We start from the raw sequence: 230,686 nt of genomic DNA, 5'->3' as shown, positions 1-230,686 counted from the left end.
TGGTGCCGGAGGCGGTGTTCGTGCCGTGTGCGCCGCGCGGCGGCGAGCCGTCGGCGGACGCGGTGCGGGAGGTGACGCACCGGGTGCTGGGCCTGGTGCAGGACTGGCTCGCCGAGGAGCGGTTCGCCGACTCGCGCCTCGTCCTGGTGACCCGGGGTGCGGTCGCGCCGCTGGCGGGGGAGGAGCCGGCCGACCCGGCGCACGCCGCGGTCTGGGGCCTGATCCGCTCCGCGCAGGCGGAGAACCCCGATCGGTTCGTGCTGCTGGACCTGGACGACGCCTCGGCGGCCGCCCTGCCGGCCGCGCTGGTCTCCGGCGAGCCGGAGCTGGCACTGCGTCAGGGAGCTTGCTACGTCAGCAGGTTGGTGCGGGTCGCAGGAGACGACGCGCTCACCGAGCCGGCCGGCGCGGTCGCCTGGCGGCTGGACATCCCGGTCAAGGGAACGCTGGACAACCTGGCGCTGGTCGAGTACCCGGCGGCCGTCGCGCCGCTGGAGGCGGGCCAGGTCCGGATCGGCGTGCGCGCGGCCGGTCTGAACTTCCGTGACGTGCTCAACGCGCTGGGCATGTACCCGGGCAACGCCGGCCTGTTGGGCCTGGAGGGCGCGGGCGTCGTCCTGGAGGTGGCGCCGGACGTCACCGATCTCGCCGTCGGCGAGCGGGTGTTCGGCATCCTGTCCGGCGGCTTCGCGCCCATTGCGGTGACGGACCGCCAGCAGATCGCCCGGATGCCGCAGCAGTGGACCTTCGCGCAGGCCGCCTCGGTGCCGCTGGTCCACCTGACCGCCTACTACGCGCTGGTGGACCTCGCGGACCTGCGGGCGGGCGAGTCGGTGCTGATCCACGCGGCGGCCGGTGGTGTGGGCATGGCGGCGGTGCAACTGGCCCGGCACCTGGGTGCGGAGGTCTACGGCACCGCGAGTGCGGGCAAGTGGGACGCGCTGCGTGAGCTCGGTCTGGACGACGAGCACATCGCCTCCTCGCGTGACCTGGACTTCGAGGAGCGGTTCCGCGCGGCCACCGGTGGCCGGGGCGTGGACGTGGTGCTCGACTCGCTGGCGCGGGAGTTCGTGGACGCCTCGCTGCGGCTGCTGCCGCGCGGCGGGCGGTTCGTGGAGATGGGCAAGACGGACGTCCGCGACCCGGAGCAGGTGGCGGCCGAGCACCCGGGGGTGCGCTACCAGGGCTTCGACCTGATCGAGGCCGGACCCGAGCGCACCGGCAAGATGCTCGCCGCCGTCCTCGCGCTCTTCGAGCAGGGGGCGCTGACGCACCTGCCGATCGCGACCTGGGACATCCACCGCGCGCCGGAGGCCTTCCGCTTCGTCTCGCAGGCCAAGCACATCGGCAAGGTCGTCCTGACCGTCCCGGCCCCGCTGGACCCGGACGGCACCGTGCTGATCACCGGTGCGACCGGCACCCTCGGGGCGCTGGCCGCCCGGCACCTGGTCACCGAGCACGGCGCCCGCCACCTGCTGCTCACCAGCCGGCGCGGCCTCCAGGCCCCGGGCGCGGCCGAACTCGTCGCCGAGCTGGAGCAGTTGGGCGCCACCGTGACGGTCGCGGCCGGTGACGCGGCCGACCGCGCCGCACTCGCCGCGCTGCTCGGCTCACTGCAGCGCCCGCTCACCGCCGTCATCCACACCGCCGGCGTGCTCGACGACGGCGTGCTCTCCTCGCTCACGCCCGAGCGGCTCGACGCCGTGCTGCGCCCCAAGGTGGACGCGGCGCTCAACCTGCACGAGCTGACCGCCGGGCTCGACCTGTCGGCCTTCGTGCTCTACTCCTCGAACGCCGCCACGCTCGGCGGCGCGGGGCAGGCCAACTACGCGGCTGCCAACGCCTTCCTGGACGCGCTGGCCACCCACCGGACCCAGCGCGGCCTGCCCGCCCTCTCCCTCGCCTGGGGCCCCTGGGCCGAGGGCGGCATGGCCGGCACCCTGGACGCCGCCGACCTCCAGCGCCTGGCCCGCGACGGCATGCGCGGCCTGACCAACGCCGAGGGCCTGGCCCTGCTCGACACCGCCGCCGGCCTCGGCCGGGCCGCCCTGCTGCCGATGCACCTCGACGTGACCGCGCTGCGCACCCGGGCCGCCACCGGCGCACTGCCCGCCCTGCTGCGCGGCCTGGTCCGCACCCCGGCCCGGCGCACCGCCCAGGCCGGTGCGGGTGGCGGCTCGGAGCTGCTGCGCCGCCTGGCCGGCCTGCCCGAGGCCGAGCTGGAGCGCGAGCTGCTCGAAGTCCTGCGGGTGCGGGTGGCCGCCGTGCTGGGCCACGCCTCGCCCGAGGTGATCGAGGCCGGCCGGGCGTTCAAGGAGCTCGGCTTCGACTCGCTGACCTCCGTCGAGCTGCGCAACGCGCTCAACACGGCCACCGGCCTGCGGCTGCCGCCCACCCTGATCTTCGACTACCCGACCCCGGCCGCCCTCGCCGAGTACCTGCGCAGCCAGATCGCCGGTGCCCAGCAGCCGGCCACCGCCACCGGCGCGCCGGCCCCCGCCCGTGCGTCCGACGAGGCGATCGCCATCATCGGCATGGCCTGCCGCTACCCGGGCGGCGTGCGCTCGCCGGAGGACCTCTGGCGGCTGGTCACCGGCGGGACCGACGCGATCGGCGCGTTCCCGGCCGGGCGTGGCTGGGACCTGGAGCACCTCTTCGACCCGGACCCGGACCACCACGGCACCAGCTACGTCGACCAGGGCGGCTTCCTGCACGACGTCGGTCTGTTCGACCCCGCGTTCTTCGGCATCTCGCCGCGCGAGGCGCTCGCCATGGACCCGCAGCAGCGCCTGCTGCTCGAGACCTCCTGGGAGGCGATCGAGCGGGCCGGCCTCGACCCGGCCGCCCTGCACGGCAGCCGCACCGGCGTCTTCGCGGGCGTGATGAGCAGCGACTACGCCACCCGGATCGGCGCCGTGCCGGAGGGCGTCGAGGGCTACCTCGGCACCGGCACGGCCGGCAGCGTCGCCTCCGGGCGGATCGCCTACACCCTGGGCCTGGAGGGCCCGGCGGTCTCGGTCGACACCGCGTGCTCCTCCTCGCTGGTCGCCCTGCACCTGGCCGTGCAGGCGCTGCGCCAGGGCGAGTGCACGATGGCGCTCGCCGGTGGTGCCACCGTGATGGCGACACCCGAGGCGTTCATCGACTTCAGCCGCCAGCGCGGCCTGGCCGCCGACGGCCGCTGCAAGGCCTTCTCGGACGCGGCCGACGGGACCGGCTGGGGCGAGGGCGTCGGCATGCTGCTGGTCGAGCGGCTCTCGGACGCCCGGCGCAACGGCCACCCGGTGCTCGCCGTGGTGCGCGGCACCGCGATCAACCAGGACGGCGCGTCGAACGGCCTGACGGCGCCGAACGGTCCCGCCCAGCAGCGCGTCATCCGCCAGGCCCTGGCCGACGGCGGTCTGACGCCCGCCGAGGTCGACGCGGTGGAGGCGCACGGCACCGGCACCGCGCTGGGCGACCCGATCGAGGCGCAGGCGCTGCTCGCCACCTACGGCCAGCAGCGCCCGGCCGAAGCCCCGCTCTGGCTGGGCTCGTTGAAGTCGAACATCGGCCACACCCAGGCGGCGGCCGGCGTCGGCGGCATCATCAAGATGGTCATGGCGATGCGGCACGGCATGCTGCCGCGCACCCTGCACGCCGACCGGCGCTCGGCGAACGTCGACTGGGCGGCCGGTGCGGTCGACCTGCTCACCGAGACCCGCGCGTGGCCCGAGACCGGCCGGCCGCGCCGGGCGGGCATCTCCTCCTTCGGGTTCAGCGGCACCAACGCCCACACCATCGTGGAGCAGGCACCCGTCGCCGAGGCCACGGCGGACACCGAGGCCCCGCGTCCGGTGCCCGCCGCCCTGCCGTGGCTGCTGTCGGCCCGCACCGCCGAGGCGCTGCGCGACCAGGCCCAGGCGCTGCTGACCCACCTGGAGGCCACGCCCGAGGCGACCACCGCCGACCTCGCCTACTCGCTGGCCACCGGCCGCGCGATGCTGGAGCACCGCGCGGTGCTGATCGGCGGCGAGCGTGCGGAGTTCGCCGCCGCGCTGGCGGCGCTGGCCGCCGGCGGCCCGAGCGCCGACGCGGTGCTCGGCACCGCCGGTGCGGCGGGCCGGACGGCGTTCCTGTTCACCGGTCAGGGCAGTCAGCGGGTCGGGATGGGTGCTGAACTGTATGGCGCGTTCCCGGTGTTCGCGGCGGCGTACGACGCGGTCCGCGGGGAGCTGGACCGGTATCTGGGGACGCCGCTGGCCGAGGCGGATGCGTTGTTGGACGAGACGGCGTACACGCAGCCGGCGTTGTTCGCGTTGGAGGTGGCGCTGTTCCGGTTGGTGGAGTCGTGGGGTGTGCGGCCGGACTTCCTGGCGGGGCACTCGATCGGTGAGTTGGCTGCGGCGCATGTGGCGGGGGTGCTGTCGCTGGCGGATGCGGCGCGGTTGGTGGTGGCGCGTGGTCGTCTGATGCAGGCGTTGCCGTCCGGTGGTGCGATGGTGGCGGTGCAGGCGGGCGAGGCGCAGGTGCTGCCGCTGCTGGAGGGCCGCTCGGATGTGGGTATCGCTGCTGTCAACGGGCCTTTGGCTGTGGTGCTTTCGGGTGCCGAGCGGGCGGTGCTGGAGGTGGCCGGGCAGCTGGGTTGCAAGACCAAGCGGCTGAGTGTCAGCCACGCGTTCCATTCGCCGTTGATGGAGCCGATGCTGGCGGAGTTCCGGGCCGTTGTCGCGGAGTTGGGCTTCGGCGCACCGACGATCCCGATCGTCTCCACCTTGGACCGGTCGGCGGACCTGACGGATCCCGAGTACTGGGTGCGTCATGTCCGTGAGGCGGTGCGCTTTGCGGATGCCGTCACGGCCCTGGAGGGCCAGGGTGTGCGCAGCTTCGTGGAGTTGGGCCCGGACGGTGTGCTGTCCGCGATGGGGCAGGAGAGCGTCTCCGTCGAGGGTGCCGTCTTCGTGCCGGTGCTGCGTGGCGAGCGCCCGGAGGTCCGCACGCTGACCACCGCGCTCGCCCGGCTCCAGGTGCGGGGCATCGCCGTGGACTGGCCGGCGTTCTTCGCGGGCACCGGTGCCCGCCGGGTCGACCTGCCCACCTACGCCTTCCAGCGCCAGTGGTACTGGCTGGAGAACGCCGCCACCCCGGCCCCGGGCGCGGCGCCGACCGATGCCGTGGACGCCGACTTCTGGGCGGCCGTCGACAGCGGTGACCTGGACACCCTCACCGCCGCTCTCGACCTGGGCGGCGACCAGCCGCTCAGCTCGGTGCTGCCCGCGCTCTCGGCCTGGCGCCGCAAGAGCCGCGAGCAGGCGACCGTGGACGGCTGGCGCTACCGGGCCGGGTGGCGGCCGGTGCGCGAGCCGGCCGCCCGCCCGGCGGTCGGCGACTGGCTGCTGGCCGTCCCGGCCGGCGCGGCCGAGGACGCCGCCACGCTCGCCGTGCTGCGGGCGCTGACCACGCGGGGCGTCGAGCCCCGCCTGGTCGAGCTCGGCGGCGGCGACACGCCGCGTGCGGCCGTGGCGCAGCTGCTGCGGGAGACGCTCGACGACCAGGTCTCGCCGGCCGGTGTGCTGTGGCTGCCCGCGCTCGACGGCGACCCGGCCCGCACCGCCACCGTGGTCCAGGCGCTGGGCGACGCGGGGATCACCGCGCCGCTCTGGTGCCTGACCCGCGGCGCCGTCTCGACCGGCCGGACGGACCGCACGGCCACCCCCGAGCAGGCCCGGCTCTGGGGCCTGGGCCGGGTGGTGGCGCTGGAGCACCCCGACCGCTGGGGCGGTCTGATCGACCTTCCGGTGACGCTGGACCAGCGCGCCCTCGCCCGGCTGGCCGGCGTGCTGGGCGGCGCCGAGGACCAGGTCGCCCTCCGGGCCTCGGGCCTGTTCGCCCGGCGCCTGGTGCGCTCCATGCGGGGCGAGGCCGTCGGCTGGCGGCCGTCCGGCACCGTGCTGGTCACCGGCGGCACGGGTGCGCTGGGTGCCGAGGTGGCGCGCTGGCTGGCCCGCAACGGCGCCGAGCAGCTGCTGCTCGCCGGCCGGCGCGGCCCGAACGCCCCGAGCGTGGACGAACTGACCGACGAGCTGGCCGCACTGGGTGCCACGGCGACGGTCGCGGCGTGCGACGTGGCCGACCGCGCGGCGCTGGCCGAGCTGTTGGCGGCCCACCCCGTCACCGCCGTCTTCCACACCGCCGGGGTGCTCGACGACGGCCTGCTCGACGACCTCACCGCCGAGCGGTTCGCCGCCGTGGCCCGGCCCAAGGTGGACGCCGCCCGCAACCTGCACGAACTGACCGGCGAGCTCAGCGCGTTCGTGCTCTTCTCCTCGATCGCGGGCACCATCGGCAGCGCGGGGCAGGCCAACTACGCGGCGGCCAACGCCTATCTGGACGCGCTCGTCGAGCAGCGCCGGGCCGACGGCCTGCCCGCCACCGCGATCGCCTGGGGCCCGTGGGCCCGGGGCGGCATGGCCGTTGACCCGGCCGTCGAGCAGCGGCTGCGCCGTGACGGCCTGCCGCCGATGGACCCGGCCCTGGCCGTCGCCGCCCTCCAGCAGGCCCTGGACCACGGCGACGGCGCCCTCATGGTGGCCGACCTCGCCTGGGACCGCTTCCTGCCGGGCTTCACCGCCGCCCGGCCCAGCGAGCTGTTCGGCGACCTCCCGGAGGCCCGGCCCGCCACCGGTGGCGCCACCGGCACGCTGCCGGGCACCGCCCCCGACACCCTGGCCGGCCGGCTCGCCGGCCTCGCCCCGGCCGACCAGCAGCGAGCCCTGCTCGACCTGGTCCGCAGCGCGGTCGCCGCCGTCCTGGCGCACGGCGACGCGGAGACGATCGAGTCGGGCCGGGCGTTCAAGGAGCTCGGCTTCGACTCGCTGACCGCCGTCGAACTGCGCAACCGGCTCGGCGCGGCCACCGGCCTGACCCTGCCGACCACCCTGGTCTACGACTACCCGACGGCCGCCGCGCTCGCCGGCCACCTGCACGCCGAACTGCTCGGCCGGCACACCGCCGCCGCGACGCCGGCCCTGCGCGCCGCGGGAGCCGAGGACGAGCCGATCGCCATCGTCGCGATGAGCTGCCGCTTCCCCGGCGGCGTCAGCAGCCCCGAGCAGCTCTGGCAGCTGCTCGTCGCGGGCACCGACGCGATGTCCGGCCTGCCGGAGGACCGCGGCTGGAACACCGACGCGCTCTACGACCCGGACCCGGAGCGGGTCGGAAAGATCTACACCCGCGAGGGCGGATTCCTCTACGACGCCGCCGAGTTCGACCCCGCCTTCTTCGGCATCTCGCCCCGCGAGGCGCTGGCGATGGACCCGCAGCAGCGCCTGCTCCTGGAGACCACCTGGGAGGCGTTCGAGCGGGCCGGCATCGACCCGGACACCCTGCGCGGCAGCCGGACCGGCGTCTTCGCGGGCACCAACGGCCAGGACTACCTCGCGCTGCTGATGAACTCGCCGGAGGAGCTGGAGGGCCACCTCGGCACCGGCACCTCCGCCAGCGTGCTGGCCGGCCGCCTCTCCTACACCTTCGGGCTGGAGGGCCCGGCGGTCACCGTCGACACCGCCTGCTCCTCCTCGCTGGTCGCGCTGCACCTCGCGGTGCAGGCGCTGCGCAACGGCGAGTGCACGCTCGCCGTGGCCGGCGGTGCGACCGTGATGGCCACCCCTGACACCTTCCTCGACTTCAGCCGCCAGCGTGGGCTGTCGGCCGACGGCCGCTGCAAGGCCTTCTCGGCCGCCGCCGACGGCACCGCGTGGGGCGAGGGCGCGGGCGTGCTGCTGGTCGAGCGGCTCTCGGACGCGCGGCGCAACGGGCACCCGGTGCTGGCGGTCGTGCGCGGCTCGGCGGTCAACCAGGACGGCGCGTCCAACGGTCTGACCGCCCCGAACGGCCCCGCCCAGCAGCGCGTCATCCGCCAGGCGCTGGCCGACGCCCGCCTGACGCCAGCCCAGGTCGACGCGGTGGAGGCGCACGGCACCGGCACCGCGCTGGGCGACCCGATCGAGGCGCAGGCGCTGCTCGCCACCTACGGCCAGGAGCGGGCGGCCGAAGCCCCGCTCTGGCTGGGCTCGTTGAAGTCGAACATCGGCCACACCCAGGCCGCCGCCGGTCTCGCCGGCGTCATCAAGATGGTCATGGCGATGCGCCACGGCGTGCTGCCCCGGACCCTGCACGCGGACGAGCCGACCCCGCACGTGGACTGGACGGCGGGCGCGGTCGCCCTGCTGACCGAGGCCACCACCTGGCCGGGGACCGGCGAGCCGCGCCGGGCGGGCGTCTCGTCCTTCGGGTTCAGCGGCACCAACGCCCATGTGGTCCTGGAGCAGGCGCCGGAGGCCGCCGAGCCGGTCGCCGGGGCGACGGTGTCGCCGTCGGTGCTGCCGGTGGTCCTCTCCGCGCGGGACGCGGAGGCGCTGCGTGCGCAGGCCGAGCGGCTGCTGTCGGCGGTCGCGGACGTCGAACTCGCCGACGCTGCCTACTCGCTGGCGACGACGCGTGCGGCCCTGGAGCAGCGTGCCGTGATCGTCGCCGGTGAGCGGGACGAACTGCTGGGCGGGCTGGCCGCGTTGGCGGCGGGGGAGTCGGTGGCGCAGGTCGTCACGGGCTCGGTGGTGGAGGGGCGGACGGCGTTCCTGTTCACTGGGCAGGGCAGTCAGCGGGCCGGGATGGGTGCTGAACTGTACGGCGCGTTCCCGGTGTTCGCGGCGGCGTACGACGCGGTCCGCGGGGAGCTGGACCGGTATCTGGGGACGCCGCTGGCCGAGGCGGATGCGTTGTTGGACGAGACGGCGTACACGCAGCCGGCGTTGTTCGCGTTGGAGGTGGCGCTGTTCCGGCTGGTGGAGTCGTGGGGTGTGCGGCCGGATTTCCTGGCGGGGCACTCGATCGGTGAGTTGGCTGCGGCGCATGTGGCGGGGGTGCTGTCGCTGGCGGATGCGGCGCGGTTGGTGGTGGCGCGTGGTCGTCTGATGCAGGCGTTGCCGTCCGGTGGTGCGATGGTGGCGGTGCAGGCGGGCGAGGCGCAGGTGCTGCCGCTGCTGGAGGGCCGCTCGGATGTGGGTATCGCTGCTGTCAACGGGCCTTTGGCCGTGGTGCTTTCGGGTGCCGAGCGGGCGGTGCTGGAGGTGGCCGGGCAGCTGGGTTGCAAGACCAAGCGGCTGAGTGTCAGCCACGCGTTCCATTCGCCGTTGATGGAGCCGATGCTGGCGGAGTTCCGGGCCGTCGTCGCGGAGTTGGGCTTCGGCGCGCCGACGATCCCGATCGTCTCCACCTTGGACCGGTCGGCGGACCTGACGGATCCCGAGTACTGGGTGCGTCATGTCCGTGAGGCGGTGCGTTTCGCGGATGCCGTCACGGCCCTGGAGGGCCAGGGTGTGCGCAGCTTCGTGGAGTTGGGCCCGGACGGTGTGCTGTCCGCGATGGGGCAGGAGAGCGTCTCCGTCGAGGGTGCCGTCTTCGTGCCGGTGCTGCGTGGCGAGCGCCCGGAGGTCCGCACGCTGACCACCGCGCTCGCCCGGCTCCAGGTGCGGGGCATCGCCGTGGACTGGCCGGCGTTCTTCGCGGGCACCGGTGCCCGCCGGGTCGACCTGCCCACCTACGCCTTCCAGCGCCGCCGCTTCTGGCCGCGCACGCCGATCACGGCCGCCGGTGACGTCGCATCGATCGGCCTCGGTGCGGCCGGTCACCCGCTGCTCGGCGCCAGCGTCGAACTGCCGGGCTCCGACGGCGTGGTGTTCGCCGGCCGGCTCTCGGTGCAGTCGCACCCGTGGCTCGCGGACCACGTCGTGATGGGCTCGATCCTGCTGCCGGGCACCGCCTTCGTGGAACTGGCGATCCGGGCCGGCGACCAGGTCGGCTGCGAGGTGCTGGAGGAGCTGACGCTGGAGGCTCCGCTCGTCCTGCCCGAGCGCGGCGGCGTCCAGCTCCGGCTGGCGCTCAGTGCCGTCGACGAGTCCGGCCGCCGCCCGCTGACCATGCACTCCCGCCCGGAGGACGCGCTCGCCGAGGAGCCGTGGACCCGGCACGCCACCGGTGTGCTCGCGCCCGGCTCGGCCGCCGCGCCCGGCTTCGAGCTGGCCGAGTGGCCGCCGGCCGGTGCGACCGCGGTCGGCGTCGAGGACCTGTACGAGCGGCTGGCCGCCGCCGGCTTCGGCTACGGCCCGGTGTTCCAGGGCCTGCGCGCCGCCTGGCGCCACGAGGGCGACGTCTACGCCGAGCTCCGGCTGCCCGAGGCCGCGCACGAGGACGCCGCCGGCTACGGCCTGCACCCGGCCCTGCTGGACGCCGCGCTGCACGCGCTCGGCCTGGACATCACCGGCCCCGAAGGCGACGAGGCCCCCAGGCAGGCCCGCATCCCGTTCGCCTGGAACGGCGTGAGCCTCTACGCGAGCGGCGCCACCGCGCTGCGGCTGCGGCTCTCCGAGCGCAACCAGGAGACGGCGGCACTGCTGCTGGCCGACGAGTCCGGACAGCCGGTCGCCTCGATCGAGTCGCTGGTCTCCCGCGAGGTCTCCGACACCCAGGTGCACGCCGCGCGCGGCGGCTTCGTGGAGTCGCTCTACCGGGTGGAGTGGGCCGCGCTGCCGGTCTCCGCCGCGCCGGCCGGCTGCTGGGCCGTGCTGGGTGCCGAGGCGTTCGGTGCGGCTGCCTTCGCCGACCTGCCCGCGCTGGGTGCGGCGGTGGACGGCGGCCTGACCGCGCCCGACGCGGTCTTCCTGACGCTGGGAGCGGCGAGCGAGGCCGGCGCCGCGGCAGTGCGCGAGGTGCTGCACCGCGCGCTCGCCGTGGTCCAGGCGTGGCTGGCGGACGAGCGGTTCGCCGGCTCGCGGCTGGTGCTGGTGACCAGCGGCGCGGTGGCGGCCGACGCGAGCGGCGTCACCGACCTGGCGCAGGCCCCCGTCTGGGGCCTGGTCCGCGCCGCACAGGGAGAGAACCCCGACCGCCTGGTGCTGCTCGACCTCGACGGCGGGGACTTCTCCCGCGAGGCCCTGTCGGCCGCGCTGGCCGCGGGCGAGCCCGAACTGGCCGTCCGTGCGGGCACCTTGCGTGCGCCGCGTCTGGCGCGGGTGGCGGCGGCGGTCGAGTCGTCGCCGGTCGAGCCGGTGCCGGTCTTCGATGCGGACGGCACGGTGCTGGTGACCGGCGCCTCCGGTCTGCTGGGCACTCTGGTGGCCCGGCATCTGGTGGCCGAACACGGGGTGCGCAGCCTGCTGTTGGTGTCGCGTCGTGGTGGGCAGGCGCCGGGGGCGGACGAACTGGTGACCGAGCTGGCCGCGTTGGGTGCCAGCGCGGTCGTCGCGGCGTGCGATGTGGCGGATCGTGACGCGCTGGCGGCGCTGCTTGCCGAGCACCCGGTGTCGGCGGTGGTGCACACCGCGGGGGTGCTGGACGACGGGATCGTCTCCTCGCTGACGCCCGAGCGGCTGGACACGGTGCTGCGCCCGAAGCTGGACGCGGCCCTCAACCTGCACGAACTGACGGACGACCTGAGCGCGTTCGTGCTCTTCTCGTCCGCCGCCGGCACGATGAGCAGCCCCGGCCAGGGCAACTACGCCGCCGCGAACGTCTTCCTGGACGCGCTCGCCAGCCGGCGCCGCGCCCAGGGCCTGGCCGCCACCTCGCTCGCCTGGGGCCCGTGGGCCGACAGCAGCGGCATGGTCGGCAGCCTGGACGAGCTCGACGTCCAGCGGATGAGCCGCGGCGGTATCCACGGGCTCTCCGCCGCCGAGGGCCTGAGCCTGCTCGACGCGGCCACCGCCACGGGCGAGGCCGCCCTGGTGCCGATCCGCCTCGATCTCGCCGCGCTGCGTGCCCAGGCGGCGGCCGGCACCCTGCCCGCCCTGCTGCGCGGACTGGTGCGGGTCCCGGCCCGCCGGGTCGCCCGGTCGGGTGCGGCCGGTGGCTCGGAGCTGACCGCCCGTCTGCTGGCGCTGCCGGCTGGTGAGCGTGAGGCCGCGCTGCTGGAGCTGGTCTGCGGTCGGGTGGCGGCGGTGCTCGGTTATGCGGATGCGGGTGCGGTGGAGGCGGGTCGGGCGTTCAAGGAGTTGGGCTTCGACTCGCTGACGGCGGTGGAGCTGCGCAACGAGCTGAACGGGGTGACCGGTCTGCGGCTGCCCGCCACGCTGATCTTCGACTACCCGAGCCCGCTGGCCCTGGCGGCCTTCCTGCTCGCCGAGCTGCTGGGCGACGCGGTGGCGACGTCCGTGACCGGCCCGGCTCCGGCTGCTGCCGATGACCCGATCGCGATCGTCGGCATGGCCTGCCGCTACCCGGGTGGTGTGGAGTCGCCCGAGGACCTGTGGCAGTTGGTCTTCTCCGGTTCGGACGCCGTTTCGGGCTTCCCGGCCACCCGTGGCTGGGATCTGGCGAGCCTCTACCACCCGGACCCGGACCACCAGGGCACCTCGTATGTCCGCGAGGGCGGTTTCCTGCACGACGCGGGCATGTTCGACCCGGCGTTCTTCGGGATCTCGCCGCGTGAGGCGCTGGCGATGGACCCGCAGCAGCGGCTGCTCCTGGAGACCTCCTGGGAGGCCGTCGAGCGGGCGGGCATCGACCCGGCGACGCTGCGCGGCAGCCGGACCGGGGTCTTCGCGGGCGTGATGTACCACGACTACGCCACCGGGATCAGCGAGCTGCCGGACGGCGTCGAGGGCTACCTGGGCACCGGTGTGTCCGGCAGCATCGCCTCCGGTCGGGTCGCCTACACCTTCGGTCTCGAAGGCCCGGCCGTGACGGTCGACACCGCCTGCTCGTCCTCGCTGGTGGCGCTGCACTGGGCGATCCAGGCGCTGCGCAACGGCGAGTGCACGATGGCGCTCGCCGGTGGTGTCACCGTGATGGCCACGCCCGAGACCTTCGTCGACTTCAGCCGCCAGCGCGGGCTCTCGGCCGACGGGCGCTGCAAGGCGTTCTCGGGCGACGCGGACGGCACGGGGTGGGGTGAGGGTGTCGGCATGCTGCTCGTGGAGCGGTTGTCGGACGCCGAGCGCAACGGGCACCCGGTGCTAGCGGTGGTGCGGGGTTCGGCCGTCAACCAGGACGGCGCCTCGAACGGTCTGACGGCGCCGAACGGTCCCTCGCAGCAGCGGGTGATCCGCCAGGCCCTGGCCAACGCGGGTCTGTCGGCCGAGAGCATCGACGTGGTGGAGGCGCACGGGACGGGGACGCCGTTGGGTGACCCGATCGAGGTGCAGGCGTTGCTGGCGACGTATGGCCAGGAGCGTTCGGCGGAGCGGCCGTTGTGGTTGGGGTCGTTGAAGTCGAACATCGGTCACACGCAGGCGGCGGCGGGTGTCGGCGGGATCATCAAGATGGTGATGGCGATGCGGCATGGTGTGCTGCCGCGCACCCTGCATGTGAACGAGCCGTCGCCGAAGGTGGATTGGGCTTCGGGCGCGGTGGATTTGCTGACCGAGGCGCGGGAGTGGCCGGCGAGCGGTGGGCCGCGTCGTGCGGCGGTGTCCTCCTTCGGCATCAGTGGCACCAACGCCCACACGATCCTGGAGTTCGCGCCGACCACCGAGGTCCGGCCGGCCGCCGCACCTGCCGGTGTGGTGCCGTTGGTGCTGTCGGCGAAGAGCGGTGCGGCGCTGGAGGGGCAGGCGGCGCGGCTGTTGACCCGGCTCACGGAGCGGCCCGAGGTCGGCCTGCTGGATGTGGGCCACTCGCTGCTGGCCTCGCGCTCGGTCTTCGAGCACCGGGCGGTGGTGGTCGCGGGCGACCGCGAGACGGCGGAGCGCGGCTTGGCGGCGCTGGCCTCGGGTGGGGTCGCGGCGGAGGTGGTGCGCGGGGTGACCGGCTCGGCGGGGAAGGTCGCGTTCGTCTTCCCGGGCCAGGGCTCGCAGTGGGCCACGATGGGTGCTCGGCTGTGGGAGGAGTCGGCGGCGTTCCGGGCCTCGATCGAGGCCTGCGGCGTGGCGCTGGCGCCCTTCGCCGACGGCTGGTCGCTGGAGGACGTCCTGCTCGGCCGGGCCGGTGAGGCGTGGTTGGAGCGGGTGGAGGTGGTGCAGCCGGTGTTGTGGGCGGTGATGGTGTCGCTCGCGGAGGTGTGGCGGGCGGCGGGGGTCCGTCCGAGCGCGGTGATCGGTCACTCGCAGGGGGAGATCGCGGCGGCGGTGGTGGCCGGTGCGCTGTCGCTGGAGGACGGCGCCAAGGTCGTCGCGTTGCGCAGCAAGGCGATTGCTGCGGGGTTGGCGGGCAGGGGCGGCATGGTGTCGGTGGCGCTGCCGGTGGCGGGGGTGCGCGAGCGCCTGGCCGGATGGGGTGAGGCGCGGGTGTCGGTGGCGGCGGTGAACGGGCCGTCGTCGGTGGTGGTGTCGGGTGAACCTGCCGCGTTGGACGAGTTGTTGGTCTCGTGTGAGGCGGAGGGGGTGCGGGCGCGGCGGGTGCCGGTGGACTACGCGTCGCACTCGGCGCAGGTGGAGTCGATCCGGGGCGAGTTGCTGGAGCTGTTGGCGGGGATCGAGCCGCGCGCTGGACAGGTCCCGCTGGTGTCGACGGTGACGGGTGAGGTGGTGGACGGTTCCGGGATGGATGCGGAGTACTGGTTCACCAATCTGCGGGCGACGGTGGAGTTCGAGAACGCGGTCACCGCGCTGCTGGCGGAGGGCTTTGGGACGTTTGTCGAGGTGAGTGCGCATCCGGTGCTGGCGATGGCGGTGCAGGAGGGCATCGAGGCGGCCGGGCGGGATGCGGTGGCGTTCGGGACGCTGCGGCGTCACGAGGGTGGTCCGGAGCGGCTGTTCGCCTCGCTGGCCGAGGCGCATGTGCGCGGGATCGCGGTCGACTGGGCGGGCTTCCTGGCCGACCGGGGCGCGCGGCGGGTCGAGCTGCCGACCTACGCGTTCCAGCGCGAGCGCTACTGGCTGGAGTCGGACGGCTCGGTCGCCCGGCCCGAGGCCGTGCTCGACGAGGTGGACTCCCGCTTCTGGGAAGCCGTCGAGCGCGGCGACCTCGCGGAGCTGACCGGCACCGCCGATCTGGACGGTGACCAGCCGCTGAGCTCGGCCCTGCCGCTGCTGTCGGCCTGGCGCCGCCGGCACCGCGAGCAGACCGTGATCGACGGCTGGCGCTACCGGGACAGCTGGCTGCCGGTCGCGGATGCCACGTCGGTTGCGCTGTCGGGCAGTTGGCTGGTGGTGGTTCCGGCGTCGTTGGCCGAGGATCCGGCGGTGCTGGGTGCGGTGGCGGTGCTGACCGGGCGCGGTGTGACGGTGCGTCAGGTCGAGGTGGATGCGGCGGTGGTCGGGCGTGGTGCGCTGGCGGAGCTGCTGGCCGGTGTGACGGCTGATGGGGTGCTGTCGTTCCTGGCGTTGGACGAGTCGGTGTCGGTGGCTGGTTCGTTGGCGTTGGTGCAGGCGTTGGGTGATGCCGGGGTGGGTGGGCCGTTGTGGTGCCTGACGCGTGGTGCGGTGTCGGTGGGTGGTGCGGAGCGGCTGGTCGGTGCGGTGCAGGCGCAGGTGTGGGGTCTGGGCCGGGTGGTGGCGTTGGAGCATCCGGAGCGTTGGGGTGGTCTGATCGACCTTCCCGAGGTGCTGGACGAGGGTGCGTTGTCGCGGCTGGCGGGTGTGCTGGCGGGTCTGGGTGGTGAGGATCAGGTCGCGGTGCGGGCGTCGGGTGTGTTCGGTCGTCGTCTGGTTCGGGCTGGGCGTGGGGAGGCGGTGGCGTGGCGGCCGTCGGGCACGGTGTTGGTGACGGGTGGCACGGGTGCGTTGGGTGCTGAGGTGGCGCGTTGGCTGGTGCGTACCGGTGCCGAGCGGTTGCTGCTGACGAGTCGGCGTGGCCTGGAGGCTCCGGGTGCGGTGGGGCTGCGGGAGGAGTTGGCCGTGTTGGGTGCGGAGGTCACGGTCGCGGCGTGTGATGTGGCGGACCGTGAGGCGTTGGCGGCGTTGCTGGCGGTGCATCCGGTGTCGGCGGTGTTCCACACGGCGGGTGTGCTGGATGACGGTGTGCTGGAGGGGCAGACGCCGCAGCGGTTCGCTGCGGTGGCTCGTCCGAAGGTGGATGCGGCGCGCAATCTGCATGAGCTGACGGACGGGTTGGACGCGTTCGTGCTGTTCTCGTCGATGGCGGGTTCGGTCGGCAGTGCGGGTCAGGCCAACTATGCGGCGGCGAACGCGTTCCTGGACGCTCTGGCGGAGCAGCGGCGGGCCGATGGTCTGGCCGCGACCTCGATCGCCTGGGGTGCCTGGGCGGAGGCGGGGTTGGCGACCGAGGAGGTGGTGGCCGACCGGCTGCGCCGTGACGGTGTGGTGGGGATGGCGCCGGCGCTGGGGATCACCGCGCTGCAGCAGGCCCTGGAGAACGGCGACGTCACTGTCACCATCGGCGACATCGTCTGGGAGCAGCTCGCCCCCGAGTTCGCGGCCGTCCGGCCCGGCAACCTGTTCGACGAGATCCCGGAGGTCCAGCGCCTGCGGGCCGCTGCCGCCCAGCCGGGCGGCACGGACACCGCCGCCGGGCCCGGCACCTCGCTGGCCGGTCGTCTGGCGGGTCTGTCGCCGGTGGAGCAGGACCGGGCGCTGCTGGAGCTGGTGCGGGCGCAGGTGGCGGCGGTCCTCGGTTACGCGGACGCGAGTGCGGTGGAGGCGGGCCGGGCGTTCAAGGAGCTGGGCTTCGACTCGCTGACGGCTGTCGATCTGCGCAACCGGATGAACGCGGCGACGGGTCTGCGGCTGCCGGCCACGTTGGTCTTCGACTATCCGTCGGCGGCCGTGCTGGCCGAGCACCTGCGCTCCGAACTGCTGGGCGCCGCACAGCCGTTGTCCACGGCCGTGCCGGCCACTTTCGCCTCGGCCGCCGGTCTCGCCGACGAGCCGATCGCCATCGTTGCCATGAGCTGCCGCTTCCCCGGCGGCGTCAGCACCCCCGAGCAGCTCTGGGACCTGCTGATCGCCGGTGGCGACGCGGTGGTGGACTTCCCGGCCGACCGCGGCTGGGACCTCGACTCGCTCTTCGACGACGACCCCGAGCAGCTCGGCAAGATCTACACCCGTAAGGGCGCCTTCCTGCAGGACGCGACCCGGTTCGACCCCGCGTTCTTCGGCATCAGCCCGCGCGAGGCGACCACCATGGACCCGCAGCAGCGGCTGCTCCTGGAGACCTCCTGGGAGGCGTTCGAGCGGGCGGGCATCGACCCCGCCGTGCTGCGCGGCAGCCAGGCCGGCGTCTACATCGGGACCAACGGCCAGGACTACATCTCGCTGCTGGGCGACGGCCAGGAGGGGGTGGAAGGGCACCGCCTGACGGGCACGGCCACCAGTGTGCTGGCCGGGCGCCTCTCCTACACCTTCGGGCTGGAGGGTCCGGCGGTCTCGGTCGACACCGCGTGCTCGGCCTCGCTGGTCGCTCTGCACCTCGCGGTGCAGGCGCTGCGCAGCGGTGAGTGCTCGTTGGCGCTGGCCGGCGGTGTCACCGTGATGTCGACGCCGGATCTGTTCATCGAGTTCAGCCGTCAGCGCGGGCTGTCCGTCGACGGCCGGTGCAAGGCGTTCGCCGGTGCGGCGGACGGCACGGGCTGGGGCGAGGGCGCGGGCATGCTGCTGGTGGAGCGGCTCTCCGACGCGCAGCGCAACGGGCACCCGGTGCTGGCGATCGTGCGCGGCTCGGCCGTCAACCAGGACGGCGCGTCCAACGGCCTGACGGCCCCGAACGGGCCCTCGCAGCAGCGGGTGATCCGGGCGGCGCTGGCTTCGGCCGGGCTGACCGCCGACCAGGTCGACGCGGTGGAGGCGCACGGCACGGGCACCCGACTGGGCGACCCGATCGAGGCACAGGCGCTGCTCGCCACCTACGGCCAGCAGCGGCCGGCCGACCAGCCGCTGTGGCTGGGGTCGATCAAGTCGAACATCGGCCACACCCAGGCGGCGGCCGGTGTCGCGGGCGTGATCAAGATGGTCATGGCGATGCGGCACGGCATGCTTCCCCGCACCCTGCACGTCGACGAGCCCACCCCGCAGGTGGAGTGGTCGGCGGGCGCGGTCACGCTGCTGACCGAGGCCACCGCCTGGCCGCAGACCGGCGCCCCGCGCCGGGTCGGCATCTCGGCCTTCGGCGTGAGTGGCACGAATGCGCACACGATCCTGGAGCAGGCACCGGAGACCGCGCCGGAGCCGGTCACCGAGGCGACGGTGTCGCCCGCGGTGCTGCCGGTGGTCCTCTCGGCGCGGGATGCGAACGCGCTCCGTGCGCAGGCCGAGCGGCTGCTGTCGGCGGTCGCGGGCGTCGAACTCGCGGATGCGGCCTACTCGCTGGCGACGACGCGCGCGGCCTTCGAGCAGCGTGCCGTGATCGTCGCCGGTGAGATGGACGAACTGCTGGGCGGGCTGGCCGCGTTGGCGGCGGGGGAGTCGGTGGCGCAGGTCGTCACGGGCTCGGTGGTGGAGGGGCGGACGGCGTTCCTGTTCACCGGTCAGGGCAGCCAGCGGGCCGGGATGGGCACTGAACTGTACGGCGCGTTCCCGGTGTTCGCCGATGCCTACGACGCGGTCCGCGGGGAGCTGGACCAGTACCTGGAGACGCCGCTCGGCGAGGCCGACGCGTTGATCGACGAGACGGCCTACACGCAGCCGGCGCTCTTTGCGCTCGAAGTGGCGCTGTTCCGGCTGGTCGAGTCCTGGGGTGTGCGGCCGGACTTCCTGGCCGGTCACTCGATCGGTGAGCTGGCCGCCGCGCACGTCGCCGGGGTCCTGTCCCTGGCGGATGCGGCGCGGTTGGTGGACGCGCGTGGCCGCCTGATGCAGGCGCTGCCTGCCGGTGGTGCGATGGTCGCGGTGCAGGCTGCCGAGGCGCAGGTGCTGTCGCTGCTCGACGGCCGCTCCGATGTCGGTATCGCCGCCGTCAACGGCCCGACGTCCGTGGTGCTTTCAGGCGCGGAGCAGGCGGTGCTCGACGTTGCGGCGCAACTGGACTGCAAGACCAAGCGCCTGACCGTCAGCCACGCGTTCCACTCACCGCTGATGGAGCCGATGCTCGCCGAGTTCCGCGCGCTCGCCGCCGAACTGACCTTCCACGCCCCGACGATCCCGATCGTCTCCACCCTCGACCAGTCCGCCGACCTGACGGACCCCGAGTACTGGGTGCGCCACGTCCGCGAGGCCGTCCGCTTCGCCGACGCGATCGCCACCCTGGAGCGGCACGGCGTCCGTACCTTCGTCGAGCTGGGCCCCGACGGCGTGCTCGCCGCGATGGGCCAGGAGATCGCCACCGCCGAGCGGACCGCCTTCGTGCCTGTTCTCCGCGCGGGCCGCCCCGAGGTCCGCAGCGCGGTCACTGCGCTCGCCCAGGCGCACGTCCGCGGCATCCCCGTCGACTGGCCGGCGTTCTTCGCAGGCACCGGCGCCCGCCGGATCGACCTGCCCACCTACCCCTTCCAGCGCCAGCACTACTGGCCCGAGCACCCGTTCGCCGGCACCGGTGACGTCGCGGCGGCCGGTCTGGCCCCCGCCGGGCACCCGCTGCTCGGTGCGGCCGTCCCGCTCGCCGCTGCCGACGGCTTCCTCTTCACCGGCCGCCTCTCGGTGCAGTCGCACCCGTGGCTGGCCGACCACGTCGTGCTGGGCTCGGTGCTGCTGCCGGGCACGGCCTTCGTGGAGCTGGCGATCCGGGCGGGCGACCAGGTGGGCTGCGAGGTGTTGGAGGAGCTGACGCTGGAGGCTCCGCTCGTCCTGCCCGAGCACGGCGGGGTCCAGGTGCAGCTCTCGGTGGAGGCCGCCGACGCCTCGGGCCGGCGCGTGGTGAGCCTGCACTCCAGGCCGCAGGACGCGCTCGCCGAGGCGCCGTGGACCCGGCACGCCACCGGTGTGCTCGCGCCCGGCTCGGCCGCCGCGCCCGGCTTCGAGCCGGCCGAGTGGCCGCCGGCCGGTGCGACCGTGGTCGGCGTCGAGGACCTGTACGAGCGGCTGGCCGCGGCCGGCTTCGGCTACGGCCCGGTGTTCCAGGGCCTGCGCGCCGCCTGGCGCCTGGGCGAGGACGTCTACGCCGAGGTCCGGTTGCCGGAGGCCGCGCACGGCGACGCCGCGCGCTTCGGCCTGCACCCGGCCCTGCTGGACGCCGCGCTGCACGCGGTGGGTCTCGGCGAGCTGTTGGCGAGCGACGGCGGCGGGCGGCTCCCGTTCGCCTGGAACGGGGTGACCCTGCACGCGACCGGCGCCTCGGCGGTCCGGGTGCGGATGTCCCCGGCGGGCCGTGACACGGTCGCGCTGGTGCTGGCGGACGAGTCGGGCCGGCCGGTCGCGTCGGTCGACGCACTGGCGATGCGCGAGGTCTCCGAGGAGCAGATCCGCGCAGCCGGTGGCGAGTTCACGGACTCGCTCTTCCAGGTGGCCTGGCAGAACCTGCCGGTGGCGGCGGCCGGTGCGGCCGGGCGCTGGGCGGCGCTGGGCGCCGAGGCCTTCGGCGCGGCTCGGTTTGCCGATCTCGCCGCGCTGGGTGCGGCGGTGCAGGACGGCCTGACCACCCCGGAGGCGGTCTTCCTGTCCCTGGACAGTGCATCGACCGTGCGTGAGGCGCTGCACGGCGTGCTCGCCGTGGTCCAGGTGTGGCTGTCGGACGAGCGGTTCGCCGGCTCGCGGCTGGTGCTGGTGACCCGGGGCGCGGTGGCGGTCGACACGAGCGGCGTCACCGACCTGGTGCACGCGCCGGTCTGGGGTCTGGTGCGCTCGGCGCAGTCCGAGAACCCCGGCCGCTTCGTGCTGCTCGACCTCGACGGTCAGCAGACGCCCGGCCCGATCGCCGGTGCCTTGGCCTCCGGCGAACCGGAGTTGGCGATCCGCGCGGGCGAGGTCCTGGTGCCCCGTCTGGCGCGGGTGGCGGCGGCGGTCGAGTCGTCGCCGGTCGAGCCGGTGCCGGTCTTCGATGCGGACGGCACGGTGCTGGTGACGGGTGCCTCGGGCACCCTGGGCACTCTGGTGGCCCGGCATCTGGTGGCCGAACACGGGGTGCGCAGCCTGCTGTTGGTGTCGCGTCGTGGTGCGCAGGCGCCGGGTGCGGACGAACTGGTGGCCGAGCTGACCGTGTTGGGTGCCAGCGCGGTCGTCGCGGCGTGCGATGTGGCGGATCGTGCTGCGCTGGCGGCGCTGCTTGCCGAGCATCCGGTGTCGGCGGTGGTGCACACCGCGGGTGTGCTGGACGACGGGATCGTCTCCTCGCTGACCCCCGAGCGGCTGGACACCGTGCTGCGCCCGAAGCTGGACGCGGCCCTCAACCTGCACGAACTCACCGACGACCTGAGCGCGTTCGTCCTCTACTCGTCCGCCGCCGGCACCTTCGGCGGCCCGGGCCAGGGCAACTACGCCGCCGCGAACGTCTTCCTGGACGCACTCGCCACCTGGCGCCGCGCCCAGGGCCTGGCCGCCACCTCGCTCGCCTGGGGCGCCTGGGCGAACGGCGGCATGATCGGCAGCCTGGCCGAGGCCGACGTCCAGCGGATGAGCCGCGGCGGTGTGCAGGGCATGTCCGCCGCCGAGGGCCTGGCGCTCTTCGACGCCGCCTGCGCCGCCGACCAGGCCGTGCTGGTGCCGATGCGTCTCGACTTCGCCGCGCTGCGTGCCGAGGCCGCGGCCGGGACCCTGCCGCCGCTGCTGCGCGGCTTGGTCCGGGTGCCGACCCGACGAGCCGTCGAAGCCGGTACCGCCGGCGCGGCGACCGGCTCCGCCCTGGTGCGGACGCTGACCGCGCTGCCGGCCGGTGAGCGTGAGGCCGCGCTGCTGGAGCTGGTCTGCGGTCGGGTGGCGGCGGTGCTCGGTTATGCGGATGCGGGTGCGGTGGAGGCGGGTCGGGCGTTCAAGGAGTTGGGCTTCGACTCGCTGACGGCGGTGGAGCTGCGCAACGAGCTGAACGGGGTGACCGGTCTGCGGCTGCCCGCCACGCTGATCTTCGACTACCCGAGCCCGCTGGCCCTGGCGGCCTTCCTGCTCGCCGAGCTGCTGGGTGACGCGGTGGCGACGTCCGTGACCGGCCCGGCTCCGGCTGCTGCCGATGACCCGATCGCGATCGTCGGCATGGCCTGCCGCTACCCGGGTGGTGTGGAGTCGCCCGAGGACCTGTGGCGGTTGGTCTTCTCCGGTTCGGACGCTGTTTCGGGCTTCCCGGCCACCCGTGGCTGGGACCTGGCGAGCCTCTACCACCCGGACCCGGACCACCAGGGCACCTCGTATGTCCGCGAGGGCGGTTTCCTGCACGACGCGGGCATGTTCGACCCGGCGTTCTTCGGGATCTCGCCGCGTGAGGCGCTGGCGATGGACCCGCAGCAGCGGCTGCTGCTGGAGACCTCCTGGGAGGCCGTCGAGCGGGCGGGCATCGACCCGGCGACGCTGCGCGGCAGCCGGACCGGGGTCTTCGCGGGCGTGATGTACCACGACTACGCCAGCGGGATCAGTGAGCTGCCCGAGGGCGTCGAGGGACACATCGGCACCGGGGTCTCGGGCAGCATCACCTCGGGCCGGGTCGCCTACACGCTGGGCCTGGAGGGCCCGGCGGTCACCGTCGACACCGCCTGCTCGTCCTCGCTGGTGGCGCTGCACTGGGCGATCCAGGCGCTGCGCAGCGGCGAGTGCACGATGGCCCTGGCCGGCGGTGTGGCGATCATGTCCACCCCGGAGGTCTTCGTGGACTTCAGCCGCCAGCGCGGGCTCTCGGCCGACGGGCGCTGCAAGGCGTTCTCGGGCGACGCGGACGGCACGGGCTGGGGCGAGGGTGTCGGCATGCTGCTCGTGGAGCGGTTGTCGGACGCCGAGCGTAACGGGCACCCGGTGCTGGCGGTGGTGCGCGGCAGTGCGGTCAACCAGGACGGTGCGTCCAACGGCCTCACAGCCCCGAACGGTCCCTCGCAGCAGCGGGTGATCCGCCAGGCGCTGACGGCAGCCGGGCTGACGGCCGATCAGGTGGATGCGGTGGAGGCGCACGGGACGGGGACGCCGTTGGGTGACCCGATCGAGGCGCAGGCGTTGCTGGCGACGTATGGCCAGGAGCGTTCGGTGGAGCGGCCGTTGTGGTTGGGGTCGTTGAAGTCGAACATCGGTCACACGCAGGCGGCGGCGGGTGTCGGCGGGATTATCAAGATGGTGATGGCGATGCGGCATGGTGTGCTGCCGCGCACCCTGCATGTGAACGAGCCTTCGCCGAAGGTGGATTGGGCTTCGGGTGCGGTGGAGTTGCTGACCGAGGCGCGGGAGTGGCCGGCGAGCGGTGGGCCGCGTCGTGCGGCGGTGTCGTCGTTCGGGATCAGTGGCACCAACGCTCATGTGGTTCTGGAGCAGGTTCCGGAGCCGGTGGTCGTGTCGGTGAGCGAGTCGGTGGCCGCGAGTGGTCCGGTGCCGCTGGTGCTGTCGGCGAAGAGTGGTGCGGCGTTGGCGGGGCAGGCTGCGCGGTTGCTGTCGCTGCTCGCGGAGCGTCCCGAGGTCGGCCTGCTGGATGTGGGCCACTCGCTGTTGGCCTCGCGCTCGGTCTTCGAGCACCGGGCGGTAGTGGTCGCGGGCGACCGCGAGACGGCGGAGCGCGGCTTGGCGGCGCTGGCCTCGGGTGGGGTCGCGGCGGAGGTGGTGCGCGGGGTGAGCGGCTCGGCGGGGAAGGTCGCGTTCGTCTTCCCGGGCCAGGGCTCGCAGTGGGCCGCGATGGCGGTCGAACTGCTGGAGTGCTCGCCGGTGTTCGCGCAGCGGATGGCGGAGTGTGCGGCGGCGCTGGCGCCGTTCGCGGACGGCTGGTCGCTGCTGGACGTGGTACGGGGTGCGGCCGGTGAGGCGTGGTTGGAGCGGGTGGAGGTGGTGCAGCCGGTGTTGTGGGCGGTGATGGTGTCGCTGGCGGAGGTGTGGCGGGCGGCGGGGGTTCGTCCGGCGGCGGTGGTGGGTCATTCGCAGGGGGAGATCGCGGCGGCGGTGGTGGCTGGTGCGTTGTCGCTGGAGGACGGCGCCAAGGTCGTCGCGTTGCGCAGCAGGGCGATTGCTGCGGGGTTGGCGGGCCGGGGCGGCATGGTGTCGGTGGCGCTGCCGGTGGCGGGGGTGCGCGAGCGGCTGTCCGCTTGGGGTGAGGAGCGGGTGTCGGTGGCGGCGGTGAATGGGCCGTCGTCGGTGGTGGTGTCGGGTGAACCGGCGGCACTGGACGAGCTGTTGGCCTCGTGCGAGGCGGATGGGGTGCGGGCGCGGCGGGTGCCGGTGGACTACGCCTCGCACTCGGCGCAGGTGGAGGCGATCCGGGGCGAGCTGCTGGAGCTGCTGGCGCCGGTTCGTCCCCGGGCCGGTGCGGTGCCGTTGTTGTCGACGGTGTCGGGCGCGTGGGTGGACGGTTCCGGGATGGATGCGGAGTACTGGTTCACCAACCTGCGGGCGACGGTGGAGTTCGAGAACGCTGTCGGCACGCTGCTCGCGGAGGGCTTTGGGACGTTCGTCGAGGTCAGTGCGCATCCGGTGCTGGCGATGGCGGTGCAGGAGGGCATCGAGGCCGCCGGGCGCGATGCGGTGGCGTTCGGGACGCTGCGCCGTCACGAGGGTGGTCCGGAGCGGCTGTTCGCCTCGCTCGCCGAGGCGCATGTCCGCGGCATCCAGGTGGACTGGTCTGGCTTCCTGGCCGACCGGGGCGCGCGGCGGGTCGAGCTGCCGACCTACGCGTTCCAGCGCGAGCGCTACTGGCTGGAGGCGCCCACGTCCGTGGCAGCCGTTGCGCCGGTCGACGAGGTGGACGCCCGCTTCTGGGAAGCCGTCGAGAGCGAGGACCTGGCCGCGCTGGCCGCGACCCTGGAGGTCGAGGGCGGCAGCGAGCTGAGTGCCGTCCTGCCGATGCTGTCGGCCTGGCGCCGGCAGAGCCGGGAGCAGTCGGTGATCGACGGCTGGCGCTACCGGATCGACTGGCTGCCGGTGGCAGACACCGGCTCGGTTGCGCTGTCGGGCAGTTGGCTGGTGGTGGTTCCGGTGTCGCTGGCCGAGGATCCGGCGGTGCTGGGTGCGGTGGCGGTGCTGACCGGGCGCGGTGTGACGGTGCGTCAGGTCGAGGTGGATGCGGCGGCGGCCGGGCGTGGTGCGCTGGCGGAGCTGCTGGCCGGTGTGACGGCTGATGGGGTGCTGTCGTTCCTGGCGTTGGACGAGTCGGTGTCGGTGGCTGGTTCGTTGGCGTTGGTGCAGGCGTTGGGTGATGCCGGGGTGGGTGGGCCGTTGTGGTGCCTGACGCGTGGTGCGGTGTCGGTGGGTGGTGCGGAGCGGCTGGTCGGTGCGGTGCAGGCGCAGGTGTGGGGTCTGGGCCGGGTGGTGGCGTTGGAGCATCCGGAGCGTTGGGGTGGTCTGATCGACCTTCCCGAGGTGTTGGACGAGGGTGCGTTGTCGCGGCTGGCGGGTGTGCTGGCGGGTCTGGGTGGTGAGGATCAGGTCGCGGTGCGGGCGTCGGGTGTGTTCGGTCGTCGTCTGGTGCGGGCTGGGCGTGGGGAGGCGGTGGCGTGGCGGCCGTCGGGCACGGTGTTGGTGACCGGTGGTACGGGTGCGTTGGGTGCTGAGGTGGCGCGTTGGCTGGTGCGTACCGGTGCCGAGCGGTTGCTGCTGACGAGTCGGCGTGGCCTGGAGGCTCCGGGTGCGGTGGGGCTGCGGGAGGAGTTGGCCGTGTTGGGTGCGGAGGTCACGGTCGCGGTGTGTGATGTGGCGGACCGTGAGGCGTTGGCGGCGTTGCTGGCGGCGCATCCGGTGTCGGCGGTGTTCCACACGGCGGGTGTGCTGGATGACGGTGTGCTGGAGGGTCAGACGCCGGAGCGGTTCGCTGCGGTGGCCCGTCCGAAGGTGGATGCGGCGCGCAATCTGCATGAGCTGACCGACGGGTTGGACGCGTTCGTGCTGTTCTCGTCGATGGCGGGTTCGGTCGGCAGTGCGGGTCAGGCCAACTATGCGGCGGCGAACGCTTTCCTGGACGCTCTCGCGGAGCAGCGGCGGGCCGATGGTCTGGCCGCGACCTCGATCGCCTGGGGTGCCTGGGCGGAGGCGGGGTTGGCGACCGAGGAGGTGGTGGCCGACCGGCTGCGCCGTGACGGTGTGGTGGGGATGGCGCCGGCGCTGGGGATCACCGCGCTGCAGCAGGCCCTGGAGAACGGCGACGTGACCGTCACGATTGCCGCCGTTGCCTGGGAGAAGGTGGCGGCCGAGACCGCCGCTGTTCGTCCGAGTCGCCTCTTCGACGAGATCCCCGAGGCCCGCACGGTCATGGAGGCCGCGCTCGCCTCGGCTCCTGCCGCGAACAGCGAGTCCTCGCTGGCCGGTCGTCTGGCGGGTCTGTCGCCGGTGGAGCAGGACCGGGCGCTGCTGGAGCTGGTGCGGGCGCAGGTGGCGGCGGTCCTCGGTTACGCGGACGCGAGTGCGGTGGAGGCGGGCCGGGCGTTCAAGGAGCTGGGCTTCGACTCGCTGACGGCCGTCGATCTGCGCAACCGGATGAACGCGGCGACGGGTCTGCGGCTGCCGGCCACGTTGGTCTTCGACTATCCGTCGGCGGCCGTGCTGGCCGAGCACCTGCGCTCCGAACTGCTGGGCGCCGCACAGCCGTTGTCCACGGCGGTGCCGGCCACTTTCGCCTCGGCCGCTGGTCTCGCCGACGAGCCGATCGCCATCGTTGCCATGAGCTGCCGGTTCCCCGGCGGCGTCAGCACCCCCGAGCAGCTCTGGGACCTGCTGATCGCCGGTGAGGACGCGATCGGCGGGTTCCCGACCGACCGCGGCTGGGACATCGAGAACCTCTACCACCCGGACCCGGACCACCAGGGCACCACGTACGCCCGCGGCGGTGGATTCCTCGACAGCGCCACGGAGTTCGACCCGACCTTCTTCGGCATCTCGCCCCGCGAGGCGCTGTCGATGGACCCGCAGCAGCGGCTGCTCCTGGAGACCTCCTGGGAGGCGTTCGAGCGGGCGGGCATCGACCCGGCGGCGCTGCGTGGCAGCCAGGCCGGTGTCTTCATCGGCACCAACGGCCAGGACTACGCGAACCTGCTCGTCGACGGCCTGGAAGGGGTGGAGGGGCACCGTCTGACGGGCACGGCCACCAGCGTCATCTCCGGCCGCCTCTCCTACACCTTCGGGCTGGAGGGTCCGGCGGTCTCGGTCGACACCGCGTGCTCGGCCTCGCTGGTCGCCCTGCACATGGCGGTGCAGGCGCTGCGCAGCGGTGAGTGCTCGTTGGCGCTGGCCGGCGGCGTCAGCGTGATGTCGACGCCGGATCTGTTCATCGAGTTCAGCCGTCAGCGCGGGCTGTCCGTCGACGGCCGGTGCAAGGCGTTCGCCGGTGCGGCGGACGGCACGGGCTGGGGCGAGGGCGCGGGCATGCTGCTGGTCGAGCGGCTCTCCGACGCGCAGCGCAACGGGCACCCGGTGCTGGCGGTCGTGCGCGGCTCGGCCGTCAACCAGGACGGCGCGTCCAACGGCCTGACGGCCCCGAACGGGCCGTCGCAGCAGCGGGTGATCCGCCAAGCACTGGTGAACGCCCGACTGACCGCCGAGCAGGTCGACGCGGTGGAGGCGCACGGCACGGGCACCCGGCTGGGCGACCCGATCGAGGCGCAGGCGCTGCTGGCCACCTACGGCCAGGACCGGCCGGCCGAACGGCCGCTGCTGCTCGGCGCGGTGAAGTCGAACATCGGTCACACCCAGGCGGCGGCCGGTGTGGCGGGCGTGATCAAGATGGTCATGGCGATGCGGCACGGCATGCTGCCCCGCACCCTGCACGTCGACGAGCCGACCTCGCACGTCGAGTGGTCGGCGGGTGCGGTCACGCTGCTGACCGAGGCCACCGCCTGGCCGCAGACCGGCGCCCCGCGCCGGGTCGGCATCTCGGCCTTCGGCATCAGTGGAACGAATGCGCACACGATCCTGGAGCAGGCACCGGAGACCGCGCCGGAGCCGGTCACCGAGGCGACGGTGGCGCCCGCGATGCTGCCGATGGTCCTCTCGGCGCGGGATGCGAACGCGCTCCGTGCGCAGGCCGAGCGGCTGCTGTCGGCGGTCGCGGGCGTCGAACTCGCGGATGCGGCCTACTCGCTGGCGACGACGCGCGCGGCCTTCGAGCAGCGTGCCGTGATCGTCGCCGGTGAGATGGACGAACTGCTGGGCGGGCTGACCGCGTTGGCGGCGGGGGAGTCGGTGGCGCAGGTCGTCACGGGCTCGGTGGTAGAGGGCCGGACGGCGTTCCTGTTCACCGGTCAGGGCAGCCAGCGGGCCGGGATGGGTGCTGAACTGTACGGCGCGTTCCCGGTGTTCGCGGAGGCGTACGACGCGGTCCGCGTGGAGCTGGACCAGTACCTGGAGACGCCGCTCGGCGAGGCCGACGCGTTGCTGGACGAGACGGCCTACACGCAGCCGGCGCTCTTCGCGTTGGAGGTGGCGCTGTTCCGGCTGGTCGAGTCCTGGGGTGTGCGGCCGGACTTCCTGGCGGGGCACTCGATCGGTGAGCTGGCCGCCGCGCACGTCGCCGGGGTCCTCTCCCTGGCGGATGCCGCCAAGCTGGTGGCCGCGCGTGGCCGCCTGATGCAGGCGCTGCCTGCCGGTGGTGCGATGGTCGCGGTGCAGGCTGCCGAGGCGCAGGTGCTGTCGCTGCTCGCCGACCGTTCCGATGTCGGTATCGCCGCCGTCAACGGCCCGACGTCCGTGGTGCTTTCGGGCGCGGAGCAGGCGGTGCTGGAGGTGGCCGGGCAGCTGGGCTGCAAGACCAAGCGCCTGACCGTCAGCCACGCGTTCCACTCCCCGCTGATGGAGCCGATGCTCGCCGAGTTCCGCGCGCTCGCCGAGCAGCTGACCTTCCACGCCCCGACGATCCCGATCGTCTCCACCCTCGACCAGTCCGCCGACCTCGCCACCCCCGAGTACTGGGTACGCCACGTCCGCGAGGCCGTCCGCTTCGCCGACGCCATCGCCACCCTGGAGCAGCAGGGCGTGCGCACCTTCGTCGAACTGGGCCCCGATGGAACCCTCACCGCACTCGCCCAGGAGTCCGCCACCGCCGAGCGGACCGCCTTCGTGCCCGTTCTCCGCGCGGGCCGCCCCGAGGCGCGCAGCGCGGTCGCCGCGCTCGCCCAGGCCCACGTCCGCGGCATCCCCGTGGACTGGTCGGCGTTCTTCGCCGGCACCGGCGCCCGCCGGATCGACCTGCCCACCTACCCCTTCCAGCGCCAGCACTACTGGCCCGAGCACCTGCCCGCTGCCGCCGCCACCCTCACCGGTGAGAGCCGGACCGGGGCGCAGGCCACGGATGCCCGGTTCTGGGAGGCCGTCGAGAGCGAGGACCTGGCCGCGCTGGCCGCGACCCTGGAGGTCGAGGGCGGCAGCGAGCTGAGCGCCGTCCTGCCGGTGCTCTCCGCCTGGCGCCGCCAGCAGCGGGAGCAGTCGGTGGTGGACGGCTGGCGCTACCGGATCACCTGGAAGCCGCTCGCCGCCGAGCCGACGGGACGCCTGAACGGCTGCTGGCTGCTGGTTGTCCCGGCCGCACGGGCCGAGGACGCCAGGGTCGCCACGACCGCACAGGCGCTGACGGCGGCGGGCGCCGAGGTCCACCGCTTCCCGGTGGAGGCCGCGGCCTGCGATCGCGCCGCGCTGGCCGAGGCGCTGCGCGCCGCGGCCGCCGGGGCCGCCGATCTGGTCGGCGTGGTCTCGCTGCTCGCGCTGGACGAGGAGCCGCATCCGACCCACCCCGTGCTGCCTGCCGGGCTGGCCGCGACCGCGGTGCTGACCCAGGCGCTCGGTGACGCGGAGATCGGCGCGCCGCTGTGGTGCGTGACCAGTGGTGCGCTGGCGACCGGTCCGGCCGACACCGCCGGCAGCCCGGCCCAGGCGCAGGTCTGGGGCCTGGGGCGGGTGGTGGCGCTGGAGCACCCGGAGCGCTGGGGCGGCCTGGTCGACCTCCCGTCGACCGTCGACCGGCGCGCGGCCACCAGCCTGGCGGCCGTCCTCGCCGACACCGACACGAGCACAGGCACAGGCACAGGCACGGGCACGGGCACGGGCACGGGCACGGGCACGAAGCCGAGCACGGGCGCAGGCGCAGCCACCGGCACGAGCGCGAGCACGGGCCCGGGCACGCGCCCGGAGGCCGGCGCCGGTGAGGACCAGCTGGCGATCCGCCGCTCGGGCGTCCTGGTCCGCCGCCTGGCGCGGGCGGCCCGGCCGCAGGCGTCCGTCCCGGCCTGGAAGCCGCGCGGCACGGTGCTGGTCACCGGCGGCACGGGTGCGCTGGGTGCCGAGGTGGCCCGCTGGCTGGCCCGCAACGGCGCCGAGCACCTGGTGCTCACCGGGCGCCGCGGTGCCGACGCCCCAGGCGCCGAAGAACTGCGCCAGGAGCTGGCGGAGTTGGGCGCCCGGGTCACCCTGGAGGCCTGTGACGTGGCCGACGGCCCGGCCGTGGCGGCGCTGCTCAAGCGCCTCACCGCGGAGGAGCCCGGCGGCACCCCGCTGCGTGCGGTCGTGCACGCGGCCGGGGTCACCCAGGACACCGCGCTGACCCACAGCGACCTGGGCGAGCTGTCCTGGGTCATGGACGCCAAGGTCTCCGGCGCGGTCCACCTGGACGCGGCGCTGGGCGAGACCGACCTGGACGCCTTCGTGCTCTTCTCCTCGATCGCCGGGGTGTGGGGCAGCGGTGGCCAGGCGGGCTACGCGGCGGCCAACGCCTTCCTGGACGCGCTCGCCGAGCGCCGTCGGGCCGCCGGCCTGGTGGCCACCTCGGTCGCCTGGGGTCCGTGGGGCGAGATCGGCATGGCGGCCGAGGACCCGCAGGCCGCCGAGCAGTTGCGCCGCCGCGGCCTGCGGGTGCTGGCGCCGGAGCTCGGCATCGCCGCCCTCCAGCAGGCGCTGGACCACCAGGAGACGGCGCTGACGGTCGCCGACGTGGACTGGGCGCTGTTCGCCCCGGCCTTCGCCGCGGCCCGGCCCCGCCCGCTGCTCGACGAGGTCCCCGAGGCCCGAGCGGCGCTGGCGGTCGGCACGCCCGCCGACGAGGGCGACGGGGCCGAGCAGTCGGCGGCCTTCGTGGAGCGGCTGCGGGCACTGCCCGCCGCCGAACGGGACCGCACCCTGCTCGACCTGGTGCGCGCCGAGGTCGCCGCCGTCCTCGGCTACGCCGGGGCCGGCGCGGTCGACGCCGACCGGGCCTTCAACGAGCTGGGCTTCGACTCGCTCACCGCCGTCGAGCTGCGCAACCGCCTCACCGTGGCCAGCGGGCTGCGCCTGCCGACCAGCCTGGTCTTCGACTACCCGAACCCCAAGGCGCTGGCCGAGCACCTGGGCGCGGAGATCGTCCCCGACGCGGTCGACTCCGCGGCGCCGGTGCTGGCCGAGCTGGACGCGCTCGACCAGCGGCTCACCGCGATGTCCGCCGACGACGCCGACCGCGCCCGGGTCACGGCCCGGCTCCAGGCGCTGATGGCGAAGTGGACCGCGACCGAGGACGCGGCGGACGGCGCCGAGGACGAGGAGTTGGCGAACGCGTCGGCCGACGACCTCTTCGACATCATCAGCCGTGAATTCGGCCGGGACTGAGGGGACCGGGATGACTCCCGCACCGACCGACCCGCCCGCGGCCCCTCGTGCCGCGGCGGACCACCGGACCACCGATCACCACCGGACCACCGACCACCCGACCTCCGAGCATCACCCGACCTCCGAGCATCACCCGACCTCCGAGCATCACCCGACCCCCGATCACCCCCCGGCCGATCAGCACACGATCGACCAGCTCCTGACCGCGATTTTCCGCGCCCCGACCGCACGTGTCCCGGCTTCCCCGAAGGTGGCCCACTGATGGCAGACGAAAAGAAGCTCCTCGACCACCTCAAGTGGATGACGGCCGAGCTGCGCAGGACCACCCGCAGGCTGCGCGAGGTCGAGGACGCCGAGCAGGAGCCCATCGCGATCGTGGCGATGAGCTGCCGCCTGCCCGGTGGCGTGCGCTCGCCCGAGGACCTCTGGCAGCTGGTCGCCGCCGGCGGGGACGCCATCACCCCGTTCCCGGCCGACCGCGGCTGGGACGTCGACGGCCTCTACCACCCGGACCCGGACCACCCCGGCACGGTCTACGCCACCGGCGGCGGCTTCCTGCACGACGCGGGGCGCTTCGACGCGGAGTTCTTCGGCATCTCGCCGCGCGAGGCGCTCGCGATGGACCCGCAGCAGCGACTGCTCCTGGAGGCCTCCTGGGAGGTGGTCGAGCGGGCCGGGATCGACCCGGGCACCCTGCGCGGCAGCCGGACCGGCGTCTACGTCGGTGGCAGCTACCAGGGCTACGGCTCGGAGCTGGCGGAGGTGCCGGAGGGCGTCGAGGGGCGGCTGCTGACCGGCAACGCGACCAGCGTGCTCTCCGGCCGGATCGCCTACACGCTCGGTCTGGAGGGGCCGGCCGCCACTCTGGACACCGCCTGCTCCTCCTCCCTGGTCGCCCTGCACTGGGCCTGCCAGGCACTGCGCCGGGGCGACTGCTCGCAGGCGCTGGTCGGCGGCGTCACGGTGATGGCCACCCCGGACGTGTTCATCGAGTTCAGCCGCCAGCGCGGCCTGGCGGCCGACGGGCGCTGCAAGTCCTTCGCCGCCGGGGCCGACGGCACCGGCTGGTCCGAGGGCGTCGCGATGCTGCTGGTCGAACGGCTCTCGGACGCCCGCCGCAACGGGCACCCGGTGCTGGCCGTGGTGCGCGGCAGCGCGGTCAACCAGGACGGCGCCTCGAACGGTCTGACGGCGCCGAACGGCCCGGCCCAGCAGCGGGTGATCCGCCAGGCGCTGGGTGACGCCCGGCTGACGCCCGACCAGGTCGACGTGGTCGAGGCGCACGGCACCGGCACCACGCTGGGCGACCCGATCGAGGCGCAGGCCCTGCTGACCGCCTACGGTCGCGAGCGGGCCGCCGAACGCCCGCTCTGGCTCGGCTCGTTGAAGTCCAACATCGGCCACACCCAGGCGGCGGCCGGTGTCGCGGGCGTGATCAAGATGGTGATGGCGATGCGGCACGGCGTGCTGCCGCCGACCCTGCACGTGGACGAGCCGACCCCGCACGTGGACTGGACGGCGGGCGCGGTCTCGCTGCTGACCGAGGCCGTCGACTGGCCGGCGACCGGCGAGCCCCGGCGGGCCGCGGTCTCCTCCTTCGGGGTGAGCGGCACCAACGCGCACACCATCCTGGAGCAGGCGCCGGAGCCGGTCGAGACCGAGGGCGAGACCGGCGAGGAGGCGGCGGCACACGCCGGGAGCGCCGTGGTGCGCACCGCCGTGGTGCCGTGGCTGCTGTCGGCGAAGAGCGCGGCTGCGCTGCAGGCCCAGGCCGCGCGGCTGCTCGCCCACCTGGCCACCGACCCCGGCGGTGACCGCGGCCACGACCCGGTCGACCTCGGCTACGCGCTGGCGACCACCCGGGCCGTGCTGCCGCAGCGCGCGGTGCTGGTCGCCGGCGAACCGGAGGAGTTCCGCCGCGAGCTCCAGGCGCTGGCGGCGGGCGAGCACGGCGGCGCGCGGCTCGTGCGGGGCGAGGCCGGCGACGGCAAGCTCGCCTTCCTCTTCACCGGCCAGGGCAGTCAGCGGGCCGGCATGGGGGCCGAACTCTACGCCGCCTTTCCGGCGTTCGCCGACGCCTACGACGCGGTCTGCGCCGCGCTGGACCCGTACCTGGCGACGCCGGTCGGCGAAGCCGACGCGCTGCTCGACCAGACCGCCTACACCCAGCCGGCGCTCTTCGCGCTGGAGGTGGCGCTGTTCCGCCTCGTCGAATCCTGGGGCCTGACACCGGACTTCCTGGCCGGGCACTCGATCGGCGAGTTGGCCGCCGCGCACGTCGCGGGCGTCCTCTCGCTGGCCGACGCGGCCGAACTGGTCGCCGCGCGCGGCCGGCTGATGCAGCAACTCCCTGCCAGTGGTGCGATGGTGGCCGTGCAGGCGAGCGAGGCGGAGGTGCTGCCGCTGCTCGCGGGCCGCGAGCACGAGGTGGGCATCGCCGCCGTCAACGGCCCGTTGGCCGTGGTGGTCTCGGGTGCCGAGCAGGCCGTGGCGGAGATCGCCGCACAACTCGCCGAACGGGGCCGCAAGACCAGGCGGCTGACCGTCAGCCATGCGTTCCACTCGCCGCTGATGGAGCCGATGCTCGCCGAGTTCCGCGCGATCGCCGCCGGACTCACCTTCCACGCCCCGACGATCCCGATCGTCTCCACCGTCGACCAGTCCGCAGACCTGACGGACCCCGAGTACTGGGTGCGCCACGTCCGCGAGGCCGTCCGCTTCGCCGACGCCATCGCCACCCTGGAGCAGCAGGGCGTGTGCACCTTCGTGGAGCTGGGCCCCGACGGCACCCTCAGCGCGATGGGCCAGGAGTCCGCCGGCACCGCCGCGTTCGCCCCGGTGCTGCGCGCCGACCGCCCCGAGGCCGAGACGGTGCTGACCGGCGTCGCGCTGGCCCAGGTCCGCGGCGCCGCGCTGGACCGGGAGGCGCTCTTCGCGGGGCGGTCCGCGCAGCGCGTCGAGCTGCCCACCTACGCGTTCCAGCACGACTGGTACTGGCTGGAGTCGGGCGGCGCGGGCACCACGGCCGCGGCGGCGGCAGCCTCCACGGCCGCGCCGGATGCGGACTTCTGGGCGGCCGTGGAGCGCGAGGACGTCGACGCGCTCGCCGCGACCCTCGCCGTGCACGACGAGACCGCGCTGGGCACGCTGCTGCCCGCCCTGTCGGCCTGGCGCCGGCAGAGCCGCGAGCAGTCCACCGTGGACGGCTGGCGCTACCGGGCCGGCTGGCAGCCGGTCACCGACACCCCGGCCGGAACGCTGACCGGGACCTGGCTGCTGGTGCTCCCGGCCGGGCACCGCGACGACGCCCTCGTGCGGGACCTGGCGCGGGTGCTGACCGCGCGCGGCGCGACGGTCCGGCTGCTGGAGCCGGCCGGCACCGAGCGCGGCAGCCTCGCCGGCGAGCTGCTCGCCACCCTCTCCGACGCGCCCTCGCCCCTCGCCGTCCTCTCGCTGCTCGCGCTGGACGAGGCTGCCTCGGTGGCCGGCACGCTCGGGCTGCTCCAGGCGCTGGGGGACACCGGCTTCGAGTCGCCGCTCTGGTGCGTGACCCGGGGCGCGGTCTCCATCGGTGGCGCGGACCGGCTGGCCAGCCCCGTGCAGGCCCAGCTCTGGGGCCTGGGCCGGGTGGCGGCGCTGGAACAGCCGGAGCGCTGGGGCGGGTTGATCGACCTGCCGCAGCACGCGGACGACCGCGTGCTCTCCCGCCTGGCCGACGCCCTGACCGGGGTCGGCGGCGAGGACCAGCTGGCCGTTCGTGCCACCGGTCTGCTCGCCCGCCGCCTGGTCCGCGCCCCGCGCGGCACGGCGACCGCGTGGCAGCCGTCCGGAACGGTGCTGGTCACCGGTGGCACGGGCGCGTTGGGCGCCGAGGTGGCGCGTTGGCTGGCCCGCAACGGTGCCGAGCAGCTCGTGCTCGCCGGTCGGCGTGGCCCGGACGCCCCGGGTGCGGCCGAGCTGGTCGCCGAGCTGGGCGCGTTGGGTGCCACGGCGACGGTGGTGGCGTGTGATGTGGCCGACCGGGCGGCGCTGGCCGGGCTGTTGGCGGCGCACCCGGTCTCGGCCGTCTTCCACACCGCCGGGGTGCTGGACGACGGAATGCTCGACGGCCTGACGGCCGAACGCTTCGCCGCCGTGGCCCGGCCGAAGGCGGACGCCGCCCGCCATCTCCACGAACTCACCGACGGACTCAGCGCGTTCGTGCTCTTCTCGTCCACCGCCGGCACGATCGGCAACCCCGGCCAGGCCAACTACGCGGCGGCCAACGCCTATCTGGACGCACTGGCGGAGCAGCGCCGGGCCGACGGCCTGCCCGCCACGGCGATCGCCTGGGGCCCGTGGAGCAGCGGCGGCATGGCCGCCGACGGGGCGCTGGAGCAGCGGCTGCGCCGCGAGGGCGTGCCGCCGATGGACCCGGCGTCGGCGATCACCGCGCTGCACCAGGCACTGGAGAACGGCGACGGCACGCTCGCGGTCGCCGACATCAGCTGGCAGCTGCTGCTCGGCGGTGCCACCGGCAGCCGCCGAGCCACCACGCTGTTCGACGCGATCCCCGAGGCCCGCCAGGCCCTGGCGGCCGCTGCCGCCGGCGCGGCCACCGACCAGCAGGCGCAGCACGGGCCGCTGGCCCAGCGGCTGGCCGCCCTCGCCCCCGCCGAGCGGGAGCGCGCGCTGCTCGACGCCGTCCGCACCGAGGTGGCCGCCGTGCTCGGCTACCCCGGCCCGGACGCGGTGGACCCGGCCCGGGCGTTCAAGGAGCTGGGCTTCGACTCGCTGACCGCCGTCGAGCTGCGCAACCGCCTGAACGCCGTCACCGCCCTGAGCCTGCCCAGCACCCTGGTGTTCGACTACCCGACCACGACTGCGCTGGCCGGCCATCTGCGCGGTGAGTTGCTCGGTGCGGGGCAGGCTGAACCAACGGCGTTCGTGGCGCGGGCGGTTGACGACGAGCCGATCGCGATCGTGGCGATGAGCTGCCGGTTCCCGGGGGGCGTTGCGACGCCCGAGGAGCTGTGGCGGCTGCTGGCCGCGGGTGGCGATGCGATCTCCGGTTTCCCGACCGACCGTGGTTGGGACCTGGCCGCGCTCTTCGGCGAGGGCGAGACACAGTCCTCGCACACCCGCAGCGCCGGTTTCCTCTCCGGTGTGGCCGAGTTCGATCCGACCTTCTTCGGGATCTCGCCGCGTGAGGCGCTGTCGATGGACCCGCAGCAGCGGCTGCTCCTGGAGACCTCCTGGGAGGCGTTCGAGCGGGCGGGCATCGACCCGGCCACCCTGCGTGGCAGCCAGGCCGGCGTCTTCATCGGCACCAACGGCCAGGACTACCTCGCCCTCGCCGCCTCCTCGGCGGACGAGCTGGCGGGCCAGCTCGGCACCGGCACCGCGGCGAGCGTGGTGTCGGGTCGGTTGTCGTACACCTTTGGTCTGGAGGGGCCGGCGGTGACGGTGGACACGGCGTGTTCGTCGTCGTTGGTGGCGTTGCATCTGGCGGGGCAGGCGTTGCGGGGTGGTGAGTGTTCGTTGGCGTTGGTGGGTGGTGTGACGGTGATGTCGACGCCTGGTGCGTTTGTGGAGTTCAGTCGTCAGGGTGGGTTGGCGGCGGATGGTCGGTGCAAGGCGTTTGCGGGTGGTGCGGATGGTACGGGGTGGGGTGAGGGTGTGGGGATGTTGTTGGTGGAGCGGTTGTCGGATGCGGAGCGCAACGGGCATCCGGTGTTGGCGGTGGTGCGTGGCAGTGCGGTGAATCAGGACGGTGCGTCGAATGGTCTGACGGCGCCCAATGGTCCTTCGCAGCAGCGGGTGATTCGGCAGGCGTTGGCGAATGCGGGTGTGGTGGCGTCCGGGGTGGATGCGGTGGAGGCGCACGGTACGGGGACGGTGCTGGGTGATCCGATCGAGGCGCAGGCGTTGCTCGCCACCTACGGTCAGGAGCGGCCGGCCGACCAGCCGTTGTGGTTGGGGTCGGTGAAGTCGAACATCGGTCATACGCAGGCGGCTGCGGGTGTGGCGGGTGTGATCAAGATGGTGTTGGCGATGGGGCATGGGGTGTTGCCGCGCAGTCTGCACATTGATGAGCCGACGTCGCAGGTGGACTGGTCGTCGGGTGCGGTGGCGCTGTTGGCGGAGGAGCGGGTGTGGCCGCGGAGCGGGCGTCCGCGTCGTGCGGGTGTCTCGTCCTTCGGGCTGAGCGGTACCAACGCCCACGTCATCCTGGAACAGGCACCCGTGGTGGCACCCCCTGCTCCGGCGGCAGTCGCCCCGTCCGTTCTCCCGGTGCTCCTGTCCGCGCGCACCGAGCAGGCGCTGCGTGCGCAGGCCGAGCGCCTGCGGTCCTGGGCCGGCACCGAGCCGGGCCGGGCCGGGCTGCCCGACCTGGCCTACTCGCTGGCGACCGGGCGGACCGCACTGGAACACCGGGCCGTCGTGGTGGCCGATGACGAGCAGGGGTTCCTGGGGGGTCTTGAGGGGTTGGTCTCGGGGGAGCCCGGTGCGACCGTGGTGCGGGGCTCGGCCACGGGCGGCAGGTTCGCCTTCCTCTTCACCGGCCAGGGCAGTCAGCGGGCCGGCATGGGAGCGGAGTTGCACAAGACGTACCCGGTGTTCGCCGAGGCCTACGACGCGGTCTGCGCCGAGCTGGACCAGCACCTGGCGACACCGCTCGGTCAGGCCGACGCGCTGATCGACGAGACGGCCTACACCCAGCCGGCGCTCTTCGCGCTGGAGGTGGCGCTGTTCCGCCTCGTCGAGTCCTGGGGCCTGACCCCCGATTTCCTGGCCGGGCACTCGATCGGTGAGCTGGCCGCCGCGCACGTCGCGGGGGTTCTCTCGCTGGCCGATGCCGCCAAGCTGGTGGCGGCGCGTGGCCGCCTGATGCAGGCGCTGCCCGCCGGTGGTGCGATGGTGGCGGTGCAGGCCGCCGAGGCCGAGGTGCTGCCGCTGCTCGCCGACCGTTCCGACGTCGGGATCGCCGCGGTCAACGGCCCGACATCCCTGGTGCTCTCGGGCGCCGAGGACGCGGTCCTTGAGGTCGCGGCGCAGCTGGACCGCAAGACCAGGCGGCTGACCGTCAGCCATGCGTTCCACTCGCCGCTGATGGAGCCGATGCTCGCCGAGTTCCGCGCGATCGCCGCCGAACTCACCTTCCATACCCCGACGATCCCGATCGTCTCCACCCTCGACCAGTCCGCAGACCTGACGGACCCCGAGTACTGGGTGCGCCACGTCCGCGAGGCCGTCCGCTTCGCCGACGCCATCGCCACCCTGGAGCAGCAGGGCGTGCGCACCTTCGTCGAGCTGGGCCCCGACGGCACCCTCACCGCGCTCGCCCAGGACTGCGTCACCGCCGAGGACGCACACGCCGTGCCGACCCTGCGCGCCGACCGTGCCGAAGCCCGGACGCTGACCACCGCGCTGGCCCGGGCCCACGCGAACGGCGCCGCGATCGACTGGCCCGCCTACTTCGCCCCCACCGGCGCCCGCCGGGTCGACCTGCCCACCTATGCCTTCCAGCGCGAGCGCTACTGGCCGCGGCCCGCCGCCGACGCCCCGCCCGCCACCGCCGGCACCCCGGACGCGGTGGATGCCAGGTTCTGGGAGACCGTGGAGCGCGAGGACCTCGAAGCGCTCACCAGCACCCTGGGCCTGGACGGCGACCAGCCGCTCAGCGCGGCGCTGCCCGCGCTCTCGACCTGGCGCCGGCAGAGCCGCGCCCGGTCGGCGGTGGACGGCTGGCGCTACCAGGTCGCCTGGCACCCCGTCACCGGCTCACCCGTCACCGGCTCACCCACTGCCGGCTCACCCGCCGCCGCACTCACCGCCGCCGTGCCGACCGGTACCGCACTCACCGCCGCCGCGCTCAGCGGCACCTGGCTGGTCGTCACCCCGGCCGGCGCCGCCGAACCCGCCGCGCCCGTCCTCGCCGCGCTGACCGGGCACGGCGCCGAGGCCCGGCAGCTCACCGTCGGCACGGCGCAGACCGATCGCGCCGCCCTGGCCGACCGCCTGCGTGCCGAGCTCGCCGCGGCCGGTCCGCTGGCCGGCGTGGTCTCGCTGCTCGCCTTCGACGAGACCCCGCACCCCGCCCACCCCGCGTTGCCCGCGGGCCTGGCGGCCACCGCGCTGCTGGTGCAGGCGCTCGGCGACGCCGGGGTGCCCGCGCCGCTGTGGTGCCTGACCCGCGGCGCCGTCTCCACCGACCGGGCCGACCACCTGACGAACCCCGTGCAGGCGCAGGTCTGGGGCCTGGGCCGGGTGGTGGCGCTGGAGCACCCCGACCGCTGGGGCGGGCTGATCGACCTCCCGGCGACCCTGGACGAGCCCGTGCTCTCCCACCTCGCCCAGGCACTGGGCGGCGGCACGGAGGACCAGCTCGCCCTCCGAGCCACGGGCCTGCTCGCGCGGCGCCTGGTGCGCGCCGGGCAGGGCGAGGCCACCGGCTGGCGGCCGTCCGGCACCGTCCTGGTCACCGGCGGCACCGGTGCGCTGGGCGCCGAGGTGGCCCGCTGGCTGGCCCGCGGCGGCGCCGAGCACCTGGTGCTCACCAGCCGCCGCGGTCCGCAGGCGCCCGGTGCGGCCGAACTGCGCGAGGAGCTGGCCGGCCTGGGCGTCGCCGTCACCATCGCCGCCTGCGACGTGGCCGACCGCGCGGCGCTCGCCGACCTGCTCGGCTCGCTGGAGCAGCCGCTGGACGCCGTCGTGCACGCGGCCGGTGCGGTCGCCGACGCCGCCCTCGCGGAGAGCGGACTCGCCGACCTGGCCGAGGTGATCGACGCCAAGGTGAGCGGCGCGGCGCACCTGGACGCGCTGCTCGGCGACACCGAGCTGGACGCCTTCGTCACCTTCTCCTCGATCGCCGGCGTCTGGGGCAGCGGCGGCCAGGCGGCCTACGCCGCCGCCAACGCCTTCCTGGACGCCCTGGTGACCAGCCGCCGGGCCCGCGGTCTGGCCGGCACCTCGGTGGCCTGGGGCCCCTGGGGCGGGGCCGGCATGGCGGCGGGCGCGGCGGCCGAGGAGCACCTGCGCCGGTTCGGCCTGCCGGTGATGGACCCCGCGGCGGCGCTGATCGGCCTGCAGCTCGCCCTGGACGGCGCGGCGCCCACGAGCGTGGTGGCCGACGTCGACTGGGCCCGCTTCGTGCCGTCCTTCACCGCCGCCCGGCCGCGCCCCCTGCTGGGCGAGCTGGCGGAGGTGCGGCAGCTGCTGGCCGCCGAGCAGGCCGCCGCCGCGCCGGGCAGCAGCGAGGAGACCGGGCTGCGCGGCCGGCTGGCCGCCATGACCGCCGCCGACCGCGACCGCGCGCTGCTGGACCTGGTGCGCGGCGAGGTCGCCACCGTCCTCGGCTACGCCGGGGCGCACGCGGTGGAGCCCACCCGGGCCTTCCAGGCGCTCGGCTTCGACTCGCTGACGGCGGTCGAGCTGCGCAACGCGCTCAACACGGCCACCGGCCTCAAGCTGCCGTCCAGCGCGGTCTTCGACTACGCGACGCCGACGGCCCTCGCCGGACACCTGCGGGACGAACTCTTCCCGGACCAGGCCGATGCCGCCCTCGACCCCGAGGAGGCCGAGCTGCGCCGGGCGCTGGCGGCCATCCCGCTGGCCCGGTTCCGGGAGGTCGGGCTGCTGGAGACGCTGCTGAAGCTGGCCGACCCCGGCACCGACAGCACGACCCCGGACAGCGGCGACGACCTGGACCTGATCGACTCGCTCGATCTCGACAGCCTGATCGACATCGCTCTCGACAGCAACGATTCCTGAACCGTCCGAAGTGCGGAGCCCATGATGACCACGCCGAACGAAAAAGTCGTTGCCGCGCTCCGGGCCTCCATCAAGGAGACCGAGCGGCTGCGGCGGCAGAACCAGCAGCTGATCGCGGCCGCGAAGGAGCCGATCGCGATCGTCGCGATGAGCTGCCGGTTCCCGGGCGGCGTGGCATCACCCGAGGCGCTGTGGCGACTGGTCGCCGAAGGCGGCGACGCGATCGGCGAGTTCCCGGCCGACCGCGGCTGGCAGCTCGCCGACCTGTACGACGAGGACCCCGACCGCCAGGGCACCTTCTACGCCCGCGGCGGCGGGTTCCTGGCCGGCGCCGACCGCTTCGACCCGGCGTTCTTCGGCATCTCGCCGCGCGAGGCACTCGCCATGGACCCGCAGCAGCGCCTGCTCCTTGAGACCTCCTGGGAGGCGTTCGAGCGGGCCGGACTCGACCCCTCGGCGCTGCGCGGCAGCCGCACCGGCGTCTTCGTCGGCGCCTCCGCCTCCGGCTACGCGGGCGTGGCCGACCAGCTGCCGGACGGGGTCGAGGGCTACCTGCTCACCGGCAACGCGGCGGCCGTCGTCTCCGGCCGGGTCTCCTACACCTTCGGCTTCGAGGGCCCGGCCGTCACGGTCGACACCGCCTGCTCCTCCTCGCTGGTCTCGCTGCACCTGGCCGTGCAGGCGCTGCGCAACGGCGAGTGCTCGTTGGCACTGGCCGGCGGCGTGACGGTGCTGGCCACCCCGGACGTCTTCGTCGAGTTCAGCCGCCAGCACGGCCTGGCCGCCGACGGCCGCTGCAAGGCCTTCGCGGCCGGGGCCGACGGCACCGGCTGGTCCGAGGGCGTCGGCATGCTGCTGGTCGAGCGGCTCTCCGACGCCCGGCGCAACGGGCACCCGGTACTGGCGATCGTGCGCGGCTCGGCCGTCAACCAGGACGGCGCGTCCAACGGTCTGACGGCCCCGAACGGCCCCTCCCAGCAACGGGTGATCCGCCAGGCGCTGGAGAACGCGCGCCTGAAGCCCGAGCAGGTCGACGCGGTCGAGGCGCACGGCACCGGCACCACCCTCGGCGACCCGATCGAGGCGCAGGCGCTGCTGGCCACGTACGGCCAGGACCGGCCCGCGGAGCGGCCGTTGCGGCTGGGCTCGCTCAAGTCGAACATCGGTCACACCCAGGCGGCGGCCGGTGTCGCGGGCGTGATCAAGATGGTCATGGCGATGCGGCACGGCGTGCTGCCGCCGACCCTGCACGTGGACGAGCCGACTCCGCACGTGGACTGGACGGCGGGCGCGGTCTCGCTGCTCACCGAGGCCGTCGACTGGCCGGCGACCGACGAGCCGCGCCGGGCCGGGATCTCGGCGTTCGGCGTGAGCGGCACGAATGCGCACACGATCCTGGAGCAGGCGCCGGAGAGCGCGCCGGAGCCGGTCACCGAGGCGGCGGTGTCGCCGTCGGTGTTGCCGGTGGTCCTCTCGGCGCGGGACGCGGACGCGCTGCGGGCGCAGGCGGAGCGGTTGCTGCCGGTGGCTGCGGAGGCCGAACCGGTGGATGTGGCGCACTCGTTGGCGACGGGCCGGGCGGCGCTGGAGCGGCGTGCGGTGGTGCTGGCGGGGGAGCGGGACGAACTGCTGGGCGGGCTGGCCGCGTTGGCGGCGGGGGAGTCGCTGGCGCAGGTCGTCACGGGCTCGGTGGTGGAGGGGCGGACGGCGTTCCTGTTCACCGGTCAGGGCAGCCAGCGGGCCGGGATGGGCGCTGAACTGTACGGCGCGTTCCCGGTGTTCGCGGAGGCCTACGACGCGGTCCGCGCGGAGCTGGACCAGTACCTGGCGACACCGCTCGGTCAGGCCGACGCGTTGCTGGACGAGACGGCCTACACGCAGCCGGCGCTCTTCGCGTTGGAGGTGGCGCTGTTCCGGCTGGTCGAGTCCTGGGGTGTGCGGCCGGACTTCCTGGCGGGGCACTCGATCGGTGAGCTGGCCGCCGCGCACGTCGCGGGCGTCCTGTCCCTGGCGGATGCCGCCAAGCTGGTGGCCGCGCGTGGCCGCCTGATGCAGGCGCTGCCTGCCGGTGGTGCGATGGTGGCCGTCCAGGCGAGCGAGGCGGAGGTGCTGTCGCTGCTCGACGGCCGCTCCGACGTCGGTATCGCCGCCGTCAACGGCCCGACGTCCGTGGTGCTTTCGGGTGCCGAGCAGGCGGTGCTGGAGGTGGCCGGGCAGCTGGGCTGCAAGACGAAGCGCCTGATCGTCAGCCACGCGTTCCACTCACCGCTGATGGAGCCGATGCTCGCCGAGTTCCGCGCGCTCGCCGCCGAACTGACCTTCCACGCCCCGACGATCCCGATCGTCTCCACCCTCGACCAGTCCGCCGACCTTGCCACTCCCGAGTACTGGGTGCGCCACGTCCGCGAGGCCGTCCGCTTCGCCGACGCGATCGCCACCCTGGAGCAGCAGGGCGTGCGCACCTTCGTCGAGCTGGGCCCCGACGGCGTGCTCGCCGCGATGGGCCAGGAGAGCGCCACCGCCGAGCGGACCGCCCTCGTGCCCGTTCTCCGCGCGGGCCGCCCCGAGGTGCGCAGCGCGGTCACCGCGCTCGCCCAGGCGCACGTCCGCGGCATCCCCGTGGACTGGCCGGCGTTCTTCGCAGGCACCGGTGCCCGCCGGATCGACCTGCCCACCTACCCCTTCCAGCGCCAGCGCTACTGGCTCGAAGGCGGCGCCCCGACGGGCGACCCCGCCTCGCTCGGGCTGGTCGCCGCCGGGCACCCGCTGCTCGGCGCGAGCGTCGAACTCCCGCACTGGGACGGCCTGGTGTTCACCGGCCGGCTCTCCGTGCAGGCCCAGCCGTGGCTCGCCGACCACGTCGTGCTGGGCTCGGTGCTGCTGCCGGGCACCGCGTTCGTGGAGCTGGCGATCCGCACCGGCGACCAGGTGGGCTGCTCGCTGCTGGAGGAGCTGACGCTGGAGGCCCCGCTGGTCCTGGGCGCCCAGGGCGGTGTCCAACTGCGCCTCGCCCTGGGCGCGGTGGACGAATCGGGACGCCGCCCGCTGAGCCTGCACTCGCGGCCGGAGGATGCCGAGGCCGAGGAGCCGTGGACCCGGCACGCCACCGGTGTGGTCGCCCCCGGCAGCCCTGCGGAGCCGTTCACCGCACCGGCCGCCTGGCCGCCGGCCGGTGCGGAGGCCGTCGACGTCACGGACCTCTACGAGCGCCTCACCACGGCCGGTTTCGGCTACGGCCCGGTCTTCCGCGGCCTGCGGGCCGCCTGGCGGCGGGCCGACGAGGTGTTCGCCGAGGTGGCGCTGCCCGAGGAGGCCCGCGACGGTGCTGCTGCCTTCGGCCTGCACCCGGCGCTGCTGGATGCCGCACTGCACGCGGTCGGCGTCGGCAACCTGCTGGACGACACCGGGCGCGGCCGGATCCCGTTCGCGTGGAGCGGCGTCTCGCTCCACGCCTGGGGTGCCACCGTGCTGCGCGCCCGCCTGTCGCGTACCGGACCGGAAGCGATCACGCTGGAGCTGGCCGACGAGACCGGTCGGCCGGTCGCCTCGGTCGACTCGCTGGTGCTGCGCGAGGTCTCCGAGGAGCAGGTGCGCGCGACCCGGGGCGGCTTCACGGACTCGCTCTTCCAGGTGGCCTGGCAGCCGCTCGCGGTGTCGGCGTCGGTGTCGGTGTCGGAGTCCCCGGCCGGGCGCTGGGCGGTGCTGGGCGCCGAGCTGTTCGGTGCGGACCACTTCGCCGACCTCGCCGCGTTGGGTGCGGCGGTGGACGACGGCCTGGCCGCCCCGGAGACGGTCTTCCTCCCCCTCGTCCCGACCCCCGGGGTCGGCTCTGCTGAGGTGCGTGAGGCGCTGCACGGCGTGCTCGCGGTGGTGCAGGCGTGGCTGGCGGACGAGCGGTTCGCCGGTTCGCGGCTGGTGCTGATGACCCGGGGTGCGGTGGCGGTCGACGCGAGCGGCGTCATCGACCTGGTGCACGCGCCGGTCTGGGGTCTGGTGCGCTCGGCGCAGTCCGAGAACCCTGGCCGCTTCGTCCTGCTCGACCTTCCCGCCGACGGCGCCTCCCCGGAGCTGCCGACCGCTGCGCTGGCCACCGACGAGCCGGAACTCGCCGTCCGCGCGGGCGAGGTCCTGGTGCCCCGCCTCGCGCGGGTGGCGGCGCCGGTCGAGTCGTCGCCGGTCTTCGAAGCGGACGGCACGGTGCTGGTGACGGGTGCCTCGGGCACCCTGGGCGGTCTGGTGGCCCGCCACCTGGTGGCCGAACACGGGGTGCGGAGCCTGCTGTTGGTGTCGCGTCGTGGTGCGCAGGCGTCGGGGGCGGCCGAACTGGTGGCCGAACTGGCCGCGTTGGGCGCCAGCGCGGTCGTCGCGGCGTGCGATGTGGCGGACCGTGCTGCGCTGGCCGAGCTGTTGGCGGTGCACCCGGTGTCGGCGGTGGTGCACACCGCGGGGGTGCTGGACGACGGGATCGTCTCCTCGCTGACGCCCGAGCGGCTGAACACGGTGCTGCGCCCGAAGCTGGACGCGGCCCTCAACCTGCACGAACTCACCGACGGGCTCAGCGCGTTCGTCCTCTTCTCGTCCGCCGCCGGTACCTTCGGCGGCCCGGGCCAGGGCAACTACGCCGCTGCCAACGTCTTCCTGGACGCACTCGCCAGCCGGCGCCGCGCCCAGGGCCTGGCCGCCACCTCGCTCGCCTGGGGCCTGTGGGCCGAAGGCGCCGGCATGGCCGCCGCGCTCGGTGACGGCGACGTCGACCGGATGGCGCGCTCGGGCGTGCAGGGGCTCACCGCCGCCGAGGGCCTGGCGCTCTTCGACGCCGCCCTCGGCACCGGGGCCGCGACCGTGGTCCCGATGCGGCTGGACCTGGCCGCGCTGCGCAAGGACGCGAGCCGCGCGGTCGTGCCGCTGCTGCGCGGGCTGCTGCGGGCGCCCGCCCGCCGGGCCGCCCGGTCGGGCGCGGCCGGTGGCTCGGAGCTGACCGCCCATCTGCTGGCGCTGCCGGCCGGTGAGCGCGAGGCCGCGCTGCTGGAGCTGGTCTGCGGCCGGGTGGCGTCCGTGCTCGGCCACGCCGACGCGAGCGCCGTCGAAGGCAGTCGGGCCTTCAAGGAGCTGGGCTTCGACTCGCTGACGGCGGTCGAGCTGCGCAACGAGCTGAACGGTGCCACCGGCCTGCGGCTGCCCGCCACGCTGATCTTCGACTACCCGAGCCCGCCGGCCCTGGCCGCCTTCCTGCTCGCCGAGCTGCTGGGCGACGCCACGGACCCCGCTACCACCGGCCCGGCCGCCCCGGCCGCCCCGAGCGCCCTGGCCGACGACCCGATCGCGATCGTCGGCATGGCCTGCCGCTACCCCGGCGGTGTCGAGTCGCCCGAGGACCTGTGGCAGCTGGTCTTCTCCGGCGAGGACGCGATCTCCGGCTTCCCGGCCGGCCGCGGCTGGGACATCGAGAACCTCTACCACCCCGACCCCGATCACCAGGGCACCAGCTACGCCCGCGAGGGCGGCTTCCTGCACGACGCGGGTCTCTTCGACCCGGCGTTCTTCGGGATCTCGCCGCGCGAGGCGCTGGCGATGGACCCGCAGCAGCGCCTGCTCCTCGAGGTCTCCTGGGAGGCGATCGAGCGGGCGGGCATCGACCCGGCCTCGCTCAAGGGCAGCCGCACCGGCGTCTTCGCCGGTCTGATGTACCACGACTACACCTCCGGCATCAGCGAGCTGCCCGAGGGCGTCGAGGGCTACCTGGGCACGGGCAACTCCGGCAGCATCGTCTCCGGTCGGGTCGCCTACACCTTCGGTCTCGAAGGCCCGGCGGTGACGGTCGACACCGCCTGCTCGTCCTCGCTGGTGGCGCTGCACTGGGCGATCCAGGCGCTGCGCAACGGCGAGTGCACGATGGCGCTCGCGGGCGGCGTGGCGGTGATGGGCACGCCCGAGACCTTCGTCGACTTCAGCCGCCAGCGCGGCCTGTCGGCCGACGGGCGCTGCAAGTCCTTCGCCGCCGCTGCCGACGGCACCGGCTGGGGCGAGGGCGTGGGCATGCTGCTGGTCGAGCGCCTCTCGGACGCGCGGCGCCACGGGCACCCGGTGCTCGCCGTGGTGCGCGGCTCCGCGGTCAACCAGGACGGAGCGTCCAACGGCCTCACGGCCCCCAACGGCCCCTCGCAGCAGCGGGTGATCCGCCAGGCCCTGGCGTCGGCCGGGCTGACCGCCGACCAGATCGACGCGGTCGAGGCGCACGGCACCGGCACCACGCTGGGCGACCCGATCGAGGCGCAGGCGCTGCTGGCCACCTACGGCCGCGAGCGCGCGCAGGACGAACCCCTCTGGCTCGGTTCGGTCAAGTCCAACATCGGCCACACCCAGGCCGCCGCCGGTGTCGCGGGCATCATCAAGATGGTGATGGCGATGCGGCACGGCGTGCTGCCGCGCACCCTCCATGTGGACGAGCCCTCGCCCACCGTCGACTGGGCCGCCGGTGCGGTCGAACTGCTGACCGAGGCACGGCCCTGGCCGCAGAGCGAGCGCCCGCGTCGCGCGGCGGTCTCCTCCTTCGGCATCAGCGGCACCAACGCGCACACCATCCTTGAGCAGGCCCCGGCCGCCCCTGCCGCGCAGGCCCCGGCCGCCGCCGAGGCGGTGCACACGGCCGTGCTGCCGTGGCTGCTGTCGGCGCGGAGCGGCGAGGCGCTGCGGGCCCAGGCCGAGCGGCTGCGCACCTTCCTGGTGAACCAGCCGGCCGCCGAACCGGCCGATGTGGCCTACTCGTTGGCCACCACCCGGGCCGCCCTGGAGCACCGCGCGGTACTGGTCGCCGAGGACCGCGACGAACTCCTGCGCGCACTGGGCCTGCTGGCCGCGGGCGAGCCGGCTGCGGGGGCGGTCCGCGGCACGGTGGCGCCGGGCAGGCTCGCCTTCCTGTTCACCGGTCAGGGCAGCCAGCGGGCCGGGATGGGCGCTGAACTGTACGGCGCTTTCCCGGTGTTCGCCGAGGCGTACGACGCGGTCCGCGCGGAGCTGGACCAGCATCTTCAGACGCCGCTCGGCGAGGCCGACGCGTTGTTGGACGAGACGGCCTACACGCAGCCGGCGCTCTTCGCCCTCGAAGTGGCGCTGTTCCGTCTCCTCCGATCCTGGGGCGTGCGGCCGGATTTCCTGGCGGGGCACTCGATCGGTGAGCTGGCTGCCGCGCACGTCGCCGGTGTCCTCTCCCTCACTGACGCCGCCAAGCTGGTGGCCGCGCGTGGCCGCCTGATGCAGGCGCTGGCCGCCGGTGGTGCGATGGTGGCCGTCCAGGCCGCCGAGGCGCAGGTGCTGCCGCTGCTCGCCGACCGTTCCGATGTCGGTATCGCCGCCGTCAACGGCCCGACGTCCGTGGTGCTTTCGGGCGCGGAGCAGGCGGTGCTGGAGGTGGCCGGGCAGCTGGGCTGCAAGACCAAGCGCCTGACCGTCAGCCACGCGTTCCACTCCCCGCTGATGGAGCCGATGCTCGCCGAGTTCCGCGCGCTCGCCGCCGAACTGACCTTCCACGCCCCGACGATCCCGATCGTCTCCACCCTCGACCAGTCCGCCGACCTCGCCACCCCCGAGTACTGGGTGCGCCACGTCCGCGAGGCCGTCCGCTTCGCCGACGCCATCGCCACCCTGGAGCAGCAGGGCGTGCGCACCTTCGTCGAGCTGGGCCCCGACGGTGTGCTCAGCGCGATGGGCCAGGAGAGCGCCACCGCCGAGGGGAGCGCCTTCGCGCCCGCGCTGCGCGCCGACCGCCCCGAGGTCCGCACCCTCACGACCGCTCTCGCCCGGCTGCACGCCCGTGGCGCGGCCGTGGACTGGCCGGCCTTCTTCGCCGGTCGGAACGCCCGCCGGGTCGACCTGCCCACCTATGCCTTCCAACACGCCTGGTACTGGCTGGAGTCCGCGGCGCAGGCCGCCGGCGGACCGGCCGCCGACCCGGTGGACGCGGAGTTCTGGCAGGCGGTGGAGCGCGGGGACCTGGACACGCTCGCGGCGACGCTCGACGTCGAGGCCCGCAGCGAGGGGCCGCTGGGCACCCTGTTGCCCGCCCTGTCCACCTGGCGCCGCCGGCACCGGGAGCGCACCACGGTGGACGGCTGGCGCTACCAGGCCGGGTGGCAGCTGGTCGCCGATGCCGGCGCTGCCGCACCGTCGGGGCGCTGGCTGGTGGTGGTGCCGGTCGGCAGCGTCGAGGACGCCGTGGTGCTGGACACCTTGCACCTGCTGGTCGACCGCGGCGTCGAGGTGCACCGGATCGACGTCGCGGTGGCGGACGCCGACCGCCGCCGGCTCGCCGAGCGCCTGCGGCCACTGGCCGACGCCGAAGCGCCGACCGGCGTGCTCTCGCTGCTCGCCCTGGACGAGCAGACGGCCGTCCCCGGGACGCTGGCGCTGGTCCAGGCACTGGGCGATGCCGGGGTCGCGGCGCCGCTGTGGTGCCTGACCCGCGGCGCCGTCTCGATCGCGCCCGCCGAGCGGCTGGCCAACCCCGTCCAGGCCCAACTCTGGGGCCTGGGGCGGGTGGCGGCACTGGAACACCCCGACCGCTGGGGCGGCCTGGTCGACCTGCCGGTGATCGCGGACGACCGGGTGCTGAGCCGCCTGCTCGGTGCGCTGGGCGGTGCGGTCGGCGAGGATCAGCTCGCGGTGCGCACCTCGGGCGTCTTCGCCCGACGTCTGCTGCGCTCGGCACCCGGTGAGGCCGTCGGCTGGCAGCCGACGGGCACCACTCTGGTCACCGGTGGCACGGGCGCGTTGGGCGCGGAGGTGGCGCGTTGGCTGGCCCGCAACGGTGCCGAGCAGCTGGTGCTCGCCGGTCGGCGTGGCCCGGACGCCCCGGGTGCGGCCGAGCTGGTCGCCGAGCTGGGCGCGTTGGGTGCGGTGGCGACGGTGGTGGCGTGTGATGTGGCCGACCGGGCGGCGCTGGCCGGGCTGTTGGCGGCGCACCCGGTCTCGGCCGTCTTCCACACCGCCGGGGTGCTGGACGACGGGGTACTCGACGGCCTGACGGCCGAGCGGTTCGCCGCCGTGGCCCGGCCCAAGGTGGACGCCGCCCGCAACCTGCACGAACTGACCGGCGAGCTCAGCGCGTTCGTGCTCTTCTCCTCGATCGCGGGCACCATCGGCAGCGCGGGGCAGGCCAACTACGCGGCGGCCAACGCCTATCTGGACGCGCTGGCCGAGCAGCGCCGGGCCGACGGCCTGCCCGCCACCGCGATCGCCTGGGGCCCATGGGCCCAGGGCGGCATGGCCGATGACGAGGGCCTGGCCGAGCGCCTGCGCCGTGGCGGCCTGGGCACCATGGCACCGGAGTTGGCGCTGGCCTTCCTGCACCGCGCGCTCTCCACCAGGGACACCGCGGTGGCCGCCGCGGACCTGGACTGGGCGCGGTTCGCACCCTCCTTCGCCGCCGCTCGGCCCACCCGCCTCTTCGACGAACTGCCCGAGGCCCGCACGGCGATCGAGCAGGCCGCTCCCGCGGCCGGCGACGACCTCGCCGCCGGTACCCTCGCGCATCGCCTGGCCGCTCTGGCCCCGGCCGAGCAGGAGCGCGCGCTGCTCGATGTGGTGCGGGGCAATGTGGCCGCCGTGCTCGGCTACGCCGGCCCGGACTCCGTGGAGGTCGGCAAGGCGTTCCGTGAGCTGGGCTTCGACTCGCTCACCGCCGTCGAGTTCCGCAACCTGCTGGGCACCGCGACCGGACTGGCCCTGCCCAGCACCCTGGTGTTCGACTACCCGACCACGGTCGCGCTGGCCGGCCATCTGCGCGGTGAGCTGCTCGGTGCGGGGCCGGCGGTGCCGACGGCGGTCGCGGTGCGGGCGGTTGACGACGAGCCGATCGCGATCGTGGCGATGAGCTGCCGGTTCCCGGGGGGCGTTGCGACGCCCGAGGAGCTGTGGCAGCTGCTGGCCGCGGGTGGCGATGCGATCTCCGGTTTCCCGACCGACCGCGGTTGGGACCTGGCCGCGCTCTTCGGCGCCGACTCCGACGATGCGCACGCGTCCCACACCCGCCGGGCCGGTTTCCTCTCCGGTGTGGCCGAGTTCGATCCGACCTTCTTCGGGATCTCGCCGCGCGAGGCGCTGGCCATGGACCCGCAGCAGCGGCTGCTCCTGGAGACCTCCTGGGAGGCGTTCGAGCGGGCGGGCATCGACCCGACCGCGCTGCGTGGCAGCCGGACCGGCGTCTTCGTCGGCACCAACGGCCAGGACTACCTCCAACTGGCGATGGACGACGCCCGGGACCTCGCCGGGTTCCTGGGCACCGGCAACGCCGCCAGCGTTGTCTCCGGTCGGTTGTCGTACACCTTTGGTCTGGAGGGGCCGGCGGTGACGGTGGACACGGCGTGTTCGTCGTCGTTGGTGGCGTTGCATCTGGCGGGGCAGGCGTTGCGGGGTGGTGAGTGTTCGTTGGCGTTGGTGGGTGGTGTGACGGTGATGTCGACGCCTGGTGCGTTCGTGGAGTTCAGTCGTCAGGGTGGGTTGGCGGCGGATGGTCGGTGCAAGGCGTTTGCGGGTGGTGCGGATGGTACGGGGTGGGGTGAGGGTGTGGGGATGTTGTTGGTGGAGCGGTTGTCGGATGCGGAGCGCAACGGGCATCCGGTGTTGGCGGTGGTGCGTGGCAGTGCGGTGAATCAGGACGGTGCGTCGAATGGTCTGACGGCGCCCAATGGTCCTTCGCAGCAGCGGGTGATTCGGCAGGCGTTGGCGAATGCGGGTGTGGTGGCGTCCGGGGTGGATGCGGTGGAGGCGCACGGGACCGGTACCACGCTGGGTGATCCGATCGAGGCGCAGGCGTTGCTCGCCACCTACGGTCAGGAGCGGCCGGCCGAGCAGCCGTTGTGGTTGGGGTCGGTGAAGTCGAACATCGGTCATACGCAGGCGGCTGCGGGTGTGGCGGGTGTGATCAAGATGGTGTTGGCGATGGGGCATGGGGTGTTGCCGCGCAGTCTGCACATTGATGAGCCGACGTCGCAGGTGGACTGGTCGTCGGGTGCGGTGGCGCTGTTGGCGGAGGAGCGGGTGTGGCCGCGGAGCGGGCGTCCGCGTCGTGCGGGTGTCTCGTCCTTCGGGCTGAGCGGTACCAACGCCCACGTCATCCTGGAACAGGCACCCGTGGTGGCACCGGCACCGGCACCGGCGGCAGTCGCCCCGTCCGTTCTCCCGGTGCTCCTGTCCGCGCGCACCGAGCAGGCGCTGCGGGCGCAGGCGGAGCGGTTGCTGCCGGTGGCTGCGGAGGCCGAACCGGTGGATGTGGCGCACTCGTTGGCGACGGGCCGGGCGGCGCTGGAGCGCCGCGCGGTGGTGCTGGCGGGGGAGCGGGACGAACTGCTGGGCGGGCTGGCCGCGTTGGCGGCGGGGGAGTCGGTGGCGCAGGTCGTCACGGGCTCGGTGGTGGAGGGGCGGACGGCGTTCCTGTTCACCGGTCAGGGCAGCCAGCGGGCTGGGATGGGTGCTGAACTGTACGGCGCGTTCCCGGTGTTCGCGGAGGCGTACGACGCGGTCCGCGTGGAGCTGGACCAGTACCTGGAGACGCCGCTCGGCGAGGCCGACGCGTTGCTGGACGAGACGGCCTACACGCAGCCGGCGCTCTTCGCCCTCGAAGTGGCGCTGTTCCGGCTGGTCGAGTCCTGGGGAGTGCGGCCGGACTTCCTGGCGGGGCACTCGATCGGTGAGCTGGCCGCCGCGCACGTCGCCGGTGTCCTCTCCCTCGCCGACGCCGCCAAGCTGGTGGCCGCGCGTGGCCGCCTGATGCAGGCGCTGGCCGCCGGTGGTGCGATGGTCGCGGTGCAGGCTGCCGAGGCGCAGGTGCTGCCGCTGCTCGACGGCCGCTCCGATGTCGGTATCGCCGCCGTCAACGGCCCGACCTCTGTGGTGCTTTCGGGCGCCGAGCAGGCGGTGCTGGAGGTGGCCGGGCAGCTGGGCTGCAAGACCAAGTGCCTGACCGTCAGCCACGCGTTCCACTCGCCGCTGATGGAGCCGATGCTCGCCGAGTTCCGCACACTCGCCGCCGAACTCACCTTCCACGCCCCGACGATCCCGATCGTCTCCACCCTCGACCAGTCCGCCGACCTCGCCACCCCCGAGTACTGGGTGCGCCACGTCCGCGAGGCCGTCCGCTTCGCCGACGCCATCGCCACCCTGGAGCAGCAGGGCGTGCGCACCTTCGTCGAGCTGGGCCCCGATGGAACCCTCACCGCACTCGCCCAGGAGTCCGCCACCGCCGAGCGGACCGCCTTCGTGCCCGTTCTCCGCGCGGGCCGCCCCGAGGCGCGCAGCGCGGTCGCCGCGCTCGCCCAGGCCCACGTCCGCGGCATCCCCGTGGACTGGTCGGCGTTCTTCGCCGGCACCGGCGCCCGCCGGATCGACCTGCCCACCTACCCCTTCCAGCGCCAGCGCTACTGGGTGCAGCCGTCCGCGCTGCCCGCCGCGACCGACGTGGCCGCGGCCGGTCTGGCCTCCGCCGGGCACCCGCTGCTTGGCGCGGCCGTCGAACTGCCCGACTCCGACGGCTTCCTGTTCACCGGCCGGCTCACCCTGGACACCCACCCGTGGCTGTCCGACCACGCGGTGGGCGACACCGTGCTGCTGCCGGAGACGGCGTTCGTCGAACTCGCCGTCCGGGCCGGCGACCAGGTCGGCTGCGGCCTGCTGGAGGAGCTGACCGTCGAGGTGCCGCTGGTGCTGCCCGAGGAGGGCGCGCTCCAGCTGCACCTGGTGGTCGGCGGCCCCGAGCAGGCTTCCGGTCGGCGATCGCTGGCCCTCTATGCCCGCCCCGAGAGTGCGATGGCGTCCGAGCCGTGGACCCGGCACGCGAGCGGTGCGCTGGCCGTCGCCGCGACGTCCGCCCTCCCCGCCCCCGTGCCGCTGGACCCGGCGGCCTGGCCGCCGGCCGGCGCCGTCGAGCTGCCGGTCGAGGGCCACTACGAGCGGCAGGCGTCGGCCGGCCGCTGGTACGGGCCCGCGCTCCGGGGCCTGCGCAAGGCCTGGCAGCACGGGGACACGGTCTTCGCGACCGTGGAGCTGCCCGAGGAGCTGCGGACGGCGGCGGACGCCTACGGCCTGCACCCGGCCCTGCTCGACGCCGCCCTGCACGCCCTCTCCCTCGACCCGGCGTCCACCGGCCCGGCGTCCCTCGCCCCCTTCGCCTGGCGCGGCCTCACCCTGCACGCCGGGGGTGCCACGGAGCTGCGGGTGCGACTCACGCCGACCGGGCCGGCGGAGGTGTCGCTGGCCGCGACGGACGAGTCGGGTACTCCCGTCGTCTCGGTGCAGGCCCTGACGCTGCGCCCCCTCGCGGCCGAGCAGCTCGCTGCGGCCTCGAAGGCCGGGCGGCCCGACGCGCTCTTCCGCATCGACTGGGCGCCCCTGCCCTTGCCGGAGCGGTCCGAGGTGCCGACCGGTACGCGCTGGGCCGTGCTCGGCGCCGACCGGCTCAAGATCGGCGCCTCCCTCGAACTGGCCGGTGAACGGCCCGAGTTCTACGACGGCCTGGCCGAGCTGCAGGCGGCCGTCGCGGCCGGGCGGCCCGCCCCCGACACCGTGCTGGTGAGCTGCACGGGCGAGCCGGGCGGCAACGACCTGGCGGCCGAGGTCCACACGGCCACCCACCGCGCGCTCGCCCTGGTGCAGGGCCTGCTCGCCGACGACGGCCTCGCCGGTGCCCGGCTGGCCCTGCTGACCAGCGGCGCGGTGGCCACCGGCACCGGCGACGGGCCGGTCGACCTGGTCCACGCCCCGCTCTGGGGCCTGGTGCGGGCGGCCCGGATCGAGAACCGGGACCGCTTCACGCTGGTGGACCTGGACGACGACGAGGAGTCCCGCCGCCTGCTGCCGTTCGCGATCGCCTGCGGCGAGCAGGAGTTCGCCCTGCGGGCGGGCACCGTGCGGGTGCCCCGGCTGGCCCGCCTCGCCGGTCCCGCGCACCCCGCCCAGAGCGATGAACAGCCCGGTTCCGCACCGAAGTTGAACCCCGACGGCACGGTGCTGATCACCGGTGCGGCCGGCGGGCTCGGCGCTCTGCTCGCCCGCCATCTGGTGGCCGAACACGGCGTCCGCCACCTGCTGTTGACCAGCCGGCGCGGCCCCAGCGCCCCGGGCGCGGCCGAACTGGTCGCCGAACTCACCGCGTCGGGTGCCGAGGTCACGATGGCGGCCTGTGACGTGGCGGACCGCGTGGAACTGGCCGCGCTGCTGGCCGAGGTGCCGGTCGCGCACCCGCTGACGGCGGTGGTGCACACCGCGGCCGTGCTGGACGACGGCGTGGTCGGCGCGCTCACCCCCGAGCGGGTCGACCGCGTGCTGCGTCCCAAGGTGGACGCGGCGCTCCACCTGCACGAGCTCACCGCCGAGCTGGAGCTGGACGCCTTCGTGCTCTTCTCGGCCGCCGCCGGCACGCTGGGCGGTGCGGGGCTCGCCGGCTACGGTGCGGCCAACGTCTTCCTGGACGCGCTGGCCCGCCACCGCCACGGCCACGGCCTGGCCGCGGTCTCGCTGGCCTGGGGCATGTGGGCCGAGCGGCGCGGCATGGCGGGCCGGCTGAGCGAGGTGGACCTCGCCAGGTCGGCGCGCGGCGGGGTGCTCCCGATGACCGCCGAGCAGGGACTGGCGCTCTTCGACGCCGCCCTCGCGGTCACCGGCGAGCCGGTCCTGGTCCCGATGCGGCTGGACCTGAACGTGCTGCGGGCGCTGGCCACCGTGCCCGACGCGCTGCCCGCGCCCTTCCACGGTCTGGTGCGGCCTTCGGCCCGGCGCGCCTCCGTCGCTGCCGCGGCGGCGGCCGCCGAGCCCGACAGGGCCACCCTGGCCCAGCAGTTGGCCGGACGCCCGGCCGCCGAGCAGCGCAGTGCGCTGCTCGACCTGGTCCGCCGCCACGTGGTGGCCGTGCTCGGCTACACCTCGGTGGAGCTGGTCGGCGCCGGACAGGCCTTCCGCGAGCTGGGCTTCGACTCGCTGACCGCCGTCGAGCTGCGCAACCGGCTGACCGAGGCCACCGGGATCCGACTGCCCGCGACCCTGATCTTCGACCACCCGACGCCCGCCCTGCTGGCCGAGTCCCTGCTGGCCGAGCTGGCTCCCGACAGCGGACCGGCGGCTCCCGGCCTCCTCGAGGAGCTGGACCGCCTGGAGGCGGCGATCGCCGCGCTCGGCGCCGGGGAACACGGCGCCGTCGCCCCCGACGACGCCGCCCACGCGCGGATCGCGGTCCGCCTGCAGACCCTGCTGGCGAGCTGGAACGCCGCGCGCGGCAGCGAGGAGAGCGCGGGCGCGGCGGCGATCGACGAGGCGAGCGACGACGACCTCTTCGACTACATCGACAAGAAGTTCGGCAGGGGCTGAGCGGCGTGCCCGCCGTGTTCCGCAACCCCGTCACCCCCTACCCCGACGAACCGGATGGGCAGCGCTCCGATGGCCAATGAAGACAAGCTCCGCGAATACCTCAAGCGCGTGCTGAAGGACCTCGACGAGGCCCACACCCAGCTGCGCGACCTCGACGAGAAGGCCCGCGAGCCGATCGCGATCGTCGCGATGAGCTGCCGGTTCCCGGGCGGTGTGCAGAGCCCGGAGCAGCTCTGGCGGCTCGTCGAGAGCGGCGGTGACGCGATCTCCGGCTTCCCGACCGACCGCGACTGGGACCTCGACGGGCTCTACGACCCGGACCCGGACGCGCAGGGCGCCTCCTACACCAAGGAGGGCGGCTTCCTGTCCGCCGTGGACGAGTTCGACGCCGCCCTGTTCGGCATCACGCCGCGCGAGGCGCTGTCGATGGACCCGCAGCAGCGCCTGCTGCTCGAGACCTCCTGGGAGCTGTTCGAGCGGGCGGGCATCGACCCGGCGACCCTGCGCGGCAGCCGCACCGGCGTCTTCGTCGGCACCAACGGGCAGGACTACGTCCCGGTGCTGATGCGCTCGGCCGAGAACTTCGAGGGCCACCTGGGCACCGGCAACACCGCGAGCGTGATGTCCGGGCGGCTCTCCTACACCTTCGGTCTCGAGGGTCCGGCGGTCACCGTCGACACCGCCTGCTCGGCCTCGCTGGTCTCGCTGCACCTCGCCGTGCAGGCGCTGCGCACCGGCGAGTGTTCGCTGGCCCTGGCCGGCGGCATCACCGTGATGCCGAACCCGGGCACCATCATCGAGTTCAGCCGCCAGCGCGGGCTGGCCGCCGACGGCCGCTGCAAGTCCTTCGCCGGTGCGGCCGACGGCACCAACATGGCCGAGGGCGTGGGCCTGCTGCTGGTCGAGCGGCTCTCCGAGGCCCGCCGCAACGGGCACCGGGTGCTGGCCGTGGTGCAGGGCAGCGCGGTCAACCAGGACGGCGCGAGCAACGGCCTGACCGCCCCCAACGGGCCGTCCCAGCAGCGGGTGATCCGCCAGGCGCTGGCCAACGCCCGGCTGACGCCCGACCAGGTCGACGTGGTCGAGGGCCACGGCACCGGCACCCGGCTGGGCGATCCGATCGAGGCGCAGGCGCTGCTGGCCACCTACGGCCGGGGCCGGCCCGAGGACCGGCCGGTGTGGCTCGGCTCGGTGAAGTCGAACATCGGCCACACCCAGGCGGCGGCGGGCGTCGCGGGCGTGATCAAGATGGTGATGGCGATGCGGCACGGCGTGCTGCCGCGCACCCTGCACGTGGACGAGCCGACCCCGCACGTCGACTGGTCGGCCGGTGCCGTCGAGCTGCTGGCGGAGAACCGGCCCTGGCCGCAGACCGGCCGCCCGCGCCGGGCCGCGGTCTCGTCCTTCGGCATCAGCGGCACCAACGCCCACACCGTGCTGGAGCAGGCCCCCGCCGAGGAGGCACCCGCCGGGCAGGCACCCGCCGGGGAGGCACCGGCCGGTGAGGCGCTGGCCGGGGAGGCACCGGCCGCGCTCGCCGTCACTGCCCCGGCGTCCCCCGTGCTCCCGGTGGTGCTCTCCGGCAAGAACGACGCCGCCCTGCGCGACCAGGCGGACCGCCTGCGCGACTGGCTGGACGCCGAGCCGGACGTCACCGTGCCCGAGGTCGCGCAGGCCCTGGCGACCACCCGGGCGGCGCTGGACCGCCGGGCGGCGATCGTGGCCGCCGACCAGGACGAACTCCGCGCCGGGCTCGATGCGCTGGCCCTCGGGGTGCCCGCCGCACAGGTGCTCAAGGGCACCGCGGTCGAGGGCCGGCTCGCCTTCCTCTTCACCGGCCAGGGCAGCCAGCGCCCCGGCATGGGGGCCGAACTCCACGCCGCCTTCCCGGTGTTCGCCGAGGCCTACGACGCGGTCCGGGTCGAGCTGGACCGGCACCTGGAGACCCCGCTCGCCGAGGCCGACGCACTGCTCGACCGGACGGCGTGCACCCAGCCCGCGCTCTTCGCCCTCGAGGTGGCGCTGTTCCGGCTCGTCGAATCCTGGGGCCTGCGACCGGACTTCCTGGCCGGGCACTCGATCGGCGAACTGGCCGCCGCGCACGTCGCGGGCGTCCTCTCGCTGGCCGACGCCGCGCAGCTGGTCGCCGCCCGTGGCCGACTGATGCAGCAACTGCCCGCCGGTGGCGCGATGGTGGCCGTCGAGGCGGCCGAGGACGAGGTGCTGCCGCTGCTCGCCGACCGCTCGGATGCGGGCATCGCCGCTGTCAACGGGCCTTCGTCGGTGGTGATTTCCGGTGCCGAGACGGCCGTCCTGGCGGTGGCCGAGAGGCTGGCCGCCGAGGGCTGCCGGACCAGGCGCCTGACCGTCAGCCACGCGTTCCACTCGCCGCTGATGGAGCCGATGCTCGCCGAGTTCCGCGCGATCGCCGAGCAGGTGACTTTCCACGCCCCCACCCTCCCGATCGTCTCGACGCTCGACCAGCGCGCCGACCTGACCACCCCCGACTACTGGGTGCGCCACGCCCGCGAGACGGTCCGGTTCGCCGACGCCGTCGAGACGCTGGAACGCGAGGGCGTGCGCACCTTCGTCGAGCTGGGCCCGGACGGCATCCTCAGCGCCCTCGGGCGGGACTGCGTCGGCACGGCCGCGCTGTTCGCCCCGGCGCTGCGCCGTGACCGCCCCGAGGCCCGGACGGCGATCGGCGCGCTGGCCCAGGCGCACGCCCACGGCGTCGCCGTCGACTGGGCGGCCTTCTTCGGGGGGACCGGCTCCGGCCGGCTCGATCTGCCCACCTACGCCTTCCAGCGCCGCCGCTTCTGGCCGGCGGCGGCCGAGGACGGGTCGACGGTGCCGGCCGACGCCGTGGACGAGCGGTTCTGGTCCGCCGTGCGGCGCGAGGACCTGGACGGGCTGCTCAGCACCCTGGGCCTGGCCGGTGACCTGCCGCTCAGCGCGGCACTGCCCGCCATGTCGTCCTGGCTCCGGGCGCGGAGCCAGGACCGGCTCCCGGCGGCGCCCGCCACGGCGGCGGACGCCTCGCGTGGCACCGCCCCGGAGACCGTGGCAGCCGTGGCAGCGGCGGAGCCCGCCGATGCTCCGCTGACCGTCCGCCTGGCGGGGATGGCCGGGTTCGAGCGGCAGAACGCGCTGCTCGCCCTGGTCCGGACCGAGGCGGCGTTCATCCTCGGCTACGCGGGACCGGAGGAGATCGAACCGGGGCAGGCCTTCCGGGACCTCGGCGTGGACTCGCTGATGGCGGTGCTGCTGCGCGACGGCCTGGCCGACCGGACGGGCCTGTCGCTGCCCGCCTCGCTCGTCTTCGACCAGCCCACCCCGGCCCTGCTCGCCACCCACCTGCACCTGGAGCTGTTCCCCGACAGCGCGGGCTCGGGCGGCTCGGTGACCGGGGAACTCGACCGCCTGGAGGCCGCGCTGGCCGCCAGCACCCCCGACGGCGTCACCCGGGCCCGGCTCCAGATGCGCCTCAACGCCCTGGCCGCCCGCCTGGGCGAGTCCCAGCAGCCCGCCGCGGAGGCCACGGCGGCCGAGGCCGACCTGGCGGAGATCGAGGGCCTCGACACCGCCTCGGACGAGGAGTTGTTCGCCTTCATCGACGACAGCCTCGGCTAGGAAGCGTGCGTTGGTGCTGAGCCAACCGGGGGGACTCCGGCAGGCGGGTGGATCGCTCCGCCCGTCTGCCGGACATCGGACGAGATCATTAGCCCATGAGAGGCCATGAGCTGACGGTCCGTCGGCTGCCTCCCCGCCTCCCCGCCTTCCCGCCTTCCCGCCTCCCCGCCTCCCCGCCTTCCCGCCTTCCCGCCTTCCCGCCTTCCGCCGAACGGCGGACAACCGGACAGGCCCTGGCCGCCGGACGGGCACGGCAGCGGGGGCGGGCCCCGCCCCGCCCTCAGCCCTGCGGCGGCCGGACCTCGATGATCTCGGCACGGCCGCCGACGGGCCGGGCCTCGTGCAGGGTGATCACGTCACCGGGCGTCAGGTGCCGCCACTGCTCGGGCGTCAGGGGAGCCAGCCGCACGTCGGCCGTCCCACCGGGGCCGAGCTGCGGCGCGGACTCCACCCAGAGCCGCGCGACGTTCAACGCCGACCGGCCGTCCGCGGTGCGGGTGCCGAGGTCCCACAGGGGCCTGAGCCGACCGTCGCCCGCGAAGGCGGTGCGGCGTCCGCGTCTGCTCTCGTCGGCGGGCAGCAGGGTCAGGGTCGCGCGGATGGTGCCGTTCCGGCGCTCCCAGTCCCGCCACTCGCACCAGCGGCGCGTGCGCTCCGACATCATCTGCCGGGCGGCCTCGGCGAGCGTCTCCCAGAAGTCGACGGGCACCGGATGGACGTCCGCGATGTCGACGAGCAGGTCGAGCGCCAGCTCCCACTCCTGGAGCCCGAGTTCGGCGCGGGCGTCCGCGACCGTCCAGCCGTTCTCCGCCGCGGCGTCCTCGGGCAGGAGGCCGGCGGCCCGCCGGAGGAGGGTGAACGCGTCGTCCATGGGGCCCATTGTCGCCCGGCCTCGCCGGGGGCCGAGGGGCGGGGGGAACGTACTGCGCCGGGAGGCGGTTCATGGGTTTCCGGTGTGGCCGAAATTCGGACAACGCATTTCGGCCAGTGGCCGGTTCATCGGTACACAGTGGTCGTCGGGGGGAGGGGAACGTATGCTGATGGCGTTCGGTTCAATGGGTTCCACAACCTTTCGGGGGGACCGAAACAGGCTGACATGACGTAGGTCACGTTTCATTTCCGGCCGGGCGGTGACGCCCTCTTCGTGCTGTGACCAGGGGCTGATGCATGGTTGACAGCCGAGTTGGCCTGGTTGCAGCATGTTGGAGCGGCGAATTCCGGATGGTTCCGGCGGCCGCTTCCGCCGAGGCGGACGAACTGGCTTTCCTGGCGAGTTCACCTGCTTTCCATTTCCTTACGTGTATGCGCGGCGGATTGTCGTGTGCCGACCGCTGGGAAAGGCCTGTAGTGACATCTCCCCGAACTGAACCGGTTGTTTTCCCATTCGACCGCGCGGCGGGCTGCCCGCTGGATCCGCCGGACGGATACCGGGCGCTGCGGGAGGGTTCCTCGGTCGTCCGGGTCACCGTTCCGACCGGCGACCAGGCCTGGCTCGTGACCCGGCACGACGACATCCGGTCGATTCTCGGTGATCCGCGCTTCAGCTCGGACATGACGCAGCCCGGGTATCCGCGCTTCTTCGTGCCGGGGGAGCGCCAGCCGGGCGCCTTCGTCGCGATGGACCCGCCGGACCACACCCGCTACCGCAGAACGGTGGCGTCCTGGTTCACCAGCCGGGCCGCGGAGCGGCTGCGGCCGCGGATCCAGGAGATGGTGGACGGGCTCCTCGACGACCTGCTCGCGGGGCCGCCGGCGGCCGACCTGGTCGCCCGCTTCGCCTCGCCGCTGCCGGCCATGGTGATCTGCGAGTTCCTCGGGGTGCCCTACCCGGACCGGGACAAGTTCGGCGGCTGGATCCTCGCGCTGATCGAACGCGAGGGCGCGCCCGAGGAGTTGGCCCAGGCGCTGACCGACCTCTTCGCCTACATGTACGAGTTGGTGGCGGCCAAGGAGGCCGAGCCCACCGACGACCTGCTCGGGCAGCTGGCCGGCAACGAGATCCGCAACGGCGAACTGACGCAGCAGGAGGTCGTCGTGATCGGCCTGATGCTGCTCTCGGCCGGCTTCGACACCACCGCCAGCTCGATCTCGCTCAGCGTGCTCGCGCTGCTGGAGAACCCGGCGCAGGCCGAGCGCCTCGTCGCCGACCCGTCGTTGGTGCCCGGCGCGGTCGAGGAGCTGCTGCGCCATCAGAACGTGCTGCAGTACGGCATCGGCCGGGTCGCGGCCGAGGACGTCGAGCTGCGCGGGCAGCTGATCCGGGCCGGTGAGGGCGTGGTCCTGCTGACCCCCTCCGCGGCCCGGGACGCGGACGCCTATCCGGATCCCGACACCCTCGACGTCGGCCGGGAGGGGGTGGACCCGATGACCTTCGGGCACGGCATCCACAACTGCGTCGGCAAGTTCCTGGCCCGGGTCGAGCTGCAGGTCGCCATCGGCACCCTCTTCAGCCGGCTCCCCGGCCTGCGGCTGGTCACCCCGGTGACCGAACTGCCGTTCCGCGACGGCTCCATGGTGTACAGCCCGCGCGAACTGCCGGTCACCTGGTGAGCGCCGAGGTGGAGTCCACGTTCCCGCAGGCGCGCCCGGCCGGGTGTCCGATGGACCTCGCGCCGCAGTACGGCCGGTGGCAGGAGGAGCAGGGGCTGGTCAGGGTGCGCCCGCCGGTCGGCGACCCGGTCTGGCTGGTCACCCGCCACGAGGACGTCCGCAGGGTCCTCGCGGACGTGCGGTTCAGCTCCGACATGACCGCGGCCGGCTACCCGAAGCTCTTCGTGCCGCCGCTGATCCTGCCGGGGGCGTTCATCGCGCTGGATCCGCCCGAGCACACCCGTCTGCGGGCCATGCTGACGGGCGAGTTCACCACCCGCCGGATGCAGGCGCTGCGCCCCAAGGTGCAGGCGATCGTGGACGGCGCGCTGGAGGAGCTGCTGGCCGGCCCCGCCCCGGCCGACCTGGTCACCGCCTTCGCCCGGCCGGTCGCCGCGGTGGTGATCTGCGAGCTGCTCGGGGTCCCGGCCGCCGACCAGCGGCTCTTCCTGGGCTGGACGGAGACGCTGCACCGCCGCGACGTGCCGCCCGCGGCCCACCAGGAGGCCAACGAGGCGCTGTTCGGCTACATGGACGCCCTGGTCGCCCGCAAGTCCGCGGAGCCGACGGACGATCTGATCGGCCGCCTGGTGGTCGAGCGGGTCCGCACCGGCGAGCTGAAACACGGTGAACTGGTGGCCTTCGCGCTGCTGTTGCTGGCCGGCGGGCTGGACACCTCGGCCAACGTGATCGGCCTGAGCACCCTGTCGCTGCTGCTCGACCGGCCGCAGTGGACGGCGCTGGCCGCCGAACCCGCGCTGCTGGACGGCGCGGTGGAGGAGATGCTGCGCTTCCACACCATCACCCAGTGGGGGATCGGCCGCGCGGCCACCACCGACCTGGAGGTGGGCGGCACGACGGTGCGGGCGGGCGAGGGCGTCATCCTGCTGCTGCCCGCGGCCAACCGCGACCCGTCGGTCTTCGCCGAGCCGGACCGGTTCGACGTGCGCCGCGAGGCGCGCGGGCACCTGACCCTCGGCCACGGCGTGCACCACTGCATCGGCCAGGGGCTGGCCCGGCTGGAGCTCCAGGTGGCGATGGGCACCCTGGTGCGGCGGCTGCCGGAGCTGGCGCTCGCCGTCCCGCAGGCCGACGTCGGCTTCCAGGACGACATGTTCGTCTACGGCGTGCACGGCCTGCCGGTCACCTGGTGACCGGGCCCGACTCCCGGCAGCGCCCGGCAGTCCGTCCCCGGAGTTGAGTTCCCAGCAAGCGAGTTCCCAGCAGCGAACAGTGCCAAGCGAGGTGTGACTACGCGTGTCTGACGCCGGATCGAGCCCCACCGCCCAGCCCGTCGCCGTGATCGGCCTGTCCTGTCGGCTGCCGGGCGCGGCCACGGCCGAGGCCTTCTGGCAGCTGCTCGCCGAGGGCCGCGGCGCGGTCGGGCCGATCCCGGCCGACCGGCTCGGCGCCGCCCATCGCACCGGCACCGGGGAGGTGCCCGCGGGCGCCCGCCGGGGCGGCTTCCTGGCCGACGTCGCCGGGTTCGACGCCGACTTCTTCGGCATCGCGCCCAACGCGGCGGCCGTGCTGGACCCGCAGCAGCGCCTCGCGCTCGAACTCGCCTGGGAGGCGCTGGAGGACGCCCGGATCACCCCGGCCGCCCTGCGCGGCGGCCGGACCGGCGTGCTGATCGGCGCGATCGCCGACGACTACGCCGCGCTGCTCGCCGCCCGCGCCGGCGCGGTCAGCGGCCACGCGATGGCCGGGGTGCAGCGCGCCATGATCGCCAACCGGGTCTCCTACGCGCTCGGCCTGCGCGGCCCGAGCCTGACCGTCGACTCGGGGCAGTCCTCGTCGCTGGTCGCGGTGCACCTGGCCTGCGAGAGCCTGCGGCGCGGCGAGTCGCGGGTGGCGCTGGCCGGCGGGGTGCAGCTGAACCTCGCGGTGGAGTCGGCAGCCCGGGCCGAGGCGTTCGGCGGCCTCTCGCCGGACGGCGTCTGCTACACCTTCGACGCCCGCGCCAACGGCTTCGTGCGCGGCGAGGGCGGCGGCGTCGTGGTGCTCAAGCCGCTGGCCGACGCGCTGGCCGAGGGCGACCCGGTGCGGGCGGTGATCCTCGGCAGCGCCGTCAACAACGACGGCGGCGGCGCCCATCTGACGGCACCCAGCGCGCAGGCGCAGCAGGAGGTGGTGCGCGCGGCGCTGACCGCGGCCGGGACCGACCCCGACGCCGTGGGCTACGTCGAGCTGCACGGCACCGGCACGGCCGTCGGCGACCGGACGGAGGCGGCGGCGCTCGGTGCGGTGTACGGCAGACGGGCGAGGCCGCTGCCGGTCGGCTCGGTCAAGACCAACCTTGGCCACCTCGAAGGCGCGGCCGGGATCACGGGGTTCATCAAGGCCGTGCTCAGCGTGGAGCACGCGGTGCGGCCCGCCGCCCTCAACTTCGCCACCCCCAGCCCGGCGATCCCGCTCGACGAGCTGAACCTGCGGGTGGTCACCCGCGCCGAGCCGTGGACCGGCGAAGGCCGCCGCACGGCCGCGGTGAGCGCCTTCGGACTGGGCGGGACCAACTGCCACCTGGTCCTCGCCGCCGCAACACCGGCCGCCACCGCGCCTGCCGCCGCAACGCCGGCCCCCCCAGTGCCGGCCGCCACCGCGCCTGCCGCCGCAACACCGGCTGCCACCGCGCCGCTCTCCGCAGCGCCGACCGCCCCGGCGCCCGCCGGCGGACCGTGGCTCGTGTCCGGCCGTACCGCCGAGGCCCTGGCCGCCCAGGCAGCCCGGCTGGCCGCCCACGTCCGCGCCCAGGAGCAGCTGCGCACCGGCGACCTCGGCCTGAGCCTGGCCACCACCCGCACCGCCTTCGAGCACCGGGCGGTGATCGCCGCGGCGGACCCGGCGGGTCTGCTCGCCGGGCTGGACGCGCTGGCGGCCGGCGAGCAGAGCGCCGCCGTGCTCACCGCTACGGCGCCCGCGCCGCGGCGCGTCGCCTTCGTCTTCCCGGGCCAGGGCAGCCAGTGGCCGGGGATGGCCGTGGACCTGCTCGACACCGCCCCGGACTTCCGTTCCGCGATGGAGCGCTGCGCGCGGGCCCTCGCGCCCTGGACGGACTTCGACGTGCTCGCGGTGCTGCGCGGCGAGCCCGGCGCGCCCGACCTCGAACGGGTCGAGGTCGTCCAGCCGGTGCTGTTCGCCGTGATGGTGTCGCTGGCCGCGCTGTGGCGCGCGCACGGCGTCGAACCCGTCGCGGTGATCGGCCATTCGCAGGGCGAGATCGCCGCCGCCCACGTGGCCGGCGCGCTCTCGCTGGAGGAGGCGGCCAAGGTGGTGGCCGTGCGCAGCCGGCTGATCGCCGAACTGCGCACCGACGGCGCGATGGCCTCGGTGCCGATGTCCGCCGAGCAGCTGAGCCCGCGGCTGGCCCGCTGGGCCGGGCGGCTGTGGCTGTCGGTGGTCAACGGCCCCGGCACGGTGGTGGTCTCCGGCCTGACCGACGCGGTGACCGAGCTGGTCGAGGCGCTGACGGCCGAGGGCGTGGACGCCCGGCGGATCCCGGTCGGCTACGCCTCGCACTCGCCGCTGGTGGAGCCGCTGGACGCGGCGCTGGCCGAGGGGCTCGGCGAACTGTCGCCCCGGGCGGGGACGTTGCCGTTCTACTCGGCGCTGACCGGCGCGCTGCACGACACGGCCGGGCTGGACGCCGGGTACTGGTACCGCAATCTGCGCGAGCCCGTGCTGTTCCAGCAGGCGAGCGCCGCCGCGCTGGCCGACGGGATCGACGCCTTCATCGAGGTGAGCGCCCGCCCGGTGCTGACCGTCCCGCTGCAGCAGACGGCCCAACTGAGCGGGCACCAGGCGGTGGCGCTGGCCACGCTGCGGCGCGACGAGGGCGGCCCGGCGCGGTTCCGCGCGGCGCTGGGCGCGGCCTGGAGCCACGGGGTCGAGGTCGACTGGGCGGCCGTGTGGGCGGGCAGCGGCGCGGTCACCGTGCCGCTGCCGGGGTACGCCTTCCAGCGGCGCCCGTACTGGCTGACCGGGCAGCCGGCCGAGCCCCTGGCCCTGCCTGCCGCCGACCCCGCCGACCCCGTCGACGCGGCCGCCGCCCAGCCGCCGGTGACCGGCTTCGCCGGGCGCCTGGCCGGCCTCCCGGTGGCGGAGGGCCGGCGGCTGGCCGAGCACCTGGTGCGCTCCGCCGTCGCCGCCGCGCTGGGCCACGACGGCCCCGCCGCCGTGCCCGTCGACCGCATCTTCCGCGACCTCGGGGTGGACTCCGCCGCGGCGACCGAGACCGCCGGGCGGCTTGCTGCCGCCACCGGCCTGCCGGTGCCTGCTGGGCTGCTCTACGACCACCCCACCGCCCGGGAACTGGCGGCCCGTCTGGTCGCCGAGCTGACCGGCGGCGCGGCCGGGCACCCCGCGCCTTGTGAGCACCGCGCCGGGGAGCGGCCCGCCGATGCCGAGGACCCGGTCGTCATCGTCGCGATGAGCTGCCGGCTGCCCGGCGAGGTCCGCTCCCCGGAGGACCTGTGGCAGCTGCTGGCCGACGGCGGCGACGCCATCGGCGACTTCCCCGCCGACCGCGGCTGGGACGTGGCACGGCTGCACGACCCCGACCCCGAGCAGCTCGGCCGCTCCACCACCGACAAGGGCGGGTTCCTCGCCGACGCCGCCGATTTCGACGCCGCGCTGTTCGGCATCTCGCCGCGCGAGGCGCTGGCCATGGACCCGCAGCAGCGCCTGCTCCTGGAGGCCTCCTGGGAGGTGTTCGAGCGCGCCGGGATCGACACCGCGACCCTGCGCGGCAGCCGCACCGGCGTCTTCGTCGGCGTGATGGACCAGCGCTACGGCCCCCGGTGGAACGAACCCGCCGACGGCGTCGAAGGGTTCCTGCTCACCGGCAACTCGGCGAGCGTCAACGCCGGCCGGATCTCCTACACCTTCGGCCTGAACGGCCCCACCGTCGCGATGGACACCGCCTGCTCCTCCTCGCTGGTGGCCCTGCACCTCGCGGTGCGCGCGGTGCGCGGCGGCGAGTGCGCCATGGCGCTGGCCGGCGGGGTCACCGTGCTGTCGACCCCCGAGATCTTCATCGAGTTCTCCCGGCAGCGGGGCCTGGCCGCCGACGGCCGCTGCAAGGCGTTCGCCGCGGCGGCGGACGGCACGGGGCTGGCCGAGGGCGTCGCGATGCTCCTGGTCGAGCGGCTCTCCGACGCCCGGCGGCACGGCCACCCGGTGCTCGCGGTGGTCCGCGGCAGCGCCGTCAACTCCGACGGCGCCTCCAACGGCCTCACCGCGCCGAGCGGCACCGCGCAGCGCGAGCTGATCCGCCAGGCGCTGGCCGACGCCGCCCTCGAACCGTCCGAGGTGGACGCGGTGGAGGCGCACGGCACGGGCACCGCCCTCGGCGACCCGATCGAGGCCGCCGCACTGCTGGACGCCTACGGCGCCGGGCGTCGGGCGCCGCTGCTGATCGGCTCGCTGAAGTCCAACATCGGCCACACCCAGGCCGCGGCCGGTGTCGCGGGCGTGATCAAGATGGTCACCGCGCTGCGGGCCCACCTGCTGCCGCGCACCCTGCACGTGGACGCGCCGAGCCCGCAGGTGGACTGGGCGCGCGGACCGGCCGAGCTGCTCACCGAGGCGCGCCCCTGGCCGGCGGGCGACCGGCCGCGCCGGGCCGGCGTCTCCTCCTTCGGCATCAGCGGCACCAACGCGCACGTCATCATCGAGGAGGCCCCGCCCGCGCCCGCCCCGCCCGCGCCTGCCCCGCCCGCGCCCGCCCCGCTCGCGCCCGCCCCGGCGAGCCACGACGACGCGCCGGGCCCGCGCCCCTTCGTGCTCTCCGGCCACACCGACGACGCGCTGCGCGCCCAGGCCGACCGGCTGCTCGGCCACCTCGAGGAGCCCGGCCACCGGGAGTCCGTCCCCCTCCCCGACCTGGCCCGCACCCTCGCCACCGCGCGCACCGCGCTGGAGCGGCGCGCCGCCGTGATCGCCGCCGACCGCGACCAGTTGCTCGCCGGGCTGACCGCGCTCGCCGCGGGCCGGACCCCGGATCACGTGGTGACCGGCGAGGCCAGGCCCCGCTCCGGCACGGTCTTCGTCTTCTCCGGCCAGGGCGGCCAGTGGCAGGGCATGGCCGTCGAACTCCTGGCGGACGCACCGGTGTTCCGGGCGCGGATGACCGAGTGCGCGCAGGCGCTGCGCCCGCTGGTCGACTGGGACCTGTTCGACGTGCTGCACGCCCGGCCCGGCACCCCGCCGCTGACCGACACCGAGGTCGTCCAGCCCGTGCTGTTCTCCATCGCGGTCTCGCTGGCCGCGCTCTGGCGCTCCTACGGGGTCGAGCCGGCCGCGGTGGTCGGCCACTCGCAGGGCGAGATCGCCGCCGCCTGCGTGGCCGGCGCGCTCTCGCTGGCGGACGCGGCCCGGGTGAGCGTGGTGCGCAGCCGGCTCGCCGTCGCGCACCTGACCGACGGCGGGATGGCGAGCGTGGCCCTGTCCGCCGAGGAGCTGCGGCCCAGGCTGGAGCGCTGGGCCGGGCGGCTGTGGCTGTCGGTGGTCAACGGCCCCGGCTCGGTCGCCGTCTCCGGCGAGGAGACCGCCCTGGACGAGCTGATCGCCGAACTCACCGCGGAGGGGGTCAAGGCCCGGCGCATTCCGGCCGCCTTCGCCTCGCACTGCCCCGCGGTGGAGGTGCTGCGCGAGCCCCTGTTCGACGAACTCGCCGGGCTGCGGCCCCGGTCCACCGAGCTCCCGTTCTACTCCAGCGTCACCGTCGGCCCGGTGGACACCGCCACCCTGGACGCGGCGTACTGGTACCGCAACCTGCGCGACACCGTCTGCTTCGCCGACGCCACCGCGCTGCTGGTGCACGAGGGCCACCAGGTCTTCGTGGAGATCGGCCCGCACCCGGTGCTCACCCCGGTGGTGGCGGCGATCGCGGAGCAGGCCGGGGCCGACGCCGTCGTCACCGGCACGCTCCGTCGCGACCAGGGCGGCCTGCGCCGCTTCCTGGCCGCGCTGGCCACCCTGCACACCAAGGGCGTCGCGCTCGACTGGGCGGCCGTGCTGGGCAGCGGCGGCACCCGCGTCGAGCTGCCCGGCTACGCCTTCCAGCGCCGCCGCTACTGGCTGCCCGCCGGGGACGGCACCGCCCGCACCGCGGCGGCTGCTCCGGTCCTGGCCCCGGCCCTGGCCCCCGAGCGGGCGGTCACCCCCAAGGACCTGCTCGCCCTGGTCCGCACCCAGCTCGCCGACGTTCTCGGCCTGGCCGACGGCGAACAGGTGGCGGTGGACCGCGCGTTCAAGGAGATCGGGCTCGACTCGCTCACCGCGCTCGAACTGCGCAACCGGCTGAGCACGGCCACGGGGGCGGCGATCCCCGTCACGGCCGTCTTCAGCCACCCGACCGCCGGTGCACTCGCCCGCTACCTCGCCGACCGGACGGCCGGCACCGACGCCGAGCCGGCCGGGGTCGGGGGCGGGGCCGCCGGCGGTGGCCGGGTGGCGCTGGACGATCCGATCGCGATCGTCGCGATGGCCTGCCGGTTCCCCGGCGGCGTGGACACCCCCGAGGGCCTGTGGGAGCTGGTCGAGCGCGGCGGCGAGGCGATCAGCGGGCTGCCGACCGACCGCGGCTGGGACCTGGCACGGCTGCCCCAGGCGGTGCGTCAGGGCGGCTTCCTGCACGACGCGGGCTGGTTCGACGCCGGCTTCTTCGGGATCTCGCCGCGCGAGGCGCTGGCCATGGACCCGCAGCAGCGGCTGCTCCTGGAGACCTCCTGGGAGGCGCTGGAGCGTGCCGGGATCGACCCGGTCACCGTCCGGGGCGCCCGGATCGGCGTTTTCGCGGGCGCGGTGGCCCAGGACTACGGGCCGCGGCTGCACGAGTCCACCGCCGCCCAGGAGGGCCACCTGCTCACCGGGACGATCAGCGCGGTGGCCTCGGGGCGGATCGCCTACGCCCTGGACCTCCAGGGCCCGGCGATCACCGTGGACACCGCCTGCTCGTCCTCGCTGGTCGCGCTCCACCTGGCGGCGCAGTCGCTGACCCTCGGCGAGTGCTCGCTCGCGCTGGCCGGCGGTGCGACGGTGATGGCCAACCCCGGTGTCTTCGTGGAGTTCGCCCGCCAGCAGGGGCTGGCGGTCGACGGCCGGTGCAAGGCGTTCGCCGCCGAGGCGGACGGCACCAGCTGGGCGGAGGGCGCGGGCATGCTGGTGCTGGAGCGGCTCTCCGACGCCGAGCGGCTCGGCCACCCGGTGCTCGCCCTGCTGCGCGGTTCGGCGGTCAACTCCGACGGCGCGTCCAACGGCCTGACGGCGCCGAACGGGCTGGCGCAGCAGCGGGTGATCCGGGCGGCGCTGGCGAACGCGGGTCTGTCGGCGGCGGACGTGGACCTGGTGGAGGCGCACGGCACGGGCACCCGGCTGGGCGACCCGATCGAGGCGGACGCCCTGCTGGCCACCTACGGCCAGGGCCGCTCGGCCGAAGCGCCGCTCTGGCTCGGCTCGTTGAAGTCCAACATCGGCCACACCCAGGCCGCCGCCGGTGTGGCCGGGGTGATCAAGACGGTACTGGCGATGCGGCACGGCGTGCTGCCGCGCACCCTGCACGCCGAGCAGCCGACCCCGCACGTCGACTGGTCGACCGGTGACGTCCGGCTGCTGACCGCCGCGGTGCCCTGGCCGGCGGGGGAGCGACCGCGCCGCGCGGGCGTCTCCGCCTTCGGGGTGAGCGGGACCAACGCCCACGTGGTGCTGGAGGCGGTCCCCGCGCCCGTCGTCGAACCGCCGTCCGTGGCCGGGCCGCGGACGCAGGGCCCGGTGCCGGTGCTGCTGTCGGCGCGCACCCCGCAGGCGCTGGCCGCGCAGGCCCGGCGGCTGCGGGCGGCCGTCGCCGACGGGCTGGACCCGCGCGACGCCGCCTGGACGCTGGCCACCTCCCGGACCGGCTTCGAGTACCGCGCGGCACTGGTGGCCGCCGGGCACGAGGAGCTGCTGGCCGGCCTGGCCGAGGTGGCGGGCCGCCGGGCGGCCACCGGCGGGCTGTCGGTGGGTGTGGTGTTCGCCGGGCAGGGGTCGTCGGGGCTGGGCGCGGCACGGGAGTTGTGCGCGGCGTATCCGGTCTTCGCGGCGGCGTTCGACGAGGTGTGCGCGGTGGTGGACGGCCTGGTGGACTGGTCGCTGCGAGCGGTGGTGTTCTCGGGGGAGGGGCTGGAGCGCACGGAGGTGGCGCAGCCGGCGCTGTTCGCCTTCGAGGTGGCGCTGTTCCGGTTGCTGGAGTCCTGGGGCGTGTCGGCCGGTGTGATGCTGGGGCATTCGCTCGGGGAGCTGGTGGCGGCGCAGCTGGCCGGGGTGTTCTCGCTCGCCGATGCCTGCCGGGTGGTGGTGGAGCGCGGCCGGCTGATGGAGGGGATGGAGCCGGGGGCGATGGTGGCGCTGCCGGTGCCGGTGGCGGACGTGCTGCCCCGGCTCGCGGGTCGCCGGGTGTCGGTGGCGGCGGTGAACGGGCCTTCCTCGGTGGTGGTTTCGGGTGCCGAGGCCGATGTGCTGGCGGTGGCGGCGCAGTTCGACCGCTCGCGTCGCCTGGCGGTGCAGCGGGCCTTCCACTCGCCGCTGGTGGAGCCGGTGGTGGGGCCGCTGCGGGCGGTGCTGGAGGCGGTGGAGTTCCGGCCTCCGACGCGCACGGTGGTCTCGGGGCTGACCGGTGAGGTGGCGGACGCGGAGCTGCTGTGCACGCCGGAGTACTGGGTGCGGCACGCGCGGGAGGCGGTGCTGTTCGGCGACGCGCTGCAGGCGGGTCGAGCGGCGGGCGCCGAGGTGTTCCTGGAGGTGGGGCCGGACGGGTCGCTGTCGGCGCTGACCGGCGGTGTCGCGGCGCAGCGCCGGGAGCGGGACGGGGTGACGGCGCTGCTCGCGGCGGTGGCCGAACTCCACGTCCGGGGCGCCGAGATCGACTGGCGTGCGGTGCTGGGCCAGGGCAGGCTCGCCGATCTGCCCACCTACGCCTTCCAGCGGGAGCACTACTGGCTGCCCACCGGCCCGGAGGGTGCCGAGGTCGAGGATCCGACGCACTACCAGGTCGACTGGCAGCGGCTCGACGATCTCGCCGCCCCGGCCCCGGCCGGTCGCTGGCTGCTGGTCGCCCCGGCCGGCTTCGAGGAGCACGAGCTGGTGCGGGCCTGCGCCGCCCGGCTCGGCGCGGACACCGTGGAGCTCTTCCTCTCGGCGGCCGACGACCGGGCCCCGATCGCCGAACGGCTGCGCGAACTTCCGCCCCTGGACGGGGTGTTCTCGCTGCTGGCACTCGACGTCGCGCTGCACCCCGGCCACCCGGGGCTGGCCGTCGGCGGGGCGCTCACCCACCTGCTCGTCCAGGCACTGGGCGACGCGGAGCTCGCGGCACCGCTCTGGCTCGGCACCCGCGGCGCGGTCGCGGTCGGCGAGGAGGCGCTGGACGCGGTGGAGCACAGCGGCGTCTGGGCGCTGGGCCGCGTCGCGGCCCTGGAGCACCCGGCGCGCTGGGGCGGCCTGGTGGACCTGCCCGCGGTCTTCGACGAGACGGCCGGCGAGCGGTTCGCCGCCGTCCTGGGCGCGGCCGAGGACCAGGTGGCGATCCGGGCGGACGGCGTCCACGGGCGCCGGATCGTGCGCGCACCGCGGGCCCGCTCGGCCGGCAGCTGGCAGCCGCGCGGCACCGCGCTGATCACCGGCGGCACCGGCGGGCTCGGTGCGCAGGTCGCCCGCTGGCTGGCGCGGCACGGCACCGAACGCCTGGTGCTGCTCGGCCGGTCCGGCCCCGAGGCCGCCGGAGCCGCCGAACTGGTCGCCGAGCTGGCCGAGTTGGGCGCACAGGCCGAGGTGGTCGGCTGCGACGTGACCGACCGGGAGGCACTGGAGGCGGTCATCACCGACGCGCGGGAGCGCGGTGCGGTCTTCCGTACCGTCGTGCACGCGGCCGGACTCTCCCAGCGCACGCCGATCGCCGAACTCGACCTCGCGCGGTTCGCCGAGATCACCGCCGCCAAGGTGATCGGCGCGGTCCACCTGGACCAGCTCTTCGACGACGACGAACTCGACGCCTTCGTCCTCTTCTCCTCGATCTCCGGCGTCTGGGGCGCCGGCGGCCAGTGCGCCTACGCCGCCGCCAACGCCTTCCTCGACGGCCTGGCCCGGCTGCGCCGCGCCGCCGGTGTGCACGCGGTCTCCATCGCCTGGGGTCCCTGGGACGCACCGGGCATGGCCGAGGAGGGGGACCAGGCCGACCACCTGGCCCGGCGCGGCCTGCGCGCGCTCGCCCCGGAGGCCGCACTGCGGGCGCTGCGCGCGGCCGTGGAGGGCACCGGGGCCGAGGTGACCGTCGCCGACGTGGACTGGGACCGGTTCCTGCCCGCCTTCACCGCCGCCCGCCCCGCGCCCCTGCTGGCCGCCCTCGGCAGGCCGGCCCACCAGCCCGACGATCCGGCCGAGGGGGCCGCCGACCAGGCCGCCGACGGCGCGTCGGAGACGCTGCGGCGCGAACTGCGCGCCCTCGGCGCCCCGCAACGGGCCGCCCGGGTGCGCTCGGTGGTCCGCGCCGAGGTCGCCAGGGCACTCGGCCACCGGGGCGAGCGGACCGTCGGCCTGGAGACGCCGTTCTCCGAGCTCGGCATGGACTCGCTCGCCGCCGTCGACCTGCGCGGCGCCCTCAACGCCCGCACCGGGGTGACGCTGCCCGTCACGGTGGTCTTCGAACGGCCCTCCGTCCAGGCGCTCACCGCCCACCTGCTGGAGCTGCTCGACGACGCCGGGCAGGAGGCCGGGCAGGGCGGCGAGCCGCCGACCGGCGAGGAGGCCAGGATCCGCGCCGTGCTGGCGTCCCTGCCGCTCGCCCGGCTGCGGCAGGCGGGCCTGCTCGACCGGCTGCTCGACCTGGCGGACGACGGCTCCGCCACCGCGCCCCGCACCGCTCCCGCCACCGACCCCGTCGTCGGCGAGCCGGAGAGCGGCATCGACACCATGGACCTCGACGACCTGGTCCGCGCCGCTCTCGACGGCGATTCCCGCTGAGCCCGCGCCGACACTGGAGCTGAACACCGATGGCTGAGGACCGAGTCGCCGCCGCCCTGCGCGCCTCCCTGAAGGAGACCGAGCGGCTGCGCCGCGAGATCCGCGAGATCTCCGCGGCCGAGCACGAACCGCTCGCCGTGGTCGGCATGAGCTGCCGCTACCCCGGCGGCGTCGGTTCGCCCGAGCAGCTGTGGCAGCTGGTCGCCGACGGCGGGGACGCGATCTCCGGCTTCCCGACCGACCGCGGCTGGGACACCGGGCGGATCCACGACCCCGCGGGCGGTCCGGGCACCAGCTACGTGCGCGAGGGCGGCTTCCTGCACGACGCCGCCGAGTTCGACGCCGCCTTCTTCGGCATCGCGCCGCGCGAGGCGCTGGCGATGGACCCGCAGCAGCGGCTGCTCCTGGAGGCCTCCTGGGAGGTGCTGGAGCGGGCCGGCATCGACCCGCGCTCGATCCGCGGCAGCCGCACCGGCGTCTTCGTCGGCGCCGCGCACCAGGAGTACGGCGGCGACCCGCGGCACGCGCCGGAGGAGGTCGACGGGTATGTGCTGACCGGCATCGGCGGCAGCGTGGTCTCCGGCCGGCTGGCGTACTTCCTGGGCCTGACCGGGCCGGCCGTCACCGTGGACACCGCCTGCTCCTCCTCGCTGGTCGCCCTGCACCTGGCCGGGCGCTCGCTGCGCTCCGGCGAGTGCACGGCGGCGCTGGTCGCGGGGGTCTCGGTGATGGCCTCGCCGGTGCCGTTCGTGGAGTTCTCCCGGCAGCAGGGGCTGGCCGCGGACGCCCGCTGCAAGCCGTTCGCGGCAGCCGCCGACGGCACGATCTGGTCCGAGGGCGTCGGCGTCCTGCTGGTCGAGCGGCTCTCGGTGGCCGAGCGGCTGGGGCACCGGGTGCTGGCGGTGGTGCGCGGCTCGGCGGTCAACTCGGACGGGACCTCCAACGGTCTGACGGCGCCGAACGGGCTGGCGCAGCAGCGGGTGATCCGTGACGCGCTGGCGGACGCCGGGCTGTCGGCGGCGGACGTGGACGTGGTGGAGGCGCACGGCACCGGCACCCGGCTGGGTGACCCGATCGAGGCGCAGGCACTGCTGGCCACCTATGGGCAGGACCGCCAGAAGCCTTTGTGGCTCGGCTCGTTGAAGTCCAACATCGGGCACGCCCAGGCCGCCGCCGGCGTCGGCGGAGTGATCAAGATGGTGATGGCGATGCGGCACGGCGTGCTGCCGCGCAGCCTGCACGCCGAGCAGCCGACGCCCAACGTCGACTGGTCGACCGGAAAGGTCCGGCTGCTCGCCGCCCCGGTGCCGTGGCCGGCGGGGGAGAAGCCGCGCCGCGCGGGCGTCTCCGCCTTCGGGGTGAGCGGGACCAACGCGCACGTGGTGCTGGAGGCGGTGGCCGCGGCGGAACCCGTCGCCGAGCCGCTGCCCGATGGCCCGGTGCCGGTCCCGCTGTCCGCCCGCAGCGCCCGCGCGCTGGCCGAACAGGCCCGTCGGCTGCGGGAGTTCCCGCACGCCGAGGTGCCGCTGGCCGACCTCGCCCGGACGCTGGCGACCGGACGGGCGGCCCTGGAGTACCGGGCCGTGGTGCTGGCCGCCGACCACGCGGACCTCGCCGAGGGGCTCGACGCCCTCGCCGAGGGCCGCGCCGCGGCCGGGGTGGCCGGCGGCGCGGCGGCGGCCGGCGAGCTGTCGCTGGGCGTGGTGTTCGCCGGTCAGGGGGCACTGGGCGTGGCCGCGGCCCGTCGGCTGCACGAGAGCTTCCCGGTCTTCGCCGAGGCCTTCGATACGGTGTGCGGGCAGCTGGACGCGCTGGTCGACTGGTCGCCGCGCGCGCTGGTCTTCGCGGGCGACCAGGCGCTGCTCGCGCGCACCGAGTACGCCCAGCCCACGCTGTTCGCCTTCGAGGTCGCGCTCTTCCGGTTGCTCGAATCCTGGGGGGTGGTGGCCGATCTGCTGCTCGGCCACTCGCTCGGCGAGCTGACCGCCGCCCACCTGGCGGGCGTCTTCTCGCTGCCCGACGCCTGCCGGGTGGTGGTCGAACGCGGCCGGCTGATGCAGCGTCTGGAGTCCGGCGCGATGGTCGCCGTGCCGGCTCCGCCGGCCGAGGTCCGCCCGCTGCTGGCCGGGCGCCGGGCCGACCTGGCGGCCGTCAACGGGCCCGACTCCGTGGTGGTCTCGGGCACCGAGGAGGACGTCCTCGCCGTCGCCGCGCAGTTCCCCCGCTCCCGCCGGCTGGAGGTCGACCGCGCCTTCCACTCCGCCCTGGTCGAACCCGCCCTGGAACCCCTGCGGGCGCTGCTCGCCACCCTCGAACTCCACCGGCCGCAGCGCACCGTGGTCTCCACCCGCACCGGCGAGGTCGCCGACCCCGAACTGCTGCGCACCGCCGAGCACTGGGTCCGGCACGCCCGCGAGGCCGTGCTGTTCCAGGACGGGCTGGCCGCCGCCCGGGCGGCCGGGGTCACCACCCTGCTCGAAGTCGGCCCGGACGGCAGCCTCACCGCGCTGACCGGCGGCATCGCCGCCCAGCGCCGTGGCCAGGACGCGGTGGCCGCGCTCCACGCGGCGCTCGGCGAACTCTTCGTCCGCGGCGGGGCGGTGGACTGGCAGGCCGTGCTGGGGCACGGCACCCTCGCCGACCTGCCCACCTATGCCTTCCAGCGCGCGCACTACTGGCTGGCGCCGACCGGGCGCCCGGCCCGCGGCGGCCACCCACTGCTCCCGCAGGAGTCCGAACTGCCCGCAGCGGGCGGACTGTTGCTCAGTGGAACGGTCTCCGGCGCGGCCCCCGGCTGGCTCGCCGACCACGTGGTGTCCGGCGAGGTGCTGGTGCCCGCCACCGCCTTCCTGGACGCGGCGCTGCACGCGGGAACCCGCACCGGCTGCCCGCGGGTGGCGGAACTCGTCGTCGAGGCACCCCTCGTACTCGCACCGGGCGGCTCGGCCGCCTGGCAGCTGTGGGTGGCCGAGCCGGAGGAGGACGGCCGGCGCCGGCTCACCGTGCACGCGCGCCACGGCGAGGGGCCGTGGACCCGGCACGCCAGCGGCACCCTGGCCCCGGCAGCCGAGTGCCCGCCGGTCGCGGACCTGGCCGCCTGGCCGCCGGCCGGCGCCGAGGCGCTGGACGTCGAGTCGCTCTACCCGCGCCTGGCCGCCGCCGGGTTCGGCTACGGCCCCGCCTTCCAGGGGCTGCGCCGCGCCTGGCGCCGGGGCGAGGAGGTGTTCGCCGAGGCCGTCCTGGATCCCGGGACCCCGGCCGCCCGCTACGGCCTGCACCCGGCGCTGCTCGACTGCGCGCTGCACGCCGCCGGCCTGCTCGGCGAGCGCACCGCGGGACAACTGCCCTTCTCCTGGCAGGACGTGACGCTGCACACCCCCGGCGCCGACCTGCTGCGGGTGCGGCTGACGGCCGCCGGCGACCGGGCCGTCGCGCTCGACCTCGCGGACGCGACCGGCGCGCCGGTCGCCTCGGTGGGCTCGCTGACCCTGCGCGGCACGCCCCGCAAGGCCCCGGAGCTGTACCGCGTCGAGTGGACCGCACAGCCGCTCGGCGATCAGGCGGCCGACGGTGACGGTGCCGGTGCGGTGCCGGACGAGGGCACGGCCGACGTGGTCCGCTGCGCGACCCCCGCCGAGGCGCTGGAGCTGGTCCAGCGCCGGCTCGCGCTGCCCGGCACCACCCCGCTGGTCGTCACCACCCAGGGCGCCGTGCGGACCGGCACGGCCGGCCAGGCCGTCGACGCCGCCGCGGCGGCCGTCTGGGGCCTGCTGCGCACCGTCCAGGCCGAGCACCCGGGCCGCTTCACCCTGGTCGACCTCGACGGGCACCCCGACTCGGCCGCCGCGCTGGGCCGGGCCCTGGCCGGCGGCGAGCCGCAGCTGGCGATCCGGCACGGGGCGGCCTTCGTCCCGGTGCTCGCCCGGGTCACCGACGAGGACCTGCTCGACCTGCCGGCGGGCGCCGACGCCTGGCGGCTGGACGCCGCGCCGCGCGGCAGCCTGGACGGTCTGGCCCTGGTGCCGGTCGCGCACCGCGCGCTCGCGGCGGGCGAGGTGCGGATCGCGGTGCGGGCCGCCGGGCTGAACTTCCGGGACGTGCTGATCGCGCTGGACGTCTACCCGGGCGCGGCCGAGATGGGCAACGAGGCCGCCGGGGTGGTCACCGAGACCGGCCCCGGCGTCACCGGACTGGCCGTCGGCGACCGGGTGTTCGGGATCGTCCCCGGCGCGTTCGGCCCGACCGCGGTCGCCGACGCGCGGATGCTGGCGCCCGTCCCGAAGGGCTGGTCCTTCGCCACCGCCGCCTCGGTCCCGATCGCCTTCCTGACCGCCCACCACGCCCTGCTCGCCGAGGGCGACCTGCGCCCGGGCCGGTCGGTGCTGGTGCACGCCGCCGCGGGCGGCGTCGGGATGGCCGCGGTGCAGCTCGCCCAGCACCTGGGCGCGACCGTCTACGCCACCGCGAGCCCGGCCAAGTGGGCGGTGGTGCGGGCGCTGGGCGTCCCGGCGGAGCGCATCGCCTCCTCGCGGACCCTGGAGTTCGAGCAGCGCTTCGCCCCCGGCGTCGACCTCGTGCTCGACGCGCTGGCCGGCGAGTTCGTCGACGCCTCGCTGCGGCTGCTGCCGCGCGGCGGGCGGTTCGTCGAGATGGGCAAGACCGACCTGCGCGACCCGGCCGAGGTCGCCCGGGCGCACCCCGGCGTCGAGTACCGCTCCTTCGACCTGACCGCGACGGCGCCCGAGCGGATCGGCGCGATGCTCACCGAGCTGCTCGCCCTGTTCGAGGCGGGCGCGCTCACCCCGCTGCCGCTCGCCTGCTGGGAGGTGCGCCGGGCGCCGGCCGCCTTCCGGCACGTCAGCCAGGCCCGGCACACCGGCAAGGTGGTGCTCACCGTGCCCGCGCCGCTCGACCCCGAGGGCACCGTGCTGATCACCGGCGGCACCGGCGCGCTCGGCACCCTGCTCGCCCGGCACCTGGTCGCCCGGCACGGCGTGCGGCACCTGCTGCTGACCGGACGCGGCGCCCGGCGCCCGGAGCTGGGCGGCCTCGACGCCACCGTGCAGGTCGCCGCCTGCGACGTCACCGACCGTGCGGCGCTCGCCGAGCTGCTGGCCGGCATCCCCGTCGACCGGCCGCTGACCGCGGTGGTGCACGCCGCCGGCGTCGTCGACGACGCCCCGGTCGGCGCGCTGACACCGGGCCGGCTGGCCGAGGTGCTGGCGCCCAAGGCGGACGGCGCGCGCCTGCTGGACGAGCTGACCCGGGAGCTGGACCTCGCCGAGTTCGTGCTCTACTCCTCCGGCTCCGGCATCCTCGGCAACCCCGGCCAGGCGCACTACGGCGCCGCCAACGCCGCGCTGGACGCGCTCGCCGAGCAGCGCCGCGCCCAGGGCCGGCCCGCCCGCTCGCTGGCCTGGGGGCTGTGGGAGGCGGCCGGCTCGATGGCCGGGGCGCTCTCGGGGACCGACCGGGCCCGGCTGGCCCGCGCCGGCATCCTGCCGCTGGACCCCGCGCACGCGCTGGAGCTGTTCGACGCGGCCCTGCTGCGCGACGAGGCCGTGCTGCTGCCGCTCGCCCTCGACCCGCTCGCGCCCGAACTGGCCACCCGCTCACCGCTGCTGCGCCGGCTGGCCGGGCCCGCGCCCGCCGCCCGGCGGACCGGCGGCGGCCGGGCACCGCTCGCCGAGCGGCTGCCCGCCCTGGGCGCCGCCGAGCGCCGCCGGTTGCTGCTCGACCTGGTGCTCGACCTGACCGCGGCGGTGCTCGGCCACCGCGACGCCGCTGCGCTCGACCCCGAACGGCCCTTCCGCGCACTGGGCTTCGACTCGCTGACCTCGGTCGAGCTGCGCAACCGGCTGGACACCGCGACCGGCCTGCGGCTGCCCGCCACCACCGTCTTCGACCACCCCACTCCGCAGGCGGTCGCCGAGCTGCTGGACGCGGAGCTCGGGGCCGCCGCGCCCGCGCCCGCTGCCGCGCCCTCGTCCTCGTCCTCGCCCTCACCTGAGGCCGTCGCGCCGGTCGCCGCGGCGCAGGACGAGCCGATCGCGATCGTCGCGATGGGCTGCCGCTTCCCCGGCGGGGTCGCCTCCCCGGAGGACCTGTGGGCCCTGGTGCGGGACGGCGTCGACGCCGTCGCCGAGTTCCCGGCCGACCGCGGCTGGGACCTCGACCGGCTGGCCGACCCCGACCCGGAGCGGACCGACACCAGCGCCACCCGCTTCGGCGGTTTCCTGCCCGAGGCGGCCGACTTCGACGCGGAGTTCTTCGGCATCGCGCCGCGCGAGGCGCTGGCGATGGACCCGCAGCAGCGGCTGCTCCTGGAGGTGGCCTGGGAGGCGCTGGAGCGGGCGGGCATCGACGCGGGGTCGCTGCGCGGCTCGGCGACCGGCGTCTTCGTCGGCGCCTTCGCCCAGCAGTACGGCACGCTGCTCGACGCGCCCGCCGACCTCGCCGGGCACCTGGGCACCGGCCGCGCCTCCAGCGTGGCCTCGGGCCGCCTGGCCTACACCTTCGGCCTGGAGGGGCCCGCGGTCACCGTGGACACGGCCTGCTCCTCCTCGCTGGTGACGCTGCACCTGGCGGCGCAGGCGCTGCGCGCCGGGGAGTGCGAGCTGGCACTGGCCGGCGGCGTCACCGTGATGGCGACCCCGGAGATCTTCGTGGAGTTCTCCCGCCAGCGCGGCCTGTCCGCCGACGGGCGGTGCAAGGCCTTCGCCGACGGCGCCGACGGCACGGGCTGGGCGGAGGGTGCGGGTCTGCTGGTGCTGGAGCGGCTCTCCGACGCCGAGCGGCTCGGTCACCCGGTGCTCGCGGTGGTGCGCGGTTCGGCGGTCAACTCCGACGGCGCGTCCAACGGTCTGACGGCGCCCAACGGCCCCTCCCAGCAGCGGGTCATCCGCCGCGCACTGGCGAACGCGGGGCTGTCGACGGCGGATGTGGACGTGGTGGAGGCGCACGGGACGGGGACGCGGCTGGGCGACCCGATCGAGGCGCAGGCGCTGCTGGCCACCTACGGGCAGGGCCGGTCGCCGGAACAGCCCCTGTGGCTGGGGTCGTTGAAGTCCAACCTCGGGCATGCCCAGGCGGCGGCCGGGGTCGGTGGCGTGATCAAGATGGTGCTGGCGATGCGCCACGGCGCCGTCCCGCGCACGCTGCACGTCGACACTCCCTCCAGCCAGGTCGACTGGAGCGCCGGCCAGGTCCGGCTGGCCGTCGAGCAGACGGCCTGGCCGACGACCGGTCGGGCCCGGCGGGCCGGTGTCTCCTCCTTCGGCGTGAGCGGCACCAACGCCCACGTGATCCTCGAACAGGCCCCCGAGCCGGTCGAGTTGGCCGCCTCGGCTGATCCTTCGGTGCTGCCCGTGGTGCTCGCGGCACGCACCCGGCAGGCACTGCGCGACCAGGCGGCCGGGCTGCTGGCCCACCTCGGCGCACACCCCGAGCTGCCCCTGGCCGAGGTCGCCAGGGCGCTGGCCGCCCGGCGGTCGGGCTTCGAGTACCGCGCCGTCCAGGTCGTCGCGGACCACGCCCAGTTGACCGCCGCGCTGGCCGCGCTCGCCGCCGGGGAGGCGGACGCGCGCACCGTCACCGGGGCGGCGGGTCGAAGTGCTGCTCCGGTGCTCGTGTTTCCGGGTCAGGGGTCGCAGTGGGTGGGGATGGGGCGGGAGTTGTTGGTGTCCTCGCCGGTGTTCGCGGCGCGGATGGGGGAGTGTGCGGCGGCGTTGGCGCCGTTCGTGGAGTGGGAGTTGGTGGAGGTGCTGGGGGACGCGGAGTTGTTGGGCCGCGTGGATGTGGTGCAGCCGGTGTTGTGGGCGGTGATGGTGTCGTTGGCGGCGGTGTGGGAGGCCGCTGGTGTGGTGCCGTCGGCGGTGGTGGGTCATTCGCAGGGTGAGATCGCGGCGGCCTGTGTGGCGGGTGCCCTGTCGTTGGCGGACGGCGCTCGGGTGGTGGCGTTGCGCTCGAAGGCGATCGCCGGTGCTCTCGCGGGCCGTGGCGGCATGGTCTCGGTCGCGCTCCCGCGTGCCGATGTCGAGCCGTTCCTGCGCACCGGGGTGGAGGTTGCTGCGGTCAACGGTCCGGCTGCCACGGTGATCGCGGGTGCGAGTGCCCCGCTCGAGGAGGTCTTCGCGGCGCTGACCGTGGCGGGTGTGCAGCCGCGCCGGATCGCGGTGGACTATGCCTCGCACTCGGCGCAGGTGGAGCTGATCTGCGCGGAGGTCCTCGACGCTCTCGCTGCGGTGGCCCCGCGTCCGTCCCGTATTCCGTTCCACTCCTCGGTCACCGGTGGCCGGATCGACACCACCACCCTCGACGCCGCCTACTGGTACGAGAATCTGCGCAGTACGGTGCTCTTCGAGCAGGCGGTGGCCTCGCTGGGCGAGGCCGTGTTCGTCGAGTGCAGTCCGCATCCGGTGCTGGCGAGCGCGCTGCCCGATGCCACGGGCACGCTGCGCCGTGACGACGGCGGCTGGGACCGTTTCCTGACCTCCGCCGCCCAGGCCCACACCGCGGGCGTCCCGGTCGCCTGGCCGCTGCTCCTGGGCGAGGGTGCCAGGGCCGAGCTGCCCACCTACCCCTTCCAACGCACCCGCTACTGGCTCCCCGACCGGGCCCGCCCCACCGCGCCGACGGCGACCGCGGCACCCACCGCGCCGATGCCCGTCGCGGCTCCCGCCGGGCCCGCCGGTGCCTGGCGCCCCGAGGACCTGCTGCGACTGGTGCGCACCCAGGTGGCCGCCGTGCTCGGCCACAGCGAGAGCGCGGCGGTGCGCCCCTCGCTGGCACTGCGCGAGGCCGGGTTCGACTCGCTGATGGCCGTGGACCTGCGTCGGCGGCTCAACGCCGCCACCGGCCTGACGCTGCCCGCCACCGTCGTCTTCGACCACCCCACCCCGGCCGCGCTGGCCGAGCGCCTGCACGCCGAGCTGACCGGCGAGGGTGCCGAGTACGCCGCCGACGGCCCGGCGGCCGACGCCGGTGACCCGATCGCGGTGGTCGGCATGGCCTGCCGGTTCCCCGGCGGTGTCAGCACTCCCGAGCAGCTCTGGGAGCTGGTGCTGGCCGGCGGGGACGGCACCACCGGCTTCCCCACCGACCGCGGCTGGGACCTGGCGGCGCTCTACCACCCCGACCCCGAGCACCGCGGCACCGCCACCACCCGGCGCGGCGGCTTCCTGCACGAGGCTGCCGACTTCGACCCCGAGTTCTTCGGCATCTCGCCGCGCGAGGCGCTGGCGATGGACCCGCAGCAGCGCCTGCTCCTGGAGACCTCCTGGGAGGCGCTGGAGCGCGCCGGGCTCGACCCCTCGGCGCTGCGCGGCAGCCGCACCGGCGTATTCGTCGGCCAGGTCCAGCAGGACTACCGGACCCGGCTCTCCGCCAACCCCGAGGAGCTGGAGGGCTACCTGGGCACCGGCAGCGCCTCCAGCGTCGCGTCCGGCCGGATTGCCTACGTGCTGGGCCTGGAGGGTCCGGTGCTCACTGTGGACACCGCCTGCTCCTCCTCCCTGGTGGCGCTGCACCTCGCGGGCCAGGCGCTGCGCGCCGGCGAGTGCGAGCTGGCGCTGGCCGGCGGTGTCACGGTGATGTCGACACCCGACGTGTTCGTCGAGTTCTCCCGCCAGCGCGGGCTGGCCGACGACGGCCGGTGCAAGGCGTTCTCCGAGGACGCCGACGGCACCGGCTGGGCGGAGGGCGCCGGCGTGCTGGTCCTCGAACGGCTCTCCCGGGCCCGGCGGCTGGGCCACCGGGTGCTGGCGGTCGTCGCGGGCAGTGCGGTCAACTCCGACGGCGCCTCCAACGGCCTGACCGCCCCCAACGGGCGCGCCCAGCAGCGGGTCATCCGCGGTGCGCTGGCCGCCGCCGGGCTCACGCCCGCCGACGTCGACGCGGTGGAGGCGCACGGCACCGGCACCCGGCTCGGCGACCCGATCGAGGCCGGCGCGCTGATCGCCGCCTACGGCCAGGACCGCGACCGCCCGCTCTGGCTCGGCTCGTTGAAGTCCAACATCGGCCACGCCCAGGCCGCCGCCGGCGTCGGCGGGGTGATCAAGACGGTGCTGGCCATGCAGAACGGGGTGCTGCCGCGGACCCTGCACGCCGAGCACCCCACCAGCCAGGTCGACTGGTCGGCCGGCGAGGTCCGGCTGCTCGCCGAGAACCTGCCCTGGCCCGAGCGCGAGGGCCGGCGCCGGGCGGCGGTCTCCTCCTTCGGCGTCAGCGGCACCAACGCGCACGTCATCCTCGAACACGCCCCGGAACCGGCCGCCGAACCGGCGACGGAACCGCGGCCCGCCGCCGACGCCCCGGCTGCCCCCGCCCCCGTGCCGCTGCCGATCGCCGCGCCCACCGCCGCGGGCCTGGTCGCCCAGGCCCGCGCCCTCGCCGACCATCTGGCGCTCCGTCCCGAGCTCCAACCGGCCGACGTGGCCCACGCGCTGGTGCACAGCCGCACCGCCTTCGAGCACCGGGCGGTGGTCTTCGCCGCCGGGACGTCCGAGGCGCTCGAACGGCTCCAGCACCCGCTCGACGCCGGGCGGGTGCTGGAGGGCCGCACCGCGCTGCTCTTCTCCGGCCAGGGCTCCCAGCGCCACCGGATGGGGCACCGGCTGTACCAGGAGTTCCCGGTCTACGCGGCGGCCTTCGACGCGGTCGCCGAGCAGCTGGAACTGGCCGTCCCGCTCACCGAGTTGGTCTTCGGTACGGACGAACGGTCGCTGGAGAGGACCGAGTTCGCCCAGCCCGCGCTCTTCGCGACCCAGATCGCGCTGCACCGGCTGGCCGAGAGCCGGGGCCTGGTCCCGGACGTCCTGCTCGGCCACTCGGTCGGCGAGATCGCGGCGGCGCACGTCGCCGGGGTGCTCTCGCTGCCCGACGCCTGCCGGCTGGTCGCGGCCCGCGGCCGGCTGATGCAGCAACTGCCGGACGGCGGTGCCATGGTGGCGCTGGCGGCCACCGAGGAGGAGGTGCTCGCCGCGCTGGCCGACCGGACCGGGGTGGCGATCGCCGCCGTCAACGGGCCCGAGGCCGTCGTGGTGTCGGGCGCCGAGGAGGGTGTGCTCGCGGTGCGCGAGCTCTTCGCCGCCCAGGGCCGGCGCACCAAGCGGCTGGCGGTCGGCCACGCCTTCCACTCGCCGCTGATGGACCCGGTGCTGGACGACTTCGCGGCCGTCGTCGGCCAACTCGCCTTCACGCCACCCACCTTGCCCGTCGTCTCCACCGTGACCGGCCGGCTCGCCACCGGCGAGGACCTGGTGACCGCCGACTACTGGGTACGCCACGCCCGGCAGGCGGTCCGCTTCGCGGACGGCGTGCGCACCCTGCGCGAGGAGGGGGTGAGCCGCTACCTGGAGATCGGCCCCTCGGCCGCGCTGGCCCCGATGGCCCAGGAGTGCCTGGCCGGCACCGAGAGCGTGGTGATCCCGCTGCTGCGCCCGGGGCGCGAGGAGCCCGAGGCCGTCCGTTCGGCCCTGGGCGCCCTGTACGCCCACGGCGCCGCCGTCGACTGGGACACCTTCCTGCCCGACGCCGATGCGGCCAACGGCGCCGGCGCCGACGCCGGCACCGGCGCCCGGACGGTCGACCTGCCCACCTACGCCTTCCAGCGCCGCCGCTTCTGGCTGGCGGCGCCCGGACCGGTGGCCGTCGAGCCCGGCGGCCACCCCCTGCTCAGCACGGCCGTCCCGTTCGCGGGCGGCGCCGGACTGGTGCTCACCGGCCGGCTGGACCTGGCCGAGCAGCGGTGGCTGGCCGACCACGTGGTCGCGGGCCGCACCCTCTTCCCTGGCACCGGCTTCGTCGACCTGGTGGTCCACGCCGGTCTGGCGGTGGGCTGCGACCTGGTGGAGGAACTGACCCTGGACGCCCCGCTGCTGCTGCCCGCGGCCGGTCCGGTGCGCCTGCAGGTCACCGTCGCCGAGCCGGACGCGCAGGGGCGGCGCACCGTGCGCCTGCACTCACAGGCCGGCGACGGCACGCCGTGGACCGCGCACGGCACCGCCGTGCTCGCCGTCGCCGCGAGCACCGAAGCCGCGCCCGCCCCCGCAGCGCTCCCCGAGGGCGGCACCGCCTACGACGTCGACGACGTGTACGCCACGCTCACCGCGCGCGGCTACGCCTACGGCCCCGCCTTCCGTGCGCTGCGCACGGTGCGCGAGCTCCCCGGCGCCCTGGTCGCCGAGGTGGCGCTGCCCACCGGCGACGCGGACGGGTTCGGCCTGCACCCGGTACTGCTGGACGCCGCCATGCACGCGCTGGCCGCCACCTCGGACAGCACCGGTGAGGTGCTGCTGCCCTTCTCCTGGAACGGGATCCGGGTGCACGCCACCGGCGCCGCCGCGGTCGGGGTGGAGCTGGTCCGCCACACGCCCGAGACGGTGTCGGCCCGCTTCACCGACGCTTCTGGCGCACCGGTCGCCACCATCGACTCGCTGGTCTTCCGCCCGCTGCCCGCGGCCGGCGCCGTCACGGTGCCGCTGCTGGAGCTCGACTGGGTCGCCCCCGAGGCGGCGCCGCAGCCGGTGGCCGCGCCGGCGCTGGTGGAGCGGATCCCGGCGGGCGCCGACCCCCGGGCCGCGCTGGAGCGCGTTCTGACGCTCTGTCAGCAGCAGGAGCCGGACCGCATCGCCTTCGTCACCACCGGTGCCGACCAGGATCCCGGCGCGGCGGCCGTGCGCGGTTTCGTCCGCTCGGCCCAGCAGGAGCAGCCGGGCCGGTTCGTCCTGATCGACCGTCAGCCCGGCACGGACGAAGCCGCGTTGACCGCCGCACTCGCCACCGGAGAGGCCGAGGTCGCCGTGCGCGGCGGCGCCCCGCTGGTACCCCGGCTGACCCGGCTCGACGCGCCCGCGCCGCTGGTCCCGCCGCAGGGCTCGGACACTTGGCGGCTGGAGGTGGCCGAACGCGGCACGCTGGAGAACCTCGTGCTGCTCGACCACCCGCCGGCCCGTGCCCCGCTGGCTCCCGGCGAGGTCCGGGTCGCGGTGCGGGCCGCCGGGGTGAACTTCCGGGACGTGCTCAACGCGCTCGGCATGTACCCCGGCAAGGCGGGCCCGCTCGGCATCGAGGCGGCCGGCGTGGTGCTGGAGACCGGCGCCGACGTCACCGGACTGGCCGTCGGCGACCGGGTGATGGGCCTGATGCCGGGCGCCTGCGGCCCGGTGGTGGTCACCGACCGCCGCTACCTGGTCCCGGTGCCGTCGGGCTGGACCTTCGCCGAGGCGGCCTCCGTCCCGGTCGGCTTCAGCACCGCCTGGTACGCCCTGATCGACCTGGCCGGCCTCGAGCCGGGCGAGGCGCTGCTGGTGCACTCCGGTGCGGGCGGCGTCGGCTCGGCCGCCCTCCAACTGGCCCGGCACTGGGGGGTGGAGGTGTTCGCCACCGCCAGCCCCGGCAAGTGGGACGTGCTGCGTGCGGCCGGACTCGACGACCAGCACATCGCCTCCTCGCGCACCCTGGACTTCGAGGCCCACTTCACCGCCGCCACCGGCGGGCGCGGCGTGGACGTCGTCCTGGACTGCCTGGCGGGCGAGTTCGTGGACGCCTCGCTGCGGCTGCTGCCGCGCGGCGGGCGGTTCGTCGAGATGGGCAAGACGGACGTGCGGGACGCCGCCGAGGTGGCCAGGACCCACCCGGGCGTCGGCTACCAGGCCTTCGACGTGATCGACGCCGGCCCCGACCGGATCGCCGAGATCCTCGCGGAGCTGGTCTCGCTGGCCGGGCAGGGCGTGCTGCGCCCGCTGCCGGTCACCACCTGGGACGTGCGGCGCGCCCCGCAGGCGTACCGCTTCCTGAGCCAGGCCCGGCAGGTCGGCAAGGTGGTGCTGACCGTGCCGCCGCCGCTGGACCCCGAGGGCAGCGTGCTGGTCACCGGCGGCACCGGGGCCCTCGGCGCCGCGCTGGCCCGGCATCTGGTGACCGCGCGCGGCGCCCGCCACCTGGTGCTGGCCGGCCGCCGCGGCCGGCTGGACGAGGCCGTCGCGGCCGAGCTGGCCGCCGCCGGGGCCGAGGTCCGCGCCGTCGCCTGCGACGTGGGCGACCGCGCCGCGCTGGCGGGCCTGCTGGCCGCGCTCGACCGCCCGCTGACCGCCGTCTACCACCTGGCCGGTGTCACCGACGACGGCCTGCTCGACGGGTTGGATGCCGAGCGGCTGGACGGCGTGCTGCGGCCCAAGGCCGACGCCGCCCGCCACCTGCACGAGCTCACCGCCGATGCCGACCTCGCCGAGTTCGTGCTCTTCTCCTCGGTCTCCGGCCTCTTCGGCAGTCCGGGCCAGGCCGGCTACGCCGCCGCCAACGCCGCCCTGGACGCGGTGGCCCGGCTGCGCCGCGACCGCGGCCTGCCCGCGCTCTCGGTGGACTGGGGGCTGTGGGCGGCGACCGAGGTCGACAGCGCCATCACCGGCCACCTGGCACCCGCCGACCTCGACCGGATGACCCGCTCGGGCCTGGCCTCGCTCACCGCGGCCGAGGCGATGGACCTGCTCGACCGGGCGCTGGGCAGCGGCGAGCCGGTGGTGGCCGCGCTGCGGATCGAGCCGGCCGCGCTCGGCGAGGGGGCACCGGCGCTGCTGCGCGGCCTGGCGCCCCGCCCGGTCCGCCGGGCCGTCACCGCCGCCCCGGCCGTGCCCACCCTGGCCGCGCCCGCCCCCGGCGGCCCGGCCGCGCCCGGCCCGCTCGCGCTGGACGCGCTGGTCGCCGAGCAGACCGCCTGGGTGCTCGGCCACCGCGACCCGGCCGCGGTCGACCCCCGCAAGCCCTTCACCGAGCTGGGCTTCGACTCGCTCACCGCCGTCGAGCTGCGCAACCGGCTCGCCGCCGCCACCGGGCGGCGGCTGCCGGCGGCCCTGGTCTTCGACCACCCGACCCCGGCCGCCCTGGTCGGCTTCCTCACCACGCTGCTCGCCCCGCCGGCCGACCCCGGCGCCGAGTTGGACCGCATCGAGCGGATGGTCCGCGAGGAGGCGCTGGACGAGGCGGCCCGGGACAGCCTGGCCGACCGGCTGCGGGCCCTGCTCGCCACCGTCACCTCCCTCGGCGGACCGGCCCCGGCCGCCGCCGCGGCCCCCGTCGGCGACCCGGCCGACGTGCTCCAAGCCACCACGCTCAGCGAAGTCTTCGACCTCATCGATCGGGAGATCGGCCAGTGAACGACGATCAGAAGGTCCTCGACTACCTCAAGCGCACGCTCGCCGAGCTGCAGGACACCCGGCGCCGGCTGAACGAGCTGGAGTCCCGGCGCAGCGAGCCGATCGCCGTGGTCGGCATGAGCTGCCGGTTCCCCGGCGGCGTGCGCAGCCCGGAGCAGCTCTGGGAGCTGGTGGTGAACGGCCGCGACGCGATCACCGGGTTCCCCACCGACCGCGGCTGGGGGCTGGGCGCCCTGTACCACCCGGACCCGGACCACCCGGGCACCAGCTACGCGCGGCACGGCGGATTCCTGCACGACGCCGCCGAGTTCGACCCGGCGTTCTTCGGCATCAGCCCCCGCGAGGCGCTGGCCGTCGACCCGCAGCAGCGGCTGCTGCTCGAAGGGGCCTGGGAGGCCGTGGAGCGCGCCGGCCTGGAACCGCGCGCCCTGCGCGGCAGCCGCACCGGGGTCTTCGTCGGCTCCATCTACGAGGACTACGGCTCCCGGCTGTGGCGCAACCCGCCGGCCGGCTTCGAGGGGCACCTCGGCAACGGCAGCATGAGCAGCGTGGCCTCCGGGCGGATCGCCTACACCCTTGGCCTGACCGGTCCGACGCTGACCGTGGACACCGCCTGCTCCTCCTCGCTGGTCGCCCTGCACCTGGCGATCCAGGCGCTGCAGCGCGACGAGTGCACGGCGGCGCTGGTCGGCGGCGTGTCGGTGATGGCCACCCCGCTGCCGTTCGTGGAGTTCTCCCGGCAGCGCGGGCTGGCCGCCGACGGCCGCTGCAAGCCCTTCTCGGCCGCGGCCGACGGCACCAGCTGGGCCGAGGGCATGGGCATGCTGCTGGTCGAGCGGCTCAGCGAGGCCGAGCGGCTGGGGCACCGGGTGCTGGCCGTGGTGCGCGGCTCGGCGGTCAACTCCGACGGCGCCACCAACGGTCTGACCGCGCCGAACGGCCCTGCCCAGCAGCGGGTGATCCGGGCCGCGCTGGCCGCCGGCGACCTGTCGGCGGCGGACGTCGACCTGGTCGAGGCGCACGGCACCGGCACCCGGCTCGGCGACCCGATCGAGGCGGACGCCCTGCTGGCCACCTACGGCCAGGGCCGGTCCGCGGACCGGCCGCTGCGGCTCGGCTCGGTGAAGTCCAACTTCGGCCACGCCCAGGCGGCGGCCGGGGTCGCCGGGATCATCAAGGCCGTCATGGCGATGCGGCACGGCGTGCTGCCGCCGACCCTGCACGCCGAGCAGCCCTCGGCCCACGTCGACTGGTCCTCGGGCGCGCTGCGCCTGGTGACCGCCGCGGAGCCGTGGCCGGAGCTGGAGAGGCCGCGCCGCGCCGCCGTCTCCGCCTTCGGGGTGAGCGGGACCAATGCGCACGTGGTGCTGGAGGGCGTCCCCGACCCCGGGCCCACGCCCGAGTCCCTTGCCCATCCGCGGTCCGCCGATCCCGTCCCGGTGCTGCTGTCGGCCCGCGACCCGCGCGCGCTCGCGGCCCGTGCCCGGGAGCTGCGCGCCTTCCTCGCCGACCACCCCGGCGCCGAACTCGCCGACGTGGCCTACTCGCTGGCCACCGCCCGGACCGCCTTCGAGCACCGCGCGGCCACCGTCGCCGGCTCCCGCGAGGAACTGCTGGGCTGGCTCGACGAGCTGGCGCACACCGCGCCGGACAGCCGGCCCGCGCCCAACGCCACCAGCGCCGACCTCGCCGTCGTCTTCGCCGGGCAGGGCTCGCTCGGCCTGGCGGCGGCGCGCGAACTGCACGCCGCGTTCCCGGCCTTCGCGCGGGCCCTGGACGAGGTGTGCGCCGCGATGACCGGGCAGCTCGACCGCGACCTGCGGGAGCTGCTCTTCGACGGTCCGGCGCAGCTGCTGGAGCGCACCGAGTACGCCCAACCCGCGCTGTTCGCCTTCGAGGTGGCCCTGTTCCGGCTGCTGGAGTCCTGCGGGGTCACCCCCGGGCTGCTGATCGGCCACTCGCTCGGCGAGCTGACCGCCGCCCACCTGGCGGGCGTCTTCTCGCTCGCCGACGCCTGCCGGGTGGTCGCCGCCCGGGGCCGGCTGATGCAGGAGCTGGAGCCCGGCGCCATGGTCGCCCTGCCCGCGGCCGAGGCGGAGCTGGCCCCGCTGCCGGCGGGCGGCGCGGTCGCGCTGGCGGCCGTCAACGGGCCGCAGTCGGTGGTGATCTCGGGTGCGGAGGCGGCGGTCCTGGCGGTCGCCGAGCGGTTCCCGCGGGCCCGCCGGCTGCCGGTCGACCGCGCCTTCCACTCGGCGCTGGTGGAGCCGATGCTGGAGCCGTTCCGCCGGCTGCTGGCGACCGTCGCCTTCCGGCGGCCGACCCGCGCGGTGGTCTCCACCCGCACCGGCGAGGCGGCCGACCCGGAGCTGCTGTGCGGCGCCGACCACTGGGTGCGCCACGCGCGCGAGGCCGTCCGGTTCGACGCCGCGCTGCGCACCGCCCGGGCCGCCGGGGTCCGGACCTTCCTCGAAATCGGCCCGGACGGCTCACTGTCCGCGCTGACCGGCGGCATCGCGGGCCAGCGCCGGGGCAAGCAGGCGGTCCCGGCGCTGCTCGCGGCGCTGGCCGGGCTCCACCTGGCGGGCAGCGAGATCGACTGGCGGTCCGTCCTCGGCCAGGGCACCGTGCTCGACCTGCCCACCTACCCCTTCCAGCGCGAGCGGTACTGGCTGGACGCCGTCGCCGAGGCACCGAACACCGGCCGCTACCAGGTGGTCTGGCGACCCCACCGGCTCCCGGCCGTTGCCGCAGCCGCTGCCGTTTCCACCACCGCTGCCACGGTCACCGGTCGCTGGCTGGTCGCCGTCCCCGAGGCGGGACCGAGCCCGGTGGCCGAGGCGATCGTCGCGGCGCTGGCGGCGCGCGGTGCCGTCGCCTCGCTCCTCACGCCCGAGGACCCGGACCAGAAGCTCGACGGCGTGACCGGCGTGCTCTCGCTGCTGGCGACCGCGGGCGGCGGCTTCACCGCCGACCTCGCCCTGCTGCGGCGCCTGCGCGGCACCGGCGCGCGGCTCTGGCTGGCCACCCGAGGGGCGGTCGCGGTGCTGCCGGGCGAGGGCGCCGACGTCGCGCAGGCCGCCAGTTGGGGAGCGGGACGGGTGCTCGCGCTGGAGGAGCCCGAGCTCTGGGGCGGCCTGGTCGACCTGCCGACCGCGCCGCTGGGCGAGGCGGAGCTGTCGGTCCTGGTCGGCCTGCTCACCGCGCCGACCGACGAGGACCAGTTCGCCGTGCGCGGCGGGCGGGCCCGTGTGCGCCGCCTGGTGCGCGACACCGCACCCGCGGGGCAAGGGAGTTGGCGCCCGCGCGGCACCGTGCTGGTGACCGGTGGCACCGGGGCGCTCGGCCGCCGGGTGGCCCGCCGGCTCGCCGAGCGCGGCGCCGAGCGCGTGCTGCTGCTCGGTCGGCGCGGCGCCGAGGCCGAGGGCATGGCGGAGCTGACCGAGCAACTCGCTGCGCTCGGCACCGAGGCGCTGCCGGTCGCCTGTGACGTCACCGACCGGGCCGCGCTCGCCCGGGTGCTGGCGGAGCACCCGGTGACCGCCGTGGTGCACGCCGCCGGCGTCGAGCGGTCCGCGCCGCTGGCCGAGCTGACCGCCGCCGACTTCGACGAGGTCCTCGCGGCGAAGGTCACCGGCGCGGTGCACCTGTCCGAGCTGCTGGCCGGCGCGCCGCTGGACGCCTTCGTGCTCTTCTCCTCGATCTCCGGCGTCTGGGGCAGCGCCCGGCAGGCCGCCTACGCCGCCGCCAACGCCTGCCTGGACGCGCTCGCCCACCAGCGCCGGGCCCGCGGCGAGAGCGCGCTCTCGGTGGCCTGGGGCCCGTGGGAGGGGCCCGGCATGGCCGACGGCGCGGCCGGGGACCACCTGCGGGCCCACGGTCTGGACCTGCTCGACCCGGACGCGGCACTGCTGGCGCTGGAGTCGGCGCTGGGTCAGGACACGCCCGCCACCGTGGTGGCCGAGGTCGACTGGGACCGGTTCCTGCCGCTGTTCACCGCCAGCCGGCCACGCCCGTTCCTGGCCGAGCTGGCCCCCGCGGCCCCGGCCCCCGCGCCCGCCGCCGCGCCGCCCGGCCACGCGCTGGCCGAACTCGCCGGGCTGGCCCCCGCCGAGCGCGCCCGGCAGCTGCTCGACCTGGTCAAGGAGGCGGTGAGCGGTGTCCTCGGCCACCGCGAGGCCGCCGACGTCGAGCCCGACCAGCCCTTCCGCGAGGCCGGGTTCGACTCCTTGATGGCGGTCGAGCTGCGCAACCGGCTCACCGCCCGCACCGGGCTCGACCTGCCCACCACCGTCGTCTTCGACCATCCGAGCGCGGCGGCGCTCGCCCGCCTGCTCGACGAGCTGATCGCGCCTGCCGCGGCACCGGCCGCGACAGCGGTCGCCGCGCGCACCCTGGTGGCCGACCAGCCGATCGCGATCGTCGCGATGGGCTGCCGCTTCCCCGGCCAGGTGGCCTCGCCCGAGGACCTGTGGGCGCTGGTCCGCGACGGCGTCGACGCGATCGGCGAGATCCCGGCCGACCGCGGCTGGGACCTCGTCTACCACCCGGACCCCGACCACAAGGGCACCAGCTACGCCCGCGAGGGCGGATTCGTCGACGGCGTCGCCGACTTCGACGCGGAGTTCTTCGGCATCGCGCCACGCGAGGCGCTCGCGATGGACCCGCAGCAGCGGCTGCTCCTGGAGGTGGCCTGGGAGGCGCTGGAGCGGGCGGGCGTCGAGCCAGGCTCGCTGCGCGGCTCGGCGACCGGCGTCTTCGTCGGCGCCGGCTACCAGGGCTACGGGCACCCCGGCGGCCGGGTCCCCGAGGACGTGGAGGGCTACCTGCTCACCGGGAACGTCTCCAGCGTGCTCTCCGGCCGCCTCGCCTACACCCTTGGCCTGGAAGGGCCCTCGCTGACGGTGGACACCGCGTGCTCCTCCTCGCTGGTGGCGCTGCACCTGGCGGCGCAGGCCCTGCGGTCCGGGGAGTGCGAGCTGGCACTGGCCGGCGGCGTCACCGTGATGACCGGCGGCGAGGCCTTCGTCGAGTACTCCCGCCAGCGCGCGCTGGCCGCCGACGGGCGGTGCAAGGCCTTCGCCGCCGAGGCGGACGGCACGGGCTGGGCGGAGGGTGCGGGTCTGCTGGTGCTGGAGCGGCTCTCCGACGCCGAGCGGCTCGGTCACCCGGTGCTCGCGGTGGTGCGCGGTTCGGCGGTCAACTCCGACGGCGCGTCCAACGGTCTGACGGCGCCGAACGGGCTGGCGCAGCAGCGGGTGATCCGGGCGGCGCTGGCGAACGCCGGGCTGTCGACGGCGGATGTGGACGTGGTGGAGGCGCACGGGACGGGGACGCGGCTGGGCGACCCGATCGAGGCGCAGGCACTGCTGGCCACCTACGGGCAGGACCGGTCGCCGGAACAGCCCCTGTGGCTCGGCTCGTTGAAGTCGAACATCGGCCACGCCCAGGCGGCGGCCGGGGTCGGTGGCGTGATCAAGATGGTGCTGGCGATGCGCCACGGCGAACTGCCGCGCACCCTGCACGCCGAGCACCCCACCACCCACGTCGACTGGGACCACGGGGGCGTCCGCCTGCTGACCCACCCCGCCCCCTGGCCGCACCCCGACCACCGCCGCGCAGCCGTCTCCGCCTTCGGCGTGAGCGGCACCAACGCCCACGTGGTCCTGGAAGCGGCCCCCACCCCGGAGGCTGCCAACGACCCGCTGCCCGCAGGGAGCGGGACGGACGGCGCCGTTGCGCCGGCGGCCGGTCCCGGCTCGCAGGTGCTCGCAGCGAGCGGGACGGACGGCGCCGTTGCGCCGGCGGCCGACCACCCGGCGGCCCACCCCGACACGTCGGTGCCCACCAGCGACCCGCTGCCCGCCGACCCCGGGCCCGCCGCCCCCCTGCCCGTCCTGCTGCACGGGCGGACCAGGGCCGCGCTGCGCGAGCAGGCCGCTCGGCTGGCCGACCACCTCGCGGCCCGGCCCGAGGTGGCGCTGTCCGCAGTGGCGCGCACCCTCGCCACTGCCCGCACGCCCTTCGCCGAACGCGCGGCCGTGCTGGCGCCCGACCGCCCGGCCCTGCTCGCGGCCCTGCGCGAGCTCGCCGCCGACGGCGCCCACCCCGCCCTGGTGACCGGTGTGGCGCGGCGAACCGGCTTGCCGGTGCTCGTGTTTCCGGGTCAGGGGTCGCAGTGGGTGGGGATGGGGCGGGAGTTGTTGGTGTCCTCGCCGGTGTTCGCGGCGCGGATGGGGGAGTGTGCGGCGGCGTTGGCGCCGTTCGTGGAGTGGGAGTTGGTGGAGGTGCTGGGGGACGCGGAGTTGTTGGGCCGCGTGGATGTGGTGCAGCCGGTGTTGTGGGCGGTGATGGTGTCGTTGGCGGCGGTGTGGGAGGCCGCTGGTGTGGTGCCGTCGGCGGTGGTGGGTCATTCGCAGGGTGAGATCGCGGCGGCCTGTGTGGCGGGTGCCCTGTCGCTGGCGGATGGTGCTCGGGTGGTGGCGTTGCGCTCGAAGGCGATCGCCGGGTCCCTGGCGGGCCGTGGCGGCATGGTCTCGGTCGCGCTCCCTCGTGCCGATGTCGAGCCGTTCCTGCGCGCCGGGGTGGAGGTCGCTGCGGTCAACGGTCCGGCTGCCACGGTGATCGCGGGTGCGAGTGCCCCGCTCGAGGAGGTCTTCGCGGCGCTGGCCGTGGCGGGTGTGCAGCCGCGCCGGATCGCGGTGGACTATGCCTCGCACTCGGTGCAGGTGGAGCTGATCCGCGCGGAGGTCCTCGACGCTCTCGCTGCGGTGTCCCCGCGTCCGTCCCGTATTCCGTTCCACTCCTCGGTCACTGGTGGCCGGATCGACACCACCACCCTTGACGCCGCCTACTGGTACGAGAATCTGCGCAGTACGGTGCTCTTCGAGCAGGCGGTGGCCTCGCTGGGCGAGGCCGTGTTCGTCGAGTGCAGTCCGCATCCGGTGCTGGCGAGCGCGCTGCCCGATGCCACGGGCACGCTGCGCCGTGACGACGGCGGCTGGGACCGTTTCCTGACCTCCGCCGCCCAGGCCCACGCCGCGGGCGTCCCGGTCGCCTGGCCGCTGCTCCTGGGCGAGGGTGCCAGGGCCGAGCTGCCCACCTATCCCTTCCAACGCACCCGCTACTGGCTCCCCGACCAGATCCGCACCGCCGCGGACCGCCTCGACCGCAACGTCGGCGAGGTCGACGTCCGGGACGCCGACTTCTGGGACGCCGTCGAACGCGGTGACCAGGCGGCCCTGACCGCGATGCTCGGCGCCGACGCCACCGAGGCGCTGACCGCACCGAATGCGCTGCCCGTGCTGCCCGCCCTGACGCGCTGGCGCCGTGACCGCACCCGGCGGGCCGCGGTCGACGGCTGGCGCTACCGGGTCGTCTGGCGGCCCGTCACCGCCCGCACCGCGACCGCCCTGGGCGGCCACTGGATCGTCGTCACCACCGGCGAGCAGCCCACCCAGCCCACCCACCCCACCGACCGCACCCAACTCACCCAGCCCACCCACCCCACCGAGCTCGCCGACCTCGTCGCGGCGCTCCGCGCGCACGGCGCCGAGACCGTCACCGTGACCGACCTGACCGACCTGACCGACCTGACCGACCCGGCCGGCCTCGCCGCGCAGTTGCCCACCGCCACCGGCGTCCTCTCGCTGCTCCCGCTCGCCCAGCAGGGCGACGCGGCGTTCGACCCGCAGGCCTCGCTCGCCCTGTGCCAGGCCGTCGCGCGGGCCGAGGTCCCGCTCTGGACGGCCACCCGCGGTGCGGTCGCGACCGGCACCGCCGACCGGCTCGACCACCCCGGCCAGGCGGCCGTGTGGGGGCTGGGCCGGGTGCTGGCGCTGGAACACCCCGCAGCCTGGGGCGGTCTGATCGACCTGCCCGCCCGGCTCGACCGGCGCGCGCTCGACCGGCTGTGCGCACTGCTCGCCGGCGCCCACGGGGACGAGGACCAGGTGGCGCTGCGCGCCTCCGGCCTCTTCGTCCGCCGCCTGGTGGCCGCGCCCGCCCGCCCGACCACCGCGACCCCGTGGCAGCCCGAGGGCACCGTGCTCGTCACCGGCGGCACCGGCGCGCTCGGCGCCCGGGTGGCCCGGCTGCTGGCCGCCCGCGGGGTGCGCCACCTGCTGCTCGCCGGCCGCCGCGGGCCCGCCGCGCCGGGCGCGGCCGAGCTGGTCGCCGAGCTGGCCGAGCTCGGCTGCACGGCGACCGTGGCGGCCTGCGACGTATCCGACCGGGCCGCGCTCGCCGCGCTGCTCGCCACCGTCCCGGCCGACCGCCCGGTCGGCTGCGCGGTGCACGCGGCGGGCACCGGCGAGGGCATCGCGCTGGCCGACACCACGGCCGAGGACCTGCGGGCGGCGCTGGCCGCCAAGACGCTCGGCGCCGCCCACCTGGACGCCCTGCTGCCGGGCACCCTGGTGCTCTTCTCCTCCGGCGCCGCCACCTGGGGCAGTGCCGGCCAGGCCGCCTACGGCGCCGCCAACGCCTGCCTGGACGCGCTCGCCGAGCACCGCCGGGGCCGCGGCCTGCCCGCGCTCAGCATCGCCTGGGGAGCCTGGGACGGCGGCGGGATGGTCGACGAGCAGGTGCGCGCCCACCTGTCGCTCCGGGGCCTGAACCCGATGGACCCCGACCTGGCGCTCACCGCGCTGGAGGAGGCCGTCACCGGCGGCGAGAGCACGCTGGTGGTCGCCGACATCGACTGGGACCGGTTCCTGCCGCTGTTCACCAGCGCCCGGCCACGCCCGCTGACCGAGGCCTTCGCCCGGTCCGCACCCGTGCCGGAGGCCGCCGGCACCGCCGGTCCGGACGGTCTCGACGCCCTGCCCGCGGTCGAACGCGAGCGGCGGATCCGTCGGCTGGTGCTGGCCACCGCGGCCGCCGTGCTCGGCCACGACAGCGCGGACGCCCTCGACCCCGAGCGCAGCTTCAGCGAACTGGGCGTCAACTCGCTGACCGCCGTCGACCTGCGCAACCGGCTGGCCGCCGCGCTCGGCCGCCCGCTGCCGCCGACCCTGGCCTTCGACCACCCCACCCCGGCCCGCCTCGCCGCGCACCTGATCGGCGCCGCCCAGGCCGCCGCCCAGGCCACCGCCCAGGGCGCCGCCGGGGCCATCGCCGAGGCCGACACCCCCGCCCGTTCCGCCCCGACCGCCGCCGCCGTCGACGACGACCCGATCGTGGTCGTCTCGGCCGCCTGCCGGCTGCCCGGCGGCGTCCGCAGCCCCGAGGACCTGTGGCAGCTGCTGGCCGAGGGCCGCGACGCCGTCACCGCCTTCCCCACCGACCGCGGCTGGGACCTGGACGCCCTCTACGACCCCGACCCGGGCCGCCCGGGGCGGACCTACGCCTTCGAGGGCGGCTTCCTGGCGGACGCGGGCGGCTTCGACGCCGACTTCTTCGGCATCAGCCCGCGCGAGGCGCTGGCCATGGATCCCCAGCAGCGGGTCCTGCTGGAGACCGCCTGGGAGGCCGTGGAGCGGGCCGGCATCGACCCGGGCACGCTGCGCGGCAGCGACACCGGGGTGTTCGTCGGCGCGATCCACCAGGGCTACGGCGTCCAGTCAGGCGCCGTGCCACCGGAGTTGGAGGGCTACTTCCTGACCGGCAACGCCGCCAGCGTGATCTCGGGCCGGGTCGCCTACACCCTCGGTCTCGCGGGCCCGGCGGTCACCGTCGACACCGCGTGCTCCTCCTCGCTGGTCGCCATCCACTGGGCCGCCCAGGCGCTGCGCTCCGGCGAGTGCACCCTCGCGCTGGCCGGCGGCGTCACCGTGATGGCGAGCCCCGCGACCTTCGTGGAGTTCTCCCGCCAGCGGGGTCTGGCGGCCGACGGGCGGTGCAAGTCCTTCGCCGACGCGGCGGACGGCACCGGCTGGGCCGAGGGCGCCGGCGTCGTGCTGCTGGAACGGCTCTCCGACGCCCGGCGCAACGGGCACCGGGTGCTGGGCGTGCTGCGCGGCAGCGCCGTCAACTCCGACGGCGCGAGCAACGGCCTGGCCGCGCCCAACGGCCCGGCCCAGGAGCGGGTGATCCGCCAGGCGCTGGCCGACGCGGGCCTGACGGCCGCCGAGGTGGATGCCGTGGAGGGCCACGGCACCGGCACCCGGCTCGGGGACCCGATCGAGGCGCACGCCCTGCTCGCCACTTATGGCCAACAGCGCCAGGAGCCCTTGTGGCTGGGGTCGTTGAAGTCCAACATCGGCCATGCGCAGGCCGCCTCCGGCGTGGCGGGGGTGATCAAGCTGCTGCTCGCCCTGGGCCACGGCGTGCTGCCGAGGACGCTGCACGTGGACGCGCCCAGCACCCAGGTCTCCTGGGGGACCGGCGCGGTCGAGCTGCTCACCGAGGAGATCGCCTGGCCCGAGACCGGGCGACCGCGGCGGGCCGCGATCTCGGCCTTCGGGGTCAGCGGCACCAACGCCCACCTGATCCTGGAGCAGGCCCCGCCGCAGCCGGCGCCGGAGCCGTCCGAGGAACAGCCCGACGCCCCGGTCCCCGTGCTGCTCTCCGCCGCCGGCCCGGCCGCGCTGCGCGCCCAGGCCACCCGGCTTCGCGCGCACCTCGCAACGGACCGACCGCCGCTGCGGGACGTCGCGTTCACCCTGGCCGCCACCCGCGCCGGGCTGCGCCACCGCCGGGCCCTGGTGGTCGGCGACCGGGACGAGCTGCTGGCCGCGCTGGACGCCGTCGCCGCCGGACCGGACGCGCCCGCGGCCGGCCCCGGCGCCGGCACCGCGCTCGTCTTCTCCGGCCAGGGCTCCCAGCGGCTCGGCGCCGGAGGGGAGTTGCGCGAGCGCTTCGCCGCCTTCGCCGACGCCTACGACGAGGTGTGCGCCCGCTTCGACGGCCTGCTGCCCAAGCCGCTGATCGAGGTCGCCCACGGCCGGGACGCCGAGCTGCTGGCCCGCACCGAGTTCGCCCAGCCCGCCCTCTTCGCCCTGCAGACGGCCCTGTTCCGGCTGGTGCGGTCCTGGGGCGTGCGCCCCGCGGTGCTGCTCGGGCACTCGGTGGGCGAGCTGGCCGCCGCCCACGCGGCCGGCGCGCTGTCGCTGGACGACGCCGTCGCGCTGGTGGCCGCCCGCGGGCGGCTGATGCAGGCGCTGCCCGGCGGCGCGATGGTCGCGGTCGACGCCGCCGAGGAGCTGGTCCGTCCGCTGCTGACCGAGGGCGTCGAGCTGGGGGCGGTCAACGGCCCCTCCTCGGTGGTGCTTTCGGGCCACCCCGAGGCAGTGGCGGCAGTCGCCGCGCGGCTCGCGGCGACCGGTCACCGCACCAAGCGGCTCGCGGTCGGCCACGCCTTCCACTCCGCGCTGATCGAGCCGGCCCTGGACGGCCTGCGGGCCGCCGCCAGCAGCCTGGTGCCCGGCGCGCTGGAGTTCCCGGTGCTCTCCACGGTGACCGGCCGCCCGGTCGACGCCGCCACCCTGGCCTCGGCCGACCACTGGGTGGGCCACGCGCGCGCCACCGTCCGGTTCGCCGACGCGGTGCGCCATGCCACCGCCGACGGCGTCACCGACTGGCTGGAGGTCGGCCCGGACGCCGTGCTCGCCCCCCTGCTCGCGGACGGGGCGGTGCCGCTGCTGCGTGCCGACCGTGCCGAGCCGCACTCCGCGCTGGCCGCCGTCGCCGCGCTGCACGAGCGGGGTGCGGCCGTCGACACCGCCGCCCTGGTGGGCGGGGGCCGACGGGTCGAGCTGCCGGGCTACGCCTTCCAGCACGAGCACTTCTGGCTCCACCCGGCCCCGGCGCCGGCCCCCGACACCGCGCGGACCGGCGCCGACACGGCCTTCTGGGCCGCCGTGGAGGCCGCCGACCTGGACGCCCTCAGCACGGAGGCCGCCGCCGACGGCGCCGACCAGGCCGCCGACCGGGCCGCGCTCGCCGCGGCGCTGCCCGCCCTGAGCCGCTGGCGCGGCGCCCAGCGGGCCCGTTCGGCCGCCGAGGGCCACCGCTACCGGGTCCGCTGGCAGCCGGCCGGCGAGCTGCCGGCCACCGCCGAGGGCGACTGGCTCGTGGTGCACCCGCCCGGCCTCGGCACCGACTGGGCCGCCGGGCTCGCCGCGCCATCCTTCGTGACGCCCTCCTTCGAGACGCGCTCCTTCGAGACGTCCTCCTTCGAGACGCTCTGCGTCGACCCGGAGCAGGCCGACCCCGGCGCCGAGGTGGCGCGGGCGCTGGCCGGGCGTCAGGTGGCGGGCGTGCTCTCGCTCCTCGGGCTCGACACCGCACCGCACCCGCTGCACCCGGGCGTGCCGCGTGGCACCGCCGCCACCCTCTCACTGGCCCGCGCCGGGCTCTCGGTGCCGCTCTGGCTGGCCACCGCCGGGGCCGTCGCGGTCGGCCGCGCCGATGCCGCCCCCGACCCGGCCGCCGCGCTCGTCTGGGGGCTGGGCCGGGTGCTCGCGCTGGAACAGCCCGACGCCTGGGGCGGTCTGATCGACCTTCCGGCCACCGCCGACCCGCGTGCGGTGGAGCGGCTGCGCCGGGTGCTGCGGGCCACCGGCGGCGAGGATCAGGTGGCGCTGCGCGCCTCCGGCGTCTTCGTCCCGCGCCTGGTCCGCGCACCGCTGGAGCGCACCGAGCACCGCGGCGGGTGGACCCCGGGCGGCACCGTGCTGGTCACCGGCGGCACCGGCGGGCTCGGCGCGCAGACCGCGCGCCGGCTGCTGGCCGCCGGCGCCGCGCACGTGGTGCTGGCCGGCCGCCGCGGCCCGCGGGCCGCGGGCGCCGCCGCGCTGCAGGCCGAGCTGGGCACCCGGGTGACCATCGCGGCCTGCGACGTCACCGACCGCGCGGCGCTCGCCGAGCTGGTCACCGGCCACCGGATCACGGCGGTGGTGCACGCCGCCGGAATCGGGCAGGCCACGCCGCTGGCCCGCACCGGCCTCGAGGAGTTCGCCGAGGTGCTGGCCGCCAAGGTCACCGGCGCCGCCCACCTGGACGACCTGCTGGGCGCGGAGGCCGAGGCGTTCGTGCTCTACTCCTCGGTCTCCGGCGTCTGGGGCGCGGGCGACCAGGGCGGGTACGCCGCCGCCAACGCCTACCTGCTGGCGCTGGCCGAACGCCGCCGGGCCCGGGGGCTGAAGGCCACCGCGCTCGCCTGGGGGCCGTGGGCCGGTGACGGCATGGCCGCCGGCGCCGTCGGCGAGCACCTGCGCCGCCGCGGCCTGACCGAGCTGGCGCCCGCCACTGCGCTCGACGCCCTGGTCCGGGCGCTCGCGGACGACGACTCGGGCCTGGTGCTCGCCGACGTCGACTGGGCGCGCTTCACCCCCGCCTTCACCGCCGCCCGGCCGCGCCCGCTGCTGGCCGCGCTGCCCGAGGCGGACGCCGCGACGGCACAGCCCGACCCCGGGCAGTCCGCGGCCGCGCCGGGCGCCGTCGGACTGGCCGCGCTGCCGCCCGCCGAGCTGCGCCCGGCGCTGACCGAACGGGTGCTGGCCGCCACCGCCGCCGTGCTGGGCCACGCCGACCCGGCCCGGGTGGCGCCCGAACGGGCCTTCACCGAGCTGGGCTTCGACTCGCTGACCGCGCTCGACCTGCGCAACCGGCTGACCGAGTCCACCGCGCTGCGGCTGCCCGCGACGCTGGTCTTCGACCACCCCAGCCCCGCCGCCCTGATCGACCACCTGGTCACCCTGCTGGCCGGCCGCGCCACCGAGCCGGCCGGGCCGACCGCACCGGCCGGTGCGGCGCGCACCGAGGAGCCGATCGCGATCGTCGGCATGGGCTGCCGGTTCCCCGGCGGCGTGCGCGACCCGCAGGGGCTGTGGCAGCTGCTGGTGGAGGGCCGGGACGCGATCACCGGGTTCCCCACCGACCGCGGCTGGGACGTGGAGCACCTCTACCACCCCGACCCGGACCACCCGGGCACCAGCTACGTCCGCGAGGGCGGATTCCTGGACGCGGCGGGCGACTTCGACGCCGACTTCTTCGGCATCGGCCCCCGCGAGGCAGCCGCGATGGACCCGCAGCAGCGGCTGCTGCTGGAGACGGCCTGGGAGGGCTTCGAGAGCGCCGGGATCGACCCGCAGGCCGTGCGGGACACCGCGACCGGGGTCTTCGTCGGCCTCTCCTACCAGGGCTACGGGCTGGGCGCGGCGCCCGACGGCGCCGAGGGCTACCTGCTGACCGGCACCACCACCAGCGTCGCCTCGGGCCGCCTCGCCTACGCGCTCGGCCTGACCGGGCCCGCGATCACCGTGGACACCGCCTGCTCCTCCTCGCTGGTCGCGCTGCACCTGGCCGTGCAGTCGCTGCGCGCGGGCGAGTGCAGCCTCGCGCTGGCGGGCGGTGCGACCGTGATGGCGAGCCCGGCCACCTTCGTGGAGTTCTCCCGGCAGCGCGGGCTGGCCGCCGACGGGCGGTGCAAGGCGTTCGCCGACGGAGCGGACGGCACCGGCTGGGGCGAGGGCGCCGCGGTGCTGCTGGTGGAGCGGCTGAGCGATGCGCAGCGCCACGGGCACCCGGTGCTCGCGGTGGTGCGCGGCTCGGCGGTCAACTCCGACGGCGCGTCCAACGGCCTGACGGCGCCCAACGGCCCGGCCCAGCAGCGGGTGATCCGCAGCGCGCTGGCGGCGGCCGGGCTGGCGCCCGCCGAGGTGGACGCCGTGGAGGCGCACGGCACCGGCACCGCGCTGGGCGACCCGATCGAGGCCCAGGCGCTGCTCGCCACCTACGGGCAGGACCGCCAGGAGCCGCTCTGGCTGGGCTCGGTGAAGTCCAACATCGGCCACACCCAGGCGGCGGCCGGCGCGGCCGGGCTGATCAAGACGGTGCTGGCGCTGCGCGCGGGCGTGCTGCCGCGGACGCTGCACGCCGCCACCCCCTCCTCCCACGTGGACTGGTCCGGCGGCGCGGTCCGGCTGCTCGCCGAGCAGCGGGCCTGGCCCGAGACCGGCCGGCCGCGGCGCGCGGCGGTGTCGGCCTTCGGGATCAGCGGCACCAACGCCCATGTCGTGCTGGAGCAGGCGCCGCCCGCCGCGCCGAGCGCCACGCCGCCCGCGCCCGCCACGGGCCCGGCGCCGCTGCTGCTCTCCGGGCGCACGGCGGCGGGGCTGCGGGCCCAGGCGGCCCGCCTGCTCGACCACCTGCGGGCGTACCCCGACGACACGCTGCACGACGTCGGCCGCTCGCTGGCCGCGGGCCGGCCCCGGCTGGAGCGGCGGGCCGTGATCGTGGCGGACGACCGCGAGCGGGCGATCGCCCGGCTGGCCGCGCTCGCCGACGACGCCCCCCTCGCGGCGCCGGTGCGATCGGGGTCGCCGGCCGTGGTGTTCAGCGGCCAGGGCGCCCAGCACCCGGGGATGGGCCGCGAGCTGTACGCGGCGTTCCCGGTCTTCGCCGACGCCTTCGACGAGGTCTGCGCGCACTTCGACCTGGAGCTGCCGCTGCCGCTGCGCGAGGTCGTGCTCGGCCGGGACACCGAGCCGCTGGAGCGCACCGAGTACGCCCAGCCCGCGCTCTTCGCCGTCGAGGTGGCGCTCTACCGGCTCGTCCGGTCCTTCGGCCTGCGGCCCCGGTCCGTGGCCGGGCACTCGATCGGCGGGATCACCGCCGCGTACGTGGCCGGGCTCTGGTCGCTGCCGGACGCCTGCCGGCTGGTGGCCGCCCGCGGCCGGCTGATGCAGGCCATGCCGCCCGGCGCGATGGCCGCGATCGAGGCGGACGAGCACGAGGTGAGCGGCATCGCACTGGCCGCGGTCAACGCGCCCGGCTCGGTGGTGGTCTCCGGGACGGTCGCCGAGGTCGAGGCGGTGATGGCGCACTGGCGCGAGCGCGGGCGCCGGGTCACCCGGCTGCGGGTCGGTCACGCCTTCCACTCGCCGCTGATGGACGGCATGCTCGCCGACTTCGCGCAGGTGCTGCGCGGCCTGGCCTTCGCCGAGCCCTCGCTGCCGGTGGTCTCCGACCTGACGGGGCGTTTGGCCACCGCCGCGCAGCTGCGCTCGCCGGAGTACTGGGTGCGGCACCTGCGCGAGACCGTCCGCTTCGCCGACGTGGTCGGCAGCCTGGGCGAGGCGGGCGTGGGCACCGTGGTCGAGCTGGGCCCGGACGCCGCGCTCACCCCCGCCGTCCGCGGCCGGGAGTCGCTGACGGCGGTGGCCGCCCAGCGCGCGGGCCGGGACGGCCTGCAGGCGCTGGTCGAGGCGCTCGCCGAGCTGCACGTCGCGGGCGTGCCGCTCGACTGGCGGGCGCTGTACGAGGTGCTCGGCGGCCGGACGACGCCGGTGCCGACCACCGCCTTCCAGCACCGCCGGTTCTGGCTCGCCGCCGCGAACCCCGCCGCGAACCCCGCCGCGAACCCCGCCGCCGATGTCGCCGCGAACACCACACCGGACGTCGACAGGTGGACGCACCGCGTGGCGTGGACCGCCCTGCCGGCCGGAGCGCCGGAGGGCAACGGCAACCCACTGGCCGGCGACTGGCTGGTGGTGGGCGACCGGGAGCTTGAGACGGTCCGCGCCTGCGTGGCCGGGCTCACCCGGGCCGGCGCCCGCGTCCAGCACACCGCGAGCGGCACCACCACCGGCGTGCTCTCGCTGCTCGCGCTCGGCCACGACGGGCCCGAGCTGCTGGCCCGCACCGCCGGCCTGCTGCGCGACCTGGACGAGCAGGGGGTGGCCGCGCCGCTCTGGCTGGCCACCTTCGGCGCCGACCAGGACCCGGGGCAGGCCGCGCTGACCGCGCTGGGCCGCACCGTCGCCGCCGAGGCGCCGCACCGCTGGGGCGGCCTGGCCGACCTGGCGCGCACTGCCTCCTCGGACGACTTCCAGCTGCTCGCCACGGCGCTCGCGGCCGGTGGCGAGGACCAGCTGACGGTGCGTGACGGGCAGCTGCTGGCCGCCCGGCTGCGGCCGGTCAAGCTGCCGGCCGCAGCCACCTGGCGCCCCAGCGGCACCGCGCTGGTCACCGGCGGCACCGGGGCGCTCGGCGCCCAGGTGGCGCGCTGGCTGGTCCGCTGCGGCGCCCGGCACCTGGTGCTGACCGGACGCCGCGGCCCCGCCGCCCCGGGCGCCGCCGAACTGGTCGCCGAGCTGACCGGGCTCGGCGCCGAGGTCGACGTCGTCGCCTGCGACCTGACGGACCGGGCGGCGGTGGCCGGGCTGATCGCCGCCTACCCGCCGTCCGCCATCTTCCACGCGGCGGGCGCGCTCGACGACGGCGTGCTCGGGGCGCTGACCGCCGAACGGTTCGCCGAGGTCTGGCGGCCCAAGGCGGAGGCCGCCGTGCACCTGCACGAACTGGCGGGAGAGCTCGACGCGTTCGTGCTCTTCTCCTCGATGGCCGGCACGCTCGGCAGCGCGGGGCAGGGCAACTACGCCGCCGCCAACGCCGCGCTCGACGCGCTGGCCCGGGCCCGCCGGGCCGCGGGGCAGCCGGCGACCGCGATCGCCTGGGGCCCGTGGGCCGGCGACGGCATGGCGGCCGAGCCCGCCGCGCTGGAGCGGATGCGGCGCGGCGGCGTCCACCCGATGGCGGCCGGGCCCGCGCTCGCTCTGCTGCACCGGGCGCTGTCCGGCAGCGAGGCGGCCCTGGTCGCCGCCGACGTCGACTGGCCGCGCTACGCGGGCGAGCGGCGGATCAGCCTGCTCGCCGAGTCCCTCGGCGAGCCCGGGTCCACCGAGAGCGGTCCGGTCCGCACCGACTACGGCCGACTGCCGGTGGCGGACCGGCCGCGGGTGCTGCTCGACGCGGTGCGCAGCCACGCCGCCGCCGTCCTCGGGCACCCCGGGCCGGAGGCCGTCGATGCCGAACGCCCCTTCCGGGACCTCGGGTTCGACTCGCTGGGCGCGGTCGACCTGCGCAACCGGCTGGCCGCCGAGACCGGCCTGGCGCTCTCCGCCGCGCTGGTCTTCAACCACCCGACACCGAACGACCTGGCCGCACACCTGGGCGCCCTGCTCTTCCCGGCCGAGCCGGGCGCGGCACAGGCCCCGGCGGGCCCCGACGACGAAGACCTCGACCTGTCCGAGGCAAGCGACGACGAGCTCTTCGAGCTCCTGGACGAGGAATTCGAGAACTGATGAGCACCAGCACCGGCACCGGCAGCAGCACCGGCCCCACTGACGACAAGCTGCGCGACTACCTCAAGCGGGCCACCAACGACCTGCGCCGCGCCAAGCGGCGGCTGGCCGAACTCGACGCCCGCGACAGCGAACCCATCGCCATCGTCGGCATGGGCTGCCGGTTCCCCGGCGGGGTCCGTTCCCCCGAGGACCTGTGGCAGCTGGCGGCCACCGGCACCGACGCGCTGACGCCGTTCCCGGCCGACCGCGGCTGGGACCCGGACCTCTACGACGCCGACCCCGAGCGCACCGGCCACGTCTACACCACCCGGGGCGGCTTCCTCACCGGCGCCACCGAGTTCGACGCCGCGTTCTTCGGCATCTCGCCGCGCGAGGCGCTGGCCATGGACCCGCAGCAGCGCCTGCTGCTGGAGACGGCCTGGGAGGCCGTCGAGCGGGCCGGCATCGACCCGAGCGGCCTGCGCGGCAGCCGCACCGGGGTGTTCGTCGGCACCAACGGCCAGGACTACCCCGCGGCGCTGGTGCGCTCCGCCGAGCAGTTCGAGGGCCACCTGGGCACCGGCAACGCGGCGAGCATCGCCTCCGGGCGGATCTCCTACCTGCTCGGGCTCCAGGGCCCCTCGCTGACCGTGGACACCGCCTGCTCGGCCTCGCTGGTCGCGCTGCACCTGGCCGTCGGCTCGTTGCGCTCGGGCGAGTGCACGCTCGCCCTGGTCGGCGGCGCGACCGTGATGGCGACCCCGGGGGCCTTCCTGGAGTTCTCCCGGCAGCGCGGGCTGGCCGCCGACGGGCGGTGCAAGGCGTTTTCCGCCGAGGCCGACGGCACCGGCTGGGGCGAGGGCGCGGCGGTGCTGCTGGTGGAGCGGCTGAGCGATGCGCAGCGCCACGGGCACCCGGTGCTGGCGGTGGTGCGCGGCTCGGCGGTCAACTCCGACGGCGCGTCCAACGGCCTGACGGCGCCCAACGGCCCGGCCCAGGAGCGCGTCATCCGGGCGGCGCTGGCGGCGGCCGGGCTGGCGCCCGCCGAGGTGGACGCCGTGGAGGCGCACGGCACCGGCACCGCGCTGGGCGACCCGATCGAGGCCGAGGCGCTGGAGGCGGTCTACGGCCCCGACCGCCAGGAGCCGCTGTGGCTGGGCTCGGTGAAGTCCAACATCGGGCACACCCAGGCCGCCGCGGGGGTGGCCGGCATCGTCAAGGTGGTGCAGGCGCTGCGCCACGGCCTGCTGCCGCAGACCCTGCACGCCGAGCGGCCGAGCCCGCGGGTGAGCTGGTCCGGGGTGCGGGTGCTCAGCGAGCCGGTCGCCTGGCCCGAGACCGGGCGCCCGCGCCGCGCGGGCGTGTCGGCGTTCGGCGTCAGCGGGACGAACGCCCACGTCATCCTGGAGCAGGCACCAGAGGCCGAGCCGGTCGAAGCCGCGCCCGAGGCGCCCGAGGCGGTCCCGCAGCTGTTCCCGGTCTCGGCCGCCGACCCGGCCGCGCTGGCGGCCCGGGCCGCCACGCTGGCCGAACTGGCCGGGCACCAGGTGCCGTTGGCCCCGCTCGCTCGTGATCTCGCGCTGACCCGCGCGCAGTTGCGCGAGCGGGCCGCCGTCGTCGCCGCCGACCGGGACGAACTGCGCTCGGCGCTGGGTGCGTTGCACACCGGCGAGGCGCACCCCGCGCTGCTGCGCGGGACGTCGGCCGCCCGCGGGCGCACCGCGTTGCTGTTCAGCGGCCAGGGCTCGCAGCGCCCCGGCGCGGGGCACGAGCTGTACGCCGCCCACCCGGTCTTCGCGCAGGCCTTCGACGAGGTCTGCGAGCAGGCAGACCCGCGCCTGGGCCGCTCGCTCAGGGAGCTGGCCTTCGAGGGTGATGCCGTCCTGCTGGCCCGCACCGAGTTCACCCAGCCGGTGCTGTTCGCCCTGGAGGTGGCGCTGTTCCGGCTGCTGGAGAGCTGGGGCGTGCGGCCCGACTTCCTGCTCGGTCACTCCATCGGCGAGCTGGCCGCCGCGCACGCCGCCGGTGTGCTGGACCTGCCCGACGCCACCGGCCTGGCGGTGGCCCGCGGCGCGCTGCTCCAGCAACTGCCCGCCGGGGGAGCGATGGTGGCGGTCGAGGCCGCCGAGGACGAGGTCGCACCGCTGCTGGACGAGCACGTGGGCCTCGCCGCCGTCAACGGCCCCACCTCCGTGGTGCTCTCGGGGGAGCAGGAGGCCGTGCTCGCGCTGGCCGCGCGCTTCGCCGCCCTCGGTCGGCGCACCAGCCGCCTCCCGGTCTCGCACGCCTTCCACTCGCCCCTGGTGCGTCCGGCGGCCGAGCGGCTGCGCGAGCTGGTGCACGGGCTGCGCTTCGGCGCGCCGCTCCTGCCGATCGTGCCCACCGGCCCCGGCGGCGACCTGACCGACCCGGAGTACTGGGTGGGCCAGACGGTGGGCACCGTCCGGTTCGCCGCCGGGATCACGCGGCTCGGCGAGCTGGGGGTCACCACCTTCGCCGAGGTGGGACCGGGCGGCACGCTGGCCGCCCTGGCCGGCCGCTGCCTGCCGCAGGCCGTGACGGTGCCCGTGCTGCGGGAGCGGACCGGCGAGCGGCGCTCGCTGCTCGCCGCCGTGGGCCGGCTGCACACCGAACACGTCCCCGTCGACTGGGCCGCCGTGCACGCGGGGGTCGCCGGTCCGCGGGTCGAGCTGCCCACCTATCCCTTCCAGGGCGAGCGGTTCTGGCCGACCCCGGCCCCGGCGGCGCCGCGCGGCTGGCGGCACGCGATCGACTGGCAGCCGGTGGCGGGCGACGGCGCTGATGCCGAACTCTCCGGCCGCTGGCTGGTGGTGGCGCCGACGGCCGGCGACCCGCTGACCGAACGGGTGCTCGCCGCACTCACCGGGGCGGGCGCCGAAGCCGTCCTCACCCAGGACGCCGCACCGGACGTCGAGGGCGTCAGCGGCGTGCTCTCGCTGCTGGCCCTGGACGAACGCCCGCACCCCGAACACCCGGCGGTGCCCCGCGGCTACGCCGGCACGCTCGCCCTCGCCCAGCGGGCCGGCGCCCCGCTGTGGTGCCTCACCCGCGACGCCGTCGCGGTGACCGCGGCCGACCAGGTCACCGGCGCCGTGCAGGCCCTCGTCTGGGGGCTCGGCCAGGTGGTCGGCATCGAGCACCCCGAGCGCTGGGGCGGCCTGGTGGACGTCGGCGAGGACTTCGAGCCGGCTGCGCTGGCCCGGGCTCTCGGCGGGAGCGCCGGGGAGGACCAACTCGCCGTCCGCGGCGGCGTGCTGTACGCGCGCCGACTGGTCCGGGCGGCCGAGCGGCCGGCTCGGCCCTGGGCACCGCGTGGCACCGTGCTGGTCACCGGCGCGACCGGCGCGCTCGGCGCGCGGGTGTCCCGCTGGCTGGCCGCGCAGGGCGCCCGCCGGCTGCTGCTCACCAGCCGCAGCGGCGAGAGCGCACCGGGCGCGGCCGAACTCCTGCGCGAGCTGCGGGAGTCGGGTGCCGAGGTGACGCTGGCCGGCTGCGACGTGGCGGACCGCGAGGCCGTCCGCGCGCTGCTGGCCGGGCTCGACGAGCCGGTGACCGCGGTCTTCCACACCGCCGCGCTGCTCGACGACGGACTGCTCGGCGACCTCACCGCCGAGCGTGCCCAGGCCGTGCTCGCGACCAAGGCGCTCGGCGCCCGGATCCTGCACGAACTCACCGGTGAACTCGACGCCTTCGTGCTCTTCTCCTCCACCTCCGGCCTGCTCGGCGGCGCCGGGCACGGCAACTACGCGCCCGGCAACGCGTTCCTGGACGCCTTCGCGCACCGGCTGCGCGCCCTCGGCCGGCCCGCCACCTCAATCGCCTGGGGCCCCTGGGACGGCGGCGGCATGGCCGAGGGCGCCGTCGGCGAGCGGCTGCGCCGCCACGGCGTGCACCCGATGGACCCGCGGCGGGCGCTGGCCGAACTCGCCCAGGTGCTGGGCGAGGACCGGCCGCACGCCGTGATCACCGACACCGACTGGCCGGCCTTCACGGCCGCCCACCAGGACGGCAGGCCCCGGCCGCTGTTCGACACCCTGCTCGGGCGCACCGGCCCGGCCGCTGCCGCCGCCCCGGCGCTGCCGGGCGCCGGGGCTGCTCGCACCCACCTGGCCGCCCTGCCGCAGGCCGAGCGCTCGCGCGCGGCGCTGGACCTGGTCCGGGCACGCACCGCGACCGCCCTGGGCCACGCCGACCCCGCCGCGATCGGCCCCGACCGGCCCTTCGGCGAGCTCGGCCTGGACTCGCTGACCGCCCTCGAACTGCGCGGCGCGCTGCGCTCGGCCACCGGCCTGGAGCTGCCCGCCACCCTGGTCTTCGACCACCCGACCCCGCGGGCGGTCGCCGACCAGCTGCTCGCCCTGCTGACCGGCCCCGACCCCGTCCAGGCCGCCCCCGCGCAGGCCGCCCCCGCCCCGGCCGCGGACCGCGCGCCGCAGGAGCCGATCGCGATCGTCGCGATGGCCTGCCGGTTCCCCGGCGAGGTGGCCTCGCCCGAGGACCTGTGGCAGCTCGTGCTCTCCGGCACCGACGCCATCACCGCCCTGCCCACCGACCGCGGCTGGGACACCGCCGGACTCTACGACCCGGACCCGGACGCGCTCGGCCGCTCCTACGCCCGCGAGGGCGGATTCCTCACCGGCGCCACCGAGTTCGACCCGCAGTTCTTCGGGATCAGCCCCCGCGAGGCCCTGGCGATGGACCCCCAGCAGCGCCTGCTGCTGGAGACCTCCTGGGAGCTGTTCGAGCGCGCCGGCCTGCCGCCCACCGCCGTCCGCGGCTCCCGCACCGGCGTCTTCGTCGGCACCACCGGGCAGGACTACGTCCCGCTGCTGCTCGCCTCCGAGGACACCGTCGAGGGGCACCTGGGCACCGGCACCGCGGGCAGCGTGGCCTCGGGCCGGCTCGCCTATGCCTTCGGCCTGCAGGGCCCGGCGATCACCATCGACACCGCCTGCTCCTCCTCGCTGGTCGCGCTCCACCTGGCCGTCGCCTCGCTGCGCTCCGGCGAGTCCGCGCTGGCACTGGCCGGCGGCGTCACGGTGATGTCGACGCCCGGCACCTTCGTCGAGTTCTCCCGGCAGCGGGGGCTTGCCGCCGACGGGCGGTGCAAGGCGTTCGCCGCCGAGGCCGACGGGTTCGGCCCCGCCGAGGGCGTCGGCCTGCTGCTGCTGGAGCGCCTGAGCGACGCCGAGCGGCACGGCCACCAGGTGCTGGCGGTGGTGCGCGGCTCCGCGGTCAACTCCGACGGCGCCTCGCACGGCCTGACCGCGCCCAACGGCCCGGCCCAGCAGCGGGTGATCCGCGACGCGCTCGCCGACGCCCGGCTGCCCGCGGCGGCGGTGGACGTGGTGGAGGCGCACGGCACCGGCACGCCGCTGGGCGACCCGATCGAGGCCCAGGCGCTGCTGGCCGCCTACGGGCAGGATCGCGAACACCCGCTGCTGATCGGCTCGGTGAAGTCCAACATCGGCCACACCCTGGGCGCCGCCGGCGTCGCCGGGGTGATCAAGACCGTGCTGGCGCTGCGGGCGGGGCTGGTCCCGCCGACCCTGCACGCCGAGCGGCCCACCCCGCACGTCGACTGGTCGGCGGGCAGCGCCGGCCTGGTCACCGAGCCCACCGCGTGGCCGGCCACCGGCGCGCCGCGGCGGGCCGGCGTCTCCTCCTTCGGCATGAGCGGCACCAACGCCCACGTCGTCCTCGAACAGGCCCCCGAGACCCCGACCGCCGCCCCGTCCGCGCCGGCCGCAGTGTCCGCGCCGGCCGCGCCGCTCGCCCGCACCGCGCCGCCGCTCCTGCCGCTGGTGCTGTCGGCGGCCGACCGGCCGGCCCTGGCCGCGCAGGCCGACCGGCTCGCCGAGGCCGTCGAGGCCGGGACCGACCCGCTGGACGCGGCGTTCTCGCTCGCCACCACCCGGGCCCGGCTGGACCAGCGGGCGGTGCTGCTCGCCGCGGACGGCGCCGAGGCGCTCACCGCGCTGCGGCGGCTCGCGGGCGGCGAGGCCGCGCCGGCCCTGACCACCGGCACCGCGCGCGAGGGCCGGCTGGCCTTCCTGTTCGCCGGGCAGGGCACCCAGCGCCTGGGCATGGGCCGTGACCTGCACGCCGCGTTCCCGGTCTTCGCCGCCGCCTTCGACGAGGTCTGCGCCGGGTTCGCCGACCACCTGCGGCTGCCGCTGCACGAGGTGCTCCTCGGCACCGACGCGGCGCTGCTCGACCGCACCGAGTTCACCCAACCCGCCCTGTTCGCCCTGGAGGTGGCGCTCTTCCGGCTGCTGGAGAGCTGGGGTGTGGTGCCCGACGCACTGCTCGGCCACTCGGTCGGCGAGCTGGCCGCCGCCCACGTCGCCGGCGTGCTGTCGCTTCCCGACGCCTGCCGGCTGGTCGGCGCCCGCGGACGGCTGCTGCAGTCGCTGGCCGAGGGCGGCGCGATGCTGGCGCTGGCGGCCGGTGAGCAGCAGGTGCGGGCCTGGCTCACCGCGGGGGTCGACGTCGCCGCGGTCAACGGCCCCGCTGCGACGGTGGTCGCCGGCGACGCCGAGGCCGTGGCCCTGGTGGCGGAGCGGGCCGCGGCGGCGGGCGTGCGGGCCCGGCGGCTGCGGGTGGACCGCGCGTTCCACTCGCCGCGGGTCGAACCGGTGCTCGCCGCGTTCGCCGAGGTGGCCGCGACCGTGCGGTATTCGCCGCCGCGGATCCCGATCGTCTCCAACGTCACCGGCGGCTTCGCGGCGCCCGTGACGGCCGACTACTGGGTCCGCCACCTGCGCGAGGCCGTGCGGTTCGGCGACGGCGTGGCCGCCCTGCTGGCCGACGGCGTGCGCGGCTTCCTCGAACTCGGTCCCGACGGCGTGCTCAGCTCGCTGGCGGGCTCGGGAGCGGGCGCGGACTGCGCCGACGCGGTCTTCGTCCCGCTCCAGCGCTCGGTGGGCTCCGGCGTGGAGTCGGCGCTCGCCGCCCTCGCGCGCCTTGAGGTCACCGGCACCCCGGTCGACTGGGCGGCCCTCTTCGAGGGCACCGGCGCCCGGCGGGTCGACCTGCCCACCTACCCGTTCCAGCGCGCCCGTTACTGGCCGGTGCTGCGCGAGGCGCAGCCCGCCGCCGAACGCGGCCCGCGCCCGCCCGCCGCGGCGGCGCCCGTGCCAGCGCCGATCGTCGTCCAGGGCGAGCGTGCCCGGCTGCTCGCCCTGGACGCCGAGCGGCGCGAGGCGGCGCTGCTCGATCTGGTCCGGACCCAGACGGCCGGCGCGCTCGGCCTGGCCTCGGCGGCCCAGGTGCGGCCCGGCAAGAACTTCCGCGACCTGGGCCTCGACTCGATCCTCGCGGTCGAGCTGCGCAACCGGCTGGCCGGGCTGCTCGGCACCGCGCTGCCCGCGACGCTGGCCTTCGACCAGCCGACCCCGCGGGCGCTGGCCCGGTTCCTGCTGGCCGATGCCGTCACCGATGCCGCCCCCGCGGCCGCGGGCGGCGCGGCCACGACCCCGGCCCGCGCCGCGGCCGAGGACCCCGTGGTCATCGTCGGCATGGACTGCCGCTACCCCGGCGGCGTCGACTCGCCCGAGGCCCTGTGGCGGCTGGTGGCCGAGGGCGGCGACGCGATCGGCGGCTTCCCCGCCGACCGCGGCTGGGACCTCGATGCGCTCTTCGACCCCGAGCCCGGCGTGCCCGGCCGCTGCTACACCGACCAGGGCGGCTTCCTGACCGGTGCCGCGCTCTTCGACCCGACCCTGTTCGGGATCTCGCCGCGTGAGGCACTGGCCATGGACCCGCAGCAGCGGCTGCTGCTGGAGACGGCCTGGGGCGCCTTCGAGGACGCCGGGGTGACACCGGCCGACCTGCGCGGCAGCCGGACCGGGACGTATGTCGGCATCAGCGTCCAGGACTACGTCAACCTCGCGGCCGGTTCGGCCGAGGACCTCGGCGGACACGTCGGCACCGGCAACGCGGGCAGCGTGGTCTCCGGGCGGCTGGCCTACGTCTTCGGGCTCGAAGGACCCGCCGTCACGGTGGACACCGCGTGCTCCTCGTCGCTGGTGGCGATCCACCTGGCGGCGCAGGCCCTGCGCTCCGGCGAGTGCGAGATGGCGCTGGCCGGCGGCGTCACGGTGATGTCGACGCCGGGCGCCTTCGTCGAGTTCTCCCGCCAGCGCGGCCTGTCGCCGGACGGGCGGTGCAAGGCGTTCGCGGACGGTGCGGACGGGACGGGCTGGTCGGAGGGTGCGGGTCTGGTGCTGCTGGAGCGGCTGTCGGACGCGCGGCGGCGCGGGCACCGGGTGCTTGCGGTGGTGGCGGGTTCGGCGGTGAACTCCGATGGTGCGTCGAACGGTCTGACGGCGCCGAACGGTCCTTCGCAGCAGCGGGTGATCCGGGCGGCGTTGGCGAGCGCGGGGCTGTCGGCGGCGGATGTCGCGGTGGTGGAGGCGCACGGGACGGGGACGCGGCTCGGTGACCCGATCGAGGCGCAGGCGCTGCTGGCCACCTATGGTCAGGATCGCCAGGAGCCGTTGTGGCTGGGGTCGTTGAAGTCGAACATCGGGCACAGCCAGGCGGCGGCCGGGGTCGGTGGTGTGATCAAGATGGTGTTGGCGATGCGGCACGGGGTGCTGCCGCGCACCCTGCACGCCGAGCAGCCGAGCTCCCAGGTGGACTGGGAGTCCGGTGCAGTGCGGCTGCTGACGGAGCGTCAGGAGTGGACCGGTCCGCGCCGGGCCGGCGTCTCGGCCTTCGGCATGAGCGGCACCAACGCCCACCTCCTGCTCGCCGAGGCCCCGCCGGCCGCCGAGGAGCCCGTGCTCGCCGCCCCCGCGCCGGCCGTGCTGCCGGTCGCCCTGTCCGCCACCAGCGCCGAGGCGCTCGCCGAACAGGCCTGCCGTCTGCGGGAGTTCGTCGACAGTGGGGTCGAGCTGCGGGACCTGGCCTGGTCCTCCTTCGCCACCCGGGCCGCGCTGGACCACCGCGCGGTGGTGCTCGCCGAGGACCTCGGGCAGCTGCGCGAGCGCCTCACCGCCCTGGCCGAGGACCGACCCTCGCCGCACGTGCTGACCGGCCTCGGCGCCGGGGTCTCGGTGGGCGTGGTGTTCGCGGGGCAGGGGTCGTCGGGGGTGGGTGCGGCGCGGGAGTTGTGCGCGGCGTATCCGGTCTTCGCGGCGGCCTTTGACGAGGTGTGCGACGGCGTCGACGCTTTCGTGCACTGGTCGTTGCGCGAGGCGGTGTTCGCCGGGGCCGTGGAGCGGACGGAGGTGGCGCAGCCGGCGCTCTTCGCGTTCGAGGTGGCGTTGTTCCGGCTGTTGGAGTCCTGGGGTGTGTCGGCCGGTGTGGTGTTGGGGCATTCGCTGGGTGAGGTGGTGGCGGCTTATGTGGCGGGGGTGTTCTCGCTGGCGGATGCGTGCCGGTTGGTGGTGGAGCGTGGTCGGTTGATGGAGGGGTTGGTGCCGGGGGTGATGGTGGCGTTGCCGGTGCCGGTGGCGGAGGTCCGTCCGCTGCTGGTGGGGCGTCGTGCCGATGTGGCGGCGGTCAACGGCTCTGCCTCCGTGGTGGTTTCGGGCACCGAGGAGGATGTTCTCGCGGTGGCTGCGCAGTTCCCCCGGTCGCGGCGTCTGGAGGTCGACCGGGCCTTCCACTCGGTGCTGGTCGAGCCCGCCCTGCAGCCGCTGCGGGAGCTGCTCTGCTCGCTCGAACTCCGCGAGCCGCAGCGCACGGTGGTGTCGGGGCTGACGGGTGAGGTGGCCGATCCGGAGCTGCTGTGCACGCCGGAGTACTGGGTGCGGCACGCACGGGAGGCCGTGCTCTTCGGCGACGCGCTGCAGGCGGCCCGAGCGGCGGGGGCCGAGGTGTTCCTGGAGGTGGGTCCGGACGGGTCGCTGTCGGCCCTGACCGGCGGCGTCCCGGCGCAGCGCCGGGAGCGGGACGCGGTGGCGGCGCTGCTCGCGGCGGTGGGCGAACTCCACGTCCGGGGCGCCGAGATCGCCTGGCCGGCGGTCTTCGCGGGCACCGGTGCCCGCCGCGTCCCGCTGCCCCGCTACGCCTTCCAGCACCGCCGGTTCTGGGCCACGCCCTCGGCCGCCGGCGACGTGACCGGAGCCGGGCTCGCCCCCGCCGCGCACCCGCTGCTCGGCGCCGCGCTGCCGATCGCCGGGACGGACGGGGTGGTCCTCACCGGAGCGCTCTCCCTGCACACCCACCCCTGGCTGGCCGACCACGTCGTCAACGGCACCGTCCTGCTGCCGGGCACCGCCTTCCTGGAGCTGGCCGTGCGCGCCGCCGACGAGGTGGGCTGCGCCGCGGTCGAGGAGCTGACGCTGGCCGCGCCGCTGGCGCTGACCGGCACCACGCGGCTGCAACTCGTCGTCGACGAGCCCGCCCCGGACGGGCGGCGCGCGCTGCGCGTCTACTCCCGCCCGGCGGGGGAGAGCGACGCCGAATGGACCTGCCACGCCACCGGCCTGCTCGCCGAGCGGGCGCCCGCGCACACGGACGCCGACCTGGCGGCCTGGCCGCCGCCGGGCGCCACACCGGTCGAGGTCGACGGGCTCTACGAGGCGCTCGCCGAGGCGGGATTCGGATACGGCCCGGCCTTCCGCGGCCTGCACACGGCCTGGCGGCTCGGCGAGGAGATCTACGCCGAGGTGCGGCTGACCGGCGATCCCCGCGGCTTCGCCCTGCACCCCGCGCTGCTCGACGCCGCCCAGCACGCCGTGCTGCTCGGCGGGTTCCTGCCCGGCGACGGCGGCAGGCTGCCGTTCTCCTGGAGCGGTGTCTCGGTGGCCGCCACCGGGGCGAGCGAGGTCCGGGTCCGGATGACGCCCGCCGCCGGCGAGGCCGTCCGGATGCTGGTCGCCGACCCGGCCGGCCGACCGGTGGCCACCGTCGACTCGCTGGCCTTCCGGCCCGCCGCGCCCACCGCCGCCGCCCCCGACCACGGCCGCGACGCACTCTTCCGGCTCGCCTGGGCGGAGTACGAGACCGCCCCGGACACCGGCGGTCAGAAGCCCGTCGTGCTGGCACCCGCACGGGCGTCGGCGCTGGCCCAGCTGCCCGCGGGCCCGGCCCCGCAGGCCGTGGTCGTCCCGCTCACCGCCGCGTCCGGCGAGGTCCACCCGCTGCTGCACGACGTGCTCGCGCTCAGCACCTGCTGGCTGGCCGAGGACCGCTGGGCGGACTCCCGGCTGGTGCTGCTCACCCGGGGGGCGGTCGACACCGGCCCCCAGGACCGCCTGCACGATCCCGCGATGGCCGCCGTCTGGGGCTTCGTGCGCTCCGCGCAACTGGAGAACCCGGACCGCTTCCAGCTGGTCGACACCGACGCCAGCGCCGCCTCCACCGCCCGCCTGGCCGCCGCGATCGCCACCGGCGAGCCCCAACTGGCGCTGCGCGAAGGGCGGGTGACCACGCCGCGGCTGGTCAGGACGGCCCCGGGCGCGGCGCTGGTGCCCCCGGCCGAGGGGCCCTGGCGGCTGGGCATCCTGGAGCAGGGCAGCCTGGAGGGCCTCGGCCTGGTCGCCGACCCCGCACTCGACGGGCCGACCCCGCCCGGCTGCGTCCGGCTCGCGGTGCGGGCCGCCGGGCTCAACTTCCGCGACGTGCTCAACGCGCTGGGCATGTACCCGGGCGACGCGGGCCTGCCGGGCAACGAGGGCGCGGGCGTGGTGCTCGACGTCGGCCCCGGCGTCCACGACCTGGCCCCCGGCGACCGGGTGATGGGCCTGGTGCCCGGCGCCTTCGCCACCGTCGCGGTGGTCGACCGGCGCTTCCTCACCCCGGTCCCGGCCGGCTGGACCTTCGCCCGCGCCGCCTCGCTGCCGATGGCCTACCTGACCGCGTACTACGCGCTCGTCGACCTGGCGGGCCTGCGCGCCGGTGAGTCGGTGCTGGTGCACGCGGCGGCCGGCGGGGTCGGCATGGCCGCGGTGCACCTGGCCCGGCACCTGGGCGCCACCGTGCACGCCACCGCGGGCCCCGCGAAGTGGGCGGCGGTCCGGGCGCTCGGCGTCCCCGAGGAGCGCATCGCCTCCTCCCGGACGCTGGAGTTCGGCGAGCGCTTCGCCGACGGCGTGGACGTCGTCCTCAACGCCCTGTCCGGCGAGTTCGTCGACGTCTCGCTCGGCCTGCTCGGCGCGGGCGGGCGCTTCGTGGAGATGGGCAAGACCGACATCCGGACGGCCGAGCAGCTGGCCACCGCCCACCCGGGCGTCGCCTACCGCGCCTTCGACCTCATCGAGGCGGGCCCGGACCGGATCCAGCAGATGCTCACCGAGGTCGTCGCCCTGCTGGCCGAGGGCGCGCTGACCCCCCTGCCGCTGACCGCGTGGGACCTGCGCCGCGCCCCCGAGGCGTTCCGCCACGTCAGCCAGGCCCGGCACATCGGCAAGGTGGTGCTCACCGTGCCCGCCCCGCTCGACCCGGCGGGCACCGTCCTGGTCACCGGCGGCACCGGCTCGCTCGGCGCCCTGGCCGCCCGGCACCTGGTCACCGGCCACGGCGTCCGGCAGCTGCTGCTGACCAGCCGGCGCGGCGCCGAGGCACCGGGCGCCGCCGAGCTCGCCGCCGAACTGACCGCGCTCGGCGCCCGGGTGACGATCGCCGCCTGCGACGTGGCCGACCGCACGGCGCTGGCCGCACTGCTGGCCGGCATCCCCGCCGAGCACCCGCTCACCGGCGTGGTGCACACCGCGGGCATCTCGGACGACGGCGTGCTCGGCTCGCTCACCCCGAGCCGGGTGGACGCCGTGCTGGCCCCGAAGGCGGACGCCGCCCTCGCGCTCAGCGACCTGACCCAGGGCGCCGACCTGGCGCTCTTCGTGCTCTACTCCTCGGTGGCCGGCGTGCTGGGCAGCCCCGGCCAGGCCAACTACGCCGCCGCCAACGGGCTGCTCGACGGCCTGGCCCGCCGGCGCGGCGCCGAGGGCCTGCCCGCCCAGGCGCTCGACTGGGGCCTGTGGGCGGACGACTCCCGGCGCAGCGCCATCAGCGGTCACCTCGCCGCCGCGGACCTGGAGCGCCTGACCCGCACCGGCCTGGCGCCGCTGCAGCCCGAACGGGGCCTGGCCCTGTTCGACCTCGCGACCGCCGCGCCCGACCCCGTGCTGGTGCCGGTCCCGGTCGACACCGCGGTGCTGCGCAAGCACCTGGACAGCCTGCCCGCGATGCTGCGGGCGCTGGTGCGGGCCCCCGCCCGGCGGGCGGTGTCCGCACTCGCCTCCGACGCCGGGCTCGCCTCGCTCCCGCCGGCCGAGCGGGCCGCCGCGCTGACCGGGATCGTCCGCGCCCACAGCGCGGCCGTGCTCGGCCACGAGGGCACCGACGCGATCGAGGACGGCCGCGCCTTCCGCGACCTCGGCTTCGACTCGCTGACCTCGGTGGAGCTGCGCAACCGGCTGGCCGCGGCCACCGGGGCCCGGCTGCCCGCGACGCTGGTCTTCGACCACCCGACCCCCGCCCGGCTCGCGGAGTACCTGCTCGCCGAGCTGTTCGGGGCGGAGGCCGAACCGGGCCCGGATCCGGCCGTGGCCGCCGCACCCGCCACGGTTGCGGGCGACGACCCGGTGGTGATCGTCGCCATGAGCTGCCGGTTCCCCGGCGGCGTCGGCTCGCCGGAGGACCTGTGGCGGCTGGTGGCCGAGGGCCGCGACGCGGTCGGCGACTTCCCCGCCGACCGCGGCTGGGACCTGGCGCGCCTCTACGACGCCGAGCGGAGCAGGCCCGGCACCTCCTCGGTGGCCCGCGGCGGCTTCCTGGCCGAGGCGGGCGGCTTCGACCCCGCGTTCTTCGGGATCGCGCCGCGCGAGGCGCTGGTGATGGACCCGCAGCAGCGGCTGCTGCTGGAGATCGGCTGGGAGGCCTTCGAGCACGCCGGCATCGATCCGGCGACCGTCCGCGGCAGCCGCACCGGTGTCTTCGTCGGCGCCTTCGACCAGGCCTACGGCGCGCTGGCCGGCCCGGCGCGCGAGGAGCTGGAGGGCTACTTCCTGACCGGCAACGCCGCGAGCGTCATCTCCGGGCGGGTCGCCTACACCCTGGGCCTCGAAGGCCCGACCCTGACGGTGGACACCGCGTGCTCCTCGTCGCTGGTGGCGATCCACCTGGCGGCGCAGGCCCTGCGCTCCGGCGAGTGCGAGATGGCGCTCGCCGGCGGTGTCACCGTGATGTCCAACCCCGGGGTGTTCGTGGAGTTCTCCCGGCAGGGCGGTCTCTCCCCGGACGGGCGGTGCAAGGCGTTCGCGGACGGTGCGGACGGGACGGGCTGGGCGGAGGGCGCGGGTCTGGTGCTGCTGGAGCGGCTGTCGGACGCGCGGCGCAACGGGCACCGGGTGCTCGCGGCGGTGGCCGGCAGCGCGGTGAACTCCGATGGTGCGTCGAACGGTCTGACGGCGCCGAACGGTCCTTCACAGCAGCGGGTGATCCGGGCGGCGTTGGCGAGCGCGGGGCTGTCGGCGGCGGATGTCGCGGTGGTGGAGGCGCACGGGACGGGGACGCGGCTGGGTGACCCGATCGAGGCGCAGGCGCTGCTGGCCACCTATGGTCAGGATCGTCAGGATCCCTTGTGGTTGGGGTCGTTGAAGTCGAACATCGGGCACAGCCAGGCGGCGGCCGGGGTCGGTGGTGTGATCAAGATGGTGCTGGCGATGCGGCACGGGGTGCTGCCGCGCACCCTGCACGCCGAGCAGCCGAGCTCCCAGGTCGACTGGGAGTCCGGTGCGGTGCGGCTACTGACGGGGCATCAGGAATGGACCGGTCCGCGCCGGGCCGGCGTCTCCGCGTTCGGCGTGAGCGGCACCAATGCGCACGTCATCCTCACCCAACTGCCGGAGCAGGACCCGGCGGAGGCTTCGGCACAGGCGCCGGAGTGCGCGGTGCCGCTCGTCGTCTCGGGCCGCAGCCGGGCCGCGCTGCGAGCCCAGGCGGCCCGGCTGGCCGAGCACTTGGCAGCGGTGGACGCCCCGCTCGGCGACACCGCCCACGCGCTGGCGACCGGCCGGTCCGCCTTCGAGCACCGGGCGGCCGTGCTGGCCGCCGACCTGCCGACCGCCCTCGCCGGGCTGCGGGCGGTCGCCGCCGGCGAACCCCACCCGGCCGTCGCCACCGGCACGGCTGCCGGTCGCGGTGGGGTGGCCCTGATGTTCGCGGGGCAGGGGTCGTCGGGGGTGGGTGCGGCGCGGGAGCTGTGCGCGGCGTATCCGGTCTTCGCGGCGGCGTTCGACGAGGTGTGCGCGGTGGTGGACGGCCTGGTGGCGTGGTCGCTGCGCGAGGTCGTGTTCTCGGGGGAGGGGCTGGAGCGGACGGAGGTGGCGCAGCCGGCGCTCTTCGCGTTCGAGGTGGCGCTGTTCCGGTTGCTGGAGTCCTGGGGTGTGTCGGCCGGTGTGGTGTTGGGGCATTCGCTGGGTGAGGTGGTGGCGGCTTATGTGGCGGGGGTGTTCTCGCTCGCTGATGTGTGCCGGTTGGTGGTGGAGCGTGGTCGGTTGATGGAGGGGTTGGTGCCGGGGGTGATGGTGGCGCTGCCGGTGCCGGTGGCGGAGGTCCGTCCGTTGCTGGTGGGGCGTCATGCCGATGTGGCGGCGGTCAACGGCCCTGCCTCCGTGGTGGTTTCGGGCACCGAGGAGGATGTTCTCGCGGTGGCTGCGCAGTTCCCCCGGTCGCGGCGTCTGGAGGTCGACCGGGCCTTCCACTCGGTGCTGGTCGAGCCCGCCCTGCAGCCGCTGCGGGAGCTGCTCTGCTCGCTCGAACTCCGCGAGCCGCAGCGCACGGTGGTGTCGGGGCTGACGGGTGAGGTGGCCGATCCGGAGCTGCTGTGCACGCCGGAGTACTGGGTGCGGCACGCACGGGAGGCCGTGCTCTTCGGCGACGCGCTGCAGGCGGCCCGAGCGGCGGGGGCGGCGGCCTTCGTCGAGATCGGCCCGGGCGGCGTGCTGGCGGCGCTCGCCGCCGACGCTCTGGACGCGGCCGCAACCGTCGTCTCCGGGGCGGCCGGGCCCGTCGCCGCTGCCGCCGCGCTGCACGTCGCGGGGCACCCGGTCGACGTCGCCGCGCTCCTCGGCCCGGCCCGCCCGGTCGAGTTGCCGACCTACGCCTTCCAGCGCACCCGCTACTGGCTGGAGCCCGTCCCGGTGGAGCTGCCGGCTCCCGCCGCCCCGAGAGCAGCCCAGCAGGACGAGCCGGACAAGCCGGACGAGCAGGACGACCCGATCGGTGCCGGGCCCGACCTGGCCCGCCTGGTCCGCGCCGAGGTGGCCGCCGAACTGGGCTACCCGGACCCCGCCGAGGTCGAGACCGGCCGGGCCTTCCTGGAGCTGGGCTTCGACTCGCTCTCGCTGGCCGGGCTGCGGGCCAGGCTGCGCCGGTCCACCGGCGTCGACCTGCCGGCCACCGTGCTCTTCGACCATCCGACTCCCGAGGCGCTGACCGGATACCTCGCCGAGCAGCGGTCCGCCGACCAGCGCTCCACCGCGCCCGGCGGGAGTCCGGCGCACGGGTCGGCGCCCGCCCCGGCGCCCGAGGGACCGGTCACCGCCCTGTTCCGTCGGGCGTTCGCGCAGGGCGGCTACCGCGGCGCCTGCGACCTGCTGCGGATCGCCGCAGGGCTGCGCCCGCTCTTCGCGGCCGCCGAGGCCGCCGGCAAGGCGCTGCCGGTGCGCCTCTCGGACGGCGGCGAGGGCGAACCGCTGCTCTGCGTCCCGTCGTTGGTGGCACCGGTGAGCCCCGTGCAGTTCGCCCGCCTCGCCGCGGCGCTGCGCGGCAAGCGGGAGGTGTGGGTGCTGCCCACCCCGGGGTACGGTACCGGTGAGCCGCTGCCCGCCGACCTGTCGGCCGCCGCGGCCCAGCACGCCGACACCGTGCGCCGGGCCTTCGGCGACCGGCCCGTCAGCCTGGTGGCCTACTCCTCCGGCGGCTGGCTCGCCCATGAGCTGGCCGTCCGGCTGGCGGCCACGGGCACACCGCCGCGCGCGCTGGTGCTGCTCGACTCCCCGGCCGGCGCGGGCGAGGACCTCGCCCTGCGGATGGCGGGCACCACCCACCGGCTGCTGGAGCGGTTCCCCGAACTGCCCGTCGACGACGACCAGCTGACCGCCATGGCCTGGTACGCGCAGCTCGTCGAGGACTGGCAGCCGGGGGCCGCCGGCACCCCGACGCTCTTCGTCCGCGCCGCCGAGTTCGTGCCGGACCTGCTCGGCGGCGGCGCGCGGCCCTCGTGGTCGCTGCCGCACAGCGTGCGGGAGGTGACCGGAAACCACTCCTCCCTGCTGGAGGAGCACGCCAGTACCACCGCGACCGCGGTGCACGACTGGCTGCACGACCTGCGCTGACCACCTGCCACTGAACGGCCGGTACCGACCGGCACGTTCGACGAGTACGACCAGAACGGAGCAAGAGGCAAGGATGACTGTCGAGGAAACGAACCTGGCCGCCGTCGCCACCTGGGCGGCGCTCTACAACACCGATCCGGACCGGATGATCGACGAGTGCTACGCCGTCGACCCCGAGGTGGTCGCTCCCGAGGAGCTGCGCATCACCGACTCGGCCACCTTCCACGCGATGGAGAAGGCCGGGCGCGAGGCGATGCCCGACCGGCACTCCGAGGTGTTGAGCACCGCCGCCGTCGGCGACCGGGTCTTCGTCGAAGGCGTCATGACCGGCACCAACCCCGTCAACGGGACGCCGCTGCGGGTGCACTGGATGAGCGTGCTGACCTTCGCGGACGGTCTGATCGTCAAGGACCGGACCTACATGGACTGGTCGGTCTTCAAGGACTTCAACCGCACCGCCGAGTACCGCGCCGCCGACGCCGGACTCGACCTGACCGCAACCGCAGGCCCGACCCCGGCCACCGACCGGCCCACCACCACAGGAGCGACCATGACCACCGCCGAGCCGCTGCCCAGCACCGACTCCATCTCCGCCTTCTACGACATCGCCTCCCAGGTGCTCTGCGAGCTGTGGGACGAGAGCTTCCACGCCGGCTACTGGGAGTCCGAGGCCGACGACAGCTCCAACAAGGTCGCCGCGGACCGGATGACGGACGAGATGATCGGGCTGCTGGCGCCGGTGGACGGCGCCGAGATCCTGGACGTCGGCTGCGGCATCGGCACCCCGGCCTTCCGGCTGGCCGGCGCCGCCCGGGCGCGGGTGCGCGGGATCTCCATCAACGAGGCGCAGGTGGTGGAGGCCAACCGGCGGGCCGGCGAGCGCGGGCTGGCCGACCGGGTCTCCTTCGACCACGGCGACGCGCTGGCGCTGCCCTACGCCGATGCGTCCTACGACGCCGCCTGGGCCTTCGAGTCGCTCATCCACATGGACCGCCTGGCCGCGCTGCGCGAGATCAGCCGGGTGCTCAAGCCCGGCGCCCGGCTCGTCGTGGCGGACCTGCTGCAGACCGGCCCGCTCGACGAGGCGGACCAGGAGCTGGTCCGCGACGGCCTGCAGCGGATGTCGGCCAGCCCGATGCTGACCGAGGCCGAGTACCGCGCGCTCGTCGCGGAGGCCGGCTTCGAGCTGGAGGAGTTCCGCGACGTCAGCCGGCACACCGCCAAGATGGCCACCCGCATGGTGGAGTCCACCGACCGGCGCTACGACGAGATGGTCGCCCGCTTCGGCGAGGAGGCCATCGAGCTGATGGACCTCATCCGCTCGCCCGCCGCCCAGCTGCCCGAGATGGGCTACCTGCTCGCCGCCCTGCGCAAGCCCGCGTAACGGCGCCGACCGGTCGGTGGCGGCCCGCCCGGCCGGGCGGGCCGCCACCGCGCCCCGACGGGGTTTGGGCGCGGCGGCCGGGAGACAGGATCCATGAGTGATCTTCACGCAGTGCCACACGATCGAGCAGTGCTTTCGAGAACGGGGACGAACTCACCATGACCGTACCTGACGCGGACGCCGGCCTGTGGGCCCGGCGCTTCCACCCGGCTCCGCTGGCCCCCAGCCGACTGGTCTGCTTTCCGCACGCGGGCGGCTCGGCGAGCTTCTTCTTCCCGGTGTCGGCCGCGCTGAGCCCCGGCGCCGATGTCATCGCCCTGCAGTACCCCGGCCGCCAGGACCGGCGCGCGGAGCCGTGCATCGAGGACATCCACCGGCTGGCCGACGCGTTGCTCCCGGTGCTGCGCCCGCTGACCGACCGGCCGTTGACCTTCTTCGGCCACAGCATGGGGGCACTGATCGCCTTCGAGGCCGCCCGGCGCCTGGAGCGCGACGGCGAGGGCCCGGTGCACCTGTTCGCCTCGGGCCGCCGGGCCCCCTCCCGCTACCGGGAGGACGAGGACGTGCACAAGCGCGACGACGAGGGCGTGGTGGCCGAGGTGCGCTCGCTGAGCGGGACCGACCCGCAGGTCTTCGCCGACGAGGAGCTGCTGCGCATGGTGCTGCCGGCGCTGCGCAGCGATTACAAGGCGGTGGAGACCTACCGCAGCGAGCCCGGCTCGGTGCTCCGCTGCCCGATCACCGCCCTGACCGGTGACAACGACCCCAAGACCACGATCGACGAGGCGCGCGCCTGGCAGGAGCACACCTCGGCGGCGTTCGACCTCCAGGTCTTCCAGGGCGGGCACTTCTACCTGAGCGGCCGGCCGGGCGAGGTCATGAAGGTGCTCTCCGCGCACCTCGACGCGGTGGCCGCCGAGGCCTGACCAGTCGACGAAAGGGCCGTGGCGGGCGATGCGACAAGCATCGCCCGCCACGGCCCTTTTCGCGTCCGGGCGCGTCCGGGCGGGGACGGGTGGCGGCTGACCAGCCCGGATATACCGATCTCTTGACTGTCGTCACAGGCGCGGCATACTGGCCTCACTCCCCGCTGAGCCGATTGAGGTGCCGCCGATGGAGCTCTCCCCCTCTGCCCATGTGGACACGTTCTGCCGTGACCGGCTGCCACCGGCCGAGCAGTGGCCGGAACTGCTCTTCGAACTGCCGGAGTTGGCCTACCCCGAGCGGCTGAACTGCGCCGCGGCGCTGCTCGACGACACCATCGAGGCGTTCGGCGCGGACCGGCGCTGCCTGATCACGCCGACCGAGGAGTGGAGCTACCGGGACCTGCGCCGCCGCGCCGACCAGGTCGCCCAGGTGCTGACCGAGGACCTCGGCGTGGTGCCCGGCAACCGGGTGCTGCTGCGCGGACCCAACAACCCCTGGCTGGTGGCCTGTTGGCTGGGCGTGCTGAAGGCCGGCGCGGTGGCCGTCAGCACCGTGCCGCTGCTGCGCGCGCACGAGCTCTCCGCCCTGCACGAGATCAGCGCGCCGGTGGTCGCGCTCTGCGACCACCGCTTCCTGTCGGAGCTGGCCGCCGCGCGCACCCCGGGGCTGGTGACGCTCGGTTACGGCGGCGCCGGACCGGAGGACCTGGCGGCGCGCTGCGCGGCCAAGGAGGGGGTCTTCACCGCCGTGCCCACCGCGGCCGACGACGTGGCGCTGATCGCCTTCACCTCGGGCACCACCGGGCGGCCGAAGGCCACCCTGCACTTCCACCGGGACGTGTTGGCCAATGCCGACACCTTCTCCCGCCACGTGCTGCGGCCCGCGCCGGACGACCTGTTCGCCGGCACGCCGCCGCTGGCCTTCACCTTCGGCCTCGGCGGCCTGGTGGTCTTCCCGCTGCGGGCCGGTGCCGCGGCCCTGCTGCTGGAACAGCCCGGCGCCGAGCAACTGGCCGAGCAGGTGGCACGGCACGGCGCCACCGTGCTCTTCACCGCCCCCACCGCCTACCGGGCGATCATGTCGGCCGGGCTCACCGACCGGCTGGCGGGCGTGCGCCGCTGCGTCTCGGCCGGCGAGTTCCTGCCCGCCGCGCTCTGGGAGGCGTTCCACCGGGCCACCGGGATCAAGCTGATCGACGGCATCGGCGCCACCGAGATGCTGCACGTGTTCATCTCGGCCGCCGACGGCGAGATCCGCCCGGGCGCCACCGGTCGGCCGGTGCCGGGGTTCCGGGCCGCCGTGCTGGACCGGGCGGGCGCACCGGTGCCGGACGGGCAGCCCGGGCTGCTGGCGGTGAAGGGCCCGACCGGCTGCCGCTACCTGGACGACGAGCGGCAGGCCGACTACGTGCGCGACGGCTGGAACATCACCGGTGACACCTATGTCCGGGACCAGGACGGCTACTTCTGGTACCAGGCGCGCAGCGACGACATGATCGTCTCGGCCGGCTACAACATCGCCGGCCCCGAGGTCGAGCAGGCCCTGATCGAGCATCCGCAGGTCGCGGACTGCGCGGTGGCCGGGGCGCCCGACGAGCGGCGCGGCATGATCGTCAAGGCCTTCGTGGTGCTGCGCGAGGGCGTCCCGGCCGGGCCCGAGACGGCCCGGGAGCTGCAGGACTTCGTCAAGCGCAGTATCGCGCCCTACAAGTACCCGCGCGCGGTGGAGTTCGTCGCCGCGCTGCCCCGCAACTCCAGCGGCAAGGTGCACCGGGCCGAACTGCGGCGCTGGGCCCGGGCCGGCCTGCCCGAGCCGGGGGCGGGGGAGGGGGTCGCGGAGCCGACGCCGGCGAGTGTGGTGGTCGAGCGCCGGGTCGAGTGGTCGGACACCGACGCGGCGGGCCACTACCACTTCTCCGCCGTCCAGCGCTGGGTGGAGGCCGCGGAGGCGGTGCTGCTGCGTCGGCTCGGCCTGGCCGCGCTGTTCGGCAGCATCCCGCGGGTCCACTTCGAGGCGGACTACCGGGAGCGGCTCTGGTTCGGCGACACCGTCCGGGTCGAGTTCAAGGTGGCGAAGGTGGGCAACTCCTCGCTGCACTACGCCTTCGAGGTGCACGGGCCGCAGGGCCTGGCCGCCGGCGGGCGGATGGCGGTGGTGCACTCGGCGGCCCACGCCAAGGGCAGCGTGCCGTGGCCCGAGGAGGCCCGGCGGGCCCTGTCGGGGGCCGGTGCCCAGGAGCCGGAGACCTACCGGTGAGCCCGCTGCGCCCGGTGGGCACGGGTGCGCGTATCGCGTGCTCTTGACGGTCGTTGAATAACCGCAATACCTTGGAATCGCCGGACCACGGGAGGTCGTCGTGCGGGTAGCAGTCATCGGAGGCGGGCCGGGCGGGCTCTACTTCGCGGCCCTGGCCAAGCAGCTCTCCGCCGAGTGGGAGATCACCGTCTGGGAGCGCAACGCCCGCGAGGCGGCCCTCGGCTTCGGCGTCGTCTTCTCCGACGAGACCCTGGACGGCATCGCCCAGGCCGACCCGGCCGTCTTCGCCGCGATGTCCGCCGAGTTCGCCCGCTGGAGCGACATCGACGTCCGGCACCGGGGGCAGCTGCGCACCTCCGGCGGCCACGGCTTCGCCGCGCTGGACCGCAACCGGCTGCGCGAGATCCTGCAACAGCGCTGCGCCGAGCTGGGCGTGGACGTGCGCTACGGCACCCCGGCCCCGCCGGTCGAGCAACTGCGGGCCGGCTACGACCTGGTGGTCGCCGCCGACGGCATCCGCTCGGCCACCCGCGAGGCCTTCGCCGCGAGCTTCGGCCCGCAGTTGGACGAGCGGCACAGCCGCTACATGTGGCTCGCCACCGACAAGGTCTTCGAGGCCTTCACCTTCATCGTGGCGCAGCACGACTTCGGCGTCCTGCAGGTGCACGCCTACCCGTACAGTGCGCAGCGCTCCACCTTCATCGTGGAGATCGCCGAACAGGCCTGGCAGCGCGCCGGGTTCGCGGCCCTGGCCGAACCGGAGCCGGCCCGCGGCGAGAGCGATCTGGCGAGCGTGCGGCGCTGCGAGGAGCTCCTGGCCGAGCACCTGGACGGCCACCGGCTGATCCCCAACGCCTCGCGGTGGATCCGCTTCGAGACCGTGCGCAACGCCTGCTGGCGGCACGAGAACGTGGTGCTGCTGGGGGATGCCGCGCACAGCGCCCACTTCTCGATCGGCTCGGGCACCAAACTGGCCATGGAGGACGCCCTCGCGCTCGCCGCCGGCCTGCACGAACACGCCACCGTGACCGAGGCGTTGGCGGCCTACGAGGCCGAGCGCCGCCCGGTGGTGGAGTCGACCCAGCGGGCCGCCCAGGCGAGCCTGGAGTGGTTCGAGGGCATAGGCCGCTACGCCGACCAGCCGATCGACCAGTTCGCCTTCAACCTGCTCACCCGCAGCCGCCGGGTCACCTATGAGAACCTGCGCGAACGGGACGCCGGCTTCGTGGCCGCCGTCAGCCGGGCGCAGGGGCTGGACGGCGAGAGCGGCGCGCAGGGCGTGCTGCCGCCGATGTTCCAGCCGCTGAAGCTGGGTCAACTCGTGCTGCGCAACCGGGTGGTGGTGCCGCCGCTGGCCACCTTCACGGCCACCGGTGCCTGCCCGGGCGCCTTCGAACAGGCCCAGCTCGCGGCGCACGCCCTCGGCGGCGCCGGCCTGGTCTTCGCGGGGATGACCGCCGTCAGTCCGCAGGGCCGGACCACCCCCGGCTGCCCGGGGCTGTGGACGGACGAGCAGGAGGCGGCCTGGCGCGCCGTCGTGCGGGCCGTCCGCGAGGTCAGCGACACCCCGCTGGGCATCCAGCTCACCCACGCCGGGCGCCGCGGCGCCACCGCGCCGCCCGGCCCGGACGGGACCGGCCGGCCACTGGGCGCGTCCGGCTGGCCCACCCTGGCGGCCTCCCCGCTCGCCTGGGGCCCGGGACACCCCGTGCCGCACGAGGCGAACCGGGCGGAACTCGCCGCCGTTACCGCGGACTTCGCCCAGGCGGCGGCCCGCGCCGAGCGCGCCGGGTTCGACGCGCTGGAGCTGCAGTTCGGCCACGGCCAGCTGCTCTCCGGCTTCCTGTCGCCGCTCACCAACCAGCGCACCGACCGCTACGGCGGCCCGCTGGACAACCGGCTGCGCCTGCCGCTGGAGGTGCTGGCCGCGGTGCGTGCCGCCTGGCCCGCCGGCAAGCCGCTGGTGGTGCGGATCTCGGCCGCCGACTGGGCGCCGGGCGGCACCACCGAGGCCGAGGCGGTCGCGATCTGCCGGGCGCTGGCCGCGGGCGGTGCGGACGCCGTCGACGTCTCCACCGGCGAGGTCGTGGCCGACCAGCGGCCGCCCTACGGCCGCAGCTACCAGACCCCGTTCGCTGATCTGATCCGCAACGCCACCGGGGTGCCGACCATCGCGGTCGGCGCCATCTCCAGCTACGACGACGTCAATTCGATCCTGCTGGCCGGGCGGGCCGACCTGGTCGCGGTCGGCCGGGCCCACCTCTACGACCCGTTCTGGACCCTGCACGCAGCCGCCGAACAGGGCTACACCGGCCCCGGGGCGTGCTGGCCGGCCCCGTGGCAGCCCGGCAGCCGCAAACCCCCGGGCCCGCGCGCCGACCGGGTGCCGCCCCGCCTCGAACTGCTGCGCGCGCCCGCGGCGCCCGTCCACCGGCGCTGGCTCCCGGCCTAGGAGGAGAGAGAACCGATGCTCCAGCTGCCCCGCTTCACCGCCGCCGCCGTCCAGGCCGCCCCGGTCTACCTGGACGCCGCCGCCACCGTCGACAAGGCCGTCGCCCTGATCCGGGAGGCGGCCGGCAACGGCGCCGAACTGGTCGTGCTGCCCGAGGTGTTCGTCCCCGGCTACCCCTACTGGAACTGGACCATGAACCCCGTCCAGGGCTCGCCCTGGTACGAACGCCTCTACCGCGCCTCGATCGACATCCCCGGCCCTGAGGTGGAGACCCTGCGCGACGCCGCCCGCCGGGCCGGTGTGGTGCTCGTGGTCGGCGTCAACGAGCGCGGCGCGCACAGCCTCGGGGTGCTCTACAACACCCTGCTGACCATCGGCGCGGACGGCGAACTGCTGGGCGTGCACCGCAAGCTGGTGCCGACCTGGGCCGAGAAGCTGACCTGGACCGGCGGCGACGGCAGCTCGCTGCGGGTGCACCGCACCGCCGTCGGCCCGCTCGGCGCCCTGGCCTGCGGTGAGAACACCAACACCCTGGCCCGCTTCGCCCTGCTGGCCCAGGGCGAACTCGTGCACGCGGCAAGCTACATCGCGCTCCCGGTGGCCCCCGAGGACTACGACATGGCGGACGCCATCGCGCTGCGCACCGCCGCCCACAGCTTCGAGGGCAAGGTCTTCTCGGTGGTCTCCTGCTCCACCATCTCGCCCGAGATGGTGGACCTGATCGCCGGCGAGGACGAGAGCGTGCGCAAGCAACTGGCCCGCAAGCGCAGCGCGTTGTCCGGAATCTTCGGCCCCGACGGCCGCCCGGTCGGCGAGCCGCTGGTCGACGAGGAGGGCATCGTGTACGCCGAGATCGACCTCGGCCGGTGCATCCAGCCCAAGCAGATGCACGACATCATCGGGCACTACAACCGCTTCGACGTCTTCCAGCTCCAGTTCGACAACCGCCCGCGCGGCCCGCTGGCCTTCACCGCCCCCGCCGCGGACCAGCCCGCCCCCGACCCCACCGCACCCCTTGTCGATCGGGAGGAAGCATGACCGGCAACGACAGCTACGACGACCGCAGGATCGGCCGGGCCCGGGTCTCCGACAGCCCAGAACTGCTGGCCTACTACGACGAGTTGGCCAAGCTGGAGGCCGGTGCCCTGTGGACGGTCGCCAACGAGATCGAGCCCTGGTACCCGCAGCCCAAGTCCGTGCCGGTGCTCTGGCGCTACGCCGACCTGCGCCCGCTGGTGCACCGCGCCCTGCCGCTGGTCAAGGCCGACGACGCCGGGCGGCGCGTGGTCATGCTGGTCAACCCCGGCCGCCGGGACATCAGCGCCGCCGTCGGCCTGCTCTACACCGGCCTGCAGATCATGGGCCCCGGTGAGGCGATGACCGCCCACCGCCACCAGGCCGCCGCGCTGCGCTTCGTCCACGAGGGCACCGGTGCCTGGACCATCGTGGACGGCCAGAAGCTGCGGGTCGGCCCCCGCGACTTCGCCATCACCCCGAACGGCAGCTGGCACGAGCACGGCAACGAGTCCGAGGAGGCGCCCGTCGTCTGGCAGGACGGCCTGGACATCCCCCTGGTCAACGCCCTGGACGCGGGCTTCTACGAGGTCCACCCGGAGCTGTACCAGCGGCCCGGAAAGGTCGTCAACTCCTCCCTGCTCAGCTACAGCGGCAACCTGCTGCCGTACGGCATGGAGAAGTGGACCCGCCCGTACTCCCCGGTCTTCGGCTACCCCTGGGAGCCGAGCTACCAGGCCCTGCTGGACCTCGCCAAGGCCAGTGCCGGCTCCCCGTACGACGGCGTCATCATGCAGTACGCCAACCCGCTCACCGGCGGCCCGGTGATGCCCACCATGGGCGCCCACCTCCAGCTGCTCCGGCCGGGCCAGGCCACCACCGCGCACCGCCACACCGGCTCGGTGGTCTACACGGCCGCCAAGGGGCGGGGGTACTCGGTGATCGCCGGGCGCCGCTTCGACTGGCAGCAGGGCGACATCTTCTGCGTGCCCTCCTGGGCCTGGCACGAGCACGTGAACCTCGACCAGGGCGAGGACGCCTGCCTGTTCTCCTTCAACGACTTCCCGGTCATGGACTCGCTGACCTTCACCCGGGAGGAGGCCTACTTCGAGCACGGCGGCCACCAGCCGATCGTCCAGGACAGCGACAAGTAACCGCCCCGCCGCCCCTCTGCAAGGAGCCAACGATGCGCCTGATCAGCTACTCACCGAACGACGCCCGCGACGCCCGCGACCCGATCGGCGCGGGCGAGCCCGTCCGGTACCTGGGCGCCCAGCTCGGCGACCGCGTGGTCGACCTCGCCACGCTGGCCGACGCGGCCGGCACCGAGCTGCCCGGCGACCTGCTCGCGCTCGTCCGGGCCGGGCAGCCGGCCCTGGACGCGGCGCGGGCCCTGCTCACCGCCGGCGAGGCCGCCGGCTGGCCGCCCGCCGCCGTGCACGCGCTCGACGAGGTCCGGCTCTGGGCCCCGCTGCGCCCCGGCAAGGTCGTCGGCGTCGGACTCAACTACGTCGAGCACGTCGCCGAGTCCAGCCGCACCCTGGACACCGACCGCGAACTGCCCGACCGCCCGGTGCTGTTCTCCAAGCCCGCCACCGCGATCACCGGTCCGGGGCAGCCGATCCTGCACAACGCCGACCTGACCGAACAGCTCGACTGGGAGTGCGAACTCGCCGTCGTCATCGGCCGCAAGGCGTTCCGGGTGGCCGAACAGGACGCCTGGCAGCACGTGTTCGGCTACAGCATCATCAACGACATCAGCGCCCGCGACCAGCGCCGCTCCGGCCAGTGGTTCTTCTCCAAGGGCCAGGACTCCTACGCCCCGTTCGGCCCCGCCGTGCTGACCGCCGACGAGATCGCCGACCCGCACGACCTCGAACTCGGCCTCACCGTCAACGGCGAGACCAAGCAGCACTCCAACACCCGCCACATGCTCTTCCGGATCCCGCGGCTGATCGCCGACATCTCCTCCGGCATGACCCTCGAACCCGGCGACGTCATCGCCACCGGCTCGCCCTCCGGGGTCGGCGCCGGACTGGTCCCGCCGCAGTTCCTCCAGCCGGGCGACCTGGTGGAGGCCACCATCCAGCACATCGGCACCCTCGCCAATCCGGTCCTGGACGCCCGCTGACGCCGCCCCCCGACAAGGAGCCCCGCCCGTGACCCAGCCCGTGACCCAGCCCACGGCTCCGCCCGTGACCCCGCGCACCTTCCGGATCGGCCAGATCGTGCCGAGCTCGAACGTCACCATGGAGACCGAGGTCCCCGCGATCCTGCGGGCCCGCGAGACCATCGCGCCGGAACGCTTCACCTTCCACTCCAGCCGGATGCGGATGACCCACGTCACCCCCGAGCAGCTCAAGGCGATGGACGCCGACTCCGACCGCTGCGCCCTCGAACTCTCCGACGCGGCCGTCGACGTCATCGGCTACGCCTGCCTGGTCGCCATCATGAGCATGGGCACCGGCTACCACCGCGTCTCGCAGGACCGGCTGCACGCCCGCACGGTCGAGAACGGCGCGCCCGCCCCGGTCGTCACCAGCGCCGGAGCCCTGGTCAACGGGCTGCACACGATGGGCGCCCGGAAGATCGCCCTGGTCGCCCCGTACCTGCGCCCGCTCACCCGGACGGTGGTCGACTACCTCACCCACGAGGGCATCGAGGTGCTGGACTACGAGGCACTGGAGATCCCGAACAACCTGGACGTGGCCGCCCACGACCCGGCCAAGCTGCCGGTCATCGCGCGCGGACTCGACCACGCGGACGCCGATGCCGTGGTGCTCTCCGCCTGCGTGCAGATGCCGTCCCTGGCCGCCGTCGAGGAGGCCGAGCAGCGACTGGGCAAGCCCGTGGTCTCCGCGTCCATCTGCACCGTCCACCAGCTGCTGCGCTCCCTCGGCCTGCCGGCCGTGGCGCCCGGCGCCGGACACCTGCTCTCCGGCGCCTACGCCCACAGCCCGCTGGACGGGAGCTGAGCGGACGGCAGTCCGGTGGACGGGAGCCCGGCCCAGGGGGGAGCCGCATCGGTATGATCATCGCGGGTATCCCCGTGAGGAAGGCGACCATGTCGGAGACCGCGACCCGGCCCAGCGCCCTGATCCACACGATCTACGGCGAGTTCGTCCGCCGGCTCGGCGGCTGGATCTCCATCGCCGACCTGATCGCGCTGATGGCCGAGCTGGAGGTGGACGGCCCGGCCGTCCGTTCGGCGATCTCCCGCCTGAAGAAGGCCGAGACGCTCCGCCAGGAGCGGCGCGAGAGCACCGGTTACCGCCTCGGCCCGCAGATGGGCCCGGTCTTCGACGAGGGCGACCGCCGGATCTTCCACAGCCTCGAACCCGCCGCCCTCCAGGACGGCTGGGTGGTCGCGGTCTTCTCCGTCCCCGAGTCCGAGCGCGCCCACCGCCACCAGCTCCGCTCGCGGCTCACCTGGCTCGGCTTCGGCAACGCCGCCCCGGGCGTCTGGCTGGCCCCGGCCCGGCTGCTGCCGGACGCCCGACGACTGCTGGAACGGCTGGAACTGAGCGCCTACGTCCACCTGTTCACCTCCGACTACGCCGGCTTCGCCGAGCTGCGCGACGCGGTCGGCTCCTGGTGGGACCTCCCGGCCATCGAGTCCCAGTACGCGGCGTTCACCGACACCTACCGGCCGCTGCAGGAGGAGCTGGCCCGCGGGCCGCAGCCCGACGAGGTCGCGGCCTTCCGCGCGTACGTCCCCATGCTCACGGAGTGGCGGCGCCTGCCCTACCTGGACCCCGGCCTGCCGACCGAACTGCTGCCCGCCGACTGGAACGCGGTGCAGGCCCGGCGCGTCTTCGTGGAACTCCACGGCCTGCTCGCGGAGCCGAGCCTGCGTCACGTCGTCAAGGTGACCGGCCTGGAGCAGCATCCGGCCCGGTGAACCGGCCGCCCCCGGTCGGGAGCGGGCGGTTCACCGGGCCGGATCGGATCGGGATGCGCGGCTCAGGACAGCCGGCGGACGAACGACTCCCAGGCCACCTTGACCGACCGCACCGCCTGCGTGGCGGTCGGGCGGTGCGGCTGGGCGTTGCCCACCGGCGGAGCGGTGCCCTGCTCCGGTCCCATCGGCTGGTTGGAGACCAGGATTCAGTCGGTGCCGTCGCTGCTACCGCTACCGCTACCGCTACCGCTACCGCTACCGCTACCGCTGCCGTCACCTCCGCTCTGCGCGGTGCCGTCGTCCGTAGCGTCCCCGCTGCCCCCGCCGTTCCCGTCACCGTCGCCGTCGCGCCGTGCCGTCCGGCTGCCGACGTGGTGCGTCGGCATGCCGTCGGTGGAGTGGATCAACGACGCGTGGTTGTGCATGGTCCGCGGCGCCGCGTACTCCATCGGCGGACAGGGGCGCTCCCCGTGACCCCGGGTGGGCCCGCCCGCGAAGGCGGTGCCGCTGGTGGCCACGACGGCGGTGATGAGCAGGGCCGCGCTCCCGGCGAGCTGTTTCCGGCGGTTGGCCGGCACCCGACGTGGCTCCTGTGGTTCTGGTGCGGACACGCCTGACCTCCTGGTCTCGTCAGATCGCGCGGACCGGAGCGGCCCGCGCGTACTGTCGGATGATCGACACAGAGGTTCGAATCCATGTGCGACGGCTCCGCAAAGTCACCGGGGCGGCCCACAAGAGCCACACGTTCGGCCCGCTGTGTGGCAACCGGCATCGGCGGCGCCCCCGACCTACCATCTGCAGGTGTGGCGCAACGCGAGGATTCCCGTTCCGACGGAGCCGGCACCGGTCCGGCGCCCACCATCTGCCTCTGCATGATCGTCAAGGACGAGGCGAAGGTCATCGAGCGCTGCCTGGCCTCGGTCCGTGACCTGGTGGACACCTGGGTCATTTCCGACACCGGATCGACCGACGGCACACAGGAGTTGATCCGTCGAGCGCTCGCCGGTGTGCCCGGCGAGCTGCATCAGGATCCCTGGGTGGACTTCGGGCACAACCGCACCCGCAACATCCGGCGGGCCCGCGGCAGGGCCGACTACCTGCTGCTCATCGACGCCGACATGGTGGTGCGGCAGGAGGGCGCGCTGCCGCCCCTGACCGCCGACTCCTACCTGCTGCGGCACGCCGCCGACCTGGAGTACCGGATCAAGCGGCTGGTCAGGGGAACCGTGGACTGGCGCTACGAGGGCGCCACGCACGAGTATCTGACGACCGATCAGCCGGAGCGCGCGGCCGACCTCGACGCGCTGGTCATCGAGCACTTCGCCGACGGCGGCTCGCGGTCCGACAAGTTCGAGCGGGACGCCCGGCTGCTGCGGGCCGATCTCGAACGCGATCCCGGCAATGCGCGAGCCGTCTTCTACCTGGCGCAGACCATGCGTGACCTCGGCAGCACCGAGGAGGCCGTCGAGCTCTACCGGCGCCGGGCGCAGATGGGGGGCTGGGCGGAGGAGGTCTACTACGCGCTGCTCCAGGTCGGCGTGCTGACCGCCGAACTCGGCGACTGGCCGACCGCGATGGACGCGCTGCTCCAGGCCTGGGAGAGCCGACCGCAGCGGCTCGAAGCCTGCTACGAACTCTCCTCCCGGCTACGGAAGTTGGGCCGCTATCGGGCCGCGCATGCGTTCGCCGGGGCCGGCCTCGACGCCGGCATGCCGCGCGACTGGCTGTTCACCCAGCCCTGGGTGTACCGCTGGGGGCTGCTCTTCGAGTACTCCATCACCAGCTACTGGGTCGGCGACCCGCAGGGCTCGCTGGCGGCCTGCGACCGCCTGCTCGCCCTCACCGACCTGCCCCCCGTCTACCGTGAACAGACGCTGGCCAACCGCGAGTTCGCCGCCCGACTGGCCTCGGCGAGCTGAGGCCGGTCGGGCAGCCGGCCGTCATGTGCCGCTCTTCGCCGTCCTGTTGAGCAGGACGAAGCCGTCCTGGGTGGCGACGGCGCGATAGCCGTGCTCGACGTTCCAGGCCAGCGCCGCCCGCTCCTGGTCGACCGTCAGCGGCCAGCGCTTGTAGTACGGCGTCCAGGTGTCCACCATGATCCAGGCCGGATCGGGGCGGCTCTGCGCCCAGCCGTAGAGGCTGACGCTGGTGCGGTTGGTGAGCTGGGGGACCAGCAGGGTGGAGGCCTGCACGGTGGCGTTGTCGGGGATCCGGTCCATCAGCCGGTGCGCCTCGGCGACCCGCGGATCCGTCCGCCAGGTGGCCGACTGGACCAGCTGCCACAGCGGGTACTGCGGCAGGAGCAGCAGGGTGACGGCGGCGCTGCCCAGGAGGTGGCGGCGCAGGCTGCGCGCGGTCGGTTCGCGGGTGGCCAGCGCGTCCACGAAGGCGGCGAAGACGATCGGCATCAGCACCAGCGAGTAGTGGTAGCCGGTGCCCCAGTGCACCGAGTCGTTGGAGGCGAAGCGCCACAGCAGCGTCGGCAGCGCGATCCACAGCAGGGGGGAGCGCAGGGCCAGGAAGAGCGTCGGGGCCAGCACGAGCAGCAGGGTCGTTGCCTTCGCCTCGGGGGTGACCAGGCCGATCGTGCTCCGGTAGAGCAGCTGTGCCGCTCTGCCGCCCCCACCGCCCGGCGTCTCCAGGAAGGACCAGTAGGCGAAGGAGCCGCCCGGGTTGAAGGCCGGCAGCGCCACCAGGATCGCCAGCAGCGACCCGGCCAGCCCGGCCGCGGCGGTGGCGAGCCCGAGCCTGCGCTCGCCGCGCCCGGCGATGACCAGGCCGATCGCGAGCACGGTCAGCCCCAGGTCCTCCTTCACCACCAGCAGCGGCAGCGCCCAGCCGGCCGCGGCCCGCGCCCGCCCCTCGCCGAGGGCGGCGAGCGAGCAGGCCAGCAGCGGGACGGCGAAGGCCACTTCGTGGAAGTCGAAGCCGACCGCGCTCGCGATGCCCCAGGACAGGCCGTAACAGAGTCCGACGGCCACCGCCGCCTGGCTCCCCAGCGCCCGCCGGGCCCAGGCGGTCAGCGGCAGCACGCTGACGGCGATCAGTGCCGCCTGCGCCACCAGCAGCGTCCGCGCCGTCGGCCACAGCCGGTAGAACGGCGCCAGCAGCGCGAGCACGGGGGAGAAGTGGTCCCCCAGCACGGGGAAGTCCGGTGCCTTCAGTTCGGAGACCGGCAGCTGCCCGTGCGCGTAGGAACGGACGACCTGTTCGAAGATGCCCAGGTCGTAACTGTTGGAGAGGATCCGCTGGTGGATCCGTAGCGAGAGGGCCGCGTAGACGACGAAGAGTGCCCCCGCCAGGGCCCACATCCACCCGCTGGTCCGCAGGCGCCCGGCACCGACGGATTCCGCGCCCACCCGCTTTCCGGGACTCGCCGATCGTGGCGGGTGAATGGCGCTGTCGGTGCGGGCTGTCTGCATGACTACACCTTCCGGGAACGGACGCCGATTCCCTCAAGATGCCAGCAGGATTGCGGTACTTGAGCGAGCGTCAATTTCCCATCGGTGCAGAATCATCCGATTGGCCCTGCGGCCTTCGGCCGTGGGTCAGCCCTCGGCCCAGCCGTGGTTCTTGCCGAACTGCAGCAGCCCGCGGCGGATCTGCAGGATCTGCTCCCCGGTCAGCGAGGGCGCCGCGGTCAGCAGGGCCTCGGTCACCTCGTGCAGGAATTCCTCCGTGCTGAGCACGTCGCACAGGGAGTCGTCGCCGTCCGGCTTCGGGGCGAGGGAGTTCGGGGCGAGGGCGTGCGAGCGGGTGCCCGGCAGGGGCGCGGGAGGCGCCACCGGATTCCCGTCGGGGCCGAGCGGAAGGCGGACCCCGGAGGCCTTCAGGCCGCGGTCGCCGTCCTCGATCTCGAACTCCACCGCCAGGCCCGAGCGCACATAGGACTCGGGAATCAGCATGTCGTTCACGTGCAGGAAGACATCCTCCCCGCCACCTTCCGGAGCGATGAACCCATAGCCCCGCGCACTGTCGAAACGCACCACACGACCAGCAACCACGACGAACCCCCAGACACCATCGGGCCCCTTGCCCGAAGAACCTGGACGGAAGAGTAGTACGGCCCCGGCGTCCGGGTCGAGCGCCGGTTTCGGCTGCGGTCCGCGTCCGCCGGGGCCGAACGGGTGGATCCCGCAGGGCCCTCTCCGTCGCTCCCCGCCCTCGCGCCGCCGGTACGTCAGGCTGCCCCCTGGAAGGGAGATCAGACTCATGCATCACCGCACAGTCGGATCCGTGGCAGTCCGCGCAGCCGTGCTCACCCTCGGGGTGCTGCTCGCCGCGACCGCGTGTTCGAGCAGCAAGAGCAGCAAGGCGAGCAGCTCCGCCGGCAGCAGCGCGAGTACGAGCGCCACCGCGAGCCCCAGCCCGAGCGCGAGCGGCAGCGCAAGCGCCAGCGCCAGCACGTCCCCGGTGGGGACGAGCGTCACCGTCGGCGAGAAGGAGTATTCACTGACCCTTTCGCAGACCCAGTTCGCGCCGGGGACGTACACCTTCACGGCGCAGAACAACGGCACGGTGGAGCACGCGCTGGCCATCTCGGGGCCGGGCCTGACCCAGGTGCAGACCCCGACCCTGTCGCCGGGCAGCTCCGCGCAGCTGACCGTCACCCTGCAGGGCGGCAGCTACGAGCTGTGGTGCCCGATCGACGCGCACAAGTCGCTCGGGATGGACACCCACATCCAGGTCGGCTCCGCCGGCGGCGGCGCCACCGGCAGCACGGCCTCGCCCAGCAGCAGCAGCAGCGGCTCGGCGAGCAGCAGTGCGAGTGCCACCGGCACCACCAGTGCCTCCGCGAGCTCCACCAGCACGGCGACCAGCGGTGGCGGCTACTAGGTCCGTGGCGGAACCGGCGCTCTGGGCGCTGCGGTTGGTGACCGCCGCGGCGCTCGCCGTGGACGCCTACGTCCACGCCGACCTCGCCGCCACCTACGACTCGGTGACGGCGAGCATCAGCCAGGGCACCCTGTTCCGGATCGAGGCGGCTGCCGCCGCACTCGCCGCCCTGCTGCTGATCGTGGCCGGCCGCCGCCTGCTGGTCTGGGCGTTCGCCTTCCTGGTCGCCCTCGCCGGTATCGCTGCGGTGCTGGTCTATCGCTATGTCGACCTGGGGGCCTTCGGACCGTTCCCGAACATGTACGAGCCGATCTGGTTCACCGAGAAGACCGTCTCCGCCGTCGCCGAGGCGATCGCGGCCGTCACCGCGCTCGCCGGCTTCCTGATGGCCCGTCAGCTGCGCCGGGCCCGCCGCCCGGCCGCAGCCTAGGGCCTCGGCTCGTCGGTCGTGAGCGGGCGCCATGGTCGGCGCGCAGCCGCTCCAGCCTCATCGTCGGCCCTCCGAACCGTAGGGGCGTCGGCCTCACCCGGGTGGGTCCATACCGTACTCCGACGTCCGCGTCCGCCGTCCGCAAAATCTTCGTCTGCGCCGGTATGACCTTCGAGGGTGCACCGTGTCCCTGACGGTTCGGCCCGGTGCCGGGGCGAACGCTGGTCGACATGGCTACCAGTACACTTCCCGAACTCCGCGAACCGGTGCCGGTCCGGCGGCGGGTGTGGCAGTCGCCCGTGGGGCAACCCGCCTGGGCCAGGCCCGCGTTGCTCGCCATCGCGGCGCTCGCCGGACTGCTCTACCTGTGGGGCGCCGACCAGGACGGCTACCACTCCTTCTACGCCAACGCCGTGCGCAGCATGACCGTGAGCTGGAAGGCGTTCCTCTTCGGCTCCTACGACCCCGCCAACACGATCACGCTCGACAAACTGCCGGGCTTCCTGTGGCCGCAGGCGCTGCTGGCCCGGCTGCTGGGCTTCCACGGCTGGGCGCTGGCGCTGCCGCAGGCGGTGGAGGGCGTGCTCTCGGTGCTGGTGCTGTTCCGGACCGTCCGGCTCTGGGCGGGGGCCGGTGCGGCGCTGCTGGCCGCTGCCCTGTTCACGCTGACCCCGGAGCTGGTCGGGCTGTTCCGCACACCGGTCGAGGAGCCGGTGTTCACCCTGCTGCTGCTGCTCGCGGCCGAGTCGGCGCAGCGCGCGGTGCGCACCGCCGGGCTGCGGGCGCTGCTGCTCGCGGGGGTCTGGGTCGGGCTGGCGTTCCAGGCCAAGATGCTGGAGGCGTGGGCGGTGCTGCCGGTCTTCGCGGGCGTCTACCTGCTCGCGGCGCCGGCCCGGCTGCGCCGCCGGCTGGCCCAGCTGGCGCTGGCCGGCCTGGTGACGGTGGCCGTCTCGGCCGCCTGGATGGCGCTGGTGACGCTGACGCCGGTCGCGGACCGGCCCTACGTGGACGGGACCACGGACAACTCCGCCTACAGCATGGTGGTGGGCTACAACTTCCTGAACCGGTTCTCCGCCGTGGGGCTGACGGCCGAACGCACCGGCAGCGTGACCGTCGACCGCAGCCGCACCACGGCCATGCCCGCGCAGGACGGCGGCCCGCAGCTGAATCCGACGGACGGCCGCACCGGCACGGCGGGGCCCCCGCCCGGCGACCAGGGCGACGGCGGCTGGGCGAAGCTGCTGCGCTCCCGGTTCGCCTCCCAGGTCGGCTGGCTCTACCCGCTGGCCGCGATCTCGCTGCTGCACGCCCTGCTCCGGCGGCGCCGCGCACCGCGCACCGACCCGCTGCGCGCCGGGTACCTGCTGTGGGGCGGCTGGGCGACGGTCTTCTTCCTGTCGCTCAGCGCCGGCAGCATCGGCATGCACACCTACTACCTCGGCTCGCTCGCGGTCGCCCTCGCCGCGCTCGGCGGCGCCGGGACGGTGCTGCTCTGGCGGGACTTCGGCGAGGGCGGCCCGCGGGCGCTGGCGCTGCCGGCCGCGGTGGCCGCGAGCGTGCTGTGGAGCGGCTGGCTGAGCTGGCGGCTGCCCATCTTCCTGCCCTGGCTGGCGCCGACCGCCGTCACCACGGCGGCCCTCGCGCTGGCCCTGCTCGGCACCGCGAAGAGCCGCTGGTTCGCCGGGCTCGGCGCCGACAGGGCCAGGATCGCCACGGCGGGCATCGTCGCGGGCCTGGTGGCCGCGCTGCTGGCACCCACCGCCTGGGCCGCCTCGGTGCTGGACCCGAAGTACGGCAGCGACCTGCGCGGTGCGGTGGGGCCGATGGCGGCGCACCGCGCCGCCGCGCAGCCCGTCAGCACCCGGCTGACGCCGCAGGAGCAGGAGCTGTTCGCCTATGTCCAGGCGCACAACGGCGGCGCCCGGTACCTGCTCGCCGCCTACCCCTGGCAGGCCTCCTCGCCGTACATCCTGGCCACCGCCGCCAGGGTGCTGCCGATGGGTGGTTTCACCGGCCAGGTGCCGTCGCCGACGGCCGAGCAGCTGCGCGAGCTGGTCGCCGACGGCCGGCTGCGCCACGTGCTGATCGGCCGGGAGCCGAGCGGCGGGGTGATGCGGGGCACCACGGACTGGGTGCGCGCGCACTGCACCCAGGTGCCGCCCGGCGACTACGGACAGCCCACCGCCACCGCCCAGGTGCTCTACCGGTGCGGCCAGCAGGCGATCTGACGGCTCGTCAACTACCTTGCGCGGTAGGGTAGGTGAAGACGCCCGGTGGCAGCGGTGCCGGGTCCGCCAGCCAGCGTGCCAGCACCCAGGCGGAGGGCCCGAACATCGGCTCGGGCAGTGCCGTCAGGGCGACCCGCTCCCAACCGCCGCACGCGTGCGGCTCGGTGACCTCGGCCACCGCGTCGCTCGGCGGCGCGAGCACCGCGGCGGTCAGCCGCGGGCGCCCCTCCAGGTGGTCGAGGACCACCCCGAGCACCCGCATCCGCTCGGCGGGCAGCCGGATCCCGGTCTCCTCGGCCAGCTCGCGGGCCGCCGCCTGCTCGAACGACTCCCCGGGGTGGTCGACCTTGCCGCCGGGCAGGCTCCAGGTCGGCGGCTCGCCGGCCACCGTCCGGCGCCCGACCAGGACGCTGCGCCCGTCCGGCGTCGGCACGATCACGCCCGCGCCGATCAGCGGACCGCGCGCCGCCCGGGGTCCGCCCGGCTCCGTACTCACCACGTCACCACCCTCACCGTTCACGACACGCCCCCTGCGCCGGACTCACCAGGCCGAGGGCTCGAAGTCCTTGAGGAAGCATCCGTACAGGTCCTCGCCGCGCTCGCCGCGCACGATCGGGTCGTAGACCCGGGCGGCGCCGTCCACCAGGTCCAGCGGCGCGTGGAAGCCCTCGTCGGCCAGCCGCATCTTGTCGGGGTGCGGCCGCTCGTCGGTGATCCAGCCGGTGTCCACGGCGGTCATCAGGATGCCGTCGCTCTCCAGCATCTCCTTGGCGCTGGTGCGGGTCAGCATGTTCAGCGCGGCCTTGGCCATGTTGGTGTGCGGGTGGCCGGCGCCCTTGTAGCCGCGGCTGAACTGGCCCTCCATCGCGGAGACGTTCACCACGTACTTGCGCCGTGCCGGGGAGGCCGCCATCGCCTTGCGCAGGCGGCTGACCAGGATGAACGGCGCCGTGGAGTTGCACAGCTGGACTTCGAGCAGCTCGATCGGGTCGACCTCGCTGACGGTCTGCACCCAGCTGTTGGAGTCGGCCAGGTCCGGGACCAGGCCGCCGGCGTCGATCGCGGTGCCCGCCTCGATCCGGGCCGGCGAGGCCGACCCGCTGACCAGCGCCAGCGAGGTGACCTGCTCGGCGCTGAGCGCCTCGCGCGCCCCGGTGGCCTGCCCCGGCAGGGCGGGCCGGTCGACGCTGCCGCTGCCGAAGGTGCCGATCACCTCGCTGGCCGGCAGCTGGCCGGCGGGCAGCGGCGCGGACTCGGCGGCCACCAGCTCCGCGTAGGCGGCGGGGGAGCGGCGCACGGTCTGCGCCGCGTTGTTGATCAGGATGTCGAGCGGCCCCTCGGCGGCCACCGCGTCGGCCAGCGCGACCACCTGGGCGGGGTCGCGCAGGTCGATGCCGACGATCTTCAGCCGGTGCAGCCAGTCCGCGCTGTCCGGCATCTCCTTGAAGCGGCGGATCGCGTCCTTGGGGAACCGGGTGGTGATCGTGGTGTGGGCACCGTCACGCAGCAGGCGCAGCGCGATGTACATGCCGATCTTGGCCCGGCCGCCGGTGAGCAGCGCGCGCCGGCCCGTCAGGTCCGTCGTGTCGTCGCGCTTGGCGCGGCTGGAGCGGGCGCAGTCCGGGCAGAGCTGGTGGTAGAAGGCGTCCACCTCGACGTAGCGCTGCTTGCAGATGTAGCAGGAGCGCGGGCGCTGCAGGATCCCGGCGATCTCGGTGGTGGTCGGGGTGGAGAGGCCGAAGACACCGGCGGTCTCGTCGTCGATCCGCCCCGGCGCGCCGGTGGCGGTGAGCGAGGTCACGGCCTTGTCGTTCGCGGTCTTGGCGGCGCGGGTGGCCTGGCGGCGGCGCTGCTTCACGGTGCGGAAGATGCCGGCCACGGCCCGCCGGACGGCGATCGCGTCCGGGTGGTCGACCGGGAGCTCGTCCAGCTCGGCCAGCACCTCCAGGCAGAAGCTCAGCCGCTCGGGGTCGATGCCCGGGCCGAACTCGACCGCCTCGTCCGAGGCGGTGCCGTCCGTGCTCTCCACGACCTGCGTGGTCGTGCCGGTCGGCATCGGGTCGTCGATCGGCCCCCGCCGGTCGTGCCGCTGCTCCTCTGCCGTCGTCATGCCTCTGCCGCTTCCTTGATCGCTCGATCGTGCTGGATGTACCAGTGAACTTTACGGAGTGGCCGGGGGAGGGCCAAACGGGGTGCCGGTCGCGGGCCCCGCCCGGCCCGCCGCCCGGTTGCCGAGGTCGGGCAGGCGTGCTACTGCCGCGTCACGCCGGGGGCGGGTCGTGGTCGAGCAGGCCAGCGGCACCGGTCGGTGGGCGCTCGGTAGATTCGGGCCATGACCACTGAGCCGACCGCCCCGCCGTCCGAACCCGTCGTCCTGCTGCCGTACCCGCCCGAGGAGATCCCCGGGCTGCCGGACGGCCTGGAGGCGCACGTCTTCGACGGCGACGCCTGCGACGGCCGGCCGGGGCCGCCGCCGGCCGAACTGCTCGCGCGCGTCGAGCTGTTGGTGACCCCCTACCTGCGGACCGGAACGGTGCTGCCGCTGCTGCCGGCGATGGAACGGCTGCGGGTGGTGCAGACCCAGACCGCGGGCGTGGACGACATCCTGCCGCACGTGCCGTCCGGCGCCCTGCTGTGCAACGCCCGCGGCGTGCACGACGCCAGCACCGCCGAGCTCGCGGTGGCGCTCACGCTGGCCGCGCTGCGCGACATCCCGGGCTTCGTCCGCGGCCAGGACGCCGAGCAGTGGCGGGCCGGCTTCTACCCGGCGCTCGCCGACCGCACGGTGCTGATCGTCGGCTACGGCGCGGTCGGCGCGGCGATCGAGGAGCGGCTGCGGCCCTTCGAGTGCGAGGTGCTCCGGGTGGCCCGCACCGCGCGGACCGGACCGGCGGGACCGGTGCACGCCCTGGCCGAACTGCCCGCCCTGCTGCCGCGGGCGGACGTGGTGGTGCTCGCCATGCCGCTCTCGGCCGAGACGGAGGGCCTGGTGGACGGCGCCTTCCTCGCGGCCATGGCGGACGGCGCGCTGCTGGTCAACGTGGCGCGCGGGCCGGTGGTGGTCACCGAGGCGCTGCTGGCCGAGCTGACGGCGGGGCGGCTGCGGGCGGCGCTGGACGTCACCGACCCCGAGCCGCTGCCGGCGGGCCACCCGCTCTGGCACGCGCCGGGCGTGCTGATCACCCCGCACGTGGGCGGCAGCTCCTCGGCCTTCCTGCCCCGCGCGCGCCGGCTGATCGGCGCCCAGCTGGCCCGCTTCGCCAAGGGCGAGCCGCTGGCGAACGTGATCCCGCTGGGCTGAGCCGTGATCCCTCCGGGCTGAGCCCCCTGGCGCCGACCGGCGCGTGGGGGAGAATGGGCGCAGCGTCGAGAGCGGTTCCCGGCCCGGCCGCCGCGACGCCGGCACCCTACGGGCGGCCCCGCCGAGGAGGCAACGGCTTGACCGGCACCCTGTGGGCGGCCGGCATCGTCGCCACCGACGAGGCGCTGCTGCACCACGACCCGTACCCGAGCCGGGAGGCCTGGTGCGCGGCCCGGGTCGCGCTGACCGAGGCCCGGCTGGCGCAGTGCGACCCGGCGCTGCCCACCGTGCTGGTCAGCCACTTCCCGCTGCACCGGGAGCCGACCCGGGTGCTGCGCCACCCGGAGTTCGCGCAGTGGTGCGGCACCGAGCGGACCGCCGACTGGCACCGGCGGTACCGGGCCGCCGCCTGCGTCTACGGCCATCTGCACATTCCGCGCACCCTGCTGATCGACGGCGTGCGCTTCGAGGAGGTCTCGGTCGGCTACCCGCGCGAGTGGCGCCCGCGCGGCGGTCCGGCCCGGCCGCGAGCGGTCTTCCCCGCGGCCTGACACCGGTCTTCCCCGCGGCTTGACCTGGCATCAACTGCCCTCACTGGCACCAACTGTGTCGTCCCGTAACGGGCGTATGGCAGTTCCCTGCTGATCCTTGACCGTCCGAATGCCGCCCCCGCATAGTTTCGGGCATGTCCCTGCCCAGTACCGCGGATCGACCCCGAAGCGCTTTCTCCGGCAAGCGCAGTCTCCTTCCAGCGGCGGCCGGACTCGTCCTGCTCGCCGGCCTGACCACCTCCTGCGGTGGTGCGGCCGGGGGCAAGGCGAGCGCCGCCTTCGATCCCGCCACCTGCCAGGGCGGCACGCTGACCGTGCTCGCCCACGTCGGGCAGGGCAAGTTCGACCCGGCGGAGCTCTACACCTCGGGCGGCGGCAAGGTGCCGACCCTGGTGTTCCGCACCCTCACCACCCGCGACCACACCACCGACGGCCCGAACGGCGCCAAGGTCGTCCCGGACCTGGCCACCGACACCGGCGAGCCCAGCCAGGACGCCACGGTGTGGACCTACCACCTCAAGCCGGGGCTGAAGTTCGAGGACGGCACGCCGATCCGCTCGGCGGACATCAAGTACGGCATCGAGCGTTCCTTCGCCCCCGAGCTGCCCGGCGGCCCGCCCTACCTGCGGGACTGGCTGATCGGCGGCGAGCAGTACCAGGGCCCGTACAAGGGCGGCGGCGACCTCGCCTCGATCGAGACCCCGGACGACTCCACCATCATCTTCAAACTCACCAAGCCCGAGGGCGACTTCCCCTACCTGGCCACCGCCACCCAGTTCGCGCCGGTGCCCAAGGACAAGGACACCGGCACCGACTACCAGAAGCACCCGATCTCCTCGGGGCCCTACGAGGTGGTCAGCAACGACAACGGCAAGCAGATGGTGCTGGCCCGCAATCCGTACTGGTCGCGCGGCATCGACGACCAGCGGCTCGCCTGCCCCGACAAGATCGTCTACACCTCGGGGCTGGACCAGTCGGTGATCAACCAGCGGCTGATGGCCAGCAGCGGTGACGACGCCCGCGCGGTCAGCGGCGACACCGACATCGACGCCGGCGTGCTGGCCCGGCTGAACAGCGACCCGGCGCTGCGCAAGCGGGTGGCGGTCGGCACCTTCGGTGAGACCTACTACCTGGCCTTCAACCCGAAGGTGAAGCCCTTCGACAACCCCCTGGTGCGGCAGGCGATTTCGTATGCCGTCGACCGGCAGGCGGTGATCAACGCGGTCGGCGGCAGCGCGGTGGCCAAGCCCGCCACCACCTTCCTGCCCGACCAGCCCGCCTTCGGTTACACGCCCTACGACTACTTCCCGGCCGGTGCCGACGGCGACCCGGCCAAGGCCAAGCAGGTGCTGGCGCAGGCGGGTTACCCGAACGGCCTGAGCATCACGCTGAGCCACGACACCGGAACTCCGGAGACCGGCCCGAGTGTTGCCACCGCGGTCCAGCAGGCGCTGGCCAAGGCGGGGATCACGGTGGGCCTCGATCCGTCCGCGGACGACGACTACGACACCAAGATCCAGACGCCCGCCCAGGAACCCGGCTTCTTCCTCTCCGGCTGGGGCGCCGACTGGCCCTCCGGCGGCCCGTTCCTGGCACCGATCTTCGACGGGCGCCAGATCCTCTCCGAGGGCGGCAACTTCAACACCGCCCAGCTCGACGACCCGCAGGTGAACGCCCAGATCGACGCCGCCAACCGGCTCACCGACCCGGCGCAGTCCGCCAAGGCCTGGGGGCAGCTGGACGCCGAACTGGGCAAGCAGGCCTGGCTGGTGCCGCTCTTCCACCCGGTCTACCAGCGCCTGTTCGGCACGGCGGTGAAGAACGCCTACGTCAGCCAGTGGAACGGCGTCTACGACCTGTCCCGGATCTCGGTGAAGTAGGTGGCGACGACCACCGGCACGCTCTGGCGCCGGCTGCGCGCCGACCGGACGGCGCTGGCCGGCCTGGCGGTGGCCGCCCTGCTGGTGCTGATCGCGGTGGCCGCCCCGCTGATCAGCGCCCTGGAGGGGCAGAACCCGACGACCTTCCACAACGAGCTGATCGACTCCGCCACCGGCGGGGTCCCGATCGGCCCGTTCGGCGGCGCCAGCGCCCGGCACTGGCTGGGCGTGGAGCCGGGCACCGGGCGCGACCTGCTCTCCCGGCTGGTCTACGGCGCCCAGATCTCGCTCGCGGTGGCGCTCGGCGCCACCCTGGTGCAGAGCCTGCTGGGGCTGCTGCTGGGCCTGGCGGCCGGGCTCGGCAACCGGCTGGCCGACACCGTGCTGAGCCGCGCGATGGACCTGGTCATCGCCTTCCCCGGCCTGGTCTTCGCGATCTCGCTGATGGCCGTGGTGCCCGGCGGCTTCCCCCGTCCGGTGCTGCTGATGCTGGTGCTCGGGGTGCTGGGCTGGGGCGGTACCGCCCGCCTGGTGCGCGGTCAGGTGCTCACCCTGCGCGGGCTCGACCACGTGGCGGCGGCCAGGCTCGGCGGCGCCCGGCCCTGGCGGATCGCGCGCCGCGAGATCCTGCCCGCGCTCGGCGCCCCGGTGATCACCTACGCGGCGCTGCTGCTGCCGGCCAACGTCACCGCCGAGGCCGGGCTCTCCTTCCTCGGGGTGGGGGTGCGACCGCCCACCGCCTCCTGGGGCCAGATGCTCGCCAGTGCCAGCACCTGGTTCCAGGCCGATCCGACCTTCGTGCTGCTGCCCTCGCTGCTGCTCTTCGCCACCGTGCTCGGCTTCACGCTGCTCGGCGAGGGCGTGCGGGTCGCGCTCGACCCGCGGGCGGTGTCCCGGGTGCGGCGCCCGGGACACCGCCCGCGCGCCGTCCCGGAGAGGACGAACCCGTGATCCGCTTCCTGATCCGACGGCTCGTCAGTTCCCTGGTCCTGATGCTGATCCTGTCCCTCGTCGTCTACCTGGTCTTCTACGCGGCCCCGCACGATCCGGCCCGGCTGGTCTGCGGCAAGGGCTGCGACGGGGCCCGGCTGGCGGCGGTGCGGCACAAGCTCGGCACCGATCTGCCGCTCTGGCAGCAGTACTGGCAGTTCCTGCACGGCCTGGTGGCGGGACGGCGGTTCGACGCCGGTGCCGACACCACCACCTGCGCCGCGCCGTGCTTCGGCTGGTCCTTCCAGAGCGACCAGCCGGTGTTCACCCTGATCACCCAGCGGCTGCCGGTGGACGTCTCGCTGGCCGCCGGGGCATCGGTCATCTGGCTGCTGCTCGGCATCGGCACCGGTCTGCTGGCCGCGCTGCGACGCGGCCGGCTCAGCGAACGGGTGCTGACCGGGGTGACGCTGGCGGGCGTGTCGATGCCGGTCTTCCTGGTCGGCCTGCTGCTGATGCTGCTCTTCTGCGCCGAGCTGCAATGGCTGCCCTTTCCGGCCTATGTGCCGATCACCCAGGACCCGTTGGCGTGGGCGGGCAACCTGGTGCTGCCCTGGTTCGCGCTGGCCCTGACCATGGCCGCCGCCTACGCCCGGATGAGCCGCGGGCTGCTGCTGGAGACGCTCGCCGAGGACCACATCCGCACCGCCCGCGCCTACGGCCTCACCGAGCGCCGGATCGTGATCGGCCACGCGCTGCGCGGCGCGCTCACCCCGGTGATCACCATGCTCGCCATGGACCTGGGCGGGCTGATCGGCGGCGCCCAGCTCACCGAGTCCGTCTTCGGGTTCGACGGTGTCTCGCGCCTCCTGGTGGACGCCGTCAACCAGGTCGACCTGCCGGTGGTGGTCGGCGTCACGCTGGTGGCCGGCTTCTTCATCATCCTCGCCAACGCCGCCGCCGACGTCCTCTACGCGGTGGCCGACCCCAGGGTACGGTTGCAGTGAACCAGGTCGCCGAGAATCCCCAACCCCTGCTGGCGGTCGACGACTTGACGGTCGGCTTCGGCGGCCCGGTGACCGCCGTCGACGGGCTCTCCTTCACGCTGGGCGCGAGCGAGTCGCTCGGGCTGGTCGGCGAGTCGGGGTCGGGCAAGAGCACGGTGGCCGCGGCGCTGCTCGGTCTGCACTCCGGCACCGCCGCCACGGTGACCGGCAGCGTGCGGCTGGACGGGGTGCAGGTGCTGGGTGCCACCGAGCCTCAACTGCGCCGACTGCGCGGCGCCGTGGCCGCGATGGTCTTCCAGGACCCGCTCTCCGCACTCGACCCGTACTGGCCGATCGGCGCCCAGATCGCCGAGGTGTACCGGGTGCACACCGGGGCGAGCCGGGCGGCGGCGGAGCGGCGCGCGGTCGAGGTGCTCGACCGGGTCGGCATCGCGGACGCCGCCCGCCGCTCCCGCGCCCATCCGCACGAGTTCTCCGGCGGCATGCGCCAGCGGGCGCTGATCGCCATGGCGCTCTCCTGCTCACCCAAGCTGCTGATCGCCGACGAGCCGACCACCGCATTGGACGTCACCGTCCAGGCCCAGATCCTCGACCTGCTGCACGAACTGCGGGTCGAGCACGCGATGGCGCTGCTGCTGGTCACCCACGACCTCGCGGTGGTGGCCGGTACCACCGAACGGGTGCTGGTGCTGCGCGACGGGCGGGCGGTGGAGCAGGGGCCGGTGGCCCAGGTGCTGGGCGAACCGCGGGAGCCGTACACCCGCGAGCTGCTCGCCGCCGTGCCGCGCCTGGACCAGCGGCGCCCGGAGCCGTCGGCCCTGCTCGACTCCCGTGGTGACGTGCTGATGAGCGTCCGGGAGTTGCGAAAGGAGTACCCGGGCACGGCGCGCGGAACGCTCGGGCGGCGCAGCCGGCTGGCGGCGCTGGACGGCGTCGACCTCGACCTGCACCAGGGTGAGGCGCTGGGCGTGGTGGGGGAGAGCGGCAGCGGCAAGACCACCCTCGGGCGGCTGCTGGTCAGGCTGCTGGAACCCACCGCCGGACGGATCGAGTGGACCGGTCGCGAGATCGGCCACGCCTCCGAGCGCGCGTTGCGGCCGATCCGCCGTGACCTGCAGATGGTCTTCCAGGATCCGCTCTCCTCGCTCAACGCCCGGCGCACGATCGGCGACGCGATCGCCGACCCGCTGCTGCTGCGCCGTCCCGCGAGCAGCCGCGCCGAAATCCGTGACGAGGTCGGACAGTTGCTGGAACGGGTCGGCCTGGACCCACAGTGGTCAGTGCGCTACCCGCACGAGCTCTCCGGCGGCCAGCGCCAACGCGTAGGCATAGCAAGGGCATTGGCGCCAGCGCCGCGGCTGCTGGTGTGCGACGAGCCGGTCTCCTCGCTGGACGTCTCCACCCAGGCGCAGATCGTCCGGCTACTGGCCGAGCTGCGCGCGGAACTTGGGCTGACGCTGGTCTTCATCGCCCACGACCTCGCGGTGGTCCGCCAGGTCAGCGACCGGATCGCGGTGATGCGCGCAGGCAAGGTGGTCGAACTCGGCCCCGCGGACATGGTCTATGAGCAGCCACGGCACCCGTACACCCGCTCCCTGCTGGCCGCGGTGCCGCTGCTCGATCCGGATGCCGAGCACGAGCGCCGCCGGGTGCGGGCAGCGGGGGTGCTGCGGTCGGCGTGAGGGGCGCGTAGATCGACATGGGTGAAGCGGCGGCGTCGAGAGCGGTCGTACGGCGACCTCTGCCCGTTGGCTCGAAGCCCACGTTCTCCGAGATTTCCCGGATCCAAGTCCAGCGGCAGGCGCCAGGCTGTCGGGACCCGCTATTCGTCAACGTGACGCAAATTCGCTGGAACAGTCCAGTGAACCCTGACGGTCTGACATGCTGAAGGTCCATAGAGAGAGGCCGCAGCGATGCAGTGGAAGATCCACGGGGAACGTCCGATCTATGAGAACCCCTGGGTGAACGTTTGGCTGGTTGATGTCGAGCAGCCTGACGGGCGCCGTTGGGAACATCACGTGCTGAAGCTGCGGCACTTGGCTGTGACCGCTGTGGTCAACAGCGAGAAGCAGGTTCTCATGATGTGGCGGCACCGCTTCATCACCGACTCGTGGGCGTGGGAACTGCCCATGGGCCTGATCGAGGAGGACGAGACTCCGGCTGAGGCTGCGGCTCGTGAGGCGCTGGAGGAGACGGGCTGGCGGACCGGAGAGGTCAAGCCGCTCATCTACGCTCAGCCGGCGAACGGGATCACCGACTCTGAGCACTTCGTCTTCCGGGCCGATGCCGTCGAGTACGTGGGGCCACCGACCGAGCGCAACGAGTCGGACAGGATCGAGTGGATTCCCCTGTCCGACCTGCGCGGCATGATCGACCGCCGCGAGATCGTCAGCAGCGGGTCGCTGGTCGGCGTGCTTTACCTGTTGCTCGATGAGGCGGGCATCTGAATCAGTTCGCCGTCTCGCTGATGCGGGCGACCAACTCCACGGCTGCCGGAATGGTGCGGTGCGACCCCAGCAACTGGCGGAATTCCCGGAGGTGTGTCAGTACCCGGGGTGATTCCACGATTGTTGCGAGGTCGAGCGCTTCAGTTGCTGTCGCGCAAGCCAATTCGACTTTGCTGCACTGGAGTTGAGTACGAGCCAGCCAGAACGTGTGGAAGGCGCGGGCTCGGATGTTCGTTGTCGGTTCGGCTTGCAGGGCCTCGGCGATGAGGGGCTCCGCCGCTGCCGCGTCGCCGAGCTGGCCGAGTGCGGTTCCGGTATCGACGGTGAGCTTGGTCCGGTCGAAGTACTGGACCCAGGTGGGGTCGTGGTCTTCCGGGTTGACGTGTTCGAAGTGGTGTACGGCCTCGTTGATTGCGCTGTGTGTGGCCTCTCGGTTGTGGGCGCTGGCGTGTCCGAAGGCTTCGCGGATGGAGAGCATGGCCATCAACCTGGGCGTACCGCCGTCGAGACGCGCGCTGTCCTGTGCGGCTCGTGCGAGTGTGACGGCGTCTTTGGCCCTGTCCTGGTAAGTGGCTTGGAGGCTGAGGCAGGCGAGCACGTCGGCGATGAATGTGCGGTCGTCGATCTCACGGGCCAGGCGCAGGGACTCGGTGAAGTAGGTCCGAGCCGTGCTGTACTGCCGCGCGTCGAAGTAGGTCCAGCCGGTGAGGCGCGCGAGTTCGGCTGCGATGCCGTGGAGGCTACGTCGGTAGTTGGGATCCGCGGTGTCCTGCAGTATGCCTGTGACGTACCTGAGTTGCCCGATCACCGCTGGTCTGAGCGCTTCACCGCCGTGCTCGTCGTCGCGACGCCAGTAGTCCTCGATCGACACTTGGAGCGAACGCAGAACAGTGGGTGTGACCTTGCTGCCAGCTGCGATGGCGAGAATGTCGTCCAGCTCCCTGCTGGGCACGGTTGTATGTGCGTTCTGGAGTTCCGCGAGCCGACGCATCGCTGCATTCGGCTGCGGTTGCGTCGGGATCTCGGCGCGCTCCCAATCTCGGGAGGCGAGGCCGAGCAGATGGCCCGGGATTCTCAGGCCGTCCGCGATGCGTTCGATCACAGTCATGTTCGTGATCTTTCGCTTGCCCGAGATGACCTCGCCGACCCTGCTGGGCGTCAGCTCACAAGTCCTGGCGATCCGGGATGAGTGAAAGCCGCCCCGTCGCTTGGCCAGTTGGAAGATCCTGGCGAAGTCCCGAGAGGCACAGGCAGAGATCATTTCCGGGTCCGCGAGCAGTCGCCTCGGTAGCCCCGGCAGCGCCGAGGACTCAGTCATGTCCGGAACCCCCTGCGCCAGTACGATCATCGCTCAGTGTCACGTGGGATAACTGACCGCGAGTTTACCCATTGTGGGTACACCGGCTGGCCTTCTTCCGGCAACGACCTTCCCGCAATCCTGAGAATCCCCGAGGGAGGACCCGGGGTGACTGAAGACGGAGGGCGGTCCGCGCTGATGAGTCCGTTGGACACGGCGTCGTTCCCGGTGCCGTACGAGTGGGGTGTCGAGCCCGACGCGGGGGCTGTTCCGGCGGCCCGGCGGTTGATCGTCGACATCGCGCGCTTCTGGAAGGTCCCGCTGTCGCAGGACGCGTTGCGGGATGTGGAGCTGTGCGCGGGCGAGTTGCTGGCGAACGCGGTGGAGCACACCAGGCCCGGTGCATGGTGACCGTCCGCTGGACGGGCCTGCGGCTGCGGGTCGAGGTGGCGGACAGCAGCCTGCACCTGCCCGATCCGTCGGCCACACAGGACATGGTCACCGGTGGTCGGGGGCTGCTGCTGGTCGCCGGTCTGGCGCACTCGTGGGGCTGGGCCCCGGCGGGTGCAGGCAAGGTCGTGTGGTTCGAGTGCGCCGCCGACCAGCCGGTGACCGGCGACCAGCGCATTGCCGTCCTGGTGGACGCCGCGCAAGCCAGAACACCATTCACCTCGAAGGGAGCTCACGCGTGAGTACCCCCCCCCCGCCGCACCGCCCGCCGATACCCGGTCCGATGCCGCCGGACGGCAATCGCACGGCGGCCTGACCGAGTGCATCGACCAGCGAGTCAAGGAGAGAGCAGATATGGGATGGGGAACCGGTAAGGGTGGAAGCTCCGGCGGCGGCAAGCACGGCGGAGACAAGGACTTCAGCAAGGACAAGCCGTCCAAGGACGGGCAGCGGCCGACGCCGGACCCGAAGCACAAGGACGGCGACAAGAAGTGACGCACGATCCCCAGCTTGACGAGCAGGCCGCCTCGCGCGGCCTGCTCCGCTCGGTGACGGCCGACCTCGGGCACGAGATCCCGGACGAGTGGGCCAAGGCGCTCACCGCGGTCCCCCGTCACCTCTTCATCCCCGATCGGATCTGGGTCGGCGACGACAACGAGCCGCTCGCCCGCGCGGACGACCCGGCCGGCTGGCTCCGGGCCTCCTGTGCGAACGCTCCTGTGGTCACCCAGGTGAACGACGGGGCGGCCCCGGGGGAGGGCGTGGTGTGGCCGTCCTCGTCCGCGTCCATGCCGTCGGTGGTGGTGCGGATGCTCGAAGACCTCGATGTCCGCGAGGGCATGCGGGTGCTGGAGATCGGAACGGGAACGGGGTGGAACGCCGGTCTTCTCGCGTACCGTCTCGGCGATGCCAACGTGACCTCGGTCGAGGTGGATGCCCAGGTGGCTGCCACCGCCCGTACCGTGCTCGGTGCCGCCGGCCTGCGTCCCGAGGTGGTCTGCGCCGACGGCGGTGGAGGGTGGCCTCCTCGTCAGCCCTTCGATCGGATCATCAGCACGTGCGCGGTCAACCGGGTACCGACGGCCTGGCTCGCTCAGGCGCGACCCGGCGCGGTCATCCTCACGCCGTGGGAGAACCCGTGGATCGGCTGGGGCACGCTGCGCCTGGTGGTCGGCGACGGCCGCGCCGAGGGCCGTTTCATGCCCTACGGCTCGTTCATGCTGATGCGCTCGCACCGCACGGATCTGCGGATCTTCCGCGACGTGGTGCGTGACGACCACCTGCCGGACGAGTCGACGACCGACCTGGACCCCTGGGTCGTGGCCGGATCGGACGCCGATGTCCAGTTCGCCATGGGCTCCCGGCTCGGCGATGTGTGGCACGCCCGGCAGCACGATCCGGACGTGGACGGTGTCGCGGTGCGGCTGTGGCTGGCCACCACCGACGCTTCCTCATGGGCGGCGGTCGACTGGGACGGGGACCCGGAAGCAACGCGGTTCGCGGTGTGGCAGCACGGTCCCCGCCGGCTCTGGGACGAGACCGAAGCCGGCTATCGCTGGTGGCTCGACAACGACCGCCCCGGGCCCGGCAGGTTCGGCCTCACCCTGACCGGCGACGCTCAGCGCCTCTGGCTGGACGCCCCGGGCACTGTGCTGCCGCGCTTCGGGGAGTCGGTGGCGTGACGGTCCCTGGATACTCGGGACGTGCGCTCAGCCGCAGAGCGGCGGTGCTCCTTCAGCCGGCCGCGAAGACACCCATGGGTGACGAGCCGTCATAAACTGGACATTGCTTAAGGACTAGACCATTGCAGCGCCTCGGCGCCACACTCTTCGTCATGAACGACGTGACGGCTCTCCTGGGTCGCGAGACGACCCTGCTGCGTTGCCAGGCCGGTCTCGCGGGTGGTGGCGCGGTGCTGCTGACCGGGCCGGGCGGGATCGGGAAGTCCGCGGTGCTGGACGCCATGGCCGCCGAGGCGTCCGCGAGCGGAACGCTGGTGCTGCGCAGCGGTTCCTCGGCGCTGGAGGCCGGGTTGCCGCATCTCGCGCTCTACGACCTGTTCGCGGGCCCGCTCGCGGAGCCGGACGCGCGGGTCGGGGGGCCGGGCGACGGGCTGATAGCCCCGCACCTGCGTGCCGCGCTGGACGTCGCGCTGCTGCGCGCCCCGGCGTTGGTGTCGGGCTCGGCGCTGTCCGCTGACTGGTCCGCCGATCGGTCCGCGGACCAACTCGCCCTTCGAGTCGCCGTGCTGGAGCTGCTGCGGGCGCTGGCCGCGCGCCGTCCGGTGCTGCTGGTCCTGGACGACGCGCACTGCCTGGATCAGGAGAGCGCCCGGGTGCTCTCCTTCGCCGCTCGCCGGATCGGCGGGCACCGGGTCCAGGTGCTGGCCACCGAGCGGCTCACCGAGGGAGCCGAGCCCAGCTGTCTCGACCTGCTGCCGGAGCCCGTGACCGAACTCGGGCTGAACCCGCTGCCGCCCGCCGTCATCGATGAACTGCTGCGCACCCGAGGCCGGCTGACGCCGAGCGATCCGGTCACCGGGCGGATCAGGCTGGCCAGCGGCGGCAATCCCGGCTACGCCCTCGAACTCGCTCAGGCGGCAAGCCGCTTGCCGACCGCGATCCGCGCCGACGACCCGCTGCCGGTGCCGCGCAGACTGCACGTCCCGCACGCGGACCGGCTGGCGACGCTGCCGCGCGCGACCCTCGACGCGTTGCTGCAGCTGGGCGCAGTCAGCCGGTTGTCTGCGGCGCACGTAGATCAGGCGGCGCACGCAGGTCATGGCGTTCACGCAGATCATCGGGCTCACGGAGATCATGCGGCACAGGCAGCCCGCCCCGGTGCCGACCGGCAGGCGCTCGCCCCGGCGCTCGCCGCCGGCCTGCTGGTCCACGGGCCGGGCGGCGAGCCGCACTTCGCCCACCCGCTGCTGCGTGAGCTGGTCTACGCCGACGCCACCCCGGAGGAGCGCCGGCAGTGCCACGCCCGCCTCGCGGCAGAGCTGGAGGACCCGCTGGAGCGGGCCCGCCACCGCGCGCTGGCCTGCCCCGAACCGGACCCGGGCCTGGCGGCCGAGCTGGCCGCCGCCGCACGCATCGCGGTCGATCGCGGGGCGCCCGCACTGGCCGCCGAGCTGGCCCGCCTCGCCGCCGAACGCACGGCCGACGAACCGGAGTTGGCCGCCGACCGACTGCTCGACGCGGCCCGTCACGCGCACGACGCGGGCCAGGGCGAGGCCGCCGAGCAGGCCTGCGCGGCCGTCCTGCGCACCGCCAACCGGGCAGCCCGGGTGGGCGCGCGGCTGCTCCTGGTGCAACTGGCCGGCGGCGACCGGTCGTCGGTGCCCGCGCTGCTCGACGCGGCGCAGGCGGACGCCGGCGAGGACCCGCGGCTGCGTGCCGCCGTCCAGCTGCACCGCGCGGAGCACGCGCTCAGCACCGGGCGCTGTGACCTGGGCCTGGCCGAACTCGCCGAGGCCGAGCGCCACGCGCAGCACAGTGGCGACCCCGAGCAGCAGATCGAGGTGATCGCGCTGCGCACCCCGATCGAGATGCAGCTGCGCCCCGACCGGGTGCTGCCCTCGCTGCGGCAGGCCGCCGCGCTCGCCGCCGGGCGTCCGGCCGCCGCGCTGACCGCCGCCTCGATCCAGGTCCGCTGCTGCCGGGTGGTGTGGCTGCTGCGCGCCGGGTCGGTCACCGAGGCACTGGCGGAGGTCGACGAGCTGCGCCGGGAGGTGGAGGGCGCCGGGCGGCTCAAGGACCTGGCCGACGTGCTGCACCTGGTCGCCTCGGCGAACGAGCGGGCCGGGCGCTGCGCCCAGGCCTACCAGGCCGGCCGCTACGGGGGCCGGCTGCGCCGGGAGCTGGGGCCTACCCCCGCGCCCGGACTGGTGCTCAGCGCGGCGGCCGAGCTCAACGGCGGCACCGTCGAGCGTGCCACCGAGCTGGCCACGGCCGCCGTCCGCGCCGCCGAGGCGGCCGGTGACATCGAGTGGGCCGCCTACGCGGTGGGCCTGCTGGGCCGCGCCGACCTGCTCGGCGGACGCTTCCCGCAGGCCGCCGAGCACCTGGGCCGCTGCCGCTCGCTGCTGCGCGGGCTCGGCTACACCGATCCGGCGCTCTTCCTGGTGGACGCCGACCTGGTGGAGGCGCTGTGCGCCTCGGGCGCGCCGGAACAGGCCTGGCGGGCGCTGGAGGAGGCCACCTCGGAGGTCGCCCGGCTGGACCGGCAGGTGCTGCGGCTCGGACTGGCCCGGGCCCGCGCGCTGCTGACGGCGCGGGACGGCGATCCGCGCGGCGCCGCCGACGAACTGCGCGCCCGGCTGCCGCGTGCGCACCCCTACCCGCTGGAGCGCGCCCGCGCGCTGCTCACCCTCGGTGACCTGGAGCGGCGGGCCAGGCGCCGGGCCGCCGCCCGGGCGGACCTGCGAGCGGCGGCCGAGGTCTTCGCCACCGCGCGCTGCCTGCCCTGGCTGGCCCACACCCAGGAGCGGCTGGCCCGGCTGGACGGGGTCGACGGTCCCGCGCCCGCGCTCAGCGACCTGGAGGGCCGGATCGTCGAGCTGGTGCGCGGCGGCGCGACCAACCGGCAGATCGCCACCACCCTGCACGTCTCGGTCAAGTCGGTGGAGGGCAGCCTGACCCGGCTCTACCGAAGATTCGGCGTGCGCGACCGCACCGAACTGACGGCCCGTCGACTGGTGGGCTGAACGCGCCCGGCGCGGCCGGTGGCGACGGACAGCCATGACGGCGGCCCGTCAAGGGTCCCCCCTCGGAACCGCAAGTCATGGGCAAGGGTGGAACTTTGACTTCGATTCATTGACCGGGCCGGGGTCGCGGGCTACGTTTTGCGCTCGACGCGGCATGCGCAGACCCCCACCCTTCTCACACCGCGTCGTGCCCGCCATCCTCTGCCGCCCCGGCCGTCGCCCCGGTCCCGGTTCGCCGTGCCCGGGTGCCGCGCCGACGGCGCGGGATGCGCTCGCGGGCGACCCCGCCCGCCGAGCACTCGTCCGCCCCCACACCAAGGGCGATGTCCGCCAAGGAGTCCGTATGGACAAGCACCCAACGGAACGCCGATCTCGATCCGCACGACTGGCACCGCTCTCCGTCCTCGGCCTGCTGGTCGCCTCGCTGTCCACGGCCTTCGCCGGCAGCGCGAGCGCCGTCCCGTCCGCCGGGGCCGACGGCTCCGCCGGGGTCTCCGTGACCCGCTCGTGCGCCGCGCCCACCCACCCGGGTGAGCTGGCCTGCCTGGCGCTCAAGCGCACCGACCTCCACCAGCTCGCGCTCTCGCCCGACGCGGCCCACTCCGGCTACGGCCCGACCGACCTGGCCAGCGCCTACAACCTGCCCACCACGGGCGGCTCCGGCCAGACGGTCGGCATCGTGGACGCCCAGGACGACCCGAACGCCGAGTCGGACCTGGCCGCCTACCGCTCCCAGTACGGCCTGCCGGCCTGCACCACGGCGAACGGCTGCTTCAAGAAGGTCGACGAGAACGGCGGCAGCAACTACCCGACCGCCGACACGGGTTGGGCCGGTGAGATCTCGCTCGACCTCGACATGGTCAGCGCGGTCTGCCCGAACTGCCACATCGTGCTGGTCGAGGCCGCCTCGGCGAACATGAGCGACCTGGGCACCGCGGTCAACCAGGCCGTCGCGCAGGGCGCCAAGTTCGTCTCCAACAGCTACGGCGGCTCCGAGGACTCCTCCGACCTCAGTGCGGACAGCCAGTACTTCAACCACCCCGGGGTGGCGATCACCGCCAGCGCCGGTGACTCCAACTACGGTGCCGAGTACCCCGCGACCTCGCAGTACGTGACCGCGGTCGGCGGCACCGCGCTGACCAAGGCGTCCAACGCCCGCGGCTGGAGCGAGAGCGTCTGGAACACCAGTGCCTCCGAGGGCACCGGTTCCGGCTGCTCGGCCTACGACCCCAAGCCGTCCTGGCAGCACGACACGGGCTGCGCGAACCGGATGGAGACCGACGTCTCCGCGGTCGCCGACCCGGCCACCGGCGTCGCGGTCTACCAGACCTACGGCGGCAGCGGCTGGGCCGTCTACGGCGGTACCAGCGCGGCCTCCCCGATCATCGCCTCGGCCTGGGCGCTGGCCGGCGCCCCGAACCCGGGCGACCGCGCCAACCAGTACCCCTACAACCACACGAGCAGCTTCAACGACGTCACCACCGGCAACAACGGCAGCTGCTCGCCGTCCTACTTCTGCACCGCGGGCCCGGGCTACGACGGCCCGACCGGCCTCGGCACCCCGAACGGCGTGAGCGGCTTCACCGCGGGGACCACGACCACCGAGACCGTCACGGTGACCAACCCGGGCAGTCAGAGCAGCACGGTGGGCACCGCGGTGTCGCTGGCGGTCTCCGGTTCCGACTCGGCGGGCAAGGCGTTGACCTACAGTGCGACCGGGCTGCCGGCGGGTCTGTCGATCAGCTCCGCCGGTGTGGTCTCGGGGACGCCGACCACGGCCGGTACCTCGAACGTGACGGTGACGGCGAGCTCGGGCAGCGCCTCGGGCAGCACCAGCTTCAGCTGGACCGTCGCCACCGGCGGCGGCGGTGGCTGCACCGGGCTGACGGCGTGGAGCGCGAGCAGCTCGTACGCACCGGGCGACCAGGTCTCCTACAACGGCCACAAGTGGCTCTCGACCTGGTACTCGACCGGGGCCGCCCCGGGCGCGCCGGGCTCCTGGGCCGTGTGGACGGACCAGGGCACGTGCTGACCTGATCAGCAGCGGACCCGGTGGGCGATCGTAGGGGAGAGCGGTGGCCCACCGCAGGGCCGGGCCGCGATGGCGGGGACCATCGCGGCCCGGGCCCGTTCCACCGGCCGACCAGGTGTGACCGGGGCGGCAGGCCGGACCTTTGCCTGCGTCGGCGATACCTGAAAGGCTCCCCTCATGTCTCTGCTGCCCATGAACCCCACCAACTCCACCGGCGCCTGGGTCCGCCCGGTGGTCGCCCGACCGCAGGCCCGCCGTCGGCTCTTCTGCTTCCACCCCGCCGGTGCCGGCGCCCTGCTCTACCGCGACTGGCCGGCCGCCATGCCCGCCGATGTCGAGGTGCTCGCCGTCCAGCTGCCGGGCCGTGAGGCGCGGCTGGCCGAGCCGCACCTGACGGACTACGGGCAGGTCGTCGAGCAGCTCTTCGCGGCGATACGGCCGCTGCTGGACCGTCCCTACGCGCTCTTCGGGCACAGCATGGGCGCACTGATCGCCTACGGCATCGCCATGGCCGCCCCGCGGACCGGCCCGCAGGCGCCCACCCGGCTGACGCTCAGCGGCTGCCCGGGTCCGGGCTCGGCCCCGCGCAAGCCGGGCCGGGCGCGCTGGTCGGACGCGCAGCTGGTCCAGGACCTGCGCGAGATGGGCGGCACCCCGGAGGAGGTGCTGGAGAACGCGGGCCTGCTGGAGCTGATCCTGCCGACGCTGCGGGCCGACTACGCCGTCTACGAGTCCTTCCGGCCCCCGGCCGGCCCGCAGCTGGCCTGCCCGGTCTCCGTCCTCGGCGGGCAGGACGACTCCGTGACGGTCGAGGAGCTGGAGCGCTGGGCGGGCACCACCACCGCCGACAGCTCGGTGCGGCTCTTCCCGGGCGGTCACTTCTTCCTCACCGGGGAGTCCACCCAGGCGGTGTTCGACGCCGTGACCGCCGACCTCGCGGGTCAGAACACCTAGGACCTGGCCGACCGGAACGCCGTCGCCCCGGACCCGGCGCGGGCCCGGGGCGACGGCGTTCCGGCAGGCCCTACTCGCCCAGCCGCTGCGGGTCGGCCGCCAGCATCCGGCGCACCTGGTCGAGCAGCGCGCTCGCGTCCGCCCCCTCGCCGCCCGGGCCGCCGCGCGAGCCCTCGGAGTCGCCCCGCAGTGCGTCCGCGATCTCCTTGAACTGCGCGTCCCAGTCGTTCTGGTAGACCTGCTCGTGCTCCTCGGCCGCGCTGGACTGGCGCAGCCCCACCGTCAGGTCCACCAGCTTGCCGATCAGCGCGGTCATCCCGAACGAGAAGAGCCCGAGCACCAGCACCGCCACCAGCTGCTTGCCCAGCAGGTCCCAGCCGCCGCCGTAGAAGACGCCCTTCTTCCCGGTCATCACGCCGGTGGCCGCCAGCCCCACCATCACCATGCCGAACAGCCCGCCCCAGCCGTGGATGCCGACCACGTCCAGTGTGTCGTCCACCCCGAACCGGTACTTCCAGCTGATCGCGAAGGCGCAGGTCAGTCCGGCCAGGAAGCCGATCGCGGCGGCCCAGGCGGGCGTCACGTCGCCGGCCGCCGGCGTCATCGCGACCATGCCGGTGACCGCGCCCATGCACATGTCGAGCAGGCCGACCTGCCGGGTGCGCCAGTAGCCGGTCACCGCCCAGCCCGCCATCGCGGCCCCCGCGGCCAGCTGGGTGTTGACGAAGCCCATCGCCGCCGCGCCCGGCACACCCAGCGACGAGCCGGTGTTGAAGCCGAACCAGCCGAACCAGAGCAGCGCCAGGCCGATCACCACCAGCGGCAGGTTGTGCGGCCGGATCGGCTGGCGCTCGAAGTCCGCGCGCCGCCCGGCGACCACCGCCAGTGCCAGCCCGGCCGCGCCGGAGCTCAGTTCGACCACCGTGCCGCCGGAGAAGTCGACCGCGCCGACCTGCCGGGCCACCCAGCCCTCCGGCGCGAAGACCCAGTGCGCCATCGGGACGTAGACCAGCAGGGTCCAGGCGCAGACGAAGACCAGCCAGCCGCGCATGGTGGCGCGCCCGGCCACCGAGCCGCTGATCAGGGCCACGGTCACGATGGCGAAGGACATGTGGAACACCGAGAAGGTCACGGTGGGGGTGTCGCCGGTGCGCGAGTCGAGCCCGACACCGGTCATGAAGACGTGGTCGAGCCCGCCGATCAGCCCGTGCCCGCCGACGTCGGTGCCGAACGCGAGCGAGTAGCCGACGGTGAACCAGATGACGCTCACCAGCACCACGCAGCCGAAGCACATCTTGAGCATCGCGATGACCTGGCCGGTGCGCACCATGCCGCCGTAGAAGAAGGCCAGGCCCGGCGCCATCAGCAGCACCATGGCGGCGGCCATCATCAGCCAGGCGCTGTCCCCGCTGTTCGTCACTTCTCCTGCTCCCGTCGGGTCAGCACCGCGCGCAGCTCGGCCAGCAGCGCGGCGTCCGCCGCCGGGCTCCGGTCCCCGGTCTCCTCGGCGCCGACCGGGACGGGCACCCGGGCGGCGACCAGGCGCCGGCGGATCTCGGCGATCGTCTCGTCGTCGTAGGCCTGCTCCTCCTCCGCGCCGGGCACGTGCTCGTACTCCTCGGCGGCCCGGAAGCCGACCGTCTTCTCCACGGCCTGGGCGATCAGCCAGGTCACCCCGAAGGAGAAGGCCGCGCAGGCCAGCACGGCGACCGCCTGGCGCCACAGCAGGTCGAGGCCGCCGCCGTAGAACAGGCCCTTGCGGCCGCTCATCCGGGCGGTGGCGAACAGGCCGATGGCCAGGGTGCCCACGATGCCGCCCCAGCCGTGCACGCCCACCACGTCGAGCGTGTCGTCGTAGCGCATCTTGTACTTGAGGTTGATCGCGAAGGCGCAGACCACACCGGCGACGAAGCCGATCACCAGCGCGCCCACCGGCGAGACCTCGCCGCAGGCCGGGGTGATGGCGACCATGCCGGCCACCGCCGCCGAGGCGACCCCCAGCATCTCGACGTGCCCCAGCCGCCACTTCTCGATCAGCGGCCAGCCCACCATCGCGCCGCAGGCGGCCAGTTGGGTGTTGAGGAAGGCCATCGGCGCGTTGTGCACGTCCTGCAGCGCGGAACCGGCGTTGAAGCCGAACCAGCCGAACCAGAGCAGCGCGAGGCCGACCACCACCAGCGGCAGGTTGTGCGGGCGGATCGGCTCGCGCTCGAAGTCCCTGCGCTTGCGGACCACGATTGCCACCGCAAGCCCGGCCGCACCGGAGTTGATCTCCACCGGCAGGCCCCCGGCGAAGTCGAGCGCCCCCAGGTGCCGGGTGATCCAGCCGTCGGGCGCGAACACCCAGTGCGCCATGGGCACGTAGACGAAGAGCGTCCAGGCGACGACGAACCAGAGCCAGCCGCGCATGGTGGCGCGGCCGGCGATCGAGCCGCTGATCAGCGCCACGGTGATGATGGCGAAGGCCATCTGGAAGCAGGAGAAGATCACGGTCGGGATGGAGCCGGTGCGGCTGTCCAGGCCGACGTCGTGCATCATCCAGTGGGCCGGGGAGCCGATCAGGCCAAGGCCCCCGACGTCCTTGCCGAAGGCCAGGCTGTAGCCGATCGCCAGCCAGAGCAGGGTGACCAGGGCCAGGCAGACGAAGCTCATCTTGAGCATCACCAGCACGTGTTTGGTCTTGACCATGCCGCCGTAGAAGAAGGCCAGGCCGGGGGTCATCAGCAGCACCATCGCGGTGCTGGCCATCAGCCAGGCGGTGTTGCCCGTGTCGAGCGTGGTTGGCATCCGAGGATTCTCCGGTTCGGGTTGCCGCGCCTGTCCTTCGCGGTGACGGTTCGTCAGTTCGTCGGGGTGAGGAGGTGACGGTTCGTCAGGACTTGCGCACGGCGGGCGCCGGCACGCCGATCAGCAGCCGGCGCACGGCGTCCCAGGCGTGGTGCAGGGCCGCGCCGACGGTGGGGGAGTCGCCGCCCAGCAGCCGGACCCAGGCCCCGGCCTCCTCGGGCAGCACGCTGACCCCGTACAGCAGGCCGCTGCCGGCCAGGGCCCGGTGCAGCACCTCGGCGACCTCGGCCGCCGGTGCCAACGGGGTGACGGCGTAGAGGGTGGCGACCAGGTCGTGCCCGCCCAGCACCGCGGGGCCCTCGACCCCGTCGGGACCGGCGGCGGGTGTCAGGCGCACGGTGTCCAGTGCGAGGAGGCGCCCGTCGGGCCGGCGCCACTCCAGGTCGGCGGCGAACACCCGGTAGGCGTTGCGCTCGCCGTGCGCCAGCCGGCCCGCCAGGACGGTCTCCCAGGCCAGCACCGTGGCCGAGGGGTCGGCGCTGATCACGGTGCGCTGGTAGAACCGCGATTCCCGGAACGGGATCACCGGCTCGGGCAGGTACTCGACGTAGGCCCCCTCGCCCGCGCTCAGGTGGACCTGCTGGGTGGCGTAGTCGGTGGTCATCGAGTGGATCCGGGTGGCCGCCTGGGTGCTGAGGTGGACGGCGGTGCCGGCGCCGCACCGCAGGTCCAGGCGCAGCCGGTCGGCCTGCACGATGCCGCCGCCGGTGGACATCAGATAGGTGATCGCGAGGTCCGGGCGGGCCGGGTCGAAGTAGAGCGGCCGCATGATCTGCAGTGGCGACTTCTGGTAGTGACCGACCAACTCGGTGCGCCCGCCCGCCTGTTCGAAGTCGAGCTCCAGCAGTCCGACCTTGCCGGGCGCGCCGACGCCGAGGGTGGCCGGCCGGCCCGCGTGCCGGCGCACCTCGGCGGGCACCCGGGCCGGCTCGTAGTGCGCGGGCGCCAGCCGGCTGCTCACGCGGGCACCGGCCGGAAGGACTCCAGCAGCTCCGCCACGCGGTCGAGACCGTCGCCGGTCAGGCTGTTGGTGAGCACCACGGGGCGCCCCTCGCGGACCCGATGCGCGTCGGCGGTCATCGTCGCCAGGTCGCAGCGGACGTAGGGGGCGATGTCGACCTTGTTGATCACCAGCACGTCCGAGTCGGTGATGCCGGGGCCGCGCTTGCGGGGCATCTTGTCGCCCTCCGCCGTGTCGAGCACGAAGAAGAACATGTCGACCAGTGCCGGGCTGAAGGTGAGCGTCAGGTTGTCGCCGCCCGACTCGTAGAGCAGGGTGTCGATGTCCGGGTACCGCTCCAGGAGTTCGGCCCCGGCCGCCAGGTTCATCGTCGGGTCGTCCCGGACGGCGGTGTGCGGGCAGGCGCCGGTCTCCACGCCCACCACCCGCCCCGGCTCGAGCACCCCGGCCAGGCTGCGGCGCACGTGCTGGGCGTCCTCCTGGGTGTAGATGTCGTTGGTGACCACCGCGGGCCGCCGGCCCCGGGCGATCAGCACCGGGACCAGCGCCTCGATCAGCGCCGTCTTCCCGGAGCCGACCGGCCCGGCGACACCCACCCGCAGCACCTCGTCCGCCATGTCCTGTCCTCTTCCTGCTCGATCCGACCCCTGAGGGGGTGTCATGTGGCGAACAGCCGTGCCTCGGCCCGCTCGTGGCGTGCGGACATGGCATCGGCGATCGGCGCGAAGCCGCCGAGGTCGGCCAGCTCCCGTCCCAGGGCCGCCGCGGTGACCTCGGTGATCACCGGCGCCGTGGCCCGCAGCGTCGACTGGGCGCGGCGGTGGTCGGTCAGCCGCAGGCGCAGCGCCGCTCCGGTGAAGCTGACGGCGAAGGCGAACAGGTCGCTGGCCACCGCCTGTTCGGCCGACACACCACCGGCCGCATAGGCGACGCCGGCGGCCACCGGCTGGCAGCCGGGTGCCACCTTGGCCGCCACCAGCTCGGCGTACCGGTCCAGCAGCGGGCTCTGAAGGGCGAGTTGGGCGGTGTCCAGCAACTGCCGCCCGGTGCGCACGCAGGCCTGGCGCAGCTCGCGGTTGAGCTTGCTCGCGAGCAGCCGCTGGTCGACCTCGGCCACCGCCGCGAAGTCACCGGCCTCGGCGGCCCGGTGGGCCAGCGCCAGCGCGGTGGCGTCGGCCGGGCCGACCGAGTGGCGCAGCAGGTCGGCCAGCAGCTCCGGCATGCTCTGCTGGTCCACCTGCTTGGCCTGCAGATAGCCCTCCAGGCCGTGCGAGAGGGTGTAACGGCCGCTGGGGAACGCCGAGTCGGTCAGCTGCAGGCCGGCCAGCAGGGCCGACAGCGGGCTCGGCGCGGGCGTGGGCGCGGCGCTCACGCGAGGTAGAAGAGCTGGTTGAGCGGCAGCGTCTCGGCGGGCGCGATGGTGGCCGGCACCCCGTCCAGGGTGACCTGGTAGGTGTCCGGGTCCACCACGATCCGCGGGGTGGCGCTGTTGCGCACCATGTGCTGCTTGCCCACGGTCCGGCAGTGCCGCACCGCCAGCACCCGGCTCTCCAGGCCGAGTCCGCCCGGCACGCCGAGGTCGAGGGCCGCCTGCGACATGAAGGAGACCCGGGTCGCCTGCCGGGCGCGCCCGTACGCCCCGTACATCGGCCGGTAGTAGATCGGCTGGGTGGTGGGCAGCGAGGCGTTCGGATCGCCCATCAGCGCCCAGTTGATCAGGCCGCCCTTGATCACCAGCTTCGGCTTGGCGGCGAAGGAGTTGATCGGCCACAGCACGATGTCGGCCAGCTTGCCGGGCTCCAGCGAGCCGATGTGCTCGGCGGTGCCCGCGGCGATGGCCGGGTTGATGGTCAGCTTGGCCAGGTAGCGCAGCACCCGGGCGTTGTCGTGGCGTTCACTGTCCTCGGCCAGCTTGCCGCGCTGGTCCTTGCAGTGGTGCGCGGTCTGGAACGCCCGGGCGAAGGACTCGCCGACCCGGCCCATCGCCTGCGAGTCCGAGGAGAAGATCGAGATCACCCCCTCGTCGTGCAGCACCGTCTCGGCGGCCACCGTCTCGCTGCGCACCCGCGAGTCGGCGAACGAGACGTCCTCGGGGATGTCGTGGCTCAGGTGGTGGCAGACCATCACCATGTCGAGCAGCTCGTCGATCGAGTTGACCGTGTAGGGCAGCGTCGGGTTGGTCGAGGAGGGCAGCACATTGGGCTCGCCGGCGATCCGCATGATGTCCGGTGCGTGGCCGCCGCCGGCGCCCTCGGTGTGGAAGGTGTGGATGGTGCGGCCGTCGATCGCGGACAGGGTGTCCTCGAAGAAGCCGGACTCGTTGAGGGTGTCGGTGTGGATCGCCACCTGCACGTCGTACTCGTCGGCCACCGACAGCGCGGTGTCGATCGCGGCGGGCGTGGTGCCCCAGTCCTCGTGCACCTTCAGCCCGCAGACGCCCGCCTCGACCTGCTCGCGCAGCGCCTGGGGCAGCGCGGCGTTGCCCTTGCCCAGCAGGCCGACGTTGACCGGCAGGTCCTCCACCGCCTGGTACATCCGCCCGATGTTCCACGGCCCCGGGGTGCAGGTGGTCCCGTTGGTGCCGTCCGAGGGGCCGGTGCCGCCGCCGATCAGGGTGGTGATGCCGTTGCTCAGCGCCTCCTGCGCCTGCTGCGGGGCGATGAAGTGGATGTGGGTGTCGATCCCGCCCGCGGTGGCGATCAGGTGCTCGCCCGAGATCACCTCGGTGCCCGGGCCGATCACCAGCTTGGGGTGCACGCCGCTCTGCAGCCGGGGGTTGCCCGCCTTGCCGACGGCGGCGATGAAGCCGTCCTTGACCCCGAGGTCGCCCTTGACGACGCCGAGCACCGGGTCCAGCACCACCACGTTGGTGATCACCAGGTCGAGGGCGCCCTGCAGGTTGGTGGCGGCCGGGTCCTGCGCCATGCCGTCCCGGATGCCCTTGCCGCCGCCGTAGACCGCCTCGTCGCCGTAGTGGCCCTGGTTGAAGTCCTGCTCGACCTCGACCACCAGGTTGGTGTCCGCCAGGTGGAAGCGGTCGCCGACGGTGGGACCGAACAGGTCGGTGTACTGCTTGCGGGGGATCAGCGCCATCAGGACTCGCCCCCGCCGTGCTCGCCCGTGCCCCGGACGCCCGGGACGGGCTCGCGCCGCGCCCCCAGGAAGCCGCGTGCCACGGCGCGCTCCAGCGCCCTGACCCGGGTGTCGGCCGAGCCGAGGCCGCCGTCGACCAGCCCACTGAAGCCCACCAGGCGCCGGTGGCCGGCGTAGGTGGTCAGCTCCACCTCGCGGGTGTCACCGGGCTCGAACCGCACGGCGGTGCCGGCCGGCAGGTCCAGGTGCATGCCGTAGGCCCGGTTGCGGTCGAAGTCCAGCGCCCGGTTCACCTCGAAGAAGTGGTAGTGCGAGCCGACCTGCACCGCTCGGTCGCCGGTGTTGCTCACCGTCAGCCTGGCCTTCGGCCGGCCGGCGTTCAGCTCGACCGGATCGTCTCCGTACAGGTACCGGGCACTGCCTGACATCGGGCATCTCTCTTCGGACGTGGGGGGTGGGTACGTGAGCGGGGGAAGGGAGGGGAGTGCTGCTGCTGGGGCGCCGCGACGCCGTTCAATGGCGGTGGGGCGCCAGGGAGTTGTGCGAGTGCGGGAACCCGTGTCCGTGCTCGGCGTCGAGCCCGGCGGCGATGCCGTCGACGCCCTGGAGCAGCCGGCCCACCGCGCCGGCGGCCCGGGCCCGCAGCACGCCCGCGACGGCGCGGGAGCTGAGCAGCGGCCCGCCGTCCTCGGCGCCGGGGACCACGGGCGCGGCTCCGAAGGCGGCCGGCAGCAGGACGACCCGCCGCGCGCCGAGCAGCCGGCAGCGCTCGACGCCCTCGGCCGGGCTCGGGTCGCCGTTCTCGAAGGCGACCTCGACCCAGCGGTGCGTGCGGTACTGGCGCACCAGGCGGGCGATCCGGAACAGCTCCGCGTCCTCGAAGGGCCCGGCGGCCGGCGCCGTCAGCAGGATCGCGGTCGGCTCGCCCGCCGCCTGCTCGCCCGCGGCCCCGTCGCCCGCCGTCCCGGTGCCTCCCGCCGGGGCTCCCTCCGGCGCCGCCAGGGCGCGGCCGGTGCCGCCGCGCAGCCAGCCGATCAGGTGCTCGGTGCCGCCGAACGGCTCGGCGAGCGCGAGCCGCCCGCTGTTCGCCGGGCCGGAGAGCCAGCGCAGCGTCCGCGCGGTGTCGGCGATCAGTCGCGGATCGCGGCCCAGGCTCATCGGGACCACGCAGACCGGGCGGTCGGACTGCGCCAGCAGCGCGGCGACCGCGCCCGCCAGCGCGCGGCCGGGCCCGACCGCGCGCCACTCGGACCGGCCCCCGGCCAGCGCCCGCAACCGCTCGCCGCCGCCGCTCTCGTGCCCGCCGACCAGCACCAGCGCGGCCTCGCCCGCGCTGCCGGTCGCGGCCCCGGTCGCGGTCGCCCGTGCCGCCGCCGGGTCCAGTGCCGTGTCTCCAGCCGTCGGCACGGCTCAGACCCCGACCGGGTCGTGGCAGGAGACGAGCTTGGTGCCGTCCACGAAGGCCGCCTCGATCTGCAGCAGCGGCAGCATCTCCCGCACCCCGGGCATCACCTCGTCGGTGGTGACGACCTTCTTGCCGATCTCCATGCACTCGGCCACCGTGTGGCCGTCCCGGGCCGACTCCAGGATCGCCTCGCTGATCAGGGCCACGGCCTCGCTGTAGTTCAGCTTGACGCCGCGGTCACGGCGCCGCCGCGCCAGCTCGGCCACCACGTAGACGTAGAGCTTGTCGATCTCCCGCGGTGCGAGATTCATCGGGGCACTCCTTTCGGATGCGGGGGTGGTGGGCCGGAAGGCGGCGTGGCCGCTGCACGGTCGATGCCGATCGATTCCACATGGTGGAAGAAAAGTTCCGGATGGGAGAAACGTAGATCGGCCACCCAGTGCCGTCAACATCCTGTTGAAAGGCTTGGCCATCTTTTGAGAGGTTTGGCCATCTCTTGGGGATCGCGGCGCGGCGCGGCCCGGTGATCGGCATACGCCCAGGTGGCGACCCCTGTACGCTGTTCGTCCGAGTGAACGAAAAACGGACACGAGATGACAACGATCGGACGATTTGAGCTTGATCTGAGGCTTACGTCCGCTTTCGTCGCCTAACTTGGGCCAGATTGCCCGGCCCAGGCCGCGCCGTTCGCCGACCCTGCAACCTGCAGCAGCTGCGAGCCGCGGACCCCGCCGCCGGCGGCCCCTGCATCCGGCAGGCCGTCGCGCCCCGCGGACCCTGGGCCACCAAGCACAGGGCCCAACCCGGGGCGCCTGGGGACAAGACGGAGGACGATACGTTGAGCGCGCCCGAGTCGGGGACTGCGTCCCAGAATTACCGCCGCACGCTCGGCACGATCAGCCTCACGGCCGTGGGCCTGGGCTCGATCATCGGCTCCGGCTGGCTGTTCGGCGCCGAGCGCGCGGCCCGCCTGGCCGGGCCGGCCGCGATCATCGCCTGGGTGATCGGCGCCGCGGTGGCCCTCACCATCGCCCTGACCTACACCGAGCTGGGCTCGATGTTCCCCAAGGCCGGCGGCATGGTGCGGTACGGCCAGTACTCGCACGGCTCGCTGACGGGTTACCTCGCAGCCTGGGCCAACTGGATCGCCATCGTCTCGGTGATCCCGGGCGAGGCCACCGCCTCCGTGCAGTACATGAGCTCCTGGCACTTCGGCTGGGCGCACCACCTGTACAACGGCAAGGAGCTGACCGGCACCGGCGTGGCCCTGGCGAGCGTGTTGTTGATCGGGTACTTCCTGCTCAACTGGTTCGCGATCACGCTCTTCGCCAAGACCAACACCGCGATCACCGTCTTCAAGGTGGTCGTGCCGACGCTGACCGCGGGCAGCCTGCTGCTGGCGCACTTCGACACCCACAACCTCCAGGACCACGGGGGCTTCACCCCCAACGGCTGGAGCTCGGTGTTCACCGCCGTCGCGCTCTCCGGCATCGTCTGGGCCTACAACGGCTTCCAGTCCCCGCTGAACCTGGCGGGCGAGGCCCGCAACCCGGGCAAGTCGCTGCCCAAGGCGGTGATCAGCTCGATCCTGATCGCGCTGGTGATCTACATCGCGCTGCAGTGCGCCTTCCTGCTCGCGGTGCCCTCCCACGACCTGGCCAACGGCTGGGGCGGTCTGAACTACGACTCGCCGCTCGCCAACCTGTCGATGGCCTGGGGCCTGAACTGGCTGGCCATGCTGCTCTACGCGGACGCCTTCATCTCGCCCACCGGGACCGGCATGATCTACGCCGCCACCACCTCGCGGATGATCCAGGGCGTGCAGGAGAACGGGCAGCTGCCCTCGATCTTCGGCCGGGTCGACCCCAAGACCGGCATCCCGCGCCCGGCGCTGCTGCTCAACCTCTTCATCGCCTTCCTCTTCCTCGCGGTCTTCCGCGGCTGGGGCTCGCTGGCCGAGATCGTCTCGGTCGCCACGGTGATCTCCTACATCACCGGCCCGGTTGCCGTGATGGCGCTGCGCCGCCTGGCCCCGGACCTGCACCGCCCGGTCAAGCTGCGGGCGATGCCGGTGATCGCCCCGATCGCCATGATCTTCGGCTCGCTGGTGCTCTACTGGGCCCGCTGGCCGCTGACCGGCAAGGTGATCTTCCTGATGGCCGCCGGCCTGCCGATCTGGGCCTGGTACGAGCTGCGCAAGCCGTGGGCCGAGATCAAGCCGCACCTGAAGGCCGGTGTCTGGGTGATCGGCTACCTGCTGGTGATGGCCGGCACCTCGTGGGCCGGGTCCAAGGACTACGGCGGCCACGGCTACCTGCCCGAGGGCTGGGACCTGCTGGTGGTCGCCCTGATCGGCCTGGCCTTCTACGCCTTCGGCGTGCGCAGCGCCTGGGCGAACCCGTCGCTGGCGCAGATCCGCCAGGAGCTCGCGGAGGCCGAGGCCGAGCGCGAGGTGGCCGAGGAGCCCGCGTCCGCGCGAGCCTGACGCCGCCGGCGCGAGCCTGACCGACCGAGACACCCGAAGCCGGCTGACGGAATCCCGTCAGCCGGCTTCGGCCGTTCCGCAGCCGTGGTGAGCGGCCATGGCAAGCCCGCTGCCTTTGGAGCTTCCTCCAAGGCCATCCGCCGCTCTGGTGATCTCCCTTGTGTGGATCTTCAAGGATCGCGTGTGAACTGGCTTTCGAGCCGGGGATCAGTCAGGATCGACGGTTGGGTGCGGGGCGCCCGAGTGCGCCCTGCGGCCGAGCCGCATCCGCACCTGAGGTGTACTTTTCTCCCAGCCAGAGAGCCCCATTCATGCGCTTCCTGAACGACCTCAAGCCCGCGTACGACCTGACGTACGACGACGTCTTCATGGTCCCCAGCCGTTCCGCCGTGGGCTCCCGGCAGGGTGTCGACCTCTCCTCCAACGACGGCACCGGGACCACCATCCCGCTGGTGGTCGCCAACATGACCGCGATCGCCGGGCGCCGGATGGCCGAGACCGTGGCCCGCCGCGGCGGCCTGGTGGCCATCCCGCAGGACATCCCGACCGAGGTCATCGCCGACGTGATCGGCTGGGTCAAGCAGCGCCACCTGGTCTTCGACACCCCGATCACGCTGGCGCCGAGCGCCACCGTCGCCGACGCGCTGGCGCTGCTGCCCAAGCGCGCCCACGGCGGCCTGGTCGTGGTCGAGGACGGCAAGCCGGTCGGTGTGGTCACCGAGGGCGACTGCCAGGGCGTGGACCGGTTCACCAGCCTCGCCCAGGTGATGTCCCGCGACCTGCTCCTGCTGGAGTCGGACATCGACCCGCGGGCCGCCTTCGAGAAGCTCAACGAGGGGCACCGCAAGCTGGCGCCGGTCGTCGACGCGGCGGGCGAGCTGGTCGGCATCCTGACCCGCAAGGGCGCGCTGCGCGCCACCCTCTACACCCCGGCGGTCGACGCGGGCGGCAAGCTCCGGGTCGCCGCCACCGTCGGCATCAACGGCGACGTGGCAGGCAAGGCCAAGGCGCTGATCGACGCCGGTGCCGACGTGCTGGTGGTGGACACCGCGCACGGCCACCAGGAGTCGATGATCAGCGCGCTGCGCGCGGTGCGCGGGCTGGACCCGCGGATCCCGATCGTGGCGGGCAACGTGGTCTCCGCCGCCGGTGTGCGCGACCTCGTCGAGGCCGGTGCCGACATCCTGAAGGTCGGGGTCGGCCCGGGCGCCATGTGCACCACCCGGATGATGACCGGCGTCGGCCGCCCGCAGTTCTCCGCGGTGCTGGAGTGCGCCGCCGAGGCACGCCGCCTGGGCAAGCACGTCTGGGCGGACGGCGGCGTGCGCCACCCGCGTGACGTCGCGATGGCGCTGGCCGCCGGTGCCTCCAACGTGATGATCGGCTCCTGGTTCGCCGGCACCTACGAGTCGCCCGGCGACCTGCAGACCACCGCCGACGGCCGCCAGTACAAGGAGAGCTTCGGCATGGCCTCGGCCCGCGCGGTGCTCAACCGCACGGCCGACGAGTCCGGGTACGACCGGGCCCGCAAGGCGCTCTTCGAGGAGGGCATCTCCACCTCGCGGATGTTCCTGGACCCGGCCCGCCCGGGCGTCGAGGACCTGATCGACTCGGTGATCGCGGGCGTCCGCAGCTCCTGCACCTACGCCGGGGCCGCCAGCCTGGAGGAGTTCCACGAGAAGGCGATCGTCGGCGTGCAGAGCGCGGCCGGCTACGCCGAGGGCAAGCCGCTGCACTCCAGCTGGGCCTGATCGCCCCGCGCGGGTGACCGAGCCCCCCGACCCGTTCGCCGGGTCGGGGGGCTCGGCCGGGTGGACGGACGCCGGGAGCGCTCAGCCCTGGTAGGTGGCCCAGAGCTTGGAGAACTGGTACGGCGTCTGCTGGATGTTGGTGCACTTGAACAGGCTGCCCGTGCAGGCGTTGCCGTCCCGGGTGACCTCCCAGAACGACAGCTCGCCCAAGTGGTTCTGCTGCGCGAAGGTGAGCAGCTGCTGGGCGTCGTTCAGACCGAACACCTCGTCCGCGTTGTCGTTCTGGCCCAGCATCGGGGTGACCCCGACCATGGCCCAGGTCTGCGCGGTGGTCAGGTTCGGCCAGACCTGGGCGATCTGGGCCTGGGTGGACTGCGCCGCCTTGATCGCGTAGGCGCCCATCTGGCCGGACGGGTTGGGCGCCTCGGTGTCGCCGAAGTCCATCGCCATCACGTTGACCGCGTCCACGGTGACGCCCGCGGCCTTGGCGGACTGCAGGATGTAGACGCCGTCGGTGGTCAGCCCGCTGGGCAGCACCGGCAGGGTCAGGGTGACCTTGAGGTCACGGCCCTTGGCCCGCTGGGCGGCCTGCACGGCGGCGATCGCGGCCGAGCGCCGGTCCACCGAGGCGTGGTCGGAGACCGCGGAGCCCTCGATGTCGAAGTCGATCCGGTCCAGCCCGTAGGCGTCGACCACCTTCTGGTACTGGGCGGTCAGGGTCGGCACGTCGGTGCAGGACTGGGCCAGCTCGGTGCCGTTGGCGCCGCCGAAGGACGGGCGCACGTCGCCGCCCGCGGCCCGGACGGCGTCGAAGTCCGCCTTGTCCCAGCCGGTGCCGGGGTCGTAGGCGTTGAACCAGCTGGCCGTGCAGGGCGTGGTGCCGTTCACGATGAAGCCCAGCGAGAACTGCTTGAGGCCGGTGGTCTGGGCGATCTGCGCCAGGTTGGGGGTGGGGTAGGCGCCCAGGTCGACGAAGGGGGCGGCCACGCCGGGGGAGGTGCCGCTGCCCGCGACGCCGGTCACCGGGGCGGACTGCGCGGATTCGTTGCCGAGCGCGTCGAAGGCGGTGACGGTGAAGGTGTGACTGCTGCCCGCCAGCAGGCCGTTGACCGTGACCTTGGTCGCGGTGGTGGTGGAGGCGACCACCGAGGAGCCCTCGTAGACGTTGTAGCCGGCCACCCCCGAGGGGTCGGTGGAGGCGTTCCAGGAGAGCGAGACCGCGTCCGGGCCGGTGCCGGAGACCGCCAGTCCGGCGGGGACGGTGGGCGGGGTGTTGCTGACCGGCACACCGGCACACGGCTGGTTGTTGATCAGGCAGTTGGCCGGCGGCACCTGGGTGCCGGTGGTGGCGATGTCCATCCCGACCGCCGGGGCGCTCGCCCCGGGGGCCAGCGGCGCGGCCCAGCTCGGCGAGGTGACCGTGTAGTGGGTGCCGGTACTGGTCGCCGTGCTGGTCAGGGTGCCGTTCCAGGTGCTGCTGACACTCTCGCCGGTGGGCAGGTCGAAGGCGAGGGACCAGGAGTTGACGGTCGCCTTCGTGTCATTGGTGATCGTGTAGTCGGCCTCGAAGCCGCTCTGCCAGGTCTGCGGCTGGGTCAGGGTGGCGACCAGCCCGGTGATCCCGCTGGCGGCCTGCGCACCCGTGGGGAGCGAGAGCGGCAGAACGACGCCGGTCAGTAGCGTGGTGGCTACGAGGGTGGGCAGGGTGACGCGCCTCATGGGCGGGTCCTCCTTGACGTGGGGCGGCAGCACGGAGCACGCCGCCAGGACAGTGGGGGAGTGCCGCGGCACCCCCACATTGGTAGAGACCAATGCAGCACGTCAATAGGGGTGGGGCGAACCGCTCGTGATTTAAGGTCAGCTTCTGGTTCGGCCCCGGCAGCCCCCTGTCCGGCCCCTGACCAGGCCCTGGAGGACGGGCGGCCGGACCCTTGCCGGCTCGGCGGAACACCCTTGCCGCCCCTGGTCAGCCTTCCACCGGGGTGAGCAGAGCGCGGCTGACCATGCCCACCGAGTCGTCCAGGGCGGCGACCACGGCCCGGTAGGCGAGCGGTGCGTGGCGCAGCTCGCGCAGCGCCAGCACGGTGGCCCAGGCCGCCGCCCGGGCACGGTCGATGCTCCAGGCCCCGAGCACGTGCAGCAGCGGCTCGGTGAGCCTGAGCGGGTCGGACTCCGGCAGCAGCTCCGCCCGGACCTGCGCCTCCACCTGGGCCAGCAGATCGTTGATCCGGTGGTAGTCCGCCTCGAAGGAGAGCGGATCGCGGCCGAGCCGCGCGGCGGTGTCCATCACGGCGAGCGGCAGGTCGTGCTCGATGTGGGTGTTCATCCCGGACAGCGCGGCCTGGAGCGGGTACACCCCGGGCCGCCGGCGCAGCTCGAAGAGCGGGCGCCAGCAGGCCGGCGGGCGCCGCCCGGCCGCATCCGCGTCGACGGCGGCCAGGTACCGCCCGGCGAAGAGCACGTCCAGCGTCGCCAGCGCGGCGGGGTCGGCGAAGTATCCGTCACCCAGTCTGGCGTCGACCAACTCGGTGACGGTCAGGTACATCCGGTGGAAGACGCCGACCCCGTCGCCCGGCGGGAACCCGGGCGCGAGCCCGCGCATCCGGGCAATGACCTGATCGACCGTCAGGATCGGCTCCTGGAGCAGCTCTGTCATGGCGTCACCTCCGGCCTCCGGGTGGGGAGTCCAGCCTGTCAAATCGAGCGGCTGTACGGGATCGACCGGACGGGTGATCCTGGTGTTCGGACGCTTCGCGGCTGGGGGCAGGGCCTCACAGCGCCCCGGCGTCGCGGGCCGTCCACACCGACGGGTAGAGCGGTCGCCAGCCCAGTTCCGCGCGGAGCGCCGCGTTGCTCGCCGTCATCTCCCACGGGTCCCCGTCCACCAGCGCCGTCGCCCCGGCCGGCAGCGCCTGCCCGTGCAACTGGTGCAGGTCGAGGCTGCTGACCGGGGCGTCGTCCGCCACGTTGTAGGTCCGCCCGGCCGCCTGCGGTGAGCTCAGCGCCCGCCGGAGCGCCTGCGCGACGTCGGCGTGGTGCACCACTGTCAGCCGCTTGTGCGCGGGCCACCGGCCGGTGAAGCGCAGCGCGTCGCGCAGGTGGCTGTCGCCCTCCCCGTACACGAAGGCCAGTCGCAGCACGGTCAGCTCCAGCGCTCCGCCCAGGGCCCGCAGCCCGGCCTCCGCCTGCGCCTTCGAGACGGGGTAGGCGGTCGCTCCCGCCCCGGGCTCGGCCGGGTCGCTCTCCACGGCCGGGCGCCCGAGGCCGCCGGGGTGGACCAGGTTGGTGCTGGCCTGGACGAACCTGGTCACCCCAGCCCGAGCCGCCTGCTCGCCCAGCGCGACGGCCGCGTCCCGGTTCACCGCGAGGGCCTCCTCGTCGGGCACCCCGCGGAAGGCCGCCGCCACGTTCACCACCGCCGTGGCGCCCGCCAGCGCCTTCGCCCGGTCCCCGGCGTCGCGCAGATCGCCGGTCACCACCTCCACCCCGGCCCGGGCCGCCGCCTCGACCCGCGCGGCATCGCGGACCAGGACCCGCACCGCGTCGGCCCCCGCCCACTGGACGAGCCGCGGCAGGAACCGCCGCCCCACCTGGCCGGTCGCTCCGGTCAGCAGGATCTTCGTCATCGTGCGCTCCTCATGCTCTGCCCGGACGGGTGTGCCGGGCTCGGCACCACAGTGCAGCGCCCGGGCGCCGGGCGGCAGAGACCTCCTGAGCAGCGGATGCGCCAGCCAGGGACCGGCGGTCCCTGGATCCGGCGGCCGGAAGGTCCGATGCTGGAGGCATGACCGATCGCCGGGAACTCGCCGACTTCCTCAGCCGCCGCCGGGCCCGCCTCACGCCCGCGGCCGTCGGGCTGCCGCCCGGCGCCCGCCGCCGCACCCCCGGGCTGCGCCGGGAGGAGGTCGCCGGGCTGGCCGGGCTCTCGGTCGACTACTACGCGCGCCTGGAGCAGGCCCGCGGCCCGCAGCCGTCACCGCCGCTGCTCGCCGCGCTGGCCCGGGCGCTGCGGCTGAGCGACGACGAGCGGGACCACCTCTTCCACCTCGCCGGCCACGAACCGCCGCGCGGGCAGCGGACGCTGACGCATGTGCGGCCCGGGCTGCTGCTGATCCTGGACCGTCTGCACGACACGCCCGCCCAGGTGATCTCCGACCTCGGCGACGTGCTGGCGCAGAACGCGATGGCCGCCGCGATGAGCGGGTCGCTGGGCCAACTCCCGCCGGGGGAGCGGAATATCGTGCGGCGCTGGTTCACCGTGCCCGGGGCCAGGGGCCTGTTCCCGGCAGCCGATCACGAGCAGCTCGGCCGGGCCCACGTGGCCAGTCTGCGGGCCGTCCACGCGGCCCGGCCCACCGATCCCGAGGCGGCCGCACTGGTGGCGGAACTGCTGGCCAGGAGTGCCGAGTTCCGCGAGCTGTGGGAGCGGCACGACGTCGCGGTCCGGCGCAGCGGGCGCAAGACCTTCCTGCACCCGGTGGTCGGGCCGCTCGAACTGGACTGCGAGGTGCTGGCGGGAGCGGGCGAGGGGCAGTTGCTGGTGGTCTGCACGGCCGACCCCGGCAGCGACACGGCCGGGCGGTTGGAGCTGCTGCGGGTGGTCGGCCAGCAGCAGCTGGCCGGGCAGCGCGGCTGACTGCCCTGGCTGACCGGCATGGCCGACCAGTGCGGCCGGCCAGCCGTCAGAACTGCTTGCCGGTCAGCGCTCAGCGCAGGCCAGGGCGGTCAGCTCGGTGCGGGAGAGCTTGCCGGCCGCGCTGATCGGCAGCGCCGCCAGGGCCAGCAACTGCTCCGGGAGCTTGCGGCGTTCGAGTCCGCGCTCGGACTCCAGGAACCGGTTCAACTCGGCCAGGGTGGGGGTGGGCAGGCCCTGGCGCGGTACCACGCAGGCACAGAGCCGCTCGCCGAGGTCCGGGTCCGGGACGCCCACGCAGACGGCCTCGGCCAGCGCCGGGTGGGCGCCCACGTGCCGCTCCACCTCGGCCGGACTGATCGAGTAGCCGCCGCGCTTGACCAGTTGGCTGCTGCGGCGCAGCAGCCGCAGCCGCCCGTCGGTGGTCAGCAGGCCGTGGTCGCCGCTGCGGACCCAGCCGCCCGGCGCCCGGCGCCGCGCGTCCAGCTCGGGTGCGCCGAGGTAGCAGAGTGGAGTCATCGGGCCGCGCGTCCACAGTTCGCCCGCAGTGTCCGGCGGCAGTTCCCGGCCGTGCTCGTCCCGGACCGTGAACGCGCAGACCGCCGGGTCGGGGTGGCCGAGCAGCGTCGTGTCCTCGGTCCAGGCGTGGTGCTCGATACGGCAGTTGACGCCGTCCGAGGAGCCGTAGAGGTTGCTCACCGGGCAGCCGAAGCGCTCCAGGCAGGCGGCGAGCAGCGGGGCGGGCAGCCCGTCACAGCTGGCGATCACCGCGCGCAGCGAGCCGAGGTCCTCGTCCGGCTCGGGGGGCAGCAGGGTCATCCGGCGGAGCATGGTGGCCACCCCGAACAGGTGGGTGGGGCGGTGGCGGGTGACGGCCCGCAGCGCGGTGCGGGCGTCGAAGCCGTCCAGCAGGACGAGGGTGGCGCCGTGCCGGTAGAGCGAGACGACGCCCAGCGAGCCGTACGAGGAGGCCAGCGGCACCAGCACCAGCGGGCGTGGCCGCGGGACGCCCGCGTACACCGCGCGCAGGTAGTTGCCGCGGCCGCCCGCCATCGCATTGTGCGAGTAGGCGATCATCTTGGGCGCGGACTCGGAGCCGGAGGAGACCAGGATCCGGGCCGGCGCCTGCGGGTCGGCGCCGACCGGATCAAAGGCGGCCGGGTCGAAAGCGCCCCCATCGAGGGCACCCGGATCAAGGGCGGCCGGGTCGGTGCCCGCTGGCTGCGGATGCAGCAGCGGGGTGCCGGACGGCGCAGCCCGGTCGAAGCTGAACAGCAGCGGCTCGACCGGGAGCCGACCGAGCAGCGGTGCGATCTCGCGGACCGTCGCCGCGGTGGCGATCAGCGCGCCGGCCCGGGAGCGGGCCAGCAGCGAGAGCGCCTCGCCGCTGCCCCGGCCGTCCGGGAAGGTCAGGGCGACCGCGCCGAGCGCCGCCACCGCCAGCTCGGCCACCACGGCCGGCCAGCCGTTCGGCAGCCGGATCGCCACGATCTCCCGTTCCGCGACCCCGGCCCGGCGCAACCGCCCGGCGACCGCGCACACCCGGCGGTCGAGCTCGGCGTAGTCCAGGCTCCCGCCCGGGTCGATCACCGCAGGCCGGTCGGGGTGGCTGTGCACCCGCTGCCGGAACAGCCGGTAGAGGTCCTGGTCCGGGTAGTGGCCCTGCGCCGACCAGGTGCGCCGCAGCTCCTGGGGCACCAGATCGGGCAGTTCGACGCCCCGCCGGGAGAGCCAGGGCCCGCGCTCGTCGGCCGTGCGGTGGCCGGGCACGCGGTCGCCGGGCGCACGGCGCCGGGTCGGTGCGGTCATCGGTGGAACTCCCAGGGGGCGCGGGGCAGCAGGCAGCCGTCGCGGTGGAGGGCGTCGGCGAAGCGGGGGTCGGCGGCCAGCTCGGCGGGTGTCGCCGGGCGGGCAGCGGGGCCGGGCGCGGGCGCGGCGGACGCGCAGGCCGGGGAGGCCGTGTCGAGCAGGGTGACGGCGGCCGACCAGAGCGAGGTCTCCACCCGCTGGCCGCGGCCCGTGACGGTGCGCGCCAGCAGTGCGGCGAGCACCGCCTCGGCGCTGATCAGGCCGCCGAAGACGTCGGTGATGGTCATCAGCGAGGGCGCGGCCGGCCGTCCGGGCGGGGTGACCAGGGCCGCCAGCCCGCTGTGCGCCTGCACCGGGTAGTCGGTGCCGAACGGTGCCTTCGCCCCGAACACCTCGCCCCAGCCGGAGGCCCAGGCGTGCACCAGCCCCGGCCGCTCGGCGAGCAGCCGCTCCGCGCCCAGCCCGAAGGCCTCGGCCTTGCCGGGGGCGAGGTTGTGCAGGAAGACGTCGGCCGTGTCGACCAGTTCGCGGATCGTGCGCTGCCCGCCGGGCGAGCGCGGATCCGCCTCGACCACCTGCTTGCCGTGGTTGAGCGCGTGGAACCGGGCCGAGACCTCGCCCGTCATCGGCGGCACCCCGCGCAGCGGGTCGCCGCCGAGCGGCTCCACCCGCACCACCCGGGCGCCGAGCAGGGCGAGCAACCGGCTGGCCAGCGGCCCCTGCAGGCGCCGGGTCAGCTCCACCACGACCACTCCGTCCAGCGGTCGCCCCGGTGGTCCCGGTGGTCCCGCTGCGCGCTGCTCGCCCCGGGGGCCCGGCGGGCCGACCGCACCGGGCGCCGGGGCGATCCGCCACGGCGGCCCCGGGTGGCCGGCGGGGCCGCCCGTGCGGACCGGGAGGATCCCGACACCCGCGGCGGTCGCCGCCGCGGCGAGCTCGTGGTACGGCAAAGCGGCGGTGGCCGCGCAGAGTTCGGCGGGCAGTGAACAGCGAGCGGTGGCGTACCGCAACTGGAAGGGCGGCCAGCCGCGCCCGATCACCCGGCGGTCGACGCCGAGCCGCGACCAGAACGCCAGCCACTGGCCCGGCTCCAGCGCCTCGATCTCGAACCGCACGCCGTCGACACTGCTGAACGGCGGCCCGTCCACACCAGGCCCGTCCACGGCTCCCGGTGCCCGCGCCGGTTCCGCCCGCTCCTCGAACTCCGCCGCTTCGTCGGCGGTGGCCGCCGCGATGTACTGGCCGACCGTCACCAGCGCCGCTCCCGCGACGGAGGTGCGCACCTCACGGACCGGGTGCCCGTGGAGCCCCGCGTACCTCGCGGCGAGCAGGCCCTGCACCGCCAGCACCCCGGCCGCCGCGCTCGCGTAGTCGATGCCGAGCGGTGTCGGCCGGCCGTAGCGCCGCCCGTGCACCGCGCTGATCCCGCAGGCCGCCTGGACCCCGGCCTCGTCGGCGAGCGGGAGCCGCACCGGCCCGGCCCAGTCGATCACGCAGTCGACGCCCGGTGCTCCGGAGCCGCCGAGCCCCAGCCACCCCGCCGCGCTCCCGCAGCTGCGCTCCGCGGCCCGAGGCGGCGCCGCCGTGCAGCCCAGCGCCAGCAGGTGACGGGTGGCCAGCCGAACCGCCGTGCCGGTACCGGCCGTTGCCAGCGGTACGCCGGTGAGCGGGGCGGTCGGGGAAGGCGTGCTGCCGGATCGGCGAAGGAGCGAACCGTCGGCCACGGCGGGCCAGTTCGCGCTGCTCCGTGGCATCGGTCCTCATGGGGGTGACAGCGGGCGGCGGAAGGTGCGGGTGAGCTTGATGGGGCACGGATGAACTCGCGTGCCCTCTGTGACGAGAGTATCACTTGAGGTGATGGCTGATGATCGAGCGCCCCGCGCGCACATTCCCGCCCGTCGAGTGAAAGAGAGCACAGTGCAGGCCTCTCCCGGAGCGCTTGCGGATCATGGCACAATGACGGCAGAACCAAGCAGCAGTACAGAGCAGTGCAATCAGTGACGTTCAGCGCACTCCGGGGTCGGTGAAAATCCGAACCGGCGGTTACAGTCCGCGACCCGTCCGCAGCCAGCGGCCGGTTGACCAGGTGAAACTCCTGGACCGACGGTTAAAGTCCGGATGGGAGGCGTGCGCGACGGATCGAGCGGTGCCGTGGTCCCCTTCCCGGGGTGGCCGCGTTCTTCAGGCAGTGGCGCGGTGCGTCCACTCCCGTTCAGGGGTGGCGTCTCCGGCGTTGCGACGCCTGTGCTCCCGTTGGATCCGTGTCTGCTTCCCAGTCTTTGCCGCCCCGGAGTCCGCGCCTCTAGCGCGAGGAGAACCCGGGTGTTCACCGGCATCATCGAAGAGCTCGGCGAGGTCGTCTCCATCGAGGAGTTCGGCGATTCCTCGCGCATCCGCCTGCGCGGCCCCCTGGCCTGTACCGGTGCCCGCCACGGCGACTCCATCGCGGTCAACGGCGTCTGCCTCACCGTGGTCGACAGTCCCGAGGAACTCGGTTCCGGGAGCGGCGAGTTCAGTGCCGACGTGATGGCCGAGACGCTGCGCCGCTCCAGCCTCGGGGCGCTCGGGCCCGGTTCGCGGGTCAACCTGGAACGCGCGATGGCGCTCGGCGCCCGGCTCGGCGGCCACCTGGTCCAGGGGCACGTCGACGCCACCGGCGCCCTGGTCGGCCGCGAGCCCGGCGAGCTCGACGCGGACGGCAAGCCGCGCTGGGAGGTGCTGCGGTTCTCGCTCCCGGCGGACATCTCGCGCTACCTGGTGGACAAGGGCTCGATCACCGTCGACGGCGTCAGCCTCACCGTGGTGGAGGCCGCCGCCGACAGCTTCACGGTCAGCCTGATCCCGGCCACCCTCGCGCTGACCACCCTCGGGGCCAAGAAGGTCGGCGAGCCGGTCAACCTCGAAGTGGACGTGCTCGCCAAGTACGTCGAGCGACTGCTGGAGTCCCGGGCGATCCCCGGCCTCACCGCCGCCGGCCTCACCGTCGCCGGCCTCACCACCGCCTCCGACGAAGCCCCGAAGGACGCCTCGTGAACTGGCTCAACAGCGTCGCCTTCTCGATATTCGGTCAGCGCGTGCTGTGGACCGACATGATCGGCAACCTGCTCGGCCTGGGTGCGCTGGCGCTCGGCTGGCGTCGCTCGATCGCCAGCTGGCCGGTCCAACTCCTCTCCGGCGTAGTGCTGTTCGGCGCCTTCGCGACGGGCCACCTGTCCGGCCTGGCCGGCAAGCAGGTGATCGTGATCGTCACCGCGCTCTGGGGCTGGCTCCAGTGGCGGCGCGGCAAGCGCGACACGGGTGAGATCGAGGTCCGGTTCGCCACCTGGACCGAGCGCCTGCTGCTCGTCGGCGCCACCGCGGTGGCCACCGTGGGCCTGGCGCTGCTCTTCACCCACTACTCCTGGATGTCCTGGAGCCCGTGGTCCGACGCCTACATCTTCACCGGCACGCTGGCCGCGATGGTCGCCCAGGCCCGCGGCTGGGTGGAGTTCTGGATCGCCTGGATCGCCGTCGACGTGGTCGGCGTCCCGCTGGCCTTCAACAACGGCTACGCCTTCTCCGGCCTGACCTACAGCATCTACTTCGTCCTGGTACTGGCGGGCCTGCGCGCCTGGTGGCTGCGCAGCCGCACCCCCCGTACCGCCCCCGCCCCGACCTTCCAGGGAGTAACGGCATGAGCACCAGCTCCACTGACCTGACCCTCGACCCGGTCGAGCGCGCCATCGCCGACATCGCGGCCGGCCGCGCGGTGATCGTGGTCGACGACGAGAACCGCGAGAACGAGGGCGACCTGATCTTCGCCGCCACCGCCGCGACGCCCGAACTGCTGGCCTTCACCATCCGCTACACCTCCGGTGTGATCTGCGTGCCGGTCACCCAGGAGGACGCCGACCGGCTGAACCTGCCGCCGATGACCCGGGTGAACGAGGACCGCAAGGGCACCGCGTACACCGTCTCGGTGGACGCCCGCGAGGTGGAGTCCACCGGGATCTCCGCCGCCGACCGCGCGCTGACCGTCCGTCTGCTGGGTGAACCGGACAGCACCGCTTCGGACTTCACCCGTCCGGGGCACGTCTTCCCGCTGCGCGCCGTGGACGGCGGCGTCCTGGTCCGGCCGGGCCACACCGAGGCCGGCGTCGACCTGGCCCGGCTGGCCGGCCTGCCCCCGGCCGCCGCGATCTGCGAGGTGGTCAACGACGACGGCACCATGGCCCGGCTGCCCGACCTGGTCGCCTTCGCCCGCGAGCACGGCCTGGCGATCATCTCGATCGAGGACCTGATCGCCTACCGCCGCCGCACCGAGCAGCACGTGGACCGGGTCGCGGTCACCGGGCTGCCCACCCTGCACGGCGAGTTCACCGCCGTCGGCTACCGCAGCACCCTCGACGGGGTCGAGCACATCGCCCTGGTCGCCGGCGGCCTGGACGCCGAGGGCCGGCTGCCCGACGGCGAGGACGTGCTGGTCCGGGTCCACTCCGAGTGCCTGACCGGCGACGTCTTCGGCTCGCTGCGCTGCGACTGCGGTCCGCAGCTGCAGTCCTCCCTCGCACAGGTGGCCGAGGCCGGCCGCGGCGTGGTGCTCTACCTGCGCGGGCACGAGGGGCGCGGCATCGGCCTGGGCCCCAAGCTGCGCGCCTACGAGCTCCAGGAGCGGGGCCACGACACGGTGGACGCCAACCTGGAACTGGGCCTGCCCGCCGACGCCCGCGACTACAGCATCGGCGCCCAGATGCTCACCGACCTCGGGGTGCGCTCGCTGACCCTGCTCACCAACAACCCGGAGAAGCTCACCGCGCTCACCGACCACGGACTCAAGGTCAAGGGCCGCGAGCCGATCCCGGTGCAGGCGGGCGAGCACAACCTGGCCTACCTGCTGACCAAGCGCGACCGGATGGGCCACGACCTGCCGTGGCTCGTCGGCTGAACCCGTTTCGTCCCACCCGACGTACCGACCGGAAGGAACCACCATCGTGAGCGGCCACGGAGCCCCCGAGATCACCGTCGACAACGCCCAGGACCTGCGGGTCGCGGTGGTCGCCGCCCAGTGGCACACCCAGGTGATGGACGGGCTGCTGGACGGTGCCCGGCGCGCCCTGAAGGAGCTGGGGATCGCCGAGCCCACCGTGCTGCGGGTGCCCGGCACCTTCGAGCTGCCGGTCGCCGCCAAGCGCCTGGCCGAGCGCGGCTACGACGCCGTGGTCGCCCTCGGCGTGGTGATCCGCGGCGGCACCCCGCACTTCGACTACGTCTGCGAGGCGGCCACCCTCGGGCTCACCCAGGTCAGCGTCGACACCGGCGTCCCGGTCGGCTTCGGCGTGCTGACCTGCGACAACGAGGAGCAGGCGATCGACCGCGCCGGCCTGCCCGGCTCGGCGGAGGACAAGGGCCACGAGGCGGTCACCGCAGCGGTCGCCACCGCCGCCGCCCTGCGCGCGCTGGGCTGACGCGCGCCGTCACCGGGCGGGACGCCGACCGTCGAACCGGCGTCCACCTCGGTGTCCAGCACGGTGTCCACCGTGCGGGACGCTTTCCACCCGCCCCGCGATACCCCGTATGGTGAGAGCCATCATGGCTTCCAAGACATTCGAGGAGCTCTTCGTCGAGCTCCAGCAGAAGGCCGCCACCGGCGACCCCGCGTCCTCCCGTACCGCCCAGCTGGTCGAGCAGGGGGTCCATGCCATCGGCAAGAAGGTGGTCGAGGAAGCCGCCGAGGTCTGGATGGCCGCGGAGTTCCAGACCAAGGAGCAGACCGCCGAGGAGATCTCGCAGCTGCTGTACCACCTTCAGGTGATGATGGTCGCCCGTGGTCTGACCCTCGACGACGTCTACGCCTACCTCTGACCCGCCCCGCGCGCGTCCCACCGCAGTTCTCCCACGTTCCGTACCGCACCGCTCCCACAGCGAAGGACTCTCCTCTCATGCTGCGCATCGCCCTCCCCAACAAGGGTTCGCTCTCGGGTCCCGCGGCGGAGATGCTCCATGAGGCCGGCTACCGCCAGCGCAAGGACCCCAAGGAACTGGTCCTGGTCGACCCGGAGAACCAGGTCGAGTTCTTCTTCCTGCGTCCGCGCGACATCGCGGTCTACGTCGGTTCGGGCCGCCTGGACGTCGGGATCACCGGGCGTGACCTGCTGCTGGACTCCGCGGCCGGTGCCGAGGAGGTGCTGTCGCTGGGCTTCGGCGGCTCGACCTTCCGGTTCGCCGGGCCGGCCGGCTCGCCCAAGGACGTCAAGGGCCTGGAGGGCCGGCGGATCGCCACCTCCTACACCGGCCTGGTCGAGCAGCACCTGGCCGAGCACGGCGTCACCGCCACGGTGACCAAGCTGGACGGTGCGGTGGAGACCGCGGTGCAGCTGGGCGTGGCCGACGTGATCGCCGACGTGGTGGAGACCGGCACCAGCCTGCGCAATGCCGGTCTCGAGGTCTTCGGCGAGCCGATCCTGGTCTCCGACGCCGTGGTGATCCGCCCCAAGGGCGCCGGCGAGGACCCGCGGATCGAGCAGTTCATGCGCCGGCTGCAGGGCGTGCTGGTGGCCCGCCGCTACGTGCTGATGGACTACGACATCCGGGCCGAGAAGGTCGGCGAGGCGGTCGCGCTGACGCCGGGGCTGGAGTCGCCGACCGTCTCCCCGCTGCACACCGAGGGCTGGGTCGCGGTCCGTTCGATGGTGCTCCGCAAGGAGGCCCAGCGGATCATGGACGACCTGTGGGGGATCGGCGCCCGGGGCGTCCTGGTCACCAACATCCACGCCTGCCGCCTCTGACGTCCCCCTCGACGTCCCGCACGTGACCGGGAGTTCCACCGCCATGCCTGCCACCGCCGACAACCGCCCCGACGCGCCCGTGCTGCCCGCGCTGCCCACGGTGTGGGCCCCGCGCCGCAACCGCCTGGTGCTGCTGCCGGCCAGCGCGCTGCTGGTGCTGGTCTTCGGCGGCATGGCGGTGATCCTCCCGGCCAGCTGGCAGCTGAACGACCGGATCATGCTCACCCTGCTGGGCCTGGTCTTCGCCGGGGTGGGCCTGATGCTGGCCCGCCCCAAGGTGCTGGCCGACGCCGAGGGCATCACGGTGGTCAACTTCCTGCGCAGCCGTCGCCTGCAGTGGGCGGAGATCGTGCGGGTGAACCTGCGCCAGGGCGACCCGTGGGTCACCCTGGACCTGACCGACGGGACCTCGCTGGCCGCCGTCGGGATCCAGCCGGGCGGCGGGCGCGAGCAGGCGGTGCGGGCCGCCCGCGGCCTGCGCGACCTCGTCGAGGTGCACGGCGCGGCGAGCGAGCCCAGCACGGTCTGAGACCCGCTCCGACGGGTCCGGGAGCAGGCTCCAGGGCACCCCCACAGGTGCCAAGGTTTCGAACAGGTATCGTTTAGCCTGGTAAAGGCAGGGCAAAACCGCCCTGGCCCTGTGGCCCAGCGACCTGAGGAGTGACTCTCCCCCTCGATGGACGATCCGTCCGGCAGTAGTACCGCCGCCTCTCTCCCGAAACCCAGACCCTGGACCGATCGAGAGCAGGCGGCACTGTGATCACCGCCTGGCTGCTCCTGGGAGCGGCCGTTCTGCTGATTCTCGCCAACGGCCTCTTCGTGGCCGCCGAGTTCTCCCTGGTCACCGTGGACCGCAGCGCGGTCGAGCGGGCCGCCCAGGGCGGCGACCGCCGAGCGGTGGGCCTGCGCAAGGCGCTGCGCCACCTCTCCTTCGAACTGTCCGGCGCCCAGCTCGGCATCACCGTCACCTCCCTGGTGGTCGGCATGCTCGCCGAGCCGGCGCTCTCGGTGCTGCTCGGCCCGGTGCTCACCGGGATCGGTGTGCCCGAGGGAGCCGCCACCGGCGTGGCCGTGGTGGTCGGCATGCTGGCCGCCACCGTGCTGCAGATGGTGATCGGCGAGCTGGTCCCGAAGAACTGGGCGATCTCCCGCCCGTTCCAGGTGGCCCGGGCGCTGGCCGGCCCGCAGCGCGCCTTCTCCGCGGTGTGCCGCCCGCTGATCGCGGGCCTCAACGGCAGCGCCAACCGCCTGGTGCGCTCGCTCGGGATGGAGCCCACCGAGGAGCTGGAGCACGCCCGCACCCCCGGCGAACTGGCTTTCCTCGCCCAGCACTCGGCCAGGGCCGGGGCGATAGAGGAGGACGCCGCGCTGCTCTTCGTGCGTACCCTGAGCCTGGCGGAGCTGACCGCCCAGAGCGTGATGACGCCCCGGGTGGACGTCGCGGCGCTGCAACGCGACGCGACCGCCGCCGACGTGGTGAACCTGACCCGGGCCACCGGCTTCTCCCGCTTCCCGGTCTACCGGGACAGCCTGGACGAGGTCACCGGGACGGTCACCCTCAAGGACGCGCTCGGCGTGCCGCCCGAGCGCCGCGCCGAGGTGCGGATCGCCGAACTGGCGGGCGCGCCGCTGCTGGTGCCCGAGACCCTGCCGGCCGAGCAGCTGCTCGACCAGCTCCGCCGCCGCCAGCCGATGGCCATCGTGATCGACGAGTACGGCGGCACGGCGGGCGTGGTGACCCTGGAGGACATCGTCGAGGAGATCGTCGGCGAGGTGCGCGACGAGCACGACCCGGGCACCACCCCCGAGCTGCTCGCGGTGCCGCCGGTGGCCGGCCGCCCGACCTGGCTGGCCGACGGGCGGGCCCGGATCGACCAGCTGGAGAGCATTGGCCTGAACGCCCCGCACGGGCCGTACGAGACGCTGGCCGGCCTGCTCGCCGACCGGCTCGGCCGGCTGCCCGCCCCCGGTGACCAGGCGGACCTGCCCGGCTGGGAGCTGACCGTGCAGGCCGTGGACCGGCACCGCACCAGCCGGGTGCGCCTGGTGCGCCTGCCCGAGGCGGGGGAGTCGAAGTGATCTTCCTGCAGCTCTTCGCCTCGGTCCTGCTGCTGCTCGGCAACGCCTACTTCGTCGGCGCCGAGTTCGCGGTGATCTCGGTGCGCCGCAGCCAGCTCGAACCGCTGGCCGAGGCCGGCGACAAGCGGGCCAGGACCATGATGGGCGCGCTCTCGCAGGTCTCGGCGCTGCTGGCCGCCGCCCAACTGGGCATCACGGTCTGCTCGCTGCTGCTCGGCGCGCTCGCCGAACCGACCATCGCCCACCTGCTGGAGGGCCCCTTCCAGGCGGTCGGGATCCCGGCACTGCTGGTGCACGGGGTCTCCTACGTGCTGGCGCTGGCCCTGGTGGTCTTCCTGCACATGGTGATCGGCGAGATGGTGCCGAAGAACGTCGCGCTGGCCGCTCCGGCACGGGCCGCGCTCCTGCTGGGCCCGCCGCTGGCGGGGCTGGCCCGGCTGCTGGCGCCGCTGATCCGGTTCCTGAACGCCTTCGCCAACCTGGTGCTGCGGGCCTTCAAGGTCGAGCCCAAGGACGAGGTGGAGTCGGTCTTCACCTCCGAGCAGCTGCTCTGGATCATGGCCGAGTCGCGGGCGGCCGGTCTGCTGGCCGAGGCCGAGCAGGAGCGTCTGGAGGACGCGTTGGAGCTGGGTCACCGCCCGGTCCGCGAGGTGCTGCTGCCGTTCGACCAGCTGGTCACGGTCGACCCGACGGTCACCGTGCGCCAACTGGAGCAGCTGGCGGTGGCCACCGGGTTCTCCCGCTTCCCGGTGCTCGACGCGGAGCAGCAGATCGTCGGCTACCTGCACATCAAGGACGTGCTGGAGCTGGAGGACCCGCAGGCGCCGGTGCCGGTGCGGCTGTGGCGGCCGGTCACCGTGGTGGGGGAGCGGATGCCGCTGGACGACGCGCTCACCGCGATGCGCCGCGCGGCGGCCCACCTGGCGGCGGTCACGGCGGCGGACGGGCGCACGCTGGGCCTGGTGACGCTGGAGGACGTGCTGGAGGAGCTGGTCGGCGAGATGCACGACCCGGACCACCGGCAGGCCGTCGCCTGACCGCTCGCCATGACCGCTCGCCATGACCGATGCCGGGGCCGACCCGGGCGCGCCGCTCGGGCCCGCCCGGGTCAGCCCCGTCCGTCGATCAGCTCGCCGTAGGCCTGCACCAGGTCGGGCAGCCGCAACGTCGCCAGGTCCTCCCGGTTCGGGCGCTCGCGGCACAGGGTGAGCCGCAGGTCGCGGTAGGCGCAGGACTTCTCGTAGAGGGTCCGGATGAACCGCCCGTTGCCCAGCTCGTCGATCCAGCCCTCGCCGACCACGTGGGCGCAGATGCTGGCCAGCTCGTCCGCCGCGTCCTCGTCCCAGCCGTCGCCGACCCGGGCGGCCAGCGCGCTGCCGATCGCGGTGAGCTCGGCGGGGCGGTAGCTGGGGAAGTCGACCCGGGTGGTGAAGCGGGAGTTGAGGCCGGGGTTGGCGGCCAGCAGGCGGTTCATCCCCTCGGGGTAGCCGGCCAGGATCACCACCAGCCGGTCCCGGTTGTCCTCGGCCCGCTTGAGCAGCACCTGCAGCGCTTCGTCGCCGTACGCGTCGCCCTTGCTGTAGCCGGAGTTGGCCAGGCTGTACGCCTCGTCGATGAAGAGCACGCCGTCCAGCGCCGAGTCGATCAGCTCGTTCGCCTTCACCGCGGTCTGACCGAGGAACTCACCCACCAGGTCGGCGCGCTGGGCCTCCACCAGGTGGTCCCCGGAGAGCAGGCCGAGGGCGTGGAAGACCTGGCCGAGAATCCGCGCCACCGTGGTCTTGCCGGTGCCGGAGGGCCCGGAGAAGACGAAGTGGCGCTTGGGCGGCTGCACCGGCAGGCCCTGCTCGGCCCGCAGCCCGGCCATCCGCAGCTGCGCGGAGAGCGCCCGCACCTGACGCTTGACCGGGTCCAGGCCGACCATCTGCTCCAGTGCCGCCAGTGCGGCGTCCAGCCGCCGCTGCCCGGCCGCCGGATCCTCGGGCGCGCCGGCGGCACCGCCCGCCCGGAGTGCGGCCGGTTCGCCACGGCCCGCCTCCTGGCCGGCACCGGGGCCACCGTCGGCGGGCAGGCCCTCGGCCGCCACGCCTTCGGTGGGCGCGCCGTCGCCGCCCCCGGCCTCGGTCCCGCCGGACCGCTCGGCCACCGGCCGATCGGTCACCTGGAGCGGCCCGGGGTCGGGCTCCTCGGCGCCGGTGCCGTTCTCCGGCCCCGCGCCCTCCAGCTCCCCGCCGCCGGGGAAGCCGGCCTCCGGACCGCCGCTCTCCGACCAGCCCGTTTCGCCGAACGCGCCCTCACTGAACGCGCCCTCGCCGTAGCCCGGGTCGCTGTAACCGCCTTCGCCGAACGCCGTCTCCAGCACCCCGCCGGTCCCGCCGAGCAGGTCCAGCGCGGCGGTGTCCACCCCCGTCGGCTCCTCCGCCAGGCCCTCCCCGGCGCCGAAGGCGGGCAGCTCCTCCAGCAGTCCGAGACCGTCCTCGGCGGCGATCGCCGCCAGCCGGGCGGCGGTGTCCATGAAGGCCGGGTCGGCCCGGTGCACCGAGCGGTAGAGCGGCAGTGCGGCGGCGCTGCGCCCGGCGCCCTCGTAGGCCCGGGCCAGCCAGTAGCGCAGCTCCTTGCGCTGCGGCTGCTCCGAGCGGCAGCGGGCCAGCGAGGCGGCCAGCGGGGTCTGCGCCTGGGCGCACATGTCCAGGCGCACCCGGGCCATCCCGCCGAACAGTCCGGCCTCGATACCGAGCAGCGGGTCGTCGAGCAACTGGTCGGTGTCCCTGATGAGTTGCTCCCAGTCCTTGAGCAGGTAGGAGCGGCAGGCGTGCAGGAAGCGCACCGAAGGGTCCTGGTCGGCGGGCGGGCACTGGACCATCGCGCGGTCGAGCTCGGCCAGGTGCCGGCCGTCCAGCCAGTGCGAGGCGTGCGCCAGCGCCAGGTCCCGCTGGTCCTCCAGCACCGGCTGCACCCACCAGCCCAGCCAGTACCAGGAGCTGAGCGGGCGCTGGTGGCGACGGCGCTGTTCGCCGAAACGTTTCTTGTGGCGGTGCATGGCCAGCAGCGCGCCCGAGGTGTCGCAGCGCAGCGCGTGCAGGCCGAGCCAGGCGTCGGCCATGCTCGGGTCGAGCCGGACGGCGGTGCGGAACTCCTCCTCGGCGCGCGCGTAGGCGCCGGCCGTGTAGGCGTCCATCGCCCGCAGCCAGGCCCGGTCGGCGGGCCCGTAGGGCCCGGTGCCGCCGGAACGGTCAAGACTGGTCACTCACGCCCCCCGTGGTGTGCACCGAGGCCCGGTCGTTGGCGGGTCAGCGCCGTGCACCCCGGACGCAGCAGCGTCTGCCCGGAATCGTACCCGCGTGACGCTGATCCGGAAGAGTGCCGTGCAAGTCCAAATCACTGGTACGCGTTGACCGTTGGCGTACTGACGGTTTGCTGTCGTGTCTGCTCGGGACCATGCCCAGCGCGGGCCGCCGGAAAACGGCGCGGCACCTCCGGCTCACGGGGGAACGAGTCGGAGGTGCCGCGTCTAGTTGCGAGATCAACAATCTCGCTCCGTGGAAAAACCTAGTTCCTTCGGCTGTCCCCGGTCAAGCGACCGCTTAGTGGGCCGCTCGAGCGATCACCGGGCGCGGTCGCGGCTGGTGGGAGCGGTTCACCGGTGCGCCCGTCCACCAGCAGGTCCGCGTGCGGACGGCTCGGGTCGGCGGCGAAGTGCGCGTTCTCGGCGCTCGACCAGTCCGCCCAGAACGCGGCCAACTCCGGCCCGTCCCGGCGCAGTCCGCGGGCCCTGGCGTCGGCGGCGGGCAGCTCCATCCAGATCAGCGCGGCCAGCGCGGGCCGCACCGCCCGCCGCCCGGCGCCCACCCCTTCCAGCAGCACCACCGGAGCGGGGGCGATCTCGCGCGCTCCCCGGAAGCGCCGGGCACCCCAGTCGTAGGCCTCGAACCGGGCCTTCGCCCCGTGGGCCAGTGGCGTCAGCACCCAGTCCCGCAGCCGTCCGGTCCACTCGAAGAACTCCTGGTGGGTGGCCAGGTCGTCCAGGTGCACCACCGGTGCGCCGCCCAGCGCCTCGGACAGCCGGCCGGCGAAGGTGGTCTTGCCGCTGCCCGCGTGGCCGTCCACGGCGACCAGCCGCACCGCGCCGCAGGACGGTGGCAGCGCCCGCAGGCGGTCGGCGAGGGCGGCGAGCTCGGGGCCGCGGCCGTGCGGGTGATCCATGGAGCTACTGTACGGGCGCTGACCTGTGGCTTTGGGCCTGATGGCCGATTGTCGGCGGGAACAGGCGAGGGTGAAACGGGAGGGTCGTGACGGATTGCCCTTGATCGGGCATACTCGCTTGGCCAGACACGTGAACGCCCGTTCACCGCGACCCGGTCGCGGGGGTTCACCCAGCTCCCCCACCCTGCGCCCGACGGACACCCCGGGGCCCGACCGAGGAGGCGACCACCTCATGAACGCCGCACCCCCCAAGCCCGTGGAGCGCCGGCTGCCCAGCGACGAGGCCAGGGAACTGCTCGCGCTGACCCGCGAGCTGGTCGACCGCGAGCTGCGGCCCCGGGCCGCCGAGGACGAGGCGGCCGGCCGGTTCCCGCGCGAGGTGTTCCGGACCCTGGGTGAGGCGGGCCTGCTCTCGCTGCCCTACGCGGAGGAGCACGGCGGCGGCGCGCAGCCGTACGAGGTCTACCTGCAGGTGCTGGAGGAGCTGGCCGCCGGCTGGCTCGCGGTCGGGCTCGGGGTCAGCGTGCACACCCTGTCCTGTCACGCGCTGGCCGGTTTCGGCAGCGAGGAGCAGCGCAAGCGCTGGCTGCCCGGCATGCTCGGCGGCACCCAGCTCGGCGCCTACTGCCTCTCCGAGCCGCAGTCCGGCTCCGACGCCGCCGCGCTGCGCACCCGCGCCGACCGCTCGGCCGAGGGCGGCGACTACCTGGTGCGCGGCACCAAGGCCTGGATCACCCACGGTGGCCGCGCCGACTTCTACAGCGCGCTGGTGCGCACCGGCGAGGACGGCCCGCGAGGCATCAGCTGTCTGCTGATCCCGGGCGACGCGCCGAACCTCTCGGCCGCTCCGCCGGAGCACAAGATGGGCATGAACAGCTCGCCCACCGCCCAACTGCACTTCGACGGCGTCCCGGTGGCCGCCGACCGGCTGATCGGCGAGGAGGGGCAGGGCTTCCAGATCGCGCTCGCCGCGCTGGACTCGGGCCGCCTCGGCATCGCGGCCTGCGCGATCGGCGTGGCCCAGGCGGCGCTCGACCTGGCGGTCGAGTACGCGGGCAACCGCAAGCAGTTCGGCCGCCCGATCGCCGACTTCCAGGGCCTGTCCTTCATGCTCGCCGACATGGCCACCCAGATCGAGGCCGGGCGCGCGCTCTACCTGGCCGCCGCCCGCCGCCGGGATGAGGGCCTGGCCTTCTCCAAGGAGGCGGCGATGGCCAAGCTCTTCTGCACCGACACCGCGATGCGGGTGACCACCGACGCCGTCCAGGTGCTCGGCGGCTACGGGTACACCCAGGACTTCCCGGCCGAGCGCTACATGCGCGAGGCCAAGGTGCTGCAGATAGTGGAGGGCACCAACCAGATCCAGCGTCTGGTGATCGGCCGTCACCTCACCCGCGGCTGAGCCGGATCGGGCCGGGGCCGGAGCAACAGCCTCCGGCCCCGGCCCGACGCGTATCCGCCGGGCCCTGCCCCAACTCGCCCCGGGGTCAGAACACCTAGGCCGTCCGCTGCAGCGGCAGCGAGCCGGCCCCGCCCACGTGCGAGAACGGCTGGGTGCGCCAGTCGAGTTCGGCCGGCAGGGTGAGCAGCGCGTCCAGTGCGTCGGCCGGCTCGGCACCGGGTTCCGGCTCGCACTCGGCCAGGTCCTCGGCGGGCAGCCCCGAACCCGCGCACAGCGCGGGGGAGAACGGGTGCCAGGCGGTCCGCAGCACCGCGTGCTGCGGCAACTGCTCCTCGTCGCCCAGCAGGGCGATCGGGCGGTCGCACTCGGGACAGTGCACCCGGATGATCTCCCAGGTCTCGGCCTCGCCCGGATCGGTGCCGGGGATGTGGCCGAAGCCCGGGACGAGATCGTCGCCCTCCGGTTCTTCGTGCGACATCAGAGTGCTGTCGGCGCCGACGGCGCGCTGCTCAGCTGCAGGCATGTGATCCCCCTTGGATCTGGCCGGGCCAACTCGGCCGGGCCACCAGCAGCCTTTCCCTGTCCCACCCGCTCATAACCCTGCAGGTCGGCGCAGGGTGATGCACTCCGGTGTGGCCTTCGCCACATCCCGCTGGCATGTGCCGCCCGCCGCGACCCGGAGCGCCGGTACGGCACCGCCGCCGGATGCGCACGCCCCCCGGGCCGTCGCCCGCCGGCGCCGAGCGTGTCCGGCGCGCGCCGGGCTTTCGGGTAGGTTTGCGCCTTGTGGAGGATCTCGATCAGCGCATTGTCCAGTTGCTCGTCCAGGACGGGCGGATGAGCTACACCGACCTGGGTAAGGCCACCGGCCTGTCCACCTCGGCCGTCCACCAGCGGGTCCGGCGCCTGGAGCAGCGCGGCGTGATCCGCGGCTACTCCGCGATCGTCGACCCGGACGCCGTCAACCTGGCGCTGACCGCCTTCATTTCGGTCAAGCCGTTCGACCCCAGCGCCCCGGACGACGTCCCCGAGCGACTGGCTCCGCTGCCGGAGATCGAGGCCTGCCACAGCGTCGCGGGGGACGAGAACTACATCCTCAAGGTCCGCGTCGGCGCACCCGGCGACCTGGAGGACCTGCTGGCCCGCATCCGCAGCGCGGCCGGCGTCTCCACCCGCACCACGGTGGTGCTCTCCACCCCGTACGAGGCACGGCCGCCCAAGCTCTGAGCCGGCCGGTGCGGGCGGCCGGTCGGTCCAACTCACGGGGGTACCGTCCAGAACCGGGACAACTCGGGTGCAGACTGTCCCCTATGACCGAACGCACCTCCCGCACCGTGCTGCTGCGCGGCGGCACCGTCTACAGCCCGGCCGACCCCTTCGCCACCGCGATGCTGATCGAGGGCGAGCAGATCGCCTGGGTCGGCAGCGAGGGCGCCGCCGACGCCTACGCGAGCGTCGCGGACGAGGTGGTCGACCTCGCGGGCGCGCTGGTCACCCCGGCCTTCGTGGACGCGCACGTGCACGCCACCGCCGCCGGTCTCGCGCTCACCGGCCTGGACCTCACCGACTGCCCCTCGCTGGCCGAGGCGCTGGCCCGGATCGCCGACTTCGCGCGCGGTGCCGAGGGCGTGCTGATCGGGCACGGCTGGGACGAGACCCGCTGGCCCGAGGGCCGCCCGCCGACCCTGGCGGAGCTGGACCGGGCGGCCGCTGGCGCCCCGCTCTACCTCTCGCGCACCGACGTGCACTCCGCGCTGGCCACCACCGCGCTGCGCGCCCGCACCCCGGGCCTGGCCGAGCTGCCCGGCCACCACCCCACCGCGCCGCTGCGCGCCGACGCCCACCACGCCGTGCGCCGCGCCGCGCTCGACCAGCTGACGGACGATCAGCGCCGCGCGGCCCAGCTCGCCACCCTGCGGCGGGCCGCCTCGCTCGGCATCGCCGCGCTGCACGAGTGCGCGGGCCCCGAGATCTCCTCCGAGCACGACCTGGCCGCGCTGCTGGCGCTGGCCGCCGAGGAGCAGGGGCCGGAGGTCTACGGCTACTGGGGCGAGCTGAGCGAGCGCGGTGGCGTCGAGCGGGCCCGCCGGCTCGGGGCGGTCGGCGCGGGCGGCGACCTCTTCGTGGACGGCGCCTTCGGCTCCCGCACCGCCTGCCTGCACGCCCCCTACGCCGATGCCGCCGGGCCGGACGCCTCCCAGGGGGAGGTCCCGCAGACCGGCACCGCCTACCTGACGGCCGACCAGGTGGCCGACCACGTCACCGCGTGCACCGAGGCCGGTCTGCAGGCGGGCTTCCACGCGATCGGCGACGCCGCGGTCGACGCCGTGCTGACCGGCGTGCGCACGGCCGCCGACCGCCTGGGCGTGGCCCGGGTCAAGGCGCTGCGCCACCGGGTGGAGCACGCCGAGGCCCTGGACGACAAGACCATCGCGGCCTTCGCCGAGCTCGGCCTCACCGCCTCGGTGCAGCCGGCCTTCGACGCCGCCTGGGGCGGCGAGGAGGGCATGTACGTCCAGCGCCTGGGCAGCGAGCGGGCCCGCGCGCTCAACCCGTTCGCCGCGCTGCTGCGCGCCGGCGTGCCGCTGGCCTTCGGCTCCGACGCCCCGGTCACCGCGCTGGACCCGTGGGGCACGGTGCGCGCCGCCGCCTTCCACCGGACCCCCGAGCACCGGATCTCGGTGCGGGCCGCCTTCGCCGCGCACACCCGGGGCGGCTGGCGGGCGCTGGGCCGCGACCAGGAGGGCGTGCTGGTCCCGGGCGCCCCCGCCACCTACGCGCTGTGGCGTGCCGGCGAGCTGGTGGTCCAGGCGCCCGACGACCGGGTGGCCGGCTGGTCCACCGACCCGCGCTCCGGCATCCCCGGCCTGCCCGACCTCACCCCGGGCACCGAGCTGCCGCGCTGCCTGCGCACCGTGGTGCGCGGCCGGACCGTGTACGAGCGGGCACTCTTGGGCTGACCTGCGGATTCTCAGACAACGGCGACTTCCGGTCGGTGCCGCCCGGCGGGTACGGTCGTGCCAAAACCCAGCGCGGGAACCCGCGCGCCCGCCCGGCCGGAACCGCGTTCCGGCCGGGTTCCCGCACAGGTCCGACCCACGAAGGTCGGGTTCGGCACCAACGTCCGATTCAGCCAGAGAGATGGTGCGCAGGTGGCATTGCCCCTCGACGAGGCTCCGCACGCCCTTGACCCGGAGCCCGGGAAGAGCACGCCGCAGGAGCCGCAGCCCGCGCCGGCGGGCCGACTTCAGCGCCTGCGCACCAAGGTGCGCGGCGGCTGGCGCCGCAGCGCGCTGGCCGCCGCGGCCGGGCTCGCGCTGGCCGCCGCCTTCCCGCCCTACGACGTGTGGCCGCTGTCGGTGCTGGCGGTCGCCGCGCTGTCGCTGCTCACCCGGGGCCGCACCTTCCGCCAGGGCGCCTGGACGGGCTTCGCGTTCGGCCTGCCGTTCTTCCTGTGGCTGCTGGACTGGATCCGGGTGATCGGATCGGACGGCTGGGTGGCGCTCTCCGCCATCGAGGCGCTCTTCCTCTGGGCGCTGGGCGGCGGCCTCGCGCTCACCTCGCGGTTGCGCTGCTGGCCGCTGTGGGCCGCCTGCCTGTGGGTGACCGAGGAGTGGGCCCGCGACCGGGCGCCGTTCGGCGGATTCCCGTGGGGCCGGCTGGCCTTCGCCAACACCTCCAGCCCGTTCACGCCGCTGGCCGCGCTCGGCGGCGCACCGCTGGTCACCTTCGCCGTGGCGCTGACCGGCACGCTGCTCGGCTACCTCGCCCTGCCCTGGCTGCGCCGCCTGGCCGCCCGCCGCTCGGCCCCGGCGGTCGAACCGGCCGGCGGCCGGGGCGCTGGCCAGGGTGTCGCGGCAGCCGCTGATCCGGCCGCCGAGCCCGCTGCCGCCCCGCCGGCCGACCAGCGCGACGAGCCGGTCACCCCCGCCGCGCCGCGCCCCCGCCACCGGGTGCTGCTGCCGCTCGGCGCGGGTGCCTGCGCGGCGCTGATCGTGGTCAGCGGCTACGCCGTCCCGGTGCCCACCACCTCCAAGGACACCGCCAAGGTCGCGGTCATCCAGGGCAACGTCCCGCACCCCGGGATGGACTTCCTGGGCCGCCCGATGCAGGTCCTGGACAACCACGCCGCCGAGACCGAGGCGCTGGCCGCGAAGATCAAAGCCGGCCAGGCGCCCCAGCCCGACCTGGTGATCTGGCCGGAGAACTCCTCCGACCTCGACCCCTACAGCGACCCGCTGGCCTACGAGCGGATCACCGAGGCGGTGCGCACGATCGGCGTCCCCACCCTGGTCGGCGCGCTGGTGGACGGCCCCGACGCCCAGCACGTGCAGAACGAGGGCATCGTCTGGGACCCGATCAGCGGCCCCGGCGCGCACTACACCAAGCAGCACCCGGTCCCGTTCGGCGAGTACGTGCCGTTCCGCTCGGTGCTGGCGAAGGTGATCACCCGGTTCCAGCGGGTGGCGCACGACTTCTACCCCGGCAAGGGCACCGGCGTCATGCAGCTGGGACCGGCCCGGATCGGCGACGTGATCTGCTTCGAGGTCGCCTACGACGAGATCGTCCGGGACACCGTCAACGACGGCGGCCGGGTGCTGGTGGTGCAGACGAACAACGCCACCTACGCCCGCAGCGGGCAGCCCGACCAGCAGTTGGCGATGTCCAGGCTGCGGGCGGTCGAGCACGGGCGGGCCGTGCTGATCGCCGCGACCAGCGGCATCAGCGCGATCATCCGCCCCGACGGCAGCATCGAGAGCCGCACCAGTGAGCTCACCGCTGCCGCGCTCAGCGCCGACGTGCCGCTGCGCGACGGCAAGACGCTGGCGGACCGGCTGGGCGCGGCGCCGGAGTGGGCGCTGGCCGTCATCGGCCTGCTGGCCTGCGGCGCCGCCGTGCTGATCGAGCGCCGTCGCCGGCCCGGCAGCGGAACACAGCCGACCGCCGAACCGTTGTCCACGGTGGCGCCCTGAGCGCTCGGGAGCGGCCCGAGTGGCGGGCGGGGGCGTCGCGATGGAGTGGACTCGTACCGTGACCCAGCACGTTGACCCGACCCGCGTTCCCGGCCAGCCCGGGGCCCCGAGCCGCCGCCGCGGCCGACTGCGCCGTGTGCTGCCGCTGCTGGTGGCCGCCTGGCTGGTGCTGGAGATCTGGCTGGTGATCCAGGTCGCGTCGGTGACAGGGTGGCTGGCGGTGCTGCTCCTGCTGCTGCTCGGCGTCGTGGTCGGCGGGCGGCTGATCAAGCGCGCCGGGCTGAAGGCGCTGCGGGCGGCCTCCGCCTCCTTCGAACAGGGCGCGGTGCCGCCCTCGGGCGCGGCCGAGACGGGCACCAGCCTGACGGTGCTGGCCGGGCTGCTGCTGATCCTGCCCGGCTTCCTCTCCGACCTGATCGGGCTCACCCTGCTCTTCCCGCCGACCCGGTCGCTGTGGCGCCTGGCCGGGCGCCGGGCGGCCGTCCGGGTGCTGCGCACGCCCGGTGGCGGCGACCCGCTGGCCGACGCGCTGCGGCTGCAGGAGCAGATGCGGATCCACCGGCCCGACGGCAAGATCGTCCAGGGCGAGGTGGTCGACCCGGCCGATCACCAGGGCGGTGCCGGGTCGGCCTGGCGCCCGGGCGAGGACGACCAGCGACCGCCGCTGGGCCGCTGACGGAGCCCGACCCGACGGCCGGTCCGCGCCGTTGACGGCGCGGACCGGCCCGGGCGTCGGACGGCTCTCCGACGGCTCACAGAGAGCCCTCGGACCTCAGCGGTCCGAGGGCGTCCGACCGGACATGCACGTGGGCCCCGATCCGGATGGATCGGGGCCCACGTGTTCGTGCACTTCTGGTCAGGCGCTCTTACGGGTGTCCCGCGGGTGGACCGCCAGGTTCATCCCGCCGGAGCGGAGCACGGCCAGCCGCTCGGCCAGCACCTCCTCCAGCTCCTCGCGTGTCCGGCGCTCCATCAGCATGTCCCAATGGGTCCGGGTCGGCTTGGTCTTCTTCTCCTCCGGCTCGTCACCGTCGAGCAGGACGGCCTCGGTGCCGCAGAAACGGCACTCCCACACCGAGGGGATCTCCGCCTCGACGGAGAAGGGCACCTCGAACCGGTGTCCGTTCTGACATGCGTACTCGACGGTCTGGCGCGGAGCCAGGTCAATGCCACGGTCGGTCTCGTAGCTAGTGGCGCCGAGTCGCGTGCCTCGGAGAGCTCGCTCGCTCATGAATCGTGCCTCCAGGGCTTATGGCCCACAGGACTAGTTGGGGTCGCTGTCTTCGTCGTTCGGTCAACGCTCGACTTGCGACGAAGATTCCCGTCCCGGGACATGCGTCGTCTGTCGTGCCGCCCCTGTTTGTACCCATCTCCGTCCGATTTGTCACATCTGGACTGGGTTATCACCCTGAGTGTCACGAAATTCGCGCCCCGTGACCGAATCGGCTTTCTTAACGTGCAAGGACGGCTTGCCGGAGCGTATCGGGGTGCTTGCCGAATTGGCCATTCGTCCAGCTCATCCGGCTGCCGGTTCAGCGCGGGTTGCCCAGCTCCGCCTTGCGCAGCTCCACCCGGGACGCGGTGGCCCCGGCCGTCGGCGGGACGGCGGGCTGGGCCACCTGGGGCTGGTGCTGCGGAAGCGGCGGGGCGGCGGCCTCGATCCGGGTGTCGCGGTGCGGCAGCAGGGCGATCACCGCGTCCCGCAGCCGGGGCGGTGCCTCCTCGTCCAGCGGGTCGACGGTGGCCGGCACCTGGAGGCGGACCGGTGGCTGGCTGCCGATCCGGGCGTAGCCGCGCCCGGGCGGGGTGTGAGCGGCGGGCACCAGGTCCAGGGGCACGCCGAGGGCGAGCCGCAGGTCCTGCGCGCCGTGGCCGCCGAGCACCACCCGGGCCCGGGCGGCCGCCCGCACGGTGGGCGAGATCCGGTCCACCGCCTCGATCGCGTCCACCACCACCACGGTCACCCGGGCCGCCCGGCCCTGTCGCAGCGGCAGCTCCAGCAGGCCCTGCGGGTCGGGCCGGCCCTCGGCCTGGGCCAGCTCGGACAGCTCGGTGGGGTGGTCGAGCAGCAGCCACAACGGGCGGGTGGCGTCGGCCGGCGCGGGCTCGCCGTGGTAGCGGGCGGCGTTCAGCGCGGCCAGCCGGCGCTCGGTCTCCCGGGCCGCCCAGTCGAGGGCGGCCAGCGCGCCGCGCAGGCTGGTCTCCACCGTGTGCACGCCCGGGCGGTTGACCAGGCAGGCGTGCTCGCCGGTGCCCGCGCCGTCGATCACCAGTACGTCGCCGTGGGCCAGCGCCTGGAGCGCGATGGTGCGCAGCAGGGTGGAGGTGCCCGAGCCGGCCGAGCCCAGCGCCAGCAGGTGCGGCTCGCCCGAGCGGGCGCCGGTGCGCCAGATCACCGGTGGCTGGTGGCCCGAGCCGCCGTCGTGGCTGACCGGGATCATCCGCTGGGTGGCCTGCGGGTCGGTGAAGCCGAGCACGATCTCGCCCGGCGTGGTCACCCAGGTCTGCGCGGGGACGTTGCCGGGCAGCGGGGCCAGCGCGGTGATCTGCAGGCGGCTGCACTCCAGGTCCCAGTCGAAGCGGTACTCCCGGGCCCGGCCCGCCTTGGCCTGCACCACCTGCTCGATCCGGGCCCGGGCGGCGGGTTCGGTGTCGGTGAAGTAGGCCGGGTAGCCGAGCTCCAGGCCGGCGAGGCGGCCCTCGCCGTCGAAGGACCAGGTGGCGAAGGCGTCCTGGTACCGGCCGTCGGGGCGGTAGAGCGGGCAGACGTCGTCCGGCGCGGCCAGGTAGGGGGTGAGCGCGGCGTAGAGCGCGGGCAGCTTGACGTCGGCCGGGTCGGGCTCGGGGACGGGGGCGGGCTTGCGCTCGCGGCCGCTCCAGGCGGCGCTGGCCACCAGGGCGACCACCGCGAAGAGCGGCCCGTGCGGCAGCAGCACCACGCCGACCAGCGCGGCGACGGTGAGCAGCAGCGTCGGGCCGCGCCGCTCCTTGGGCGTGGCCTGCCAGCGGGATCTGGCCCAGTCGGTGTGCCGGCGCAGGCCGCGCGCGATCAGGGTGAGCGGCGCGAACATGTCGGCGGCGTGGTCGCCCGCGGTGCGGGCGAGGTCGCGGCTACGGGTCAGGTGGCGATTGAGGGACATGGTCCTGTGACTCCCCGGGCGATCGGACGGGCTGGGCGGCGGGACGGCCGCTGTCCGCCGCCGGCTGGCGGCGGGCCGGCGGCGGCCCGGGGCGGTGGGACCCGCACCCGGACCGCCGGTGCGCGGCTCAGAACTTCAGGCCGCCGACCAGGTTGGCCAGGCTCGCGCCGCCGGCCTGGATGCTCGGCGCGATCGCGGTGCCCGCGAGGTAGAAGCCGAAGAGGGCGCAGACCAGGGCGTGCGGGACCTTGAGGCCGTCCCGGCGGAAGAAGAGGAAGGCGATGAAGCCGAACAGGACGACGCCGGAGATGGAGAGGATCACGGGGACTGCTCCTCGGTGAGGCGGGACAGGGGCCACTGCCGTGGACTGGCAGCGCCGGGGCGTTCCCCTGCTGCCACACAGTTGGGACAGTGTCACGGAAAGTGCCACAATCGTGACAAAAAGTAATAGATGATGGAACGGGGCAAATGGGTGGTCTTCCGGCGAACCCGCAGGCCGGGGGTGGGAACGCGGGTTCGGGCCGGCGCCCGGTGTGGGCCGGGCGGGCGGTTTTCCCGCCTTTTCCGTCGCGGTGGGTGTGACCGGCGTGAATCTCCCGCGGCGCGCCGAATTCGCTCGAACGGCGGCGCGGCCCGGGCCCACGCGTGTCGGGTCGGCGTCCTGCGGGACGGGGCTTGCCGGGCGGGCCCCAGGGCGGGCTCTGGTCACGAAGATCGCGGACGACTACCGTTCCGAGGGCTGGACCGCTGGTGTCCGCCACCGATCGAAAGGGCTTGTGATGACCGACTCAGCCGAATCCCTGCCGTCCGCCGCCGGCGCCGAGGAGCCCGAGGAGGCCGCGCTGATCGAGCTGGCCGGCCGGATCTTCGAGGCCGCCCGCGGTGGCGACGCCGAGGCGCTGGGTGCCTTCCTGACCGCCGGGGCTCCGGTGAACCTGGCCAACGACCGCGGTGACACGCTGCTGATGCTGGCCGCCTACCACGGCCACGCCGCCGCCGTGCGCCTGCTGCTCGACCGCGGTGCCGACCCGAACCAGGCCAACGACCGTGGCCAGACCCCGCTGGCCGGTACCGTCTTCAAGGGGGCCGACGAGGCGCTCGACGCCCTGCTGGCCGGTGGCGCCGACCCGCACGCCGGTCAGCCCTCGGCCTTCGACACGGCCCAGATGTTCGGCAAGCAGGAGCTGGTGGAGCGGTTCTCCGGCCGCTGAACCACGCGTGGCGGCGGTTCCCGGCGGGGTGGTGCCGCGGGTGCTTGGTAGAGGAAAAGGTCCAATCATCGGATAATCCGGTGGCCTTATGATTGCCGTCATGGAGCTGCGGATCACCGGATACGACCACCCCGACGCCGAACTGCTGACTGCGGAGGTGCAGCAGGAGTACGTCCGCCGTTACGGCGACATGGACATCACCGAGATGCGGGCCGAGCACTTCGCGGACCCGCACGGGGTCTTCGTGGTCGGCTATCTGGACGGTGTGCCGGTCGCCTGCGGCGGCTGGCGGGTCAAGGACAGCAGCTATCCGTACCTGCGTGACGGCGATGTCGAGCTCAAGCGGATGTTCGTGGTCCCGACCGCCCGGGGCCGGGGCCTGGCCCGGCTCGTGCTGCGCCACCTGGAGGCGGCGGCCGGCGCGGCCGGGCGCACCCGCGTGGTGCTGGAGACCGGCACCGAGCAGCCCGAGGCAGTGGCGCTGTACGAGTCGGAGGGATACCGGCCGATCACCAAGTTCGGCGTCTACCGGGATGCCCCCGAGTCCATCTGCCTGGGCAAGGAGCTCGACCCCCGCTGAATTCCGCGCGCGGTGCCGCCGATTGGCTGGTTACTTGACTGATGACGGTGAATTATCCGTACTCCGGTCGTGGGGAACTGCCATCAGGTGGCGGAAGATTCGTGAATTGGGCGGTTGGACTGGGTTAGCGTCGTCCTCGCTGCGTCCTTGGGCACTCCCGGTAAACCCGGGGGTGCCCGTCCCTGTCCAACCCCTATTTCTCGGGAGACACCGTGCACGACAATTGCCAGCCGGAAAGCACTGCGGTCGCCGCCGACGGGGTCCAGCTCGCGGTGAACGCGCTCGCCGAATTCCCCGTCAAGGGTGGGGCCGGAAACATGGCCGGGCGCATCGCCGCGGCTGCCGACCTGTGCCGGGCGGTGGACAAGGCGCTGGACACCCTGGTGGTGCGGATCGCGGCCGAAGCCGCCGAGGAGGGCTGGACCGCGGGCCGGATGCGGGCCGCGAACGCCGGCTACCACGCCCGCCTGGAGCAGGCCCTGGCCGGGCCGCGGCGCAGCGCCGGCTCGGTCGGGGCGGCCGCCCGCACCCAGGCCAACGGGTGAGGGGACACCACATGACGACGCACCGCAACGCCCACGTCCTGCACTGCCCCACCCGCTGGAGCGATGTCGACCAGAACGGGCACATCAACAATGCCCGACTGGTCGGCTACATCCAGGAGGGAATCTACGACCTCTTTCACCACCACGCGCAGGCCGTTCAGGATTCGCTCTTTTCGGCGGGTTTCCTGATCGCCCGGCACGAGATCGATTATCTGGAACAGTTGCACCACCGGCCGGAACCGCTGCTGGTGCGGTTGATGGTCGAGCGGCTCGGCCGCAGTTCGGCACACGTTCGGGTGGACGTCTGCCGTGACCCGTTCACCTACATGACCGCACGGACCGTCGTGGTGGCCAGGGACCGCGCCTCGGGGCGGTCGCGCAAGCTCAGCCAGCCCGAGCGGCGGTTCCTGTCCGACTATCTGACGGTCACCCCGTCGGTGATGGCCGCCAGCAAGCCGCGGGTGCCGACCCCGTCGGTGCTGGCCGGTTCCAAGCCGCGGATGTCGACGCCGTCCGTGGCGGCCGGCCCCAAGCCGGTGACGGCCCGCTCGGTGCTCACCTACCAGAGCACCTCCGCGACCCGCCCCGGCACCGTGCCGCGCGGCCAGGGCCAGCAAGTGCGCAAGGTGCCGCTGCCGAGCCGGCTGCCGGCCCGGGTGCTCTGCCGGGCCTGACCCGGTGCCCGCCGCGGCCGGACCCCGTCGGGGCCGGCCGCGGCCGCCGGGTCCGCGCACTCAGTCCAGCACGGCCTGTGCGTCGATCTCCACCAGCATCACCTCGTGGGGCAGTTCGACGAAGACCGTGGTGCGGCACGGCTTGACCCCGCCGGGCGGCAGGTTCTCCTCGATGAAGGCGGCGTAGGCCTCGTTCATCGGCGCGAAGTGGGCGCGCTCGGTCAGGTAGACGCGGAACATCACCACATCCGCCACGGTGGCGCCGCCGGCGGCCAGGATCGCCTTGATGTTCTCCAGGGTGCGCCGGGTCTGCGCCCGGACGTCACCCTCGTGGAGGTAGGTGCCGGTGGCCGGGTCCTGCGGGCCCTGCCCGGAGACCTGCAGGATCGGGCCCTTGCGCACGCCCTGGGAGAACACCCAGGCCGGGGCCGGGGCGCCGTCGGTGCGGATCTCGGTCTTCTCGCTCATGCTGCTCTCTCGGGGGTTCGGGGGCGGTGGGTTCGGGGGCGGTCGGTTCTGGGGTGCTGGTTCTGCGGATGCCGGTTCCGGGGGCGGCGGTTCGGGGTGACGCTCCGATCGCGCCGACGGCCGCTCAGCAGGCGCCGCAGGCGGCGGAGACCGCGGCGGTGGTGGCGAGCAGTTGGGGCAGCAGCTCCAGCACCTGCTCGTAGGGCAGTACCAGGTCGGGCACCGAGAGCGAGGCCGCCGCGACCACCCGCCCGGTGGCGTCGCGGATCGGGGCGGCCACGCAGTTCATGAACGGCTCGTGCTCGGCCCGGTCCTGGGCCCAGCCCTGCTGGGCCACCTGGGCCAGCTCGGCCAGCAGCGCCTTCGGCGTGGTCAGGGTGCGCTCGGTGAAGGGCGTGAACGTCAGGGCGGCCACCAGCTTCTGGCGCTCGGGCAGCGGCAGGTCGGCGAGCAGCACCTTGGCCACCGCCGCGCAGTGCATCGCCACCGGCAGCCCGATCCGGGAGTACATCCGCACCGGCTGGCGGGACTCGAACTTGTCGATGTAGACCACCTCGCCGCCCTCCAGTGCCGCCAGGTGGACGGTCTGGCCGGTGGCCGCGTTCAGCTCGGCCAGGTGCGGGGCGGCGGTGCGGCGCACCGAACGCTGCTCCAGGGCCCGGCTGGAGAGGGCGAACAGGCCCGCGCCCAGGTGGTAGCGGAACTCGCCGTCGCGGTAGACCAGCCGGGCCTCCTCCAGGCTCTGCAGCAGCCGCAGCGCGGTGGTCTTGTGCACCCCGAGCAGCCCGGCCAGCTGCTCCAAGGAGCGCTCTCCCTCGGCCAGTTCGGTCAGCAGGGTGAGCGCGCGGGTGACCGTCTGGCTCATCCGGCACCGCCCACGGGGGTCTCCACGCCCGCCGGGTGGACCCGGGTGGCCGCCCACTGGGCCTCGGTGGCGCCGAGCAGCGCCGCCACCAGGTCCGGTGGCGGCAGGGTGCCCTGGTCGCCGGCGGAGGTGAGCGCGGCGGCTGCGGCCAGGTGGCCCAGCCGCAGCCGCCGGCGCTGGTCGAAGCCGCGCAGGGTGCCGGCCAGGTAGCCGGCGGCGAACGCGTCGCCGGCCCCGGTGGGCTCCACCACCTCGACCCGCAGCGCCGGTTCGCTCACCCGCCGGCCGTCCGCGTCGATCGCCGTGACGAGCCGGCCGGCGTCCTTGACCAGCACGGTGGCGGGGGAGGGCAGCAGGGCGCGCAGTTCGTCCGGGTCGCCGGTGCCGAGTGCGGCGGCGGCCTCGTCGGCGCCGAGCAGGACCAGGTCGGCGGCGTCCAGCAGGGCGGGCAGCACGGCCGGGTCGCGGTGCTGCCAGAGCGCGGGGCGCCAGTTGAGGTCGAAGCTGACCAGCCGCCCGGCCCGCGGCGCCGCCAGCAGGGCGCGGACCAGCGCCAGGCAACTGTCCGAGAGCGCGGCGGTGATGCCGGACAGGTGCAGCAGCCGGGCGCCGGCCAGCAGGGCGGCGACCGCGGGCTCCGCGAGCAGCTCCGGGCCGAGCGCCGCGGCGGCCGAACCGGTGCGGTAGTAGTGCAGCCGGCTCTGTCCGGGGCCCAGGTCGTGCGGGTGCGGCCCGGCGCTGCCGACCTCCTTCACGTACAGCCCGGTGGGGCGGTGCGGGTCGAGGGCCACCGCGGAGGTGTCCACCCCGTGGGTGGCCAGCGCGGCGAGCAGCCGCCGCCCGAAGCCGTCGGCGCCGACCCGGCTGAGCCAGGCCGTGGGCACGCCGAGCCCGGCCAGCGCACAGGCGACGTTCGACTCCGCGCCGCCGACCCGGCTGTGGAAGCTCTCCACGGCCTCCAGCGGTCCGGGCCGGTCGGGGAGCAGCACGGCCATCGATTCACCGAGGCAGACGGCTTCCACCGTTGTCACCAGGCGCTCCCTTCGTTGACCGGTGTCGTCCCGCATGTTAGAACGGCATAGCAACATATGCAAAGGATGTTGCAACATATGCAACGACACACGTCAAGGGCGGTATAGGGCGCAGTGGTGGAGCAGCGGACAGCAGGGATCGACCGGGCCGCGGTGGCCGCACTCGCGCAGGAGCGGCTGGACTGGCGGTTCAAAGCCGTCCCGGCCGAGGCCTGGGGGCTGACGGTGCGCGAGTACCTCGCCACCGGCCCCACCCTGGACCAGCTCGCCACCCCGCTGCTGACCCTGGACGCGGGCGCGCTCGACCACAACCTGCACACCATGGCCGACTGGTGCGCGCGGGCCGGTGTCCGGCTCGCCCCGCACGGCAAGACCACCATGGCCCCGGCGCTCTGGCAGGCCCAGCTGGACGCCGGGGCCTTCGGCATCACGCTGGCGAACCTGTCGCAGCTGCGGGTGGCCAGGGCCTTCGGGGTGAGCCGGGTGCTGGTCGCCAACACGCTGCTCGATCCGGGCGGACTGGCCTGGCTGGCCGGCGAGTTGGACGCGGACCCGGACTTCCGGGTGAGCAGCTGGGTGGACTCGGTGGCCGCCGTCCAGCAGATGGACCGGGCGCTGCGGGCCGCCGGGGCCGAGCGCCCCCTGGACGTGCTGCTCGAACTCGGTGGCCCCGGTGGGCGCACCGGCGCCCGTGACCAGGCCACCGCGCTCGCCGTGGCGCGGGCGGTCGACCAGGCGCCCACCCTGCGGCTGACCGGCGTCGGCGGCTACGAGGCCGCGCTCGCGCACGACAGTACGCCCGCGGGCCTGGCGGCGGTGGAGGCATACCTGGCCGCCCTGGTCGAGCTGCACGATGCGCTGCGCGCCGCCGGCCTCTTCGCCGCGGCGGACCAGGTGCTGGTCAGCGCGGGCGGCAGCGCCTACTTCGACCAGGTCGCCCGGGTGCTGGCGCCACTCGCCGGCGCCCACCGCGACACCGTCGTGGTGCTGCGCTCTGGCGCCTACCTGGCGCACGACGACGGCTTCTACCGCGCGATCTCGCCGCTGATCCGCGGTGCGGGCGGCCGGCCGCTGCGCTCCGCGCTGCACGGCTGGGCCCGGGTGGTCTCGCGCCCCGAGCCCGGTCTTGCGCTGCTGGACGGCGGCAAGCGCGACTTTCCGGCCGACCTGGGTCTGCCGGAGCCGCAAGTCACCCGTGCCGGACGGCCGTTGGCCGGAGCCGTGACCGCCCTCAACGATCAGCACGCGTTCCTGCGCGACAGCGACGCCGAGATCGGCGAGGTGGTCAGGCTCGGCCTGTCCCACCCCTGCACGGCCTTCGACCGCTGGACCCTGATCCCGGTGCTGGACGACACGACGGCCGAACACCCCCGGGTGGTCGACCTGGTGCGGACCTTCTTCTGATGTCCGGCCTGCTCTTCCGCGGGGCCACCGTGGTCGACGGCACCGGCGCGGACCGCTACCGTGCCGACGTGCTGGTGCGCGACGGCGTGATAGCCGACCTGGGTCAGGGGCTGACGGCACATCAGGTCGTCGATGCGCACGGGCTGGTGCTCGCACCGGGCTTCATCGACATGCACAGCCACTCCGACCTGCGCGTGCTGGTCGAACGCGACCACCTCTCCCGGGTCACCCAGGGCGTCACCTGCGAGGTGCTCGGCCAGGACGGCCTGTCCTACGCCCCGGTGGACGACCGCACACTGCCCGAGCTGCGCCGCCAACTGGCCGGCTGGAACGGCGATCCGGCCGGTTTCGGGTGGGACTGGCGGACCGTCGGGGAGTACCTGGACCGGCTGGACGCGGGCATCGCCGTCAACGCCTGCTACCTGGTCCCGCACGGCACGCTGCGCACCCTGGCGCTGGGCTGGGAGCGCCGCCCGCCGAGCCCGGCGGAGCTCGACGCGATGCGCGAACTGCTGGCCCAGGGGCTGCGCGAGGGCGCGGTGGGCCTGTCCAGCGGCCTGAGCTACACCCCGGGCATGTACGCCGACACCGACGAACTCGCCGCGCTCTGCGCGGTGGTGGCCGCCCACGGCGGCTACCACTCGCCGCACCAGCGCTCCTACGGCGCCGGCGCGCTGGCCGGCTACGCGGAGATGGTGGAGATCTCCCGGCGCACCGGCTGTCCGCTCCACCTGGCCCACGCGACCATGAACTTCGCGGTCAACCGGGGCCGGGCCGGCGAGCTGCTGGCCCTGCTGGACCGGGCCCTCGCGGACGGCCTGGACCTGAGCCTGGACAGCTACCCCTACCTGCCGGGCTCCACCACCCTGGCCGCCATGCTGCCCAGTTGGGCCACCGAGGGCGGCCCGGACGCCACCCTGGCCCGGCTCGCCGATCCCGCCGCGCGCGAGCGGATCCGGCTGGCGCTGGAGGAGCAGGGCAGCGACGGCTGCCACGGGGTGGTCGCCGACTGGTCCGCGGTCCAGATCTCCGGCGTGCGCACCCCGCAGCTGGCCGACGCCGTCGGACGCACGGTGGCCGAACTGGCCGCCGCGCGCGGCGGCACCGGCACCGAGGCCTTCTTCGAGCTGCTGCGCGCCGACGAGCTGAGCACCACCGTCCTGCAGCACGTCGGGCACGAGGAGAACGTGCAGGCGATCATGCGCCACCCGGCGCACACCGCCGGCAGCGACGGCCTGCTGGTCGGCGCCCGCCCGCACCCCCGGGCCTGGGGCACCTTCGCCCGCTACCTCGGCCGCTACAGCCGGGAGTTGGGCGTGCTGACACTGGAGCAGGCGGTGGCCAGGATGACCGGACGCCCGGCCCGGCGGCTGCGCCTGCTGCGCCGCGGCACCATCGCGGTCGGCCACCACGCCGACCTGGTGCTCTTCGACCCCGCCACGGTCGCCGACACCGCCACCTTCGAGCAGCCGCGCCGAGCCGCCACCGGAATCCAGCACGTCTACGTCAACGGCACCGCCGTGCTGCGCGACGCCCGCCCCACCGGAGCGCTGCCAGGCCGCGCGCTGCGCCGCACCGATCGAGGGACCCGATGACCTTCCGCAACCAGCTCGCCGCAGCCCGGGTGATCGCGGTGGTCCGCGCCGCCGTGATACCCGATGCCGCCGCGCTCTGCGCCGCGCTCGCCGAGGGCGGCATCCACTGGGTCGAACTCACCTGCACCACACCGCGGGTGACGGAGCAGCTGGCCCGGGCGGCGGCGGTGGACACCGGCTGCCGGCTGGGCCTGGGCACGGTGCTGACGGCCGAGCAGGCCCGGGCGGGGATCGAGGCCGGGGCCGAGTTCCTGGTCACGCCCGGTTGCCGCCCGCCGGTGGCCGAGGCGGCGCGCGCGGCCGGCGTCCCCGTGGTGCTGGGCGCACTCACCCCCACCGAGGTCGCGCACGCCGTGGAGCTCGGGGCCGACGCCGTGAAGATCTTCCCGGCCCGGGCGTTCGGCCCCGGCTACTTCAAGGACCTGCGCGGCCCCTACCCGGAGGTCCCGCTGGTCGCCTCCGGCGGGGTGGACGCCGCGAGCGCACCCGGCTACCTGGCGCAGGGCGCGCTCGCGGTCTGCGCGGGCGGCGAGGTGGTGCCCGCGGCGGCGGTCGAGGCCGGCGACTGGGCCGAACTCACTCGCCGCGCCCGGGCGTTCACCGCGGCACTGGCACCCGCCTGACGAGTCCCCGGGCCGCCCCGGTCAGAGTCTGGCCTGGAAGGCGTCCGCGATCACCTGGTAACCGGTGTCGTTGGCGTGGATGTCCTCGCGTGCCATGTTGGTCCAGCCCATGATCCGGGCGACGTTCAGCGGCACCCGCTGCCCGTCCAGCGGCACCAGCGGCAGGAAGGAGTTGGTGCTGAACGCCTTGGCCACGTCGGCGGTCGGCACCCCGTGCAGCGCGTCCACCAGGTCCAGCGTGCCGTTCAGGGCGTCGGCCACCGGAACCGACACCGAGGCCAGCACCTTGCCCTGGGTGCCGGTCAACCAGGCTGCCAGGAAGGGGTCGTAGAGGTTCATCCCGACGATCCGGGTGTGCGGCCCGGCGGCGACCCGCAGCCGGGCCAGGATCGTGCCCAGGTCGCGGCCCGCGGTGGCGACGCCCTTGGCGGCACAGGCCGCGTCCAGGCTCTCGGCGGTCGCGCAGCCGTCCACGTCGTTGGCGCCGATGTCCAGCGTGACCACCACGTCGTCGTGCCGGTGCGCGGCCAGGAAGGCGGTCGCCGCCCCCAGTTGGGGCTGGGTGTACGGGTGCGGGTAGTCGCAGCCGCCGTTGATCATCGAGCCGCTGGTCTCGCCCGGGCAGCCCAGGTCGGTGAAGGAGAACGGGTGGCCGTCCCGGGCGGCCCGCCGGCCCAGCGCGGTGGCCAGGTCCTGCGCGTAGCCGTGGCCCACCTCCGAGCCGCCGCCCGGCAGGCTCTGGTACCCGGCCGCCAGCGAGTCGCCCAGTGCCAGGTAGTAGCGGGTGGCCGGGGCGGTGGCGGCGGAGGCGGGCGGGACGCCGAGGCCGAGCACGGTGGCGCCGAGCAGTGCGGTGCAGACGGCCGCGGACAGGCGGCGGCCACGACGGTGCGAACGCATGAACCCTCCCGGGCGGCCCGGCGCGGCCCGGATGGCGGCGCGCGGGCCGGACCCGGCGAGGCTACTGCGAGGTCGGGGCGGCGGTAAGAGGACGGACCCGCTGGATGTGCGGCGGGTTTTCCGGGCCGGCCCCGGCGACCGTCAGGGCAGCGCGACCAGGTTCAGCGCGAGCAGGTCGGCCAGCGGCTCGGCGATGCTGCAGGTGCCGAAGGCGGTGAAGGCCGCGCGCGCCGCGCGCACCTGCCCCTCGTCCAGGCCGGTCAGCTTCGCCGCCAGCACCGCGCCGTCCCGTTCGCCCAGCACCGCGGCCAACTCCGCGTGCTCGGCGCCTTCCAGGGCCGCGTGGGTGGCCAGCAGCACGTTCAGGAAGCCGTGGTGCGCGAAGCCGGTGGCCTCGTCGTCGTGGCGCACCGCGTGGTGCAGGCCCGCCGTGCACTTGAAGGCGAGCTTCCGGTAGACCGCCGCGCAGAGGAAGGAGGCCAGCTCCAGCTCGCCGGGGAAGGCCGCCGCGCTGACGCCGCCGGTGCGGAACTTGGCCCGGTAGGCCGTCCCCTCCAGCTCGTCCAGGCCGAGCAGCAGCTCGGGCCCGCGGGGCAGTTCGATCGCGGCCTCCACACCGGGCGCGTACTCGGGCAGCAGCCGGTCCAGTTCGGCCCGCACGGCCCGCACGCCCTCGGCGGCGGGCTTGCCCTGGTCGGCCAGCACCTCCAGCCCGGCCAGCCGCAACCTGGGGTCGGCCGCGACCGCGCGCAGCGCGTCCGCCAGGCCCGCGCTGCCCTCCGGCACGATCAGGCCCACCGGCAGCCGCCCGTCGAGCGGCGCCTCGCCGGCGGCCAACTGCTCGGACAGCGCGCCGATCCGCCCGGCGGAGCAGAGGAAGGGGCCGACCAGCTCCGCGTACCAGGCCGAGTGGTGGGCCAGATGGGCGGGGACGGCCTGCGGCAGTGCCAGGTCACCGGGCGGGAAGATCGCCGCGTCGTCGCAGAGCCCGGCGAAGAGCGGCGGGATCACGCTCTGGGGCGTCTGAGGGGTCGTCATCGCTGCTCGTCCTTCTGGTCGCGGCGGGGCACGCCGATGTGCCCCCTGGACCCGAGCCTGCCGCAGCCGGGCGGGCCGGGGCAAGAGGGGCCCTGCTACGGCGGGTCCCCGGGCCGGTCCGCGCACCCGCCCGGGACACGCGCCGAACGGGTGAGAATGCGCGACCCCGCTCCGGGGAGGCGGTACCTCTTGGCGCAAAACGCGCTGTCACCGGATGCGCGATGATCGTCACTGGAGGTAGTCGTGCGAGTCCGTTCCACTTCCGCTAGGGCCCTGCCGCGGGCGGCCGGTCTGCTCGGTGCGGCCCTGCTCGCCCTGCTGGGCGCCGCCACCCCGGCCGGCGCAGCCGCGGGGGACATGCTGAGCGTGGACTCCGTGGGCACGCTCGCCTCGGACGGCACGGTCACGCTCTCGGGGACGTACCAGTGCTCGACCGGCGGCGCGGTCTTCGTCACCAGCAACCTGCGGCTCGGGCAGAGCGAGGCCAACATCGGCGACGGCGTGCGCGCCCTGTGCGACGGCAACAAGCACGGCTGGATCAGCCAGGGCAAGCCCGCCCAGTTGCACCCCGCGCTCGGCGCCGCCCGGGTGGAGGCCACGCTGACCCACCTGACCCAGGGGCCGGCCTGGTGGCTGCCGGTGCTGCCGGAGTTCCTCGCCCAGCAGGGGCAGGACATCACCCTGGTCGCCAGCGGCACCTGAGCGCGACCGGCCCGGGGCGGGCCGCGGCGGGCGCCCGGAGGACCTGGCGGGCCGGGCGCCCCAGGCACCAGACGTGTCCGAAGCACCGCGCGGGCACAAGCGTCCGCACCCGCTCCGACCGGCCGCCGATCGCGCGGGGGCCCGGCGGGGCGGGTTCGGCAATTCGTCGGACACGGAAAGCAACGGCACTCGAAACCCCCACAGACCGTTGCGCAATACACCGGAAATGAAGGCGACGGGCGGGCGGGCCGACGGTAATGCAGAACAGTGGCAGAAGGCTCAAATAAAGCTCAAATGTTGGTACGGACTCTCCCACGTGTAAGCGGTCAACTGCCCCTACGGCGCTGACCTGCAGCGATCCTCACGCCCTGCGAGGGGCGGTCGGAAGCCGAATAGCGGTGCTAATCCGACGCTAAGAGGTGAGCGCGAGATCGCGTGAACGTAACTATTCGGCTCAGGGGTCTTTGCAGATCCTTAATGGCCAGCTAGCGTTCACCGCACTCTCGCCCGCCATCTTTGAAGAGGGTCCCTACGCATGGCTGTTGTAGACAGAATTAAGACCTCCGGTACCGATGCCAAGCTCCGACGCGAGGTAGGCCTGGTCGGCCTCCTCTGGGCCTCCGTCGGCTCGATCATCGGCTCGGGCTGGCTCTTCGGAGCCAAGAACGCCGTCATGGTTGCCGGACCAGCGGCGGTCATCTCGTGGGGGATCGGGGCCGTCGCGATCGTGCTGCTCGCGCTGGTCCACGCGGAGCTGGGCGGCCTGTTCCCGGTCGCGGGCGGTACCGCCCGTTACCCGCACTACACCTTCGGCGGCCTGGCCGGCATGTCCTTCGGCTGGTTCTCCTGGCTGCAGGCGGCCACCGTGGCACCGATCGAGGTCGAGGCCATGATCGGCTACGCCAAGGAGTGGTCCTGGGCCGACGGCTTCCAGAACGCGAACGGCACCCTGACGGCCTCCGGCATCGTGGTGTCGATCGCGCTGATGGGCGTCTTCGTGGCCGTGAACTTCCTCGGTGTGCGGCTGCTCTCGCACACCAACAGCGCCGCCACCTGGTGGAAGGTCTTCATCCCGCTGGCGACGATCTTCATCCTCGCCTTGACCCACTTCCACCCGAGCAACTTCACCTCGCACGGCTTCATGCCGATGGGTGTCAAGGGTGTGCTGGGCGCGATCAGCACCAGCGGCATCATCTTCGCGCTGCTCGGCTTCGAGCAGGCGATCCAGCTCTCCGGTGAGAGCAAGAACCCCAAGCGGGACATCCCGCGCGCGGTCATCGGCTCGGTGGTGATCGGTACCCTGATCTACACCCTGCTGCAGGTCGTCTACATCGGCGCGCTGCCCGGTGCCAGCTTCGTGCACGGCTGGGCGAACCTCGCCTACAAGGGCATCGAGGGCCCGTTCGCCGGTCTGGCCACCGTGATCGGCCTGGGCTGGCTGGCCTTCGTGCTGCGGGTGGACGCGGTGATCTCCCCCGCCGGCACCGGCCTGATCTACACCACCTCCACCTCGCGCATCTCCTACGGCCTGAGCAAGAACGGCTACGCCCCGCGTCTGTTCGAGAAGACCGACAAGCGCGGCGTGCCGTGGTTCGGCCTGCTCATGTCCTTCCTCACCGGCATCATCTGCTTCCTGCCCTTCCCGAGCTGGCAGCAGCTGGTCAGCTTCATCACCTCGGCCAGCGTGCTGATGTACGCCGGTGCCCCGCTGGCGCTGGGCGTGCTGCGTGACCGGATGCCCGAGCGCGAGCGCCCCTACCGCCTGCCGGCCGGCAAGATCATCGCCCCGGCCTCCTTCGTGATCGCCAGCCTGATCATCTACTGGTCCGGCTGGGACACCCTGTGGCGTCTGGGCGTCGCGATCATCCTCGGCTACGTGCTGCTCGGCTCCTACGCGGTCTACGCGATCCGCAAGGGCCTGCCGAACGCGCCGAAGCTGAACTGGAAGGCCGCCCAGTGGCTGCCGGTCTACCTGATCGGCCTGGGCATCATCTCCTACCTGGGTGGCTTCGGACCGAGCGCCCGCAACGTGCTGCCGCTCTGGTGGGACATGCTGGTGATCACCGTCTTCTCGCTGGGCATCTACTTCTGGGCCCGCGCCGTGGCGCTCCCGGTCGAGGAGATCCAGCGCAACATCGACGACGTCGAGGTCGTCGACGAGGGCGGCCACTGACCGTCCGCAGCATCCCGCTCCCCAGGGCCCGCCCCCGCGTACTCCGCGGGTGCGGGCCCTGGGCCTTTCGCCTGGACCTCGGCGTCCTACCATGCCGGGTATGACAAGTGGCGTGATACCCGAGGGCGTTGGCCGGACCGCGATCGGCGTGGCCCGGGTCCGCGCGCTGGAGAGCGCCAGGACCGACCGCCTCTTCGAGGACCCCTACGCCGCCGCCTTCGTGGCCGCCGCCCTGGACGGGCCCCCGCCGGCGCCCCGCACCGACGTCTCCCCGGCGATGATCCTGCTCGCCCACCACCTGGTGATCCGCACCCGCTTCTTCGACGACTACCTGACGGCCGCCGGCCGGGCCGGCTGCACCCAGGTGGTGGTGCCGGCGGCGGGTCTGGACACCCGGGCGTTCCGGCTCGACTGGCCGGCCGGCACCAAGGTCTTCGAACTCGACATGCCCGCCGTGCTCGGCTTCAAGGAGCGGGTGCTGGCCGAGCAGGGCGCCCAGGCGCCGGTGGCGCGCACCACGATCGCCGTCGACCTGCGCGAGGACTGGGCCGGGCCGCTGGTCGAGGCCGGGTTCGACCCGGCGGCGCGCACCGTCTGGCTGGTCGAGGGACTGCTGGTCTACCTCGGAGCGGAGGAGGCCGCGGCGCTGCTCGACACCATCGACTCGCTCAGCGCCCCGGGCAGCCGGCTCGCCCTCACCCACGGCAGCAAGGACCGGCGCCGGGCCGGTGCCTCGCAGGTCGTGGCGGGTGCCGAGCACGCAGCCGAACTGGCTCCGCTGGTCGCGATGTGGCGCGGCGGTCTGGACGAGGACCCGGTGGGCTGGCTGGCCCGGCGCGGCTGGCGTGCCGAGCGGCACGACCGGGCCGAGCTGGCCGTCGGCTACGGCCGTCCCGCCGACTACGTGACCTCGCAGCGCAGCCTGGTGACCGCCGAACGCTGAGTGGGCGCGGGACGGTTGTGGCGGTGGCCGCCACAGCGGCGCCCGCCACCGGTGTGCGCCGCCCACATGGGAGCGCCGGAGCAGCACCCCTACGGTGGCGGGCACGGGCCACTCGGGGCCCCGGGGACAGGGGAGTTGACCGCGTATGCGCAGACGCTTCGGGTGGTCGGTGACGGTGCTGCTGGCCCTGGCGGGCCTGCTCGTCCAGGCGTTGCCGGCTTCGGCGGCCACCTCCTACCTCACGCTGGAGGCGACCTACGGCAATGTCGCCAACGGCTGGGACCACGTCGAGCGCTACCTCGACAGCACCCCCGGCTTCCACCAGGAGCAGTTCCCGCCGGACGGCCGCGGCGACCAGGACGGGCAGCGGGTCACCTTCTTCGGCGGCGTCAAGGAGCCCTTCTCCGGCCGCTTCCTGCTCTACTCCGCGCCCGGCTGGAACACCGGGGCGCACCAGGTGCCGGTGCTGCTGGTGCACGGCGCCAACGACAACGCCGACCGGGCCTGGGCCGACCCGGGTGAGTCCGGCGGCTACGGCTGCGGTGCGCTCTCCTGCCCCGACACCGGGCTGATGCAGGACCTCGCGGGCCGCGGCTACCGGGTCTTCGCCATCGGCTTCGCCCAGAAGCAGGGCGACAACCTGATGCAGGCCCAGGAGGTCGGCGACGCGATCGCCTTGATCCGCGCCAAGCTGGGGGTGCCCCAGGTCGACCTGGTCGGCTGGAGCAAGGGCGAGATGTCCGCCCGGGCCTACGTCTCCTCGCTCAAGCCGAGCTGGGGGCGCCCGTACGCGGGCGACGTGCGCAAGCTGATCACCCTGGGCGGGCCCAACGGCGGCTACGACTACCCCTACGCGCACGGCTGGGCGCACGACTTCAGCATCTGGCCCGAGTGCGGCGGCAGCATCAACGCCCCCTCCCCGCACCTGGACATGACCTGCTACGGCACGGTCACCGCGCATCCCGAGTTCTCCTTCGTGCCGACCGGCGGCTACGACGACTACCCGGGGCAGCGGCAGATGCTGGCCCGCTGGGACCAGACCTTCGGCGTCGACCAGACCCAGCAGGACTGGTACACGACCTACTACGGCGGCCAGGGCTTCTACACCTCCGGCACCGGGATCCAGGCGGCCATCGACGCGGGCTCGCTGGTCGTCCCGCTCCAGCAGGCCGGCGTGCCCGCCTCGGTCAGCACCTACCTGCTGGCCGGCGGCAGCCCCGACGTGGTGGGCATCTTCAACGAGGACCGCGGACCCAGCGACGGCGTGGTCTTCGAGGCCAGCGCGCTGGACAGCACCGGCATCGGCAAGCTGGCCGGCACCGCGCTGATCACCGGCGCCAACCACCTGGAACTCGGCTGGGACAGCGCGGCCAGTGCCCAGGTCGTCAGCTGGCTGGGCTGAACCGCACCTCCCCGCCCCCACCGCCACACCTGATGGAGGAAGCCCGAGCGATGCCCACGATCACCACCACCCGGTTGAGCGTCCACTACGCCGAGCGCGAGGGGCGGGCGGGCGAGCCCGTGCTGCTCGTCCACGGGAACGTCTCCAGCAGCGCGTTCTGGGCGCCCACCATCCGCGACCTGCCGCCGCGCTACCGGCCGATCGCCCCCGACCTGCGCGGCTTCGGCGGGACCGAGCCGCTGCCGGTGGACGCCGGCCGCGGCGTGCGCGACTACAGCGACGACCTGCTGTCGCTGATCGAGGCCCTCGGGCTGGGCCGGGTGCACCTGGTCGGCTGGAGCCTCGGCGGCGGCGTCGCGCTCCAACTGCTCCGCGATGCGCCAGGGTTGCTGCGCTCGGTCACCTTGGTCAACCCGGTCTCGCCGTACGGCTTCGGCGGCACCCAGGGGGTCGAGGGGCGGCTCAACGCGCCGGACGGCGCAGGGGCGGGCGGTGCGGCGGCGAGCCCGGAGTTCGTCCGGCTGCTCGCCGCCGGCGACACCGGCGACGCCTCCCCGTTCTCCCCGCGCAGGGTCCTCGCCGACTGCTACGCGGCGCAGCCGCTGGCCGACCCCGAGCCCTACCTGGCCGCGATGCTCAGCACCCGCTGCGGGGACGGCCACTACCCGGGCGACAGCCGGGCCAGCCGGTTCTGGCCCGGCTTCGCACCGGGGGAGCGCGGGGTGCTCAACTGCCTGGCGCCGACCCGTTTCCGCCTGGACGACCTGGAGCGGGTCGACCCCAAGCCGCCGATCCTGTGGCTGCGCGGCGAGCAGGACGTGATCGTCTCCGACACCTCGCTCTTCGACCTGGCCCACCTCGGTGCGATCGGCGCCGTGCCCGGCTGGCCGGGGGAGGGCGTCGCGCCCGCGCAGCCGATGGTCGGGCAGACCCGTGCGGTGCTCGCGCGCTACGCGGCGGCCGGCGGCCGGGTGCGCGAGGTCGCGGTGCCGGAGGCCGGGCACAGCGTGCAGCTGGAGCGGCCACGGGAGTTCATGGCCGCGCTGTCGGGGTTCCTCGCCGAACAGACCGGTGACTGATGTGCCGCGGGGGCGGTGGCCGTCGGGTCAGCTGCCGCGCAGCGGGCGCTCCTCCTCCACCAGGCGCTTGAACTGGGCGAGGTCGCCGCGGACGGTCTCCTCGATCGCGTGCGACTGGGCGAAGCCGTGCGGCCCGCCGTAGACCTCGTGGACGGCCTCCGGGTCGTACTCGACCCGCACCTGCACCCGGGTCGAGCCGTTGTCCAGCGAGCGCAGCGCGAAGGTGCCGCGCAGGTGGGCGGCGTCCAGGGTCTGCCAGTTCATCACCTGGTTCTCACCGTGGTCGCTGATCGCGGTCTCGAAGACCCGCTCGGCGCCGGCCACCTCGATGTCGCAGTGGGCGCGGTTGCTGCCGTGCGGGTGCGCGTGCCGCAGCCCGCTGACGAACGCCGGGTACTGGTTGACGCGGTGCAGTTGCTCCCAGGCCACCTGGACCGGGACCTCGACGTCGATCTGTTCTTCCAGTGTGCTCATCCGCTTACTCCGCGTCCTCGTAGGGGTCGCCCTCGGCGCGGGACTCGTCCTGGGCGTGCTGGACCTGTTCGGAGGTGACGCCCTCCAGCCGTTCCTGCGCCTCGATCTGGGCAGCGCGCTGCTCCGCGTCCTCGCCGGACTGCGGACTGGCCATGGACATCGGTGCCTCCCTGCTCGAGCGGGGCCGGGCCGGCGTGGCCCGCCGACATGTCCAGCGTGCGCCCAGGGCCGGGAGCGGGCAACCGGCTCAGGCCAGGCCGAGGCCCGGGTCGTCCTCCGGCGCGGCGGCGGGGCCCAGGTCGGCCAGGGTGTTCCAGAACATCAGCTCGTAGGCCTGCAACAGCCGCCCGTAGCGGCGGCCCTCGGCCAGCCGCTGCTCGTCCAGGCCGCCGGCCTCGATCACCGCGACCGCCTCGTCCTCCAGCTCCGGGGCCGGGGTGGCGAAGAAGTCGAAGAAGGCGCAGGCAGCGTCGGAGAACCCGTAGTGCCGGCGCAGCGCCCGCGCCGTGATCGCGCAGTAGCCGCCCCAGGCGGCGAAGTTGGCGGCCAGCGCGAGCACGATGGCGGTGGGCTCGCCGTTCAGTGCCAGCCAGGCCAACTGGCCCGGGTAGGCCTGGCAGCCGGCCAGCGGTTCGCGCTCGCCCAGCGCCTGCTCCGACAGGCCGCAGCCGGCCGCGAACGCGCCCAGCGCGTCCAGCGCCTGCGACTCGCCCTCGGCCAGGCGCGCGAAGTAGCCGCCTGCGGGGGTGTCGGCGCAGCGCGCGGCCAGCACCAGGAAGCTGCGCCGGTCGCTGCGGATGATCCGGTGCTGCTGGGCGGCCAGTTCGGCGAGCACCGCGACCGGGGCCACGCCCTCGTCGATCCGGGGGATCAGGCGGTTCTCCCGTTCCGCCGGGGTGAGCTCCCGGCGGACGGTCAGCAGGGCCTCGCGGGGCGTGGGGGTCATCGGCGGCCGTCTCCCTCGGGCACGGAACAGCTGGACTGTTCGGCGGGCCGGGCCGGGTCGAGCCCCGCGTCGGACCGCCCCGGCCAGCGTAGCCGGGTCGGCCCCGCGGGTGGTCCGGCGCGCTGAGGGCCCGTCAGAAGACCGACCAGCCGGTGGCGGTGGTGAAGGCGTCCAGTGCGGCGACCGCGCCGACCGAGTTGCCGGCCCGGTCCAGCGCCGGGCCCCAGGCGCAGAGCGTGCCGCGCCCCGGGACTATCGCCAGGATCCCGCCGCCCACCCCGCTCTTGCCGGGCAGCCCGACCCGGAACGCGAAATCACCGGCCGCGTCGTAGGTGCCGCAGGTGAGCAGGACGGCGTTGATCCGCTTGGCGTCGCTGCGCGAGAACAGCCGGCTGCCGTCCCTGCGCAGACCGTGCCGGGCCAGGACGAGGCCGGCCAGCGCCAGGTCCCGGCAGCTGGCGGCGATCGCGCAGTGTGCGTAGTAGTGCGAGAGCACCGCCTCGACCGGGTTCTCCAGGTTGCCGTAGCTGGCGATGAAGTGGGCCAGGGCGGCGTTGCGGTGGCCGTGTGCGGCCTCCGAGGCGGCCACCACGGGATCGGTGTCCAGTTGCGGGTTGCCGGACTCGGCGCGCAGGAACTCGCGCACGGCGGCGCCGGCGTCCCCGGTCAGGGTGAGCAGGTGGTCGGTGACCACCACCGCGCCGGCGTTGATGAACGGGTTGCGCGGGATGCCCTGCTCGGACTCCAGCTGGATCAGCGAGTTGAACGGCGTGCCGGAGGGCTCGCGGCCCACCCGGTGCCAGATCCCCTCGCTGCCGGCGGCCAGGGTGAGGGCGAGGGTGAAGAGCTTGGAGATGGACTGCACCGAGAACGGCACCTCCCAGTCCCCGGCGCCGTACACCTCGCCGTCGACGGTGGCCAGCGCCAGGCCGAAACTCCCCGAGTCCGCGGCGGCGAGCGCGGGGATGTAGTCGGCCACCCGGCCGGTGGTCAGCAGCGGGCGGGCGGCGTCGACCGCGCGCTGTAGTTCGAGCTGGTAGTCCATGGATTCACCCTGCATATGATCACTTTTTCATGGCGCGGCGCCCTGGACCAATGCCTCGGACAATGCCCCGCCGACATCCGGTGGACGGGCGGAGCGCCCGGCGGACGAGCAGACTGGGGGATGTGCCCGAGCTGCCCGAAGTCGAAGCGCTCAGCGTCTTCCTGACCGACAACCTGGTCGGCCAGGTGATCGGCCGGGTCCACCCGGTGGCCGTGAACGCGCTCAAGACCTACCAGCCGCCGGTCACCGCGTTGGAGGGCCGCACGGTGACGGCCGTCGGCCGGCGCGGCAAGTTCCTGGTGATCACCGCCAGTGCGCCACCGGCGGCGGACCTGCATCTGGTGATCCACCTGGCCAGGGCCGGCTGGCTGCGCTGGCAGCAGAACATGTCGGACGTGCCGCCGCACCCCGGCAAGGGGCCGCTGGCGCTGCGGGTGCGGCTGGCGGACTCCAGCAGCGGCTTCGACCTGACCGAGGCCGGTACCAAGAAGGGGCTGGCCGTCTCCTGCGTGGCGGACCCGGCCGAGGTGCCGGGCGTCGCGCGGCTGGGCCCCGACCCGCTGGACCCGGCCTTCACCGTGACGGCGCTGCGCGCGATGCTGGCCGGCGAGCGGCGGCAGCTCAAGGGGATGCTGCGGGACCAGAGCGTGCTGGCCGGGATCGGCAACGCCTACTCGGACGAGATCCTGCACGTCGCCCGGATGTCGCCGTTCAAGCAGGCCGCCCGGCTGACCGAGGCCGAGACCGAGACGCTCCACCGGGCGATCGGCGACACCCTGCGGGATGCCGTGGCGCGCTCGCACGGGCTGGCGGCGGGCGAGCTGAAGGCGGAGAAGAAGACCGGCCTTCGGGTGCACGGCCGGGCCGGCCAGCCCTGCCCGGTCTGCGGCGACACGATCCGCGAGGTCTCCTTCGCCGACTCGGCGCTGCAGTACTGCCCGACCTGCCAGACCGGCGGCAAGCCGCTGGCCGACCGGCGGCTGTCGCGGCTGCTCAAGTAGGCCGACCGGCTGCGGCGGGAATCGGTTGGTGCACGTCAAGAGGTGCATGGTCGGGGCCCCGGCGGGGTAGGGCAGCCTCGTTTCCCGCATTCCACCCTCAGCTGGAGCTGCCCATGCCCGCCGACGCCCACCTCAGCCATGCCCGTGGCGAGACCGAACCGCCCCTGCTGGCCGAGACCATCGGCGCCAACCTGGCCCGCACGGTGGCCGCCTTCGGCGAGCGCGAGGCGCTGGTCGACGTCCCGGCCGGGCGCCGCTGGACCTACCGTGAGCTGGCCGACGACGTGGCCGTGGTCGCGCTCGGCCTGCTCGCCCAGGGGGTGCGGCCCGGCGACCGGATCGGCATCTGGTCGCCCAACCGCGCGGAGTGGATGCTGCTGCAGTACGCGACGGCGCGGATCGGCGCGATCATGGTGAGCATCAACCCGGGCTACCGCACCCACGAACTGGAGTACGTGCTGCGCCAGTCCGGGACCCGGATGGTGGCGGCCACGCCGCGCTACAAGACCTCCGACTACGCGGCGATGCTGACCGAGGCCCGGCCGAACTGCCCGCAGCTGCGCGAGGTGGTGCTGTTCGGCGAGGACTCCTGGGAGCAGCTGCTCGCCGCGGGGCGGCAGGGCGACCCGGCGGCGCTCGCGGCCGTGGAGGCCGGGCTGCGGCCGGACGATCCGATCAACATCCAGTACACCTCGGGCACCACCGGGTTCCCCAAGGGCGCCACCCTCTCGCACCGCAACATCCTCAACAACGGCTACTTCGTGGCCGAGTTGTGCGAGTACACCGAGCGCGACCGGATCTGCGTGCCGGTCCCCTTCTACCACTGCTTCGGCATGGTGATGGGCAACCTGGCGGCCACCACGCACGGCGCCTGCGTGGTCATCCCGGCGCCCACCTTCGACCCCGCCGCCACGCTGGCCGCCGTCGCCGCCGAGCGGTGCACCTCGCTCTACGGCGTGCCGACCATGTTCATCGCCGAGCTCAACGACCCCGGTTTCGCCGACCACGACCTCGGCTCGCTGCGCACCGGCATCATGGCCGGCTCGCCCTGCCCGGCCGAGGTGATGAAGCAGGTCATCGAGAAGATGCACATGGGCGCGGTCTCGATCTGCTACGGCATGACCGAGACCTCACCGGTCTCCACCCAGACCCGGTCGCAGGACGGCTTCGAGCAGCGGATCGCCACGGTCGGCCGGGTCGGCCCGCACCTGGAGGTGAAGGTGGTCGACCCCGGTACCGGCGCCACCGTGCCGCGCGGCGAGGCGGGGGAACTGTGCACCCGCGGCTACTCGGTGATGCTCGGCTACTGGGACGAGCCCGAGCGCACCGCCGAGGCCGTCGACCCGCAGGGGTGGATGCACACCGGCGACCTCGCGGTGATGGACCAGGACGGCTACCTCGCCGTCACCGGGCGGATCAAGGACATGGTGATCCGCGGCGGCGAGAACATCTACCCGCGCGAGATCGAGGAGTTCCTGCTCACCCACCCCGACGTGCTGGACGCCCAGGTGGTCGGGGTGCCCGACGAGAAGTACGGCGAGGAGCTGATGGCCTGGATCCGGCTGCGGGCCGGCGCGCCGGAGCTGACCGCCGAGGCGCTGCGGGCGTACGCCACGGGCCGGCTCGCGCACTACAAGATCCCGCGGTACGTGCACCTGGTGGACGCGTTCCCGATGACCGTGACCGGCAAGGTGCGCAAGATCGAGATGCGGGAGGAGGCGGTCCGGCTGCTCGCGGGGCACGAGTGAGCCCGGTCAGTCCGTGGGCTTGGCAACCTTCTCGGCCAGCGCGCCGGGCATCGGCTCGTACCGCAGCGGTGTGCGGGTGAACGAGCCGGTGCCGTGCGTGAGCGAGCGCAGGTCCACGGCGTAGCGGGTGAGTTCGAGCTCGGGCACCTCGGCGCGCAGCAGGCTCCGGCCGGCTCCGGCCGCCTCGGTGCCGAGCACCCGCGCGCGGCGCACCGACAGGTCGCTGAAGACCCCGCCCAGGTACTCGTCCGGGACGAGTACGCCCACCTCCGCCACCGGCTCCAGCAGGCGCACGGTGGTCTGGGCGGCGGCGTCGCGCAGCGCCAGCGCGGCTGCCGACTGGAACGCGGAGTCCGAGGAGTCGACCGAGTGGGCCTTGCCGTCCACCAGGGTGACCCGCACGTCCACCAGCGGGTAGCCGTCGCCCACGCCGTGCGCCAGCTGGGCCCGCACGCCCTTCTCCACCGAGGGGATGAAGTGCCGGGGCACCGCGCCGCCGACCACCTGGTCGACGAACTCGAAGCCCGTGCCGCCGGGCAGCGGCTCCACCAGCAACTCGCAGATCGCGTACTGGCCGTGGCCGCCGGACTGCTTGACCAGCCGGCCGTGCCCGGTGGCCGCCGCGCCGAAGGTCTCGCGCAGCGCGACCTGGTAGGGCACCTGCTCGACCTGGACGCCGAACTGCTCGCCCAACTGGTGCAGCAGCACGCCGATGTGGGCCTCGCCGGTGCACCAGAGCACCAGTTGGCCGGTGGCGGGGTTCTGCTCGACCCGGACGGTCGGGTCCTGGGCGGCCAGCCGGGCCAGGCCCTGGGAGAGCTTGTCCTCGTCGCTGCGGCTGTGCGCCTTGACGGCGATCGGCAGCAGCGGCTCCGGCAGCTCCCACGGAGTGAGCACCACCGGGGCGGCCGGGTCCGAGAGGGTGTCACCGACCCGGGCCGCGGTGAGCTTGCTGACGCAGACCAGATCGCCGGCCACCGCGTGCGGGACCGGGCGCTGCTGCTTGCCGAACGGGCTGGTCAGACCGGCGATCCGCTCCTCGGCGGTACCGTCGCCGGCCACCTCCTCGGTGGCTGCGGGCCCCGCGGAGCGGCCGGCCAGGTGGACCAGCAGGTCCGGGTGGACGGTGCCGGAGAAGACCCGGACCAGGCTGAGCCGCCCGACGTACGGGTCGCCGGTGTTCTGGATCACCTGGGCCACCAGTGGGCCGGCCGGGTCGGCCTTCGCCGCTCCGGCGTCCAGCGGCTCGGGCAGCGGGCGGTCCGTCGGGGCGGGGAAGGCGGAGACGATCAGGTCGAGCAGGTCGACCGCCCCGGTGCCGTCCTCGCCGAGCGGCAGCAGCGGATGGATGGCGTCGTGCAGCACCGCACCGCGCAGCCCGCGGGCGAGTGCCCCCGCAGCCAGCGGCTCGCCGCCGACATAGCGCTCCAGCAGCTCGTCGTCCTCGCCCGCGATGGCCTCCACCAGCTGCTCGCGGGCCGGCCCGGTCGGCGGGGCGGGCTCCGACTGGCCGTGCGTCTCGCCGGAGAGCAGCTCCACGGTGCCGCGCAGCCGCCCCTCGCTGCGCACCGGGAGGTCCACCGGCTGCACCGAGTCGGGGCGGCCGTCGCCGAGCGCCTCCCGGCAGGCCGCCAGCACCGCGTCGAAGTCGGCCCTGGCTGCATCCATATGGGTGACGGCGATGGCGCGCGGCAGCCCGAGCAGCGCGCACTCCTGCCAGAGCGCGCGCACCGGACCGGTCACCGGATCGGTCGCCGAGACGACGAAGACGGCGGCGTCGGCGGCCCGCAGCGCGGCCCGCAGCTCGCCCGCGAAGTCGGCGTGACCGGGCGGGTCGAGCAGGTTGATCTTGACCCCCTGCCACTCGACGGGGACCAGGGACAGGCGCACCGAACGCTGCTGCTGGTGCTCGATCTCCTCGTGGTCGGAGACCGTGCTGCCCTCGTCGACCCGGCCCGCCCGGGTCAGCGCCCCGGCGGCCAGCGCCAGCGACTCGGTGAGGGTCGTCTTGCCGGAGCCGCTGACGCCGACCAGGACGACATTGCGCAGGTGCTCGGGGTGATCGGCGACGGGCGCCCGCCCGGCCGCCCCCGCCCGCGATGCTGCTCGCTCGGACATGCCGGTGCTCCTCGATTGCGCAGGAGAGGTGGGGTGGGTGGAGAGATCGGTGGAGAGCTGTCCTTCGAGCTTTCCACCCAGGTCGGCCGGGGTCCACCGGGACATCGGGGTTTCCTGTTGCCCATCGGGTGGGAAACGGGAAACCGCCTTGCTGCCTCAGCGCGAGCCGGCCGCGGCCGGGGCGCCGGACGCTTCGGCCGTCGGAGCGGCACCCGCGGCGGTGCCCGCGCCCGTCCGGCGCTGCACGGCGGCCAGCACCAGGGCGGTGGCCACCGCCAGGACGGTCGCCACGACCACCGCGATCCAGGCGTGCCGGAAGGCGTCCAG

Annotated in this window: 106 protein-coding genes, 6 pseudogenes and 1 riboswitch (2 of these 113 cut by a window edge); of the genes and pseudogenes, 73 read left to right on the top strand and 39 right to left on the bottom strand. The window is 74.6% G+C overall.

Translation table 11 applies throughout. The features are described from left to right. The 4 genes from OG294_RS07400 to OG294_RS07385 form a co-directional block, all read left to right on the top strand. Positions 1 to 31,466: the 3' portion of a type I polyketide synthase gene (locus tag OG294_RS07400; protein WP_327065617.1), read on the top strand. 4,099 nt of this gene lie to the left of the window's left edge; the window shows 31,466 of its 35,565 coding nt (coding positions 4,100-35,565); the start codon falls outside the window, past its left edge; it ends in the stop codon at positions 31,464 to 31,466. A 258-nt stretch (positions 31,467 to 31,724) separates the two neighbouring features. Then, a complete protein-coding gene (locus tag OG294_RS07395) occupies positions 31,725 to 41,219 on the top strand; it encodes a type I polyketide synthase (protein ID WP_442789317.1) in 9,495 nt (3,164 codons plus the stop codon). Between the two features lie 69 nt (positions 41,220 to 41,288). After that, on the top strand, positions 41,289 to 56,570 hold the full coding sequence (locus tag OG294_RS07390) for a type I polyketide synthase (protein WP_442789316.1): 15,282 nt from the start codon (positions 41,289 to 41,291) through the stop codon (positions 56,568 to 56,570). A gap of 69 nt (positions 56,571 to 56,639) precedes the next feature. Then, positions 56,640 to 60,203 carry a type I polyketide synthase gene (locus OG294_RS07385; protein WP_327065614.1) on the top strand — a complete coding sequence of 1,188 codons (3,564 nt, stop codon included), beginning with the start codon at positions 56,640 to 56,642 and terminating at the stop codon, positions 60,201 to 60,203. A 280-nt stretch (positions 60,204 to 60,483) separates the two neighbouring features. On the opposite strand, the gene OG294_RS07380 is transcribed toward OG294_RS07385, so the two are convergent. Continuing rightward, entirely contained in the window at positions 60,484 to 61,074 is a 591-nt protein-coding gene (locus OG294_RS07380; RefSeq protein ID WP_327065613.1) for a hypothetical protein, read from the bottom strand. Positions 61,075 to 61,697: 623 nt separating this feature from the next. Here OG294_RS07380 and OG294_RS07375 point away from each other — a divergent pair. From OG294_RS07375 to OG294_RS07300, 20 genes and pseudogenes are all read left to right on the top strand, one after another. Further along, positions 61,698 to 62,753: a cytochrome P450 gene (locus tag OG294_RS07375; protein ID WP_327065612.1), complete on the top strand. Its 1,056-nt coding sequence runs from the start codon at positions 61,698 to 61,700 to the stop codon at positions 62,751 to 62,753. Continuing rightward, complete coding sequence (locus tag OG294_RS07370) at positions 62,750 to 63,946, top strand: cytochrome P450 (protein ID WP_327065611.1); 1,197 nt, start codon at positions 62,750 to 62,752, stop codon at positions 63,944 to 63,946. The genes OG294_RS07375 and OG294_RS07370 overlap by 4 nt, the downstream gene beginning before the upstream one ends. Before the next feature lie 145 nt (positions 63,947 to 64,091). Further along, a pseudogene (locus OG294_RS41045) lies at positions 64,092 to 65,636 on the top strand (polyketide synthase); the annotation flags it as partial. Further along, positions 65,616 to 69,731, top strand: a pseudogene (locus OG294_RS41040) (acyltransferase domain-containing protein); the annotation flags it as partial. The pseudogenes OG294_RS41045 and OG294_RS41040, both read left to right, overlap by 21 nt. Before the next feature lie 297 nt (positions 69,732 to 70,028). After that, positions 70,029 to 72,701 (top strand): annotated as a pseudogene (locus OG294_RS41035) (type I polyketide synthase); the annotation flags it as partial. A gap of 6 nt (positions 72,702 to 72,707) precedes the next feature. Further along, positions 72,708 to 73,958: pseudogene (locus OG294_RS41030) on the top strand (beta-ketoacyl reductase); the annotation flags it as partial. Between the two features lie 21 nt (positions 73,959 to 73,979). Continuing rightward, on the top strand, positions 73,980 to 74,789 hold the full coding sequence (locus OG294_RS41025; RefSeq protein ID WP_442789315.1) for a beta-ketoacyl reductase: 810 nt from the start codon (positions 73,980 to 73,982) through the stop codon (positions 74,787 to 74,789). Between the two features lie 29 nt (positions 74,790 to 74,818). Further along, positions 74,819 to 89,941, top strand: coding sequence for an SDR family NAD(P)-dependent oxidoreductase (locus OG294_RS07360; protein ID WP_327065609.1), 15,123 nt, complete (start codon positions 74,819 to 74,821; stop codon positions 89,939 to 89,941). Further along, positions 89,938 to 107,967 carry a type I polyketide synthase gene (locus tag OG294_RS07355; RefSeq protein WP_327065608.1) on the top strand — a complete coding sequence of 6,010 codons (18,030 nt, stop codon included), beginning with the start codon at positions 89,938 to 89,940 and terminating at the stop codon, positions 107,965 to 107,967. The genes OG294_RS07360 and OG294_RS07355 overlap by 4 nt, the downstream gene beginning before the upstream one ends. Next, complete coding sequence (locus tag OG294_RS07350) at positions 107,967 to 125,264, top strand: SDR family NAD(P)-dependent oxidoreductase (protein ID WP_327065607.1); 17,298 nt, start codon at positions 107,967 to 107,969, stop codon at positions 125,262 to 125,264. Before OG294_RS07355 ends, OG294_RS07350 begins: the two co-directional genes overlap by 1 nt. Before the next feature lie 73 nt (positions 125,265 to 125,337). Continuing rightward, positions 125,338 to 126,648, top strand: a complete 1,311-nt coding sequence (locus OG294_RS07345; RefSeq protein WP_327065606.1) for a methyltransferase domain-containing protein — start codon at positions 125,338 to 125,340, stop codon at positions 126,646 to 126,648. Between the two features lie 158 nt (positions 126,649 to 126,806). Beyond that, positions 126,807 to 127,574: a thioesterase II family protein gene (locus tag OG294_RS07340; RefSeq protein WP_327065605.1), complete on the top strand. Its 768-nt coding sequence runs from the start codon at positions 126,807 to 126,809 to the stop codon at positions 127,572 to 127,574. Positions 127,575 to 127,761: 187 nt separating this feature from the next. After that, positions 127,762 to 129,360, top strand: a pseudogene (locus tag OG294_RS07335) (AMP-binding protein); the annotation flags it as partial. Then, positions 129,340 to 129,831 (top strand): acyl-CoA thioesterase, encoded by a 492-nt coding sequence (locus OG294_RS07330; RefSeq protein ID WP_327071468.1) that lies wholly within the window; start codon positions 129,340 to 129,342, stop codon positions 129,829 to 129,831. The pseudogene OG294_RS07335 and the gene OG294_RS07330, both read left to right, overlap by 21 nt. Positions 129,832 to 129,931: 100 nt before the next feature. After that, complete coding sequence (locus tag OG294_RS07325; protein WP_327065604.1) at positions 129,932 to 132,283, top strand: oxidoreductase; 2,352 nt, start codon at positions 129,932 to 129,934, stop codon at positions 132,281 to 132,283. Between the two features lie 15 nt (positions 132,284 to 132,298). Continuing rightward, positions 132,299 to 133,321, top strand: coding sequence for a carbon-nitrogen hydrolase family protein (locus tag OG294_RS07320; RefSeq protein WP_327065603.1), 1,023 nt, complete (start codon positions 132,299 to 132,301; stop codon positions 133,319 to 133,321). Further along, on the top strand, positions 133,318 to 134,451 hold the full coding sequence (locus OG294_RS07315) for a cupin domain-containing protein (protein ID WP_327065602.1): 1,134 nt from the start codon (positions 133,318 to 133,320) through the stop codon (positions 134,449 to 134,451). Before OG294_RS07320 ends, OG294_RS07315 begins: the two co-directional genes overlap by 4 nt. Before the next feature lie 32 nt (positions 134,452 to 134,483). Beyond that, the gene (locus tag OG294_RS07310) at positions 134,484 to 135,428 is read left to right on the top strand and encodes a fumarylacetoacetate hydrolase family protein (RefSeq protein WP_327065601.1); all 945 of its coding nucleotides are present in this window, start codon (positions 134,484 to 134,486) and stop codon (positions 135,426 to 135,428) included. Positions 135,429 to 135,546: 118 nt separating this feature from the next. Further along, positions 135,547 to 136,272 (top strand): maleate cis-trans isomerase family protein, encoded by a 726-nt coding sequence (locus OG294_RS07305; protein WP_327071467.1) that lies wholly within the window; start codon positions 135,547 to 135,549, stop codon positions 136,270 to 136,272. Positions 136,273 to 136,361: 89 nt separating this feature from the next. Then, entirely contained in the window at positions 136,362 to 137,198 is an 837-nt protein-coding gene (locus tag OG294_RS07300) for a PaaX family transcriptional regulator (RefSeq protein ID WP_327065600.1), read from the top strand. A gap of 62 nt (positions 137,199 to 137,260) precedes the next feature. Here the strand turns inward: OG294_RS07300 and OG294_RS07295 are convergent, their stop codons facing one another. After that, positions 137,261 to 137,383, bottom strand: coding sequence for a hypothetical protein (locus OG294_RS07295; protein ID WP_327065599.1), 123 nt, complete (start codon positions 137,381 to 137,383; stop codon positions 137,261 to 137,263). Between the two features lie 21 nt (positions 137,384 to 137,404). Then, a complete protein-coding gene (locus tag OG294_RS07290) occupies positions 137,405 to 137,776 on the bottom strand; it encodes a hypothetical protein (protein ID WP_327065598.1) in 372 nt (123 codons plus the stop codon). A 294-nt stretch (positions 137,777 to 138,070) separates the two neighbouring features. On the opposite strand from OG294_RS07290, the gene OG294_RS07285 reads away from it, so the two are divergent. Next, positions 138,071 to 139,117: a glycosyltransferase gene (locus tag OG294_RS07285; protein ID WP_327065597.1), complete on the top strand. Its 1,047-nt coding sequence runs from the start codon at positions 138,071 to 138,073 to the stop codon at positions 139,115 to 139,117. 21 nt (positions 139,118 to 139,138) lie between these two features. Here OG294_RS07285 and OG294_RS07280 read toward each other — a convergent pair whose 3' ends face one another. Then, positions 139,139 to 140,557, bottom strand: coding sequence for a DUF2079 domain-containing protein (locus OG294_RS07280; protein WP_327065596.1), 1,419 nt, complete (start codon positions 140,555 to 140,557; stop codon positions 139,139 to 139,141). A 189-nt stretch (positions 140,558 to 140,746) separates the two neighbouring features. After that, on the bottom strand, positions 140,747 to 141,202 hold the full coding sequence (locus OG294_RS07275; protein ID WP_327071466.1) for a cold-shock protein: 456 nt from the start codon (positions 141,200 to 141,202) through the stop codon (positions 140,747 to 140,749). 232 nt (positions 141,203 to 141,434) lie between these two features. Here OG294_RS07275 and OG294_RS07270 point away from each other — a divergent pair, with 232 nt between their 5' ends. From OG294_RS07270 to OG294_RS07260, 3 genes are all read left to right on the top strand, one after another. Next, positions 141,435 to 142,034: a hypothetical protein gene (locus tag OG294_RS07270; RefSeq protein WP_327065595.1), complete on the top strand. Its 600-nt coding sequence runs from the start codon at positions 141,435 to 141,437 to the stop codon at positions 142,032 to 142,034. 4 nt (positions 142,035 to 142,038) lie between these two features. Further along, positions 142,039 to 142,464, top strand: a complete 426-nt coding sequence (locus OG294_RS07265) for a hypothetical protein (protein WP_327065594.1) — start codon at positions 142,039 to 142,041, stop codon at positions 142,462 to 142,464. 230 nt (positions 142,465 to 142,694) lie between these two features. Continuing rightward, complete coding sequence (locus OG294_RS07260; RefSeq protein WP_327065593.1) at positions 142,695 to 144,692, top strand: ArnT family glycosyltransferase; 1,998 nt, start codon at positions 142,695 to 142,697, stop codon at positions 144,690 to 144,692. Positions 144,693 to 144,699: 7 nt separating this feature from the next. Here the strand turns inward: OG294_RS07260 and OG294_RS07255 are convergent, their stop codons facing one another. Then, on the bottom strand, positions 144,700 to 145,188 hold the full coding sequence (locus OG294_RS07255; RefSeq protein ID WP_327065592.1) for a nucleotide triphosphate diphosphatase NUDT15: 489 nt from the start codon (positions 145,186 to 145,188) through the stop codon (positions 144,700 to 144,702). Between the two features lie 45 nt (positions 145,189 to 145,233). Next, a complete protein-coding gene (locus OG294_RS07250) occupies positions 145,234 to 146,802 on the bottom strand; it encodes an SDR family NAD(P)-dependent oxidoreductase (protein ID WP_442789118.1) in 1,569 nt (522 codons plus the stop codon). 222 nt (positions 146,803 to 147,024) lie between these two features. Here OG294_RS07250 and OG294_RS07245 point away from each other — a divergent pair, with 222 nt between their 5' ends. The 7 genes and pseudogenes from OG294_RS07245 (at position 147,025) to OG294_RS07215 (ending at position 154,808) form a co-directional block, all read left to right on the top strand. Further along, positions 147,025 to 147,993 carry a 2-hydroxyacid dehydrogenase gene (locus tag OG294_RS07245; protein ID WP_327065591.1) on the top strand — a complete coding sequence of 323 codons (969 nt, stop codon included), beginning with the start codon at positions 147,025 to 147,027 and terminating at the stop codon, positions 147,991 to 147,993. Positions 147,994 to 148,151: 158 nt separating this feature from the next. After that, positions 148,152 to 148,544, top strand: a pseudogene (locus tag OG294_RS07240) (metallophosphoesterase); the annotation flags it as partial. Between the two features lie 134 nt (positions 148,545 to 148,678). Beyond that, on the top strand, positions 148,679 to 150,424 hold the full coding sequence (locus tag OG294_RS07235) for an ABC transporter substrate-binding protein (RefSeq protein WP_327065590.1): 1,746 nt from the start codon (positions 148,679 to 148,681) through the stop codon (positions 150,422 to 150,424). Further along, the gene (locus OG294_RS07230) at positions 150,425 to 151,375 is read left to right on the top strand and encodes an ABC transporter permease (protein WP_327065589.1); all 951 of its coding nucleotides are present in this window, start codon (positions 150,425 to 150,427) and stop codon (positions 151,373 to 151,375) included. Then, complete coding sequence (locus OG294_RS07225) at positions 151,372 to 152,361, top strand: ABC transporter permease (RefSeq protein WP_327065588.1); 990 nt, start codon at positions 151,372 to 151,374, stop codon at positions 152,359 to 152,361. The genes OG294_RS07230 and OG294_RS07225 overlap by 4 nt, the downstream gene beginning before the upstream one ends. Continuing rightward, positions 152,358 to 154,043: an ABC transporter ATP-binding protein gene (locus OG294_RS07220; protein WP_327065587.1), complete on the top strand. Its 1,686-nt coding sequence runs from the start codon at positions 152,358 to 152,360 to the stop codon at positions 154,041 to 154,043. Before OG294_RS07225 ends, OG294_RS07220 begins: the two co-directional genes overlap by 4 nt. Before the next feature lie 231 nt (positions 154,044 to 154,274). After that, entirely contained in the window at positions 154,275 to 154,808 is a 534-nt protein-coding gene (locus OG294_RS07215; RefSeq protein WP_327065586.1) for an NUDIX domain-containing protein, read from the top strand. Position 154,809: 1 nt separating this feature from the next. On the opposite strand, the gene OG294_RS07210 is transcribed toward OG294_RS07215, so the two are convergent. Then, positions 154,810 to 156,126: a hypothetical protein gene (locus tag OG294_RS07210; protein ID WP_442789314.1), complete on the bottom strand. Its 1,317-nt coding sequence runs from the start codon at positions 156,124 to 156,126 to the stop codon at positions 154,810 to 154,812. 147 nt (positions 156,127 to 156,273) lie between these two features. On the opposite strand from OG294_RS07210, the gene OG294_RS07205 reads away from it, so the two are divergent. The 7 genes from OG294_RS07205 to OG294_RS07175 all read left to right on the top strand — a co-directional run bounded on the left by OG294_RS07205 (position 156,274) and on the right by OG294_RS07175 (position 164,249). Beyond that, entirely contained in the window at positions 156,274 to 156,516 is a 243-nt protein-coding gene (locus OG294_RS07205) for an ATP-binding protein (RefSeq protein WP_327065584.1), read from the top strand. Further along, positions 156,510 to 156,797 carry an ATP-binding protein gene (locus OG294_RS07200; protein WP_327065583.1) on the top strand — a complete coding sequence of 96 codons (288 nt, stop codon included), beginning with the start codon at positions 156,510 to 156,512 and terminating at the stop codon, positions 156,795 to 156,797. The genes OG294_RS07205 and OG294_RS07200 overlap by 7 nt, the downstream gene beginning before the upstream one ends. A 112-nt stretch (positions 156,798 to 156,909) precedes the next feature. Then, complete coding sequence (locus tag OG294_RS07195) at positions 156,910 to 157,050, top strand: hypothetical protein (protein ID WP_266295600.1); 141 nt, start codon at positions 156,910 to 156,912, stop codon at positions 157,048 to 157,050. After that, complete coding sequence (locus tag OG294_RS07190) at positions 157,047 to 158,237, top strand: methyltransferase domain-containing protein (protein WP_327065582.1); 1,191 nt, start codon at positions 157,047 to 157,049, stop codon at positions 158,235 to 158,237. The genes OG294_RS07195 and OG294_RS07190 overlap by 4 nt, the downstream gene beginning before the upstream one ends. Before the next feature lie 152 nt (positions 158,238 to 158,389). Next, complete coding sequence (locus OG294_RS07185; protein WP_327065581.1) at positions 158,390 to 161,263, top strand: helix-turn-helix transcriptional regulator; 2,874 nt, start codon at positions 158,390 to 158,392, stop codon at positions 161,261 to 161,263. Between the two features lie 343 nt (positions 161,264 to 161,606). Continuing rightward, positions 161,607 to 163,295: a hypothetical protein gene (locus tag OG294_RS07180; RefSeq protein ID WP_327065580.1), complete on the top strand. Its 1,689-nt coding sequence runs from the start codon at positions 161,607 to 161,609 to the stop codon at positions 163,293 to 163,295. A 177-nt stretch (positions 163,296 to 163,472) separates the two neighbouring features. Further along, a complete protein-coding gene (locus OG294_RS07175) occupies positions 163,473 to 164,249 on the top strand; it encodes a thioesterase II family protein (protein WP_327065579.1) in 777 nt (258 codons plus the stop codon). Between the two features lie 70 nt (positions 164,250 to 164,319). On the opposite strand, the gene OG294_RS07170 is transcribed toward OG294_RS07175, so the two are convergent. From OG294_RS07170 to OG294_RS07130, 9 genes are all read right to left on the bottom strand, one after another. Continuing rightward, a complete protein-coding gene (locus OG294_RS07170; RefSeq protein ID WP_327065578.1) occupies positions 164,320 to 165,669 on the bottom strand; it encodes an ammonium transporter in 1,350 nt (449 codons plus the stop codon). After that, entirely contained in the window at positions 165,666 to 167,036 is a 1,371-nt protein-coding gene (locus OG294_RS07165) for an ammonium transporter (protein ID WP_327065577.1), read from the bottom strand. Before OG294_RS07165 ends, OG294_RS07170 begins: the two co-directional genes overlap by 4 nt. Before the next feature lie 85 nt (positions 167,037 to 167,121). Continuing rightward, on the bottom strand, positions 167,122 to 168,057 hold the full coding sequence (locus tag OG294_RS07160) for an urease accessory protein UreD (RefSeq protein WP_327065576.1): 936 nt from the start codon (positions 168,055 to 168,057) through the stop codon (positions 167,122 to 167,124). After that, positions 168,054 to 168,674: an urease accessory protein UreG gene (gene ureG / locus OG294_RS07155; RefSeq protein ID WP_327065575.1), complete on the bottom strand. Its 621-nt coding sequence runs from the start codon at positions 168,672 to 168,674 to the stop codon at positions 168,054 to 168,056. Before ureG ends, OG294_RS07160 begins: the two co-directional genes overlap by 4 nt. Positions 168,675 to 168,715: 41 nt before the next feature. Beyond that, positions 168,716 to 169,429 (bottom strand): urease accessory protein UreF, encoded by a 714-nt coding sequence (locus OG294_RS07150; protein WP_327065574.1) that lies wholly within the window; start codon positions 169,427 to 169,429, stop codon positions 168,716 to 168,718. Further along, entirely contained in the window at positions 169,426 to 171,150 is a 1,725-nt protein-coding gene (gene ureC, locus OG294_RS07145) for an urease subunit alpha (protein WP_327065573.1), read from the bottom strand. Before ureC ends, OG294_RS07150 begins: the two co-directional genes overlap by 4 nt. Further along, positions 171,150 to 171,578 (bottom strand): urease subunit beta, encoded by a 429-nt coding sequence (locus OG294_RS07140; protein WP_327065572.1) that lies wholly within the window; start codon positions 171,576 to 171,578, stop codon positions 171,150 to 171,152. Before OG294_RS07140 ends, ureC begins: the two co-directional genes overlap by 1 nt. Before the next feature lie 85 nt (positions 171,579 to 171,663). Further along, positions 171,664 to 172,557 carry a cobalamin biosynthesis protein CbiX gene (locus OG294_RS07135; RefSeq protein ID WP_327065571.1) on the bottom strand — a complete coding sequence of 298 codons (894 nt, stop codon included), beginning with the start codon at positions 172,555 to 172,557 and terminating at the stop codon, positions 171,664 to 171,666. 3 nt (positions 172,558 to 172,560) lie between these two features. After that, positions 172,561 to 172,866, bottom strand: a complete 306-nt coding sequence (locus OG294_RS07130; RefSeq protein ID WP_327065570.1) for an urease subunit gamma — start codon at positions 172,864 to 172,866, stop codon at positions 172,561 to 172,563. A gap of 527 nt (positions 172,867 to 173,393) precedes the next feature. Here OG294_RS07130 and OG294_RS07125 point away from each other — a divergent pair. Beyond that, positions 173,394 to 175,040, top strand: coding sequence for an APC family permease (locus tag OG294_RS07125; RefSeq protein ID WP_327065569.1), 1,647 nt, complete (start codon positions 173,394 to 173,396; stop codon positions 175,038 to 175,040). 311 nt (positions 175,041 to 175,351) lie between these two features. Continuing rightward, positions 175,352 to 176,791 carry a GuaB1 family IMP dehydrogenase-related protein gene (locus OG294_RS07120; protein WP_327065568.1) on the top strand — a complete coding sequence of 480 codons (1,440 nt, stop codon included), beginning with the start codon at positions 175,352 to 175,354 and terminating at the stop codon, positions 176,789 to 176,791. Between the two features lie 81 nt (positions 176,792 to 176,872). On the opposite strand, the gene OG294_RS07115 is transcribed toward OG294_RS07120, so the two are convergent. The 3 genes from OG294_RS07115 to OG294_RS07105 all read right to left on the bottom strand — a co-directional run bounded on the left by OG294_RS07115 (position 176,873) and on the right by OG294_RS07105 (position 180,417). Further along, complete coding sequence (locus OG294_RS07115) at positions 176,873 to 178,510, bottom strand: cellulose binding domain-containing protein (protein ID WP_327065567.1); 1,638 nt, start codon at positions 178,508 to 178,510, stop codon at positions 176,873 to 176,875. A 247-nt stretch (positions 178,511 to 178,757) separates the two neighbouring features. After that, entirely contained in the window at positions 178,758 to 179,447 is a 690-nt protein-coding gene (locus OG294_RS07110) for a DUF5995 family protein (protein ID WP_327065566.1), read from the bottom strand. A 115-nt stretch (positions 179,448 to 179,562) separates the two neighbouring features. Next, positions 179,563 to 180,417, bottom strand: coding sequence for an NAD-dependent epimerase/dehydratase family protein (locus OG294_RS07105; RefSeq protein WP_327065565.1), 855 nt, complete (start codon positions 180,415 to 180,417; stop codon positions 179,563 to 179,565). 158 nt (positions 180,418 to 180,575) lie between these two features. Here OG294_RS07105 and OG294_RS07100 point away from each other — a divergent pair, with 158 nt between their 5' ends. Beyond that, positions 180,576 to 181,427, top strand: a complete 852-nt coding sequence (locus tag OG294_RS07100) for a helix-turn-helix transcriptional regulator (protein WP_327065564.1) — start codon at positions 180,576 to 180,578, stop codon at positions 181,425 to 181,427. 63 nt (positions 181,428 to 181,490) lie between these two features. Here the strand turns inward: OG294_RS07100 and OG294_RS07095 are convergent, their stop codons facing one another. Both OG294_RS07095 and OG294_RS07090 read right to left on the bottom strand, forming a co-directional pair. Then, on the bottom strand, positions 181,491 to 183,233 hold the full coding sequence (locus tag OG294_RS07095; RefSeq protein WP_327065563.1) for a class I adenylate-forming enzyme family protein: 1,743 nt from the start codon (positions 183,231 to 183,233) through the stop codon (positions 181,491 to 181,493). Then, on the bottom strand, positions 183,230 to 184,987 hold the full coding sequence (locus OG294_RS07090; RefSeq protein WP_327065562.1) for a CoA transferase: 1,758 nt from the start codon (positions 184,985 to 184,987) through the stop codon (positions 183,230 to 183,232). Before OG294_RS07090 ends, OG294_RS07095 begins: the two co-directional genes overlap by 4 nt. A 252-nt stretch (positions 184,988 to 185,239) precedes the next feature. After that, a riboswitch (FMN riboswitch) is annotated at positions 185,240 to 185,367 on the top strand. Positions 185,368 to 185,555: 188 nt separating this feature from the next. Between OG294_RS07090 and OG294_RS07085 the strand changes: the two genes are divergently transcribed. The 9 genes from OG294_RS07085 to OG294_RS07045 all read left to right on the top strand — a co-directional run bounded on the left by OG294_RS07085 (position 185,556) and on the right by OG294_RS07045 (position 193,113). Continuing rightward, positions 185,556 to 186,266 carry a riboflavin synthase gene (locus OG294_RS07085; RefSeq protein ID WP_327065561.1) on the top strand — a complete coding sequence of 237 codons (711 nt, stop codon included), beginning with the start codon at positions 185,556 to 185,558 and terminating at the stop codon, positions 186,264 to 186,266. Further along, the gene (locus tag OG294_RS07080; RefSeq protein ID WP_327065560.1) at positions 186,263 to 186,910 is read left to right on the top strand and encodes a nicotinamide mononucleotide transporter family protein; all 648 of its coding nucleotides are present in this window, start codon (positions 186,263 to 186,265) and stop codon (positions 186,908 to 186,910) included. Before OG294_RS07085 ends, OG294_RS07080 begins: the two co-directional genes overlap by 4 nt. Continuing rightward, positions 186,907 to 188,157 carry a bifunctional 3,4-dihydroxy-2-butanone-4-phosphate synthase/GTP cyclohydrolase II gene (locus tag OG294_RS07075; protein WP_327065559.1) on the top strand — a complete coding sequence of 417 codons (1,251 nt, stop codon included), beginning with the start codon at positions 186,907 to 186,909 and terminating at the stop codon, positions 188,155 to 188,157. The genes OG294_RS07080 and OG294_RS07075 overlap by 4 nt, the downstream gene beginning before the upstream one ends. Positions 188,158 to 188,203: 46 nt before the next feature. Next, positions 188,204 to 188,677: a 6,7-dimethyl-8-ribityllumazine synthase gene (gene ribH, locus OG294_RS07070; protein ID WP_327065558.1), complete on the top strand. Its 474-nt coding sequence runs from the start codon at positions 188,204 to 188,206 to the stop codon at positions 188,675 to 188,677. Between the two features lie 124 nt (positions 188,678 to 188,801). Next, positions 188,802 to 189,074 (top strand): phosphoribosyl-ATP diphosphatase, encoded by a 273-nt coding sequence (locus OG294_RS07065; protein WP_327065557.1) that lies wholly within the window; start codon positions 188,802 to 188,804, stop codon positions 189,072 to 189,074. 77 nt (positions 189,075 to 189,151) lie between these two features. Beyond that, positions 189,152 to 189,997, top strand: coding sequence for an ATP phosphoribosyltransferase (hisG, locus tag OG294_RS07060; RefSeq protein WP_327065556.1), 846 nt, complete (start codon positions 189,152 to 189,154; stop codon positions 189,995 to 189,997). 43 nt (positions 189,998 to 190,040) lie between these two features. Continuing rightward, positions 190,041 to 190,526 carry a PH domain-containing protein gene (locus OG294_RS07055; RefSeq protein ID WP_327065555.1) on the top strand — a complete coding sequence of 162 codons (486 nt, stop codon included), beginning with the start codon at positions 190,041 to 190,043 and terminating at the stop codon, positions 190,524 to 190,526. Positions 190,527 to 190,753: 227 nt separating this feature from the next. Next, positions 190,754 to 192,076, top strand: a complete 1,323-nt coding sequence (locus tag OG294_RS07050; RefSeq protein WP_327065554.1) for a hemolysin family protein — start codon at positions 190,754 to 190,756, stop codon at positions 192,074 to 192,076. Continuing rightward, the gene (locus OG294_RS07045) at positions 192,073 to 193,113 is read left to right on the top strand and encodes a hemolysin family protein (protein ID WP_327065553.1); all 1,041 of its coding nucleotides are present in this window, start codon (positions 192,073 to 192,075) and stop codon (positions 193,111 to 193,113) included. The genes OG294_RS07050 and OG294_RS07045 overlap by 4 nt, the downstream gene beginning before the upstream one ends. 71 nt (positions 193,114 to 193,184) lie before the next feature. Here the strand turns inward: OG294_RS07045 and OG294_RS07040 are convergent, their stop codons facing one another. Further along, positions 193,185 to 195,323 (bottom strand): AAA family ATPase, encoded by a 2,139-nt coding sequence (locus OG294_RS07040; RefSeq protein WP_442789117.1) that lies wholly within the window; start codon positions 195,321 to 195,323, stop codon positions 193,185 to 193,187. A gap of 302 nt (positions 195,324 to 195,625) precedes the next feature. Then, complete coding sequence (locus OG294_RS07035; RefSeq protein WP_327065552.1) at positions 195,626 to 196,279, bottom strand: uridine kinase family protein; 654 nt, start codon at positions 196,277 to 196,279, stop codon at positions 195,626 to 195,628. A 232-nt stretch (positions 196,280 to 196,511) separates the two neighbouring features. Here OG294_RS07035 and OG294_RS07030 point away from each other — a divergent pair, with 232 nt between their 5' ends. After that, positions 196,512 to 197,681: an acyl-CoA dehydrogenase family protein gene (locus OG294_RS07030; RefSeq protein WP_327065551.1), complete on the top strand. Its 1,170-nt coding sequence runs from the start codon at positions 196,512 to 196,514 to the stop codon at positions 197,679 to 197,681. Positions 197,682 to 197,775: 94 nt separating this feature from the next. On the opposite strand, the gene OG294_RS07025 is transcribed toward OG294_RS07030, so the two are convergent. Then, complete coding sequence (locus OG294_RS07025) at positions 197,776 to 198,204, bottom strand: hypothetical protein (RefSeq protein WP_327065550.1); 429 nt, start codon at positions 198,202 to 198,204, stop codon at positions 197,776 to 197,778. Positions 198,205 to 198,467: 263 nt separating this feature from the next. On the opposite strand from OG294_RS07025, the gene OG294_RS07020 reads away from it, so the two are divergent. The 4 genes from OG294_RS07020 to fxsA all read left to right on the top strand — a co-directional run bounded on the left by OG294_RS07020 (position 198,468) and on the right by fxsA (position 203,330). Continuing rightward, positions 198,468 to 198,908, top strand: coding sequence for an Lrp/AsnC family transcriptional regulator (locus tag OG294_RS07020; RefSeq protein WP_101384131.1), 441 nt, complete (start codon positions 198,468 to 198,470; stop codon positions 198,906 to 198,908). Positions 198,909 to 198,991: 83 nt separating this feature from the next. Further along, positions 198,992 to 200,641 carry an amidohydrolase gene (locus tag OG294_RS07015; RefSeq protein ID WP_327065549.1) on the top strand — a complete coding sequence of 550 codons (1,650 nt, stop codon included), beginning with the start codon at positions 198,992 to 198,994 and terminating at the stop codon, positions 200,639 to 200,641. A 192-nt stretch (positions 200,642 to 200,833) separates the two neighbouring features. After that, positions 200,834 to 202,654 carry an apolipoprotein N-acyltransferase gene (gene lnt, locus OG294_RS07010; protein WP_442789116.1) on the top strand — a complete coding sequence of 607 codons (1,821 nt, stop codon included), beginning with the start codon at positions 200,834 to 200,836 and terminating at the stop codon, positions 202,652 to 202,654. A gap of 58 nt (positions 202,655 to 202,712) precedes the next feature. Beyond that, positions 202,713 to 203,330: an FxsA family membrane protein gene (fxsA, locus tag OG294_RS07005; RefSeq protein WP_327065548.1), complete on the top strand. Its 618-nt coding sequence runs from the start codon at positions 202,713 to 202,715 to the stop codon at positions 203,328 to 203,330. Positions 203,331 to 203,510: 180 nt separating this feature from the next. Here the strand turns inward: fxsA and OG294_RS07000 are convergent, their stop codons facing one another. The 3 genes from OG294_RS07000 to OG294_RS06990 form a co-directional block, all read right to left on the bottom strand. Further along, positions 203,511 to 203,885 (bottom strand): RNA polymerase-binding protein RbpA, encoded by a 375-nt coding sequence (locus tag OG294_RS07000; protein WP_101384134.1) that lies wholly within the window; start codon positions 203,883 to 203,885, stop codon positions 203,511 to 203,513. 301 nt (positions 203,886 to 204,186) lie between these two features. After that, positions 204,187 to 205,794 (bottom strand): hypothetical protein, encoded by a 1,608-nt coding sequence (locus OG294_RS06995; RefSeq protein ID WP_327065547.1) that lies wholly within the window; start codon positions 205,792 to 205,794, stop codon positions 204,187 to 204,189. A gap of 127 nt (positions 205,795 to 205,921) precedes the next feature. Further along, positions 205,922 to 206,116: a hypothetical protein gene (locus OG294_RS06990; protein ID WP_327065546.1), complete on the bottom strand. Its 195-nt coding sequence runs from the start codon at positions 206,114 to 206,116 to the stop codon at positions 205,922 to 205,924. A gap of 457 nt (positions 206,117 to 206,573) precedes the next feature. On the opposite strand from OG294_RS06990, the gene OG294_RS06985 reads away from it, so the two are divergent. The 4 genes from OG294_RS06985 (at position 206,574) to OG294_RS06970 (ending at position 208,804) form a co-directional block, all read left to right on the top strand. Beyond that, entirely contained in the window at positions 206,574 to 207,005 is a 432-nt protein-coding gene (locus tag OG294_RS06985) for an ankyrin repeat domain-containing protein (RefSeq protein ID WP_327065545.1), read from the top strand. Between the two features lie 100 nt (positions 207,006 to 207,105). Beyond that, entirely contained in the window at positions 207,106 to 207,585 is a 480-nt protein-coding gene (locus tag OG294_RS06980; protein WP_327065544.1) for a GNAT family N-acetyltransferase, read from the top strand. A 212-nt stretch (positions 207,586 to 207,797) separates the two neighbouring features. After that, complete coding sequence (locus tag OG294_RS06975; RefSeq protein WP_327065543.1) at positions 207,798 to 208,130, top strand: hypothetical protein; 333 nt, start codon at positions 207,798 to 207,800, stop codon at positions 208,128 to 208,130. A gap of 11 nt (positions 208,131 to 208,141) precedes the next feature. Further along, entirely contained in the window at positions 208,142 to 208,804 is a 663-nt protein-coding gene (locus OG294_RS06970) for an acyl-CoA thioesterase (RefSeq protein ID WP_327065542.1), read from the top strand. 60 nt (positions 208,805 to 208,864) lie between these two features. Here OG294_RS06970 and OG294_RS06965 read toward each other — a convergent pair whose 3' ends face one another. The 3 genes from OG294_RS06965 to OG294_RS06955 form a co-directional block, all read right to left on the bottom strand. Beyond that, positions 208,865 to 209,272 carry a RidA family protein gene (locus OG294_RS06965; protein ID WP_327065541.1) on the bottom strand — a complete coding sequence of 136 codons (408 nt, stop codon included), beginning with the start codon at positions 209,270 to 209,272 and terminating at the stop codon, positions 208,865 to 208,867. A gap of 124 nt (positions 209,273 to 209,396) precedes the next feature. After that, positions 209,397 to 210,137 carry an IclR family transcriptional regulator gene (locus tag OG294_RS06960; protein WP_327065540.1) on the bottom strand — a complete coding sequence of 247 codons (741 nt, stop codon included), beginning with the start codon at positions 210,135 to 210,137 and terminating at the stop codon, positions 209,397 to 209,399. Then, the gene (locus OG294_RS06955) at positions 210,134 to 211,168 is read right to left on the bottom strand and encodes a sugar kinase (RefSeq protein ID WP_327065539.1); all 1,035 of its coding nucleotides are present in this window, start codon (positions 211,166 to 211,168) and stop codon (positions 210,134 to 210,136) included. Before OG294_RS06955 ends, OG294_RS06960 begins: the two co-directional genes overlap by 4 nt. 117 nt (positions 211,169 to 211,285) lie before the next feature. On the opposite strand from OG294_RS06955, the gene OG294_RS06950 reads away from it, so the two are divergent. Genes OG294_RS06950 through OG294_RS06940 form a run of 3 tightly spaced genes read left to right on the top strand, consistent with a single transcriptional unit; the run spans position 211,286 to position 214,790 of the window. Next, entirely contained in the window at positions 211,286 to 212,572 is a 1,287-nt protein-coding gene (locus tag OG294_RS06950) for an amino acid deaminase (protein ID WP_327065538.1), read from the top strand. Beyond that, entirely contained in the window at positions 212,572 to 214,167 is a 1,596-nt protein-coding gene (locus OG294_RS06945) for an N-acyl-D-amino-acid deacylase family protein (RefSeq protein ID WP_327065537.1), read from the top strand. The genes OG294_RS06950 and OG294_RS06945 overlap by 1 nt, the downstream gene beginning before the upstream one ends. After that, entirely contained in the window at positions 214,164 to 214,790 is a 627-nt protein-coding gene (locus OG294_RS06940) for a bifunctional 4-hydroxy-2-oxoglutarate aldolase/2-dehydro-3-deoxy-phosphogluconate aldolase (RefSeq protein ID WP_327065536.1), read from the top strand. The genes OG294_RS06945 and OG294_RS06940 overlap by 4 nt, the downstream gene beginning before the upstream one ends. Before the next feature lie 21 nt (positions 214,791 to 214,811). Here OG294_RS06940 and OG294_RS06935 read toward each other — a convergent pair whose 3' ends face one another. After that, positions 214,812 to 215,690, bottom strand: coding sequence for an SGNH/GDSL hydrolase family protein (locus OG294_RS06935; protein ID WP_327065535.1), 879 nt, complete (start codon positions 215,688 to 215,690; stop codon positions 214,812 to 214,814). 141 nt (positions 215,691 to 215,831) lie between these two features. Then, positions 215,832 to 216,728, bottom strand: a complete 897-nt coding sequence (locus OG294_RS06930; RefSeq protein ID WP_327065534.1) for a hypothetical protein — start codon at positions 216,726 to 216,728, stop codon at positions 215,832 to 215,834. A 243-nt stretch (positions 216,729 to 216,971) separates the two neighbouring features. Between OG294_RS06930 and OG294_RS06925 the strand changes: the two genes are divergently transcribed. From OG294_RS06925 to OG294_RS06905, 5 genes are all read left to right on the top strand, one after another. After that, on the top strand, positions 216,972 to 217,430 hold the full coding sequence (locus OG294_RS06925; RefSeq protein WP_327065533.1) for a DUF6299 family protein: 459 nt from the start codon (positions 216,972 to 216,974) through the stop codon (positions 217,428 to 217,430). 535 nt (positions 217,431 to 217,965) lie between these two features. After that, a complete protein-coding gene (locus tag OG294_RS06920) occupies positions 217,966 to 219,603 on the top strand; it encodes an APC family permease (protein WP_327065532.1) in 1,638 nt (545 codons plus the stop codon). A 100-nt stretch (positions 219,604 to 219,703) separates the two neighbouring features. After that, a complete protein-coding gene (locus OG294_RS06915) occupies positions 219,704 to 220,546 on the top strand; it encodes an SAM-dependent methyltransferase (protein ID WP_327065531.1) in 843 nt (280 codons plus the stop codon). 145 nt (positions 220,547 to 220,691) lie between these two features. After that, positions 220,692 to 221,948 carry an esterase/lipase family protein gene (locus tag OG294_RS06910; RefSeq protein WP_327065530.1) on the top strand — a complete coding sequence of 419 codons (1,257 nt, stop codon included), beginning with the start codon at positions 220,692 to 220,694 and terminating at the stop codon, positions 221,946 to 221,948. A gap of 50 nt (positions 221,949 to 221,998) precedes the next feature. Continuing rightward, the gene (locus OG294_RS06905) at positions 221,999 to 223,027 is read left to right on the top strand and encodes an alpha/beta fold hydrolase (RefSeq protein WP_327065529.1); all 1,029 of its coding nucleotides are present in this window, start codon (positions 221,999 to 222,001) and stop codon (positions 223,025 to 223,027) included. 27 nt (positions 223,028 to 223,054) lie between these two features. On the opposite strand, the gene OG294_RS06900 is transcribed toward OG294_RS06905, so the two are convergent. The 4 genes from OG294_RS06900 to OG294_RS06885 form a co-directional block, all read right to left on the bottom strand. Further along, complete coding sequence (locus OG294_RS06900; RefSeq protein ID WP_327065528.1) at positions 223,055 to 223,501, bottom strand: SRPBCC family protein; 447 nt, start codon at positions 223,499 to 223,501, stop codon at positions 223,055 to 223,057. A 4-nt stretch (positions 223,502 to 223,505) separates the two neighbouring features. Continuing rightward, a complete protein-coding gene (locus tag OG294_RS06895; protein WP_327065527.1) occupies positions 223,506 to 223,661 on the bottom strand; it encodes a hypothetical protein in 156 nt (51 codons plus the stop codon). Positions 223,662 to 223,748: 87 nt separating this feature from the next. Beyond that, positions 223,749 to 224,447: a transcriptional regulator gene (locus OG294_RS06890; RefSeq protein ID WP_327065526.1), complete on the bottom strand. Its 699-nt coding sequence runs from the start codon at positions 224,445 to 224,447 to the stop codon at positions 223,749 to 223,751. 133 nt (positions 224,448 to 224,580) lie between these two features. Then, positions 224,581 to 225,492: a glutaminase gene (locus tag OG294_RS06885; protein ID WP_327065525.1), complete on the bottom strand. Its 912-nt coding sequence runs from the start codon at positions 225,490 to 225,492 to the stop codon at positions 224,581 to 224,583. 122 nt (positions 225,493 to 225,614) lie between these two features. Between OG294_RS06885 and OG294_RS06880 the strand changes: the two genes are divergently transcribed. Both OG294_RS06880 and OG294_RS06875 read left to right on the top strand, forming a co-directional pair. Next, a complete protein-coding gene (locus tag OG294_RS06880; protein WP_327065524.1) occupies positions 225,615 to 226,493 on the top strand; it encodes an Fpg/Nei family DNA glycosylase in 879 nt (292 codons plus the stop codon). 113 nt (positions 226,494 to 226,606) lie between these two features. Next, positions 226,607 to 228,241 (top strand): AMP-binding protein, encoded by a 1,635-nt coding sequence (locus OG294_RS06875; protein ID WP_327065523.1) that lies wholly within the window; start codon positions 226,607 to 226,609, stop codon positions 228,239 to 228,241. A 6-nt stretch (positions 228,242 to 228,247) separates the two neighbouring features. Here OG294_RS06875 and OG294_RS06870 read toward each other — a convergent pair whose 3' ends face one another. Beyond that, positions 228,248 to 230,359: an elongation factor G-like protein EF-G2 gene (locus OG294_RS06870; protein ID WP_327065522.1), complete on the bottom strand. Its 2,112-nt coding sequence runs from the start codon at positions 230,357 to 230,359 to the stop codon at positions 228,248 to 228,250. Positions 230,360 to 230,515: 156 nt separating this feature from the next. Beyond that, on the bottom strand, positions 230,516 to 230,686 hold the final stretch of the coding sequence (locus tag OG294_RS06865; RefSeq protein ID WP_327065521.1) for an MFS transporter. The gene runs 1,296 nt beyond the window's last position; only the last 171 of its 1,467 coding nucleotides appear in the window; the start codon falls outside the window, past its right edge; the stop codon is at positions 230,516 to 230,518.

This window comes from Kitasatospora sp. NBC_01302, from assembly GCF_035976515.1.
In the GTDB taxonomy this organism is placed as follows: domain Bacteria; phylum Actinomycetota; class Actinomycetes; order Streptomycetales; family Streptomycetaceae; genus Kitasatospora.
Note: the sequence above shows the minus strand (reverse complement) of the source record. Positions and strands in the feature narration are given on the sequence as shown.

What these genes read in the sequence shown, in the direction of transcription:
- OG294_RS06995 (WP_327065547.1), bottom strand. Translation starts at nt 205,794, where the DNA reads ATGTCCCTCAATCGCCACCTGACCCGTAGCCGCGACCTCGCCCGCACC.
- OG294_RS06935 (WP_327065535.1), bottom strand. Translation starts at nt 215,690, where the DNA reads ATGCGTTCGCACCGTCGTGGCCGCCGCCTGTCCGCGGCCGTCTGCACC.
- OG294_RS07165 (WP_327065577.1), bottom strand. Translation starts at nt 167,036, where the DNA reads ATGCCAACCACGCTCGACACGGGCAACACCGCCTGGCTGATGGCCAGC.
- OG294_RS07340 (WP_327065605.1), top strand. Translation starts at nt 126,807, where the DNA reads ATGACCGTACCTGACGCGGACGCCGGCCTGTGGGCCCGGCGCTTCCAC.
- OG294_RS07310 (WP_327065601.1), top strand. Translation starts at nt 134,484, where the DNA reads ATGCGCCTGATCAGCTACTCACCGAACGACGCCCGCGACGCCCGCGAC.
- OG294_RS06985 (WP_327065545.1), top strand. Translation starts at nt 206,574, where the DNA reads ATGACCGACTCAGCCGAATCCCTGCCGTCCGCCGCCGGCGCCGAGGAG.
- OG294_RS07300 (WP_327065600.1), top strand. Translation starts at nt 136,362, where the DNA reads ATGTCGGAGACCGCGACCCGGCCCAGCGCCCTGATCCACACGATCTAC.
- OG294_RS41025 (WP_442789315.1), top strand. Translation starts at nt 73,980, where the DNA reads ATGGCCGAGGAGGGGGACCAGGCCGACCACCTGGCCCGGCGCGGCCTG.
- OG294_RS07100 (WP_327065564.1), top strand. Translation starts at nt 180,576, where the DNA reads ATGACCGATCGCCGGGAACTCGCCGACTTCCTCAGCCGCCGCCGGGCC.
- OG294_RS07035 (WP_327065552.1), bottom strand. Translation starts at nt 196,279, where the DNA reads ATGGATCACCCGCACGGCCGCGGCCCCGAGCTCGCCGCCCTCGCCGAC.
- OG294_RS07315 (WP_327065602.1), top strand. Translation starts at nt 133,318, where the DNA reads ATGACCGGCAACGACAGCTACGACGACCGCAGGATCGGCCGGGCCCGG.
- OG294_RS06945 (WP_327065537.1), top strand. Translation starts at nt 212,572, where the DNA reads ATGTCCGGCCTGCTCTTCCGCGGGGCCACCGTGGTCGACGGCACCGGC.
- OG294_RS07210 (WP_442789314.1), bottom strand. Translation starts at nt 156,126, where the DNA reads ATGACTGAGTCCTCGGCGCTGCCGGGGCTACCGAGGCGACTGCTCGCG.
- OG294_RS07215 (WP_327065586.1), top strand. Translation starts at nt 154,275, where the DNA reads ATGCAGTGGAAGATCCACGGGGAACGTCCGATCTATGAGAACCCCTGG.
- OG294_RS07235 (WP_327065590.1), top strand. Translation starts at nt 148,679, where the DNA reads ATGTCCCTGCCCAGTACCGCGGATCGACCCCGAAGCGCTTTCTCCGGC.
- OG294_RS07295 (WP_327065599.1), bottom strand. Translation starts at nt 137,383, where the DNA reads ATGGGACCGGAGCAGGGCACCGCTCCGCCGGTGGGCAACGCCCAGCCG.
- OG294_RS07030 (WP_327065551.1), top strand. Translation starts at nt 196,512, where the DNA reads ATGAACGCCGCACCCCCCAAGCCCGTGGAGCGCCGGCTGCCCAGCGAC.
- OG294_RS07000 (WP_101384134.1), bottom strand. Translation starts at nt 203,885, where the DNA reads ATGAGCGAGCGAGCTCTCCGAGGCACGCGACTCGGCGCCACTAGCTAC.
- OG294_RS07285 (WP_327065597.1), top strand. Translation starts at nt 138,071, where the DNA reads ATGATCGTCAAGGACGAGGCGAAGGTCATCGAGCGCTGCCTGGCCTCG.
- OG294_RS06915 (WP_327065531.1), top strand. Translation starts at nt 219,704, where the DNA reads ATGACAAGTGGCGTGATACCCGAGGGCGTTGGCCGGACCGCGATCGGC.
- OG294_RS07055 (WP_327065555.1), top strand. Translation starts at nt 190,041, where the DNA reads ATGCCTGCCACCGCCGACAACCGCCCCGACGCGCCCGTGCTGCCCGCG.
- OG294_RS07305 (WP_327071467.1), top strand. Translation starts at nt 135,547, where the DNA reads ATGGAGACCGAGGTCCCCGCGATCCTGCGGGCCCGCGAGACCATCGCG.
- OG294_RS07380 (WP_327065613.1), bottom strand. Translation starts at nt 61,074, where the DNA reads ATGGACGACGCGTTCACCCTCCTCCGGCGGGCCGCCGGCCTCCTGCCC.
- OG294_RS07385 (WP_327065614.1), top strand. Translation starts at nt 56,640, where the DNA reads ATGGCCAATGAAGACAAGCTCCGCGAATACCTCAAGCGCGTGCTGAAG.
- OG294_RS07105 (WP_327065565.1), bottom strand. Translation starts at nt 180,417, where the DNA reads ATGACGAAGATCCTGCTGACCGGAGCGACCGGCCAGGTGGGGCGGCGG.
- OG294_RS06890 (WP_327065526.1), bottom strand. Translation starts at nt 224,447, where the DNA reads ATGACCCCCACGCCCCGCGAGGCCCTGCTGACCGTCCGCCGGGAGCTC.
- OG294_RS07200 (WP_327065583.1), top strand. Translation starts at nt 156,510, where the DNA reads ATGGTGACCGTCCGCTGGACGGGCCTGCGGCTGCGGGTCGAGGTGGCG.
- OG294_RS06940 (WP_327065536.1), top strand. Translation starts at nt 214,164, where the DNA reads ATGACCTTCCGCAACCAGCTCGCCGCAGCCCGGGTGATCGCGGTGGTC.
- OG294_RS07075 (WP_327065559.1), top strand. Translation starts at nt 186,907, where the DNA reads ATGAGCACCAGCTCCACTGACCTGACCCTCGACCCGGTCGAGCGCGCC.
- OG294_RS06980 (WP_327065544.1), top strand. Translation starts at nt 207,106, where the DNA reads ATGGAGCTGCGGATCACCGGATACGACCACCCCGACGCCGAACTGCTG.
- OG294_RS07065 (WP_327065557.1), top strand. Translation starts at nt 188,802, where the DNA reads ATGGCTTCCAAGACATTCGAGGAGCTCTTCGTCGAGCTCCAGCAGAAG.
- OG294_RS06965 (WP_327065541.1), bottom strand. Translation starts at nt 209,272, where the DNA reads ATGAGCGAGAAGACCGAGATCCGCACCGACGGCGCCCCGGCCCCGGCC.
- OG294_RS07130 (WP_327065570.1), bottom strand. Translation starts at nt 172,866, where the DNA reads ATGAATCTCGCACCGCGGGAGATCGACAAGCTCTACGTCTACGTGGTG.
- OG294_RS07015 (WP_327065549.1), top strand. Translation starts at nt 198,992, where the DNA reads ATGACCGAACGCACCTCCCGCACCGTGCTGCTGCGCGGCGGCACCGTC.
- OG294_RS06970 (WP_327065542.1), top strand. Translation starts at nt 208,142, where the DNA reads ATGACGACGCACCGCAACGCCCACGTCCTGCACTGCCCCACCCGCTGG.
- OG294_RS07320 (WP_327065603.1), top strand. Translation starts at nt 132,299, where the DNA reads ATGCTCCAGCTGCCCCGCTTCACCGCCGCCGCCGTCCAGGCCGCCCCG.
- OG294_RS07110 (WP_327065566.1), bottom strand. Translation starts at nt 179,447, where the DNA reads ATGACAGAGCTGCTCCAGGAGCCGATCCTGACGGTCGATCAGGTCATT.
- OG294_RS06885 (WP_327065525.1), bottom strand. Translation starts at nt 225,492, where the DNA reads ATGGACTACCAGCTCGAACTACAGCGCGCGGTCGACGCCGCCCGCCCG.
- OG294_RS07345 (WP_327065606.1), top strand. Translation starts at nt 125,338, where the DNA reads ATGACTGTCGAGGAAACGAACCTGGCCGCCGTCGCCACCTGGGCGGCG.
- OG294_RS06920 (WP_327065532.1), top strand. Translation starts at nt 217,966, where the DNA reads ATGGCTGTTGTAGACAGAATTAAGACCTCCGGTACCGATGCCAAGCTC.
- hisG (WP_327065556.1), top strand. Translation starts at nt 189,152, where the DNA reads ATGCTGCGCATCGCCCTCCCCAACAAGGGTTCGCTCTCGGGTCCCGCG.
- OG294_RS06875 (WP_327065523.1), top strand. Translation starts at nt 226,607, where the DNA reads ATGCCCGCCGACGCCCACCTCAGCCATGCCCGTGGCGAGACCGAACCG.
- OG294_RS07025 (WP_327065550.1), bottom strand. Translation starts at nt 198,204, where the DNA reads ATGCCTGCAGCTGAGCAGCGCGCCGTCGGCGCCGACAGCACTCTGATG.
- OG294_RS06870 (WP_327065522.1), bottom strand. Translation starts at nt 230,359, where the DNA reads ATGTCCGAGCGAGCAGCATCGCGGGCGGGGGCGGCCGGGCGGGCGCCC.
- OG294_RS06905 (WP_327065529.1), top strand. Translation starts at nt 221,999, where the DNA reads ATGCCCACGATCACCACCACCCGGTTGAGCGTCCACTACGCCGAGCGC.
- OG294_RS06930 (WP_327065534.1), bottom strand. Translation starts at nt 216,728, where the DNA reads ATGACGACCCCTCAGACGCCCCAGAGCGTGATCCCGCCGCTCTTCGCC.
- OG294_RS07360 (WP_327065609.1), top strand. Translation starts at nt 74,819, where the DNA reads ATGGCTGAGGACCGAGTCGCCGCCGCCCTGCGCGCCTCCCTGAAGGAG.
- OG294_RS07185 (WP_327065581.1), top strand. Translation starts at nt 158,390, where the DNA reads ATGAACGACGTGACGGCTCTCCTGGGTCGCGAGACGACCCTGCTGCGT.
- OG294_RS06900 (WP_327065528.1), bottom strand. Translation starts at nt 223,501, where the DNA reads ATGAGCACACTGGAAGAACAGATCGACGTCGAGGTCCCGGTCCAGGTG.
- OG294_RS07090 (WP_327065562.1), bottom strand. Translation starts at nt 184,987, where the DNA reads ATGCCACGGAGCAGCGCGAACTGGCCCGCCGTGGCCGACGGTTCGCTC.
- OG294_RS06960 (WP_327065540.1), bottom strand. Translation starts at nt 210,137, where the DNA reads ATGAGCCAGACGGTCACCCGCGCGCTCACCCTGCTGACCGAACTGGCC.
- OG294_RS07195 (WP_266295600.1), top strand. Translation starts at nt 156,910, where the DNA reads ATGGGATGGGGAACCGGTAAGGGTGGAAGCTCCGGCGGCGGCAAGCAC.
- OG294_RS06910 (WP_327065530.1), top strand. Translation starts at nt 220,692, where the DNA reads ATGCGCAGACGCTTCGGGTGGTCGGTGACGGTGCTGCTGGCCCTGGCG.
- OG294_RS07140 (WP_327065572.1), bottom strand. Translation starts at nt 171,578, where the DNA reads ATGTCAGGCAGTGCCCGGTACCTGTACGGAGACGATCCGGTCGAGCTG.
- OG294_RS07120 (WP_327065568.1), top strand. Translation starts at nt 175,352, where the DNA reads ATGCGCTTCCTGAACGACCTCAAGCCCGCGTACGACCTGACGTACGAC.
- OG294_RS07350 (WP_327065607.1), top strand. Translation starts at nt 107,967, where the DNA reads ATGAGCACCAGCACCGGCACCGGCAGCAGCACCGGCCCCACTGACGAC.
- OG294_RS07250 (WP_442789118.1), bottom strand. Translation starts at nt 146,802, where the DNA reads ATGACGACGGCAGAGGAGCAGCGGCACGACCGGCGGGGGCCGATCGAC.
- ureG (WP_327065575.1), bottom strand. Translation starts at nt 168,674, where the DNA reads ATGGCGGACGAGGTGCTGCGGGTGGGTGTCGCCGGGCCGGTCGGCTCC.
- ureC (WP_327065573.1), bottom strand. Translation starts at nt 171,150, where the DNA reads ATGGCGCTGATCCCCCGCAAGCAGTACACCGACCTGTTCGGTCCCACC.
- OG294_RS07180 (WP_327065580.1), top strand. Translation starts at nt 161,607, where the DNA reads ATGGACAAGCACCCAACGGAACGCCGATCTCGATCCGCACGACTGGCA.
- OG294_RS07245 (WP_327065591.1), top strand. Translation starts at nt 147,025, where the DNA reads ATGACCACTGAGCCGACCGCCCCGCCGTCCGAACCCGTCGTCCTGCTG.
- OG294_RS07260 (WP_327065593.1), top strand. Translation starts at nt 142,695, where the DNA reads ATGGCTACCAGTACACTTCCCGAACTCCGCGAACCGGTGCCGGTCCGG.
- OG294_RS07115 (WP_327065567.1), bottom strand. Translation starts at nt 178,510, where the DNA reads ATGAGGCGCGTCACCCTGCCCACCCTCGTAGCCACCACGCTACTGACC.
- OG294_RS07175 (WP_327065579.1), top strand. Translation starts at nt 163,473, where the DNA reads ATGTCTCTGCTGCCCATGAACCCCACCAACTCCACCGGCGCCTGGGTC.
- OG294_RS07095 (WP_327065563.1), bottom strand. Translation starts at nt 183,233, where the DNA reads ATGACCGCACCGACCCGGCGCCGTGCGCCCGGCGACCGCGTGCCCGGC.
- OG294_RS06895 (WP_327065527.1), bottom strand. Translation starts at nt 223,661, where the DNA reads ATGTCCATGGCCAGTCCGCAGTCCGGCGAGGACGCGGAGCAGCGCGCT.